The 230,686-nt window shown below is 34.7% G+C and carries 190 protein-coding genes and 4 tRNA genes (2 of these 194 running past the window's edge); 110 read left to right on the forward strand and 84 right to left on the reverse strand.

Annotation, left to right across the window (positions count from 1 at the left end):
- From ruvB to IE051_RS04730, 12 genes are all read right to left on the reverse strand, one after another.
- Positions 1 to 1,005: the 5' portion of a Holliday junction branch migration DNA helicase RuvB gene (gene ruvB, locus IE051_RS04675; RefSeq protein WP_189359617.1), read on the reverse strand. Its footprint begins 18 nt before the window's first position; the window shows 1,005 of its 1,023 coding nt (coding positions 1-1,005); it begins with the start codon at positions 1,003 to 1,005; its stop codon lies off the left edge, out of view.
- A gap of 157 nt (positions 1,006 to 1,162) precedes the next feature.
- Complete coding sequence (locus tag IE051_RS04680) at positions 1,163 to 3,046, reverse strand: OmpA family protein (protein WP_189359618.1); 1,884 nt, start codon at positions 3,044 to 3,046, stop codon at positions 1,163 to 1,165.
- A 21-nt stretch (positions 3,047 to 3,067) separates the two neighbouring features.
- Entirely contained in the window at positions 3,068 to 4,030 is a 963-nt protein-coding gene (locus IE051_RS04685) for a PorP/SprF family type IX secretion system membrane protein (RefSeq protein ID WP_189359619.1), read from the reverse strand.
- A 26-nt stretch (positions 4,031 to 4,056) separates the two neighbouring features.
- A complete protein-coding gene (locus IE051_RS04690; protein ID WP_189359620.1) occupies positions 4,057 to 8,724 on the reverse strand; it encodes a T9SS type B sorting domain-containing protein in 4,668 nt (1,555 codons plus the stop codon).
- A gap of 216 nt (positions 8,725 to 8,940) precedes the next feature.
- Entirely contained in the window at positions 8,941 to 10,734 is a 1,794-nt protein-coding gene (locus tag IE051_RS04695) for a cytochrome c oxidase subunit I (protein ID WP_189359621.1), read from the reverse strand.
- A 26-nt stretch (positions 10,735 to 10,760) separates the two neighbouring features.
- A complete protein-coding gene (locus tag IE051_RS04700) occupies positions 10,761 to 11,834 on the reverse strand; it encodes a cytochrome c oxidase subunit II (RefSeq protein ID WP_189359622.1) in 1,074 nt (357 codons plus the stop codon).
- A gap of 29 nt (positions 11,835 to 11,863) precedes the next feature.
- Positions 11,864 to 13,231, reverse strand: a complete 1,368-nt coding sequence (locus IE051_RS04705; RefSeq protein ID WP_189359623.1) for a quinol:cytochrome C oxidoreductase — start codon at positions 13,229 to 13,231, stop codon at positions 11,864 to 11,866.
- 22 nt (positions 13,232 to 13,253) lie between these two features.
- On the reverse strand, positions 13,254 to 13,805 hold the full coding sequence (locus tag IE051_RS04710) for a c-type cytochrome (protein WP_189359624.1): 552 nt from the start codon (positions 13,803 to 13,805) through the stop codon (positions 13,254 to 13,256).
- A gap of 8 nt (positions 13,806 to 13,813) precedes the next feature.
- Positions 13,814 to 14,344 carry a DUF3341 domain-containing protein gene (locus IE051_RS04715; RefSeq protein ID WP_189359625.1) on the reverse strand — a complete coding sequence of 177 codons (531 nt, stop codon included), beginning with the start codon at positions 14,342 to 14,344 and terminating at the stop codon, positions 13,814 to 13,816.
- Between the two features lie 9 nt (positions 14,345 to 14,353).
- Complete coding sequence (nrfD, locus tag IE051_RS04720) at positions 14,354 to 15,805, reverse strand: NrfD/PsrC family molybdoenzyme membrane anchor subunit (RefSeq protein WP_189359626.1); 1,452 nt, start codon at positions 15,803 to 15,805, stop codon at positions 14,354 to 14,356.
- Positions 15,806 to 15,833: 28 nt separating this feature from the next.
- Positions 15,834 to 19,091 carry a TAT-variant-translocated molybdopterin oxidoreductase gene (locus IE051_RS04725; RefSeq protein ID WP_189359627.1) on the reverse strand — a complete coding sequence of 1,086 codons (3,258 nt, stop codon included), beginning with the start codon at positions 19,089 to 19,091 and terminating at the stop codon, positions 15,834 to 15,836.
- Positions 19,092 to 19,142: 51 nt separating this feature from the next.
- Positions 19,143 to 20,432, reverse strand: a complete 1,290-nt coding sequence (locus tag IE051_RS04730; RefSeq protein WP_189359628.1) for a c-type cytochrome — start codon at positions 20,430 to 20,432, stop codon at positions 19,143 to 19,145.
- A 216-nt stretch (positions 20,433 to 20,648) separates the two neighbouring features.
- Here IE051_RS04730 and IE051_RS04735 point away from each other — a divergent pair, with 216 nt between their 5' ends.
- On the forward strand, positions 20,649 to 21,047 hold the full coding sequence (locus IE051_RS04735; protein ID WP_189359629.1) for an SPOR domain-containing protein: 399 nt from the start codon (positions 20,649 to 20,651) through the stop codon (positions 21,045 to 21,047).
- Positions 21,048 to 21,135: 88 nt separating this feature from the next.
- Here the strand turns inward: IE051_RS04735 and IE051_RS04740 are convergent, their stop codons facing one another.
- The 5 genes from IE051_RS04740 to rimP form a co-directional block, all read right to left on the reverse strand.
- Entirely contained in the window at positions 21,136 to 21,825 is a 690-nt protein-coding gene (locus IE051_RS04740; RefSeq protein WP_189359630.1) for a T9SS type A sorting domain-containing protein, read from the reverse strand.
- An 11-nt stretch (positions 21,826 to 21,836) separates the two neighbouring features.
- On the reverse strand, positions 21,837 to 22,430 hold the full coding sequence (locus tag IE051_RS04745; RefSeq protein ID WP_308427696.1) for a phage tail protein: 594 nt from the start codon (positions 22,428 to 22,430) through the stop codon (positions 21,837 to 21,839).
- A 149-nt stretch (positions 22,431 to 22,579) separates the two neighbouring features.
- Complete coding sequence (gene infB / locus IE051_RS04750; RefSeq protein ID WP_189359631.1) at positions 22,580 to 25,393, reverse strand: translation initiation factor IF-2; 2,814 nt, start codon at positions 25,391 to 25,393, stop codon at positions 22,580 to 22,582.
- An 80-nt stretch (positions 25,394 to 25,473) separates the two neighbouring features.
- Complete coding sequence (nusA, locus tag IE051_RS04755) at positions 25,474 to 26,706, reverse strand: transcription termination factor NusA (RefSeq protein ID WP_189359632.1); 1,233 nt, start codon at positions 26,704 to 26,706, stop codon at positions 25,474 to 25,476.
- Positions 26,707 to 26,718: 12 nt separating this feature from the next.
- Complete coding sequence (gene rimP, locus IE051_RS04760; protein ID WP_189359633.1) at positions 26,719 to 27,180, reverse strand: ribosome assembly cofactor RimP; 462 nt, start codon at positions 27,178 to 27,180, stop codon at positions 26,719 to 26,721.
- Between the two features lie 136 nt (positions 27,181 to 27,316).
- Here rimP and IE051_RS04765 point away from each other — a divergent pair, with 136 nt between their 5' ends.
- Positions 27,317 to 28,141, forward strand: coding sequence for a universal stress protein (locus IE051_RS04765; RefSeq protein WP_189359634.1), 825 nt, complete (start codon positions 27,317 to 27,319; stop codon positions 28,139 to 28,141).
- Positions 28,142 to 28,282: 141 nt separating this feature from the next.
- On the opposite strand, the gene IE051_RS04770 is transcribed toward IE051_RS04765, so the two are convergent.
- Complete coding sequence (locus IE051_RS04770) at positions 28,283 to 31,333, reverse strand: choice-of-anchor I domain-containing protein (RefSeq protein WP_189359635.1); 3,051 nt, start codon at positions 31,331 to 31,333, stop codon at positions 28,283 to 28,285.
- A gap of 258 nt (positions 31,334 to 31,591) precedes the next feature.
- Positions 31,592 to 31,664 (reverse strand) — tRNA-Gln (locus IE051_RS04775).
- A gap of 237 nt (positions 31,665 to 31,901) precedes the next feature.
- Here IE051_RS04775 and IE051_RS04780 point away from each other — a divergent pair.
- Both IE051_RS04780 and IE051_RS04785 read left to right on the forward strand, forming a co-directional pair.
- Positions 31,902 to 35,213, forward strand: coding sequence for a DUF2723 domain-containing protein (locus tag IE051_RS04780; RefSeq protein ID WP_189359636.1), 3,312 nt, complete (start codon positions 31,902 to 31,904; stop codon positions 35,211 to 35,213).
- 19 nt (positions 35,214 to 35,232) lie between these two features.
- Entirely contained in the window at positions 35,233 to 35,886 is a 654-nt protein-coding gene (locus IE051_RS04785) for a polysaccharide deacetylase family protein (RefSeq protein ID WP_189359637.1), read from the forward strand.
- Positions 35,887 to 35,921: 35 nt separating this feature from the next.
- On the opposite strand, the gene IE051_RS04790 is transcribed toward IE051_RS04785, so the two are convergent.
- Positions 35,922 to 36,218, reverse strand: a complete 297-nt coding sequence (locus IE051_RS04790) for a thioredoxin family protein (protein ID WP_189359638.1) — start codon at positions 36,216 to 36,218, stop codon at positions 35,922 to 35,924.
- A 145-nt stretch (positions 36,219 to 36,363) separates the two neighbouring features.
- On the reverse strand, positions 36,364 to 37,599 hold the full coding sequence (locus IE051_RS04795; protein WP_189359639.1) for a metallophosphoesterase: 1,236 nt from the start codon (positions 37,597 to 37,599) through the stop codon (positions 36,364 to 36,366).
- Positions 37,600 to 37,768: 169 nt separating this feature from the next.
- Here IE051_RS04795 and polA point away from each other — a divergent pair, with 169 nt between their 5' ends.
- The 4 genes from polA to IE051_RS04815 all read left to right on the forward strand — a co-directional run bounded on the left by polA (position 37,769) and on the right by IE051_RS04815 (position 43,553).
- Entirely contained in the window at positions 37,769 to 40,627 is a 2,859-nt protein-coding gene (gene polA, locus IE051_RS04800; protein ID WP_189359640.1) for a DNA polymerase I, read from the forward strand.
- A 77-nt stretch (positions 40,628 to 40,704) separates the two neighbouring features.
- Positions 40,705 to 41,598, forward strand: coding sequence for a glycosyltransferase family 2 protein (locus IE051_RS04805; protein ID WP_189359641.1), 894 nt, complete (start codon positions 40,705 to 40,707; stop codon positions 41,596 to 41,598).
- 2 nt (positions 41,599 to 41,600) lie between these two features.
- A complete protein-coding gene (locus IE051_RS04810; protein ID WP_189359642.1) occupies positions 41,601 to 42,569 on the forward strand; it encodes a WaaS/CpsH family glycosyltransferase in 969 nt (322 codons plus the stop codon).
- A gap of 138 nt (positions 42,570 to 42,707) precedes the next feature.
- Positions 42,708 to 43,553 carry a hypothetical protein gene (locus tag IE051_RS04815; protein ID WP_189359643.1) on the forward strand — a complete coding sequence of 282 codons (846 nt, stop codon included), beginning with the start codon at positions 42,708 to 42,710 and terminating at the stop codon, positions 43,551 to 43,553.
- A 44-nt stretch (positions 43,554 to 43,597) separates the two neighbouring features.
- Here the strand turns inward: IE051_RS04815 and IE051_RS04820 are convergent, their stop codons facing one another.
- Positions 43,598 to 45,550, reverse strand: a complete 1,953-nt coding sequence (locus tag IE051_RS04820; protein WP_189359644.1) for a YgiQ family radical SAM protein — start codon at positions 45,548 to 45,550, stop codon at positions 43,598 to 43,600.
- Between the two features lie 539 nt (positions 45,551 to 46,089).
- Here IE051_RS04820 and IE051_RS04825 point away from each other — a divergent pair.
- From IE051_RS04825 to IE051_RS04875, 11 genes are all read left to right on the forward strand, one after another.
- Positions 46,090 to 47,418, forward strand: coding sequence for a metal-dependent hydrolase family protein (locus IE051_RS04825; RefSeq protein ID WP_229796731.1), 1,329 nt, complete (start codon positions 46,090 to 46,092; stop codon positions 47,416 to 47,418).
- Between the two features lie 27 nt (positions 47,419 to 47,445).
- Positions 47,446 to 48,774, forward strand: coding sequence for a metal-dependent hydrolase family protein (locus IE051_RS04830; protein ID WP_189359645.1), 1,329 nt, complete (start codon positions 47,446 to 47,448; stop codon positions 48,772 to 48,774).
- Positions 48,775 to 48,876: 102 nt separating this feature from the next.
- On the forward strand, positions 48,877 to 49,632 hold the full coding sequence (locus IE051_RS04835) for a hypothetical protein (protein WP_189359646.1): 756 nt from the start codon (positions 48,877 to 48,879) through the stop codon (positions 49,630 to 49,632).
- 46 nt (positions 49,633 to 49,678) lie between these two features.
- Complete coding sequence (locus IE051_RS04840) at positions 49,679 to 51,283, forward strand: amidohydrolase family protein (RefSeq protein WP_189359647.1); 1,605 nt, start codon at positions 49,679 to 49,681, stop codon at positions 51,281 to 51,283.
- Between the two features lie 29 nt (positions 51,284 to 51,312).
- Complete coding sequence (locus IE051_RS04845) at positions 51,313 to 52,920, forward strand: amidohydrolase family protein (protein ID WP_229796732.1); 1,608 nt, start codon at positions 51,313 to 51,315, stop codon at positions 52,918 to 52,920.
- 79 nt (positions 52,921 to 52,999) lie between these two features.
- Positions 53,000 to 53,635, forward strand: coding sequence for a trimeric intracellular cation channel family protein (locus IE051_RS04850; RefSeq protein ID WP_189359648.1), 636 nt, complete (start codon positions 53,000 to 53,002; stop codon positions 53,633 to 53,635).
- A gap of 62 nt (positions 53,636 to 53,697) precedes the next feature.
- A complete protein-coding gene (locus IE051_RS04855; RefSeq protein ID WP_189359649.1) occupies positions 53,698 to 54,225 on the forward strand; it encodes an HdeD family acid-resistance protein in 528 nt (175 codons plus the stop codon).
- A gap of 105 nt (positions 54,226 to 54,330) precedes the next feature.
- Positions 54,331 to 55,611, forward strand: a complete 1,281-nt coding sequence (locus IE051_RS04860; RefSeq protein ID WP_189359650.1) for a DcaP family trimeric outer membrane transporter — start codon at positions 54,331 to 54,333, stop codon at positions 55,609 to 55,611.
- Between the two features lie 292 nt (positions 55,612 to 55,903).
- Complete coding sequence (locus IE051_RS04865; RefSeq protein WP_189359651.1) at positions 55,904 to 57,280, forward strand: serine hydrolase domain-containing protein; 1,377 nt, start codon at positions 55,904 to 55,906, stop codon at positions 57,278 to 57,280.
- Positions 57,281 to 57,492: 212 nt separating this feature from the next.
- A complete protein-coding gene (locus IE051_RS04870; RefSeq protein WP_189359652.1) occupies positions 57,493 to 58,743 on the forward strand; it encodes a DcaP family trimeric outer membrane transporter in 1,251 nt (416 codons plus the stop codon).
- Positions 58,744 to 58,766: 23 nt separating this feature from the next.
- The gene (locus IE051_RS04875; RefSeq protein ID WP_189359653.1) at positions 58,767 to 59,663 is read left to right on the forward strand and encodes a hypothetical protein; all 897 of its coding nucleotides are present in this window, start codon (positions 58,767 to 58,769) and stop codon (positions 59,661 to 59,663) included.
- Positions 59,664 to 59,707: 44 nt separating this feature from the next.
- On the opposite strand, the gene IE051_RS04880 is transcribed toward IE051_RS04875, so the two are convergent.
- Positions 59,708 to 61,339 (reverse strand): ABC-F family ATP-binding cassette domain-containing protein, encoded by a 1,632-nt coding sequence (locus IE051_RS04880; RefSeq protein ID WP_189359654.1) that lies wholly within the window; start codon positions 61,337 to 61,339, stop codon positions 59,708 to 59,710.
- A 179-nt stretch (positions 61,340 to 61,518) separates the two neighbouring features.
- On the opposite strand from IE051_RS04880, the gene IE051_RS04885 reads away from it, so the two are divergent.
- The 16 genes from IE051_RS04885 to IE051_RS04960 all read left to right on the forward strand — a co-directional run bounded on the left by IE051_RS04885 (position 61,519) and on the right by IE051_RS04960 (position 77,804).
- Positions 61,519 to 62,481, forward strand: a complete 963-nt coding sequence (locus tag IE051_RS04885; protein ID WP_189359655.1) for an L-threonylcarbamoyladenylate synthase — start codon at positions 61,519 to 61,521, stop codon at positions 62,479 to 62,481.
- 97 nt (positions 62,482 to 62,578) lie between these two features.
- The gene (locus IE051_RS04890; RefSeq protein ID WP_189359656.1) at positions 62,579 to 63,694 is read left to right on the forward strand and encodes an aldose epimerase family protein; all 1,116 of its coding nucleotides are present in this window, start codon (positions 62,579 to 62,581) and stop codon (positions 63,692 to 63,694) included.
- 361 nt (positions 63,695 to 64,055) lie between these two features.
- Positions 64,056 to 64,511 (forward strand): 50S ribosomal protein L13, encoded by a 456-nt coding sequence (gene rplM / locus IE051_RS04895; protein ID WP_189359657.1) that lies wholly within the window; start codon positions 64,056 to 64,058, stop codon positions 64,509 to 64,511.
- A 1-nt stretch (position 64,512) separates the two neighbouring features.
- Positions 64,513 to 64,899: a 30S ribosomal protein S9 gene (gene rpsI / locus IE051_RS04900; RefSeq protein ID WP_189359658.1), complete on the forward strand. Its 387-nt coding sequence runs from the start codon at positions 64,513 to 64,515 to the stop codon at positions 64,897 to 64,899.
- 186 nt (positions 64,900 to 65,085) lie between these two features.
- Positions 65,086 to 65,880, forward strand: a complete 795-nt coding sequence (gene rpsB / locus IE051_RS04905; protein ID WP_189359659.1) for a 30S ribosomal protein S2 — start codon at positions 65,086 to 65,088, stop codon at positions 65,878 to 65,880.
- Positions 65,881 to 65,965: 85 nt separating this feature from the next.
- On the forward strand, positions 65,966 to 66,940 hold the full coding sequence (tsf, locus tag IE051_RS04910) for a translation elongation factor Ts (RefSeq protein WP_189359660.1): 975 nt from the start codon (positions 65,966 to 65,968) through the stop codon (positions 66,938 to 66,940).
- Positions 66,941 to 67,205: 265 nt separating this feature from the next.
- On the forward strand, positions 67,206 to 67,913 hold the full coding sequence (pyrH, locus tag IE051_RS04915) for a UMP kinase (protein ID WP_189359661.1): 708 nt from the start codon (positions 67,206 to 67,208) through the stop codon (positions 67,911 to 67,913).
- 53 nt (positions 67,914 to 67,966) lie between these two features.
- Entirely contained in the window at positions 67,967 to 68,524 is a 558-nt protein-coding gene (gene frr, locus IE051_RS04920; RefSeq protein ID WP_189359662.1) for a ribosome recycling factor, read from the forward strand.
- Positions 68,525 to 68,699: 175 nt separating this feature from the next.
- Positions 68,700 to 71,114 carry an efflux RND transporter permease subunit gene (locus tag IE051_RS04925; RefSeq protein ID WP_189359663.1) on the forward strand — a complete coding sequence of 805 codons (2,415 nt, stop codon included), beginning with the start codon at positions 68,700 to 68,702 and terminating at the stop codon, positions 71,112 to 71,114.
- Between the two features lie 118 nt (positions 71,115 to 71,232).
- A complete protein-coding gene (asnS, locus tag IE051_RS04930) occupies positions 71,233 to 72,666 on the forward strand; it encodes an asparagine--tRNA ligase (protein ID WP_189359664.1) in 1,434 nt (477 codons plus the stop codon).
- A 158-nt stretch (positions 72,667 to 72,824) separates the two neighbouring features.
- Complete coding sequence (locus IE051_RS04935) at positions 72,825 to 73,304, forward strand: hypothetical protein (protein ID WP_229796733.1); 480 nt, start codon at positions 72,825 to 72,827, stop codon at positions 73,302 to 73,304.
- Positions 73,301 to 74,149 (forward strand): ABC transporter ATP-binding protein, encoded by an 849-nt coding sequence (locus IE051_RS04940; protein WP_189359665.1) that lies wholly within the window; start codon positions 73,301 to 73,303, stop codon positions 74,147 to 74,149. Before IE051_RS04935 ends, IE051_RS04940 begins: the two co-directional genes overlap by 4 nt.
- 5 nt (positions 74,150 to 74,154) lie before the next feature.
- Complete coding sequence (locus tag IE051_RS04945; protein WP_189359666.1) at positions 74,155 to 74,985, forward strand: DUF2705 family protein; 831 nt, start codon at positions 74,155 to 74,157, stop codon at positions 74,983 to 74,985.
- The gene (locus tag IE051_RS04950; protein ID WP_189359667.1) at positions 74,985 to 75,650 is read left to right on the forward strand and encodes a hypothetical protein; all 666 of its coding nucleotides are present in this window, start codon (positions 74,985 to 74,987) and stop codon (positions 75,648 to 75,650) included. The genes IE051_RS04945 and IE051_RS04950 overlap by 1 nt, the downstream gene beginning before the upstream one ends.
- A gap of 88 nt (positions 75,651 to 75,738) precedes the next feature.
- Complete coding sequence (gene rpoN / locus IE051_RS04955) at positions 75,739 to 77,199, forward strand: RNA polymerase factor sigma-54 (RefSeq protein ID WP_189359668.1); 1,461 nt, start codon at positions 75,739 to 75,741, stop codon at positions 77,197 to 77,199.
- Entirely contained in the window at positions 77,199 to 77,804 is a 606-nt protein-coding gene (locus IE051_RS04960; protein ID WP_189359669.1) for a hypothetical protein, read from the forward strand. Before rpoN ends, IE051_RS04960 begins: the two co-directional genes overlap by 1 nt.
- Positions 77,805 to 77,962: 158 nt before the next feature.
- Here the strand turns inward: IE051_RS04960 and IE051_RS04965 are convergent, their stop codons facing one another.
- The 6 genes from IE051_RS04965 to IE051_RS04990 form a co-directional block, all read right to left on the reverse strand.
- Positions 77,963 to 78,655, reverse strand: coding sequence for a porin family protein (locus IE051_RS04965; RefSeq protein ID WP_189359670.1), 693 nt, complete (start codon positions 78,653 to 78,655; stop codon positions 77,963 to 77,965).
- A 123-nt stretch (positions 78,656 to 78,778) separates the two neighbouring features.
- Positions 78,779 to 79,255 carry an ExbD/TolR family protein gene (locus IE051_RS04970; RefSeq protein ID WP_189359671.1) on the reverse strand — a complete coding sequence of 159 codons (477 nt, stop codon included), beginning with the start codon at positions 79,253 to 79,255 and terminating at the stop codon, positions 78,779 to 78,781.
- 15 nt (positions 79,256 to 79,270) lie between these two features.
- Complete coding sequence (locus tag IE051_RS04975) at positions 79,271 to 79,858, reverse strand: ExbD/TolR family protein (RefSeq protein WP_189359672.1); 588 nt, start codon at positions 79,856 to 79,858, stop codon at positions 79,271 to 79,273.
- A 3-nt stretch (positions 79,859 to 79,861) separates the two neighbouring features.
- On the reverse strand, positions 79,862 to 80,293 hold the full coding sequence (locus IE051_RS04980; protein WP_189359673.1) for a hypothetical protein: 432 nt from the start codon (positions 80,291 to 80,293) through the stop codon (positions 79,862 to 79,864).
- 20 nt (positions 80,294 to 80,313) lie between these two features.
- Positions 80,314 to 81,081 carry a MotA/TolQ/ExbB proton channel family protein gene (locus IE051_RS04985; RefSeq protein ID WP_189359674.1) on the reverse strand — a complete coding sequence of 256 codons (768 nt, stop codon included), beginning with the start codon at positions 81,079 to 81,081 and terminating at the stop codon, positions 80,314 to 80,316.
- Between the two features lie 73 nt (positions 81,082 to 81,154).
- Positions 81,155 to 81,242 (reverse strand) — tRNA-Ser (locus IE051_RS04990).
- A gap of 466 nt (positions 81,243 to 81,708) precedes the next feature.
- Here IE051_RS04990 and IE051_RS04995 point away from each other — a divergent pair.
- On the forward strand, positions 81,709 to 83,154 hold the full coding sequence (locus IE051_RS04995) for a carbohydrate porin (RefSeq protein WP_189359675.1): 1,446 nt from the start codon (positions 81,709 to 81,711) through the stop codon (positions 83,152 to 83,154).
- A gap of 12 nt (positions 83,155 to 83,166) precedes the next feature.
- On the opposite strand, the gene IE051_RS05000 is transcribed toward IE051_RS04995, so the two are convergent.
- Together IE051_RS05000 and IE051_RS05005 are read right to left on the reverse strand one after the other, a co-directional pair.
- A complete protein-coding gene (locus tag IE051_RS05000; RefSeq protein ID WP_189359676.1) occupies positions 83,167 to 84,204 on the reverse strand; it encodes an asparaginase in 1,038 nt (345 codons plus the stop codon).
- A 3-nt stretch (positions 84,205 to 84,207) separates the two neighbouring features.
- Entirely contained in the window at positions 84,208 to 84,975 is a 768-nt protein-coding gene (locus IE051_RS05005; protein WP_189359677.1) for a TatD family hydrolase, read from the reverse strand.
- Positions 84,976 to 85,058: 83 nt separating this feature from the next.
- Between IE051_RS05005 and IE051_RS05010 the strand changes: the two genes are divergently transcribed.
- Positions 85,059 to 85,499, forward strand: a complete 441-nt coding sequence (locus IE051_RS05010; protein ID WP_189359678.1) for a retropepsin-like aspartic protease — start codon at positions 85,059 to 85,061, stop codon at positions 85,497 to 85,499.
- A gap of 22 nt (positions 85,500 to 85,521) precedes the next feature.
- Positions 85,522 to 86,154 (forward strand): response regulator, encoded by a 633-nt coding sequence (locus tag IE051_RS05015; protein WP_189359679.1) that lies wholly within the window; start codon positions 85,522 to 85,524, stop codon positions 86,152 to 86,154.
- 490 nt (positions 86,155 to 86,644) lie between these two features.
- Here the strand turns inward: IE051_RS05015 and odhB are convergent, their stop codons facing one another.
- Positions 86,645 to 87,856 carry a 2-oxoglutarate dehydrogenase complex dihydrolipoyllysine-residue succinyltransferase gene (odhB, locus tag IE051_RS05020; protein ID WP_189359680.1) on the reverse strand — a complete coding sequence of 404 codons (1,212 nt, stop codon included), beginning with the start codon at positions 87,854 to 87,856 and terminating at the stop codon, positions 86,645 to 86,647.
- 33 nt (positions 87,857 to 87,889) lie between these two features.
- On the reverse strand, positions 87,890 to 90,634 hold the full coding sequence (locus tag IE051_RS05025) for a 2-oxoglutarate dehydrogenase E1 component (protein ID WP_189359681.1): 2,745 nt from the start codon (positions 90,632 to 90,634) through the stop codon (positions 87,890 to 87,892).
- 153 nt (positions 90,635 to 90,787) lie between these two features.
- On the opposite strand from IE051_RS05025, the gene IE051_RS05030 reads away from it, so the two are divergent.
- Positions 90,788 to 91,327: an alpha-ketoglutarate decarboxylase gene (locus IE051_RS05030; protein WP_189359682.1), complete on the forward strand. Its 540-nt coding sequence runs from the start codon at positions 90,788 to 90,790 to the stop codon at positions 91,325 to 91,327.
- Positions 91,328 to 91,329: 2 nt separating this feature from the next.
- Here the strand turns inward: IE051_RS05030 and IE051_RS05035 are convergent, their stop codons facing one another.
- Positions 91,330 to 91,761 (reverse strand): RrF2 family transcriptional regulator, encoded by a 432-nt coding sequence (locus IE051_RS05035; RefSeq protein WP_189359683.1) that lies wholly within the window; start codon positions 91,759 to 91,761, stop codon positions 91,330 to 91,332.
- 115 nt (positions 91,762 to 91,876) lie between these two features.
- Between IE051_RS05035 and IE051_RS05040 the strand changes: the two genes are divergently transcribed.
- On the forward strand, positions 91,877 to 92,380 hold the full coding sequence (locus IE051_RS05040; protein WP_189359684.1) for a c-type cytochrome: 504 nt from the start codon (positions 91,877 to 91,879) through the stop codon (positions 92,378 to 92,380).
- Positions 92,381 to 92,533: 153 nt separating this feature from the next.
- Positions 92,534 to 93,256: an iron-sulfur cluster repair di-iron protein gene (gene ric / locus IE051_RS05045; protein WP_189359685.1), complete on the forward strand. Its 723-nt coding sequence runs from the start codon at positions 92,534 to 92,536 to the stop codon at positions 93,254 to 93,256.
- Between the two features lie 17 nt (positions 93,257 to 93,273).
- Here ric and IE051_RS05050 read toward each other — a convergent pair whose 3' ends face one another.
- On the reverse strand, positions 93,274 to 93,612 hold the full coding sequence (locus IE051_RS05050; protein ID WP_373294332.1) for a hypothetical protein: 339 nt from the start codon (positions 93,610 to 93,612) through the stop codon (positions 93,274 to 93,276).
- A 43-nt stretch (positions 93,613 to 93,655) separates the two neighbouring features.
- Positions 93,656 to 94,630, reverse strand: coding sequence for a polyprenyl synthetase family protein (locus IE051_RS05055; RefSeq protein ID WP_189359687.1), 975 nt, complete (start codon positions 94,628 to 94,630; stop codon positions 93,656 to 93,658).
- 126 nt (positions 94,631 to 94,756) lie between these two features.
- On the opposite strand from IE051_RS05055, the gene IE051_RS05060 reads away from it, so the two are divergent.
- From IE051_RS05060 to IE051_RS05090, 7 genes are all read left to right on the forward strand, one after another.
- Positions 94,757 to 95,362, forward strand: a complete 606-nt coding sequence (locus IE051_RS05060) for a TetR/AcrR family transcriptional regulator (RefSeq protein ID WP_189359688.1) — start codon at positions 94,757 to 94,759, stop codon at positions 95,360 to 95,362.
- Between the two features lies 1 nt (position 95,363).
- A complete protein-coding gene (locus IE051_RS05065; protein WP_189359689.1) occupies positions 95,364 to 96,713 on the forward strand; it encodes a TolC family protein in 1,350 nt (449 codons plus the stop codon).
- A 24-nt stretch (positions 96,714 to 96,737) separates the two neighbouring features.
- Positions 96,738 to 97,916, forward strand: coding sequence for an efflux RND transporter periplasmic adaptor subunit (locus IE051_RS05070; protein WP_189359690.1), 1,179 nt, complete (start codon positions 96,738 to 96,740; stop codon positions 97,914 to 97,916).
- Between the two features lie 20 nt (positions 97,917 to 97,936).
- Positions 97,937 to 101,437 (forward strand): efflux RND transporter permease subunit, encoded by a 3,501-nt coding sequence (locus IE051_RS05075; protein WP_189359691.1) that lies wholly within the window; start codon positions 97,937 to 97,939, stop codon positions 101,435 to 101,437.
- A gap of 133 nt (positions 101,438 to 101,570) precedes the next feature.
- Complete coding sequence (aspS, locus tag IE051_RS05080; RefSeq protein WP_189359692.1) at positions 101,571 to 103,325, forward strand: aspartate--tRNA ligase; 1,755 nt, start codon at positions 101,571 to 101,573, stop codon at positions 103,323 to 103,325.
- 43 nt (positions 103,326 to 103,368) lie between these two features.
- Positions 103,369 to 105,156 (forward strand): chloride channel protein, encoded by a 1,788-nt coding sequence (locus IE051_RS05085; RefSeq protein WP_189359693.1) that lies wholly within the window; start codon positions 103,369 to 103,371, stop codon positions 105,154 to 105,156.
- A gap of 17 nt (positions 105,157 to 105,173) precedes the next feature.
- Positions 105,174 to 105,410: a hypothetical protein gene (locus IE051_RS05090; RefSeq protein WP_189359694.1), complete on the forward strand. Its 237-nt coding sequence runs from the start codon at positions 105,174 to 105,176 to the stop codon at positions 105,408 to 105,410.
- Positions 105,411 to 105,465: 55 nt separating this feature from the next.
- Here the strand turns inward: IE051_RS05090 and IE051_RS05095 are convergent, their stop codons facing one another.
- Entirely contained in the window at positions 105,466 to 105,915 is a 450-nt protein-coding gene (locus IE051_RS05095) for a nucleoside deaminase (RefSeq protein WP_189359695.1), read from the reverse strand.
- Positions 105,916 to 105,954: 39 nt separating this feature from the next.
- On the opposite strand from IE051_RS05095, the gene dxs reads away from it, so the two are divergent.
- Positions 105,955 to 107,727 (forward strand): 1-deoxy-D-xylulose-5-phosphate synthase, encoded by a 1,773-nt coding sequence (gene dxs, locus IE051_RS05100; RefSeq protein ID WP_189359696.1) that lies wholly within the window; start codon positions 105,955 to 105,957, stop codon positions 107,725 to 107,727.
- A gap of 139 nt (positions 107,728 to 107,866) precedes the next feature.
- Here dxs and IE051_RS05105 read toward each other — a convergent pair whose 3' ends face one another.
- From IE051_RS05105 to IE051_RS05115, 3 genes are all read right to left on the reverse strand, one after another.
- Positions 107,867 to 108,211, reverse strand: a complete 345-nt coding sequence (locus tag IE051_RS05105; RefSeq protein ID WP_189359697.1) for a hypothetical protein — start codon at positions 108,209 to 108,211, stop codon at positions 107,867 to 107,869.
- Positions 108,212 to 108,299: 88 nt separating this feature from the next.
- A complete protein-coding gene (locus IE051_RS05110; RefSeq protein ID WP_189359698.1) occupies positions 108,300 to 108,959 on the reverse strand; it encodes a response regulator in 660 nt (219 codons plus the stop codon).
- A gap of 5 nt (positions 108,960 to 108,964) precedes the next feature.
- Entirely contained in the window at positions 108,965 to 111,622 is a 2,658-nt protein-coding gene (locus IE051_RS05115; RefSeq protein WP_189359699.1) for a tetratricopeptide repeat protein, read from the reverse strand.
- Between the two features lie 676 nt (positions 111,623 to 112,298).
- On the opposite strand from IE051_RS05115, the gene IE051_RS05120 reads away from it, so the two are divergent.
- From IE051_RS05120 to IE051_RS05160, 9 genes are all read left to right on the forward strand, one after another.
- A complete protein-coding gene (locus tag IE051_RS05120) occupies positions 112,299 to 113,126 on the forward strand; it encodes a helix-turn-helix domain-containing protein (RefSeq protein ID WP_189359700.1) in 828 nt (275 codons plus the stop codon).
- A 168-nt stretch (positions 113,127 to 113,294) separates the two neighbouring features.
- Positions 113,295 to 114,479 carry a BamA/TamA family outer membrane protein gene (locus IE051_RS05125; RefSeq protein ID WP_189359701.1) on the forward strand — a complete coding sequence of 395 codons (1,185 nt, stop codon included), beginning with the start codon at positions 113,295 to 113,297 and terminating at the stop codon, positions 114,477 to 114,479.
- A gap of 3 nt (positions 114,480 to 114,482) precedes the next feature.
- Positions 114,483 to 115,499, forward strand: a complete 1,017-nt coding sequence (locus IE051_RS05130; RefSeq protein ID WP_189359702.1) for a SphA family protein — start codon at positions 114,483 to 114,485, stop codon at positions 115,497 to 115,499.
- 120 nt (positions 115,500 to 115,619) lie between these two features.
- Positions 115,620 to 117,131 (forward strand): arylsulfatase, encoded by a 1,512-nt coding sequence (locus IE051_RS05135; protein ID WP_189359703.1) that lies wholly within the window; start codon positions 115,620 to 115,622, stop codon positions 117,129 to 117,131.
- A 288-nt stretch (positions 117,132 to 117,419) separates the two neighbouring features.
- Complete coding sequence (locus tag IE051_RS05140; protein WP_189359704.1) at positions 117,420 to 117,782, forward strand: CsbD family protein; 363 nt, start codon at positions 117,420 to 117,422, stop codon at positions 117,780 to 117,782.
- 33 nt (positions 117,783 to 117,815) lie between these two features.
- The gene (locus IE051_RS05145; protein ID WP_189359705.1) at positions 117,816 to 118,523 is read left to right on the forward strand and encodes an HdeD family acid-resistance protein; all 708 of its coding nucleotides are present in this window, start codon (positions 117,816 to 117,818) and stop codon (positions 118,521 to 118,523) included.
- Positions 118,524 to 118,776: 253 nt separating this feature from the next.
- The gene (locus IE051_RS05150) at positions 118,777 to 119,337 is read left to right on the forward strand and encodes an HdeD family acid-resistance protein (RefSeq protein ID WP_189359706.1); all 561 of its coding nucleotides are present in this window, start codon (positions 118,777 to 118,779) and stop codon (positions 119,335 to 119,337) included.
- 26 nt (positions 119,338 to 119,363) lie between these two features.
- Positions 119,364 to 120,773 (forward strand): M48 family metalloprotease, encoded by a 1,410-nt coding sequence (locus IE051_RS05155; protein WP_189359707.1) that lies wholly within the window; start codon positions 119,364 to 119,366, stop codon positions 120,771 to 120,773.
- Between the two features lie 408 nt (positions 120,774 to 121,181).
- Entirely contained in the window at positions 121,182 to 121,958 is a 777-nt protein-coding gene (locus IE051_RS05160; protein WP_189359708.1) for a DUF1269 domain-containing protein, read from the forward strand.
- A gap of 241 nt (positions 121,959 to 122,199) precedes the next feature.
- Here the strand turns inward: IE051_RS05160 and pyk are convergent, their stop codons facing one another.
- The 5 genes from pyk to IE051_RS05185 form a co-directional block, all read right to left on the reverse strand.
- Complete coding sequence (pyk, locus tag IE051_RS05165; RefSeq protein WP_189359709.1) at positions 122,200 to 123,642, reverse strand: pyruvate kinase; 1,443 nt, start codon at positions 123,640 to 123,642, stop codon at positions 122,200 to 122,202.
- Positions 123,642 to 124,127, reverse strand: a complete 486-nt coding sequence (locus IE051_RS05170; RefSeq protein WP_189359710.1) for an IPExxxVDY family protein — start codon at positions 124,125 to 124,127, stop codon at positions 123,642 to 123,644. The genes pyk and IE051_RS05170 overlap by 1 nt, the downstream gene beginning before the upstream one ends.
- 121 nt (positions 124,128 to 124,248) lie before the next feature.
- Positions 124,249 to 124,989: a ribonuclease III gene (rnc, locus tag IE051_RS05175; RefSeq protein ID WP_189359711.1), complete on the reverse strand. Its 741-nt coding sequence runs from the start codon at positions 124,987 to 124,989 to the stop codon at positions 124,249 to 124,251.
- A gap of 98 nt (positions 124,990 to 125,087) precedes the next feature.
- The gene (gene fabF, locus IE051_RS05180) at positions 125,088 to 126,338 is read right to left on the reverse strand and encodes a beta-ketoacyl-ACP synthase II (protein WP_189359712.1); all 1,251 of its coding nucleotides are present in this window, start codon (positions 126,336 to 126,338) and stop codon (positions 125,088 to 125,090) included.
- Between the two features lie 24 nt (positions 126,339 to 126,362).
- Positions 126,363 to 126,596 carry an acyl carrier protein gene (locus IE051_RS05185; protein WP_008269813.1) on the reverse strand — a complete coding sequence of 78 codons (234 nt, stop codon included), beginning with the start codon at positions 126,594 to 126,596 and terminating at the stop codon, positions 126,363 to 126,365.
- A 187-nt stretch (positions 126,597 to 126,783) separates the two neighbouring features.
- On the opposite strand from IE051_RS05185, the gene purN reads away from it, so the two are divergent.
- The 4 genes from purN to IE051_RS05205 all read left to right on the forward strand — a co-directional run bounded on the left by purN (position 126,784) and on the right by IE051_RS05205 (position 131,010).
- Positions 126,784 to 127,350, forward strand: a complete 567-nt coding sequence (gene purN / locus IE051_RS05190) for a phosphoribosylglycinamide formyltransferase (protein ID WP_189359713.1) — start codon at positions 126,784 to 126,786, stop codon at positions 127,348 to 127,350.
- A complete protein-coding gene (locus tag IE051_RS05195; protein WP_189359714.1) occupies positions 127,343 to 127,984 on the forward strand; it encodes a ribonuclease H1 domain-containing protein in 642 nt (213 codons plus the stop codon). Before purN ends, IE051_RS05195 begins: the two co-directional genes overlap by 8 nt.
- Before the next feature lie 93 nt (positions 127,985 to 128,077).
- Complete coding sequence (locus IE051_RS05200) at positions 128,078 to 129,004, forward strand: PfkB family carbohydrate kinase (RefSeq protein WP_189359715.1); 927 nt, start codon at positions 128,078 to 128,080, stop codon at positions 129,002 to 129,004.
- A gap of 107 nt (positions 129,005 to 129,111) precedes the next feature.
- The gene (locus IE051_RS05205) at positions 129,112 to 131,010 is read left to right on the forward strand and encodes an amidophosphoribosyltransferase (protein ID WP_189359716.1); all 1,899 of its coding nucleotides are present in this window, start codon (positions 129,112 to 129,114) and stop codon (positions 131,008 to 131,010) included.
- A gap of 440 nt (positions 131,011 to 131,450) precedes the next feature.
- On the opposite strand, the gene IE051_RS05210 is transcribed toward IE051_RS05205, so the two are convergent.
- The gene (locus IE051_RS05210; RefSeq protein ID WP_189359717.1) at positions 131,451 to 133,616 is read right to left on the reverse strand and encodes a carbohydrate-binding protein; all 2,166 of its coding nucleotides are present in this window, start codon (positions 133,614 to 133,616) and stop codon (positions 131,451 to 131,453) included.
- A gap of 55 nt (positions 133,617 to 133,671) precedes the next feature.
- Positions 133,672 to 134,280, reverse strand: a complete 609-nt coding sequence (locus IE051_RS05215) for a superoxide dismutase (RefSeq protein WP_189359718.1) — start codon at positions 134,278 to 134,280, stop codon at positions 133,672 to 133,674.
- Positions 134,281 to 134,401: 121 nt separating this feature from the next.
- Here IE051_RS05215 and IE051_RS05220 point away from each other — a divergent pair, with 121 nt between their 5' ends.
- The 5 genes from IE051_RS05220 to IE051_RS05240 all read left to right on the forward strand — a co-directional run bounded on the left by IE051_RS05220 (position 134,402) and on the right by IE051_RS05240 (position 144,810).
- Positions 134,402 to 137,539 carry a UvrD-helicase domain-containing protein gene (locus tag IE051_RS05220; protein ID WP_189359719.1) on the forward strand — a complete coding sequence of 1,046 codons (3,138 nt, stop codon included), beginning with the start codon at positions 134,402 to 134,404 and terminating at the stop codon, positions 137,537 to 137,539.
- Positions 137,540 to 137,971: 432 nt separating this feature from the next.
- The gene (locus IE051_RS05225; protein WP_189359720.1) at positions 137,972 to 139,324 is read left to right on the forward strand and encodes an OmpA family protein; all 1,353 of its coding nucleotides are present in this window, start codon (positions 137,972 to 137,974) and stop codon (positions 139,322 to 139,324) included.
- Between the two features lie 72 nt (positions 139,325 to 139,396).
- On the forward strand, positions 139,397 to 142,153 hold the full coding sequence (locus IE051_RS05230; RefSeq protein ID WP_189359721.1) for a PD-(D/E)XK nuclease family protein: 2,757 nt from the start codon (positions 139,397 to 139,399) through the stop codon (positions 142,151 to 142,153).
- A 1-nt stretch (position 142,154) separates the two neighbouring features.
- Positions 142,155 to 142,997, forward strand: a complete 843-nt coding sequence (locus tag IE051_RS05235) for an alpha/beta hydrolase family protein (protein ID WP_189359722.1) — start codon at positions 142,155 to 142,157, stop codon at positions 142,995 to 142,997.
- A gap of 136 nt (positions 142,998 to 143,133) precedes the next feature.
- On the forward strand, positions 143,134 to 144,810 hold the full coding sequence (locus tag IE051_RS05240; protein ID WP_189359723.1) for a glycerol-3-phosphate dehydrogenase/oxidase: 1,677 nt from the start codon (positions 143,134 to 143,136) through the stop codon (positions 144,808 to 144,810).
- Positions 144,811 to 145,081: 271 nt separating this feature from the next.
- On the opposite strand, the gene IE051_RS05245 is transcribed toward IE051_RS05240, so the two are convergent.
- Complete coding sequence (locus IE051_RS05245) at positions 145,082 to 145,327, reverse strand: hypothetical protein (RefSeq protein ID WP_189359724.1); 246 nt, start codon at positions 145,325 to 145,327, stop codon at positions 145,082 to 145,084.
- A gap of 117 nt (positions 145,328 to 145,444) precedes the next feature.
- Here IE051_RS05245 and IE051_RS05250 point away from each other — a divergent pair, with 117 nt between their 5' ends.
- Positions 145,445 to 146,320, forward strand: coding sequence for a helix-turn-helix domain-containing protein (locus IE051_RS05250; RefSeq protein ID WP_189359725.1), 876 nt, complete (start codon positions 145,445 to 145,447; stop codon positions 146,318 to 146,320).
- Between the two features lies 1 nt (position 146,321).
- On the opposite strand, the gene IE051_RS05255 is transcribed toward IE051_RS05250, so the two are convergent.
- The 11 genes from IE051_RS05255 to IE051_RS05300 all read right to left on the reverse strand — a co-directional run bounded on the left by IE051_RS05255 (position 146,322) and on the right by IE051_RS05300 (position 156,493).
- A complete protein-coding gene (locus tag IE051_RS05255) occupies positions 146,322 to 146,867 on the reverse strand; it encodes a hypothetical protein (protein ID WP_189359726.1) in 546 nt (181 codons plus the stop codon).
- 9 nt (positions 146,868 to 146,876) lie between these two features.
- Positions 146,877 to 147,344, reverse strand: coding sequence for a hypothetical protein (locus tag IE051_RS05260; protein WP_189359727.1), 468 nt, complete (start codon positions 147,342 to 147,344; stop codon positions 146,877 to 146,879).
- Positions 147,345 to 147,399: 55 nt separating this feature from the next.
- On the reverse strand, positions 147,400 to 149,094 hold the full coding sequence (locus IE051_RS05265; RefSeq protein WP_189359728.1) for an ATP-binding cassette domain-containing protein: 1,695 nt from the start codon (positions 149,092 to 149,094) through the stop codon (positions 147,400 to 147,402).
- 69 nt (positions 149,095 to 149,163) lie between these two features.
- Complete coding sequence (locus IE051_RS05270) at positions 149,164 to 150,123, reverse strand: nucleotidyltransferase family protein (protein WP_189359729.1); 960 nt, start codon at positions 150,121 to 150,123, stop codon at positions 149,164 to 149,166.
- A gap of 29 nt (positions 150,124 to 150,152) precedes the next feature.
- A complete protein-coding gene (locus tag IE051_RS05275; protein WP_189359730.1) occupies positions 150,153 to 150,578 on the reverse strand; it encodes a lasso peptide biosynthesis B2 protein in 426 nt (141 codons plus the stop codon).
- Complete coding sequence (locus IE051_RS05280; protein ID WP_189359731.1) at positions 150,578 to 150,859, reverse strand: PqqD family peptide modification chaperone; 282 nt, start codon at positions 150,857 to 150,859, stop codon at positions 150,578 to 150,580. The genes IE051_RS05275 and IE051_RS05280 overlap by 1 nt, the downstream gene beginning before the upstream one ends.
- Positions 150,860 to 150,882: 23 nt before the next feature.
- Positions 150,883 to 151,929 (reverse strand): hypothetical protein, encoded by a 1,047-nt coding sequence (locus IE051_RS05285; RefSeq protein WP_189359732.1) that lies wholly within the window; start codon positions 151,927 to 151,929, stop codon positions 150,883 to 150,885.
- 250 nt (positions 151,930 to 152,179) lie between these two features.
- Entirely contained in the window at positions 152,180 to 152,302 is a 123-nt protein-coding gene (locus IE051_RS18670; protein WP_262891380.1) for a hypothetical protein, read from the reverse strand.
- A 13-nt stretch (positions 152,303 to 152,315) separates the two neighbouring features.
- The gene (locus IE051_RS05290) at positions 152,316 to 154,214 is read right to left on the reverse strand and encodes an asparagine synthase-related protein (protein ID WP_189359733.1); all 1,899 of its coding nucleotides are present in this window, start codon (positions 154,212 to 154,214) and stop codon (positions 152,316 to 152,318) included.
- 30 nt (positions 154,215 to 154,244) lie between these two features.
- Positions 154,245 to 155,075, reverse strand: coding sequence for a phosphoenolpyruvate carboxykinase (ATP) (locus IE051_RS05295; protein WP_189359734.1), 831 nt, complete (start codon positions 155,073 to 155,075; stop codon positions 154,245 to 154,247).
- 500 nt (positions 155,076 to 155,575) lie between these two features.
- Positions 155,576 to 156,493, reverse strand: coding sequence for a T9SS type A sorting domain-containing protein (locus tag IE051_RS05300; protein WP_189359735.1), 918 nt, complete (start codon positions 156,491 to 156,493; stop codon positions 155,576 to 155,578).
- A gap of 408 nt (positions 156,494 to 156,901) precedes the next feature.
- On the opposite strand from IE051_RS05300, the gene IE051_RS05305 reads away from it, so the two are divergent.
- Complete coding sequence (locus IE051_RS05305) at positions 156,902 to 157,099, forward strand: hypothetical protein (RefSeq protein WP_189359736.1); 198 nt, start codon at positions 156,902 to 156,904, stop codon at positions 157,097 to 157,099.
- 341 nt (positions 157,100 to 157,440) lie between these two features.
- Positions 157,441 to 159,210: an acyltransferase family protein gene (locus IE051_RS05310; protein WP_189359737.1), complete on the forward strand. Its 1,770-nt coding sequence runs from the start codon at positions 157,441 to 157,443 to the stop codon at positions 159,208 to 159,210.
- Positions 159,211 to 159,748: 538 nt separating this feature from the next.
- Here IE051_RS05310 and IE051_RS05315 read toward each other — a convergent pair.
- From IE051_RS05315 to IE051_RS05325, 3 genes are all read right to left on the reverse strand, one after another.
- Positions 159,749 to 159,822: transfer RNA gene (locus IE051_RS05315), tRNA-Ala, on the reverse strand.
- Between the two features lie 209 nt (positions 159,823 to 160,031).
- Positions 160,032 to 160,736 carry a FadR/GntR family transcriptional regulator gene (locus tag IE051_RS05320; protein ID WP_189359738.1) on the reverse strand — a complete coding sequence of 235 codons (705 nt, stop codon included), beginning with the start codon at positions 160,734 to 160,736 and terminating at the stop codon, positions 160,032 to 160,034.
- Between the two features lie 152 nt (positions 160,737 to 160,888).
- On the reverse strand, positions 160,889 to 161,683 hold the full coding sequence (locus IE051_RS05325) for a universal stress protein (RefSeq protein ID WP_189359739.1): 795 nt from the start codon (positions 161,681 to 161,683) through the stop codon (positions 160,889 to 160,891).
- A gap of 58 nt (positions 161,684 to 161,741) precedes the next feature.
- Between IE051_RS05325 and IE051_RS05330 the strand changes: the two genes are divergently transcribed.
- From IE051_RS05330 to IE051_RS05405, 16 genes are all read left to right on the forward strand, one after another.
- Positions 161,742 to 162,242: a GNAT family N-acetyltransferase gene (locus IE051_RS05330; RefSeq protein ID WP_189359740.1), complete on the forward strand. Its 501-nt coding sequence runs from the start codon at positions 161,742 to 161,744 to the stop codon at positions 162,240 to 162,242.
- Positions 162,239 to 163,573, forward strand: coding sequence for an MATE family efflux transporter (locus IE051_RS05335; protein ID WP_189359741.1), 1,335 nt, complete (start codon positions 162,239 to 162,241; stop codon positions 163,571 to 163,573). The genes IE051_RS05330 and IE051_RS05335 overlap by 4 nt, the downstream gene beginning before the upstream one ends.
- Before the next feature lie 27 nt (positions 163,574 to 163,600).
- The gene (locus IE051_RS05340) at positions 163,601 to 163,771 is read left to right on the forward strand and encodes a hypothetical protein (RefSeq protein WP_189359742.1); all 171 of its coding nucleotides are present in this window, start codon (positions 163,601 to 163,603) and stop codon (positions 163,769 to 163,771) included.
- Positions 163,772 to 163,878: 107 nt separating this feature from the next.
- The gene (locus IE051_RS05345) at positions 163,879 to 164,334 is read left to right on the forward strand and encodes a 6-pyruvoyl trahydropterin synthase family protein (RefSeq protein WP_189359743.1); all 456 of its coding nucleotides are present in this window, start codon (positions 163,879 to 163,881) and stop codon (positions 164,332 to 164,334) included.
- A gap of 88 nt (positions 164,335 to 164,422) precedes the next feature.
- Positions 164,423 to 165,181, forward strand: a complete 759-nt coding sequence (locus IE051_RS05350) for an EI24 domain-containing protein (RefSeq protein ID WP_189359744.1) — start codon at positions 164,423 to 164,425, stop codon at positions 165,179 to 165,181.
- The gene (locus IE051_RS05355) at positions 165,171 to 165,716 is read left to right on the forward strand and encodes a GNAT family N-acetyltransferase (protein ID WP_189359745.1); all 546 of its coding nucleotides are present in this window, start codon (positions 165,171 to 165,173) and stop codon (positions 165,714 to 165,716) included. Before IE051_RS05350 ends, IE051_RS05355 begins: the two co-directional genes overlap by 11 nt.
- Positions 165,717 to 165,720: 4 nt before the next feature.
- Positions 165,721 to 166,068, forward strand: coding sequence for a 5-carboxymethyl-2-hydroxymuconate Delta-isomerase (locus IE051_RS05360; protein WP_189359746.1), 348 nt, complete (start codon positions 165,721 to 165,723; stop codon positions 166,066 to 166,068).
- A gap of 3 nt (positions 166,069 to 166,071) precedes the next feature.
- Entirely contained in the window at positions 166,072 to 166,974 is a 903-nt protein-coding gene (gene hemF / locus IE051_RS05365; protein ID WP_189359747.1) for an oxygen-dependent coproporphyrinogen oxidase, read from the forward strand.
- Positions 166,965 to 167,948: a DUF4421 domain-containing protein gene (locus IE051_RS05370; protein WP_189359748.1), complete on the forward strand. Its 984-nt coding sequence runs from the start codon at positions 166,965 to 166,967 to the stop codon at positions 167,946 to 167,948. The genes hemF and IE051_RS05370 overlap by 10 nt, the downstream gene beginning before the upstream one ends.
- Positions 167,948 to 168,334: a YchJ family protein gene (locus tag IE051_RS05375; protein ID WP_189359749.1), complete on the forward strand. Its 387-nt coding sequence runs from the start codon at positions 167,948 to 167,950 to the stop codon at positions 168,332 to 168,334. The genes IE051_RS05370 and IE051_RS05375 overlap by 1 nt, the downstream gene beginning before the upstream one ends.
- 8 nt (positions 168,335 to 168,342) lie before the next feature.
- Positions 168,343 to 169,332, forward strand: coding sequence for a porphobilinogen synthase (gene hemB / locus IE051_RS05380; protein WP_189359750.1), 990 nt, complete (start codon positions 168,343 to 168,345; stop codon positions 169,330 to 169,332).
- 26 nt (positions 169,333 to 169,358) lie between these two features.
- Positions 169,359 to 170,444 carry a CNNM domain-containing protein gene (locus tag IE051_RS05385; RefSeq protein WP_189359751.1) on the forward strand — a complete coding sequence of 362 codons (1,086 nt, stop codon included), beginning with the start codon at positions 169,359 to 169,361 and terminating at the stop codon, positions 170,442 to 170,444.
- The gene (locus IE051_RS05390; RefSeq protein ID WP_189359752.1) at positions 170,445 to 170,918 is read left to right on the forward strand and encodes a methylated-DNA--[protein]-cysteine S-methyltransferase; all 474 of its coding nucleotides are present in this window, start codon (positions 170,445 to 170,447) and stop codon (positions 170,916 to 170,918) included.
- A gap of 129 nt (positions 170,919 to 171,047) precedes the next feature.
- Positions 171,048 to 172,199, forward strand: coding sequence for a serine hydrolase domain-containing protein (locus IE051_RS05395; protein ID WP_189359753.1), 1,152 nt, complete (start codon positions 171,048 to 171,050; stop codon positions 172,197 to 172,199).
- Positions 172,196 to 172,909: a 3'-5' exonuclease gene (locus tag IE051_RS05400; RefSeq protein WP_189359754.1), complete on the forward strand. Its 714-nt coding sequence runs from the start codon at positions 172,196 to 172,198 to the stop codon at positions 172,907 to 172,909. Before IE051_RS05395 ends, IE051_RS05400 begins: the two co-directional genes overlap by 4 nt.
- A complete protein-coding gene (locus IE051_RS05405) occupies positions 172,910 to 174,589 on the forward strand; it encodes an ABC transporter ATP-binding protein (RefSeq protein WP_189359755.1) in 1,680 nt (559 codons plus the stop codon).
- 362 nt (positions 174,590 to 174,951) lie between these two features.
- Here IE051_RS05405 and IE051_RS05410 read toward each other — a convergent pair whose 3' ends face one another.
- The 3 genes from IE051_RS05410 to gdhA form a co-directional block, all read right to left on the reverse strand.
- Entirely contained in the window at positions 174,952 to 175,605 is a 654-nt protein-coding gene (locus IE051_RS05410; RefSeq protein ID WP_189359756.1) for a 3-oxoacid CoA-transferase subunit B, read from the reverse strand.
- Between the two features lie 63 nt (positions 175,606 to 175,668).
- Complete coding sequence (locus IE051_RS05415) at positions 175,669 to 176,370, reverse strand: CoA transferase subunit A (protein ID WP_189359757.1); 702 nt, start codon at positions 176,368 to 176,370, stop codon at positions 175,669 to 175,671.
- A 120-nt stretch (positions 176,371 to 176,490) separates the two neighbouring features.
- A complete protein-coding gene (gdhA, locus tag IE051_RS05420; RefSeq protein ID WP_189359758.1) occupies positions 176,491 to 177,834 on the reverse strand; it encodes an NADP-specific glutamate dehydrogenase in 1,344 nt (447 codons plus the stop codon).
- Positions 177,835 to 178,035: 201 nt separating this feature from the next.
- Between gdhA and IE051_RS05425 the strand changes: the two genes are divergently transcribed.
- Together IE051_RS05425 and IE051_RS05430 are read left to right on the forward strand one after the other, a co-directional pair.
- Complete coding sequence (locus tag IE051_RS05425) at positions 178,036 to 178,839, forward strand: THC0290_0291 family protein (protein ID WP_189359759.1); 804 nt, start codon at positions 178,036 to 178,038, stop codon at positions 178,837 to 178,839.
- Between the two features lie 36 nt (positions 178,840 to 178,875).
- Positions 178,876 to 179,601, forward strand: coding sequence for a DUF3298 and DUF4163 domain-containing protein (locus IE051_RS05430; protein ID WP_189359760.1), 726 nt, complete (start codon positions 178,876 to 178,878; stop codon positions 179,599 to 179,601).
- Here the strand turns inward: IE051_RS05430 and IE051_RS05435 are convergent.
- Positions 179,581 to 180,045 carry a DinB family protein gene (locus tag IE051_RS05435; RefSeq protein ID WP_189359761.1) on the reverse strand — a complete coding sequence of 155 codons (465 nt, stop codon included), beginning with the start codon at positions 180,043 to 180,045 and terminating at the stop codon, positions 179,581 to 179,583. The two genes, IE051_RS05430 and IE051_RS05435, sit on opposite strands and share 21 nt — an antisense overlap.
- Positions 180,046 to 180,103: 58 nt before the next feature.
- Between IE051_RS05435 and IE051_RS05440 the strand changes: the two genes are divergently transcribed.
- From IE051_RS05440 to IE051_RS05455, 4 genes are all read left to right on the forward strand, one after another.
- Positions 180,104 to 180,466, forward strand: coding sequence for an arsenate reductase family protein (locus tag IE051_RS05440; RefSeq protein WP_189359762.1), 363 nt, complete (start codon positions 180,104 to 180,106; stop codon positions 180,464 to 180,466).
- Positions 180,467 to 180,572: 106 nt separating this feature from the next.
- Positions 180,573 to 180,941 carry a YtxH domain-containing protein gene (locus tag IE051_RS05445; RefSeq protein WP_189359763.1) on the forward strand — a complete coding sequence of 123 codons (369 nt, stop codon included), beginning with the start codon at positions 180,573 to 180,575 and terminating at the stop codon, positions 180,939 to 180,941.
- A complete protein-coding gene (locus IE051_RS05450) occupies positions 180,941 to 181,303 on the forward strand; it encodes a hypothetical protein (protein WP_189359764.1) in 363 nt (120 codons plus the stop codon). The genes IE051_RS05445 and IE051_RS05450 overlap by 1 nt, the downstream gene beginning before the upstream one ends.
- Positions 181,290 to 181,493 (forward strand): hypothetical protein, encoded by a 204-nt coding sequence (locus tag IE051_RS05455; RefSeq protein WP_189359765.1) that lies wholly within the window; start codon positions 181,290 to 181,292, stop codon positions 181,491 to 181,493. The genes IE051_RS05450 and IE051_RS05455 overlap by 14 nt, the downstream gene beginning before the upstream one ends.
- 305 nt (positions 181,494 to 181,798) lie before the next feature.
- On the opposite strand, the gene IE051_RS05460 is transcribed toward IE051_RS05455, so the two are convergent.
- Together IE051_RS05460 and IE051_RS05465 are read right to left on the reverse strand one after the other, a co-directional pair.
- Positions 181,799 to 182,386, reverse strand: coding sequence for an outer membrane beta-barrel protein (locus IE051_RS05460; protein WP_189359766.1), 588 nt, complete (start codon positions 182,384 to 182,386; stop codon positions 181,799 to 181,801).
- Positions 182,387 to 182,395: 9 nt separating this feature from the next.
- The gene (locus tag IE051_RS05465; RefSeq protein ID WP_189359767.1) at positions 182,396 to 183,007 is read right to left on the reverse strand and encodes a DUF4136 domain-containing protein; all 612 of its coding nucleotides are present in this window, start codon (positions 183,005 to 183,007) and stop codon (positions 182,396 to 182,398) included.
- A 362-nt stretch (positions 183,008 to 183,369) separates the two neighbouring features.
- Between IE051_RS05465 and IE051_RS05470 the strand changes: the two genes are divergently transcribed.
- The 4 genes from IE051_RS05470 to IE051_RS05485 all read left to right on the forward strand — a co-directional run bounded on the left by IE051_RS05470 (position 183,370) and on the right by IE051_RS05485 (position 188,107).
- Positions 183,370 to 184,197: a T9SS type A sorting domain-containing protein gene (locus tag IE051_RS05470; RefSeq protein ID WP_189359768.1), complete on the forward strand. Its 828-nt coding sequence runs from the start codon at positions 183,370 to 183,372 to the stop codon at positions 184,195 to 184,197.
- Between the two features lie 252 nt (positions 184,198 to 184,449).
- Positions 184,450 to 185,601: an endo-1,4-beta-xylanase gene (locus IE051_RS05475; RefSeq protein WP_189359769.1), complete on the forward strand. Its 1,152-nt coding sequence runs from the start codon at positions 184,450 to 184,452 to the stop codon at positions 185,599 to 185,601.
- A 27-nt stretch (positions 185,602 to 185,628) separates the two neighbouring features.
- Entirely contained in the window at positions 185,629 to 187,065 is a 1,437-nt protein-coding gene (locus IE051_RS05480; RefSeq protein WP_189359770.1) for an MFS transporter, read from the forward strand.
- Between the two features lie 7 nt (positions 187,066 to 187,072).
- Positions 187,073 to 188,107, forward strand: coding sequence for a glycoside hydrolase family 43 protein (locus IE051_RS05485; RefSeq protein WP_189359771.1), 1,035 nt, complete (start codon positions 187,073 to 187,075; stop codon positions 188,105 to 188,107).
- A 69-nt stretch (positions 188,108 to 188,176) separates the two neighbouring features.
- Here IE051_RS05485 and IE051_RS05490 read toward each other — a convergent pair whose 3' ends face one another.
- The 13 genes from IE051_RS05490 to rseP all read right to left on the reverse strand — a co-directional run bounded on the left by IE051_RS05490 (position 188,177) and on the right by rseP (position 211,526).
- Positions 188,177 to 189,145, reverse strand: a complete 969-nt coding sequence (locus IE051_RS05490) for a glycoside hydrolase family 16 protein (RefSeq protein ID WP_189359772.1) — start codon at positions 189,143 to 189,145, stop codon at positions 188,177 to 188,179.
- Between the two features lie 2 nt (positions 189,146 to 189,147).
- On the reverse strand, positions 189,148 to 189,909 hold the full coding sequence (locus IE051_RS05495) for a ThuA domain-containing protein (RefSeq protein ID WP_189359773.1): 762 nt from the start codon (positions 189,907 to 189,909) through the stop codon (positions 189,148 to 189,150).
- Between the two features lie 10 nt (positions 189,910 to 189,919).
- The gene (locus tag IE051_RS05500) at positions 189,920 to 191,200 is read right to left on the reverse strand and encodes a sugar phosphate isomerase/epimerase family protein (protein ID WP_189359774.1); all 1,281 of its coding nucleotides are present in this window, start codon (positions 191,198 to 191,200) and stop codon (positions 189,920 to 189,922) included.
- A 2-nt stretch (positions 191,201 to 191,202) separates the two neighbouring features.
- Entirely contained in the window at positions 191,203 to 191,346 is a 144-nt protein-coding gene (locus IE051_RS05505; protein WP_189359775.1) for a beta-xylosidase family glycoside hydrolase, read from the reverse strand.
- A gap of 161 nt (positions 191,347 to 191,507) precedes the next feature.
- On the reverse strand, positions 191,508 to 192,872 hold the full coding sequence (locus IE051_RS05510) for an endo-1,4-beta-xylanase (RefSeq protein WP_189359776.1): 1,365 nt from the start codon (positions 192,870 to 192,872) through the stop codon (positions 191,508 to 191,510).
- Positions 192,873 to 192,888: 16 nt separating this feature from the next.
- Complete coding sequence (locus IE051_RS05515; RefSeq protein WP_189359777.1) at positions 192,889 to 194,154, reverse strand: carbohydrate binding domain-containing protein; 1,266 nt, start codon at positions 194,152 to 194,154, stop codon at positions 192,889 to 192,891.
- A 178-nt stretch (positions 194,155 to 194,332) separates the two neighbouring features.
- Entirely contained in the window at positions 194,333 to 197,641 is a 3,309-nt protein-coding gene (locus tag IE051_RS05520) for a VCBS repeat-containing protein (protein WP_229796734.1), read from the reverse strand.
- Between the two features lie 142 nt (positions 197,642 to 197,783).
- Positions 197,784 to 199,271 (reverse strand): RagB/SusD family nutrient uptake outer membrane protein, encoded by a 1,488-nt coding sequence (locus tag IE051_RS05525; RefSeq protein ID WP_189359778.1) that lies wholly within the window; start codon positions 199,269 to 199,271, stop codon positions 197,784 to 197,786.
- 11 nt (positions 199,272 to 199,282) lie between these two features.
- Positions 199,283 to 202,282 (reverse strand): SusC/RagA family TonB-linked outer membrane protein, encoded by a 3,000-nt coding sequence (locus IE051_RS05530; protein WP_189359779.1) that lies wholly within the window; start codon positions 202,280 to 202,282, stop codon positions 199,283 to 199,285.
- 14 nt (positions 202,283 to 202,296) lie between these two features.
- Positions 202,297 to 204,960: a glycoside hydrolase family 3 C-terminal domain-containing protein gene (locus tag IE051_RS05535; protein WP_229796735.1), complete on the reverse strand. Its 2,664-nt coding sequence runs from the start codon at positions 204,958 to 204,960 to the stop codon at positions 202,297 to 202,299.
- Between the two features lie 356 nt (positions 204,961 to 205,316).
- On the reverse strand, positions 205,317 to 209,396 hold the full coding sequence (locus IE051_RS05540; protein ID WP_229796736.1) for a two-component regulator propeller domain-containing protein: 4,080 nt from the start codon (positions 209,394 to 209,396) through the stop codon (positions 205,317 to 205,319).
- A 637-nt stretch (positions 209,397 to 210,033) separates the two neighbouring features.
- Positions 210,034 to 210,107, reverse strand: a tRNA-Asn gene (locus tag IE051_RS05545).
- A gap of 72 nt (positions 210,108 to 210,179) precedes the next feature.
- Complete coding sequence (gene rseP / locus IE051_RS05550; protein WP_189359780.1) at positions 210,180 to 211,526, reverse strand: RIP metalloprotease RseP; 1,347 nt, start codon at positions 211,524 to 211,526, stop codon at positions 210,180 to 210,182.
- 173 nt (positions 211,527 to 211,699) lie between these two features.
- Here rseP and IE051_RS05555 point away from each other — a divergent pair, with 173 nt between their 5' ends.
- The 4 genes from IE051_RS05555 (at position 211,700) to IE051_RS18780 (ending at position 214,937) form a co-directional block, all read left to right on the forward strand.
- Positions 211,700 to 212,374 (forward strand): SCO family protein, encoded by a 675-nt coding sequence (locus IE051_RS05555; protein WP_189359781.1) that lies wholly within the window; start codon positions 211,700 to 211,702, stop codon positions 212,372 to 212,374.
- A 72-nt stretch (positions 212,375 to 212,446) separates the two neighbouring features.
- Positions 212,447 to 212,683, forward strand: a complete 237-nt coding sequence (locus IE051_RS05560; protein WP_189359782.1) for a FeoA family protein — start codon at positions 212,447 to 212,449, stop codon at positions 212,681 to 212,683.
- On the forward strand, positions 212,676 to 214,775 hold the full coding sequence (gene feoB / locus IE051_RS05565; RefSeq protein ID WP_189359783.1) for a ferrous iron transport protein B: 2,100 nt from the start codon (positions 212,676 to 212,678) through the stop codon (positions 214,773 to 214,775). Before IE051_RS05560 ends, feoB begins: the two co-directional genes overlap by 8 nt.
- A 27-nt stretch (positions 214,776 to 214,802) precedes the next feature.
- Positions 214,803 to 214,937 (forward strand): FeoB-associated Cys-rich membrane protein, encoded by a 135-nt coding sequence (locus IE051_RS18780; RefSeq protein ID WP_189359784.1) that lies wholly within the window; start codon positions 214,803 to 214,805, stop codon positions 214,935 to 214,937.
- 36 nt (positions 214,938 to 214,973) lie between these two features.
- On the opposite strand, the gene IE051_RS05575 is transcribed toward IE051_RS18780, so the two are convergent.
- Entirely contained in the window at positions 214,974 to 215,504 is a 531-nt protein-coding gene (locus IE051_RS05575; RefSeq protein ID WP_189359785.1) for a DUF4251 domain-containing protein, read from the reverse strand.
- Positions 215,505 to 215,593: 89 nt separating this feature from the next.
- Between IE051_RS05575 and IE051_RS05580 the strand changes: the two genes are divergently transcribed.
- The 8 genes from IE051_RS05580 (at position 215,594) to IE051_RS05615 (ending at position 223,955) form a co-directional block, all read left to right on the forward strand.
- Positions 215,594 to 216,484: a 3-keto-alpha-glucoside-1,2-lyase-like domain-containing protein gene (locus tag IE051_RS05580; RefSeq protein ID WP_189359786.1), complete on the forward strand. Its 891-nt coding sequence runs from the start codon at positions 215,594 to 215,596 to the stop codon at positions 216,482 to 216,484.
- Between the two features lie 124 nt (positions 216,485 to 216,608).
- Positions 216,609 to 217,268, forward strand: a complete 660-nt coding sequence (locus IE051_RS05585) for a metal-dependent transcriptional regulator (protein WP_189359787.1) — start codon at positions 216,609 to 216,611, stop codon at positions 217,266 to 217,268.
- Complete coding sequence (locus tag IE051_RS05590; protein ID WP_189359788.1) at positions 217,255 to 219,564, forward strand: TonB-dependent receptor; 2,310 nt, start codon at positions 217,255 to 217,257, stop codon at positions 219,562 to 219,564. Before IE051_RS05585 ends, IE051_RS05590 begins: the two co-directional genes overlap by 14 nt.
- A 9-nt stretch (positions 219,565 to 219,573) precedes the next feature.
- On the forward strand, positions 219,574 to 220,479 hold the full coding sequence (locus tag IE051_RS05595) for a metal ABC transporter solute-binding protein, Zn/Mn family (RefSeq protein ID WP_189359789.1): 906 nt from the start codon (positions 219,574 to 219,576) through the stop codon (positions 220,477 to 220,479).
- Positions 220,480 to 220,571: 92 nt separating this feature from the next.
- A complete protein-coding gene (locus tag IE051_RS05600; RefSeq protein WP_189359790.1) occupies positions 220,572 to 221,309 on the forward strand; it encodes a metal ABC transporter ATP-binding protein in 738 nt (245 codons plus the stop codon).
- A 3-nt stretch (positions 221,310 to 221,312) separates the two neighbouring features.
- Positions 221,313 to 222,440 (forward strand): metal ABC transporter permease, encoded by a 1,128-nt coding sequence (locus IE051_RS05605; RefSeq protein WP_189359791.1) that lies wholly within the window; start codon positions 221,313 to 221,315, stop codon positions 222,438 to 222,440.
- On the forward strand, positions 222,433 to 223,593 hold the full coding sequence (locus IE051_RS05610; protein WP_189359918.1) for a metal ABC transporter permease: 1,161 nt from the start codon (positions 222,433 to 222,435) through the stop codon (positions 223,591 to 223,593). Before IE051_RS05605 ends, IE051_RS05610 begins: the two co-directional genes overlap by 8 nt.
- Positions 223,594 to 223,595: 2 nt before the next feature.
- Complete coding sequence (locus tag IE051_RS05615; RefSeq protein ID WP_189359792.1) at positions 223,596 to 223,955, forward strand: YraN family protein; 360 nt, start codon at positions 223,596 to 223,598, stop codon at positions 223,953 to 223,955.
- A 9-nt stretch (positions 223,956 to 223,964) separates the two neighbouring features.
- Here the strand turns inward: IE051_RS05615 and IE051_RS05620 are convergent, their stop codons facing one another.
- Together IE051_RS05620 and mfd are read right to left on the reverse strand one after the other, a co-directional pair.
- Complete coding sequence (locus IE051_RS05620) at positions 223,965 to 225,296, reverse strand: peroxiredoxin family protein (protein WP_189359793.1); 1,332 nt, start codon at positions 225,294 to 225,296, stop codon at positions 223,965 to 223,967.
- 19 nt (positions 225,297 to 225,315) lie between these two features.
- The gene (gene mfd / locus IE051_RS05625; protein ID WP_189359794.1) at positions 225,316 to 228,723 is read right to left on the reverse strand and encodes a transcription-repair coupling factor; all 3,408 of its coding nucleotides are present in this window, start codon (positions 228,721 to 228,723) and stop codon (positions 225,316 to 225,318) included.
- Between the two features lie 239 nt (positions 228,724 to 228,962).
- Between mfd and IE051_RS05630 the strand changes: the two genes are divergently transcribed.
- Together IE051_RS05630 and IE051_RS05635 are read left to right on the forward strand one after the other, a co-directional pair.
- Positions 228,963 to 229,394, forward strand: coding sequence for a tellurite resistance TerB family protein (locus IE051_RS05630; RefSeq protein ID WP_189359795.1), 432 nt, complete (start codon positions 228,963 to 228,965; stop codon positions 229,392 to 229,394).
- Positions 229,395 to 229,711: 317 nt separating this feature from the next.
- Positions 229,712 to 230,686, forward strand: partial view of an alpha-L-fucosidase gene (locus IE051_RS05635; RefSeq protein ID WP_189359796.1) — the 5' portion only. 549 nt of this gene lie beyond the right edge of the window; 975 of the gene's 1,524 nt are visible here — the first part of the coding sequence; the start codon lies at positions 229,712 to 229,714; the stop codon falls past the right edge of the window.

Raw genomic sequence — 230,686 nt, forward strand, 5'->3', positions numbered from 1 at the left:
AACAGACCCTTTAATTCTCCCTAAATGTTTATAAGCCTGCTCTGTTACCTCACGCCCTCTTGGCGTACGCATGATAAAACCCTGTTGAATTAAAAAGGGTTCATAAACCTCTTCGATAGTTTCTGGACTTTCACTAACAGCCGTTGCAATAGTAGTAATACCAACGGGACCTCCCTTAAATTTATCTATGATGGTTGACAAAATTTTATTATCCATTTCATCCAATCCATGTGCATCTACATTTAAAGCTTCCAAAGCATATTTTGCAATTTTAATATCAATACTGCCGTTTCCCTTAATTTGAGCAAAATCTCTAACACGTCTTAGCAGTGCATTTGCAATTCTAGGTGTACCTCTGCTTCTGCCTGCGATTTCTATGGCAGCCTCCATGGATATTGGAACGTCTAAAATTGTAGCACTACGCTGAATGATTGTAGTTAGTAAATCTGTTTTATAATATTGAAGCCTACTCTGTATACCAAAGCGAGCACGCATTGGAGATGTTAATAATCCCGAACGTGTTGTTGCCCCAACCAGCGTAAATGGATTTAAATTGATTTGAACCGTCCTTGCATTAGGCCCAGTTTCAATCATGATATCAATTTTATAATCTTCCATGGCAGAATACAAATACTCTTCTACTATTGGACTCAAACGATGAATCTCATCAATAAAAAGCACATCGCGCTCATCAAGATTAGTCAGCAAGCCTGCCAAATCACCCGGTTTATCTAATACTGGTCCAGAGGTGACTTTTATTCCAACACTTAATTCATTTGCCAAAATATGGGCAAGCGTTGTTTTTCCAAGCCCTGGAGGCCCATGAAATAAGGTATGATCTAAAGCCTCAGTTCTTAGATTGGCTGCTTGAACAAATATTTGTAGATTTTCTAAAACCTGATCCTGACCTGTAAAATCATCAAAAGAAAGGGGTCTTAACTTTTTTTCAACGTCAACCTCTTCTGGAGAAAAATTATCATTTGTTGGATCTAGATTTTCATTCATATTACCATCCCGACAAAACCGGAATTATATTTATTTATTGCCTCAGTTCTCATGAAAGTGTATTCCAATAATTTCTGAAATGACACTAAGCAAATATAAACAAAAAGCCTTTCCTATATAGGAAAGGCTTTTAAATTAGAATAATTAGGTGTCTTAATTAATTTAAAATAGTGAACTCACAACGTCTATTCACATTATACTCTGATTCAGAACACATATTCTCTTTTACGCAGTTATTAAGTGGTTGCATTTCGCCATAACCAACACTACTTAGACGGCTTCTTTCTATGCCTTGACTTACCAAGTATTCCATGGTAGACGAAGCTCTCATTTTAGATAATTCTAAATTAAACTCAGCTCGACCTCGCGCATCAGTATGCGCCGACACTTCAACCTCCATATAAGGATATTTTTTCATCAAATCTACCAGTACATTTAAAGTGTTAGCAGCCCCTTCGTTTATTTTAGCACTACTAAAATTAAAATATATCTTATCCAATTTAACTTGTACTACTCCCTTTTTGTTTTCTTGAATACGCTCTTCAGCCGTTGTATAGGCCTGTAAAGCCAACTTGATATTTTGTTGCACCTTACCTTCTTTATCTGTTGAGAATTCAATATCTTCAGGAATATATGCCTTTTTTGTACCTCTAAACTTATACTTCTTATTAGGTTCAATTTTAAACATATAATAAGCATCATCACCTACAACCATTTCTGCTATAGATTCTCCGGATTCATCAAATAATTCTACTTTAGCGCCTACTAACAATTCATCGCTAATTTTATCCTGAATCACACCCTCTACAAGGTATTTAGACAAATCATTTCTTACCCTTTCAAAAGCAAATATCCTGTCAGAGCCCGTTCTATTCGAAGATACATTTCCTTTATTTTCCTTTTCCAAAACTGCGAATGAAAAATCATCTAAACCACTATTAATAGTACCTCCTAAATTTACTGGAGTGTCAAAATCACCATTAATACTATTACTTCTAAACACATCTAGACCGCCATAGCCCTGTTGTCCGTCTGATGAAAAATACAGCACATCGTACGCACTTATAAATGGGAACTGCTCCCTATTCTCAGTATTTATTAAATGGCCTAAATTCTCAGGTTCGCCAAATGTACCATCATCATTAATAGCCACTTTATATATATCAAACCCGCCTAAAGACCCTGGCATATCACTTGAAAAATATAATGTTTTCTCATCCTTGCTTAATGTTGGATGCACTGTACTATATAAATCTGATGTAAATGGGAGGGCTTCAATATTAGTCCAATCGCCCTCAATGAATTCAGCCCTATAGAGTTTAACTTGAGCAATTTTATCCTGACCTGTTTTTTTTCTTTTTTTACCTGTTCTATTAAAATACATAGTCATACCATCTTTGGTAAAAACGGCACTACTCTCGTGCATTTTTGTATTAATAGATTTTGGTAAAGGGACTATTTCTTTCAACACAGTATCATTCACAATACTAGCAGTATACAAATCTAAATACGGTAAATTATTCCAAACGTATGCTGATGCATCTGTATTCCTTGATGAAGAAAAAACTACTTTATCATTGAAATAGGACATCCCAAAATCACCAATAGGATTTTGAGTGTTTATCTCCTTTAATTTAAAATTATGCGGGGTACTCTTTTCAATAGATGCTAAAGAGTCAGATGTATTAAAGGTTTTATTGTAATGCCTGCTTAAATATTTATCAGCCTCTTCATAAGCACCTACGCCCTTTAGAGCTTGTGCAAATCGAAAATCACAGTCCTTATTTAATGAATCGCCATATTTTAAATAAAGTTCTCGATACGTTTTAGACGCCTTTTCAAAATTAGAATTATAATAATAACTGTCTCCCAAATTTTTGAGTACTTCTTGAGTATGCTCATTGGCCTCATAAACTTGAGCAGCCTCATAGTAGGCCTTCATATCAAAAAGTTTATTGGCGCGTTTGAGGGTGTTACTCTGAGCAAATATTAATCCCCCAAATAATAAAAGGCTTGCAAGTATGTATCTATTTTTTTTCATGCTTTCCTGTTTATTCAATGCTTAGAAAAATCTTGGCGAACGGTCATAACCGCCCTTTAATCCTAAAAGGTCAATATCCCATAAAATAAATATTTCATGTGATCCTGAATTAAAATCACCTAAGTTAGATGTTGTATAATCATAGGCATACCCAATTCTCATTGCAGGGGTCACCCTAAAATTCACCAAGGCACTAACAGCATCATCCAACCTATAGGCTAAACCAGCTTCAACCTTTTCATTAAATAGCACATTTGCCGTAATATCTAAAGATAGCGGTGCTCCTGTAACCGCCTTAGTCATAAAGGCAGGTTTAAATTTTAAATTTGGATTGATATCAAAGACATACCCTCCGGTAAAGAAATAATGTACATTTTCTGTTCCAGTAGCGCTTATACCATTTTCTGTTTCCAAGTGTTTTCTGGATAATATATTGGGAGCTGAAAATCCTAAATAGAAATTATCTTTGAAGAAGAAAGCACCAAAGCCTAAATTAGGAAATGTTTGACCGATATTCTCATTAAAAGCCACATCAAGTCCATTATTGACATTACCGGATTGTAATATGAAACCATCAAAATTTGCGTTATAAAAGCTGACACCAGCCTTAGCTCCAAAAGACAATTTACTATCTACCCCTACTGGAATAACATAAGCAAAATCAGCAAAAATATTGGTTTCATTAACAACATCACCAATATTATCATTGGTAAATGATAACCCTGCTTCAGTTCTATTACTTAAAGGTGTATGCGCAAAGAAACTAGCGGTTCTTGGAGCGCCTTCCATACCAACCCACTGCGTTCTATACATACCACCTATGTTGAGAATATCTAATTCTCCAGTAGCATAAGCCGGATTAATTACGCTCATATTATACATATATTGCGTAAACTGCGGATCCTGCTGTGCCAAACTAATCATAGACACAAGCATTAGGCCTATACCAGCAATAATTCTTATATATATATTTAACTGTTTCATTTCTTTTGTTTTCTCCTTAGTCCGAATTATCTACTTAAATATATACGACCTTGTTCTGGCGGATTTTCGCCGTCTTGATAGTCAAATATGTAGAAGTATACGCCAACTGGTAAATCGCCTTTAGCTACCCCACTAGATTGATTTGATGTACCATCGAACCTAGGCGTATTTGCACCTCCCTTATAAACCATATTCCCATATCGGTTATAAATTTCCATATTAAAGTTTGGATATAATACGCCTAAGAAATCAACATCTAGTGTATCATTAATGCCATCTCCATTTGGAGAAAAACCATCAGGAATCTCTAATTCTCCACAAGCTGTAAGATCTGGAGTAACCGATAATCTAATACTACTTTCACAACGGGTTGTTGTATTGATTAATGCGGCATAATAGGTCCCCTCACTCAATACAGACCAATTGTCATAGGCAGTTCCTCCCGTTTCTGAATCATACCATATAATATTGGAGGCCTCTGAAATATATTCAACAATATTTAAAGACAAATCATTTATTGTTGGCTCGTCATTTATACAATAATCAGCATTAGAATCAATAATTGTAGGTGTAGAAGTATCATAAAGCGTAACACTTATTTGAACTGCAGCGGAGGATTCACATCCTGTACTATTGGTCTGGGTAGCAAAATAATCTGCATTATCAATAAGATAATCTGTACTTAATAATAGTTTTGTTAGTAAAGCGTCTTCATACCAGTTAACCGTACCAATAGATTCAATACTACTTTCAAGATCAGAAACGGTTGGCCTATTACTTAAACAAAACTCGGGATTAGGATCTATTACAACTACCGATGGGCTATCATTAACAGTTACGGTAACTTCTGCACTATCTTCTAGAACGCATGGTGCTGAAGATTTTACCGTGTATTTATAAATGCCTTGGACATCCACGGCAGGATCAAAGACACCTGTTCCACTTGCGAGTTCCGGCAACCATTCACCACCTGTTTGGGCTGTAGACCCCAACAAATCAAATAAATCAAGGGTATCATCGCCTTGGCAAATAGCAACTGAATTACCTGTACCTGCATCCGGTGCTTGAGAAACAGTAACAATAACATCACTGGAAAAAACACCACATGAATTGGTTAAGGTATATGTATACGTACCTTCTGCATCCAGCAAAGGATCAAAAAGACCGGTACCACTCGTTAAAGCTGGAGACCAAGTCCCGCCAAAATCTGCCGGTTCAATTAGTGAAAATAAATCTGTTGTTCCATTATCACTGCAAATATTCAAAGTATTACTAGTTCCTGCATTCAAAGGAGCTTCAACATTCAATGTAATAGTAACTTGAGCATCAATACATGGCGATATCCCAGCCACAATATAGGTGAACTGATAGCTGCCAGGCACTACACCAGTAGCATCAAAACTGTTTCCTACTAAGGAACCAACACCATCATCATTTTGCCATGTTCCTCCTGTATCCTGCGTTCCATCTAAGGCATTGAACAAATCAACGCTATTGTCAGAATCACATACTGCAAGGGGCAGGGCATTACCTGGGATTGGTGATTGATTAATGTTAGCCACTACGGCTGTTCTTAATGCAGACTCACATCCTGTAACGGCATCAGTTTGTGATGCATAATACGTTTGTTTATCAATTAAAATCGTAGTATTATCCAAAAGGTTTCCTCCGGTCAATGCATCATACCATTTTACGGAAACACCTGTTACAACAAGGTCTATAATGGCTGCATTATCACAAAAGTCTTGAACGGCCTCAGCTGCTGGTGGTAATATTTCGTTAATATTAATACTGACCGTAACTGGTTCATCAATACAACTTCCAATAGGATCTAGCGTATAAGTAAAGTTAGAAGTACCGATAGGTAAGTTATCTAACATCACACTACTCCCCGATAATGTTCCGGTTGCATTATCATCACTCCAAGTACCCGTTAAATTAGCTCCTGAAAGTAAATCGAAAAGATTAAAGGTTTGACTTGGCGTTAAATCTACCTTACAAAATTCTGCCGGTGGATTAGCCGTACCTGATTCTAGGGCTTCAGCAATAGTAACCACCACTGTAGCACTACCTTCGCAGCCTTGAGCATCGCTTATAGTATAGGTATAATTATAAAAGCCAACAGCAAGATTGGTTAAATCAATTTGGCTTCCAGATAAAACACCAGAGGTACTATCATCACTCCAAACTCCACCTAAATCTGCACCGTCTAGTTGCATAAATAAATCAAAAGGTGAATTAGCTGCTAAATCATTCTCACAAAAAGTAACGTCACTGGGAATACCTGTATTTGGGAGCGGATTTATAATAATTTGAACAGTCACCAATTCATCAGTACACGTCCCTATTGGTGCAACTTCGTAAGTATAATTATACACACCTTCTGTAAAACCAATTAAATCAATGGGATTATTTGTTACTGCTCCTGAATTATCTGTTCCGCTATACCATGTTCCTGTTTGATCAGCTCCAGTTAATAAACTAAACAAATCAAAATTAGTAGGGGCTGATTCCTCGCAAAATTCAACAGCTTGAGTTGCTATCCCTGATTCTGGGGCATTTTCTACTGAAACAACCACTGTAGAGCTGCTAACACAACCATTAAGGGCAGTAATGGTGTAGGTGTAATTATAAAAACCTACCGCAAGATTGGTTAAATCCACTTGACTTCCTGTTAATGCACCAGTAGCATTATCATCTGACCACACACCGCCTGGATCTGCACCGGTAAGACGTGTAAATAAATCTAAAGGTGAATTGGATCCCAATTCATTCTCGCAATACGTTGCTCCACTTGGCGTCCCTGAGTTAGGTGGTAAGTTAATTACTATTTGTACGGTCACTAACTCATCTGTACAAGTACCAATAGCTGCAACTTCATAGGTATAATTATATGTGCCATTTGCTAATAGAGATAAATCAATTTCATTTGATGTAGTTTCCCCCAAATTATCGGTTCCCACATACCAATTACCAATAAGATCTGCCCCCGTAAGAAGGTCAAATAAATTATAATTTGTTGGCGCCAAACCTAAACAAAACACTGCTGGACTATTAGCAGCACCTGATTCTGGACCTTCTTCTACATTTATAGTTATGGTTTCTGTATCAATACAGTCGCCATCGCCTATGGTATAATTAAAAAGATATGGGCTGTTTAAAAAGGTAAAGCTAGAAATATCAAGACTATTAGATATGGTATTATTGTTGGCATCACGCCAAACACCGTTATTATTGCTTTGTGAACCATCAAGAGCCATAAATAGATCAAATGGCGAATTATTTGCTAAATCATTCTCACAAAAACTCTGATTAACTGCATTACCCGCATTGGGGTCGGTTAATATATCAACTTGTATTGTTGTTGTTTCCTCCAAACATATACTAGGCGAAATATTTTGAGTATATGAAAAATAATAAGTGCCTGGTGTATATGAAGTCAAATCAATTGGCGAACTAATCATCATACCAGAACTTGAGTTACCCGCAGTCCATTGTCCATCAGGATCTGCACCAGTTAACTGTGCATTCAAATCAAATGCCGTTGGTAAGCTTGCCTCACAAAATGTTATGGGTCCAGAATTCGTAGGTGTTCCAGAAGATAGGGGTTGTTCAATTTCTATGGTAACGGTAGAAATAAGATCGGGACAAGATCCATTGGCTAAAACCGTATAGCTAAACACATGACTCCCGGCTGTTAAACCAGAAATATTAACAGTTCCTAAATATCCGTTTGATGTTGTTTCTGGTCCTACCCAAGTTCCTGTAGCATCCTTTGGATCCCCCAATTCATCAAAAAGATTAAAACTAGTAACAGGTAAGTTGTTTTCACAATAACTCAAACTACTAGAGATTCCAGACTCCTCCGTATTAATCTCCACAACAACCGCTACTGGGTTACTCGAGCAAAACACCCCTTCAATCTGCATATAATAGGTATTGCCATCAACTAGGGCATCTGTAGGCAATAAGGCCGGAATTATTGGATCTCCATTACTATCTAAACTTTCATACCAATTATAAAACAAATTAGTATTAGTATTCAAATCAGCAACTGTGGGATTAGAACCTGAACAAAATAATTGTTGTAGTTCCGGACTGGGATCAGAGGGCGTTGAAAAAACACCAATTTGACCACTTTCGATTTGACCCGTACAACCTCCGGAATCCGTTAATACCATATAGTATGTTTTGGCTTCAACAGGTATAACATCACTAGGATTAACAGGAGTTGTTAGCTCCAAATCTCCATATATTTGAACGGTAACATCGGCTGGAATAAAAGGTTTTAAAACATCATCAATATAGCTTTGAAATGTTGCATTTTCCTTACTACAATATATACGATCTAATACCTGATCAATTCCATCAACAGTAAAATTAACAGTAACGGCAGATCTAGTACCACAATTTCCAGAAATATCTCCAACATAATAGGTACCTTCAGTAACTAATTCATTAGGGTTATAAGACGTACCACCTGTGGCTGCCGTATACCAAACAATACCATTGCCTCCATCAGTTACAAAACTGTTCAAATCTCTAAAACTATATCCAGCACCATCTAAACAAATATCAGGATTTGCGTTATTCACGGTAGGACATTGTGCGAAGACTTTATGGCTTGAACCAAAAAGCAAAAAAACAAATAGTACATTACAAAATACAAGACTTGACAAGAAGCTAGTTTTCATAATTAAGGGTTTACAATCATTTATAAATTAGGTCTAACTAGTATCCCCCATATTATTTTGGGACAATTTAATTACCTAGGCAATTTAACTGATTTTTTTGTATTTCATCGATTTTTATTGAAATATTTTCATTTAAACGAATATAAATGCATTTAAACGATAAAAGCCCACCTAAAAAGGTGAGCTTTTAATATTTTAATAAATGTTATTTATTTTCTAGTGTTGAAGTTCTTCCTCACCATCCTTTAAAGGAACTGTTTGCGGCACAAAATCTACATCATGTCCCGGCTTACTATAATCATACGCCCAACGGTGTACATGAGGAATCTCACCTGGCCAGTTACCATGAATGTGCTCTACAGGAGTTGTCCACTCCAAGGTTGTAGACCTCCATGGGTTTTGTACTGCTTTCTTTCCGTAGAAAATGCTGATAAAGAAATTATATAGGTATACGATTTGTACAACACCACCTATTAATGCAAAAATGGTTATTATGACATTAACATTAGCTAAATCGTCAAACAGAGGAAAATTAGAGTTTGTATAATATCTACGTGGTAACCCTGCCATTCCTATAAAGTGCATTGGGAAGAACACCCCGTATGCACAAACTGCAGTTAACCAAAAGTGGATATATCCTAAATTCTTGTTTAACATACGTCCAAACATTTTTGGGAACCAATGATAAATACCCGCGAACATACCATAAAGCGCAGATATACCCATTACCAAGTGGAAATGCGCTACTACAAAGTAGGTATCATGTACATTAATATCTAGAGCACTATCTCCAAGAATAATTCCTGTTAATCCACCCGTAATAAAGGTAGAAACAAATCCAATTGAAAATAACATTGCCGGATTCATTTGCAGATTTCCTTTCCATAAGGTAGTAATCCAGTTAAAGGCTTTTACCGCAGATGGTATGGCAATTAATAAGGTTGTAAATGTAAATACCGATCCAAGGAAAGGATTCATTCCAGATATAAACATATGGTGTCCCCATACGATTGTAGAAAGAAATGCAATAGCGAGTATAGAAGCAATCATGGCACGATAACCAAAAATTGGTTTACGCGAGTTTGATGCCATTATTTCTGATACCAGACCCATTGCAGGTAAAATTACAATATATACCTCTGGGTGTCCCAAGAACCAAAATAAGTGCTCAAATAAAACTGGCGACCCACCTTGATAATGCAGTACTTCACCTTGAATAAATATATCTGATAAGAAGAATGATGTACCAAAACTTCTATCCATTATCAATAACAAAGCAGCCGATAATAACACAGGGAATGAAATAATACCAATTATTGCTGTCACAAAAAATGCCCAGATTGTTAGTGGTAATCTTGTCATTGACATACCCTTTGTACGTAAATTAATTACCGTAACCACATAGTTTAAAGATCCTAATAAAGATGAAGCAATGAATATTGCCATAGAAACCAACCACAATGTCATACCCATACCAGAACCTCCTTGCGCCATAGGCAAGGCACTTAACGGTGGATAAATAGTCCATCCTGCTGCTGCAGGGCCTGCCTCCACAAATAATGATATAATCATGATTACACTTGATAAAAAGAATAACCAATATGATACCATATTTAAGAAACCAGATGCCATATCACGAGCACCAATTTGCAACGGAATTAAAAGGTTACTAAATGTACCACTCAATCCAGCTGTCAACACGAAGAATACCATAATGGTACCATGTATAGTAACCAATGCTAAATAGATATCAGCATCCATAACACCGTCTGGCGCCCATTTACCCAATAAAGCTTCAAATAATACATTAGGTTCTTCCGGCCATGCAATTTGCATACGGAACATCATAGACATTAATACACCTATAACCCCCATGATAGTACCAGTAACAAGGTACTGCTTGGCAATCATTTTATGGTCTTGACTAAATATATATTTAGTAACAAACGTTTCTTTATGATGATGTCCGTGGTCGTCGTCGTGACCGTGAGTATCTGCGTGTGCTGACATAATCTTATATCGTTTTTATCTTTTTATTAGTTAATTAGAGAATTCTTGAATTCTTTTTGCTCCTTAATCCAAGCATCATATTCTTCTTGAGTTTCAACAACAATCTTCATTTGCATATTGTAGTGAGACTTACCACAAATTTTATTACATAATAATAAGTAATCAAATTCATAACGCTCTAAAGGCTCCTCACCTTTCGCCACTAAAGGCTTACTATTTTCAACTCTAATTTTATTGATTCTCGTCACCTTCTCTTGCATTTCCGGTGTTAAACGCATATCGGCTGTAGTTACAGTTGGCGTAAATCCAAATTGTGTTATCATACCTGGTACACAGTTCATTTGTGCTCTAAAATGCGGCATATAAGCTGAGTGCAATACATCCTGTGAACGCATTTTAAATAACACTGGTTTTCCAACAGGTAAATGAAGTTCAGTCGTTATGATATCATCTTGGGCATTAGGATCTGCTTCATCTAAACCAAGAATATTAGCACGATCAATATCAATTAAACGCACATTGGCCTTTCCTAAAGTATTATCCGCACCAGCATATCTTGCTTTCCAGTTAAACTGCTGCGCGTATAATTCAACAACAAGAGGATCATCACTTTCATCAACACCCATGATATTAATCCAAGTATTAAGACCATAGATAATTAATCCAGCTAAAACTATAACAGGAATAATAGTCCAAATAGCCTCTAACTTATTGTTATCTGCAAAGAATAAGGCCTTTTTACCTTTCTCTCCTTTATATTTAAATGCGAAATAGTGTAATAAAAATTGTGTTACCGTTTGCACAAAAAAGATGATAACCATGGAAATCACCATCAAGTTATCTACTGTAGGGCCATGCTCTGATGCCGAGTTTGACATTAAAGGTAAATCTCCCCATTTCACTAAACTTACTATGGTTATGGCATAGATGAATCCTAGAAAGCCCATCATTAAATAACCATTCATGGTATTATCTTTATCCGTAGCAACACCTGACGTATCACTACCTCCTTTAGCCTGGGCTAAATCAAAAATCTTTACCATTTGCCAAATGGCAATTAAGATAAATACTAAAACTATAATTGTTAATAAAGCAGTCATTGGTATCGTTCGTCTTTATTTATATCTAATTAATAATGAAAATCTTCGCTTTCTTTTCTAAAAGGGTATCCTTTTACTAGTAAAGGAGCTTTTGTTAGTGCTGTAAACACAACAAATATGAATAATCCCGCGAAAAGTAATACTGAACTTATTTCTGGTAAACCTATAAACCATCTATCTCCAACAGTTGCAGGCATTATCATATTGAATATATCAACATAATGACCAAATAGTATCACCAATCCTGCCATAACAACAAACCAAGGTATGCGCTTATAATCAGCATTCATTAGCATTAAAATTGGAAATACAAAGTTCATTACAACCATACCTAAGAAAGGCAATTTATAATCTTGAAAACGTGTTACAAAATAGGTTACCTCCTCTGGAATATTTGAATACCAGATCAGCATGAATTGCGAGAACCATAAATAGGTCCAGAAAATACTGAATGCAAACATAAATTTGGCTACATCGTGCAAATGATTCTCATTTACAAATTCTAAAACGCCTTTTGATTTAAGGTAAATAGAAATTAAGGCTATTACCGTAATACCACTTACAAACATACTAGCAAATACGTACCATCCAAATAGTGTAGAAAACCAGTGCGGATCCACACTCATTATCCAATCCCAAGACATCATTGATTCTGTATAAATAAAGAATACTAAGAAGGCTGCAGAGATTCTAAAAGACTTTTTAAAATTACTTTTATCTTCAGCAGTATCCTGAGCTATTGAAAACTTTCTTGAAAAATGGCGGTATAAACTCCAACCTGCAATAAAGATTAAACCTCTAAAAGCAAAACCTCTAATATTTAACCATCCTGACTTCCCTTGGATTAGTTTATCATGGGCAACAACTTCAGGATCCATCCAAACAAATAAATTATAATGTCCAATTGTTCCTGATGCCACAGCTATAGCTAATACTATTAAAGCTCCTGGCAATAAATAAGCAGTAATGCCTTCCATTACCCTGAACAATACTGGAGACCATCCTGCTTGTGAAGCAATTTGAATTGCATAAAATGCCAATACACCTAATGCAATCATCATAAAGAAAAATGCGGCTACGTATAAAGCAGACCAAGGTCTGTTTGCTATTTGATGTTGTACATGCTCAATATGCTTTGCATGTTCATCTACTTCAGCGTGCGCTGATTCACCATGGCTATCACCATGAGCATCTACAGCAGCATGAGTACCGTGACTTGCCTCATCATGAGAAGCCTCTTCCGCATGTCCACCACCGTGATGTGATTCTTCTGCAAGTAGTTGTTCTACTTCCTCAAAAGATTTATGAGATGTCATAAAACCAATTCCAACACCTACAGCTCCGAGAACCATTAGTATGATTGAAAATGTCTTTAATTTATTTGAAAATGTATACATATCTATAATAATCTTATCAATCTTACTTTTCTAAATCTGCTTTTAACTTTAATACATAAGAAACCACTTGCCAACGCTCTTCTTCATTCAATTGGTTTGCATATGATCCCATGGCATTTTTACCGTAGTAAATGGTGTGATAAATACTTCCAGCGGTAATCGCTCTACCTGCATCATCATAACTAGGAATACCTAATATCTTTTCTCGTTTCACTAAGTTTCCTTGTCCATTTCCTTTATTACCATGACAAATGCCACAATAAATGTCATACAATTCTTTACCTCTATTTAAATCAACCGCCATAGAATCTAAAGGGCTCTCTAAAGTTGTTTTAGCCAAGTCATAGCCTTCTGTAGAATTCTCTATATCAAATGGCACATAACCTCTTGCTATAGACCCTTGAGCAGGTAACTGAGCCTCGATCCCATTAGGAAATTTAGCCTCGCCATACGTTTCATATCCAGCAGACTCATACATATTTGGCATGAATTGATAGTTAGGAGCTGTACTTTTATTACAAGATACGGCTACAAAAACTAATGCTATTACTACTATTTTAATTAAGCTTTTCATATTATTTATTAATGGGCTTTATCAACTAAATTAACTTCAACTGCTCCAGTTTCCTTAAGCAAACTCTCTAATTCATTTTCATTTCCATGAACCGCTATTTCCATTAAGAAATGATCATCTGTAGTTCTTGGATCTGGATTTTCAGCATTTTTAAATGGCCACATTCTACTACGTAGGTAGAATGTTATTACCATTAAGTGCGCCGCAAAAAACACGGTGAGCTCAAACATAATAGGTACAAAGGCTGGCATGTTTTCTATATAACTAAAACTTGGTTTACCACCAATATTTTGAGGCCAATCTTCAATCATAATGAAATTCATCATGACTATGGCAACCGTTAATCCAATAAGCCCATAAATAAATGCAGTGATTGCAATACGTGTAGGCTCTAGTCCCATGGCTTTGTCTAGCCCGTGAACTGGAAAAGGTGTATAAATTTCTTCAATATGATGCTTTTCTGCCTTTACCTTCTTAACGGCAGACATTAAGATATCATCATCTGTATAAATAGCGTGAATTACTTTTGAAGCTTCCATATGCTACTTTTAGTTTTTTGTTTCTTTATTATTATCTCCTGAAGTTCTAGCATCTGCACCAGTACCAACTAAGCTATCTCCTGCTTCTCTAATCCTTTTGTAACGTTCTCCTGAAGATTTTAAAATCGTTTTAACCTCTGCCTGAGCAATTACTGGGAATGTTCTTGAGTACAATAAGAATAGTACAAAGAAAAACCCTATTGTTCCAATAAAAATTCCAATATCAACAAATGTAGGCGAGAACATAGTCCATGATGATGGCAAGTAATCTCTGTGTAATGATGTTACGATAATTACAAAACGCTCGAACCACATTCCTATGTTTACAACAATTGAGATAAAGAAAGAGAACATAATTGACGTTCTAAGTTTCTTGAACCACATAAATTGTGGAGAGAACACGTTACATGTCATCATTGCCCAATAAGCCCACCAGTAAGGTCCAGTTGCTCTGTTTAAGAAGGCATATTGCTCATACTCTACTCCAGAATACCATGCTATAAACAACTCAGTTATATAAGCCACACCAACTATAGAACCAGTAATCATAATTACAATGTTCATTAGCTCAATGTGCTGTACTGTAATATAATCTTCAAGGTTACACACTTTTCTCATAATAATAAGAAGTGTATTCACCATAGCAAATCCAGAGAATACCGCTCCGGCAACGAAGTATGGTGGAAATATTGTTGTATGCCATCCTGGAATCACCGATGTTGCGAAGTCAAAGGATACAATGGTATGTACAGATAGTACTAAAGGTGTTGCTAAACCAGCAAGTACCAATGATACCTCTTCAAAACGTTGCCAATCTTTTGCTCTACCAGACCATCCAAAACTTAATAAAGCATATATTTTCTTTTGGAAAGGCTTAACGGCGCGATCTCTTAACATTGCAAAATCAGGTAATAAACCAGTCCACCAGAATACTAGTGATACCGATAAATATGTTGAAATTGCAAATACATCCCAAAGTAAAGGTGAGTTAAAGTTTACCCATAATGAACCAAATTGGTTTGGAATTGGCAATACCCAATACCCTAACCACGGACGACCCATGTGGATAATTGGAAATAAACCTGCTTGCACTACAGAGAAAATGGTCATTGCTTCTGCAGAACGGTTAATTGCCATTCTCCATTTTTGACGGAATAATAAAAGTACTGCAGAAATAAGTGTTCCTGCGTGACCAATACCTACCCACCAAACGAAGTTAGTAATATCCCAAGCCCAACCTACGGTCTTGTTTAAACCCCAAGTTCCAATACCTGTAGATATTGTGTATAAAATACATCCGATTCCCCAAAGGAAAGCCACTAGTGAGATACCAAAAACTATCCACCATTGTTTATTTGCTTTTCCTTCTACAGGTTTAGCCACGTCCACAGTAACGTCGTGGTATGATTTTTCGCCTGTAACTAAAGGTCTTCTAATAGGTGCTTCGTAATGAGACGCCATAATTATATAATTGATTCTTTAATTAGATTTATGCTTCTGTTGTATTTCTCACTTTTGTTTGGTACTGCACATTAGGCTTTGTTCCAACGTGTTCCAATAAGTGATACATACGATTATCTTCTAAAAGTTTTGCAACTTTACTTTCTTTATCATTGATATCTCCAAAACTCATTGCACCGTTGCTACAAGCTGCAGAACATGCTGTTTGGAATTCACCATCCTTAATTTGACGACCATCACGTTTTGCATCAAGAATTGTTTTTTGTGTCATTTGAATACACATAGAACATTTCTCCATAACTCCACGAGAACGCACAACCACATCAGGATTTAATACCATACGACCTAAATCATCATTCATATGATAATCAAACTCGTCATTACCATTGTAAAGGAACCAGTTGAAACGACGTACTTTATAAGGACAGTTGTTAGCACAATATCTTGTACCTACACAACGGTTATACGCCATATGGTTTTGACCTTGACGACCATGAGATGTTGCAGCAACAGGGCATACAGTTTCACAAGGTGCATGGTTACAATGTTGACACATTACAGGTTGAAACGCTACTTGAGGATTCTCAGAAGCATTTTCCATTTCACCAAATTCACTTAATGAACTTCCTAAGCCTGAAATGTTATCTTTTTTCTCATTATCACCTTCAAATGATTCTTCAGATGAGTAATATCTATCTATACGCAACCAGTGCATATCACGGCTACGACGTACTTCAGTTTTACCTACAACAGGCACATTGTTTTCAGCATGACATGCAATAACACAAGCACCACAACCAGTACACGCATTTAAATCGACAGAAAGGTTAAAATGATGTCCTATTGAACGATCAAATTCATCCCACAAATCAACATCTGGTGAAGTTACTGGAGTTTCTTCATGATTTAGAGAAACAACAGGTACTGCATTCCAATGCTTTTTATCCTTGGTATTGAAGATCTCTAAAGTCGTTTCTTTAATGATATCTCCACGCCCCATTAATGTATTATGAAGCTGCACTGAAGCAAATTCATGCTCTCCAGCTGCAGGCTCAATAGTTACATTTTGAACCGTATTAAAATTTTGGTATAATGCATAAGCATTAACACCTGTTTGCATTTCTTCTTTTAGTCCTGCAGTTCTTCCATAACCAAAAGCCAATCCAACAGAACCTTTAGCCTGTCCTGGCTGAATCATAACTGGTGCAGTTACAGTAACACCATTTACCGTCACATTTGCATAACTTCCGTTTAATGCACCGTTAGCGACATGCGTATTGGTTAAGCCCATTTCTGCAGCGTCAGCCTTTGAAACGGTCAAGTAATTATCCCAAGATGTTCTTGTAATTGGATCTGGAAACTCTTGTAACCATGGGTTGTTGGCTTGTTGACCATCTCCCATACCTACTTTAGTATATAAACTTAATTCTAAGCCTTGTGATTTAGCAGATGACGCTAGAGCTTGAGCGGCATTTCCACCTCCAATGCTTCCTCCAACTACAGCAGAATCACCGTTACCATTATTTACAGTAGAGGTTGTAGTGATATATTCATCCTTATCTTCCTCCTTTAAATTCAAATCTACAGCAACATCATGAATAACGCCTCCTGCCCACGTTCTATCTTTCTTTCCTTTTAATGTCTTGGAAGTAACTTCGTGCGTGTTATTTGAATTTCCATTTCCACTTTTAAATGCCGCAGAAACAAATGAGCCGTCATGCAAAGCTTGATTATATGAAGTTCCCTCAAGAATATCTTCATTCCAAATTAACTTGATATAATCACTGTAAGATTGATCATTATTAGTCCATGCTAATAACGCGTCCTGAAATTGCTTTGTATCAAACAAAGGACGAATAGCTGGTTGTATTAAACCATAATGTCCTGTTTTAATTTCAACATCACCCCATGACTCTAAGTAGTGCGGTGCTGCCGCAATATATTGCGCTTGAGTAGAAGTCTCATCTTCTTTCATAGAAAACGCTACTGACAATTGCGTTTTCTTTAAACCTTCAGCAAAATCAGATTCATTTGCTAAAGTATATAGCGGATTTACACCACTCATAATGATTGCCCCAACTTTACCTGCATTCATATCTGCAACTAATTGAGAAACATCACTATCAATACCTTGACGTGTTTTTAAAGCAACTTTACTATTAAAAGCTTTACTTGCTAAGTACTCATTAAGCTCTAAAACCACAGTTTGAGCATTAACATCTTGAATACCTGTAACTACAACACCTTTACTACCAGCTTTCTTCAATTGCGACGCTGCACTTTTTACAGCTGCCTCAACAGATTCTGGTAAACCACTAACAGAAACGTTAGCCCCTGTTACCAAGCTATATAATTTCGCTAAAGCTAATTTCTGTTGTGATGGTGTTAATGGTACACGTTTATCAGCATTTGCACCAGTTAAAGACATATTAGACTCAAACTGTACGTGACGAGACATTTTTCCATGATCAGGAACTCTATTCTTAGAATATCCTGAATCAAATCCTCCACCTTGCCAATCGCCTAAGAAATCAGCACCAACAGAAACAATAGTCATAGCTTCCGAAAAATCGTAAGAAGCTAAACCTTTTTGACCGTACTTATTTTGAAAAGCCTCAATAGCAGCAGACTCAGAAATAGCATCATAAACGACATGGTTTACATTACCGTATTCTTCTTTGAAATCTGCAATCAAGTTAGAAGTTGAAGGACTAGCATACGTCTGTGTTAATAAAACAATAGACTTATCAGACCCTTTTAAGCTATTTAAAACTTTCGTTGTTTCGGCATTAAAATCGCTCCATGAAATTGAAGAACCGTCTTTTTTGGGCCCTTGAACTCTCAAGCTATCATACAAACCTAAAACTGAAGCATTAACTCTAGCATTAGCGCTTCCGTTCGTACTAGCTAAGTTGTTATTTTCAATTTTAATTGGACGACCTTCACGCGTTTTTACTAAAACACTCGCAAAATCAAAACCATCCGCAATTGTTGTTGCATAGTAGTTGGCAACACCTGGAATGATCTCAGTTGGCTGCACTACGTAAGGAATTGATTTTTTAACAGGTCCTTCACAAGCTGCTAAAGAAGCTGCCGCTGTACTAAACCCTACATATTTTAAGAAATCGCGACGCGTTGTAGCAGTATTCTCTAATGTTTCTTTATCACCTAAAAACTCATCAGTTGGAATTTCTGTTACAAACTCGTTTTGTTTTAGCGTCTCAACAATAGAGCTGTTTTCGTTTAGCTCCTCAACACTTTTCCAGTATTTCTTGTTTGATGACATATTATATAATTGAATTACTTCTTAATTAATTTTTTGTTTCACTTAAGAAACCTAGTAGTGACATTTACCACATTCTAGACCACCCATTTGAGCAGCTGTTAAATTATCAACACCATACTTCTTAGATAATTCTTCGTGAATTTTCTCGTAGTAAGCATTGTCCTTAACATCAACATTTGTTTCTCTATGACAATTAATACACCAACCCATAGTTAAAGGCGCATGCTGGTACATAATTTCCATTTCTTCAACTGGACCGTGACATGTTTGACATTCAACACCTGCAACAGTAACGTGTTGTGAGTGATTGAAATAAGCAAAATCAGGCAAATTGTGAATGCGCACCCATTTCACTGGTTGAGAATCTCCTGTATATTTTTGATCAGCATCATCCCATCCTGCAGCTGCATATAACTTCTTAATCTCACCATCATAGAACTCCTTAGAATACTCAGCAGACGTTTCTCCGTTGTATTCGTAAATTGACTTATGACAGTTCATACAAATATTTAAAGACGGAATACCTGAGGTCTTACTAACCCGTGCTGAAGAGTGACAATATTTACAATCTATACCATTATCACCTGCATGTATTTTGTGTGAGAAATGAATAGGCTGAACAGGTTGATACCCTTGATCAACTCCTATTTGAGATAAATAACCATAAACAAAATACGCACTAGACAGTAAAAAGAAAATAGCAACAACAATCATTAAAAATTGATTTTGCACAAATGCTTTCCAAAGTGGTTTTCTCCCCGTCTCAAGTTCTAATTCAATATTCTGAGCCACAGCAAATCGACGCAAGGTCTTATTTACTAAATACAAGCCAGCAGCTAAAAGAATAAAAAGAATGGCTAGAGCTCCTAAAATAAGCTCATTAGAAATCCCTCCTGATGATTGAACAGCTTGCACACCCGCAGCAGCAGCCGGAGCAGCCGGTGCTTTCTTTTCTTCAGCGGTATAGGCTAAAACATTATTTAAATCCTCATCTGAAAGTTGCGGAAAAGCCGTCATAGCAGCACCCCCATACTCGTTGTACACTTTATTGGCGTAAGCGTCACCAGACTTGATTAAACCTGCACTATTACGAATCCATGCATAAATCCATTCTCTATCTAAACCTTGATCATCAGATAAACGAGTTTCTACATTTCGTAATGCAGGACCTGTCATCTTTTTATCTAACTGATGACACGCTGCACAATTGGCATTAAATAAAGATTTTCCTTTGACTGGATCACCTTCCTGTGCAGAAAGTGAACTTGTAAACGCTAATAATAGAATTAAGCCTAAACGAAGAAAGTTTTTGCTTAATTTTCGGTGAATCACCTTTCTCATATTTTTGGTTAAATTAACTTCTTAACTTTGGTATGACTTTTGTCATCTCTAAGATGAAAAAAAATACGGTTATAAAATCTCAGGCAAAAGTAATATTTAAAGTCGATTCCCGAAATACTAAAGAAACGTTAATACATAATTTAGAGGGATTCTAAATAATAAAATCACCATGAAATAAGTTTAATACTTTTACATTTGCATAAATACTATTAAAATATGACATCAACTTCATTTCAACCAGCATTATTTGTCGTTTTATGTTTTGCCTTAGCAACAACGTATGGTTTTGCTCAGCAAGGCCATATTAGCATAAATCAAGACCATAAAATAAGCACCCTACTCGAGACTAAAAAAGAAATGAATAAAAATGAATACGACCCCGATCGTTATAAAATTCAAATTTATTCTGGCGGACGTTCGGAAGCCTTAGAATCCAAAAAAGAGTTCACCGAAATCTTTGCAGATAAGGAGGCTTCAATACAATATGAAACGCCTAATTTTAAAATTTGGACTGGTAATTTCAGGACCCGATTAGAAGCGGACCGGGCTTTGAAAATTATCAAAAAAGAGTTCCCTACTGCCTTTATTTTTAAGCCAAAAAAAGAAAAATTATAGTAAGGCATGAATTAAAAAAGCAATCTAATTAGATTGCTTTTTTAATTTTTAGACGGTTCAATTGAAGATTTGCCTATTACTTTACAGATTAATTTATCACAATCTTTTTTGTCACAGCCATGCTCTCAGAATTTATTTTCAGAAAGTACAAGCCACTTGACAAGGTAGACACATCAATAGATGAAGAAACAACATCGACACCTAAAACCAAGTACCCTCTAACATCATAAATAGCAATAGCATCTAGCGCTAAATCAGTATCAATATAAAGCAGTTCACTAACAGGATTAGGATAAATCCCAAGCCCATTCATGAGTGCTTGCTTAGAAACACTCAAGGCGGTTTCTTGCACATTTCCTGTTAATAAAGTATTACTCGTCGTTAAATTTCCTCCAGCCTGCTCTAAAGTAAGGAGATCTGTATTCACCTCCCAAATACCTAAATTTAGTCCAGGTGGATTTGGCTTTGAGGCTTCTTTATTAATAAATATGACGTATGGCGAAATAAAACTTCCATTTCCATCGTCTGCCAACATTTCCCATTGTCTATCTGTATTATTCCAACTAATTTTTAGTTCACAAATACCTATACCGCTACATGGTTGATTACCATCAATAGGAGCGGTGGTATAACTATGTCGTCCAGTATCATCTATAGCTTCAAAACTAAAAACAAAACTTTGGTCATCAAACAAAGGGTGAGCCCCGTTGAATGTAATTTGACCATAACTTAGCACAACCATACCAAGTATTATTATCGCTTGTATAAAGGTTTTCATAATTGCACAGATTAGGATCTTGATGGAAAAACTCCAACTAGTGCGATAATATAATTAACCGTTCCATAGGGTTGTACTATATTCATAGGTTGACTTCCTCCTGTATTACCTGTTCCTCCTGATTTCATAGTTGTATTAGGCGTTTCTGTAGAATATTCTTTATCTAAGACCTTTGTTCCTCCAGGTACTGCATTTGTAGGATCAGAAGTATTACCATCTTCAGAAACTGCTGGAGCAGCGTAAGGATGGGAATGTACTGGCATATTAGCTACGGTTATAGTAGTTGTTTCAAATCCACCCTTTTGGCCTAAACGATAAGTTGATAAACCCGGACCGTTTCCTGAATGTACCGGCACTCTTCCTCTTAAGTCAGGCAAAGCAAATGTAGTCCGTCCATCGCCACCATATGTTGTACCAAGAATGGAGAACAAAGCTTGATTTTGGCTTATAGGTAAGAGCTGTCCATTACAAAATGCCCAACCTCTTGGCGCAAAATTACCCCCAAACATTTTAATTTCGCCTATAAACCCCTCCTGTTGTGCCATAGAACGATTTGCTAGACCTAGACATAGTAACAGTCCTAAAATGGTAATTGTTTTTTTCATGATTATTCATTTTTTGTTAAGAAATTGATTAATAGCTATTTAACCACAAGGAAGGTACATTAAAATTTTCACAAAAAAAACACCTATTTTCAAAACAGGTGTCTTTCCAAATCATATTCACAAAAGTGAATTAGTATGTTATAAGCGCTTTATTTAAGCTTTTTCTTAACTTCCACTTCATGGAATGCCTCAATAATATCGCCTTCTTTAATATCATTATAATTCTTAATCTGCATACCACAGTCATACCCCTTAGTTACCTCCTTGGCATCATCTTTAAATCGTTTTAACGATGCCAATTCTCCTGTAAAGACAACAACACCATCACGAATTAAACGAATGCCTGAATTTCTAAGAATCTTACCATTAGTTACCATACATCCAGCAATAGTTCCAACTTTAGAGACTTTAAACATTTCTCTAATTTCAGCAGTACCTGTAATCTCCTCTTTAACCTCTGGAGACAACATACCTTCCATAGCATCTTTAAGATCGTTTATGGCGTCATAGATAATTGAATATGTTCTAATATCAATTTCTTCTTTATCAGCAATCATGCGCGCATTTCCTACAGGTCTAACATTAAACCCAACGATAATTGCATCAGATGCCGAAGCTAATAACACATCACTTTCAGTAATAGCACCTACACCTTTATGTAGAATGTTCACTTGAATTTCTTCAGTAGATAACTTCTGGAATGAATCCGTTAATGCTTCAACTGAACCATCCACATCACCTTTAAGAATAATATTCAACTCTTGGAAATCCCCAAGTGCAATACGACGTCCAATTTCATCAAGCGTAATATGTCGTTGTGTTCTAACCGATTGCTCACGTTGCAATTGCGCTCGTTTGGAGGCAATCTGTTTTGCTTCACGCTCATCTTCAAACACATTAAACTTATCACCTGCTTGTGGCGCACCATCTAAACCTAATACAGATACCGGTGTTGAAGGCCCTGCCGCTTCAATATCATTACCCCGCTCATCATGCATGGCTTTAACCTTTCCACTGTTTTTACCTGCCAAAATATAGTCACCAACGCGTAAGGTACCAGCCTGAACTAATACTGTAGACACATATCCACGTCCTTTATCTAAAAAGGCTTCCACAACGGTTCCTACCGCCGGCTTATCTGGGTTTGCAGTCAGCTCTAATAACTCAGCTTCAAGCAATACTTTCTCTAATAATTCTTTTACTCCTGTTCCTATTTTTGCAGAAATATCATGCGATTGCACTTTACCTCCCCAGTCTTCAACCAATAAATTCATATTAGCTAAACCTTCTTTAATTTTCTCAGGGTTGGCAGCAGGTAAATCCACCTTATTAATGGCAAAAACTATTGGCACTCCAGCAGCCTGTGCATGAGATATAGCCTCCTTAGTTTGTGGCATAATATCATCATCTGCAGCCGCTACAATTATCGCTATATCCGTTACTTGAGCTCCACGAGCACGCATGGCCGTAAAGGCCTCGTGACCAGGTGTATCTAAAAAGGCAATTTTTTGTCCATTTTCTAATTCAACACCGTAGGCACCAATATGCTGCGTGATTCCTCCAGATTCACCAGCAATAACATTTTCTTTACGTATATAATCCAGAAGCGATGTTTTACCATGATCAACATGCCCCATTACTGTAACAATTGGCGCACGAGGTTTTAAATCTTCTGGCTTATCTTCTACTTCTTCAATAGACTCTTCAATATCAGCAGTAACAAACTCAACTTTATAACCAAACTCCTCAGCAACAATTGATAGTGTCTCGGCGTCTAAACGCTGATTCATAGTAACCATCATACCAAGTGACATACATGCCGAAATGATCTGTGTTACACTAACATCCATCATGGTTGCCATTTCACTTGCTGTAACAAACTCAGTTACTTTGATTATTTTGCTTTCAGCAGCTTCTATTTGCTGATCAATTTCAGTTTGTTCTCTGTGTTGATCTCTTTTGTCTCTTCTGTATTTGGCACCTTTTCCTTTGTTAGATTTACCCTGAAGTTTCTCAAGAGTCTCTCTAACTTGTTTCTTAACATCTTCCTCAGAAGGCTCCTCTTTTACAATATTACGTCGCCCTTGACCTGGTTTACCTTTAAACCTATCATTTCCTCCTGGTCTACTTCCAGCTCCTCCTGGTCTTCCAGATCTTCCTGGTCCACCACTATTTGGCGCTCCAGCTTTGCTAATACGACGACGTTTCTTTTTTGTAGCGTCGTTAGATTTAGCCTCAGGTTTTTTATCTTCCTTCTTTTTCTTAGGTTTATTGAATTGTGATAAATCAATCTTATCCCCAGAAATTTTAGGTCCTGTAAGTTTTTGATATTGCGTTTTAACCTTTTCATCAGGAATCACATTACCATCTTCATCTGTTTTCGTAGGCTGTTGTGCCACAGGCTCCTTTGAAGGAACAGCTTTATCGGCTTTCACCTCTTCTTTTACAATCTTTTCAGCTTGTTTTTGCGCAACAGGTTTCAACTCCAACTTAGGCGCTTTAGCCTTAATCACCTCCTCTTTAACAGGGGCTAATTCAGGCGTTTTTACAGGTTCCTCTTTCTTTTCAACAACAGGGGCTTGTTCGATTTTCTTTTCACCACCTAAATCAATTTTTCCAACTTGCTTAGGTCCTGAAAGGGTTTTTGAAGCTTTTACTACCTCTTCTTGTCTGGCTTTCTCTATGGCTTCCTGTGCTTTCTGCTTTGCTTCCAATTCTTTCTCACGTTTTATACGTAAATCCTCCTTTTCCTTAAGCTTAGCTTCACCCACTTCTTGCGATTTCACTTTTTTATTCGCATCCGTCTCAAATTCACCTGAAAGCATATTATATGTTTCCTGTGAAATTTTTGTAGTTGGACGCTTCTCAATAGACACGCCTTTTGAATCCAAGAATTCTACGGCACGATCTAGAGAGATGTTAAGCTCGCGTAATACTTTATTTAATCTAATTGTTTCAGCCATAAATCGCCTTTAATAATACTCAAATATATACATTATACCTCTTAAGGCATAACAATCATGCAAAACTGCACTTTTATTTACTATTCTTCAAATTCTTCTTTAAGAATTCTAATGACATCCTTGATGGTTTCTTCTTCCAAATCAGTCCTTTTAACCAAATCATTAACTTCTTGCTCAAGAATACTTTTGGCTGTATCTAAACCAGCTTTACTAAATTCTTCAATAATCCAGCCTTCTATTTCGTCAGTAAATTCTCTTAACTCAACATCTTCTTCAGCACCTTCTCTAAAGACGTCAATTTCATAGCCTGTTAACTGACCTGCTAATCTTATATTATGACCACCTCTACCAATGGCTTTACTTACTTCTTCCGGCTTTAAAATAACCTCAGCACGCTTTGTTTCTTCATTAAGTTTAATTGAAGTCACTCTTGCTGGGCTTAATGCTCTAGTAATAAACAATTGCAGGTTATTGGTATAGTTAATAACATCAATATTCTCATTACCTAATTCACGAACAATACCGTGAATTCTTGAACCTTTCATACCAACACAAGCACCTACTGGGTCAATTCTATCATCATAAGAATCTACAGCTACTTTTGCTTTTTCGCCTGGTATTCTCACTACATGCTTGATTGTTATTAAACCATCAAACACCTCAGGAATTTCTTGTTCAAATAACTTTTCTAAAAACACAGGAGAGCTTCTTGACATTATAATGGTAGGCTTAGCGCCTTTTAATTCTACACTATCAATAATCCCTCTAACATTATCTCCTTTTCTAAAGAAATCAGAAGGAATTTGTCTGTCTTTTGGCAAGACTATTTCATTACCTTCATCATCTAACAAAATTACCGCTCTATGGCGAATATGATGTACTTCGGCAGTATAAATTTCACCTATTAAATCCTTAAACTGCTTATAGATAATGGTATTATCATGCTCATAAATTTTAGAAATCAAATTTTGACGCAATGCCAAAATAGCTCTTCTTCCTAAATCAATAAGTTTCACCTCTTCAGATACATCTTCCCCTACTTCAAAATCTGGTTCTATCTTTCGTGCTTCAGTTAACGTAATTTCTTGATTTGGTTCTTCTACTTCACCATCAGCAACAACAATTCTATTTCGCCATATTTCTAAATCCCCTTTATCTGGATTCACAATGATATCAAAATTATCATCATCGCCAAACTTCTTCTTTAAGGCGCTTCTAAATACGTCTTCTAAAATTGCCATTAACGTAACTCTGTCAATTAGCTTATCGTCTTTGAATTCTGAAAATGATTCAATTAACGCGACATTTTCCATATCTCTTTTAAATTAAAATTTAATCATAACTTTTGCCTCTACAATATCTTGAAAAGGAATAACTGCTTCCTTTTTTACTGTCACTTTTCCTTTACCTACAGGTTTTGGTTCTCTAACCTTCCACTCTAAAGTAATATTCTCATCCGTCACTCCAGTAAGGGCACCTTCTAACTCTTCGGTACTTGTTCTTACTTGAAGTGTTCTTTTTAGATTCTTTTTGTATTGCCGCTTATGCGAAAACACAGCTCCCGCTCCAGCAGACATCACTTCCAAAGAAAAATCTTCTTCTTCTCTATCTAAATTATGTTCAATAGCTCTGCTTATAAACATACAGTCTTCAACCAAAACGCCTTGATCTCCATCAATTATAACTTTAATATGATTTTCACTGTTAATTGAAAAATCAATAAGAAACAAGTCTGAACGCTCTATTAGCGCAGTTTCAAGTAGTTCCGTTACTTTTGTTTTAAACATTTCTTAGTATAAAAAGAGGGGACTATCCGTCCCCTCATATTCATTATTTTCGCCTTTCAACGGTGCAAATATATAATATTTTATTGATTTTTAAAGGAAAAAGTCATAAATTTAGATACATCTTATCTCTAAGAATATGCGAAAACTACTTGTACCCACCGATTTTTCTGACCAAGCTGAAAATGCTCTAAAAGTTGCAGCGCAATTTGCCAGAGAACACCATTGCGAAATTTACCTATTACACATCTTAGAAATCCCTTTGCAGGAAGTAGACCCTTTAAATTCATACAACGACCTACCAGAGGCTATGTTTTTTATGAAGCTAGCACATAATAGGTTTGAAAAACTCCTAGAAAAACCCTATCTAAAAGGCCTTACCATTCATGAAACCGTTGATTTTCACGAAATATTCAAAGGAATTTTTCATGTTTGTCAAAAAAATGAAATTGACCTCATAATTATGGGTTCTAATGGATCAAGTGGCTTAACAGAAATGCTTATAGGGAGTAATACAGAAAAAGTAGTTAGAACATCTGAGATACCCGTTTTAGTTATCAAAAAAGAACACGAAGCTTTTACAGTTAAGGATTTTGTGTTTGCATCAGACTTCAAAAACGAAAGTATTCCTTCTTACAAAAAAGCTATTGAATTTGCCAAAAAATTAAATGCCAAAATACATTTACTTATGGTAAATACGCCAAACAAATTTATTACTACGGAAAGCTCTAAAAGACGCATGAAAATATTTGAAGAGGCCTCAGATTTTTCTAATTACACGACAAACATATTTAATGATGTCAATATTGAAAAAGGCATCATGAACTTTGCTCAATCTATTGACGCACAATTAATAGGTATGAGCACACATGGAAGACAAGGGATCTCCCATTTTTTTAATGGCAGTATTAGTGAAGATCTAGTAAATCATGCCAAACGCCCTGTGATTACCTTTAAAATATAAATAACAAAAGGGGTAACAATTTCTTGTACCCCCTTTAAATTTATCAATAACATCTTTAAGACACTAACTTTTTTTAATGCCCGTAAACCCCAAAAAAACCATTCCATGGAATGAGATTTTTTGAATTTGTTACAATACTTTTTATAATTTAACAAAGCGTTTTACGCCATGGCCTAAGGTTTTAATAATATATATTCCTGAAGTCAATTGAGACACATTTAGAGATTTTTTGCTTTCAAATCTTTTTATCTCTTGACCATTAATATTGTAAATGGCCCCAGAAAGTGTTTTATTAAATTTCAGATTAGTATTTATTACCGGGTTTGGATAAATTCTGAAATCATTCTTAGCAACCTTTTTACTAATACTTAATACAGAATCGCCTATTTGAATGATAGCCATTGATCCACTAACCTCATATCCTACTAACAATAAATCTTTTGAATCTGGACTATCGGCAGCAGGCACAAATTTAATAATCTCTGGCGCTATATCTCCAGACGTTCTATTTCCCATATAATAGGTAATAAACTCAACATCATTAGGATCTGTGATATCATACATTAAAATAGAACTTTGTCTTTCTAAAGCAATAAAGGCATAGGTTTTGCCATCTATTGCTCCAATAGCAATAGCCTCTGGCTCACCACCCTTATCATCAGATCGATCATCTAACCCGCTTTCATCTTCATTAAATAAAGCTGGTTCTTCTGATGCTATTTTTCGGCCAAACTGGTCGGCACTATCAAACACTAAATTTCCGTATTCATCAAAAATTGAAAATGATCTGGCGCCATAGGAGTAAATTTGCTCAATCTCACCATCATTATTATAATCACCCGTAGCAGTGGTCGTTTTTAAACGCCCTAAATTCGCATCTGTTTGAAGGGCTGAAGCATCCGGGTAATATAATGCATTTAAGGTTAAATCTTTCACGCGTTCCTCCTCAGAGTATCCATCATAATCTCTAGCATCACCTTCATTAGCCGTTACAATATAATTTACACCATTAACACTATATGAAGACACCGCATCTGGCATAAACATGCCCAAGGTAGGACGTTGTGTAATATTAATAGCATCATCTCTATTAGAGGCATCAAAACCAAAATCATTGGCAAACGAAATAATGCCGAGCACACTATTATCTGTAATTCCTGCTCCAGCTAGGCCAAAGTCGTTATCATTTATTACTGCAATTTCATTATTTGACAATAGTGCAATACCTTCCGCTTTATCTGACCCCTGATAACCAACAGATGGCAAGTTCAGCACTTTCGTTTTATGAACCGCCAAAATACCTTCTGCTGCTATTTCATCTGCGGTCAATGCTTCTAATTCTTTTCCGCCATAGTTCCCATTGCCTAGAATATTTGTTGCGTAATTAATATCAATTTCGAAAATATACTTTTTCCCTGTTGCCACAGTAGGGCCTTCAGAATCTCGCTCAATAACCAAGAATTTTCCATTTCCAGTATAAACAGCATCTCCCATTTTATCAACTCTAGATGAGGCGTAACCAGCATCTCGGTTTCTTTCTAATAAGTATACATATTCACTTACAGGAACGCCAGTATCTGCGTTAACCCCTAAAATTCTAATGACATCTGAATTAATTTTGGTTGCACTAGATGGGTTGTACAACGGCGACTGTATAAAGGCATAGATGATATGATTTACTTCATCGTAAGCAATCGCTTCAAAACCTCTATTCGCTCTGCGTTTAGAATAGACTTCTGGTAATGTTTCAGCGCCGAAGGCTCCAACAGCCTGAGGTGTTGTTCCTAATAATGAGGTTCCAGAAGGCACATAGCGCTCAATGAGTTGCCCATTAGCTTCAAACTTATATAAGGCTGGTCTGTACTCATCGCACATCCAAAATTTACCGTCCTTATCCATTAAAACACCTTCAAAATCGCCTCCGTAGGCATCATAGACCAACTCATGATATTCTTCTGAAGCGCCATCAACATAGTCGGCGTGGGTATAGGCTGTGGCCTCATCTGTATATGTCACAGGAACCTCATCAAAACCGGGGATATTACCTTTTCCAGTAATAGGTGTAGTTCCATCCTTTCTGGTCAATAAAATTTGATCATCTAAAGTAATATTGCCTGTATTCTTATTTAAAGTAAATTTTGCTATTCTACCTTGGTAATTAGGCAATTTAAATGGTCTCAAGTTTTGAGAAGAAGCGGGGATAACTTCAGCTTTAGCAACCGCAGCATCGTTTGGCCCTCTATCTGGCACGGCATAGAATACATAATTTGTAGCCGTAGAGTTTGCAGCATCATAATACAATCCAGAAAAGCCACCCAATGCCACAGCATCCTGACCTCCATCGTAAACTGGAGTTCCTAATGAAGGCCATGCGGATACCAAATCATTAACAACATAACTAGTAACTGAAGGCGTACCTAACAAATGGTTTTTATAACCAAGAGGTAGAATATCCAAAACAGAATTATTGCTTAAATCAACAACCACCAAAGCATTGTTTTCTTGACAGTTTACATAAGCTTTTGAGCCATCTTCAACTACGGTTATAAATTCTGGCTCTAAATCTTGAGATACGGTAGCCGCGCCATTATTCCCAAATATTCTAATGCCTTTATTCTGAAGACTTGCTTTTTTATCATCATAAGCATTAAAATTTATAGGCGTTACAGTCGCCGAAGCAACACCAGCACTTAAATCAATTATGGATATTGCTCCTTCAGGATCATTGATGTAATCGCCAGAAGGCTCACCCTCATTCGCGACCAAGAGTTTCATACCGTCAGGAGTAAATGTCAACATATCTGGCAATGCACCAGCAGTAACTTCATTCACATAAACACCATCCAAATTAAAAAACACAACTTTTCCAGGATTTTGTTTAGGATCGGCTTCAACTGCCACAGCAACAATACTTCCATTTACCGCGACAGAATTAGGTCCAGCGCCATAAGTTGATAAGTCTACATTTTTTACTAATACAGGAGTAGATGGGTTACTAATATCTACTATCGTAAAGCTATTATTTGCAGAATTGGTAAAGAAAGCTTGCTGATTGATTACATCATAGGCTACAGTTTCAGCTGAACCTTCAGTATTGGTCTCATAATTCGATAAAAACTGCAAAGGGTTTTGGGCCTGAACAGCAGTAAAACATAATGCTAGTACACTAGCAAAAAAAGTAATTTTTTTCATTCTTTTTTGATTCGATTAATTTATCCTCAAATGAATGAATTATAAAAAACCTCAATATTACCTTAAAATTATTTTGATGTAAAGCATGAGACTGAAGTATTAAATTAAAGCTATGCCAAACTTCAAAACATTAAGCCTATATTAAGAAAGCATGATTAACAATTGGATTTGTAATTAATTAAAGAAAAAGCACAAAGACAGTAGAAGATTCAATTTTGACCCAATAAAAAAGTCTTCCTTAAAAAAGGAAGACTTTTGTTGGCCCACTAGGGCTCGAACCTAGACTCTTTGGTACCAAAAACCAACGTGTTGCCAGTTACACCATGGGCCATTCATGTAATGAGGGTGCAAATTTAATATAATATTTTTTTTGCACAAGTATTTTTTAAAAAATAATTATCAATTTCTATAGCTTACCGAAAAGTCCTTACAAATATTCTCTGACGACAGCGTTCTCATCTATTTCAAAAACATGGAAAAACCCTTTTATGTTAAGACAAACTAAATAGTTACGTCTCATTTCATATTTATTGTTAAATTCGCCTCAGCAAACAAATTAATGAAATACATGGCACATTCTGACTATAAAAAATGGAATACAATTTTAGGTTGGTTTTCTTTTTTAATAGCACTTATAACCTACAGTTTAACCGTTGAACCCACAGTTAGCTTTTGGGATGCAGGGGAATATATTTTAACTTCAGCCAAATTGCAAGTAGGTCACCCACCAGGAGCGCCACTATTTCAAATGATGGGTGCTTTTTTCTCTATGTTTGCGTTTGAACCTTCTCAAGTTGGTTTTATGATGAATATGATGAGTGCTGTTGCCAGTGCATTCACCATTTTATTTATGTTCTGGACCATAACACTTCTACTCAATAAACTAGTGGGAACAAATGGCGATTTACCTCAAGGTAAAGCCATAGCTATTTTAGGTAGTGGATTAGTTGGAAGTTTAGCATTTACCTTCACAGATTCATTTTGGTTTAATGCCGTTGAAACTGAAGTATACGCTATGGCAACGTTAATTATGTCTGCCTTGTTTTGGCTAGGTTTACGTTGGGAGCAGGATATGGATACGCCACGAGGTAATCGTTGGCTTATTTTAATTGCTTTTATTATAGGTCTTTCTTTTGGAGTTCACTTTATGGGCTTATTGACCATTCCAGCCATTGGTTTACTCTACTATTTTAAAAACTACAAAACCATTACCGTAAAAAACTTCATTATTGCAAACGTAGTATCGGTTGGTATTCTATTATTTGTTTTTAAGCTTTTAGCACCTAATATCTTAAAGATTTTTAGTGTTTTCGAAATATTTTTCGTGAATACCATTGGGCTCCCTTTTAACTCAGGATCCATTATTGCGGGCATTACGTTAATTGCTGTTATATTTTATGCTATAAAATATACACGCCAAAAAAACTATGTGCATTTAAACACTGGAATTCTGTGTATTACCTTTATAATTATAGGATTTTCAACGTGGCTCATGCTTCCTATTCGCGCAAATGCCAATGTGGTGATTAATGAAAATAATCCATCAAGTGCACGAGAACTCTTGGCATACTACAATTTAGAGCAGTATCCTGAGACACACTTATTCTATGGCCCCCAGTTTACAGACCAGTACGCTTATTTAGATGACAACAATCCGTACATCGATGATAAACCAAAATACGAAAAGGACGAAGAAAAAGGCGAATATGTTGTTGTTAATGATTTCAAAAATGCAAGGCAGAATTACAACTCAAAACACGCTTCAATCTTACCCCGCATGTGGAGTAGCGAACATGCCGAAAACTATATGATGTTTTCAGGTTTTTTAGATTTTAAATTAAAACCTGACTATCAGATGGAGAACGAACTCCGTTCGGCCGTTTCTAATTTCAAAAATGATGTTGCCCGAGGCAATGTAGATTATGAAGATTACAATGCCTTTTTAAAGAAGTTCAAAGATTATATTGATATTGAAAAACCCTCTTTAGGCAGTAATATTTTGTACATGTTTGAATACCAATTAGGTTATATGTACTGGCGCTATTTTATGTGGAACTTCTCTGGACGACAAGATGATATCCAAGGTAGATATGATAACCATGGTAACTGGATAACTGGTATTAAACCTATTGACGAATGGCATCTTGGCCTTTCTCAAGATAATTTACCTAGTGATGTAATAAACAATAAAGCACGAAACACCTATTATTTACTTCCCCTAATACTTGGGCTTATTGGATTTTTCTTTCTATTTAATAGAGATAAAAATAGATTTTGGGTGATGTTGGTGTTTTTCTTATTTACCGGAATTGCCATTCAGGTCTATACCAACGTACGTCCTTTTGAACCAAGAGAGCGAGATTATTCCGTTGTTGGCTCCTTCTATGTGTTCGCATTATGGATAGGTTTTGGTGTGTATGCCATTTATGATACCATTAAAAAATATATGCCAGAAAAACTTGCAGCACCAATAGTTACTGCAGCATGCTTATTATTGGTTCCGGCTGTTCTGGCGGCAAACAATTGGGATGACCATGATAGATCTGATAAATATACAGCCAAAGCTATGGCAAAAATGTATTTAGATTCTTGTGCTGAAAATGCCATTCTTTTTACCATAGGTGATAATGATACTTTTGCCCTGTGGTATGCTCAAGAAATAGAAGGTTACAGAACCGATGTTCGTGTGGTAAACACCAGTTTATTTCAAACAGATTGGTACATAGATCAAATGAAGCGAAAAGCTTATGAAAGCGACCCAATACCGTCTCAGTTAACGCATGACTTATATAAATATGGCACTAATGATTATATCATAATTCAACCTGTTATTAAGGATACCCTAGAGGTAAAGCAATTTCTAGATTTTGTAGGCAGTAATAACCCTAAAACGAAATATAAGTATGTACTACAACAGCAGGGTGTTGATTTATCTAAGGTGCGAAGTCAAGATGCAAATGCAACCTATTTACCAACACCTTACCTTCGTTTGCCAGTAAACAAGGAAAATGCATTAACATCGGGTACTGTAAAACCTGAAGATGCTGATAAAATTGTATCTCATATTGACCTAAAAGTTACAGGAGGTGCGCTTTACAAAAACAGATTATTAATGTTAGACATTGTGGCGAATAATGAATGGAAACGCCCAATATATTTCACAGGTGGTAGCTTTGGTGATGATGATTATATTTGGATGAAAGACTATCTTCAATTGGATGGCATGTGTTATAAACTTGTTCCAATTAAAACCCCAGTTGATAGAGCAAACCCATTTGATATGGGACGTGTTGATAGTGATTTGATGTATGAAAAAGTTAAGAATTGGGATTGGGGTAATAGCGGGAGTCCTGACATCTATCACGATGTTGAAACACGAAAAAACTCTATTACATACAGAGGGAATTTGGCGCGTTTAGCGGAACAGTTAATCAATGAAAACAAGCTGGATAAGGCAGAAGAAATAGCCGATATTGCTATGGATAATATGCCAATTGAATACTTTGGATACTATACGCTATTAGAACCCTATATTAGTACCTATTATGAGGTTGGCAATAAAGAAAAAGCACAACGCTTATTTAAAGATGTTGCCAAGAAATATCAAGAAAATCTAGTGTATTATAGTAGGTTGAAAATTGACAAACAAGAACGTCTGTTCGAGGATATTTATACGGACATACAGCGTTACAAAGGCTTGGTTGATGTTTTAATTAAGTATGACATTGATTTTGCTGAAACTGAAGGAGACATCTTTAATAATTATTTAAAGTCATTCAGGCATTTTTATGGAGAAGATGAACCTGAACCCCAGGAGCGTATGGATAGTGATATCCCAGAGCGCGATGCATTACAATTAGAAAGTGACAGTTCAAATTAATCATTGATATGTTTAAGGCATGACCTTAGCACCTGTAAAAACCCCTGTTGTTGCAAAAAAAATGTTCCCAAATTACATTTGGGATATTCCAACGCAGGAAAAGGTGATTTACTTAACTTTTGATGACGGCCCAACGCCTGAAATCACGAATTGGACTTTAGATCTTTTAAATCAATACCATGCCAAAGCCACCTTTTTTTGCATTGGTGCCAATATTGAAAAGCATCCAGATATTTTCAGGCGAACCATACTTGAGGGGCATGCTATAGGCAACCATACTCAAAACCATATAAAAGGTTGGAAAAACAACACGAAAGATTACTTAAAAAATATTGCTGAAGCTAAAACGGTTATAGAGCACCAAAGGTTAAATCTGGGAGCTATTAAGTTTTTCAGACCACCATATGGTCAAATCACACCAAAACAAGGCAGACATCTTATCGCCTTAGATTATAAAATAATCATGTGGGATATTTTATCTTTTGATTGGGACCATTCCGTAGATAAAGAAACTTGTTTAAAAAATATTTTAGCAAAAACTACTCAGGGGAGTATTGTGGTGTTTCATGACAGTGTCAAAGCATCTAAAAACATGCAATACGCATTACCAAGAATGTTAGATTATTTTAATGACAAAGGCTTTCGTTTTGAATCTTTACAAGATGCTATTTAATTGAACTCGTAACTTAACTTGCTACCTTTATTCAATTAAATGTATTCTTGAATTATGCCAATGAGAGCGTTAGCATCTTGCTCACCACTTTGGCGCCATTTCATTTCACCGCCTTTGTAGATAATAAGTGTTGGAAGTGTTTTTACCCGAAGAGCCTCAGCCAATTCTTGATTTTTTTCAACATCAATTTTTATCACCTTTGCCTTATCGCCTAGGGCAGCAGCCACATCCCTTAAGATTAAATGCATCTGCTCTGATTGATCATTCCATTCCGTATAGAAATCTAGCAAAACTGGAATTTCAACATCTATAAGTTCCCCAAATTTTGACATACTTTATTGTTTATTAGTCAAGTACACGTATACAAACCTACGTTTTTTTTTGAAATAATAATTTACATTTAGGTTCTATCTGTATTTAAGTCATGTATTTCTCTAAAATAAGCATTTTCTTCTTAATGGCAAGTTATAATATTAATTATGCTAGGGGCTTACCTTTCTTGAGTTCAATTACGGTTATTTCTGGCCATATCCCTACACGACCTGGAAAAGCTAAATAACCAAACCCCCTATTCACATTAATATACTGCCCCATCTCTTTATATATACCAGCCCAATACTTATAACGCCATTTTACAGGACTCCATTTAAACCATCCCGGAATTTCAATACCAAATTGCATCCCATGTGTATGCCCACTTAAGGTTAAATGATAATGATAATCATCATTAATGATTTCTCTTTCCCAATGGGAAGGGTCATGACTCATTAATATTTTAAAATCATTTTCATGCACATTTCGAGCGGCTTTTTTTAAGTCGCCTGCCTTTTTAAAACCTCCAGCGCCCCAATTTTCAACACCAACTAAGGCAATGCGTTCGCCGTTCTTTTCAAGAAATTTGCTTTCATTCAACAATAAATTAAATCCAATTTCTTTTTGAAGGTTTTTTAAATCCTCTAAGTTTTGATGTTTAGCCTCATCTGATTCCCATTTCACGTAATCGCCATAATCATGATTCCCTAGAACAGAATACAAACCATCTTTAGCCTTTAATTTGTTAAACACCTCTTTGTAAGGCACCAACTCTTCAGCCTTATTATTTACAATATCTCCTGTAAATAATATAACATCACTTTTTTGTTCATTAATCAAGTCTACGGCATACTTGACCTTATCCAGATTATCAAAACTCCCCGAATGAATATCACTAATTTGGGTGAGTTTATAACCATCAAAAGCGTCCGGTAAATCCTCAAAATTAAGGGTGTATTTTAATACTTTATAATTATACTTTCCTTTATAAATACCATAAATAATAGATGCAAGAGGAATAGCAGCAATACCTAGGGCCATCTTACTAATAAAAGCACGTCGGGATGCAAAATAATTACCCTGAGCAGCATTACCCTCTGTAAAATATCTGTAAATGGCTTGCGGAACTCTAAATACATCTTCGGCAAACATAAATCCTAATACGATCATCTTGGGCACTAAAAGCGCTATAAAAAACCCAAAAGCATAGGCATGAACATGTGAAAACCCATTGCTTCTATCAAAACCGTAATAGTTAAAAATAAAATTGAAGATAACCAGTAAGGTGATTAACCAATAAACCATTTGTAGCCAATTGTTCTTTACAACAGTTTTAAATGCTTGAAAGGCATAAAAATCAATAACCAAAAAGACCACAATAAAAATAATCCAACGTAGCATATTTCTTTTTTACTCAAATATAGGCGTATTCTATTCCATAATCTGTTCACTTATTTTTATTTAACTAATTGTTAAGAATTCAAGCCATCCATTTTTAAAATCCAGCTATGTATTGACTGTTTTAAACGATTAACTTTTTGTAGCTTTGGTTTCTATCAAAACAATCAACATGTCAGATCAAAAACGCCTTTTTTTAGTAGATGCTTATGCTTTGATTTTTCGAGGCTATTATGCTTTTATTAAAAATCCTAGAATTAATTCAAAAGGGGAAGATACCTCAGCCATCATGGGCTTTATGAATTCTTTATTAGATGTTATTAAACGTGAACGTCCAGATCATTTGGCCGTATGTTTTGATAAAGGCGGTAGTGCTGATCGTGTAGAAATGTATGAAGCTTATAAGGCTAATAGAGATGAAACACCTGAGGGCATTAAAACCGCTGTACCTTATATTTATGAGATTTTAAAAGCCATGCACATTCCTATTATGGTAAAAGAAGGATATGAAGCAGATGATGTTATAGGAACCCTTTCTAAACAGGCTGAAAAAGCAGGTTATAAAACCTTTATGGTTACGCCTGATAAAGATTTTGCACAGCTAGTTTCAGAAAATATTTTCATGTACCGCCCTGTTTTTGGTGGAGGCTATGAAACTTGGGGTATTCCTGAAGTTCAGAAAAAATTTGAAGTAGAAGACCCTTTACAAGTTATTGATTATCTAGGCATGATGGGAGATGCCAGTGATAATATCCCTGGGTTACCCGGTGTTGGAGACAAAACGGCTAAGAAATTCATAGCACAATTTGGTAGTATGGAAGGGCTGCTTGCCAATACAGACCAGCTAAAAGGAAAAATGAAAGAAAAAGTAGAAGCTAATGGTGAGCTAGGTATACTTTCAAAACAATTAGCTACTATTATGCTTGATGTTCCCGTAGAATTTGACGCCAAGAATTTTGAGTTAGACCAACCCGATATCCCGAAAGTGACGGAGATATTTCAAAAATTAGAATTTAGACGTTTAATAGATAATTTTACAAAAACGTTTTCAGCGGCAGCAACTGCAACTGAAACACCATCAGCAGAAACAACTAAACCAATATCGTCCGCTGAAAAGAATGCACCCAATACTACGCCTACATCGGCAGGTGCTGGACAATTTTCATTATTTGGAGCAGACCCCACTAATGAATCTGAGGCCATTTCAAATGCTGGTAGAAAGACGGCTGCGTCTACTTCTCATTTTTATCAAAGTGTAGCCCCCGGTATGGCAACCAAACTATTTGTTAAGAATTTAATGAATCAATCTACGGTATGTTTTGACACTGAAACTACGGGATTAAATCCATTAACAGCAGAATTAGTTGGCATCGCTTTTTCTTGGGAAGTTGGAAAAGGTTTTTATATGCCATTTCCTGATGACAAAAATGAAGCCCAAGAATTAATTGAATTAATACGCCCCTTTTTTGAAAGCGAAAACATCGAAAAAGTAGGTCAGAATTTAAAATATGACATCAAAGTTTTAGCAAAATATAATATTACGGTTAAAGGTAAATTATTTGACACCATGCTTGCGCATTATTTGATTAATCCAGATATGCGGCACAATATGGACGTCTTGGCAGAAACCTATTTGAACTATACTCCTATTTCTATTACCGAACTGATAGGTAAAAAAGGGAAGAATCAATTATCCATGCGTGAAGTCCCGCTAGAAAAGCAAACTGAATATGCCGTTGAAGATGCAGATATCACATTACAATTAAAAGAACTTTTTAAAAACGAATTAGGCGAAGCTAACACCCAAAAACTATTTGATGATATTGAAATTCCATTATTAAGGGTCTTAGCTGCTATGGAATTGGAAGGTATTAATTTAGATAAGAATTTCTTAAATAAACTGTCTGAAGAATTAAATACGGACATTTTAAATCTTGAAAAAAACATTTACGAAGCTGCCGGTGAAGAGTTTAATATTGCCTCACCAAAACAGCTAGGTCTGGTTTTATTTGAAAAAATGAAATTGGTTGAAAAACCCAAAAAGACCAAAACCGGACAATACAAAACAGGTGAGGACATTTTGAGTTATTTAGCCAAAGACCATGAAATAATTCGAAACATATTAGATTTCAGAGGGTTATCAAAACTTAAAAGCACGTATGTAGATGCCCTTCCGCTCCAAGTTGAAGAAGCTACGGGACGTGTACATACAGATTATATGCAAACTGTTGCAGCCACAGGACGCTTAAGCAGTAATAACCCTAACTTACAAAATATTCCTATTAGAACAGCGCGTGGGCGTCAAGTTAGAAAGGCATTTATCCCTCGTGATGAAAACCACACCTTACTAGCTGCGGATTACTCGCAAATAGAGTTGCGTATTATTGCCGCATTAAGTCAGGAAGAGACCATGATTTCTGCTTTTAAAAATGGCGAAGACATTCATGCTTCTACGGCCTCTAAAGTGTTTAATGTAGCCCTTGAAGACGTCACGCGAGAACAACGTAGTCATGCAAAAACGGTCAATTTTGGAATTATTTACGGTGTTTCAGCATTTGGATTGAGTAATCAAACAGATTTGTCTAGAAGTGAATCTAAAGAATTAATTGACACCTATTACGCCACATATCCTAAACTTCGCGCTTATATGAGTAATCAAGTCGATTTTGCTCGAGATAATGGCTATGTCCAAACCGTTTTAGGCCGTCGCCGTTATTTAAAGGATATTAATTCTAGAAATGCTCTAGTTCGTGGCGCCGCAGAGCGTAATGCAGTCAATGCACCAATACAAGGTAGTGCTGCAGATATTATAAAGATTGCCATGATTAATATTTACAATAAACTTCAAGAAGGACAGTTTAAAACCAAAATGCTCCTACAAGTTCATGATGAATTGGTGTTTGATGTTTACAAGCCTGAGCTCGAAACCATCAAAACTTTAGTTAAAACTGAAATGGAGAATGCCTTTACATTGGATGTTCCATTAGATGTTGAATTGGACACTGGCGATAATTGGCTAGAAGCGCATTAGTTTTTAATCCACTAAAAAAACAATACCTTTGAATTCGTTTAGCACTGTTTTTAAGCGACTCATTATAGTTAGTTCCAATGCCGAAAGTTTCAATAGTTTTATGCTCCTACAATGGTGAACAATATCTTTCTGAACAAATTGAGAGTATATTAGATCAAAGCTATAAGGATTTTGAACTCATTATATGTGATGACCAATCGTCTGACAATTCTTTTAACATTATAAATCATTTTGCGAAGAAAGATGCACGCATAAAAGCACATAGTAATAGTAACAACTTAGGATATGTTAAAAACTTTGAGAAAGGCATTTCCCTTGCAAAAGGGGATTATATAGCGCTTTCTGACCAAGATGATGTTTGGGCTTTGGATAAAATTGAAAAACTACTTGAAAACATCAAAAATCATGTACTCATCTATTGTAATTCTTCTTTTGTAAACTCTGACTTAAAGCCAACAGGAAAAGCAATGTCTAGTAAAAAAGAAATGATTACAACAGATAACCCACTGAACCTTTGCTTATTAAATTGTGTTTCTGGTCATGCCTTATTATTTAAAAAGGAATTAACACCCCATTTACTCCCATTTCCAAAACTAGTACCTCATGATTGGTGGATTGCTTTTATTGCAACCATGCATGGTGGTATTGTTTATTTAGATGAACCTTTGATAAAATATAGGATGCATCAAGATAATGCTCTTGCTTTAAATAAAAACAGAAAATCAGTAGAAAACAAAATAACCAAGAGACAAGTTAGAATTCGTGAATTTTACAACAAGTGTCCTGATAATCATAAAGCTAAAAAAGTCCTATCAGAATTAAATTATAGCTATCAAAACATGGCGTTAGCTAACAAATTCAAAAAAATGAGCATCTTCTTTAAATATCAAGAAGAATTGTTTATTATTAACAAAAAAGAGGGCTTTTCACGAACGCATTATATTATCAGACAATTCAATAAATTATTGTAATTATGAAAATCACGGTGGTTAGTTTAGACAATTGGGGATTCAATAATTACATTGTTGAAGCGCTTAAAGCAAAAGGTATTGAAACAACATCTATTAACTTTGATGACTTTAAATATCAATATCCTACTGTTTTTCACAAGGTTTTAAACTTTTTCTTGAAAAATGTATCAAAACACAACCTAAAAGAAATCCATTTAAAGCACCAACTCAACAAGCGCATTAAAAAACTACCTCAACAGGATAAAATTTTAGTCATTAAGTCAGACTTTCTTAATGAAAGTATATTACGTGAATTAAAGGCCAAAACTAACGAACTCGTAACGTTCTTAAATGATAGCCTTTCCAGGTGCCCAAAAATGAAAAAGAATATTGATCTTTTTGATCAGGTATTTTCATTTGAAAATAAAGATTGTAAGAACTATGGGTTTAAAAAAATCAATAATTTTATTTACACAGAGATAGATTTTTCTACAAATAACTCCGCTAAATATGAAGTTTTTAATATTAGCTCCATAGATAAAAGAAAAAAAAGCGTCGTTCTTTTTTCGAATTATTTCAATTTAAAAAATATTTCCTATAAAATAATTCTTTATAGTACTAAACCAACAGATTATTTCAACAATACGAAAATTGATATAATATATAAGCCGTACACAATTCTTGAAATGTTGGACTATTTGAAACAATGTAAGATTGTGCTTGATTTGCAAAGACCAAAGCAGCAAGGACTTTCTTTTAGAGTTTTTGAATCTCTGGCCTATGGTAAAAAACTCATAACAATAAATAGAGATATTGTGAATTATGATTTTTATAAACCAGAAAACATTCATGTAATAAAAGACATGAATAACATAAGTATTCCTGATTCTTTTTTCAAAACAGAAGCAGTCAAAATAGACAAAAACACCCTAGAAAAATACCATATTTCTGAATGGGTAAATAGCGTTTTTAATCTTAACAATAAACAGTAGAAAAGCATACATTGCCCGTTTTACAGTTCGAGATTATTCTGGAGGTGAATTAGTACTATTAGCTTTTTAAAAATTCTTTTAATTTCTTCCGCAGATATTTATATTTGTTAGGCTAGAATAAAATTCTTTTAAGAAGGTATGAGTGTAAGAACTATTGATAATAAGCAACAATATTTTCATGGCTACGCTACGGCGAATGATAAGAAGTATTACTTCAAAGATCTTCAAAACTTAATTAAGCTAAAAAACACGAATTCGGGCTACCACAAAATCATACTGTTTATCGCCATAAGTGAGGTAAGAAAAATTAGTGCCTCTGATGCAAATTTTGTGAAAATAGTAAAAGAAATCTTTTGCAAGCATCCTGTTATTGAATTACGAGAAATATATTTCAAAAGTAATATTGGTCGAGACTTTAGTTCGTATCACTCCATATACCAAAAAGTCAAAAAAAATGCACATTCTAATGACTACATATTCTTCCAAAACAGAAGTGGATTTGGTCCCTTCCAACCGAAATGGTATTTAAAATTCACCCAACAGTTTGAAAAATTTGATGCCATAGCCATGTGCGGAAGTACTATTAATTTTTCAGGCTTACCAAATGAAGACTCAGTTCATATTCAAACCTATGCATTGTTGACTAAAGTTTTTCACATGGATATGATTGAAACTGACTTTCCAGGTAAAAATGAAACCGACAGAAAGGGTGTTATCGTTAATGGAGAAATTGGACTAAGTCAATTTTTTATAAAAAATGATTATTTCATTACCTGCATGGAGTGGCCTGATCATAAAATATCAAATCAAACTACCCCCATAGAAGAGGTAGATATTAAGCGTAAGGTTAAAAAAAAACACGCCTTTTATCATAGGTTATATTTTAAAAAAAATATGGTCTTTGGAATAAACCAAATCACCATTGGCATATCTTTATGGGGGGCCTTTTTATTTCAAAATTTGAAACGAAAACAAGCGTCCTAAATCAGTTATTTATTATTGGTCTTTTGGGTTTATTGAACACCTAATTACCGACGTTTTTTCTTGCTCCTAAACTTCGCTTTATTTTTACGTTTGTTGAAAGGTATAGCATCATCAAAAGTATGCTTTGCTTCACCACTAGGTTTGTTTTTACGCCACTTCTCCGTTTTTTCGGGAAGTAAGACTTTTAATAAATCCTGACGTCCTAATTTATTCAAGGTGTTTTTAATCCAGGCCTTATTTTCATCTTTATACCAGAAGAAAAACCGGTGTTGTTCATCTTTTTCTTTTCTGGTAATAGGGGTATTTACCTTTTTAAGCGTGTACGGATGGTACCCACTATAATAAATTACCGTGGCTACGGTCATAGGTGTTGGTGTAAACCCTTGCACCTGTTCCAACTGGAAGCCCATATCCTTTGTTTCGGCAGCAAGATTAGCCATATCTTCTACTTCACAAGCCGGATGATTGGAAATAAAATATGGAATGAGCTGGAGTTTCAACCCTTTCTTGATATTAATCTTATCAAAACGCTCTTTAAACTTATGAAAATAACTAAATGATGGTTTACGCATCAACTTTAAAACAGGATCACTCGTATGTTCTGGCGCTACCTTAAGTCGGCCTGAAACATGCTTAGTCATCACTTCTTCAGTATAATCGTCAAGTTCTTTGGGGTCTGCGTTTTTATTAAATTCAGGAACCAACATATCATGACGAATGCCACTTCCAATAAATGATTTCTTAACTTTTGGATGACTATCAACCGCTTGATACAAATCTGTTAATGGCTTATGTGAAGTATCTAGATTACTACAAATAACAGGTGAAATACAAGAAGGGGCGACACACTTATCGCAGATAGATTGCACCTTACCTTTCATCTTATACATGTTAGCACTTGGTCCACCAATATCTGATAAATACCCCTTAAAATCGGGCATATTAGCCACAGTATCTACCTCACGCAATACCGATTCCTGACTACGAGATGCAATAAACTTGCCTTGATGCGCAGAAATAGTACAGAAACTACAACCACCAAAGCATCCACGATGAATGTTTATTGAAAATTTAATCATTTCATAGGCTGGTATAGGCCCGCGCTTATTATATTTAGGATGAGGCATTCTCGTGTAAGGCAACTCAAAAGAAGCATCAATTTCATCCTCTGTCATGGTAGGATAAGGTGGGTTAATCATCAAAGTCTTTTCACCTACTTTCTGAAAAATGCGTCGTGCCGCTAACTTATTACTCTCCTGTTCTATGGTTTTAAAGTTAGACGCATAGGCCTTCTTATCCTTTAAACATCTTTCATGCGAAACAATTTCCACATCTTCCCAATTGCTGTTTTTAGGAATTTTAGCCTCCTTAGACACCATTACAGCTGTTTGCTTTACAGTAGTAATGCTTGAGAATGGCACACCTTTTTGCAATAAGCGCACTACTTCACGTAAAGGTTGTTCTCCCATACCATATACCAACATATCAGCCTTAGAAGTCTCTAATATAGTAGGCATCAATTGATCACTCCAATAATCATAATGCGTAACCCGTCTTAATGAGGCTTCAATACCACCAATTAAAACTGGTACATCAGGCCACTTCTCTTTTAAAATTTTAGAATAAACAGTTGTGGCATAATCTGGACGGAAACCAATATCCCCATTAGGCGTATAAGCATCTTTATCCCGACGCTTTTTATTGGCATTATAATTACTAATCATGGGGTCCATGCAACCACCTGTTACTCCAAAAAATAATTTGGGTGCACCAAGTTTCACAAAATCTTGAAGATTATCATTCACATTGGGTTGAGGCACAATAGCAACACGCAAGCCATAACTTTCTAAAATCCGGCCAATAACTGCAGGTCCAAACGATGGATGATCCACGTAAGCATCACCACTAAACAAGATAACGTCTAGTTCATCCCAGCCGCGTATTTTCACCTCTTTATTTGTGGTAGGCAACCAATCTGATAACTTTAACTCCTTCATAGCGTTGCAAAAATAGGCAAAAATAGCCGCTTCCTCATTATGGACCCATATTTGGTTTAGGCTTTATAAGTCTCATATGGTTTTTTGATCTAAATAAATTTTGTGAAAATTCAGTATTGCTGAACGCCTTCTTGATGACGATTATCTTTAAAAGATTCATGTTAAACAAAAACTATTTAAAAACGATATTGTCGCATAAACAAAAAAAATCTCACACATTCAATGTGTTTTACATGGTACAATTAAACGTTAAAAAAAATATAACACTTTAAATAGTCTGCATTAAGAAATTATTACTAAACTCATTTTTCGGGTAATTAACTTAAAAGAATTCGCTATTTTTATAAAAGCTATTAATTAAACCATTTAAAAAAAAACGATTCCCCCCCCTTATTTTCTCAATTTACCCGATGTATCACTTTTTACTATTTAAAAAAAGGATACGTTTTTAAAATCAAAATAATAATTTCTTTAGACCGTAAGATTTTAAAGGATCATTATTATATAAAAAAAGTTGATTCAATTAAAAAGTAGTTACTATGAAAAAATTCACAACACTTTATATGCTAGTTCTTTTTAGTATAAGCCTTTTTGCCCAAGACAAGGCACCAACTTCAATTATTATTAAAAACGCGAATATTTTTGATGGCCTTAATGAAAAACTGATTTCAGGTTCTGATGTACTTATAGAAGGAAAACTCATAAAAAAAATAGGTAAAAATCTATCGACCAAAGATGCCACAATTATTGATGCCCAAGGCAAAACACTAATCCCTGGCTTGATTGATGCGCATTGGCACAGTGTATACGCTTACGCACCACCAGAAATATATTACAATGGAGACATTAGCGAGGTAGCTATCTACGCTTTCATTGGGGCTGAAAAAACCTTGATGCGCGGATTTACAACGGTAAGAGATGTAGGCGGTAACCCTTATGCCGTTAAGAAATTTACAGATTCAGGGAAATACCCAGGACCACGTCTATACATTTCAGGCCCTCCTATTAGTCAAACTGCGGGTCACTTTGATTTTCGCGGGAAAAACGATGTGCCAAGAAATAGTAACGACCCTATGACCTACTGGGAAAGAAACTCTTTTTTAATGGTAGCAGACGGTGTAGATGAAGTAATAAAAAGAACGCGTGAGAATTTACGTGCTGGTGCCACACAAATAAAAATTGCAGGTGGTGGCGGTGTCACCTCGATTTATGATGATTTGGATGTACAAGAATACACCTATGAAGAAATGAAAGCTGCCGTAGATGTTGCTGCAACCTGGAACACCTATGTGGCCGCCCATATCTTTACTGATAAAGCTATCCAAACAGCAATTAAGGCTGGAGTGAAATCAATCGAACATGGCTTTTTAGCTAGTGAAGAGACGTTGCAAATGATGAAAGATAATGATGTTTGGCTTAGTCTACAACCGCTATTGAATGACGAAGATGCCATGCAATTTCCAAATGCCTATAGCCAGGAAAAATGGGTAAGAGTTACTTCAGGAACAGAGCGTGTCTATAAAGCAGCAAAAAAAATTGGTGTAAAAATAGCTTTCGGCACCGATGCCTTATATAATCCCGAAGATGCTGCAAAACAAGGCAAGAATTTAAATAAACTTGGCAGGTGGTTCTCCCCCTATGAAGTCTTAAAAATGGCCACGTCAGATAATGCTGAACTCATAAAATTATGTGGCCCGCGTAATCCTTATCGCGATGGCGATTTAGGAGTAATTAAAGAAGGGGCCTACGCTGACATGGTTTTAGTTGATGGGAATCCACTTGAAAACCTTGAATTAGTAGTAGACCCTGACACTAATTTTGTACTCATCATGAAAGATGGAAAAATTTATAAGAATAGCATTAATTAAACTCATTTAACACTAACAATAACAATTATGAAAAACTTAATAACTCTAGGTTTACTAATTCTTTTAAGCATAAAACTCTGTGCACAAGAAAAAGTGCAAATAACCATTATTAAAAACGCGAATATTTTTGATGGCCTTAATGAAAAACTGATTTCAGGTTCTGATGTGCTTGTAGAAGGTAAACTCATAAAAAAAATAGGTAAAAACCTTTCTGCTAAAGATGCCACAATTATTGATGCCGGAGGAAAAACGCTTATCCCTGGTTTAATTGATGCCCACTGGCATACCTATTACTCAAATGCACCGCAAAGTATTTTAGCCACAGGTGATGCCGGTGATGTCGCTATCATAGGATTTATAGGTGCAGAACGTACTTTAATGCGAGGTTTTACCTCTTGTAGGGATGTTGGAGGCAACCCATTTGCCGTTGCAAGAAAAACAGATACAGGAGAATATCCAGGACCGCGTTTGTTTATTTCCGGCCCTCCTATTAGTCAAACTTCAGGTCATTTTGATTTTAGAGGAAAAAATGACGTACCAAGAAATTTAACAGACCCTATGCCATACTGGGAACGTGTAGGTCTTATTATGGTTGCTGATGGTGTAGATGAAGTGATTAGAAGATCTAGAGAGAATCTTAGAATGGGCGCTACGCAGTTAAAAATTTCTGGCGGCGGCGGGGTATCCTCTAGTTATGATGATTTAGATGTACAACAATACACGTTTGAAGAAATGAAGGCAGTAGCTGATGTTGCTAAAACTTGGAATACCTATGTGGCTGCACATATTTTTACAGATGAAGCCGTACAAACAGCTATAAAAGCGGGCATAAAGTCTATTGAACATGGATTTTTAATGAGTGATGAGACACTCCAAATGATGAAGGATAATGATGTATGGTTAAGTCTGCAACCTTTATTAGATGATGAAGATGCTTTACATTTTGATAACCCTTACAGTCAAGAAAAGTTTTCAAAAGTAACTGCAGGTACAGATCATGTTTATAAAAGAGCCAAAGAACTAGGTGTTAAAGTGGCCTTTGGAACCGATGCCCTTTTTGACCCTAAAGCAGCGGAAGCCCAAGGCAAAATGCTAGCAAAATTAAAGCGTTGGTACACCCCTTATGAGGTTTTAAAAATGGCAACCTCAACCAATGCCGAATTATTAATGTTATGTGGACCACGAAACCCGTATCGCGAAGGAGGTATTGGCTCCATTAAGGAAGGGAATTATGCCGATATGATTTTAGTAGATGGTAACCCATTAAAGGATATCGATTTAGTAGCTAATCCAGATGAAAACTTTGTAGTGATTATGAAGGATGGGAAAGTTTATAAAAACACCATTGGTAACTAAATAGTAGATCGTGGAGCGAAGTACTAAATTAGTATTCCTTCGATTTTTTGAAATAAAAAGCCTGTTGCTTTATACTATATAAAACAGATTCTGCATAAATTGATGTCTATAAAAAAAATTTTATACATAGTTGTTTTAGGTTTTTGTCCAATCAACGCTATCAGGGCTCAACAATTTGTGGGAGATAACCAATGGGTCGCACCGCAAGGTGTTGCTACCTTAATTGCATCTGCTGGGCAGAACTATTCACAATTTTATGTCGTTGCTGCATTGATTCAGGAATGGGAATTCAATGCACAATTTGTTTATTATTACGATGATCCCAGAACCAACTCTGAATCGTATTTGAGCCCCTCGTTTTATTTAAAACGACGTTTGTACCAAAATGAATCAGAAACTGCAGGATATGCCATATTAGGTGGGACTGGACTCTTTCCACATCATTTAGACAAAGGAGAAGTTACCAGTGATTTTCAATCTTGGTGGATGATGGCTACAGCTACTTATGCCTTTGCTAATAACAATATTCTTTTGGATATTTTACCTGGAGCTACGGTTAATTTAGACCACAAACAATCAGGAAATACCGCTTGGGGCTTTACCTATAGTTCAAGGTTAGCCGTATATAGTATTATTCCTGAGTCAGCCATTGTTGGCGAAGTATTTGGCACAGCGGGTCAAGCCAATGCCCCTTTCAGTTATCGTGCAGGTGTGCGGTGGGAAAGTCCCAAATGGATTGCAGCCCTTACTTATTCAAGTGCTTTTAGTAGTTCACATGGCGCGGGCTTAGAAATAGGCCTCATGTTTTATACAGACCCTTTATTTGGAAAAAACAGAAATAAGGCGAATCCCATATAAATTATGTGTTAGCATTAATTAAATAAAACTTTAAACCAAAATAAATATGAAAAAAATCAATTTAATCGTAAGTATCGTTGCACTGAGTATGCTATTTATGCAAAGTTGTAAGGAGTCAACAAGTGATTCTCAATCTAAAGCACCAGTAGTTTCAGCAAGTACGGCATTTGATGTGGTGATATTAAATGGCCGTGTGATGGATCCTGAAACTAATTTGGATGCTATAAGAAATGTTGGTATACAAAATGGTAAAATCACACTTATTACCGAAGAAAAAATAACAGGTAAAGAAACCATTGACGCTACCGATCATGTAGTGTCACCAGGTTTTATTGATTTTCACACTCATTCATCAAACATTCCATTTGGTCAAAGACTATTTTTAAGAGATGGCGTGACCACCCCACTAGAATTGGAGATGGGTGCCTATCCATTGGATGCTTACTATGCGAGTTTAGAAGGAAAATCGTACACCAATTACGGAGCTACTGTAGGGGTTGGCGGTATTCGTGAAAAAGTAGTACATCCCGCCTACAATTCAAAATCAGGTTCCCTAGTAAAAGACCTTTTCAATAAGCATGAAGATGCCTTTGCAACCATGGAAGTGGCTACTTTCATGCCCACCAATGAACAGGAAAAACAAATCAAAAGTATGGTTGAAGAAGGCATTAATCAAGGTGCCCTTGGTATTGGGGTTCCTGTAGGTTATATGTCACTAGGCACGAAATCCACCGAACTAATGGCTTGGCAAGATCTTGCCGCAAAATCCGGATTGTCTACCTTTCTACATGGTCGGTTTTCAAGTCAACAACCCCCAACATCTGGGTTATTAGGTTTTCAAGAAATGATTTCAAGTGTAGGTATCTATGGAGGTGGTTTATTAATACATCATATTCACCAACAAACACTTGATGATACTCCAGCAGCTATAGAAATGATTGCTAGAGCACGCGAAAATGGACTAAAGGTTACTGCAGAAGTGTATCCATATTATCAAGGTGCAACAATTGTTTCAGCAGATTACTTGGTTCCTTCAAATTATGGTCCTAATATGGGGCGCGATTATAAAGATATTATTGAAGTGGCGACTATGAAGCCACTAACCAAAGACCGTTATGAAGAACTCGTTAAAACGGACCCAGCAGCTTCAGTAATCTTTGGAGGCATTTCTGAAGAAGGATTAATGAATACAATAGCCAGTCCAAAGGTTATTATAGGTAGTGATGGAATGCCTTTAGTTATTTCTGCTAGTGGGGAAATGGCAATAGATTTTGACATACCTTTTGATGCTGTTCAAGGACACCCTCGTGGCGCAGGAACACATGCTAAGGTTTTACGATTATCACGAGACGAGAACCTAATACCATTAATGCTAGCCATTTCCAAAATGACCTATATGCAGGCAGCATATCTAGTTGAAAATGGTGTTGAATCTATGGCTTCAAAAGGACGAATTCAAGTTGGAGCAGATGCAGATATTACCATTTTTGATCCTAAAACGGTAACAGATAATGCTACCATGTTAAAAGCCGGATTGCCTTCAACAGGTATTCCCTATGTACTGGTAAACGGTACCATCGTGGTAAAAGATTCTAAAGTATTGAAAGGTGTTTATGCGGGAAAACCTGTTAGAAATACAATCAAGGAATAAGTGAATTTATTATAATTAAAAACTCTTTTATGAAAAATATTCAATTAAAAATATTGCTGATTTCGGCAATGGCGCTTTGTCTAGTAGGATGTAATTCCAAAACGGGCCAAAAAGAAACTCCAAATACAGAAAAGTCGATGCCTGTATCCACAGAATTTGATGTAGTCATCCTTAACGGGCGGGTAATAGATCCTGAAACGAATTTTGATGGTATCAGAAATGTTGGGGTTAAAGATGGTAGCATTAGCATCATCACAGAAAAAGACATTCAAGGAACGAAAACCATTGATGCTACGGGTAAGATTGTTTCCCCTGGTTTTATTGATCTTCACATGCATGGTCAAAATATTGGTGCATATAGGCTACAAGCTACGCAAGGGGTTACCACGGCACTAGAATTAGAGTCGGGTGTTTTGCCAATTAATGACTTTTATGAAGCGCAAGCCAGTAAAAATATTCCGATTCATTACGGTGCTGCAGCGGCTTGGACTTTTGGCAGAATTGCCACATTTACAGGTAAAGAAGTAGAAGCTACGGCAGAATATTTTCAGGGAGCCCAAGGTGAATCCAACTGGAAAGAAGAGTTAGCGAATCCTGAACAGTTAGAGAAAATATTGAACGAGGTAGAAACAGGATTAAAGCAAGGCGCTTTGGGTATTGGTGTAAATGCGGGATATGCCCCTGGCTCTGGTCACCTGGAGTATTATAGTTTGGCTAAACTGGCTAAAAAATATAATGTGGGTACTTTTACTCATGTTCGTTTTATGAAAGGAGTGGAACGTGATAATGCTTTTGAAGCTTTTCAGGAATTGATTGCAAATGCTGCTGCAACAGGAGTTAATATGCACATATGTCATATTAATAGTAGTTCTCAAAAGGATATCCATAATACATTAGAGCTTTATGAGAGTGCCAAGGCCAATGGTATTTCTGTAACCGCTGGTGCCTATCCATGGGGTGCGGCAAGTACGGTTGTTAAAGCCGCCATGTTTACCGGACCTACCTGGAAAGCCGATATGGAAACTACAGAAGAAGCTTTTCAACTTGGAAAAAAACGACTTACCAAAGCAGAGTTTGATGATTTGCAAGCAAATCAGCCAGGTACTATTATTGTTTGGCATTTTTTAGATGCAGCAAAACCAGCAGAATTAGCGTTAATGGATGCTTCCATTCTTCATCCTGAAACAATAATTGAGTCTGATGCTATGCCTATTTATCAATCAAAAGATGGGAGTATTGGTGTGTATACCGGAGTTGAGTGGCCACTACCGGCAGATGTGATTAATCACCCACGTTCTGGTGCTACTTTTACTAAGATATTACAAGATTATGTAAGGGAAAGAAAGCTTATGCCGCTACAAACAGCCATTAAAAAAATGAGCTTAATGCCGGCACAGACCATGGAAGACGCTGTTCCTCAGATGAAAAAGAAAGGTAGACTGCAAGTAGGTATGGATGCTGATATTTTAGTGTTTGATTTAAAGGAAATCAAAGTAAATGCTACGTATGTAGATCCTTGTCGTGCTTCTGAAGGGATGTCACATGTGTTAGTAATGGGGTCACCTGTTGTGGAAAACGGTGTGTTATTGTTAGATACTCCTCCTGCTCTGCCTATTAGAAATGCGGTTACGGAATAATCTATTGTATTATTAATATTAATTAATAATGTCAAATGTATTAGTAATAGAAACGCCTATAATGGATAATTTTTAAGAAATGAGTGTAGCTGATTTGTCTTATTTACTTGGGATGTTGGGAACAATAGCTTTTGCTGTTACTGCCGTTTTAGCTGTAATACCGAAAGGCATCGATGTTTTTGGAGCCTGTGTAATGGGCATCATCACAGCCATTGGAGGTGGAACCATAAGAGACGTTATTCTTGATGAAACTATATTTTGGTCATTAGATTTAAATTATATATGGGTTGGGTTGGTATCAAGCGTCATTGCCTTTTATGGTAACAGGCTTATGTCTCGTAAATATGTATACACCCTGATGCTCTACCTTGATGGTTTAGGTGCTTCGTTATTTGTGATACAAGGTGCTGAAAAAACGCTTGAATTGGATTTCGCAATGCCATTGGGTCCTGTTCTATTAGGGGTAACAACTGCCATTGGAGGAGGTCTTACTCGAGATGTGCTTGTAGGCAATACAAACCTACTAATGAAAAAAGAACTATACGCCGTGCCTTTGGCTATAGGTGCCACGCTCTATTTGGGTTTAATAAACCAATTTCATGATCATGGTGTGATTATAGGCATACTTTGTGCCCTGATAACATTTGCTATACGTGCGGCAGCTATATACTGGAAACTAAGGGTGCCTAACTGGATGTTACTAAAAGCAAAGTGATAAAACTCAGTTTCAATAAAGTGCTAGTCAATAGGAATTAAAAAATAAAAATTATGAATACAATGAAAAAAATTCGGTGGATTGCCTTGATAAGAGGAATTGTTTTAATTGGGCTTGCTTTTTTTGTCTTTCGGCATCCGGTAAATGCGCTCATTGGTGTTGCCATTTATATTGGTATTAGTTTATTATTTATTGGTATTACACAGACTGTATTATCCATTCTTTCAAAAAGCACACTTGAAAATTGGGGCTGGGTGCTCGCGGGAGGGCTCATTGATATTCTATTTGGATTTATGCTACTGTCCAACCCAGCACTAACTGCAGCCAGTTTACCATTTGTAGTGGGCTTTTGGATCATGGTTTCTGGAGTGATGACCTTTGTTAACGCCTTTCAAAACAAAAAAGAAGGCAATGCAAACTGGTGGTTGGGAATTATTGGTGGAGCACTCTCAGTAGTTGTAGGCTATCTAATAACTAACAATATTTTAGTTGGTATGTTTGCCATTACCTCCTGGATGGGTATAGGTTTTGCCATAGCTGGAATTTTAAATATAATTATCGGATTTAAATTGAAATCAGTCATTTCATAGCATAAATAAGTACTTCAGGTTTATCCGGTTTTAGGAATATATGGAGGACATAATCATGACAGTATTAAATGTTTTATAAAACAACATAACAGAAATTATAAAAAAATGAAAAAAATTTTACTACCCTTTTTAATTGTGATCCATTTTGGAGCTACTTCTCAAACGGTATCTACAGACACTATTCCATCTGGGGTACAAGGTTCTATTAACCCGTTAACGGATAATAGACCTGTGCATACAGGTGATAATCTTTTAGACGATTCATTTCCTAGTTCTTGGCCACTTTTTGGATCAGATATTAGAATGAAGATTGGAGGTTATGTGAAAGCGGACTTCATTAGAGATTTTGACTACATAGGAGATCGATATGAATTTGAATTAGGCAGTATTGCTCTGGAAGGCTCACCTGAAAGAGAATTAGGTGGTATTTCCACCTTTCATGCCAAACAGACACGTATTAATTTTGATTTCCGCTCTAAAGCAAAATGGAGTAAAACCGGAAAGGAATTTCCTTTACAAGTCTTTTTGGAATTAGATTGGTTTTTTGACGGTGAATCAAGTCGATTAAATACGCGTTTACGACATGCTTACGGGGTCATTGGGCGATTATTAGTAGGTAGAACCTGGACCACTTCAGGTGATTTAGCCACATTACCAGGAACCATTGATTTTGCTAGTGGAGATGCACTTTATGGGGGCAGAACTACTCAAATTAGATGGCAGGATAACATAGATGAAACCTTCTCTTACGCGGTTGCGTTAGAGGATTTTGCGCCACAAATTGATAACGTTTATAATCTAGAAGGAGCTTCAAGACCATTATGGCCTAATATTGCGGGAATGGTTAAAGCAAAATCAAAGAATGGATCAAGCATTCAATTAGGTCTTGATGTTTTTCCAGTGAGTTGGGTGGGTCCTGCTTCGGCGCCGAACGTAAACAAAACAGGCTATGCGATCACTGTAGGAAGCAGATTGGTGCTTAAGGTAACCGAATATCAAGATGCCTTTGTTTGGGGCGGCGGATATGGTGAAGGACAGGCTCATAAAATTGTATCACTCTCGTGGGACGGCAAAGCATCTGGGGCACTTAGTCCAACTGATTTAACCACATCTCCTGCTTGGTTTGCCTATGCTGGTTATAACCATTACTGGACTAAAAAATTGAATTCAAATATTTCAACAGCTTGGAGCGGGACAACACTAGCAGACTTTCAAGCTGATGAAACCATTCAAAAAGCGGGCTCAGTTCACGCCAATCTAGTTTATTTCCCATACAAAATGGTTTCCACAGGAATTGAATATATGTGGGGCACCAGAGAGAATAAAAATGGTGTTGAAGGAACAGCGTCAAGAGTACAATTTATGGTCAAGTTTAAATTCAATTAATGTATTAAATAGGTTTCAGCAGGAGAATTACTGGTTTTGAAATATTAAAGTCAAATGATCTATAGGCTTCTTAACGAAAACGTTTTAACAATAAAAAGAAGCACACGATTTTGATGTTTTTTTAGCATTACTTGCAATTAAATTGCAAGAACATTACATACGCAAGATTAGACAAAAGCGGTTAATGATTAATTTACTTGAAGAAAACAAGAAAGAAGGTGTTTCTAGTTAATGTTGCTAGCTTACACGAATACAGATTCCGCAATATGAAACTTAATAAGAAAGTTAGAAAATGAAAATATTTAAAAAAATAATTTACATTTCCACCTTAGGCCTATTCATTTTGGCATGCAACAGCAAGGAGCGTAAGGAGGATAAATCAGGGAAAGCGGTTACACCTATGACAGAGACTAAAAATAAAATCAAACCAAAGCAAGAGCGCACACCTATTGAAGCGTTTAAAAAGGGATTCACTACGCAACAATTAGAAGAATTCCGGGCTAACTATACCCTTCCGTATCTTTTATCAGGAGGAGACGCATCCGTTTGGTGGTCTATGAGAACTTCCGAGGTGATGCAAACCGCTATTTTACCTGTGCGTCAGCCTACCATGCCACTGGAAGAGAACCTCAATTCTGAGGTTGGAAAGATCAAGGCAGAAACCAAGAACTTCGGCACAATATCCCTGGATGAGTTTATGGTGCACCCTGAAAGTTACGCAGCAGCATTCATTGTTATACGCAAAGGACAAGTGGTTTACGAAACTTATCCGGGTATGAATCCATGGGATTCTCATGTTTGGATGTCTTCAGCTAAGCCCATAGCGAGTCTTATGGTAGACCTGCTTATCGACGAAGGGAAGATCGATCAAGAGAAAACAATGGGAGAGCATATGCCAGAATTTATTGATACTGGTTGGGCCGATATCAAGGTGATTGATGTACTGGATATGACTCCTGGCCTCAATTCAGAAGAAAACGACGAGACACGCGCCGATCCGAACTCTATCGCATCGCGCCTTTTTCTTGCCGAGTTTGGAATAGAATATAATGGGAAGCATGAAGCTGTTGTAGATGTGCTGAAAGACGCAAAATCTGTGGGTCCTCCTGGGACTAAATTAGAATATGGTTCTCCTACAACAGAGATGCTTGTGCTGCTATGTGAAGCGGTTACCGGAGTACCCTTCGCTCAACTTGTTAGTGAAAATGTATGGTCAAAAGTTGGAGCTGATGCCCCTCTGAATCTTCACCTTTCACCTGGGGGCGTTGCGGCAACTCATGGTGTAGTATCCAGTAGACTGAGAGATTTTGCACGCTTTGGTATGCTATATACTCCAAGTTGGGACAAGATTTCTACGGAACAGATTGTAACCCCAGATATCATCGAACGCATCCGAAACGGAGCTCGCGGACGTGATTTCTTTCGCAATGGCTTTGATGGGCCAGTTTTCGTGAGTCGCCTAAATAATGACGATATCATCAGTAACAGCAGACAATGGGATGGTGTATGGGAGGATGGAGATATCTGGAAATCGGGTCTTCAGTCTCAAGCCATATATGTATCGCCAGATCGTGACCTCGTTATCTGTGCATTCTCAACTAACGCACCAGACGATTCTGTTCACCGCTTCTTGCGACCTATAGCGACATCTGGGCTCTTTGACGAATAAGCCTTAAGAACAGTTGCTAAAAAGATACTGAAAGTAGCTTTAAAGCAGGCAGAAACTAAAAGCGGTGATGGCACAAGAAAATGAGTTAGGTGCCATTAAAAAAGCAAGTATCTAGATTAGAAATAAAGACGGCAAAATTTATAAAACACAATAAAACAAATTATAACCATCTCAGGATTGAATTAAAAATATTTTAATTAAAAACATTATTTATGTCATTTAGATTATTAGCCCTTATCCTAGTCTTACAAGTGCCTTTTGGCATCTATTCTCAGGAAGGAACTTCTAAAGATTCTGTTAAGAACCAATTAGCAGTACCCCATAAAGATATTAAAGAACAAGTTTTACAAACTGCCCGCGAGCATTTGGTTAATTCAGACTTTCCAGGATCTTGGCCCATGTTTGGAACAGATTTTAGAATGAAAATTGGCGGCTATTTAAAAGCTGACTTTGTTTATGATATGGATGGCACCCTGGACAAAACTCAATTTTTAATGTCTACCATTCCTGTGGAAGGCCAACCAGAATATAACAATGAGGGTTACATATCCTTTTTTGCTAAAGAAACTCGCGTCAATATTGATTTAAGACGATTTACAGCAAATGAATTACCGCTGCAGCTATTTATTGAAGGTGATTTTTTTTCTGATGGAAATAATTTCAGATTACGTCATGCTTATATCACCGCAGGAGATTTTATTTTAGGTCAAACCTGGACAACACTTTCTTTTTTAGAATCCATGGCTTTTATGATTGATTTTGCTGCAGGTGATGCACTCTTTGGTGGGCGGTCTGCACAAATTAGATATCAAAAACAATTGACTGAAAAATTAAAATTAGCTGTTGGTCTGGAGTATTTATCTAGTTTAGGTATTGAAAATCCGGATAATTTAGACGGTCAAGCTTCCATTCAGCTCCCCTTACTAGCACTAAGGTTTGATTACAGATGGAAAACCGGCGTACTATTCCTAGGGTCAAGTATCGCGCAATTACGTTGGGATGGCGGTTCAACAGGCCCAAAAGATCAAACCCTTCAATGGGCAGGAGTCATTGCCGGAAGACAATATCTAGGAGAAAACAATTACTTTACTTTTAATTTTAGCTATGGAAATGCTTATGGAGAAAATATCATTGCCTTTGCTGGGAGCAATGCTAATGCCGTATTAACGCCAGAAGGCACTCTGGAACCCATGCTAGCCAAATCTATTATGACTGGGTTTATGCATAGGTGGACGCCAAAACTGGAATCTAATCTTAACTATGCCTATGGCTGGCTAGATGCTCCTGCTTCTAGGGCAGATTACGCCCTAAAAAGAGGAGGCATTGGTCACCTTAACCTCATATATAAATTTGGCAAGAATTTCTCAATAGGCGCTGAATATATGTGGGGTGCCCAAAGGACTAACAATGATGCCTATGGAAACGCTGGTAGATTTCAATCAATGGCAAAATTTGATTTTTAATTAGAAAAAACATCTTTTTTAATATGAAAACAAACTATTTCCTTTCACTTGTGGCTTTATTATGTATTAGTTATTCGCTTAATGCCCAAGAAGACAAACCAGGAAAAAGTGCTTCCGACTTAGCTAGAGAATTGGCCAACCCTAATGCGACTTTAGGGCAAATGCTATTTCCCATAGATTTTATAGATTATAATGGTGATATTGATGGTGCTAGCGGCCAAAATGCTACGGTCATTAATTTTCAACCTTCATTACCCATTCCAATTTCGGAAGGCATCAATTTATATGTTAGACCATTGATCCCTATATATACTTCACAACCAACTACTACCGCATCTGGATTTGTACAAGAATCAGGCTTTGGCAATATTAGTGCCGATGTGGCCATTGGAAAAACTTGGCCTTCAAAATGGATTACCTTAGCCGGAGTATTTGGAGGATTTAAGACCGCGTCGAATAAGGCTCTTAGAGCAAAGCAAACCACACTAGGGCCAGAAATAATGGTAGCTAAACTAACCAGTTTTGGAGCTGTGGGTATAATTATTACCCATGCCTGGGGCATTGGAAACATAGACGATTCAAATCCTGAGTCCAGTGCAATTTTAGCCAATGACTTTTGGCCAAGCTCAGATGGTTCATCCAGCACCAGTATTACTGCAGGGCAATATTTTTACACTATAAACCTAGACAAAGGTTGGCAGATTACAGCATCACCAACTTATGCGTATAACCATAATGCGTCTAGTGGTAATAAGTTAACGCTACCTATAGGTACAGGAATTCAGAAAGTTTTAAAATTTGGAAAACTCCCTGTTAGAATTGGTGGTCAGTATTGGTATTATGTGGCTACTCCAGATGCTTTTGGGCCACAACATCAGTTTAGACTAACCATTGCTCCTGTTGTACCTTTGCCTTGGTAATACTATTAAAACCGAAATCAATTAAACCATCAAATTAATCTATTCTACAAATCCATAGCTTTGATACTTTCCAAACGGTTCCGCTCCAAGAACGCATCAATAGTTTCAAAATGCTCAATAACCCGTTGGTCTTTAAACTCAAACACTTTTTTTGATAGACCTTGAAGAAAATCACGGTCGTGCGAGACCAAAATTAAAGTGCCATCAAAATCCAGTAGCGCTTCCTTTAAAACATCTTTTGATTTTAAATCTAAATGATTGGTAGGCTCATCTAATATTAACAAGTTCACAGGTTCAAGCAATAATTTCACCATGGCTAATCTGGTTTTTTCTCCACCAGAGAGCACACTCACTTTTTTATCAATAGCATCGCCTTTAAACATAAAACGACCTAAAATATTTTTAATCTGTTTTCTTACATCACCTTGAGCAACTTCATCTACGGTTTGAAAAATGGTTAAATTTTCATCCAATAAAGCTGCTTGGTTTTGAGCAAAATATCCAACCTGTACATTGTGCCCCAAAGCACATGTTCCCTGCACATCAATCTCGCCAAGAATAGCTTTGAGCATTGTCGATTTACCTTCACCGTTCCTTCCTACAAAGCACACTTTTTCACCTCTAGAAATTGACATATTAGCTTCTTTAAATACCACATGCTTGTCATAAGATTTAGAAACATCCTTAACTGTTACAGGATAATCACCAGAACGTTGTGACTTAGGAAATCGCAATTTTAAAGCAGAAGTATCCACATCATCAATTTCAATAATTTGCAACTTCTCTAGCATACGCTCACGCGAATTCACCTGATTAGTTTTCGAATAGGTCCCTTTAAACCGGTCAATAAAAGCTTGATTATCGGCAATGAACTTTTGCTGTTCCTCGTAAGCTTTTATTTGATGTGCCCGTCTATCTTCACGTAATTGCAGGTAATGCGAATAGTTCGCCTTATAATCATAAATACGGCCCATAGTCACTTCAATAGTTCTATTGGTGATATTATCAATAAAAGCACGGTCGTGTGAAATAACCACTACAGCATTGGCTTTATTAATTAAAAAATCCTCTAACCAGATAACCGACTCAATATCAATATGATTGGTTGGCTCATCTAACAAAATTAAATCTGGTTTTTTGAGAAGGATTTTAGCCAATTCAATACGCATGCGCCATCCCCCACTAAACGCATTGGTTTGTCTATTAAAATCGTTTTGTTTAAATCCTAAACCCTTTAAAGCCTTTTCAACTTCAGCATCATAATTGACTTCTTCGAGTGCATAAAAAGTTTCACCCAAATCAGACACACGCTCAATAAGTTTCATATAATCATCAGATTCATAATCTGTGCGTGTTTCTAATTGCTTATTCAAATGGTCCATTTCGGCACGCATTTCAAATATATGACTGAACGCTTTAGAGGCTTCATCAAAAACGGTTGTATTATCTTCAGTTAATAAATGCTGTGGCAAATAAGCTATAATAGCATCCTTTGGAAACCGAACATGACCTTTGGTTGGGTTTTGTACACCCGCAATGATCTTCATCATAGTAGATTTCCCCGCACCATTCTTACCCATTAAGGCAATTTTATCATTTGGATTAATAGTAATTGACACCTCGCTAAACAGGGTGTGCCCACTAAACTCTACGCCTAAATTATCAACTGAAATCATAATACATTTTTAAAAGCGCAAAACTACTAAAAGTGTTGGGTTTTCATTCTTTGTGAATAGAAAATATCCATATCCTATTCATGATTTCTCTTTTTAATTCATTTACGAAATCATGATAATTTTAGGAACCTCCCTAAAACATTATTTTTTTAAGTAATTTTGCCGTTTTATTTTTGAGTATGAGTATTATTTCAAAAGACATTTCGAAAGCTGTTCAATTATTGAGTTCAGATCAAGTTGTAGCGATACCTACAGAAACTGTTTATGGTCTTGCTGGTAATATTTATAGTAACAAAGCCATTAATCTCATTTTTAAAACTAAGAAACGACCATTTTTTAACCCGCTAATAGTTCATATTCAATCTGCTGAAGCTCTAAGTGATATTGTAAGTCACATTCCAGAAAAAGCAAAACAACTAGCAAATGCTTTTTGGCCGGGATCAATGACTTTAGTTTTAAAAAAACAGTCAAATATCCCGGATATTATTACAGCCGGAAAGGATACCGTGGCTGTTCGTGTACCAAATCATCCAACAACTTTAGAACTCTTAAAACAATTACCATTTCCCATCGCCGCGCCAAGCGCCAATCCATTTGGAAGTATCAGCCCTACAAAACCCGAACATGTAGAACGCTACTTCAAAGAAAACATAAGTCAAGTTTTAGATGGAGGGCCATGTAAAAAGGGTATAGAGTCGACCATTATTGGTTTTGAAAACGACGAACCCATTATTTACAGATTAGGTGCGTTAGCAGTAGAAGATATTGAAGGGGTAGTTGGAAAAGTAAGCATCAAAAACAAAAAAGAAGTAAGTCCAGATGCACCAGGGATGTTAGAGCGTCACTATGCGCCATCTACCAGAACGTTTTTAACTGATAATGTTTCCGAAGAAATCAAAAAACATGAAGGCAAACGCATTGGAATTCTGTCTTTCAAATCAAAGCTAGACGATCTCAATATTGCCTCTCAAATTATCTTATCTCCAAAAGGAGATCTAACAGAAGCAGCTGCTAGACTCTATGGCGCTATGCATGATTTAGACCGAGAAAGCTTAGATGTTATTATAGCGGAACGTTTTCCTGATTCTGGTTTAGGAAAGTCTATCAATGACAGACTCCAACGAGCAACATACAGTTCTTAGGTGTTTTATTGATTTCCCCTGACAAACGCGTTATAAAAGTTTAGTTAGGAATTAAACCTAAATAATCATATTTTTCTCATGCTAAATAGCCATACCTATGATTAACAACACGGGACGTGTCATCCTTATAATTTGCTTCACTATTTTTTTGCTAGCTTGTTCAAAACAAGAGCCTACTACAAAAAAGGACGTTTGGGGACAAATTGAAGGTACCGATGTTTACCTTTATACCCTTTCCAACTCTAATGGCATAACTATAAAAATCACAAACTATGGCGGTATTATTACCTCTTTAATAGTGCCTGACAAAAATGGAGCATTTGATGACATTGTTTTAGGATTTGACAACCTCAAACAATATCTGGAACCGCACCCTAGTTTTGGTGCCGTAATTGGTCGATTTGCGAATAGAATTGAAAATGCAACTTTTAACATTGATAGTACAACGTATAGGCTAACAAAAAATATTGGAGACGATATACTGCACGGTAACAATGAATTTGATTGTGTTATTTGGGATTCACAAATGATATCTAATGCATATGGAAATGGGATTAAATTGCATTACTTATCAAAAGATGGTGCAAACGGCTTTCCAGGTAATGTGCATGCTTATGTAAGTTACACCTTATCTGAATCAAATGACCTTCGTATCACTTTTGAGGCAAAAACGGATAAGAAAACACACATCAATATGACGCAACATAGCTATTTTAATCTCTCTCCAAATCATAAAACCATTTACAATCACCAAGTAGAGATTAACGCCAATCAATATATAAGGTATGACAAAACGGTTAAGCCTTCTAGAACTATTGCATCCTTAAAAAATAAAACTTGGGATTTATCAAAACTTACTAAACTTGGCGATAGTATTCACACAATTGCACCCAACGGCTACAATCATTGTTATGTGCTAAACAAACCTCTAAACAAACTAGAACAGGTAGCCCAAGTTATAGAACCTTATTCAGGCAGAACACTTAAAGTATCCACCACACAACCCGGCATTGTTTTTTATACCGGTAATTATCTTGACTCAACACTAAACGGCAAATATGTCAATACATATGCACAACATGCCGGTCTTTGCTTGGAATCCCAGCATTACCCAGATGCTCCCAACAACTCAAATTTTCCTACCACCCTTTTAATACCGGGAGAGACCTATAAGGAAGTTGCCATTTACACGTTTGGCCTGCTCAACGAATAAGCAAAAATAATACTCCGTTATCATAGACAAAAGTCCATGTCAGAATGAATGCAGACCAAATTGACAAAAAATTCATCAAAGACCTAAACGAAGTAGAGCAATCGACTTCTTATTATAATGGTATTAAATCGCCACATCGTGAAAAAAAATGGTCTCGCTTGATGCAGTTCGGCTTTCACTTAAATTGAAGTTCCAGTTTCAGGCCATATTTACTTACTTCGTTTTTCTTTAAAACAATGAAAACGACGCATTTAATACTCTTATAAATTATATCGCCACACTATTTGGTAATCAAATATATAATCGTAAATTTGCAAACTCTTTTTAAGAGAGGAATGTTTAATAATTAAAAATCATTAGTGTGGACACATTAAGCTACAAAACGATTTCAGCAAACAAAGCTACCGTAAACAAGGAGTGGGTTTTGGTTGATGCTGAAGGTCAAGCGCTTGGTCGTTTAGCTTCTAAAGTTGCAAAACTTTTAAGAGGTAAACACAAGCCAAACTTCACACCTCATGTTGATTGCGGAGATAATGTTATTATTATCAATGCTGAAAAAATCACGTTATCTGGTAACAAATGGACTGACAAGTCATACATTCGTCACACCGGATATCCAGGAGGTCAAAAAAGTTTAACTGCTACAGAATTGTACGGAAAAGATCCTGCAAGAGTAGTAGAAAAATCAGTTAAAGGAATGTTACCTAAAAACAAATTAGGAGCAAATTTATTCCGTAACCTAACAGTTGTTGTTGGAACAGAGCATGCACATGCCGCTCAAAAGCCAAAAGCAATTAATCTAGAAGAATTTAAATAACATGGAAGTAATTCACAAAATTGGCCGTAGAAAAACGGCTGTTGCGCGCGCTTATGTTGCCCCAGGAAAAGGTAACATTACAATTAATAAAAAAGACTTAGCTAATTATTTTACTACAGCTACTTTACAGTACAAAGTAAAACAACCATTAGTTTTGACTAACAATGACGCCAACTTTGATATTACAGTAAATGTATATGGAGGTGGTATTACTGGACAAGCTGAAGCTGTTCGTTTAGCAATTTCTCGTGCAATGTGCGAAGTTGATACTGAAAACAGATTAACGCTAAAACCAGAAGGTTTATTAACAAGAGATCCAAGAATGGTTGAACGTAAGAAATTCGGTCAGAAGAAAGCTCGTAAGAAATTTCAATTCTCTAAACGTTAATATCCTGGACTTGGTTCAGGGTCTGATTATCAGATGTCTTTATCATTTTCAAAAAAAATATAAATTAAAACAGTTATTGTTGTCCTAGTTCTTAAAAGACAGGATTTAGTTTAGCATCTAAATGAAGCCATAAGCCTTAGGCCAAATGGAACATTGCTAATTCAACAGAACGTAAACTATTACAAAATGGCAGTAGAAGTAAAAGAATTACTTGAAGCAGGTGTACACTTTGGACACCTTACACGTAAGTGGGATCCAAATATGGCACCTTACGTATATATGGAGCGTAATGGCATCCATATTATAAACCTTTACAAAACAGCGGCTAAAATTGACGAAGCCGGAGCAGCACTTGCTAAAATTGCAGCTTCAGGACGTAAGATTTTATTCGTTGCAACAAAAAAACAAGCAAAAGATATTGTTGCTGAGAAAGCTGGAGAAATTAACATGCCTTATATCACAGAAAGATGGCCAGGTGGTATGTTAACTAACTTTGTTACTATTAGAAAAGCCGTTAAAAAAATGGCTACTATTGATAGAATGAAGAAGGATGGTACTTTCATGACATTATCTAAAAAAGAACGTTTACAAGTTGATCGTTTAAGAGCTAAGTTAGAAAAGAACTTAGGATCTATAAGTGATATGACGCGTTTACCAGGTGCTTTATTTGTTGTAGATATTAAGCGTGAGCACATCGCGATTAAAGAAGCTCAAAAATTAAACATTCCAATTTTTGCAATGGTTGACACCAACTCTGATCCACGTCAAGTTGATTTTGTTATCCCTGCAAATGATGATGCTTCTAAATCGATAGATAAAATCTTAACGCATGTAACAACTGCAGTATCTGAAGGTTTAGCGGCTCGTAAAGCAGAAAAAGAAGCAACAGAATCAGCTAAAGAAGCACCTAAAAAAGAGGCAACTCCGAAAACTGCTCCAAAAGCACAAGCTGCACCAGCTACTGCTGAAGAAGAAGAATAACAACATTTAATACAACACAAATAAGTCGTTTAGTTCTTTTCCTTACCGAAAATATATTGAACGACTTTTTTAAATTATAATCATTATGAGTACTACAGTAAAAGTAACAGCTGCTGAAGTTAACAAACTAAGAAAAGCAACTGGCGCAGGGATGATGGACTGCAAAAAAGCCTTAGTTGAAGCTGAAGGCAACTTTGATAAAGCAATCGAAGTATTACGTAAAAAAGGACAAAAAGTAGCAGAAAAAAGAGCCGATAGAGATTCTTCTGAAGGTGCTGCTGTTTCTAAAATTAATGCAGACCAAACAGAAGGTGTTGCTATTGTTTTAGGATGTGAAACTGACTTTGTAGGTAAAAATGAAAACTTTTTAGCATTAGCTAATAAATTAGCTGATATTGCATTAACTACAGATTCAAAAGAAGCATTTTTAGCTGCTGATTTTGATGGTATGACTGTTGCTGATAAATTAGTTGAGCAAACTGGTGTTATTGGTGAAAAATTAGATATTACTTCTTTCGAAAAATTACAAGCTGCTTACGTTGGTACTTATGTACACATTAACAAAATAGCTGCTTTAGTAGGATTAACTGCTAAAGTTGATAACGCTGATGTATTAGTTAAAGATGTAGCGATGCAAGTTGCTTCAATGGGAGCAACATCATTATCTTATAAAGATTTTGATCCTGCATATGTAGCATCAGAAACTGAAGCTAGAATTGCGGTTATTGAAAAAGATAATATTGAGTTAGGTCGTTTAGGAAAAACTCTTAAAAACGTACCAAGCTATATCTCTATGGCACAATTAACTCCTGAAGTTTTAGCACAAGCTGAAGAAGCTGCTAAAGCAGAATTAGCTGCTGAAGGTAAACCAGAGAAAATCTGGGATAGAATTTTACCAGGTAAAATGGAGCGTTTCATTTCTGATAACACGACTTTAGATCAAGAACAATGTCTACTAGATCAAAAGTTTATCAAAGATGAAAAGAAAACTGTTGCAGAATACGTTTCTACTTTCGGTGAAGTTGAAATTGCAGGTTTCAAACGTGCTTCAGTAGGATAGATTATTTCTGTTGTAACAGAACACAATTATAATTAAAAAGCCATCGTTCAATACTTGAATGATGGCTTTTTTATGCCCTTAAATCAAATTCAGTGACACACATTAAATAATAAAGCCCCCCGTCTATCTCAATTTATTTTCATATTTCAGCATTATTCTTTCCAGCTTCACTAAAAATCATAATAACTTTTTTTACTTACTATTTGAAAGATGCTTTTACGAATTAAGAATATCATTATATTTGCACAACTTCAGTAAATATAAAATGAAATATAAAAGAATACTCCTCAAACTATCAGGCGAAGCCTTAATGGGGTCACGTCAATACGGTATAGACCCAGAACGCCTAGCAGAATATGCTCAAGACGTAAAAACCATTACAGATCAAGGTATAGAAGTCGCCATTGTTATAGGTGGTGGTAATATTTTTAGAGGTGTTGCTGGTGCAAGTAAAGGCATGGACCGTGTTCAAGGTGACCATATGGGTATGTTGGCTACGGTAATTAATGGCTTAGCCTTACAAGGCGCATTAGAGGATGCGCAAATTCCAACACGGCTGCAAACAGCTATTAAAATTAATGAAGTAGCAGAGCCTTTTATTAGAAGAAGGGCCATGCGTCATTTAGAAAAAGGACGCGTAGTCATATTTGGAGGTGGTACTGGAAATCCGTATTTTACAACCGATTCTGCAGCCGTTTTACGTGCTATTGAAATTGAAGCAGACGTCATTTTAAAAGGCACACGGGTAGATGGCATATATAATGCAGATCCTGAAAAAGATGCGAATGCTGTAAAATTTGATACCATTTCTTTTGACGATGTTTTAAGAAAAGGATTAAAAATAATGGATACAACGGCGTTCACATTAAGTCAAGAAAACAAGTTACCTATTATAGTTTTTGATATGAACAAAAAAGGTAATCTGCTTAAAGTAGTTTCTGGTGAAAACATTGGAACCACTGTGAACGTATAAGATTTGACATAGTTTTTGATTAGTCATTTAGCATTTGAAATACATATAAAACCATGAACGAAGAGATACAATTTATATTAGATAGCACTAAAGAAGCCATGGATAATGCTGTCGCACACCTAAAAAAACAGTTTTTAAATATTAGAGCAGGAAAAGCGAGTCCTGCCATGTTAGGAAGTGTTATGGTAGATTACTACGGTACCCAGACTCCATTGAGTCAAGTGGCGAATGTGAATACCCCAGACGGTAGAACCATAACCGTTCAGCCATGGGAGAAAAGCATGCTTCAAGAAATTGAGCGCGGCATAGCCTACGCTAATCTTGGTTTTAATCCCATGAATAATGGTGAGACTATCATTATAAATGTCCCACCTTTAACTGAAGAACGTCGTAGAGACTTAGCAAAACAAGCTAAATCTGAAACCGAAGACTCTAAGGTTAGTATTAGAACCGCACGTAAAGATGCTATGAATGATATTAAGAAAAATGATGACGTTTCTGAAGACTTAAAAAAGAATGCTGAAATTGACATCCAACAGCTCACTGATACTTTTGTTAAGAAAGTAGATGAGCTCTTAAGCCATAAGGAAAAAGAAATCATGACTGTATAATTAAAAAAGCGACTATCTAGTCGCTTTTTTTTATTTTATACTTTTGGTATTAGGGTAAAAATCTAAAAAGTTTTATTGAAATTCATGTCTTACCTGGAATCATACTCATATTTAATGCCTCAGCCTAAGGTATTACGGTCCTTTTTTCTACCTTTGCGCATCTTTAATTTGAGGCATGACTAAACTTTTTACCAAAGATTTTTGGGATATAACAGCAAGAATAATTTTAAGAAATAAAATTATAATACTTGTTGGAATCGTCCTTGTCACATTTCTTTTTAGTCAGAAATGGGATAATATGCGACTCTCAAGTAGTGAAGCCAATTTACTGCCTGATGACCACGAAGTAAATATTGTATACAACCACTTTTTAGAAACTTTTGGAGAAGAGGGTAATCTTATCATACTGGGAATAAAGGATAGTACTCTTTTTAATGTTAAAAATTTAAACGCTTGGAATAAGTTATCTTTAAAATTTAAGGCGTTTGATGCCGTTGAAACTGTAGTTTCAATTAAAGATCTTCAGAAACTTATTAAAGACTCTGAAAACGAAAGATTTAGATTAGAGCCTTTCATTAAAGACTCCATTCATTCTTTAGAACAAATAAGCAATCTACAAAATGAACTCTTTGAAAAATATCCGTTTTATGATAATTTCTTATTTAATAAGGAAACTAAAACCATAAGAACAGCTATATATTTAAAAAAGGATATTGTTAATACACCTATTAGAAAATTTTTTGTAAACGACTCCTTAATCCCTTTAATTGATCGTTTTGAAAAAGAAACGCATTTAGATGTTAGAGTTTCTGGGATGCCCTATATCAGAACCCTTAATGCTCAAAACATTGTTGATGAAATTGGACTTTTTGTTTTTGCCGCTTTACTTGTAACATCACTTATATTCTTTTTCTTTTTCAGATCTTTTAGAGCGACCTTCATATCATTAATTGTTGTTTGTATTGGGGTCATGTGGTCCTTGGGGATTATAGGTGCGTTTGATTATGAAATCAGCGTACTTACAGCTCTTATACCGCCGTTAATCATCGTTATTGGTATACCCAATTGCATATTTTTAATCAACAAATATCAGCATGAAGTTAAACTGCATGGTAATAAAGTAAAATCCTTACAACGTGTTATTGCTAAAGTTGGAAATGCCACTTTAATGACCAATGTTACCACAGCATCTGGTTTTGCAACCTTTATTTTAACTGAAAGTAAACTTTTAAAGGAATTTGGAGTTGTAGCATCCTTAAGTATATTATCTATTTTTGTATTGTGCCTCCTTATCATTCCTATCATCTATTCATTTTTACCATTTCCAAAAGATCGCCATTTAGAGCATCTTAATAAACGTTGGATTGGGGGCTTTGTAAATTGGATGGAACGTATGGTAAGACATAGGCGTATCACTATTTACATTACGGCGGTTATCCTTCTTGTGGTTAGTATTATAGGTATTTACCAAATAAAAATTTCAGGTAGTTTAATTGAAGATATGCCTCAGGAATCTGAGTTTGTTAATGATATTCGGTTTTTTGAAGATGAGTTTAATGGCATTATGCCCTTAGAGATCATGATTGATACCAAGAGAAAAAAAGGGGTTATGAAGCTATCTACTTTAAAACGTATGGATGAGCTTGAAAATTTAATTATTGAAACTCCTGAATTATCAAAACCAGTTTCCGTAGTTGGCCTAGTTAAATACTCTAAACAGGCTTATTACAATGGTAAAACCAAGTATTACCAATTGCCAACATCACAAGAAAATAGTTTTATTTTATCTTATGCAAAAAACTCGTCTTCTAATGTAGATTTGTTGAAAAGCTTTGTTGATAGCACAGGTCAATACGCCCGTATCACAACGTTCATGAAGGATATTGGCACAGATAAAATGGAGCGTATTGAAGAAAACTTACAAAATAAAATTGATAAGGTTTTTCCAAAGGAAAAATACAATGTAAACATGACTGGAAAAGCCCTAATTTTCCAGAAAGGCACAAAATATTTAGTTAAAAATTTAGCTATTTCGCTATCATTAGCCATTTTTCTTATAGCCTTATTTATGGCCTATCTCTTTAGGTCTTCTAGAATGATTATCATATCACTTATCCCTAACTTATTACCATTATTAATAACGGCAGGTTTAATGGGATATTTAGGCGTACCTATTAAACCTTCTACCATCTTAGTATTTAGTATCGCTTTTGGTATTTCGGTTGATGACACCATTCACTTTCTAGCAAAGTACAGGCAAGAACTTCAGGCCAACAAGTGGGCTATCAAGGTATCGGTTTATGGCGCCCTACGTGAAACAGGAGTGAGTATGTTTTATACATCTATTGTTTTATTTTTCGGTTTTTCTGTGTTCACTATTTCTAGTTTTGGAGGTACAGTGGCATTAGGCGCATTGGTTTCTGCAACACTTTTATTTGCTATGCTATCAAACCTATTACTCCTCCCCTCGCTATTACTGTCGCTAGAACGCAATATTGCGAATAAAGAAGTACTTAGAGAGCCATCTATAAATATAATTCCAGAGGAAGAGGACGATCAGAATATTGAAAAACTTTCTGACAATATGTAATTATAACAGATTTAAACCTAATACTGTTAATCCTGTAAAAATTCCATTTATTTTTTGATTTCTTATTATTAATTATAATAATTTATTCTATTATATTTACATTTCAAAAATAGTGTTTATGCTTTCAAGAACTGTTTCAGAATTATTATCTCAAGATATTGTTGTTCCAGAGTTAGAAATTAAGGGTTGGGTAAGAACTTTTCGAGCAAATAGGTTTATCGCCTTAAATGACGGATCAACTATCAATAACATTCAATGTGTTGTAGATTTTAACAATTTTGATGAATCTCTTTTAAAACGTATTACCACTGGCGCGGCAATTCAGGTTAAGGGCGTTTTGGTTGAAAGTCAGGGAAAAGGTCAAAAAGTTGAAATTCAAGTTAGTGAATTAGAGATTTTGGGTGATTCGGATGCAGAGCATTATCCTATTCAACCTAAAAAACATTCTTTTGAATTCCTAAGAGAAAATGCGCATTTGCGAACTAGAACAAATACGTTTAGTGCAGTCATGCGTTTGCGTTCTTCTTTATCTTTTGCTATTCATAAATATTTTAATGAACATGGTTTTCATTATATGCACTCCCCTATAATTACGGGTAGTGATGCTGAAGGCGCAGGAGAAATGTTTAAAGTTACTAGCCTGGATAGCGAAAACCCACCGCGTAATGAGGACGGGACCATTGATTATTCGCAAGATTTCTTTGGCAAAGAAACAAACCTAACCGTTTCCGGACAATTAGAAGCAGAAACTTATGCTATGTCGTTGGGTAAGGTCTACACCTTTGGGCCAACCTTTAGAGCTGAAAACTCAAATACCTCTAGGCATTTGGCAGAATTTTGGATGATTGAACCTGAAGTTGCTTTTATGAATTTAGCGGGGAATATGGATTTAGCAGAAGACTTTTTAAAGTCGGTTATAAAATATATTCTTAGCACTAACCGTGAAGATTTAGAGTTTTTAGACCAACGCTTACAGGATGAAGACAAAAGAAAACCTCAAGCCGAGCGCAGTACCATGACACTCATTGAAAAACTTAATTTTGTTACGGACAATAATTTCAAGCGTGTAAGTTATAGCGAAGCCATTGATATTCTCCGTAATTGTAAACCTAACAAAAAAAAGAAGTTTAAATATCTCATAAATGAATGGGGCACCGATTTGCAATCAGAGCATGAACGTTTTCTAGTAGAGAAACATTTTAAATGCCCTGTAATTTTGTTTGATTACCCGGCAAACATTAAAGCCTTTTATATGCGCCTAAATGATGATGGTAAAACCGTACGAGCTATGGATATTCTTTTTCCTGGAATTGGTGAAATTGTAGGCGGTGCACAACGTGAAGAGCGCTTAGATGTGTTAAAAGAACGTATGGCTGCAGCCAATATTCCGGAGGAGGAGCTATGGTGGTATTTAGATTTACGTAAGTATGGCACTGCGGTGCACTCTGGTTTTGGTTTAGGTTTTGAGAGGTTGGTTATGTTTGCTACCGGCATGAGCAATATTAGGGATGTTATTCCTTTTCCAAGAACCCCCCAAAACGCTGAGTTTTAAAATACTCAAATTTTAATCAGTTCTGTTTGTATCCGCATAATTTTTGTGCTATTTTAACCCAAAATTAAAAGGCACCTACTATTCATTCAGACTATCTTAAAATAAAAGAACTTCCGGAGCAGCCGCATCATTTTATATCCTATTTAAGAGTTGGTCGCTTGCTGTATTATTCACTGGTTTTGTTTATTCTAGAATCATGGTTTTATTGGGTCAAACTTAAGGTAGCCTATTTTGAATCTTCAACATGGATTATTGCCTTCTGGCTGGCTTGTTTTCTATTTTCTTTTGTCCATATTTTTTTGGTCATGATGGATGGATGGTCGCGCTACCAAAATTATAAAAGAGCAAAAGACCAATTTTACATGTATGGGTTTACAAAAAGAATCTCTAATTTATATATTGGTTCTAAATGCCAACGTAATGCTGCCTTAGTTGCAGCAAAGGAATTGGGTATTGAAGATCAGGTTGAGGCGTATTACACCTCTATGGGAATTAAATGGTACCATTACGTACCCTATTTTATGGTAAAAGATCCGCTCTTTCTCTTTAAAAGATATTTTTGGAAACGTACTTTCCATGAAAAACCGTACAGACCTAAGTTTGATTTCAGAAAACTTCAACTTCAACTCAGTATATGATTATATCCGGGGTTAACCTATCTAAATCTTATAAGACCGTAAAAGCGCTACAAGGTGTCAGCATTGATTGCTCAGCTGGCGAAATTCTTGGTATTGTGGGTGCAAATGGCTCAGGAAAATCGACCTTGTTTAAAATACTCTTGGGGGTCATGAAACCAGATACTGGGACAGTAACTATTAACTCAAACAGCGTTAAGCCCGTTGGTGGTATTATAGAAAAACCCGCCTTATATGAATACTTAAATGCCTATGAAAACCTAAGGGTTTTTGCCAGTATTCAAGGATTAAGTGCCGACAAGGCGTTTTTAACGAAGAGCCTTATCAATGTAGGCTTACCAATAAATCGTAAAGACCCCGTTAAAAACTTTTCAATGGGAATGAAGCAACGCTTGGGTATTGCCATTGCCCTGCTTAACAATCCAGACTGCTTAATTTTAGACGAACCCTTTTCAGGTTTGGACCCTATGGGAATAGCTTCCTTAAAAACACTCATTACAACGCTTGCTGAAAAAGAAAGACTTGCTGTTTTAATGTCTTCACATATTTTAGATGAGCTAAATAAAATTTGTCACAGACTAGCCGTAATAAAAAATGGAAAAGTCATAAAGACTGGAACTACTGCCGAAATTATTTATCAAAGCACTAAAAATTACGCCATTGCAGGGACTAACTTAGATGAATCTACTATTTTAAAATCATATAATGCATCCTTTAGAGATAACCTGGCCATAGTTAAAATTTCATCGGAAAATATTTCTGAATTAATTCAAAAATTGGGTGAAGAAAACATCAAAATCACTTCTTTTGCTCCTGAAATTAGTATGAATGAATTATTTGAAAATTAAATACTATGAGAAATTTAATTTTTTCGGAAGCTTATAAACTACTAAAACAAAGCAAAACCTACTATGCACTAGCTGCCATATTTGTTATTGAAATAATTATTTTATTTAGCGCTTACTCCCAAGGACAAAGTGTATTAGATCTTTTGTTAGACAATTTAAAAAATTCATTCCATTTCGAAGGGAATTTACTGAACGGAAACCTACTTAGTTATCTAATATTAAACACATTGTGGTTTCACCTTCCGCTTATACTAATTGTTATCATTTCAGGAACATTAACCTCAGAATATAAAGATAGAACCTTGTTAAGTGTCATGCTGCAACCTGTTTCTAAGTGGAAATTTATTTTAAGCAAGTATATTGTTGCCATTGTATTTACCTTATTGATCGTGTTTTTTTTGGCTTTAACCACTTTTATATTGTCATACAGTATTTTTGGGAAAGGCGACCTTATTGTATATCTGGACACACTCAACTTTTTTGAGTCCTCAGATGCCTTCTATCGTATTATGTGGGCCTTTACTGTTGGAGCAATTTCCATGGTATTCTTTTCGGTAGTTAGTTTAACCTTAGCCATAATTTTCGAAGAAGCCACAAAAACATGGATTCTTGGGGCCTTTTTCCTAATTGTTTCCAATTTACTTTTAAAGGTTAATTTTGATAATTACGTGTTGGATAATTGGCTCTATGTAAAACTCAATGATACCTGGCAGTACCTCTTTTACTATGCTATTCCATGGGATAAAATTTATTTAAACACGGTTATACTAATTATATATACTATTATTACCATGGTTTTTGGTATTATAATTTTCACTAAAAAAGATGTAAATTAATGATGCGTCAAATACTCTTTATTTACTTAACTAGTGTTTGCTTTTTGAACGGGCAAAACATTGATGAAAATGTATTACGTATTCAACAACGTATGGAGACCATACAAACATTTACAGCTAATGTTACCCTTGATGTGGACATCAGTTTTGTGAATATTCCTGAAAAAGAAGCGCGAATTGAATACATCAAAGACCAAGAAACGAAAGTATTCTCTGAAGATTTTATATTAATCCCTAAAAAGGGATTGGATGTTTCTATGCATCAGTTATTCAAAAATCCTTTTATCACCGTTGATCGCGGTGAGGAATTAAGAAATGGTTACACTTACAAAATGGTTAACATTATTCCTACCGATAAAAAAGCGGATTTTTCCATAGCAACAGCCTTAGTTGATACGATAAGACATAGGATTGTTGAATATGAGATAAACACAAAAAAAGACGGCACCTATATTGTAAAAATGAGCTATGATAAAGACACCGCTATACTGCCCGATAACCTAGAGGTGGAGTTTGAAATTGAACGTATCAGAATACCCTTAAAATATATGGGTAAAGATGCTCAAGTTGATAAAAGCACCTATAAATCAAATGCCCCTAAAACCGGTATAATTTATTTGAACTTTAATTATTCTAACATTACCTATCAAAAAAAAACAAATTAGGTATATTGAACAATGTATCTAATCATTAAAACTAACCTTCTTTATTAATGTAATTTATTTATTTTTGATATCAGGTAATTAATACAACATGCTTAAACAACATTTACACTTTAAATTATCGCAAAAACTGTCGCCGCAACAGATTCAGTTGATGAAATTAATACAGTTGCCAACACAAGCTTTTGAACAACGTTTGAAGCAAGAACTGGAGGAAAACCCAGCTTTAGAGGGCGGTAAAGAGGATACACAAAATGATTTAGACGCCGATCTTGACAACACCGCAGAAGACCTTAATGATAATGAAACTATAAATACAGAAGATATAAATGTTGATGAGTATTTAAGCGATGATGAAATTCCTGACTATAGAACTCAGGTAAACAATTATAGTCCAGATGACGAAGAAAAAAGCATGCCATATGCAGCAGGGACCTCATTTACTCAACATTTAATCAATCAATTAAATACCTATAGATTATCAGAAGAAGAGCATGATATAGCCGTATTTTTAGTGGGAAGTGTTGATGAAAGTGGCTATATACGAAGAGAACTTGTTGATATCACAGATGATTTAGCCTTCACACAAAACGTTTATACAACGGAAGAACAAGTTACAAAAGTTTTAAAAATTGTTCAGCAATTAGACCCCGCTGGTGTAGGTGCAAGAAACCTACAAGAATGTTTAAGCATTCAATTACATAGAAAACAAAAAACTCAGAATACGGAATTGGCAATTAACATCATTGATAACGCCTTTGATCAATTCACTAAAAAGCACTACAAAAAATTGCTTCAGAAATTCGACATTACCGAATCGCAATTAAAAAATGCTATAGGAGAAATAGAACATTTAAATCCAAAACCAGGGGGTTCTTACGCAGGAAATAACCGCATAGTAGAACATGTTGTTCCTGATTTTGCTATTAAAATAATTGATGGAGCATTAGAACTTACATTGAATGGAAGAAATGCACCTGCACTGCACGTATCTCGCGAATACAATAATATGCTTAAGGGCTATAAGGATTCAAAGGATAAGTCTAAATCACAAAAGGATGCCGTCATGTTTATTAAGCAAAAACTGGATGCTGCAAAGTGGTTTATAGAGGCCATTAAACAGCGACAGCAGACATTATTTGTAACCATGAGTGCGATAATGCATTATCAAAAAGAATATTTTTTGACGGGTGATGAACGCAACTTGAAACCCATGATTTTAAAAGATATTGCCGATGAAATCTCCATGGATGTATCAACCGTATCAAGAGTAGCAAACAGTAAATATGTGGACACGCCTTATGGTACAAAATTGATAAAAGATTTCTTTTCAGAATCCATGAAAAATGATCAAGGCGAAGATGTCTCCACAAAGGAAATTAAAAAAATTCTTGAAACTGTAATTGAAGAAGAAGATAAGAAAAAGCCTTTAACAGATGAAACACTAGCTTCAATTTTAAAAGAAAAAGGCTATCCTATTGCCAGAAGAACCGTTGCTAAATATAGAGAACAATTGGATGTCCCAGTGGCGCGTTTACGAAAAAAAATATAATGGATAGGATATTAAAGAGTATCTCATATATTTTTCATCCATTAATAATGCCACTATTAGGTGTCATTTTTTATTATTCAAAATCCCCACGATTTATTGCTCCTGAGGTTATTCAAGCGAAATTAGTATCCTTAATAATACTAACCATTCTGCTTCCTATTTTACTTTATTTTCTTTTAAAAACCTTAGGAAAGGTACGTTCCATGCACCTAAGTTCAACTAAAGAACGCATATACCCCCTTATTCTAAATTGTATTGTTATAATTATAGCCATTCAACGTATTGTTTCACCAGCTCAGGCCTTTGAATTATACTTTTTCTTTTTAGGCATTCTAGTTTCAAACATGTCGTGTTTAATGCTCGCTTTGTTAAAATTTAAAGCTAGTATTCATATGATTGGTGTAGCAGGTCTTTTCATGTTTTTTATAGCACTAAGTATACATTTTAGCATTAATATAAATGGAACGCTTGCCCTAATGGCCATTATTCTTGGTGCAGTAGCAACTTCAAGATTACATTTAAGAGCGCATTCGTTTAAAGAACTTATAGTTGGAATTTTTATTGGCATAATACCACAAATTATACTTACACCTTATTGGCTATAGGTACCCCCATTAAACTTCTATTGCAATATATAAATAGATACGACCCCGTCTTATTCTGCCTGTTTAACATCTTTATTAAACCCTTAAAAAGCGCAGCTAGTCCGCTGCAAAAAAGAACGCGTAAAATGCTTAAATTATAAGCTTTAACCGAATTATGACTATAATATAAAAAACACTAGGCCTACTTTAATATCATTCATTTTAATTGGGCTTCCATTTAACTGAGCCTTGTCAGACAAGAGTGGAGTTAATCCATAATACACATTAAAATTCCAAGTACCATAGCCTGCCCTTAAAGTTAACCCGTATTGAAAGTCATTAAAGTCACCATTATTATGTTGTTTTATATCACCTAGATCTCCTTTGTATCTAGATACATTAGACACTAAATAACCCACTTTAAAACCCGCATAAATACGCCAAAAGTCATAATCAACAGGTGTAGATGTACGCCATCTAAACTCAATAGGAACTTCTATGACGTGCGTATTAAACTTATTTCTAGAATACGTCTGGGAATCATCCAATAAAGTGTAGTTAAAGTTATTGTCCTCCCCTCTTGTCATCAATATATTTTGATTATAACCACTAGTAGAATAGCCTAATCCAATACCAAAAGCCAAATTTCTAGCTTTATTAATGGGCATATCTCTAATAAACCCAAAATCAAACCCAAAAGAGAATCCACTTTGGGTAACGCCAATAGGCTTATTAATAAGTATATTATAGGATATACCAGCGTAGAATTGATCTTCTCGATAAAGAGAATCTACTTCCTTAATTGTTTCCTCTTGCGCTGTACATAATGTGACACCAATTAAATAACAGAAAACAATAATCACATATTTCATCAAAAAGAATAGCTAAATTAAACAGGCATAAATAAGTCATATAAGCCTATCGAAATTTACAAAAAATAAAAAAGCGTTTTGAATAAACAAAACGCTTTTTTCATACTTTTTACTTAAGTAAAATTAATCTCTTCCAAATACACTACCTTTCTTCGTTGTATAATTGATTTTAAGGGCATTAACTTTACGTAGTTCTTGTTTTATATCTCCAATTAATCCCATATTAGCGTCACTATCTACTTTTAAAGCAGTAGTTAAAAAAGGAATTAATTCTTCTCTTTTAGAAGCTCGTTCTGCAGCAATAAAAGCAGCTACATCTCTAACTCCAGCAAAATCATCGTTAAGTTGAATTCTTGCTTCGTTACCAAACTGCTTGTAATTTGCACTTGGCTTCCCAGCATAAATGTACATTACCAAATCTTTCTTGTCTAATTTTTCAACTTGATCAGCAAATGGTAAATTATTATCTATCTTTAAGGTATTTTGCCTCATTACTGTTGCAACCATAAAAAAGAATAATAACATAAAAACAATATCCGGTAAGGATGCCGTATTTACAGCTGGCATTTCGCCTCCTTTTTTCTTTTTAAATTTAGACATATTATTAAATGTTAATTATTGTACTTCCGAAAGCTTTTGAGGGTAATCAAGTTTTATTTGATCAATCTTCTCTTTTAACTTTTCCTTATTTCCTGGCCAATTGACATCTTTATAATTCGCCTCCATCTCCGTAAAAGAACCTTCTCCGATTGCTGCTGCTCTTTTGTCCCTTAATACATTGTATGCCGCAACTAATTCATTTTGAACGGCGATATAGGTCTTGTAAGACGTTTCACGCTCATTCTTCAATGAAATAATAGCTTTATCAGGATTATCAGAAGACTTAGGATCTCTACTACCTTGACAGTAGTTACATGAACCATCTCCACCGTTATCTAAAAATTCGATAGCGGCTGCTCTAAGGTCTTTTAACTCCATTATTTCATCTTCAACAAGCAACTGATCTTTACCGTTTAATAAAACGGTAAAAATATTTTTTTGCTTGATAATAACATCCTCATCTGATTCTTCAATAGGAGGTAACTTACGGTTAATTCCCGAATCCGTTTCAATAGTAGTTGTTACTAAGAAGAATATTAATAATAAGAAAGCAATGTCGGCCATGGAGCCTGCATTTACTTCTGGTGCTGCTCTTTTTGCCATAATTTATTTATTAAATATATTTCTTACCCCACCTAACAACATAGAGCCAATGGCCACTATAGCTAAAGTATAAAATGCATAAAGTCCGGCTCCTACAATTTTAGAAGTTCCTTCGTCTATATCCATACCTTTACTTGTAAAAGGTGTTAAGTCTAAATCTGTACCAGATGATATACCATAAGATACAAATAAAACTGCCGCAAATGCTCCTACTGTTAAAAGGGTCTTTTTAAGATCTCCAGCAAACAAACCCTTTATAACAAATATTACAACCAATGCTAATACTATACCTAGCACTGCATAAGTAACATAAAGCATATTACCGCTCATACTAAGTGCAGTATCGTCATCACCGGCCATAATGGTCAGTGCAAAAATCGCACCAAGAATAGCAAGCGCAAACGCTACTATTTTTAAAATTTTATGTAAACCCATAATTTTATAGTTTTAGATTATTACTTCTTATTTCTAATTAATAGATCCATTAACGTGATAGAAGCATCTTCCATGTTGTTAACAATACTATCAATTTTAGCAATAATATAATTGTAAAAAATCTGAAGAATAATCGCCACTACTAAACCAAATACAGTTGTTAAAAGTGCTACTTTAATACCACCGGCAACAAGTGAAGGTTGCATATCTCCTGCAGCTTCAATTTTATCAAAGGCTTGAATCATACCAATTACCGTACCCATGAACCCAAGCATTGGCGCAAGTGCGATAAATAATGAGATCCATGAAACATTTTTCTCTAATTGTCCCATTTGTACACCACCATAAGCAACTACCGCTTTTTCTGCAGCGTCCAGTCCCTCGTCAGTTCTGTCTAAACCTTGATAGTAAATAGATGCAATAGGTCCTTTTGTATTTCTACAAACCTCTTTTGCAGCTTCAACACCTCCTGAAGACAAGGCATCTTCTACGGCTTGCGTTAATTTCTTAGTATTTGTTGTAGATAAGTTTAAAAAGATAATTCTCTCTATAGCAATTGCTAAACCTAGAATTAAACATAAAAGCACAATCCCCATGAATCCGGCGCCTCCTTCAATAAACCTCTTTTTTAATTCTTGATGAAATCCAAGTTCTTCAGCTGGTGCTTCATCTTGGGTCATAGTTGCTACAGTAGTTACAGCTGTAGTCGTGTTTGCAATTGTAGTTGCATTAGCAGTTCCAAATACCATCATTCCTGTAATGGCAAGGATAGAAAATAATCTTTTCATGTTCTAGATCTTAATTATATTAGTTAAAGTGTTAAAGATAAAAAAAAAAAGCAATTAAACGACAAAAAAATAGCAGAGAGAAAGGGATTCGAACCCTCGATACCCTTTTGAGGTATACACACTTTCCAGGCGTGCGCCTTCGACCACTCGGCCACCTCTCTGTTTATCTAAAAGACATTTATTACAGGGGTTCAAATAACAAAAAAAACTTTGAACACTAAAATTTTGACAGTTAATTTTAGCACATTTCTTGTCATAAAAGCATTTCATGTATGGTTTTGAATACTTTACAACCAAATTAAATTTTAATCAAAACCTGGTTACCGTTTCAGTAAGTATATAATTTCATTTTCCTGCCGCTATTCTTAACATAAATGAGAATAATACTAATACCATATTTATAACAGAAATTTTTCGTTTTTTTATTTAAGAAACGCGTCTCTAACTCGTGGCTGAACTAAATTAAATTACTAATAACCCGATTCGGATTAATAATTATGAGCTATCGCATTGATTTTTTTTTAACTTTAGTAAAAATATTACAAAGCACCATTGAATTCATCTATCCCCAACACGTAACTTTTCAAATTAAAAGTAGAAAGAGAGCATCATAAAACCAAGAATACAATGACAAATAGACGTTTTGAAAGCCTTATATTAAATCGCTACTTTAGTATTTTGATGATTCTTTTAAGTATTTCTCTACATGCACAAATTGCATACGACCATGTCTCAAACAAAAGCGTTTCAATAGGATCTTATGGTCGTGTTGGAGCCGATTGGTCCTTTGAAAACGGCAGAACAATTGGAAGAAGGTTAAACCTAAATAATATGGGAAGTATAGGTGGACGTATGGAAGAGCAAGATTATTTGGAAGTAGCGCCTTCCTTTCGCTTCAGACCCAAAGAAGGAGATTCCACCGAAATTAATGCTCAAGTGCGCCTTTCCCTATATTCAAACAGCTTAACGGGTTTTGCCAATACCTCCACGACCAATCTCGGAGGACTTACTCTGGCCATTCCAGAAATGTTCGTTCAAGCAAGAAATATTGGCGGTAAAGATTTAAATATTTGGGTAGGCGCAAGATTATATCGTGGTCCCGATTTACATATAGCAGATCATTTTTACTTTAATGATCATTCTGGGCAAGGATTTGGCGTAGAATATAAAAAAACCCGATTTGCGCAAATTTTTGTGACCTCTACGGACACCACAGCCACCGTACCGCCTTACTTCTATCTCAATATAAAAACGGGAACCCCCAGTACTGCATTAAGGCAACGTATGGTTTATGTATTAGAGCACGATATTGATGTAAACAAAGAGAATAGAATCACTTTGTTAGCCGAATATCACAATATGCCCGATGGTGATTTTGATGTTGAAATTGATAGTATTGAGCAGACCGTAAACTTCCCTTCAGATCGGGGTTATGTTTTAGGAGCGCGCATAAATACAAAGTTTAAAAAAATGAGAAAGGGCTCTTTTAACGATTTCTCAATTCGCTATGGTACTGGCATTGCCAATGGCGGCGACGGAGGACTTTCTAAAACCTGGCTAACCTATGGTGCGCCAGACCTAGAAACACTCAGCTTTAAAAAAGCATACTCCTTAGCAATAGTAAATCACGCCGTTTTTAATCTGTCTGAAAATAACACCCTAAACCCCTATATTGTTTTTACCCAAAGTCGGGGCGCCGCCGACTCAAAACACATGGCCGAAACGTATTTTGGTAAGGAGGTTTTTAATCGAAAACAGGATTTTACAATAGGAGCACGGGATGAAATATATTTTTCAGACTTTTTTCATTTAGCCACTGAATTGCATTATTCTCAGCGCAAGGATGGGACAAATCCAATAGCGAGCATGCTCAAATTTAGTGTCATCCCCATATACGTTCCAACCGGAAAAAAAGATATATGGGCGCGACCACATATAAGATTTGTAGCTAGTGTTGCCAAGTATAATGATTTTGCGAAAGAGACACTTTACTCACCTTACCTTGAATTTACAGGACCAAAATCATGGGGTACTTATTTTGGAGTTAAAGCAGAATGGTGGATTTGGAATTAGACCTTGTCCACTTTAATGGTCTGAAAGTTCACCTCGCAAATCCATTTCATAGGCAGATTTAAACATGGTTGGAGAAACACCTGCTCCCAATAAAAACATTAATTTGGCAATAGCCGCTTCCATGGTCATATCATGTCCCGAAATTACACCCAGATTTTTAAGAGCACTACTCGTTTCATAACGCCCCATCATAACACGTCCTGCCAAACATTGCGTGATATTTATTACGTGAATTCTGCGAGCAATATGTTCTTGAAGAATATTCAAAAACCATTTTTCAGTTGTACAATTCCCAGAACCATAAGTTTCAATAATTACAGCTTTTAATTTAGGAGCGGCGAAAATGCTTTTTAAAAGCGTTTCAGAAATACCTGGAAATAACCTTATAACAGCTATATTTTCATTAAGAGACTTATGAACTTTAAGCTTATGCTTTAGGTTAGGTTTGTATAAATAATCGTTATTAATTTTTAAATGCACACCAGATTCGGCCAATTCCGGATAATTGTAAGAGGCGAACGCTTGAAAATGTTCAGCATTAAGCTTCGTTGTTCTATTGGCCCTGTATAGTTTATATTCAAAATACAAACAAACCTCTTTTACTACTGCCATACCATTCTCTTGCAACGACGCCATTTGTATTGAAGTTATTAAGTTTTCTTTGGCATCTGTTCTTAAATCGCCAATAGGCAATTGTGACCCTGTAAAGACTACCGGTTTTTCTAAGTTTTCTAACATAAAACTTAACGCGGAAGCTGTATAACTCATGGTATCACTTCCGTGTAACACAACAAAACCGTCAAACGCTTCATAATGATCTTCAATTAGTTCAGCTATCTGCACCCAATACAAAGGATTCATATTACTAGAATCTATAGGTTTTTCAAAAGACACAGTATCAATATTACAATCTAAAAGATGTAATTCCGGTATTTTTTCCAAAAGTGTCTTAAAATCAAAAGCTTTTAAAACGCCCGTTCTAAAATCTTTAATCATACCAATTGTTCCACCAGTATAAATCAACAAAATATTTGCTTTGGCTGTACTCATAGCTTACACGTTAAAAACTTCTTTTGAGTTTTGAGTTGTTATTTTGGCTATAGTCTCAATAGATTCTCCATATACCGTAGCTAGCTTATCCAACACTTGCAGAATATAAAAGCTCTCATTTCTTTTACCTCTGTATGGGACTGGCGATAAATAAGGTGCATCTGTCTCTAAAACAATATGCTTTAGTTCTATTTGACTTAAAAATTGATCAATTTTTCCATTTTTGAATGTTACAACCCCTCCAATACCAAGCTTCATATTATATGAAATTGCTTTATGCGCTTGCGCTATGTTGCCAGTAAAACAATGAAAAATACCAAATAAATCATTATCTCTTTCTAATTCTAAGACTTCAAATATCTCATCAAATGCTTCTCTACAATGAATAACAATTGGCAATTTGTGTTGTTTTGCCAGTTTAATTTGATGGCGAAAGGCCTTTTTTTGATTTTCAAGAGTTGATTTATCCCAATATAAGTCAATTCCAATTTCACCTACAGCATAAAACTTATGACTATTAAGCATGTCTTCAACATGACTTAATTCTTCTAAATAGTTTTCTTTTACATGTGTTGGATGTAAACCCATCATCAAGAACATATTATTTGGATAAGCTTCTTCCAATTTTAACATGGACTTCGTATAGGTAGAATCAATGGCCGGAATAAAGAATCTTGAGACCCCTTCATCCATCGCTCTTTTTATCATTTCATCTCTATCTTCATCAAAAGCCTCACTGTATAAATGTGTATGTGTGTCTGTAACTATCAATTCAATGCTGTTTAAATGTAACCCTATTCTATTTGGTAAAAATAATTGTTTTTACATGATTATATTTGCTCAAAATCAATTAGATGGAAAACCTTCAAGAATTTCTGCTCCAAAAGGGATATACAAAGGTCAAACTGCACCTTACAAAAACGAATCATTTCGAAATAAAAGCAACAATCAATGGAGAAAAAGGGTTGTTTATTTTAGATACAGGAGCATCAAGTTCTTGCGTTGGCTTTGAGGGTATTGACACTTTTAATTTAAAAGCTGAGGCGTCACTCATTAAAGCTGCTGGTGCGGGCGCTACAGATATGGACACTAAAATGGCAAAAAAAAATAAGGTAAAAATTGGAAAATGGTCCAACAATAAAGTCGCTTTGGTCTTATTTGATTTAACTCATGTAAATACGGCCTTAATTAACCATAATTCCAAACCAGTTGATGGCATTATAGGTGCAGATATATTAAAAAAGTCAAAAGCTATCATTGATTACGAAAAGAAATATCTATATTTAAAGATATAAAAAAGAAAAGTTGTGATATTAAATGAATACATCTATTGTAATTGCAGATGACCATCCGATTATCTTACACGGGTTATCTGATTTTCTATCCTCCAAAGGATACAACATCGTAGGAACGGCTGGTGACGGCAATTCAGCCTATAACTTAATTGTAAAACTTAAACCGGAAATAGCTATTCTAGATATAAGAATGCCTCATCAAACAGGTCTAGAAATTGCAGAAGCTTGTAAAAAAAATGATTTGCCTACTAAAATCATCCTAATAACTTTTGATAAAGAAGAAGAATTATATGACGAAGCTCTAGCGTATAACGTTTATGGCTATATTTTAAAAGAATTTGCGGTCGAAGAAATTGAGACATGTATTGAACACGTTATGAACGGCAAGCCCTATTTTAGTAAAGAAATTGCTTCTCATCTCAACTCTAGTACTATAAAACATAAACCAGAAGTTCTCAATACCCTTACTAAATCTGAACTGAGAATCATAAAACTTATCTGTAATAAAAAAACAAGTCAAGAAATTGCTGATGAGCTATCTATATCTATTAGGACAGTAGACAAACACCGCAGTAATATAGTAAAGAAACTAGAATTAGATAATAAACCGGCCTCACTATCTATTTGGGCCAACACAAATAAAGCCTATTTTTAAAAATATACGTAGTAGTGCGTATTGTTTATATTAATGTAACGCCTTACCTTTACAGTGCTATTAATTAGTTCTTAGGGAGAATTATAGAAGGCTCTAAATCACTTAGATTTGGAGCTTTCTGCATTTTTACAGTTACCCTAAAGAAATACGTACTAGTGCGTATTTTTTAAACCATAAATGAATTTTACCTTTACAGTGCTATTAATTCTTTTGAGAGAGAATTACTTTTTTACTCTGCACTGTAATGGTGCAGAGTATTTTAAGCTTTAACAATATAAAACATAGTATGTTAGAAAACCTAGAAATGAACAAACGTAATAGCTTTTTTGATAAGTGTTGTTTTGTGGGTCTTAGTATTATAGTAGTTGCTGTAATATTCGTAAATATTTTATTGCTATTTATATAATTAATTGTTTAGTCACTCTTAATCACAAAAAAGGTGTTGTATCAAGAAATACAACACCTTTTTCGTTAATATATTAGCTTTTAACTATAGCTCTAAAGCCTTTTTCACATCACCATTCATTAAGATCTCCACAGGGTTTTCCAAAGCTTCTTTTACAGCTACTAGAAACCCTACGCTTTCTTTTCCATCAATAATTCTATGATCATAAGAAAGTGCTACATACATAATGGGTCTTATTTCAACATTTCCATTTATGGCAACAGGACGTTCAACAATATTATGCATTCCTAAAATACCACTTTGTGGTGGGTTGATTATAGGCGTTGACAACATACTTCCAAAAACACCTCCATTGGTTATGGTAAATGTCCCTCCAGTCATTTCATCAACAGTGATCTGTCCATCTCTCGCCCGAAGTGCCAATCGTTTCACTTCAGATTCAACACCTCTGAAACTTAAATTTTCAGCATTTCTTATTACCGGTACCATAAGCCCTTTTGGACCTGAAACAGCAATACTTATATCACAAAAATCATAAGAAAGCATTTCTTTACCATCTATCATAGAATTCACAGCAGGGTACATTTCTAAAGCTCTAACTACTGCCAAAGTAAAGAAACTCATAAACCCTAAACCAACACCATGCTTTGCTTTAAAGGTTTCTTTGTACTCAGAACGCAATGCAAAAATAGGAGACATATCAACCTCATTAAATGTGGTTAACATAGCCGTTGTATTTTTAGCTTCTACCAAACGTTCAGCCACTTTTCTACGTAGCATAGACATTTTACTTCTAGAAGCACCTCTACTACCACCTGTTGGAGTACCCATAGAAGGCACAGCATTAACTGCATCTTCTTTAGTTACACGTCCATCTTTTCCTGTTCCAGAAATTGAGCTAGCCTCAATGCCTTTTTCGGCTAAAATCTTTTTTGCCGCTGGACTAGCACTACCCGTTGCGTACGTTTTAACGTCTTGCTTAGTTGGTTTTGCCTCTTCTGCTTTTGGAGCTTCCACTTTTTGCGTTTCGGCTGAAGCATCTGCACCTTCTGGTTTTGCAGCACTAGTATCTATATGACACACTACGGCTCCTACAGCAACAGCATCTCCTTCTTCTGCTTTAAGCGTAATTGTTCCACTCGCTTCCGCTGGTAGTTCAAGAGTAGCCTTATCACTATCAACCTCAGCAATAGCTTGGTCTTTTTCAACATAATCTCCATCTTCAACTAACCATGTTGCTATTTCTACTTCGGTAATAGATTCTCCCGGAGAAGGGACTTTCATTTCTAAAATCATTCTTTATAATTTTAATGGTATCTAATTTCTGTTTTATTGTTCTGTATCAAAAACGGCATTTATTACGCGTCGTTGTCTTCTTTTATCTCTTGTACTTGAACCAGGTGCAGGTACTGAATTATAAGGTCTAGCACACACTTCCAATTTGACCAAATTCATGCGCTGTAGCATGTAACTCCATGCACCCATATTTTGGGGTTCTTCCTGAGCCCAAACATACTTTTCAACATTAGGATATTTCTTAATGACTTCTTCCAACTTAGCTTCATGTAGCGGAAATAGTTGCTCAATTCTAACTAAAGCAACATCATCTCTTTCTAATGCTTCTCGTTCTGCCAATAATTCATAGTAAAACTTACCAGTACAAAATACCAACTTCTTAACCTTGCTAGGAGTAATTGTATCATCTATAACTTCTTGAAAAGTACCTGAAGCTAATTCATTTAAGGAAGATACTGCCTTTGGATGGCGTAATAAACTTTTTGGTGTTAGTACTATTAGCGGCTTTCTAAAATTACGCTTCATTTGACGGCGTAATAAGTGATAAAAGTTTGCTGGCGTTGTACAATCAGCAACTATCATATTGTCATTACCACACAATTGTAAATAACGCTCCATTCTTGCCGATGAATGCTCAGAGCCTTGTCCTTCATAACCGTGAGGCAATAGCACTACTATTCCATTTTGAGACTTCCATTTATCTTCTGCAGCCGATAAATACTGGTCGAAAATAATTTGAGCGCCATTACTAAAATCTCCAAATTGCGCTTCCCAGATGGTTAAAGTATTTGGATTTGCCATAGCGTAACCATAGTCAAATCCTAACACACCATATTCTGATAAAAAGGAATTATAAATATCCATTTTACCCTTATTCTCTGGATTGGTATTTAATAAATTAATACGCTCTTCTGAAATTTCATCACGCAAGATAGCATGCCTATGACTAAAGGTACCGCGCTCCACATCTTGTCCAGAAATACGAACATTGTATCCCTCTTCCATTAAACTACCATAAGCCAGAGTTTCAGCCATTCCCCAATCTAAAGTATCCGTTTCAAAAACCATTTTAGCTCTTCCTTGAAGTATTCTTTCTGCCTTACGCAAAAACTTAACACCTTCAGGTACGGTTGATACTAATTTTGAAATATTTTCAAGCTTTTCTTTAGCATAAGCGGTATCTTCTTTTTCAAGCATGGCATCAAGCCCTTTACGCTCAAACCCTTGCCATCGTTCTAACATGAACTCTCTTACCTTAGAAGATTCTGCTTCTTTAGAGATAGCATACTCTCTCTCAAGTGTGTTTTTAAACTCGGCAACTCTTTGCTCTGCAAATCCCGCATCAATAGTGTTCTCAGCAATTAACTTGTCAGCATATATCTTAAACGGATTTTTATGCTTAGCAATGTTCTTATACAATTTTGGTTGTGTAAACCTTGGCTCATCACCTTCATTATGACCATATTTTCTATAGCCACATAAATCAATATACACATCCTTTTTATATCGCATTCTATACTCTAAGGCCAATTCAACTGAATGTACCACGGCCTCTGCATCATCAGCATTAACATGCAATACTGGAGACAAAGTTACTTTAGCCACATCAGTACAATACGTACTTGACCTGGCATCTAAATAGTTTGTGGTAAAGCCTATTTGGTTATTGACCACTATATGTATACTTCCACCAGTTTTATAACCATTTAAAAGACTCATTTGTGCCACTTCATAAACCACCCCTTGACCGGCAACAGCCGCATCACCATGCACTATAATAGGAATGATTTTAGAATCATCTCCATCATAATCATTATCAATCTTAGCGCGCGTAATCCCTTCAGCAACTGGAGCAACAGTTTCTAAGTGCGAAGGATTAGGCACTAAATTCATTTTTATATTCTTACCGTTTTGATACGTTTTATCAAGCGTTAAACCTAGGTGGTATTTAACATCACCATCAATACTTTCATCTTCAAAGTCTTTACCATCAAACTCACTAAAAAGTTCGTTCATTGGTTTTCTGAAAATATTTACTAAGGTACTAAGACGACCACGATGCGCCATACCTAAGACACACTCCTTTACACCATATTTTTCTACGGCATAAAAAAGCACATTACTAATTGCAGGTATTAAAGATTCACCACCTTCAAGAGAAAAACGTTTTTGACCCACATATTTAGTCTGCAAAAAGTTCTCAAACGTTACCGCTTGATTCAGTTTTGAAAGTATATACTTTTTAGTTTCAGGAGAAAAATTGGGCTGATTATCGTTTTCATTCAATTTTGATTGCCACCAAGAAATCACCTCAGGATTTCTTAAGTACATATACTCCACACCTATAGAACTACAATAAATACGCTCAAGATGATTTATTATTTCTCGTAAAGATTTAGCACCTATTCCAAGAACTTCACCCGCGTTAAAAACAGTATCTAAATCGTTTTCGGAAAGTCCGAAATTGCTTATTTCTAAAGTTGGAGAATAGGTACGACGTTCTCTAACTGGGTTTGTTTTAGTAAATAAATGCCCACGCATTCTATAGCCATCAATAAGCCTAACAACATTAAACTCCTTTTGGACATGTTCTGGCATTTGAGCCGATACCCCTTCAACAATTTCACCATCCATTCCATAATTCTCACTGCCAAAATCATAACCTTGAAAGAAGGCTCTCCAACTTGGCTCTACTGTATCTGGATTCTGTAAATATTGGTCGTATAAATCGGCAAAATATGCTGTGTGTGCTGTATTTAAAAATGAAAATTTATCCATTGCTCGTATTAATCCCTTGTAGGTTTTTCAAAATATTTGCCAAAAATACAACTTTTACTAAAATTAGATGTTTCTTTGACTATATTTATAGAGTGTAATCCACTTTTAACACATATGTTCAAAAAGTTGTTAATTTTTTAATGATATCTCATTATGTATAATTTATTTTACCCTATTAATAAAAAAATTGGATTAATTCTCATTATCCTTACGTTTTCGACACAATATAGTTCAGGGCAAGAAACGAAAGTCAAAAGTGATTTTTGGAACCATGTCAGGTTTGGTGGAAATATAGGACTTAGCTTTGGTAACGAATTTTTTAGTGGAACACTTGCACCCAGTGCTATTTATCAATTCGATAGCCAATTTGCTCTTGGTGTTGGTCTAAACGCCACGCTTAATAGCCAGAAAAACGTATACAAATCCACTATTTTTGGCGCTAGCTTAATTGGGCTGTACAATGTCATTCCTCAATTGCAAATTTCGGCAGAATTTGAACAGCTTAACGTTGACCGAAATTATGATGATCGATTGAATTTAAGAAATGAGAATTATTGGTTACCTGCACTATATTTAGGTGCTGGATATAGAAGTGGCAATGTTACTTTTGGTATTAGATATGATGTTTTATTTGACGAAAACAGAAGTATTTATACAAACTCATGGGCGCCTTTCTTTAGGGTTTATTTCTAATATTACAATGGTAAAAAAGCCTCTCCTTTTTTTACAGCTAAGGCCAAATCAGAAATACTCTTTTCTCTTAGTAAGTTCAAAATATTTTGTCTTGAAGGCCCCAAAAGATTATGTAATGGACAGGGTTTATCAGCATGACATTCCTCTAAACTAAGCAAACAATTTGTTAATTTCTTCTCACCATCAATAACATCGAGAATCCGAATTACTTTTTGGTTGTTATTCTGTTTACTCATGTAAAATCCACCACCAGGACCTCTTGTTGAAGACACAATATCTTCCTTTACTAATTCCTGAAGTAATTTAGCCAAATAGGCCTTAGGTACGTTTATAGGCTTTGTTATGTCTTTTACCATGACCTTATTCGAGTCACTGGAATGTAAACTTAAAAACAAAACGGCCTTGATAGCGTACTTAGAAGAGTTTGAAAACAAAAGAATGAATTAAATTAATTGTAAATATAACAAATTATCAACCTTTCTTTTAATGACTTATATCATATAAAATGGGGGCTTAATTAAATAGCTTAGCCTAGTCAATTTTGCATTCATGAAAACAATATCAAAGTATTTATTTCTACTGATAAGTCTATCTCTAATAAGTTGTGGTGGCAATGAAGAAAAAGCGAAGAAGCAATTTTCTTATGAAAACGAAAAAATGGAGCATACAGGTTCTAATAGCAACTCAAAACAAGATAAAAGTAAAAAAAACTTAGACTTAAACAACAAAGGTATTGGTCCTGTAAAGGCCTTATCTATTCCTGTTGACATAAACAAAACTTTGGCGAAAGCAGGCAAAACCATTTTTAAATTGAAATGTGCCTCATGCCATAGAACACATAAAAAATTCACTGGTCCCCCAATGCATGGTATTCTGGACCGTAGATCTCCTGAATGGGTTATGAACATGATTATAAACCCTTTAGAAATGATTAAAAAAGACCCCTTAGCAAAAGCTGCATTTTTAGAATATAACTCCGTCATAATGCAAGATCAGCAAATTTCTGAAGACGATGCTAGAGCGCTTTTAGAATATTTCAGAACTTTAAAATAATCACTTTTACTATTAAATACACTGCATTGGCAAATTTAACCCTGGGCTGAAAACGCGCCTAACAAATGTCATGTTTTACCAAAACGTAATTCGATATTTTTGAATTGAAATAAAAAAGATGTTTTTGTCTTTTTTAAATTTTAATCAAATTATATGTTAACTATAGAAAACAAAACTGTAGCCGAGGTCGTTGCTGAAAACATAAAAACAGCTCACATATTTAAGAAACATGGTATAGATCTTTGCTGCGGAGGGGGCGTCTCAATAGAAAAAGCCTGCAATAAAAAAGACCTTGACTTCCAACAAATAAAATCAGAACTACTAGAAGTTGATAAGGTTCCAAAAGCTTATGACTATAATTCTTGGCATTTAGATTTTTTAATAGACCATATAGTCAATATTCATCATAGCTACGTTAAAGAATCTATTCCATTACTTCTTCAATATTCCAATAGGGTAGCTCATGTGCATGGTCATCATTATGCCGAAGTTGTGCAAATAAATACCCTTTTTACAGAAGTTGCCAATGAATTGGGTGCGCATTTAGAAAAAGAAGAACTCATTTTGTTTCCTTATATCAAAAAATTGCTTCAATTTGAGAAAGAAGGCGCCAAGCCAACAATACCGCCTTTTTCAACGGTTAATAACCCCATTAAAATGATGGAAACTGAACATGAATCAGCAGGCGATATTTTCAAAGTCATTGCACAACTTAGCAACAATTATACCCCACCAGATGGCGCTTGTAATACGTTTAAAGCCCTGTATGCCAAACTAGATGAATTTGAACAAGACTTACATCGACACATACATTTAGAAAATAATATTTTACACCCAAAAGCAATTCAACTAGAAAAATCTTTTGAATCACTTTAAGTCTAAAAAAGTTTGGTTTAGGAATACATATTCCTAAACCAAACTTTTTGCCATTCACGTTTCAAAATTAAAAATGAAACCTCTTCAGATAGTTTTAAAACGTCTTCACCGTCTAAGGCCCTAACCTGACTTTCAGAAACGTCTATGATATACAGTAAGTTAAGATACTCTGTAAACTTCTCTTGAATTAATTTAAAAATCGTTTCGTGAAGCAAGAGTTTTAAACTAGAAGGCAAAACATCTTCATGCAAATCTAAATCAATATTTGCCAATTTAAAATCCTTATTTAACTGGAAAACAAGCTTTTTGTACAAATCCAATTGATTTGCTTCAGTTATTAATTGGTCAAATGACATGGGCATCTGCATAATCGAGATATTATTTTGGCCAAATAGGCTATTAAACTGTCCTATTCATCAAGCCATTACCAAAGGTTCTTAGCAATTCCTTTTTATCTTCAGAAATATTAAGTGATTCTAACACCGAAAATGCCTCATTGGTATACAATTGAATAGCTTCTTTTGTTGCGTTGGCTGATCCTGAATTCACGAAATATTCTTTGGCCTGCTCAATTTTGGCATTTACGTCATTTATATCTGAAGAAAACAACTTTATTAATGACTCTTGGTCACTTTGATTTAAAAATTCTAAAGCCTTTAAATACAAGTATGTTTTTTTATTCTCAATAATATCACCACCAACCTGCTTACCAAAGGTTTTTGGATCGCCAAAAGCATCCAAATAATCATCCTGCAATTGAAAAGCAATTCCTAAATGTCGCCCAAATTCATATATGTTTTCTTGATCTGCTTTAGAAGCTTCTGCTACAATAGCTCCCATTTTCATGGCCGCCCCTACCAAAACTGCCGTTTTGTATTCAATCATTTTTAAATACTCAGGTATAGTGACATCATTTCTAGTTTCAAAATCAACATCATACTGCTGACCCTCACAGACTTCCAATGCTGTTTTACTGAATAACTTGGCCAAATCCTGAAATATATGAGCTTCATAATTTTCAAAAAGTTGGTATGCCATTATAAGCATAGCATCACCAGAAAGAATACCTGTATTTACATCCCATTTTTCATGCACAGTGGTCTGTCCGCGTCTTAAAGGTGCGTCATCCATAATATCATCATGAACAAGTGAAAAATTATGAAACACCTCAATACTTAAAGCTGCATTGAGACTTTTTTTATACCCGCCATTAAAAATATCAGCTGTCATTAAAGTCAATACTGGCCTAAGTCGTTTTCCTCCTAGATCCAAAATATAAGAAATTGGCTCATAAAGGTTTTTAGGTTCTTTAACTGCTGAATAATGTTCTAAAAACTGAATAAACTCTTGTTGGTATTTTTCTATTGAAAGCATCGGGCAAAAATAAAGCAATTCCCCATATCTTTTAAATAGAAAGTAAAATTTAGTGTTAAGAAATCATTAAAACTTAGGAAACTTTTTAGGTTTTTAAAGTTTCCCGTTGTAGATTTGCCCCTGTTTATGAGAAATAAAATTTTAATTGGCGCTTCAGAATTGTTTTTAACCCTTGGTTTTAAGAGTGTTACAATGGATGATATTGCAAATAATTTAGGCATATCTAAAAAGACCATTTATTTACATTTTGACAATAAAACCAAATTAGTTGAAGCTACCACCATGCATTTATTCGGATGTATTTCTGAGGGCATCAATCAAATATGTGCTTTAGAAAAAAATCCTATTGAAGAAATTTACAGTATCAAGCAATTTATTATGGAGCACTTAAAGGACGAAAAGTCCTCTCCGCAATATCAATTGCAAAAGTACTATCCTAAAATATGCAATACCCTAAAAGGCAAGCAATTTGAAGTGATGCAAACTTGTGTTATTGACAATCTTAATAGAGGCATAGAACAAGAACTCTATAGAAAAACCATTGATGTCCATTTTGTGTCAAGAATATATTTCAGCATTATGTTGGCCATAAAGGATAAAGATTTATTTCCCGAGAAACAGTTCTCAATGCATATGCTCATGAGTAATTATTTGGAATATCATCTTAGAGGTATTTGCACACCAAAAGGACTAGAGACATTAAACAAATTTATAACATCAAATCAATCATAAAATGAAAATCAAGCTAATTCTAGGTTTTAGTTTACTCTTTGTATTAAAAGGTTTCACTCAGGAAACCGAAGAGACTAAGTCTAGATTCACCCTGCAAGAGGCTATTGAATATGCTATTGTGCATAACAGAAACGCTAAAAACGCTTCAAGAGATGTTGAAGCCGCATACAAGCAAAAATGGGAAACCATTGCCATTGGATTACCTCAATTAAATGGTCAAGTGGATTACCAAAACAATATTAAACAGCAGGTTAATGTGATTCCTAGTGATTTTGAAGATCCAGATTCACCATTAGTTCCCGTAGTTTTTGGAGCAAAACAAAACCTTTCGGCATCAGCGTCATTAAGTCAACTTATTTTTGATGGCTCTTATATCGTTGGTCTACAGTCAGCAAAAGTATTTTTAGAAATATCAAAAAACGCCAAAGAAAAAACAGATCTTGAAGTTAGAAAAGGGACCATTGATGCTTACGGCAATGTGCTATTAAGCGAAGAAACCGTCTCTATATTAAAGGAAAACAGAGCTACTCTTCAAAAAAACCTAGACGAAATTACCAAGATATTCGAAAATGGTTTAGAGGAAGAAGAAAGTGTAGAGCAATTAAAAATCACATTAGCTGATATTGAAAGTGCTTTAAACAGAAGCGAGCGCGTTAAATCTGTTTCATTACAGATGTTAAATATGACTATGGGACTTGATATTAATCATCCTACTATACTGCTTGATAACCTTGAAACTCTTACGGCGCGCAATGTGGACTTAGGTTTAATATCCGATCCATATTCCGTTGAAGAAAATATAGACTATAAAATTGCCGAAAACGATAAAACCTCAAAAGAGCTCTTAATAAAATTAGCTAAAAGTGATGCCATGCCCTCTATAAGTGCCTTTGTAAATGGTGGTTATAATTCCTTTGGAGATAGCTTTACCTTTTTCGACAAAGGACAAGACTATTTTGGTTTTGCCGTTTTTGGTGTAGGCATGAGTATTCCCATTTTTAGTTCTGGTCAACGAAGTGCCGCAACACAGCGTGCAAAAATTGATTTCGCAAAAGCAGAAGACGATTTAATTGAAACGGAACAACGTATAAAATTAGATATTGCAACAGCGCAAAGTGATTATCAATATTCTATTGAAGACTACTCCAACAAAAAAGAAAATTTAAATTTATCTGAACGCATTGAAGCTAAAAATCAAACTAAATTTTTTGAAGGTATAGCCTCTAGTTTTGATTTAAGACAAGCACAAATTCAATTATATACGGCTCAGCAAGAATTCCTTCAGGCCATGCTTGACGTTATCACGAAAAAAGCAACATTAGAAACCTTATTAAATCGCATCAATCCATAGACTATTTAGTCAAAAACAAATACCATGAAAACTATATATACATTAGTACTTACAACTCTTCTTTTAACTTCATGTGGTTCTGAAAGTAAAAAATCCATTGAAGATATAATTGCAACTAATGATTTAGAACTAATCAGAAAAAGAAAAAGTGAATTAGATGCTAAAAACAATGAAATCGTTGCACAGATAAAACAACTGGAAAAAACGATACGAACGTTAAATCCTCAAGCCAAAATACCTTTAATAACAACTATTAAAGCTAAAAATTCTGAATTTAAACACTTTGCTGAATTACAAGGAAGTGTTAGCACAAAACAAAACTTAGTCATTCACCCTGAATTTGCAGGTATCTTAAATGAAGTTTATGTTAAGGAAGGACAGAAAGTAAAAAGAGGAGAACTTCTAGCTAAAATTGATGATGGTGGTTTGAGTCAACAATTGTCGCAATTAAAAATTCAAACAGAGTTAGCAAAAACAACATTTGAGCGTCAAGACCGTCTTTGGAAACAGAAAATAGGCAGTGAAATACAGTATTTACAGGCTAAAGCAGCTTATGAAGCACAATTACAAGCTAGTAATCAATTAGAACAACAAGTTGCTAAAACTGAAGTAAGAGCCCCTTTTTCAGGAACTATTGATGATGTGATTACAGACCAAGGAAGTGTTGTATCTCCTGGACAATCAGAATTGTTTAGAATAGTTAACCTTGACAACATGTACATAGAGACTGAAGTTCCTGAACGCTATGTTTCAGACATTACTAAAGGGAAAAAAGTGAAAGTATATTTCCCCGTTTTAGGAAAAGAAATAGATACTGAAGTAAGACAAGCTGGAAATTTCATTAATCCTGCCAATAGAACGTTTAAGGTTGAAATAGCGATACCTAATAAGGACAAATCAATAAAACCAAATTTAACGGCTAGACTTAAAATTAACGATTATTCAAATGATCAAGCGATACTTATTCCGCAAAGTATTATTTCTGAAAACGCCCTAGGACAGCAATATGTGTATACCATAACAGATAAAGTGGATAACAAGGCCAAGGTAAAGCGTGTCATTATTGAAACTGGTAAAACGCAGGGTGATAACATTGAAGTAGTCTCAGGAATACATGATAACGATGAAATCATTAATGAAGGTGCTCGAAGTGTAAAAGAAGGTCAAGAGGTGAAAATTCTTGAAATTGAAAACGCCAAATAATCCTAAAGACTATCCAAGCAATGACTAAAAATAAAAAAAAGAAAAACGTTAATAAGGAGTTTGGGCTTTCCTCGTGGGCTATCAACAACAAAACAACCATGTATGTTTTGATTGCCCTAATACTATTTCTTGGTGCTGGCGCTTATTTCAGTATGCCAAGGGAAAACTTCCCTGAAATCAAGGAGACAAAAATTTATATCAGTTCCGTTTACCCAGGAAATACGGCAGAGGATATTGAAAAACTAATAACCGACCCTATTGAGGACAAATTAAAAACGGTTAGTAATGTAGTTGAAATCACCTCAACCTCTCAAGAAGATTACTCTATTGTGATTGTTGAATTTGACGAGAACATAGGCGTTGAAGCAGCCAAACAAAAAGTAAAAGACGAAATTGATTCTGAAACGGCAAGTGAAGATTGGCCTACATTTAATGGTGCAAAAGTAGAGCCTAATGTGTTCGACTTAAGTATGTCAGAAGAAATCCCTATCCTTAATATTAATATATCTGGTGACTACCCTGTTGATAGACTGAAAGAATATGGCGAATATCTTGAAGATGAGATAGAAAGTTTACAAGAAATAAAGCAAGTTGATATTAGAGGCGCTCAAGAAAAAGAAGTTGAAGTAGCCGTAGACATCTACAAAATGATGGCTGCTCAGGTGAGCTTTGATGATATTATCAACACCATTAGTAGGGAGAATATGACCATGTCTGCCGGTAATCTAATTACAAGCGGACAGCGAAGAACCATAAGGATTTTAGGTGAGATTGAAGACCCAAAAGAGCTTGAAAATTTCGTTGTTAAGTCTGAACGAAACAACCCTATTTATTTAAGAGATATAGCAAAAGTATCCTTTAAAGATGAAGACAAAACCACCTATGCACGAGAGTTTGGACACCCGGTGGTGATGCTTGATGTTAAAAAACGTGCGGGTAAAAATATGGTGGCCGCTGCTGAACAAATTCAAGTTATTGTTGCCAATGCCATAGAAAATGTTTTTCCACCGGATTTAGAAGTTACTGTTGCTAATGATCAATCTTCAAAAACCATTGGTCAGGTAGACGACTTAGTCAACAACATCATCTTTGGTATTATACTGGTTGTAACGGTACTCATGTTCTTCTTAGGATTTAAAAACGCCTTATTTGTTGGGTTTGCAATCCCAATGTCCATGTTTATGTCGTTAATGATTTTAGACTATTTGGGCTATACCATGAATACCATGATTTTATTTGGACTCATTATGGGTCTGGGTATGCTAGTAGATAATGGTATTGTTGTGGTTGAAAACGTATATCGCTTAATGTCTGAGGGCATGACGCGTGTTGAGGCCGCTAAGAAAGGAATTGGTGAGATTGCTTTTCCAATAATTATATCTACCGCAACAACGGTAGCAGCATTTATACCATTAGGCTTATGGCCAGGAGTTATGGGACAATTCATGATTTATTTTCCTATAACCTTATCTGTAGTTTTAGGTTCTTCATTATTTGTTGCCATTTTCTTCAATTCAGTAATGGTTTCTCAATATATGACTACTGAGGATAAAGACATGCCACTAAAGCAAATCTTTAAAATCTCGGCAATAGTTGGTGGTATTGGTATATTCGTTTTATTTGCCGGAGGTGCCTACAAAGGATTAGGAACTTTAATGATTGTAACGGTTGGTTTATTATGGATCTACAGACTATTTTTAAGAAAATGGGCTAACGGATTTCAAAATAACATCTTACCCCTTTGGGAACGTATTTATGAAAAATCATTACGATTTGCTTTAAGCGGTAAAATGCCTCAAATAATTACCATAGGAACAGTGGTTCTTCTTTTTGTCGCATTTATGGGGTTTGGCATGTCCGTAGGGAGTCAACGAACCAAAGTAGAATTCTTTCCAGATAATACACCAAATCAGATTATTGTTTACATAGAATATCCTGAAGGAACAGATATTCAGAAAACCAATGCCATTACTAAAGATATTGAGCAGCGCGTTTATGCCATTATTAATGATCCAGAATATTTGAATGATAGTGGTTTTAACTTTTTAACAGAAAGCGCGGTATCGCAAGTTGGTGAAGGAGCTGGAAACCCTCAAACTGATGGTGGTTCCGCAGCCGAAATGCCACATCGTGGAAAAATTACCGCTACCATGCGGGAATATAAGTATAGAGAAGGGGCAGACAGTCAAGAATTGCTTAAAAAAGTTCAAGAAGATTTAAAAAACATTTATCCTGGTGTTGCCATTTCAGTTGAAAAAGATGCCGTAGGACCGCCAGCTGGGTATCCTATTAATGTTGAATTAGAAGGTGAAGATTACTCTGAACTTATTGCGACTGCAGAATTAATTCGTGATTTTATCAACTCAAAAAATATTCAGGGTATTGACGAATTGAAAATAGATGTGAACAAATCTAAACCCTCAATGCAAGTACTCGTGGATAGAAAAAAAGCAGGAGAGCTTGGTGTTACCTCTGGGCAAGTTGGTCAGCAATTGCGTAATGCTATTTTTGGAGCTAAAGCGGGGATCTATAAAGAAGATGGTGAGGATTATGATATTTATGTACGTTTCAATGAAGAAACCAGATATAATACAAGTGCCATTTTTAATCAGAAAATCACCTTTAGAGACATGTCTAGCGGTCGTATCAAAGAAGTACCGGTATCTGCTGTGGCCAGACAGAGCAACTCCACGGGATTTAGCGCTATTAAACATAAAGATGTAAAACGTGTGGTTACTTTGTATTCTGCCCTGTCTCCTGGTTACACCGATGCAGGTGCCATAGTTTCTGAAATACAGAATGAAATGCAAGGTTTTACTCAGAAACCGGATTCAGTCAATATTGATTACACAGGACAAATAGAAGAACAAAATAAACAAATGGCCTTTTTAATGGGTGCCTTTTTCACAGGTTTAGGCTTGATTTTCTTCATATTGATTTTCCAATTTAATTCAATCTCTAAACCAGGAATTATCATGCTAGCCATCTTTTTAAGTTTAATAGGCGTTTTTGGCGGTATTGTTGCTACAGGAAGTGCTTTTGTTATTATGATGACTATGATGGGTATTATTTCACTTGCTGGTATTGTAGTAAACAATGGGGTGGTACTTCTAGATTACACCCAACTTTTAATTGATAGAAAGAAAGTTGAGCATGATTTAGAAGAAGATCAATATATTGAGAATAGTGAATTGCTTGAAGCTATTGTAAAAGGTGGAAAAGCACGTTTACGTCCGGTACTGTTAACAGCTATTACAACCATATTAGGATTAATACCATTAGCAACTGGACTGAACATCAACTTTTTTACGTTGTTTACTGAATTTGACCCACATATTTATATGGGAGGTGACAATGTGATTTTCTGGGGACCATTAGCATGGACCGTAATTTACGGACTTTTTATTGCAACCTTTTTAACGCTAATTGTTGTACCAATTTTATTTTATTTAGTCACCAAATTTAAAATGTGGTTATATAAAGATCGCGTAGCGGTTTATGATGAAAAAATAGCGTCATAAAAACCCAAACATATTTTGATTAATTGTTTTTGACTAACTCGATTAATAAGAAAAAGCTTCGATTTAATTATTGAAGCTTTTTCATTTATATAATCATTTAACTTATGTAAATTTGCACCTCAATTTTACAACTATGTACAGGAGTCATAATTGCGGCGAATTAAGAGCGACGCATATAAATACAGAGGTTACTTTATCAGGATGGGTTCAAAAGTCAAGAGACAAAGGTTTTATTGTCTGGGTTGATTTAAGAGACCGATATGGTATAACCCAGTTGGTGTTTGATGAAGAACGCACTTCAAAAGCACTTATAGCACAAGCACAGAATCTAGGACGTGAATTTGTAATTCAAGTTAAAGGAACGGTTATTGAACGTGCATCAAAAAACCCAAATATTCCTACGGGGGACATTGAAATTTTAGTTTCAGAACTAACTGTTTTAAATGAATCTGAATTGCCTCCTTTTACCATAGAAGATAATACCGACGGTGGTGAAGATATCAGAATGAAGTATCGCTATTTAGATATTCGTAGAAACCCCGTAAAAAACAGTTTAATCTTCAGACATAAAGTCACTCAAGAAGTTAGAAACTATTTATCTAATGAAGGGTTTATAGAGGTTGAAACACCTTATTTAATTAAATCAACACCTGAAGGCGCTCGTGATTTTGTAGTACCTTCAAGAATGAATGAAGGGGAGTTTTATGCCCTTCCGCAATCACCACAAACGTTTAAGCAATTGCTTATGGTGGGTGGCATGGATAAATATTTTCAGATTGTAAAATGTTTTAGAGACGAAGATTTACGTGCCGATAGACAGCCTGAGTTTACACAGATAGATTGTGAAATGGCCTTTATTGAGCAAGAGGATATATTAAACGCTTTTGAAGGTTTAACACGTCATTTGTTAAAAGAAGTGAATGGTGTACAAGTGGAGAAATTCCCAAGGATACAATATGATGATGCCATGCGTTTGTACGGAAACGACAAGCCGGACATTAGATTTGGAATGGAATTTGGAGAACTTAATGAAGTGGCTCAACACAAGGATTTTGGTGTTTTTAACAACGCCGAATTAGTAGTTGGAATTGCAGTTCCAGGTGGTAATAGTTATACCAGAAAAGAAATTGACAAATTGATTTCATGGATAAAACGTCCACAAGTTGGTGCATTAGGGATGGTTTACTCCCGTTGTAATGATGATGGCAGCTACAAGTCTTCAGTAGATAAATTCTATGATCAAGAAGATTTAGCCAAATGGGCAGAAGTCACAGGGGCGAAACCTGGAGATTTAGTATGTGTACTTTCAGGAGACAAAAACAAAGTTCGCGCACAATTAAGTGCTTTACGCATGGAATTAGCAGAACGCTTAGGCTTGCGCAAGCCTGATGAATTTGCGCCACTTTGGGTTATGGATTTTCCATTATTAGAATGGGATGAGGACACCGCACGTTACCACGCCATGCACCATCCATTTACATCACCTAAACCTGGGCAGTTAGAATTATTAAAAACAGATCCAGGAGCGGTAAAAGCCAATGCCTACGATTTAGTCTTAAATGGTAATGAAATTGGTGGAGGATCTATAAGAATTCATGATGCAGCAACACAATCTTTAATGTTCGACTATTTAGGATTTACCCCTGAAGAGGCAAAAGCGCAATTCGGCTTTTTAATGGATGCTTTTCAATATGGTGCTCCTCCTCATGGTGGTCTTGCATTTGGACTAGACCGATTAGTTGCCATATTAGGTGGACAAGAAACAATTAGAGACTTCATTGCGTTCCCAAAGAATAATTCAGGCCGGGATGTGATGATAGATGCTCCTGCTCCAATTGATGACCAGCAGCTAACTGAACTTAGTTTAAAACTTAATTTAAAATCATAAAATTAAATCCTGCTTCGCGCAGGATTTTTTAGTAATTTTAAACATGCCTTTTACCACAAAAAGCCTATTACGTAAATTTTTAATCTGGAAGTACAAACATATTTCTGAACGCCAGTTTATTTATCTGCTTAGTATTCTAGTTGGTTTTTTGGCGGGTATGGGAACCGTGGTACTTAAAAACCTTACCTATTACATCCGGCATTTTTTTAGTTTATATATTTTTCAGGATTACCAAAGCACCTTATACTTTATACTTCCAATTATAGGTTTGTTACTTGTTTATATTATTAAACAAACCTGGCTAAAGAAGCACATTGGACATGGTATTTCGTCGACACTCTATGCCATTTCAAAACTTAACGGTATTATTCCTAGATATAATATTTATGCCGCTCTAATCACAGCACCACTTACTGCAGGATTTGGTGGTTCGGTAGGTTTGCAAGGCCCCGCAGTAAGTGTAGGTTCTGCATTAGGATCAAATGCTGCACGCCTGTTTCATATGAACGTAAAAACAAGGATGCTATTAATAGGGTGTGCAGCAGCAGGAGCCATGGCTTCCATGTTTAAAGCACCTATTGCTGCCATTATTTTTGCTGTTGAAATTTTTAGTTTAGATATAGCATTTACCTCACTTGTACCGTTATTACTCGCTTCAGTTTCTGCGGTAGTAACCTCTTACCTATTTTCAGGTACTGATGTATTATTAAGGTTTGAATTGACTGATAAGTTTGTAGTAAATGATATTCCATTTTATGTATTACTTGGTTTAGTCACTGCTTTTGCATCCGTATATTTCTCAAAAGTATTTTTCGCTATTACTAATTTTTTCAAGCAATTTGAAAGCAGGGCAAAACGACTGCTTATTGGAGGTCTTGCCATAGGGTCCATGCTTTATGTTATCCCGCCACTTTATGGTGAGGGTTATGGTATAATGAATAATCTTTTAAAAGGCGATCACTTGGCGGCCATTGGGAACACGCCTTTTAATTTTGAGCTATCAAATATTTGGATGGTTATTGGACTATTACTAGGAATTGCTGTTTTTAAAGCCATTGCCATGACTACTACTTTTGGAGCTGGTGGTGTTGGCGGTGTATTTATCCCTACCTTGGTTATGGGTAGCGCTATAGGCAATGCCTTTGCTAAAATCATCAACAATTTGGGCTTAGATTTTCACGTTTCAGAATCTAATTTCACATTGATAGGAATGACTGGTTTAATGGCAGGGGTACTCCATGCGCCACTTACAGCCATTTTCTTGATTGCAGAAATCACGGGAGGCTATGAATTATTTGTACCACTAATGATAGTTTCGGCCATTTCATTTGCCGTTACCAAATACTATGTTTCTCATTCCATATACACCTTAAAGTTAGCTCAGCGTGGTGAGTTAATGACGCATGATAAGGATCAAAATGTCCTCATGGTTTTAGATATGGATAAAGTTATAGAGACCAATTTTATCATTTTAAAACCGGAAATGAAACTGGGAGAGATTCTTACTAAGGCTGTTGCAAAATCATCAAGAAATCATTTTCCGGTGGTTAATGATGACCATGAGTTTCTTGGCGTTATTCGTTTAGACGATATGCGACACATGATGTTTGATACCGACCTTTATGACAAGGTAAAAGCCTCTAGCCTTATGCATGCCGACCATGGCATTATAAATTATGATGATGATTCTATGAATGATGTGATGAATAAATTCAAAACCAGTGGCGCTTGGAATCTACCTGTTGTAAAACGCGGTAAGTATTATGGTTACATTTCAAAATCAAAACTACTCACGGCGTACAGACAACAACTCATAAATTTTACGAAATAACGTATCAGGAAGTTCTAATGAAATATATAATTACCTTATTAACTATTGCTGCATTCACAAGTATCATTCTAGGTTTTAGTTTAGATGTGATGTACTCAGAAAAACTGATTGGTTTTGGGGTTGCTGGGCTATTTCTAATTGTTTTTCCTTTATTTTCATACTACCGTTGGAAAGGAAAAGACCCTAAAGACTACATGCTCACCAAAGAGAATTTAGACAAAATGCGTGATAGTCAAAAAAAGAAAAACCATTGAAAATTAAATAAATTAAAGCAGGTAATGACGCCAAAAGCATTTAAAAGGAATAAGTCTAATTAAGATTGCGTTTCCCTGCAAAAAAACGCTTTAATAAAGAGGCGCCTTCAACTTCTAAAACACCACCAATAATTTCTGTTTTCGGATGTAGCTTAGTTTTCAAATTAATGCAACCACGTTCTAAATCTCTAGCACCATAAACAATTCTTGAAATCTGACTCCAATACAATGCCCCTGCGCACATTTGACAAGGTTCTAGGGTAACGTATAGTGTACAACCTTTTAAATATTTCCCACCAAGAAAATTAGCTGCTGCGGTAATAGCTTGCATTTCTGCGTGGGCCGTAACATCAGTTAAGGTTTCTGTTAAATTATGCCCTCTAGCTATAATTCTTCCATCAATAACCACAACTGCACCCACAGGAATTTCACCTTTTTCATATGCGGCTTCAGCCTCGTGAAGCGCTTTTTTCATAAAATAGGTATCATCAAAAGGTTCTATCATGATAGCAAAAATACAATTTCATTCTTGTACTTTTGTGACGTGCAAAAAAGTATACTAAAAAATATTAATTCCCCACAAGAGCTTCGTCTTATAAATCAAAAAGACTTACCCCATCTTGCACACGAATTACGAAAATTCATAATCAACATTGTGGCTACTAAGGAAGGACACCTTGGAGCTAGTCTTGGCGTAGTAGAACTCACAATTGCCATTCATTATGTGTTTAATACACCTATAGACCAATTAATATGGGATGTAGGTCATCAAGCCTATGGTCATAAAATATTAACAGGCAGAAAAGATGTTTTTCACACCAATAGGCAGCTAGGTGGCATAAGTGGTTTCCCAAAACGTAGCGAAAGTGAATTTGATACTTTTGGTGTTGGGCACTCCTCTACTTCCATTTCAGCAGCTTTAGGCATGGCAATTGCCTCAAAGTTAAAAGGAGAAGACAAACATCATATTGCTGTTATTGGTGATGCCTCCATTGCCAGTGGAATGGCATTTGAAGGATTAAATCACGCCGGAGTTACTGATGCCAATGTATTGGTGATTTTAAATGATAATGCTATTGGTATAGACCCAAGTGTTGGGGCATTAAAGCAATATTTAACCAATGTTAAAAAAAGCACACAAAAACGCAATAATATTATTGAAGCCTTAAATTTTGACTATTCTGGGCCAATTGATGGTCATAATTTAAATAAAATTATTTCAGAATTAGAGCGTTTAAAAACAATTAAAGGTCCAAAATTACTTCATATTATTACTACAAAAGGTAAAGGTCTAAAGCAAGCTGAGGCTGATCAAGTAAAATATCATGCACCGGGGAAATTTAATGCAAAAACCGGTGATTTAGAAATCACATCTTCCAAAGTCCTACCACCAAAATATCAAGATGTTTTTGGATACACTTTGGTTGAACTCGCAAAACAAAATAAAAAGATTGTTGGGATTACGCCTGCTATGCCAACAGGCAGCTCATTAAAATACATGATGGACGAGATTCCTGAACGGGCTTTTGATGTGGGTATTGCAGAACAACACGCCGTAACCTTAGCGGCAGGTATGGCAACCCAAGGATTAGTCCCTTTTTGTAATATCTATTCCACGTTTTTACAGCGGGCTTACGACCAAATCATTCATGATGTGGCCATTCAAAACCTACCTGTTATTTTTTGTTTAGACCGTTCTGGTTTGGTGGGAGAAGATGGGGCCACCCATCATGGTGTTTTCGATTTAAGTTATTTAAGATGCATTCCCAATCTCATTATTTTCGTACCTAGAAATGAAGTAGAATTACGCAACATAATGTATACAGCCCAACTAGGTCTAGATCACCCCATTGCAATAAGGTATCCCAGAGGGCGTGGTGAAATGATAGATTGGAAACAATCCTTTTCTAGAATAGAAATTGGTAAAGCTGTCCAACTCAAAAAAGGCAATGACCTAGCTGTTTTAAGTATTGGCACTATGGCGAAACAGGTAAGCGAGGCTAGTTTTGACTTGGATATTTCTCATTATGATATGCGTTTTGTAAAACCTTTAGATGAAAACATACTCCATACTATATTTAAAACGCATAGCAAGGTAATTACCGTTGAAGACAACAGTGTTAAAGGCGCTTTCGGCTCAGCCATTTTAGAATTTGCAGCAATCCATAATTACAAGAATACTATTCAAGTTATAGGCATTCCAGATCGCTTTATTGAACATGGCAGTGTAAAAGAATTGCATGAGTTGACTGGATTAGACGGCATAAGTCTATCGAAACAGATTAAAGCCCTTTTAAGAAAATCCCCTTTGGATTAAATTTGTTGCATCTGGAATACCATCATGGGATGACAAGGTCATCGGAAAAATTTTAGAGGAGCCATATGGCCTTCTATAGTAAAGTTAACTACGCTTAATAATAATTTGATTATTTAAAAATAACACAAAAGGACTTGGGCTAAATAACTTCCTGTTCGCGTAACATATTAGAGAGTTCATTTGATATATCAAAAATAGAAACATAACTGTCATACCCCTTCCTTATGATGCTATCAATCATTTCTGGCGCTTGAAAACAATGAACCGCTATTAATTTTATTTGGGGGTATTTCTTTTTCAAATTAGATATGATTTCATTCTCTATTGGCCCAACATCCATTAAATTAACTATTAGAACTCGCGGTATTAACCGATCCTCAAAACCTTCTAATACCGCTTCATAATTCTTAAATACAATTGGAATGATCTCAGAAATCTTATCTACCAATTTTTGATTTATGCTATTTTCTCTACCTATTAACATTAATTAGACCTCTTAAACTACAAATGTATAGATAGAAAAGAATTTGGAGATTGGTGTAACACCTACATTTACCATATAGGCAATTTACCTATACATCATCAAACAGCTGTCTTTCAATAGCATACAATACCAATCCAGCTACATTCTTGCTACCAGTTTTATCTAGCAAATTTCTTTTGTGTGCATCAACGGTTCGCACACTTACAAATAACTGTTCTGCAATTTCTTTGTTAGATTGTTCTTTTAAAATTAAATGTAATACTTCTTTTTCTCTTTCCGTTAAAGGCATTTCAGTTACAACTTTCGATGTTGAAATTGGTTTTATTTTACGAATGTTGTTCAAAATAATATTAGTGACCTCTGGAGAATAATAGGTATTTCCTTCATAAACACTTTTAATGGCTTGAATCAGTTCTTCCTCACTACAGTTTTTCAGTAAATACCCCAGTGCGCCTTCTGCCAACATCTGCTTAATATGTTGACTTTCCCCCATCATTGTCAAGGCAATTATTTTAATATTTGGATGGTCAATCTTTAATGTCTTAATCAATTCTAAGCCATCCATAATTGGCATATTCAAATCTGTAAGTACAATATCTACAGCTATGTCTCTTAATTGATTCAAGCAATCTTCACCATTCTCTGCTTCCGCGACTATTTCAAAATCTGGATGATCTCCCAAAAAGTTTTTTAATCCTTCTCGAATCATTTTATGATCATCTACTAAAAAAAGTTTAATCTTACCCATGGCTGTTACACACTTTTATTTATTTCCACTAAAATAGTAGTTCCACTGCCAATTCTACTGTCTATTTCTAAAAATCCGTTTATGGCGTCTACCCTATTTCTCATACTCTGAAACCCTAAACCCCTATTCTTCTCTGTTATTTTATTAATGTCAAATCCAACACCATCATCCTCTATAGTTAGCATATATAGTTCATCATAATCCTTCAATTGAATAGATACATTTTTCGCTTTTGAGTATTTAATAATATTATTAATAGACTCCTGTAAAATACGATATAAAGTAATTTCTATTTGTTGATTTTCTAATCGTTCTTGTTCAAAGTTATGTATGAAATTAAAAGCAATCGATTCAGAACTCTTATCCAATTCATCAATCAAACTTTCAAATGCTGAAATGACACCAAAATCTATTATTGCTTTTGGCATTAGTGAATGTGCTACAACTCGACTTTCAATAATAGAATCTTGTAAATAATTCCAACCTATTTCAAATTTTTCTTTTGCATTATCACCTAACTTATTGAGTTCTTTTTTTGCTGTTTGAAAGTTTAAAGACGAAATTGTAAGTGTTTGCTGAAGCCCATCATGTATATCTCTTGAAATCCTACTACGTTCAATATTTTCGGTTCTTAAAACGGCTTCAAGCATTTCTTGAGTTCGTATTTTGTCGGCAGTAATATCTGTATGTGTTCCAACCACTCTAGTTGGTTTACCTTCTGAATCTCGTTCTACAATTTTACCTTTTACCTGTACCCAAATAGTGTCTCCTTTTTTCTTTTTTATTTTATACTCATCCAACAATTGCTCGTTACTCCTTTCAGTCATTATTTTTTGATGATTTTCTCTAAGAATCTCTCGTTGATTATGATCTGAAATTCTTTTATATATTTCTTCTCTAGATTCTTCAAATTCATAAGGGGCATAGCCTAGCATTGTATAAATTGCTGAGCTAAATTTTATTGTATCAGATTTCACATTCCAATCCCATATACCATCATTTGATGCATCTAAGGCATATTTATAACGTTCATCACTTACTTTCAAGTTATTGTTAACTTCAACAATTTTTTGAGTACGCTCCTCAACTTTTTGTTCTAAATTTTCATTCAAATTATTAAGTTCTTGATTCTGGTCTTCAATCGTGTTTTTTTGCTTTTTAATCAATCTAATTCTACTGTAAAGTAAAACCGAAAACCCTAATACAATCAAAAGAATAATAAATAAAGTTTGACGCTCTCTTTGGGTTTTTGCCAACGTTGCTTTTTGAATTTCTCTTTGACTTTCAAAATAAATACTGTCTCTAAGTGCTTTTTTCTCGTACTCATACTTAAACTCTTGACCTATAATTGCTCGCTTATTATCTATAGCTTGTATGCTATCATTTGTGGATACATATAACTTGTATGACTCCAATGCTAGTTTGTCATTTCCTAAAGAATCATATAATTGAAATAAATCAAAAGAGGCATCTCTAACCTCTGCAATAAACCTATTTCTTGAAGTCTCTAAGCTTTTGTTGAAATAAGCTAAAGCCTGTTTTGTATTACCTATAGCTTTATAGTATAAGCCCATTCCTCTTTGTGCCATAGCAACTCCTAGAGTATAATTTATCTCTTCAGAAATAGTTAATGATCGTGATAAGTTTTTATAAGCTTCCGGATAGTTTTTGAGGTGTATTTGAAGTTTACCTATTTCTCTTAGCGCTCGACCTATAAACGCTTTATTACCAATTTCCTCAGAAATTAAAAGGCTTCTGTTTAAATATTCAAGTGCTTTATCTTGGTCTTTGTATTTTACAGAGGCTTCACCCAAATTTGCTAAAACCTTAGCAAGACCTTCTTTATTGTTTAATTTTTCATTTAGTTCTAATGCCTTATACGTATGCTCTAAAAATTGTTCTTTATTTTCCAGGTCGTAATGTAAACTTGCTATATTGATATGATCTGTGGCAGCATTTGCTTCATTTCCATTTCTCTCATGAAAGGCTAATTGTTTCTGGAATAATTCAATAGCCATAGATAAATCGCCTTTCCTTTTCTTTAAAAGCGCTAAATTAGTTGAAGAAGCGGTAGTATCCATTCCTAGTTCTTCGTATAAGCTAATACACTGTTCAAAACAGGCTTCTGCAGAAGGATAGTCGTTCTTATAAATATAAACAATACCAATGTTGTTTAAGTTATTTGCCACTTGTTCTTTATCGTTTAACGCTTTTGATACTTTTATTGCTTTACGATAATAAACAATGGTACTATCATACTCAAACTTTTTATTCGTAACCAACCCAAACCTGGTATATGCTAGTGCAATACTTGAACTATCTCCATTTTGTATGGCAGTATCAAAAGCTTCAGTATTTATTCTATTGGCAGTATCAAAATCTCCTTTTTTATAATATACAGACCATATTACTCGTTTAGATTTAACTTTATATTCCTCAATTCTTTTTATGTTTGCAAACTCGTAGGCTTTTTGAGCATAAAACAGAGAACTATCGGCGTTCGTTTTATTATACTTTTTAGCATATTCAGTCAACGCTTTTGCGCGATTGAAATCTGACTGCTCTGCATCAATCCAAACATTCCGTAAGGAATCTAATTGCTGCCCGAAACAAGGTGTTATCAATAAAATAAAAATGGTGACTAATCTGATATTATGTCTCATTACTTAAAAAAAATTTTCTTAAAATTATTTTACTAATTCCAAATAGTAAACTCACTCCACCTCAATCCGCCTATCGCCTTCAAAAACCATGAACAATATTTAATCAGTTTTTAATACTTTTAAATGAACACTCTTTGTTTTCTTTAATCAAAATAGAACTATAACCACCATCATCTCTAGCAATTAACAGGTGTACATCATCATACTCTTTTAATTGAATAGCTATATTAGAGACTTTGGTCTTGAAGTAATATAATTAATTGTCTAATGCAAGATACGATAGAAAGTAATTTCTATATGTTGAATTATACATTTTTCAAATTATAACAAAACCTATTATGTGCTTACTCCGGAGAATTTTAAAAAAAAAGCGATAAGATTTTAAAATGCTGAATTCTTATCAACTTGAGGCATATATCTAAAGTGTTATCAGTTTACCTATATTTGTTTAAATGGAATGGCATAAAATGATCAAAATCTCAAAAGACGCGTTAAACTTTACCTCTAACAAAATATTATTATAAAAAATAGCAGATATCATATCTATCATCAATCCTTTCTCAATCCGTTATTGAGGCAGTTGCAATATGCAGATGTTCCTTTAAACAAAATTCTTTCTCGCAGTGATTTTAGAAAATTTGACTTTCTCAATCCTGATTCATATTTACCAATGTCAATGTTGTATTCTTTTTTACAAACGGTAAGAACTGATCAAGGGGTTAATCATATTGGAAATATGTTTTATAACGATTTTAAGTTGAACGAGCTTGGAGATTTCGGAGAATTCATAACAGAAAGACCTGATTTACTAACTGTTATATCAGATGGTATAAAATATGAATCACATATTCAAACAAACACCAGAATGAATATTGAGATTTCTGGGCCAATTACTAAGTTTTCACAAGTTCATCTGGACCCATTTTCCAAAGGAAGGCAGAATGCAGAAGACATTGCTTTTGCAATGGCCTACAAAGCGTTTAAAATGGTTTTGGGAAAAAATTGGCGCCCTATCTCACTCCATGTGCCGGGATTTTCAATCGATCCCATTACACATATTGTATCTACTAAAGACACAAATATAGTTTTTGGAGCCTCCTATTATCACTGGTTTTTTGAAACAGCACAATTATCTCATAAAAATTTATCCATGACAGAGGCCAAAGAACTGTCATATCATGGTTTATCTAATCTATCTGGCCACATACAACTCTTGTTGAATAGTCTAACTGAAGGCTATATACCAACAAGAAGAGATTTCTCAGGTTTTCTAAATTTGTCCGAAAGCACCATTGTTAGAACATTAAATACTGAAGGAACAACCTATTTAAGATTGCTTCAAAAACATTTGTTTCTTAAAACTCTAGACTTGATGCATGATGAAAAACTACAAATATCTGAGATTAGCCTAAAGCTTGGATATGCTAACACGCCCAACTTTATTCGCGCCTTTAAAAAATGGACAAATACGACTCCAGAAAGGTATAGAAACCAAATTTTATAGGGCAGAACCAACAGGACTGCGTATTCTCCCATTGACCCAAAATGACAATTGACAGGTCAAAATATTATTGTTTCTTTACTTTACCTCATACCAAACATAATGGATTAACCATAATCTACTTGTCAATAATTGGTGTTAATCATTTCGTCAGCAAAGAAGCTATCACCCATGACTCATAAAATTTTTCAATTATTTTCGGTGCTTTTTTTCCTTAGTAATATGATGTATGCTCAGACAGAAAAGACAATATCAAAACAACAACGGAAAGAAGAAAAAAAAGCAAAAAAAGATTCTATTAAGGCTCAAAAAGTAGCTGAAGGCAGGTCATTGCTTTCACCATTAGTAGCCCCTGGATACACACCAGAATTAGGAGCGTTTTTGGCAGTAGGTGGCTTATGGAGTTTCAAAACTAACAGGAATGATGACAAAATTCAACGCTCATCTATGCCATTCACTTTTTCCTATACCTCTACTGGCGCTATAGTTTTTAATGCAAAACCCACAACATTTTGGCTTGCCGACAAATTGAGAATTGATGCTGATATCTGGTATAAGAATATGCCAGATAATTATTGGGGCGTAGGTGCTGAAAATGCAATTAACACACCACAAAGTGATAGTACTACGGCATACCAGAGAGAATGGTGGTGGATGAATCCTAGAATATTGTATCAAGTTAAGAAAAACTTCTTTGTTGGATTAAATATAGATTACAATTATACTAAAGGCTCAGATCCAAGTGCGGGCGTAGCAGCCGATCCAAACTATATAGAGTTCAATGACAGACCTCTCAATTCTGGGTTAGGTCTAATATTAAGGTACGACAGCAGAGATATTCCTGTAAATGCTTGGGAAGGTGTTTTTCTAGATTTATCGGCAACATTTTATACCACTGCTTTTGGAGGTGACAATGATTATCAAACTTTTTTAATAGACTACAGGCAATATGAGCAAGTGGGGAAAACTGGGCAAGTCCTATCATGGCAGATTAAATCAAGAATAGCAACTGGAGATGTGCCCTATGGAGAGATGGGACAGTTAGGAAATCCGTTTGATTTACGTGGCTATAGTTGGGGGAGATTTAGAGACAAAAGTTTGTTTTTTGTACTACCTGAATACAGACATACATTTTACAAACAAAATGGTGACATGAGCAAACACGGGGCGGTGGTATGGGTAGCTACAGGAACTGTTTGGGATTTTGAAACAGTTGATTCGCAAAATATGCATTGGCTTCCCAATTTTGGAGTTGGATATCGATTAGAACTGCAGCCCCGTATGAATTTGAGATTAGATTTTGGAATTGGACAAGAATCTTCTGGCATTTATTTTAATTTCAATCAAGCCTTTTAAATTATGAATATTCTTATTCTGTTTGATTTTTTTAAATTATCGGCTTTAAAGTATTTGCACTTAATTCTTTTTGTAATAGCGAATTGCTTCAATTTACTTGGTCAGGTTTCTCCTTATCAAAGTGGTGCTTATTTACCTGGAATTAGCGGCGTTAGAGACTTGACCTACCCAGAGTTTGAGGGTCTAACCCTTATTGACTATAATTTAGGTTTATGGGCAAATAAACTCACTGATCATAATGGAGACCCTCTAAAAATCAACCAAGTCATCCCTAGTTTTGAAGATTCTGAAATAAGCGTTAAAGGCGCTGGTTACATTAATAGTTTAATGATTAGCTACACATCAAAACCTATAAAATTTCTTGGAAACGCAAGATATATGGCATGGATTAACCCGAGTTTCTTAACTGTAAATGTAAGAGTTAAAAATTTCTCAGAGGAAGATTCAAAGGTAATTGTTAAAGCTGGTGACTCAGGTTTTGGAGATCTAAATATAGCACCACTCTATTTATCCTGGCAAGGAAAAAGATTAGACTTCACTGCAGGATACCTGTTTTCTGCACCAACAGGTCGGTATGATAGTAATATGGATGACAACATTGGTATAGGGTATTGGTCACATATATTTCAGGCCGCCGCTTATTATTATCTCGCTGAAAAATCAACCGCATTTATGATTTCACCGGTTTATGAGATACATAGTAAAATTAGTGATACCAATGTTAAACCAGGTGCTCGATTTGCCTTGGAATATGGTATTAGTCAATATTTTACGGAACGGCTGGAAGTCACACTTCAGGGTGGGCATGTTTGGCAAATTAGTGAAGATAAAGGTGAAGATGTGTATTGGAATCGTTCTTACAAAGATCAATTAAGTACTATAGGCATAGGAATTGGTTTTTGGGCTGTTCCAAATCGGTTTTATGGTAACCTTAAGTGGTCAAAGACTTATGCCACTAAACAAAACTTTATCGCTAATGCATTTGAGTTGCAATTAATATTTACAGCACCATTTATATAAATATTCAAATAGGCGAAACATCTGTTTTTTGTATTTAGGTAAAGAACTAATAACAAGAACTGCTAATAAATTCAATTTTGTATTAACAATAACTATTAATTTTTTAAACCAATAACAATTATGAGAAAAACAAGTACAATATTCTTATTGCTATTATTATCTGTGGCAACAGGGATTTCACAAAACACAAAAAAGCCAAATATCTTGGTAATTATGGGAGACGACGTAGGCATCCCAAATTTAAGCACATATGGTCAAGGGATGATGGGTTACCAAACACCAAATATTGATCGAATAGCTCATGAGGGCTTAAAATTTACAGATTATTATGGAGAGCAAAGTTGTACAGCAGGAAGGTCTGCTTTTATAACAGGGCAACATATTATCAGAACAGGTTTGTCTAAAGTAGGCTTACCTGGAGCTCCTGTAGGAATAAAAGATGAGACAGCTACATTGGCAGAAATGCTAAAAACCTTAGGTTATGCAACCGGTCAGTTTGGAAAAAACCATTTTGGAGATCAAGATCAATTTTTGCCTACAAAACATGGATTTGACGAATTTTTTGGAAATCTATATCACTTAAATGCTGAAGAGGAGCCAGAACATGCCGATTGGCCGGCAAATGATGGAAACGGAAGAGTTCCTCGCCCTAGAGGTGTTATAAAATCAAGTGCTGATGGTCCAATTGCTGATACAGGACCTTTAACTAAAAAAAGAATGGAAACAGTTGATTATGAGTTTCAAGCCGCAGCTTTTGACTTTATGGAAAGAAAAACCAAAGAAGGAACACCTTGGTTTACTTGGATGAACACAACTGGCATGCACTTCTGGACTCATATTGATGAAAAATACAAAGGAAAATCTGGATTAAACGATTACGCAGATGGTATGATAAGATTAGACGATATTGTAGGTGAGTTCCATGATAAATTAGAAGAATTAGGTGTGGATGACAATACCATTATTATTTTCACAACCGATAATGGTGTGCATCAAGCAACGTGGCCCGATGCCGGAGTTACATGGTTCCATGGCGAAAAAACCACTAACTGGGAAGGTGGATTTAGAGTTCCTGCCATGGCCAGTTTTCCTGAAAGATATGGAATTAAGCCAGGTACATTAGTAAATGATGTTACCTCTCATTTAGACTGGGTACCTACATTATTAGCTGCTGCTGGAGGCTCAGATATTCCAAACAAACTAAAAGCCGGTACATTTACATCAAATAACAAAACATTTAAAAACCATTTAGATGGACATAATATGTTACCGCTATGGAGTGGGAAAACAGAAAAAAACCCAAGAGAATATTTCATTTACGGGACAGATGCTGCAGAAATTTCAGCAATTCGTTTTGGAGATCGATGGAAGGCCATGTATATGGAACAAAAGGCTATTGGGCAAGAAGTTTGGATTTATAAATTAGAAAGCTTAAAAGCTCCATTATTGTTTGATTTAAGAATGGATCCTTTTGAGAAAGCTCGAGAAACAAATACTTATCAAGATTGGTATGCAAGACACATCTTTATGTTTGGATGGGCCGCAAGTTATGTCCTGGAGTTTAAAAACAGCTTTAAAGAATTCCCTCCTGCACAAAAACCTGCAACTTGGAATGTTACGGAAATGGATTAATTCATAAATATCGTTATCAATATGTAAAAACAAAAACCTTCTAATGCTTTATTTAGAAGGTTTTGCATTACAATACTCTTGGTCTCTTAATGCCCAACTCATTTCATTTATTAAGAATGAAATTCTTTTAAACTATTAAGAAAACCTCTCTAATATTTATACGATAGGTAATTCACCTAATTTATAGTATTAGGTGATTGGCTGATAGTTACGTCTGTACTTTCATTGACCTTTGTATTGTTAAAAGAAACAAACAATAAAAAATATTTAATTTTTAAATCAAACATTATGAACACAAATCAATTAAAAGGAAAAGTAGAACAGTTACAAGGAGATGCAAAAATCTGGTTAGGTCAAAAAACAAATAATCCAAAAATGGAAATTGAAGGCAAACTTGATATAGCAAACGGAAAATTAATAGAACAGAAAGGTAACGCCATGGAACAGTATGAAAAAGCAAAAAAAATTATGGAAAGTAGAACCGAAGAAGTTCAAAATAAAGCGCTGTTAAAATGGGATAAATTGAAAAATGAAGATGTAAAGGAATTCGATAAGAGCTTCGAAAAATTTGCTAATAAATTAAAAGAAAAATACAATCATACTCAAGAAGAAGCAAATTCTCAAATAAGAGAATTTATGAATCAATTTTAAACTAAAAAACCAATTAATATAAAACCAATTATCATGTCAAACATCATCTCACAATCAATACATACAATTAAACACTGGTGGTTATTTTTATTATCAGGAATATTATTAATCTTAGGTAGCGTCTATGTATTCTCAGCTCCTCAAGAAAGTTATTTATCATTAGCCTGGGTATTTAGTATTCTAGTATTCGCAAACGGTATTTCTAACGTCATTTTTTCAATTGCTAACCGCAAAGAACTTAAAGGTTGGGGTTGGTATTTAACCGGAGGGATATTTGAAATTTTAATAGGTATAATTTTATTATCGTATCCTGCCATATCAATTATATTACTTCCCGTATTTATAGGATTCTGGTTGTTGTTTAGAGGTATAAATATTATTGGGAATGCTTTTGAACTTAAAAATATAGGGGTTTTAGATTGGGGCTGGTTCTTGCTTTTTGGAGTAACTTTAGCCGTTGTGGCATCTTCAATGATTTTACTTCCAATTATTGGTCACATTACTGTAATCATATTAACAGCTTTTGGATTATTCATCTTAGGAATAGCTAATATTATATTATCATTTAAGTTAAAAAAAGTGAAGTCTTTAACCATTGATAAGGTGGATCAATTTAAGAATAAAATAAAATCTGAGTTCAACAATCTTAAAAAGGAGGTTATTAATAACTATGAACAATTAAGTGAAGAAGAAAAACTAAAAATAGATCAGGCCTTTGAAAAGTACGAAGCAAATTCATAGGATAATCACAAAAGATTCAAAGATAAAAAGGCACCTTACTGGGTGTCTTTTCATTACACAGTAACACGTCTTTAATCCACCAGAAAAGGCATAGATGCAATAACCTACTTCCTTTCTACAAAGTCTAGATGTCTTGGATAGGCAATTTACCTATTTTTTTCACTTAGGTGAATGGCTGATAGACAGTATAGGTTAAAATGGAATCTTTGTAGTGTTAATAAAAACAAATAATCAACTTTAAAAAAATAGTATTATGAACACAAGTAAAACATTATCAGCAGTCGTAGAGAAATCATTTAAAAAAATAATGATTTTAGGAATTTTAATTGCAATCCTTGGAGTTATTGCACTTATATATCCAGAAGGATTTGGAAAAGTATCTGTAAAAACAATAGGCATATTTATGGTCATTGGAGGGCTACTGAGATTAACATTTGCCATCACTTCATTTTCAATGGGGGCATTATTCTCTCGCTATGTTTATGGAATATTAATGATCATTGGAGGGCTTTGGGTAGTAGGAAACCCAGATATGGGACTAGAAGCACTAACCATTGTAATGGCTGTCTATTTTATAATAGATGGTTTAACACAATTAATGTACTCTTTTTCTTTGATGCCAATTGGCGGTGGACTATTCTTATTATTAAGCGGTATTGTTGGCATAGGATTAGGTGTTCTAATTTTCATGAATTTTCCTGAATCAAGTTCCTATGTATTTGGAGTCTATTTAGGAATTAAACTTTTAATAGACGGTATTACCTTAGGATTAACAGGAAGAGCAGTATATAAAACAGCACAACTTAATTCATAAATAACTCCATTATATATATAACTAAAATGAAAAAGCAAGCCATCCATATTTTAACCATTCTATTTTCAATTTCGTTAGTGGCTCAGAATGTCGAGTTAGATAAATTCCTTGGAGAACAAAATGCCAAAATAGTTGTATCGGAAATGGGAATTTACAATGACCTAGATAAAACTGAATATATTCGTAAAATTGGGAATAGACTAGTAGCGGAACTAGAAAACCCCTTATTTGAGTATCAATTTCATTTAGTAGAAAACCCATCACCTAATGCCTTTGCATTACCAGGGGGTTATTTATATGTAACAACAGGCCTTTTGCCAATATTACAAAGTGAAGATGAATTGGCATGTATTTTAGGTCATGAAATAATACATTCTAACAATCGTCATTCCATTAAACAACTAAAGAAAAGTATTTTTCCAAAATTATTAGAGGTACCAGGAAAATTAATTGGAGTTATAGATTCTGAAGTTGGCGAACTCTTTAATGCTCCAATTGAAATGTCAAATGAATTACTCCTTGCTTCGTATGGAAGAAAATCAGAGACAGAAGCTGATAAAGAAGGCATTGAATTAGCAGCAAAAGCAGGCTATAATCCTAACGCGATGATTACCGCATTATCCAGACTTTCTAAAACGATTTCTGTCGCTACAGGAGAAGAAGAAAGTAAAAGTTATTTTAATGACCACCCATATACTCCCGATCGATTAGAAGCAATACAAAATCAAATATCAGGTATGACATGGAAAAAAACATCACAAATTTCGTCAAACTATTTACAAAATTTTGATGGAACACTCTTCGGAGACAACCCTGAGAAGGGCATTATAAAAGACAATACATTTATACATCCAGAGTTAAATTTTCATGTTGAGTTTCCTGAAAAATGGACTATAGACAATCAAAACTCTCATATCACGGCATATGATGAATCTCAACAATCTGGAATTTATATAGTCTTGGACAACCCAAACTTAAGCCCTAAAAAATCAGCAAGTGTATTTGTTGAAAGTTTAAAAAAGGAATACAAGGAGAAAATAATTAAACACGAACATTATCAAATTGGAAACAGAAAAGGCTACTTGGTAACTTTCCAAGATAAAGTAGAAACCCAAACTGTGTTTGCCTACGCTCTATGGATCCCGATGGAGGACAAATTATTTAGAATTATGGGTATTGCGTCAAAACAAGATCAAAATATCTTAAAGGAAATAGTTTTATCGTTAAGAAAATTATCTATAGAAGAACAAAGCCATATTACTATCAATAGAATGAGTATTGTTACTGCTAAAAAAGGAGAAACAATTCAATCATTAAGTAAGCGAGAGCATAATTTATTAAATGAAAATTTGACCTGTGTCATTAACGACAAAAATACTAGTGACAAATTGAAAAAGGGAGAACAAATCAAAATCATTAAAACATTCAAATATTAACACGACGAGCTTACAAGAAATGTAAAAACAGACAATTTATATATAAGTTTAAAGCATAGAAACTTATAAATATAATTGTTATGAATTTAGTTTCTTCGATAATAGTCTTAGGGTAGCCATGTTATGGTCATTTAAAGCGCCTTTAGTAGTTAAAAGGTATTCCATTATTGGTATTAAGGGGTTGTTATTGCCTCTGAATTAATTTACTGATTAATAAGCGTGAAAATAAATGATTAAATATATTATTATTGGATTGATAAAAAAGCACTCAATATGGGTGCTTTTTTTATAGGTGATTTACCTAATCTATACATTTAGGTATTACCCTAATACACAGACTCTTAATCGACTATATATTTGTAGTATACAAACAGAGAAATAAAACAATAACAATTAAAAACTATTATTATGAACAAAATGATTATTACAGTATTTAACACTGAAGAACAAGCTTTCGAAGGATTAACGGCATTCAAAACATTACACAAAAATGGAGACATTAAGGTCTCTGCAACGGCAGTAATTAACAAAAACGACGCTGGTGAAGTTGAAATGAAACAAGTATCAGATAATGGACCAGTTGGAACTGCCATTGGAACGCTATCTGGAGCCCTTATAGGACTAATTGCTGGACCGGCAGGCATGGCTTTTGGGGCTATGGCTGGAATGTATGGTGGTATGTTCTACGACCTTGACAATGCAGATGTAGATTCAACATTTCTAAATGAAGTTGCAAAAGCCTTAGAAGATGGTAAAACAGCTTTGATAGCAGATGTTGATGAGGCCTGGACTGCTCCGGTAGATAATAAAATGAACGCTCTAGATGCTATGGTTTACAGAAGAAATAAATCAGAAGTTGCAGAAGATCAATTTAATCGTGAATTGGACGCTCTTGATTCAGAAATTGATGAATTAGAACAGGATCTTAAAGAGGCCCACGATGAAATGAAAGTGAATATTCAAAAACAAATTGACAAATCTAAAGCTAGAAGTTTAGCAATTAAAAATGTTGTTGATCAAGGGATGAGCAATTTAAAAGCAGAGACTTCGGCTAAAACCGAGAAGTTAAATAAGCAAATAAAGGTGGCCAATAAAAAAAGCAAAGAACAGCTAGAAAAGAACTACGCAGCGACAAAAAAATCCCTCGTTGGGGCGTCAGAATATGCTTCAAAATACATAACATAATTTGGTTTAACAGGATAATTTAAGGAATATAAAAAGTATTCCTATGGATTCGAAAAGAGAACAACAAATGACTTTTGAGTTCAGCTGAAATAAAGTAGATATTAATTCACAGTCATAAACCACTAGTAATACTTTAGACTTTATTATAAATAGAAAAACTGCCTTAAGGCAGTTTTTCTATTTATATAATTAATTCTTTAAAAAAGCACAATCTCTATGAGCCTTCCTAGAAATATATAGTTTATATGTTACAGTTTTCTATTTCAGTAACACGTAATGTATTCACCATACCTTTTGTTTTCATAGGCATCGCTGCTAAACTAATAAGCATATCACCCGTATCAAGATATCCTTTTTTACAAGCAATAGCATTTACATCTTCTATCGTTTCATCTGTACTTACAAATTTATCATAGTAAAACGCTGTAACCCCCCAAAGTAAACTTAACCTAGTTAAGATACGCTCATTAGAGGTAAACACTAGAATATGACATGATGGTCTCCATGCTGAAATTTGAAATGCCGTATACCCACTATTCGTTAGCGTTGAAATAGCTTTTGCATTAATTTCATTTGCCATATTTGCGGCGTGATAACAAATTGATTTTGTAATATAACGATTAGTACGAATATGTGGCGGCAGTTGTGGCACCTGAATTAAAGCGGAATTCTCAACACTTAATAATATATCAGACATTTGTTTGATAACTTGCACTGGATACTGACCAACAGAAGTTTCTCCAGAAAGCATTACTGCATCAGCACCATCCATAACCGAATTAGCCACATCATTTACTTCTGCTCTTGTTGGAGTTAAACTATTAATCATAGTTTCCATCATTTGAGTAGCAATAATTACTGGTATTCTAGCTTTTTTAGCACGTAATACAAGTTGTTTCTGAATAAGTGGAACTTCTTGAGCAGGTACTTCCACACCAAGATCTCCACGGGCAACCATTAGGCCATCACAATGCGCCACAATTTTGTCGATATTTTCAACGGCTTCAGGCTTTTCTATCTTAGCGATAATTGGAATTTTATAATCAGAATGTTCTGCTATTAAATCACGCAACTGCATTAAATCTTCAGCGTGACGTACAAAAGATAGTGCAATCCAGTCCACATCAAGGCTAATAGCAAAAATAGCATCTTCAATATCTTTCTCTGTTAAAGCGGGCTGTGAAATATCTGTATTAGGTAAGTTAACCCCTTTTTTAGATTTTAACGGACCACCTTGAATAACCTTAGCTTTAACCTCAGATTTTTTATCCGTAGAAACCACTTCAAAAAGTAATTTCCCGTCGTCCAATAGAATACGTTCTCCTGGTTTGGCATCTTGTGGAAAGCGCTCATAGGTCATGTAAACACGCTCCTTAGTTCCCTCAAAACGCTCACCTGTGGCAAAAATAATTTCATCGCCAGGATTAACTACAACATCCTCTTTCATAACCCCTACTCTAAGCTTTGGCCCTTGTAAATCGGCTAGGATTGATGCTGTAAAACCATATTCCTTATTCAGGTCACGAATCATTTTAACTCGCTCTGCTACATCCTTATAATCCGCATGAGAAAAGTTAATTCTAAATACATTCGCCCCTTCTTCAAGCATCGTTTTTAAAACTTCCTTCGTACTTGTAGCTGGTCCGAGAGTTGCTACTATTTTGGTTTTTTTTCTTGTTAACATTACTTAAATATTAAATTGTCTTTAGATTTCAATTGACCTGAATCAATGCTGTAAGCGGTAACAACTTGTGGAATTTTCAATATACTATCTAAAATATATTTTTCCTTTTTAAAGCTAAACTCACTTTCTATTTTTAGAAAATAATTTACAGTCTTATGTTCTGGTAACAAATGAAATGTTTTTGTTATCTTTTCTTGTGTGTCGAATAACGACGAATAATTTCTGATTTTAAGTTCTTGAGTCTTACAAATGTTTGACACCAAGTTCCAAGTTATTAATTGATTATGATCTTCCCATTCATAAATTGAGTATGACACCTGACCCTTATTAAAATCTAAATCAGAAGACTTTCTAGTCAGGGTAATACCCAGATACTGATTTATTAAATAGGCCAAACGATAATCTTCTAGGCTACAATGTATTCCAATTAAGGTATATAATGTTTCATCAAAAGTATCATCTAAAATAAACTTATGAACTGCCATAACCTACATTCAAACTTGACAAATATAATATTAAAATACTAGTGTAGTATTACGATTAAGTCAATGTTAACATGAAAACTAACTAAAACGTTATAGTAAATTAGGATATTATTACGTGTTACTATTTCATTTGGGAAATCCTGCTTTGGAAAGCAAAGAAAGCACGCTTTGAGGCTTTTTCTTCGGCCTTTTTCTTGGAAGTTGCTCTACCCTTAGCAATAACCTTGTCATCAATAGACAACTTTACAGAAAAATGCTTTACATCATCATTTCCAGTATCCTCATAAACATTATAGTTAAAAGTCTTTTTTTCCTTTTGACACCATTCAATCAGTAAACTCTTATAACTAATAACTTTCCCTTCTAAAGTTTCAATATCAACATAGGGTATAATCACCCTGCTATTAATAAATTTTTCACAGTACTTATAACCGCGATCTAAAAAAATAGCTCCTATTAGGGCTTCGAATAAATTACCATGAATATTTTCACCAAATTGTCCTGACGGAATTTTGCTATCCACCCAATCGATAAGCTTTAAACCCTTTCCCAGCTCATTTAAATGTTCTCTACTAACAATTTTTGAACGCATTTTTGTAAGGTAACCTTCGTCACCACTGGGAACTTCAAGATATAAATGGGATGCAATTACCGAACTCAACATAGCATCACCTAAAAACTCTAAACGCTCATAGTTAAATGGATTTCCCTTACCATCTCTCACATTCATTGAACGATGTGTAAAGGCTTTTTTATAGAATTTTATTTCCTTAGGTTTAAAACCAAGGATTTCAGTTAATTGCATAAAAAAATTCCCGTTACGTTTAAAACGGGAATTTAATATGTTACGAATGTTTTTCATCTGATAATTAATATCTTATTTCAATTTCAGATGTAATAAACCATGTTTCATTTTACTGTAAAAATTAATTTATCATTATGGTTTATCTCATTCGGGATTTAATCTATTTTTTTGAATAATACACAAGCATTATGTCCACCAAAACCGAATGTATTGCTCATTGCGACTTTTACATCGCGCTTTTGAGCTTTGTTTAAAGTCAAATTTAATTCTGGATCAATATTTTCATCTACCGTGGTATGGTTAATAGTAGGTGGCACAATGCCATGTTCCATAGCTAGTATAACCGATATGGCCTCAATAGCGCCAGCAGCACCTAAAAGGTGGCCAGTCATTGATTTTGTAGAATTAATATTTATATTCTTTGCGTGGCTTCCAAATACTTCAGCAATTGCTTTTAATTCTGCAACGTCTCCTAAAGGTGTAGATGTGCCATGTGTATTGATATGGTCAACATCTTCCGGTTTTAAACCTGCATTTTCTAAACAATTTTTCATTACTGCTATAACCCCAATACCATCAGGATGTGGTGCTGTCATATGATGTGCATCAGAAGATAATCCTCCTCCAACACATTCTGCATAAATCTTAGCACCTCTTGCTTTAGCATGCTCATACTCCTCTAGAATAAGTGCACCTGCACCTTCTCCTAAAACAAAACCATCTCTAGTACCATCAAATGGACGAGATGCTGTTTCCGGACTTTCATTTCTAGTAGATAAGGCATGCATTGCATTAAATCCTCCCATTCCAGCAATAGTTACCGCCGCTTCGCTTCCTCCTGTAACCACAACATCAGTATGACCTAAACGTATAGAGTTTAGTGCGTCAAACATAGCATTGGCAGAAGAAGCACATGCAGAAACTGTTGTATAGTTTGGCCCCATAAAACCATGTTTTATGGAGATGTTTCCTGGTGCAATATCAGCTATCATTTTCGGAATAAAGAACGGGTTAAATCTTGGTGTTCCATCACCATCAGCAAAGTTCAAAACTTCATTCTGAAAGGTTTCTAAACCACCGATTCCTGCACCCCATATGACACCTACGCGTAACTTATTTACTTCATCTAGATTCAATTTAGAGTCGGCAATAGCTTCGTCTGCTGCCACCATGGCATATTGTGCAAACTTATCCATTTTCCGAGCCTCTTTCCTGTCTAGAAAATCAGTAACATTAAAGTTTTTTAGCTCGCAAGCGAACTTCGTTTTAAACTTTTCGGTATCATAATATGTTATAGGCGCAGCCCCACTTTTGCCACCAACTAAGCCTTCCCAAAACTCATCTTTGGTATTACCTATTGGTGTTAAAGCTCCTAATCCTGTGACTACAACTCGCTTTAATTCCATAAAGTATTTACTTGTTTTTTTTGCTTATTTAGCTTCTTCTATGTAAGAAATAGCTTGACCAACTGTTGCAATGTTCTCAGCTTGATCATCTGGTATTTGAATATCGAATTCTTTTTCGAATTCCATTATTAATTCTACAGTGTCTAAAGAGTCTGCTCCTAAATCGTTTGTGAAGCTAGCTTCCGTAACAACTTCGTTTTCATCAACTCCTAATTTATCAACGATAATAGCTTTTACTCTTGATGCAATGTCTGACATAATTTTTAATTTTAAATTTTTAATTAGTTGGCAAAAATAAAAAACTTTATTTTTAAAACACATCTTTCCCATAAAAATGTGACGGTAATTTACTAAAATTACTTTTAAGTATTTATATTTTTACCGTCTAATTGTTAATAATTATTCTTTTTTTTGTCTGAATAATATTAATGCCATAGTTATACAAATGAAACGTATTGTAATTTTTGCTTCTGGCAGCGGAAGCAATGCCGAAAATTTGATTGCCTTTTTTCGCAAGAACAATAATGCATCTGTTATTCAAGTCTTATGTAACAACCCTAAAGCCAAAGTGCTTGACAGAGCTAAAAACCTTAAAGTCAGCAGCCTTACTTTCAATAGAATAGCCTTCTACAAAACCAATGATGTTTTAAACATATTAAAAGCTTCAAAGCCAGACCTCATTGTATTAGCTGGTTTTTTATGGAAATTTCCCGAAAACATTTTAAATGCATTCCCTAACCAAGTAATTAATGTACACCCTGCCCTTCTTCCTAAGTTTGGAGGTAAAGGCATGTATGGCATGCATGTTCATAAAGCCGTTGTAGACAACAAAGAAACTAAAACTGGAATTACCATACATTATGTCAATGAACATTATGATGAAGGTGGTACCATTTTTCAGGCAACATGCGAGGTTAGTTCAACAGATAATGCAGAAGATGTTGCCGCTAAGATTCATGAACTCGAGATGGAACACTTCCCAAAGGTAGTGGAAAGCCTACTCCATGAGTAAAAAGAAGAAAAAATATTACACGGTCTGGAAAGGACATCAAACTGGTGTTTTTGATTCTTGGAATGCCTGTAAATTACAAATAAAAGACTACCCAGGCGCCCAATACAAATCTTTTGCAACCATAGATGCTGCGAAAAAAGCCTTGGCAGGCAACTACAAAGACTACATAGGGAAGGATAAAAAATTTACAAGTGAACTTTCAACTAGTCAATTAAAAAAAATAGGTTTACCAAATTACAATTCAATCTCTGTTGATGCGGCGTCAAGCGGAAACCCGGGTATCATGGAGTACAGAGGTGTAGACACTAAAACTAAAAAACAATTATTCATCCAAGGCCCATTTCAGGAGGGCACCAATAACATTGGCGAATTTTTGGCACTGGTACATGGATTAGCGATTCTTAAAAAGAATAATAGCGACCGTATACTTTATACAGACTCTAAAATAGCCATGAGCTGGGTGCGAAAAAAAGTTTGCAATACCAAACTAGAACGGAACTCTAAAAACAAAGCTGTTTTTGATTTAGTGGACCGGGCCATTGACTGGTTAAAAAATAATACTTATACCACCGTAATCGTCAAGTGGGAGACCAAAGCGTGGGGGGAAATTCCAGCGGATTTTGGGAGAAAATAACCCTAGACTTAGGAAGGTATAAAAGGCCAAAAAATATAATCGTCGTAATCTTCAAAAAGACGTATATTTGCACAAAATTATGAGGTCCATTTTATGAGTAAATTAGTTATTGTTGGAACTGTAGCGTTTGATGCTATTGAAACACCTTTTGGTAAAACCGATAAAATCCTTGGTGGCGCAGCTACATTTATTGGTCTTGCAGCTTCACATTTTGATATTAATGCCGCGGCAGTCTCTATTGTTGGTGATGATTTTCCTCAAGAATATTTAGATTTATTATCTGAAAGACATATTGATACCACAGGTATTGAAATTATTGAAAATGGAAAAACTTTCTTTTGGAGTGGGCGCTATCATAACGACATGAATACGCGTGACACTTTAGTTACAGAATTAAACACCCTTGCAGATTTCAAACCAGTAGTCCCTGAAGACTACAAAGATGCTGAAGTGGTTATGTTAGGAAACCTACATCCTATCGTCCAATCAAGTGTTTTGGATCAAATGTCTAAGAAACCGAAATTAGCGATTTTAGACACAATGAATTACTGGATGGATTGCGCTTTAGATGATTTAATTAATGTAATAAAACGTATTGATGTAATAACCATTAATGATGAAGAGGCTAGGCAATTAACCGGAGAATATTCTTTACTAGTTGCAGCCAAAAAAATTCAGGAGATGGGACCTCAATATGTTGTAATCAAAAAAGGTGAGCATGGTGCTTTATTATTTCATGAAGACCAAGTATTTTACGCCCCTGCATTGCCTTTGAAAGAGGTTTTTGACCCAACAGGTGCAGGTGATACTTTTGCTGGTGGTTTTGCGGGCTATTTAGCAAAAACGAACGATTACTCTTTTGAGAATATGAAAAATGCCGTAATATATGGATCGACATTAGCATCATTTTGCGTAGAGAAATTTGGTACAGAACGTATGCAAAATTTAACTAGCGAAGAAGTCCATAAACGATTGCTGCAATTTAAGCAGTTAACGCAATTTGATATAGAATTAGGATAATCTAACGCGCTCTAAAATAGAGTGCGTTTTTAATTAGAAAATATGGTCATTCTCATGCGGATGGGAATCTAATAATAATTTTTAAGTAAAGCGAAAATATTTTTAATATGAGTGATGCCTTAAAACACGAATGTGGAATAGCTGTTATCAGACTTTTAAAACCATTAGAGTATTATAAGAAAAAATATGGCACAGCATTTTATGGTGTAAACAAAATGTACTTAATGATGGAAAAACAGCACAATCGTGGACAAGATGGTGCTGGACTTGCAAGTATTAAGTTAGATACCAAACCAGGAGAGCGCTACATAAGTAGAGTGCGTTCGGTGGCCCAACAACCTATCCAAGATATTTTCGCCCAAATTAACGAACGTGTTAATAAGGAATTTGAAGAGCATCCAGAATATAAAGATGACGTTGCTGCTCAAAAAAGAAATATCCCATACATTGGAGAGGTATTACTAGGCCATGTGCGCTATGGTACATTTGGTAAAAATAGCGTTGAAAGTGTGCATCCGTTTTTAAGACAAAACAACTGGATGCATAGAAATTTAATTATGGCAGGAAACTTTAACATGACGAATGTTAAAGAGCTTTTTGGCAACTTAGTTGACCTAGGACAACACCCTAAAGAATATACGGACACCATAACTATAATGGAAAAAATAGGCCATTTCTTAGATGATGCCGTAAGTAGAATATATAAAGATTTAAAAAAGGAAGGCTATAATAAAAAAGAGGCTTCACCATTAATTGCGAAGCGTTTAAAAGTAGGTAAAATTCTGAAACGCGCTGCCAAAAACTGGGATGGCGGATATGCCATGGCTGGACTAATTGGTCACGGTGACGCTTTTGTTTTAAGAGATCCTGCAGGCATTAGACCGGCCTTCTATTATCAAGATGATGAAGTGGTTGTTGTCGCTTCAGAACGCCCAGTAATTCAGACTGTTTTTAATGTAAAATTTGAAGATGTAAAGGAATTAGAACCAGGGCAAGCCATTATTACTAAAAAATCTGGGGAAGTAAGACTAAAACAAATTTTAGAACCCTTAGAAAAAAAATCTTGTTCATTTGAGCGCATTTATTTTTCAAGAGGTAGTGATGCTGAAATATACCAAGAACGCAAAACCTTAGGTAAATTATTAATGCCACAAGTTCTTGAAGCCATTAATAATGACACTAAAAATACGGTGTTCTCATATATTCCAAATACAGCTGAAACCTCCTTCTTTGGCATGATTGAAACTGCCGAAGCTTATATCAATAAAAGAAAGACCAAAGCAATTTTAAATGGGCAACGTTCGCTGTCTGCGGCCAAAGTCACTGAAATTTTATCAGAACATGCACGCGTTGAAAAAATCGCAATAAAAGATGTCAAGCTTAGGACATTTATAACTGAAGACAGCAGTAGAGATGATCTTGTAGCTCATGTTTATGACGTTACTTATGGGGTTATTAAACCAACCGATAATCTTGTAATTATAGATGATAGTATTGTAAGAGGTACTACATTAAAAATGAGTATCCTAAAGATGCTTGATCGCTTGAATCCTAAAAAAATTATTGTGGTTTCTTCTGCTCCACAAATACGATATCCGGATTGTTATGGTATCGACATGGCCAATCTTGAAAGTTTAGTTGCTTTTAGAGCAGCTCTAGAATTGTTAAAGGATGCAAATTCATATCACATTGTCAAAGAGGTTTATGATAAATGTATCATGCAGACGGATTTAGATGATAGACACGTGCAAAACTTTGTAAAAGAAATTTATGACCCGTTTACAGATGAACAGATTTCGGATAAAATTTCGGAATTACTAAGTGATGACAGCATTACCGCTGAAGTAAAAATTATTTTCCAACCCGTTGAAAACCTTCACAAGGCATGCCCTGACCATTTAGGCGACTGGTATTTCACTGGAAATTACCCAACAGTTGGCGGAAATAGAGTAGTAAACCGTGCGTTTATAAACTTTTATGAAGGCAATAAAGAACGAGCCTATTAAATACGGAATCCGTATTTAATCAAAGATAAAATATCAAAAATGTATTTCATCTTATAAATAAGCTATTCATCTAAAAAATAGTCATTTTATCTAAAATACGCATAAATTGGTCTCACCATAACATAAGTAGGTTAAGTTCATGGTAGATTTGGGGCAAAAAAAGGTGAACTCTCGTTCGCCTTTTTTTATATCATATCATTTCCTTTCATTCCTCTCTATTCCAAGTAAAGAGTGCAGTAGTTAATAAAACAAGCGTTTAAACCTATAATTGAACCGTTTAACTGAAAAATTTTCACAAGCACGAACAGCATTCTATATTTGATGCACCATAACATAAGTAGGTTAAGTTCATGGTAGATTTGGGGCAAAAAGGTGAACTCTCGTTCACCTTTTTCATTTTATATATTTTCTTGTTTTTTCTTATTCCAGCTTATCCCTTTTTACTTTTTCACAAATAGAGCAGATTGATTGCCTTCCTGACTTTTAGCAACCAATACATAAAGTCCATTTTTTAATTTTTTTACATTTAATGGCATGTGTGGTCCTGTTTTGCCCTCTTTTATAACTTTTCCAAGTAAATCAAAAATTTGGTAATGCACTTGGCTTTCAAGATTAGCTATATTTAAAAAGGTATCAGTGGGATTAGGGTGTAAATTAAGTTTCTTATTGTTTTTTAATAAAAAGTCTGGCGTTGAAAGACCTAGCGCTTCCTTTTTATCCAAGTAAAACTTATCCATATTCCATTGCCAATCATTACTCCCATTAGCCAATATACGAATGATATGAGATCCTGACTTAATATTTATTAATGCATTATGCCTTAAAAACCTATAATCATCCCAGGCGCCATTATTGGGCACTAAAGTGCTAGCCAATACAGTATTATCAATGAGCATTTGTACATTGGCATTATTCATAGGCGTACTAATTAAATAAGTAAGTTCATACATTCCTGATTCTGGAATATTTACTGTAAATTCCATCCAATCCTGGCGGTTTACAAAATTAACACCAATATTAGTGGCATTAACGCCATCATATCCGCTTGGCGTGTAACCATCTTCATTTTTTGTGGCCTCAAAATCCTCAGCTTCAATTATTATAGCATTAGGAGAAGGAGCCTCAATTTCTTTAACCAAATCAAATCTTTTTAAATGCATCCAACCCCCTTGAACTTGTCCATCCCATTTAAGCTCATGAGCTAACCCCCAAGAAACGCCAGATGTTGGATTTTCACCTTCTAAACTTGGTCTAAAAATTCCTAAGGCATCAGGAACGTGGCTAGCTTTTCCTTTCATTTCAAAATTCAAACCATCGGAAGCAAACTGGACAGATCCTCTTTCGGGCCCATCAAGTTTCTGAATTATAGCAATCCCATTATCATAATTCCAAACACTTACCTCATGACCAGAAGTTGTAAGGGGGTTATATTCAGATTTAATATATGGCCCTGTAGGATTATCTGCGATAGCAACACCCCATCTAATTTCCCGTTCACCGCAGTATCTTTCCTCTCCCATTCGTTCTCCTTTGTAATACAAATAGAATTTATTATTATAAAACCTTAAACAAGGATCATGTACTTTATGACTGTCAAAATCACCTTTTTCAATAACATCTAATCTACTGGTTGAATTATCAGCCCAAGCACCATTATCCGTTGGTCTTAAAATTGGCTCACTAAGTTTAGTCCATGGCCCACTAGGAGAATCAGCAACAGCCATAGCTACAGTGTTCTTTACACGTTCAATATACGGATGTTTAACAGCTTGGTATATTAAATAGAATTTACTATCGTGAACAAATATTTCAGGTGTAAATACTGAGCGGTCATCAAAACTTCCAGAAGTCCCTCTTGATACGGCTACACCTTGTTCTTTCCATTGATACCCGTCTACTGACGTTGCATAATAAACATCACAATAATCCCATGGAAAGACATTATCATTAATATTATTTGTCCGGAAATAGGTTGAAGTTTCAGATAATTTATAAGTGTACCAAACATAATACAATCCATTATGTTGAATTACCGCACTGGGATCACGACGCGTATACGTGGCATCAGGAGCAAAATCTCCATCTAAATTCGATTCGGAAAATTGGACATTCCATAAAGGGTCATTTGGAATATTAGGATTGTTATAAACTTCACAACCGGTTAAATAATTCTCCCATCGGGCAGTAGCAACACTTTTAATTTTAGGTCTTAATTGAACAACCAAATTCGTGGTAGGTGTAAGATTTCTTAAATCTTCAAAAACATAACTTCCTTTGTTTATTTGTAAAGTACGCTCTGCGTTATTGTCAACCGAAAATAAAAATTCCCCATTTGCCAAAGTTGTTACCTGTTGATTAGTTTCAACCAATGTAACCGTAGCTCCAGTAATTGGCAATCCCGTGTTTTTATCTGTAACGGTACCAGAATATGTTTGTGCTGTTATTTGTAAACAGAAACTAAAAACAAAAAAGTAATTGAAATATTTCACATGTATATATTTAGAAAAGTAAATATATCCCGAAACGTCATCTACTATTCTAAAACAGACTTGACTTAAACTAAACAATAAAACACTTGTACTAAATGATAGCCCAATTGTTAGCATAAAAAAACGCCTTAGTTAAACTAAGGCGTTCCTAAAAATTTATAAAGCGTGAATTTTATTTTGCTTCAGCGTAACGTCTTTCAACTTCATTCCAGTTAATAACGCTAAAAAATGCATTAATATAATCCGGACGTCTGTTTTGGTAATTTAAATAATACGCATGTTCCCATACATCTAAACCTAAAATTGGAGTACCTCCACAACTCACACCGGGCATTAATGGATTATCTTGGTTTGGTGTAGAGCAAATTTCAATTTTCCCTCCTTTTTGAACACATAACCAAGCCCATCCTGAACCAAAACGCGTTGCTGCAGCTTTACTAAAAGCGGCGATAAACTCATCTTTAGATCCAAAAGTTGCCTCAATAGCATCTTTCAATTCTCCTGATAAATACCCTCTATCTTCAGGATTCATAACTGTCCAAAACAATGAGTGGTTATAAAATCCTCCTCCGTTATTCCTAACAGCGCCATTATCCATATCTAGACCTGTAAGAATATCTTCAATAGACTTTCCTTCTAAATCTGTACCTGCAATGGCATTATTTAAATTATTGGTATATCCTTGGTGATGTTTAGTATGGTGTATCTCCATGGTTCTTGCATCCATGTGAGGTTCTAAAGCATCGTATGCGTATCCTAATTTCGGTAATTCGAAAGCCATAATTATTGTTTTATATTAATATTTAAAATCTTTCAAATTTACATATAATACAAGTCAATTAAAAATAATATATTGTTATCAAACCATTGATAGTTTTTATCTTGTTTGCAAATTACCCTATATGACTGAAACCAATCCTTTTTCCATATACAATGCCTCAGCCGGCAGCGGTAAGACTTATACTCTTGTAAAAGAGTATTTAAAACACCTATTTCAATCAGATAATTTATTCCATTTTAAACGTATTCTAGCCATAACCTTCACAAATAAGGCGGTTGCTGAAATGAAAGAACGCATTGTTAATGCACTAGTTATGTTCTCAAGTGAACACATTCTACAAGAAGGAGATAGTATGTTTGATGCTATTGGAAAAGAACTTCAAATTCCACCTGAACATCTTCAAAAAAAGTCCAAATTATTATTAAACACCATAATACATAATTATGCAGCCTTTGATATTTCAACAATTGATGGCTTCACGCATAAAATAATTAGAACTTTTGCCCATGATTTAAAACTTCCTTTAAATTTTGAAGTTGAACTTGACCAAGATGCGCTTTTAAACGAAGCTGTTGACAGCTTGATTTCCAAAACTGGCACAAACAAAGCCCTCACTAAGGTATTAGTTGATTTTGCCATTGAAAAAGCTGATGACGATAAGAGTTGGGATCTTTCTTTTGATTTTAATAAAATCGCAAAACTACTAATCAATGAAAATGATAAGCCTTTTATTGACGGTTTGAAAGGCAAAACATTAAAAGATTTTGACTCCCTCAAGAAAAAATTAACCAAAGAGATTTTAGAATTAGAAAAGAAGATTGTTAGTGACGCCCAACATGTTTTAGATTTAATTAACAAGGCCGGTTTAGATCATTCCAACTTTAGTAGAAGCACACTGCCTAACCACTTCAAAAAAGTTTTGAATTTAGAATTAAATAGCCTTTACAGTAATAAACTGGAAGAAAATATTTCAGAAAGAAAAGGTATTTATACTAAAACACTAGATGCACATTTGGCTCAGTCCATAGATGCACTGCTTCCACAAATAGAAGAATTCTACAAAACAATTAAAAGTCAGGTATATCATCTTAAATTTCTCAAAAACTTTTATAAAAATATCACTCCTCTATCTGTTTTAAACGCCATAAATAATGAGTTAACCCAACTAAAGGCAGAACAAAATAAGATGCTCATTTCAGAATTTAATTCAATAATTAGTAAAGAAATTATAGCGCAGCCTACTCCTTTTATTTATGAACGCTTAGGGGAAAAATTCAAACATTATTTTATTGATGAATTTCAAGACACCTCAGTTATGCAATGGGAAAATTTATCTCCATTAATAGATAATGCCTTAGCTTCTGAGCAAGGAAGTACCATGCTAGTGGGTGACGCGAAACAAGCAATTTATAGATGGAGAGGTGGAAAAGCCGAACAGTTTATAGAATTATTTAATAAAACGAATACACCATTTAATACAGAGCAAAGCATAAGAAACCTTGAAGAAAACTACAGAAGCTATAAAGAAATCATTTGCTTTAACAATGGTTTTTTTAACTTTTTAGCAAATCAGGTATTTAAAAATGAAGTATACCAAAACTTATATAGCAATGCCAATCAAAATATCATTAACGATAAAGAAGGTTTTGTTGAGCTATCTTTTCTAGAACTGGACAAAACTGATGACAAAGATGTTATTTTTCCTGAGGTGGTATTAAAAAAAATCAAACAGTGCCAGGGAAATGGTTATATGCTTGAAGATATTTGCATTTTAGTAAGAAAAAAGAAAGAAGGCGTTGCTATTGCCAACTTCCTAAGTTTACAAAATATAAGCATAATTTCTTCTGAAACCTTATTACTAGCAAATTCAGCCGAAGTTACTTTTATTAATGATTTATTGGCACTTCTCATTCAACCAAATAACAAGGAAATTAAGATTAAGGTGCTTAATTATCTTACCACGAAATTAAATATAGAAGATAAACATAATTTTTTCATAAACCATTTAAACCTCAATACTTTTGATTTACTTGAAAGCTTTGCCCATTATAGTATTCATGTCTCCCTAGACAAATTGCTAAGCCTTCCATTTTATGATTTAGTAGAAACCATTATTAGAAGTTTTAGTTTAGTCTTAAAATCAAATGCCTACATTCAGTTTTATTTAGATGTTGTTTTAGACTATTCAGATAAAAAGGGCTCTGACATTGCGGGCTTTTTAGACTATTTCGATAAGAAAAAAAACAATTTGAGTATCATTTCTCCCAAAGGCCAAAACGCTGTTCAAATAATGACCATCCATAAATCTAAAGGTTTAGAATTTCCTGTTGTTATTTTTCCTTATGCCAATATGAATATCTATGAAGACATAGAGCCAAAAGAATGGTATCCATTAGACCCTAATACTTACGAAGGTTTTTCTTATACATCTTTGAGCTACAACAAAGATTTTGCTTTTTATGGGCACGAAGGTGAAATAATATATAATCGCCATCAATCTGAACTTGAATTAGACAGTATTAATTTATTATATGTTGCACTTACTAGACCTGTTGAGCAGCTTTTCATACTCTCGACAAAAGATATAACTTCAAAAGGTATAATAAGTGATAATAAGTATTCAGGATTATTTATTTCTTACCTACAATCTCTTGGTAAATGGAATGATTCAGAAACGCTTTACACCTTTGGAAACCCTCAAAAAACATCAAAAAATAAAACCAATCAAATACATAATATATCAGAAGCAAATTTTCTATCAACAGCCAAAGAAGATCATAATATCAAAATTATTTCAAAATCGGCCTACTTATGGGATACCAACCAACAAGAGGCTATAGAAAAAGGAAATTTGATACATAATATCATGTCTCAAATTTTAACTTCTCAAGACATAGACCCCGTATTTCAGAACTTCATAGCATTGGGCATCATTTCCTATGAACAAGCAGTCCCTCTTAAAGAGACGGTTTTGCGTATTGTTGAACATCCAGAACTGAAGGACTACTTCAAATCAAATCTTACCATCTTTAATGAACGTGATATCATTTCAAAAACCGGTCTTATTTTGAGACCAGATAGGATTATTTTGAATGCAAAAAGCGAAGCGATTATCATAGACTATAAAACAGGCTTAGAAGACGTAAAACACGAACAACAAATAATGTCTTATAATGATGTTTTAATGGAAATGAACATTACCGTTAAAAAAAGAATTCTGATTTATATCGATAATGAAATTAGAGTGAAAATCATTTAAAGCATTAAAAATAGCGGTGCCACCAGAACTCAATTTGGATTTAACAGCAACTGTTATTCCTAATTCTCACCTTAAAAACCAACTAAAACATCCTTTTGTTCAAATACTTATAAAATCAAAAGTTGACCTTAAACTCACAGCCGCCATAACTTTACGAATGCCCCTACCCTTGCATACCACCTCACGGCAGCGAGAATAGGGCATACGCCCAAATCTAGTCCCCCATTATTAGTAAGTCCAGTAAAAATGCCATTAACCTCGATTATTTGTAGGACAATTATCTTTGAGAATTAACAAAATACTATCTAAAATGATTCTGAACTACCCGCAAATAAAGAGAATCTACAATATTTTTTTATATTTGTCTTTGTTAATAAAGTTTAACAACTTACTTTTGTTTACGATTAACACTTAAAAATTAAACTTTTGAATATGAAAAATCTTAGCAGATTATTAGCCGCTATGTTGATTGTACTTGTGTGCAGCAACGTAAACGCACAAGACAAAAACAATCCGTGGCAAATTACCATTGGTGTAAATGCAGTAGACTTTTATCCTGTAGGAGAAGATGCTCCTCAAGGTGATTATTTTGATGAGTTCTTTAACCTGACAGATCACTACAACATTTTACCTTCATTATCTACAATTTCTGTTTCTAAATACATTAGCAACGGATTTTCTTTTGGAGTTGCTGGGTCATTAAACAAAATAGACAAATTTGGTGATTTAGATGTTGCTGATTTATCTTATTACGGACTTGATGGTACAATCAAATACACTTTTACTGAAGATACTACGTTAACGCCTTATTTAGGTGTTGGTGGGGGTTACACTTGGGTAGATGAAATTGGTGCTGGAACATTAAACGTAACTTTAGGTACTGATGTTTGGTTAAGTGAAAATGTTGCTTTAACATACCAATTTGCTTACAAGCATGCATTTGAAGATTACTTATCTAAACATTTCCAACACACTTTAGGTCTGTCTATCAAATTTGGTGGAACTGACACTGATGGTGATGGTATATACGACAAAGATGATGCTTGTCCAGAAGTTGCTGGTTTAGAAGCGTTTAATGGTTGTCCAGATTCTGATGGTGATGGTATTGAAGATAGCAAAGATGATTGTCCTAATGAAGCTGGTTTAGCTGAATTTAATGGATGTCCTGATGCTGACGGTGATGGTGTTGCTGATAAAGATGATAAATGTCCTACTGTTGCTGGTTTAGCTTCATTAAACGGATGTCCGGATGCTGATGGTGACGGTGTTGCTGATGGTGACGATAAATGTCCTAACGAAGCTGGTCCTGCTGCTAACCAAGGATGTCCTTGGCCAGATACTGACGGTGACGGTGTAATTGACAAAGATGATCTTTGTCCAGAAACAGTTGGTACTGTTGCAAACAACGGTTGTCCTGAAGTAACAGAAGCTGTTAAAAAAGCACTTAATGCTTATGCTAAGACCATTTTATTTGATACAGGAAAATCTTCTATCAAAGAACAGTCAAGTGAAGTTCTTCAAAATATCATTGATATCTTAAAAGAATATCCTAATGCCAAATTTAACATTGAAGGTCATACTGATAGTGTAGGTAGCGAAACATTAAACCAACAATTATCTGAATCTAGAGCTAATTCTGTTAAAGATTACTTAGTGAAAGGTGGTATTGAAGCTGGAAGACTTTCTGCTGCTGGTTATGGTGAATCTAAACCTCTTGATACTAACAAAACAAGAGCTGGAAGAAGAAACAACAGACGTGTTGAAATTAACTTAAACAAAGACTAAGTTTACTTTAAGTTAGTAAAATAAATATTTAAAAACGCTTCGGAAATCCGAAGCGTTTTTTATTTTTATACAATGACTACTTTCATTCTTGACGTCCTAACCGATTTAAAAAAACAGGATGTCAACTTTTCTGAATTAACATTTATCCTCCCTAGTAAGCGTGCCGGTATTTTTTTAAAACATGAACTTCATAAGGTTGTTGACCAAACCTTGTTTGCACCAGATATTATAAGCATAGAAGAGTTTACAGAAGATTTATCACAACTTAAGAGCATATCCAATACCGAACTGCTTTTTGAATTTTACACCTCTTATTTACAACATACTAAGGCTAATGAACGTGATTCATTTGAAACATATTCTAAGTGGGCCCAAATATTGCTTCAGGACTTCAATGAAATAGATAGGTACCTCATACCCCAAAAACAGATTTTTCATTATTTAAGTGCCATTGAAGATTTAAAACATTGGTCTTTAGAAGAACCCAAAACCGCTTTTGTAAAAAGATATTTATCCTTTTGGAATAATCTTTTTTCATACTATTCGGTATTCTCAAATCACTTAAAACAAAAAAAAATTGGATATCAAGGGTTGATCTATCGCGAAGCCGTTAACCATATTGAAGATTATATTAAAGCAAACCCCAAAAAACAACATGTTTTTTTAGGGTTCAATGCTCTAAATACTGCTGAAGAATTTATTATTCAGGCATTACTTCGGGATAATTTAGCCAAAGTCTACTGGGATATTGACCATTTTTTCTTCAACAATGAAAAGCATGACGCCAGCTTTTTTACAAGACAACATAAAAAAAACTGGCGCCATTATGATAAAAACCCATTTAACTGCGTTCCCCAAAACTATATAAAACAAAAGAACATATCAGTATTTGCAATCCCCAAAAATGTTGGTCAAGCTAAACAAATCGGCTCTTTATTAGATAAAATACAATCAATTAATAAAACCTTGCAAAATACAGCCGTCGTCCTAGGGGATGAAAACCTGTTAATCCCTGTATTAAATTCAATTCCAGAAGATATTAATAGCATCAATATAACGATGGGGTATCCTTTAAAATCTATCCCATTAGCTTCATTGTTTGAAGGGCTTCTTAACTTACATAAAAATAATTCCAACAGCTTTTATTATAAGGACATTATTAATATCATATCTCATCAATTCATAAGACCCTTATTACAAATTGATGGCCAAGATTTCGCTTCAATACTTATAGATGCTATTGAACACAACAACCTCATCTTTATAAAACATTCGAGATTAAAGGAATTATCGCAAAGCGCAAATCATATTATTGATTTGCTCTTTCTTGACTGGAATATTTCCATTGAAAAAACGATTAAAAACTGTTCGACATTAATTTTAAGCATTAAATCCCATCTTAATGAAGACAAGGCTGCCAATCTGCTTTCACTTGAATATTTATTCCGTTTTAATGCGCTTTTTAATGAGCTTTCAAGACTTAACGCTACATACCATCATATAAATGATTTAAATACTTTGCATAGTCTTTACAAAGATCTGCTAAGCTCAGAGACCTTAGATTTTCAAGGAGAACCCTTACAGGGGCTTCAAATAATGGGCATGCTAGAGTCCAGGGTGTTAGATTTTGAAACAGTCATTATTTCGTCTGTAAATGAGGGTATATTACCGTCGGGAAAAAGCAATAACTCCTTCATACCTTTTGACGTTAAGTTAGAAAATAATTTGCCTACATATAAAGAAAAAGATGCCGTATACACCTATCATTTTTACAGACTGATACAACGTGCCAAAAATGTGTTTATATTATACAACACGGAAGCTGACATACTAACTGGGGGGGAAAAAAGCAGACTAATTACTCAACTGGAGTTAGAAGGTATACACTATATACATCAAGAAACGGTTACGCCACAGGTACCAACCCTTGTGAATTCATTAAATGTGATTCCTAAAACTCCTGAGTTACAACAAAGTATTATACAATTGGCTGGTTTAGGTTTTTCTCCTTCCTCATTAACCAATTATATGCGTAATCCTATTGATTTCTATTATCAAAAGATTCTAAAAATTAATACGCATATTACTGTTGAAGAAACAGTTGCGGCAAACACCTTAGGGACTGTCGTTCACAATACTTTAGAAGATTTTTATAAGCCTTTGCAAGGAAAGGTCCTCTCAATAGACCTCCTTAAAACCATGAAATCAAAAATTTCAGATCGCGTTGCTTATCATTTTCAACAGGAATATAAAGAGGGGGATATTAATAAAGGTAAGAATCTCATCATTTTTGAAATTGCTAAACGCTATGTATCTAATTTTTTAGATTACGAGATAAAGGCTATTAGCGATGGAAATACCATAAAAATAATGTCCATTGAGGCAGATAATCAAGTGAAAATAAACATTCCAGAATTCGACTTCCCAGTAATTTTAAAAGGTAAGGTAGATCGTGTAGATGAATATAACGGTATTACCAGAATTATTGATTACAAAACAGGTAGCGTCATGACCAATCAAGTTGAAATTGTCAATTGGGAGGACCTAACAACAGATTACAAAAAATACAGTAAAAGTTTTCAAGTACTGGCTTATGCCTATATGATGCATGAATCAAACACCATAAACTTACCTGCTGAAGCTGGTATCATCTCATTTAAAAACTTAAGTTCTGGTTTTATAAAGTTCTCTAAAAAAGAAAGCACGAAGACAAGAGCTAAGAATTCACTTATAACAGCAGAAACCTTAGAAGCCTTTAAATTTGAACTAACCAAGCTAATATTAGAAATCTGTAATCCAGAAATTGATTTTATAGAAAAAGAAATTTAATATGACAATAACAAAAAATATCATTGTACCCGGAAAGCATCTCAAGCCTATTCTTACCGATGTTTTTTATCCAAATAACAACAGCTCTAAACCAATTGTAATATTTTGTCATGGTTATAAAGGTTTCAAAGATTGGGGCGCTTGGGATCATATGGCAAAAGCATTCGTTAAGGCGGGTTTCTTTTTTGTGAAATTTAATTTCTCACATAATGGCGGAACCATAGAACAACCCTTTGACTTTCCAGATTTGGAAGCTTTTGGAAATAATAACTACACCAAAGAATTAGATGATTTAGAAACAATTATAGATTGGGTTTGTTCAAACCCTGATTTCAAAAATCATATTAATTTAAGCCATATCACCTTAATTGGACATAGTAGAGCTGGAGGTATTGTTACGATAAAAGCCGAAGAAGACCAACGTATTACAAAAGTGGTGAGCTTGGCTGGCGTAAGTGATTTTGAAAAGCGCACTTCAACAACAGGTGAACTGGAAAAATGGAAAAATGATGGCGTTAAGTATATTATAAATGGACGCACAAAGCAACAGATGCCCCATTATTATCAGTTCTACCTAGACTTTATTAATAATAAAGAGCGACTTACCATAAAACGTGCCGTATCCAAATTAAATATTCCCTATTTAATAATTCATGGTGATGGTGACACCAGTGTTCTTATAGAAGAAGCCCATGGGCTGCATAAATGGAACGCAGAGAGCACTCTAAAAATAATTCGTGATGCCAATCATGTTTTTGGAGCAAAACACCCTTACAATGAACCAATACTGCCCACGCATTTAGATGACGCTATAACTGAAATGATTCATTTTATAACAAACTAAGTTTAATGTATCCCTTAACATAAAATAGTTGTTCACTGTATGGCTTATGTCGTAACAAAAAACGTAATCATACCCAAACGTTTATTAAATTAGTAATGCTATAAGTATTAGAAAACAGACAACTTAGACGTCCGTAATGAAAAAACCATTAGAATTTTCATTTTTAAACAGACCAGTACTCATTGAACAATTACAAACTGAAACGTTTGATGTAGCCATTATTGGTGGTGGTATAACCGGCGCTGGAATTGCCCTAGATGCAGCTACTCGAGGACTAAAGGTCTGTCTTATAGAAAAACTTGATTTTGCATCAGGCACCAGTAATAAATCCACAAAATTAATACATGGTGGCCTAAGGTACCTTAAACAGTTTGAAATTGGCTTAGTAAGAGAATCAGGCACGGAACGCGCCATTGTTCATAAACTTGCACCACACTTGGTTGTTCCTGTAAAAATGCTACTCCCTTTGGTGGAAGGTGGTACATATGGCAAAATAATGACGTCTCTTGGCCTTAAACTCTATGATTTTTTAGCAAATGTAAATGGTGATGATAAGCGGCTAATGCTGGATAAAAATGAAACCTTAGTAAAAGAAGCATTGCTTGATAAAAACACAATCCTGGGAGGTGGGCTTTATGCAGAATATAGAACCGATGATGCAAGACTTACTACTGAAATACTTAAAAAAGCAGCTTCATTTGGCGCCACAATTGTAAACTATTGTGTCCTAGAATCGTTTAATTACAATGCCAATTCTAAGATTAACTATCTGAATTGTACGGATAAAATTACCGGTACTAATCTAAAAATAAAAGCAGTCAATTATGTATCTGCTGCAGGCCCATGGGTAGATCAAATACGTGCCAAAGATCAATCTATGAGTCCCAAGCATTTGCACTTGAGCAAAGGCGTTCATATTGTATTTCCCTTTGAAAAGCTACCCATTAAACAATCACTTTATTTTGACGTATCCGATGGCAGAATGATATTCGCCATTCCTAGAGGTCGAATTACGTACGTAGGGACTACAGATACTAACTATTACAGTAATATAGATCGGGTGGTAGCTACTAAAGATGATGCAAAGTATTTGTTACAAGGCATAAATAAAGCATTCCCAGCGGTGAATCTATCTATCAACGACATAGAATCTAATTGGGCAGGACTGCGGCCATTAATTTATGAAGAAGACAAAGACCCCTCGGAACTATCAAGAAAAGATGAACTATTTATTTCTAAAAGTGGATTAATCTCTATCGCAGGGGGGAAACTAACAGGTTATAGAAGAATGGCTCATAGGGCTATTGAAGCTGTGTTAAAAACAAATAAAACTATGGTTCAGGAGAATTTAGAACCCTCAAAAACTGAAAACATACCATTGGTGACCCCATCCTTAAAAAATACACTTGATGTAGAAAAATATCAAAAGCAATTAGAAACTACACTAATTGAATTAGGGGTATCCAATAATTATTATGCTTGGTATTTATGCAGTACTTATGGCAAGAACGCTGATATTATAATAAGGGAATCAAGTAATTTTTCAAATCAAGACGTTTTAGAGCGCCTAATAAGGGCTGAACTTTTATATTGTTTGCATCATGAAATGACAGGGAGCTTATCAGATTTTTTTGTAAGACGTACAGGAAGACTTTACTTTGATATTAAGAGCATAAACACGTATATGCCTCTAATTTTAAATGATTTCATAAATTATTTAAATTGGGATACTGCGCGTGTAAATTCTGAAAAAGACAACATGGCATTGCTAATTAAAGATGCTACAACATTTTATGCTGAAGAATTCAAATAAAGACATTATTCAATAAATAAAAACCTTAAAAAACAATTTATAAAAATCCTGGCTCTACTAAAACCGAACATGCCTATAAAAAGAAAGCAGCGTATAAAACGCTGCTATCAATCAAAAATCAAACTTAATCATTGCTATTAATCCTAGTTCCATTTTTATAAACAAACTAAACCATCAAACTTTAAATCCTAATCATTAACTTAATAACTCTTAGTTAATTACACTACAAATTTACATTTGTAATTCTTGTATTTATGCGACATTTCGTGTCTTATTCGGTATTTCCTTCTATTAACTGCCGCAGCAGCCGTTCTTCTTGAGGCGAAATCCGTTTACCATTAATATCATTTAACAGAATAAGCGCCTTTTTAAAAGAGTACTCAGGTATATCTTCATCTTCAAGGTTAACCTGAAGAATCAGCTTTTCAAGCTTTACCATAGTTTTGAGCTGTTCCATGCCCTCAGGCGCATCTTTTTCTAAAGCGCCTTCCATTAGTTTTAGTTTAAACAAAAGCATGGACACAATTCCCTTTTTATAATGGTCAAATCTAATTACTACAATTCAATTTTAATATGACATACCGTGTCTGAGATAAGTCATTTTATTATATTTACTTATCAAACATCATTTTTAATGAACAGTTATAATTCTATAGGGGCCTTATTTATTGACTATCGAAACTTCTATAATCTTTCGCAGTCTGATTTTGCGGATGCCATAAACGTAGATCTAAGAACTGTACAGCGCTGGGAGAAAAATTTAACTTTAATAAAATCTGAAAAAGAAGAAAACATTGTATTGGCTACCCTGATGCCCTATCAACTCATTCATAATCTAAATGCAGTCGTACCTATCCCTACATTTTACAATTTTAAAACCCGAAAATATTCACTTTCTAAGCAAACTAACGATCTCCCTAAATTAAGCTGGTTTATAGATCAAATAGAAATCACCTCCTCAAATTTAAGAACCATTGAATTTGATTATGACTTTAAATACATCGAACAGTTCATAGACTCACAAAAAAGAGACAATAATTATGTGAATGCCGAACTGATTAAGGAAGCCATAAGGATACTCCCTGAATTAAATTTTGTGCATACAGGAAAATCAGGCTATTACACGGGGCACTGTATTGTTTTACCTATAAACGAAAAGACTTATAACAGATTAAAAACAAAAGAAATAACAAATAAAGATATTAGAGCCAAAGACTTAGTTGATTTTAAAACTTTGGAACGCCCTATTTTTTATAGATATGATATAACAGGAGACTGCAACGACACCATATTTTATGTCATGGCTCATTTCTTTAGATTTTTCAGGGACCTAGAAAACAAAAATTATCTCATGTGTGGATATACAGAGCGTGATGATAACTACCAAGTAAATTTACAAATTGGATTGAAGTTTATCTGGGAGGACAAGGCCTTACAAAAGGAACTTAATTTAGAAGCACCACCAAGGTTTTTTGAAGGTAATTTTAATAATTTTTTAGCCCAACTATAACTCAATACGCCAAAGTTTCACTTTCAGGATACACTTTTTTTACCCAAAATAATTCATTAAAAATATTTAAAAAATCAATTAGATTTTCAAAATCTTTTCTGTCAACAAATACTTCATAACCCAATAAAGACCTGCCCATGACCAACAAGTGATAAGGTTTTAAGCTATAATCATAATGATAAAGTAACAATTCAAAACAATCAATTGTACCCACTTTTTCATTTTTCCTCACCCATTGTTTAACAAGGCCTTTATCATAGCTTATTTTTTTATAAGCCTCTAATTCTAATTCCGCATAAGATTCCTTTTGGTGGTATTTAGTAAACTCCCTTAAAGCACTAAACAAGGATAAAAACAGATAGGCATCATCTTTTTTTTTGCAAGAGCATTGATTTGTCCATCGATAATTGCAGCCAGATACCGGGCAATTCCAATTTGATTTTACTTCATAATAATCACCCACATATGCTCGCAACCAATCCTTTATTTTCTCCATGGAATACACCCCGTTATCCTTTAGATCTTCAAATACTCTTAGTGCTTCCATGGTAACTATCTATTTAATGTAGGGATTAGAAGTTTGTTGACCTAGGGCTAAATAATACTGAATATGTTTAAAGGAAGGCTTTATACCAATCTCATACATCATACCATGAAGTGAAATTGCAAACCATCGTTTTTGATCAATAGACAAACTGTTAATTTTAGTATAGCTATATGCCAAATCATTCGTCTTGTATTCTTGCATGTATTTTGATTTTATACCAAAGCCTATACTCTCAAACTGGTCATAGATATAATTATACATTTTTAGGTTAAGGGATGCATCATCGGCTTTAAGTACCATTAAAAAAGTATGAGCCATTGCTCCTTTTTGTTCTACAGATAAGCTGCGGCTAAAATTTATAAGCCTTGGGTGCATTTCAAAGCCGTATTTCCTTTTCTTTTTTGTAAACCAATTGAACACCCTATTCCATTTTAGTCTCACAAAATTACAATGTACATGCATTGCCAGGTATGACACATTATGTCGTATACTCTTTATTATCAATTGTTTAAATTCCTACAAATATAATTGGTTATTCTATTTGAATTATTTTGTCGCACCAGGGTAGCACAGAGGTACGATGGGTGACAAATAGGATGGTAACTTTTGTTTTTAATTCAGCCAACAGATCCATGATTTGCTTTTCGTTGTCTTCATCTAATGAAGAGGTCGCTTCATCGAGCAACAGGATTTTTGGCTGCCGCAACAGGACACGTGCCAGAGCAAGACGTTGTCTTTCGCCGCCTGAAAAGTGAAATTGATAATTGACAATGTCTTCATCAAGACCTTTTTTAAAACGCCTTACCAGCTGCAGAGCATTTACCTGTTCCAATACGTTTCTAATTTCTGTTTCAGATATCTCCCTGTGACTGTCCCATACCAAGTTTTCACGAAGGGAGCCATCAATAAAAAAAGAATCCTGCGGCAGATAACCGATTCCTTTGCGCCATTTGGGTAAAATTTCCTGGTCAAGAACTTGTCCATCTACACAAATTTCTCCTGAAAATGGCTGTTGCAACCCGGCAATTAAATCGATAAGAGTCGTTTTACCACGGCCCGATTGACCTATTATTCCTGTGAGACTAAAGGCAGGTATTTTTGCATTAAAATTTTCAAAAAGTGCTGCATCACCAGAAAAAGAAAAGTTCAATTTTTTTATATTAATTTCATTTGTCAATGGAATTGGTATGCTGCTTTGGTGAGCATGGATATCAGGTTCAGGAAAATCTTTATCTAATTGCATGACCCGTTTTACGGATGCAAAATGGGTAATAATAATATTTATATCAGTGTTGATAGAGGTAAACTGCGGATAGATTCGAGAAAAAAGAATAATCAATATAAAAAATGCAGTGAGCGGGATTAAACCAAATTTATAGCCTATGTAAACGACCAGCACCAGTACCAGTATTCCAGAGATTTTGTAAATAAATTTAGGCAGGGCATGGTTCTTCTCCATCTGGTATTCCAATCCAAGAAGTGAAGCTGAGGCCATGTCGAATTTCTTATAATAGAAATTTTCAGAGCTGTGTACTTTGGCTATTTTTACTGTAAGCCAGAAATCATCAATGTATCTCAGTAAGTGATTGTATGAATCCACAAACCCCTCACCGAGATGAAATGCTCTAAACAAATATTTACGAAGTAGCAAAAAAAGAACAAGCCCAATGAAAGTAATAAATAACGTAAATTTTAACGATATTAGCATGGCCCAAGCCATATAGGACGCTGTCATAATAAACCCAGCAAGTACGCGCATAATAAAGAAAAAATAATCAGCCATATTAGGAACCTCTTTGCTCAAAACCTGCAAATGATTGGTTTTACTCTTGTTATTCAGTAATTCCCAGTCGGCCATGATAATTTTACGGAACAGACGACTACGGATTTGATAAATAAAATTTTGCTGATAACTAGCATCCAGCAGACTTTTCCATAATTGTAATAAGGCCACTACTGAAAGCACTATGACATAGATTATTAATATGGTTTCTAAATTTAACTGAATCCCCGCTTTTTCCGCCAGATCATTGAAAGTGTCCGTTATCTGGTTAGTCTGTCCTTCAGTACTGGGCGCGAGCACTTTTAAAAGAGGAATAAGTAATACGATGGAAAACCCTGAAAACACACCTAAAAATAGGGTTAACACAAATAAAAGGAGCAGTTTTCCTGGCCGGAAGTTTAAAAGCATTCGAAAACTTTCAACAAAGAACAGGTCTATTTTCATTGTTTAAAATTATTGAAGGGGATCTAAAATGGTCGTTGTATTTTTTGTATCACCGTTTAAACAAACCTACTAAGAAGTTCGATGAAATTCAAATGAATTTAAGTATCTGGAATAAAAAACACTAAGTTTAAATCTAAAACCAGAAAAACACTGCATTGTAAACCAATAAATTTTTATTTTTTCAAGAAAGGATCTATTATAAAAATCCTCTTTTTCAATTTGTGATATCGCAAATTCTAATTGTTTTTTTGTGTTACGAACAGGTTTACATGGCAGTACCGGGCATTCTGGAAAATAGTTAGCTAGCATGGCTTTGCAAAGCGAAACCATTCGAGACGCATGACATTGTAAAACCAGTTGGGTGAATTTTTCAGTATCAATTGGTATCTTTTCCATAAAATCCTTCACATCAATAAGCCATTTCAATCTAAACCAAGCATGCAAGCCACCATGGATAATAAGGTATAACAATTCCAACTCGTTGTTAAATCCTTGGAACTTTCTTTCATGAAATCGTAATTGAATACTATTTGATTTTAGTACCTCATCTAAGATTTTGGAGCTCGTGATTTCGAGCTTAAATAACTTCCAATGGATTTCAATGGCTATCTGTTTCTTAGGATGAACAAATGATACTTGATTCGTTAATTTGATTAATCTTCGTTCCTTGTTTAAATTATCAGGCCACGAAAAACCATCCGGTTGATAGCCATTTTTTTTTAATATGAAAATTGCTTTTTTGACAGCATTTAATGGTATTAGAAAATCTAAATCATTGGAATAACGATAACAAGTATCCTTATGAAGTCGATATGAAAGCATGGGCCCTTTTAACGGAATAAATGGAATAGTTGCTTCGCGAAATGCATCAGACAATTTAATAAATTCACTGACTTGAAACATTTGATCATGTTTTTCAGACAGATGTTCTTTGGCGCATTTTTCGTTTAGAAGATCATCAATCTGCTGATGAGAAAGTCGATGTCGCTGGTTAAGAGCTTTGCGGGTTAATAAAAGAAAATTTTGCATGGTCGCTTGTCATTTTTTATTTGGAAAGATTATCGAAAACTTGAAATTTCATGAAATCTGTCCAGATTTCCACCACCTAAAATAATTTCAGTTCCAACCGAAAGCCAGGCATGGGCCTCAAAAGACTTATTCTCCTTAGGTGCCACACCAATATGTATTTTATGAACTATTTGCCGCTTCTGAAGCATGCTATGCACTGCGAGTGCTTTGACTAGGCAGGTGTTTCTCCATGGCGTACGGGTTTCCAAGCCGTTGATAACCTTTACGACCAAAAGTGCTGTTCCCATTTTTTTATCACTTGTTGTTTCAGCACGTTCTGATGTCGCCTTAGGCATCCATTTTCGGGATGGCTGGTAGCTGACTTTTAAACGAAAAATACAGAGCATTACTAATGCTTCTGGAATAAGCACAATTTCTGAAAATGATAATTTCTTTTTAGAAAAAAAATGGCTCATTATGCTGAAACAGGAACCTGCTGAATTAATTTCTTAGCCAACATATCATCAATAAACCGCTGTACATCCTCTCTGCAGGTTGCCTCATTTACTTCGTACTCCTCCATCAAATGAACGACCAGTTCATCTGCCGTTACAGGTGTTTTTGAAAGCAGTTCCCAAATTCTACTTCCTACAGGGTCTAAACCAAAATAGGATTCTGCTTCAAAACTCATTAAGATAGCCTCTTCATCTATTTTACTCGAAAGGACTTCAGGGTTTATCTGCCATTTTAAGTTCATAATAGTAAATTTTTTAATTTAAATTATACGTTGATTAACATGCCCTTCTTGCGAAGTTCATCTACCACTTCTTCCATATTGTATAGCACATCAAATCCCAATTGATAAACCTCCAACGTGGTTCTTTTACCATTAAAACTCCGAATTAAGGGCAGTATTAGCAATGGAATTTTGGCCGTTTCTTCACCCAAAGACATTAGAGTATAGCCTTCTTCAGCCTTTTCAGAATTAACATTAGGGTGTAAAACTAATTTTTCAGGAAGCATATTTTTTATAAAATTCTTTTGGGTATCGCTTATGGCTACCTCCAGTATTTCATGTTTTAGTCCTGTAATCTGCTTAAATGTATGGGCATCTACCTTACTAACAATTTCATAGCATTTAATATAAAATTCTTCTTCACGTCCAGCCCATCCACCCCAAAGCTTACCATAATTTTCTTTATTGATATTCCCCTTTTTATCTTCCACATTAAAATCCATTGTTCCAACCGTATAAGTTTTAATTTGGGCTGGGGGCCATCCCAATTGCTGCATGGCATATTGTGAAAGGGTCGTTTCTGCCAGTTCTAAATAGGTTTTTACTTTATTCCAAAATGATTTTCCGGCAACCCCGCCAATTGAAGAACAATAAAAAGTGACGCAAGTACTATTTCTGTATTTATAGACGGTGCACCTACCCTGGTCATAATAGGGGCAGAGTAGTGATTCTCTCAATTCATGCGACCCAGATGACACAAAATGATTTGACTCTTTTATTCGACGCTGGTAATAAGGAACCGGAGGAACAGTACCATAAGGTGTTACTCCGGCCTGGGCTTTAATCTGATCTCGTATGCGATGCCTACCTAATTCATAGCTTTCATCTTCATCTGTCAGGATATAACCTATAAGAAAGTTAGGAAGGTTCGGATGATAATCGCAACATTTAGTGTTTATCCTTGGGCTTTGTGGAGAACGGCAATGGTTACAAGCGTCACAGGTTGCTATGGTCTCAGCAGGAATTTCAATATCGAGTACTTCGGGGGAAATAGCATGGTAAATAGAAGGTATTTTAGCTTTTAAATTCATCCGTTTGTTGAAATATAAAGTATATAGTCTTCTTTATATATTATTGGAGCGATGGTACCCATGTTCAAAATTAATATTTATCGAACACCATCTTAGCTTTTAATTAACCCGATGGAAAGCGCATAGCCCTATGTTTATGAACAGCTAAATTCACACTCAAAAATAATAAAGGCAAGCAATCAATGAAAATAAATTACTTTCATGACTAACACCTTATTATTCAATTACAAGCTTTACAATCTTCTTAAACTCAACTTTTAGTTTTGTTAGCGGCATCCTTTCCATTTTTTATTGGCCCTCCTAATGTTTGCTTAAGAGGAAGTTCAGAGATTATAGAAGGGCGTTGCCATTCTTTTTTTAGTTTATTTTGCATAAAATTTATTTATTTATTTATTTACGGACCAAATAGTATAACATAACCACAAACTTATATGGGTTGCTAAAAAATATTCATCGTCAAATTTACAACTTTTTTTTGAGTTTGAAATTGACATTAATAAATTACTAAGCTTTTTAAGATCAATAATACTACCTAATTTTTTTCTAACTTCAGGATTCTCTAATTGAGACTTAAATTCATCAATATCTTTTAAGAAAATATGGTAATAGTCAGGCGAGTAATCTCCTTTATTTTGTCTGTCCCTTATTTTTTCAGGATAAATATCACACAGTGCTTTTCTTATCAGCCCTCGCTTAACACCACTAGGGTAAAAATGTTCAATGGGTAAGACCATCATAAATTCCACGACTCTTCTGTCTACAAGCGGATAGGTCATTTCAATGCTATGGTTTGAAGCACCACAATCCCAATCTTCTTGGAAGGGATCATCATACTTTGGCCACCTTGAAAGAAAAATATTTCTCCTAAACTTATAATAGTCTTTGATACTTTTTTTTGATTTTAGTTGTAGTGTCTTCTTTTCTTGAGCAGTTAATATAAGTGGCAGCCCTTTGATATCCCATAATGAAACGCGTCCATGAAGCCGTTCTCGTAAATTTCTAACAAAAAAGGGTTGCGTGGGATTAAGTATATGCTTTTTAAAAAGTGCCAAATAGCTCAAATTCTCTGTGTGTTTTAATTTGGCAGTCATTTTAAAAAATGTCCTAAATCTACCAGCCATCAATAAATGGGGTAAAGGATATATGACACTTGAAACAATATGATCTCCAGCATAACCAGAAAGAACACGGCGGATGGATTTGGATTGAAATTGTTCATAAATAGCTGTATCTACATAATGAAAAATATTTACCATATCATAATGGCTCTCAAATTTTTCGTCCAGACCTTTCAAAAAGCTCAATTTTGAACTGTAGACAAACATTGGATCAATATTTTTTTCTTCTTGTAAAACCGCATTTATATAGGCTTGCTCATCTTCTACATCCTGTGCACCAATATCAGGGCCAAGTACCGAAGAAGCCGTCGTTATTTTTTTCCCTAAAGCTCTGTGTTTTCTAGCGGCTAGGCAAGCAATAGCACTTGAATCTAACCCGCCACTTAAGGGGATTCCAATGTCGCCTATAACACGCATCCGGTCTGAAATGGCTAATTCCAGTAATTCTCGTAATTTATCAGCAGCGACTTCTTCGCTCTTATATTTTACACTAGGCTTGTATTTTAGATCCCAATATTGATTTGTTACCGCTTTTGATTGCTGGACCAACAATACGTTTGCAGCCTTCAAACGAATAATATTTTCCCATGGTGTTCTTCCTACGTCAGGTACAAAATTTATCGCGTAATCCCTATTATAAAGGTGGTCCATGACTGTTTTTACAAACGGCAGTTTTACTATGGCTTTTAGCTCCGTCGAAAAAACAAATCGGTTCTCCTCAAAATAGTAAAGAAAGGGCTTGACACCCATTTGGTCGCGAGCACAAAACAATTCTTTTTTTTCTTTATCCCAAATAACAAAGGCAAAATCACCATAAATATCTTTTACAAAACCGTTTCCAAATTTGAGAAAAGAACGCAGTAGTAGGAGCGGGTCAGTAATAATTTCCCTTTCCACGTGTGGGATATCTAAGCGATCCATGATGGCCGCCCGTTCATCTAATCGTGCATCGGCTGTAATAACAAAACCAGCTTCTTCATAGGGCGATGTATCATAAACCGATTCCGGGGTAACCTGCAACAACATATGACCTAAAAACACTGATGTTTCCTGGTAGAGACCCTGTCTATCCGGGCCACGGTGCGCAAGATCCTTTTGCATAGATTTTATCCATTCGGCTTCAATAGGCCGCCCTTCAAAATCTATGATTCCAAAAATAGCACTCATTCTTGTTTAATGTGTTTTGTTATTATCAAATTATTTTTGCAAGTATTTTTTTAATTGATGCTGAGTTTGTTTGATGGGAATGGTCTTTGGCCGTAAAAGCTTGGTGATTTTAATGCTTTTACTTATTTCAACTAGTTTCTCGAAGTAAAACAGTTCGTTTTCAGGCATCCCTTGCAAATATTCCAAACGATAAATTTCATTTCGTAATGCAGTCACCTTTTCTGCGCCTTTAATTTCCTGAAAAACAATGGTTGTCTTTTCATGAATCTCAATTAAAAAAATATGATGTAACATAAAGGTATTATCCTTGTAGGACTTTAAAGGATAATAGAATTTTTCCGTTTCAGGGTCAATTTTTTGCAGACCTGATTTGTTTTGATTTAATTGCTTTAAGCTGTCTTCCCAAAGTTTTATCCGATCGCTCATAGCCCAGATAAATGCCTTATTATTTGAAATCAAAATAGGCGTGACATCATCTGTCAAAAACGCATGGTCTTCAAGTATAAATGCTGTTGTAAGTGAGGATTTTCCTGCCCCTGAATCCCCGCAAAGCATAATGCCTTTAGCGTTATAAACAAAACAACTGCCATGCATGGGCATAATTTTCCGTTGATGTAAAATAGCGCCATAAGTGGAGCCGTTTAAATACAATTCAATAGTGGCTTGGGTAGCTTTAGTATTAAGAACCAGTGCTATGTAGTTTCCGCCAGAAGCATAAAACGACCCTACGCCTTCTACATGCATTGAAAATTCGTTTTGGTTTAATCGAAAAAAACCATCATCATAGAGGGGCGTATCAACCTCTTTTTTGATATCGGTTATTTCGATTTTCACATCTTTTAGGGGAAACTTGAATTGCATGCGTGATATTAGAATAACTATTTGTAATTTCCAATGTAGGGTATTTATACCTTTTGACATTAAAATTAAATAGCATCAAATATAATATAAACTGTTGTCATACGCCATCAATTCATCCAAATACCTACATTATTCAGATGACTCGATTATCTAATTGTTTCAAGCAGGCCGGACAATGTACTTTAAGTAAACACCCATTCTAAAAGCACCTGTTTTAGCTTTATAATTGCTTATAAATATAAGCTAATACAGGTTTTTTTGAATACAGAATTAGTATTAAAAGTTTTTAACGGTGGCTGAGTTAACGAACTACCCCAAGGTAGAGCCTGCAAAAATTCTTTAGATTAAAGATCATTACCTCATTTTTAAACACACCAAAGTTCATGGTAATACTATTATAAATAAAAAAAGAGGGTGTTCAAACCCTCTTTTTACTAGTACTGAATAAAAATTATAGTGTTTCGCAACGATTACCGCTGTTAGCACACGTTATTGTTAATTTATTCCTTTATAAATTTTAATGCACTTCCACTCTCAAGTTTCAATAAGTATATGCCACTAGTTAAGTTTTGAACATCAATTTTATCATTAATAGCTAACGTTCCTTTAAGGACTTTTGAACCTATTGCATTATATACTTCATAATTAGTTTTAGTTTTCAACCCAGATATAGAAACAAAATCAGAAGATGGATTAGGAAATAGGCTTATCTGTAAATTGGTGTTTTGATTTTCAATTGATAAACTATTACAACTATCATAAGGAATCCAAGCAGTAACAGGATCCATATTTACTAATGTTCCATTAAAATTATTACCTGTCAAATCATTTACAACAGTTCCAGTACCTTCATCAAAATTATAAAAGGCATATAAATTAGTTTCGGTGCCTGTTAAACATGTATTCATGTCTGATAAAATTTCAGAACGCGAACGAGCAATGTCCCATATTCTTACATCATCGATATAACCGTTAAAAACATCATCAGATCCATTATTACCAATACCAGCTCCAACTCCACTAATATCAATGACTACACCAATTGCTGCAGCCTCTAATTCGCCATTAACATATAATGCAACTGAAGAATCTACTGTTGAATAAGTAACAGCAACATGAATCCATTGATTTGTAGGAAATCGAGTAGACATTTTAACACCACCGAAAAGTGTTAAAAAACCTGATTCAAACCCAAAAAATGGTGTATCATCTCCAAATTCTATAAGTGTTGGATAAAATTCGCCTGAACGTTGACCCTTGTAATTTATCCATAATTCGAAAGTAAATTCGGATGGGCAGGTTATGTCTGATATTTGAACTTGTTGCAGACCCCGATCTGGATCGAAATCCAATGCCGTTTGTGCTATCGCTAAATTGAAAGACATCATTATTAATGTAAGAAATGTAATTTTTTTCATAATTATTTAATTTTAATGTTTGCGAACCTGTTTGAATATGGAAAGTAGCGCTATTTTAGCGTTCCTTAAAACAACTCCTTCCATATTTTCTATTCCTGTATTATTTTCTATAATTGTCTTAGACTTTCTAAAGCTTCTAACTATCTTCTAACTATCTTCTTTTTAGAAATCCATTATCAAAGCTTTTTATATGATTTATCTTGTTCCGCATATAGGTTAATACGCAACAAAAATAATAAAAATAAATTCATATGATGTCATTGTGGGATATTAAGTTAATTAAAAAAAAACTCTTCAAGGTTTGTGAGTAGCCAATATTGATTACCCATAGTATAAACAAGTCATAGGCAATTTAACGTAACTAATTGTATTTCAAAAAACATAGTCTTAAAATTATAAATAATCGAAATGAGAAAATTAAACTACCTTTTATTTATTTTATTGTTTGTAATATTAACATTAGATACTAGTGCACAAACAACCTTTGTTCCAGATGATAATTTCGAACAAGCATTACAGGATTTGATTTATGACTTAATAGATAATCTTATTTTTGGAAAGGATTTTGAGAGTTTCGATAATATTGCTGAAACAATTCAACGATAAAGATCAGACCACACAAGTAACTACCCAATATATGAGAACAAAATCATAGAATGATAAAGTGGTGAATAGTAAAAGTTTGGGATTTAAAGATTTTGAGTTAGCAAAAGGACAATTACCGGAGAAGATATATTAAAACTTTATAGAAAAAACAACTGTTGAATCCAATGGGTTCATTTTATAAATCACGTATCTCTTTAGCTGCTTAATCCTTCATTACGTTTACCTCTGTTATTTTTGTCTTTAATTAGAAGCGACACAATCCTATCAATAAAAAAACCTCTAGACATTTAAGAATAAATAACATATGTTTTATATTTTCTTTATACGTTTGTTACCGAAAAATGAAATTAATTGAAAATAATAATTATCGAAAAGATATAGCTGGCTTAAGAGCATATGCCGTATTAGCTGTAGTTATATTCCACTTCGGTTATCTTCCTAATGGTTTTTTAGGTGTTGATGTTTTTTTTGTTATTAGCGGATACTTAATTACAGGAATTATATATCGTAAAATATCAAAAAACCAATTCTCCATAAAGGATTTTTATATCCGAAGAATTAAAAGAATAATTCCATTAGTTTCATTTATTTGCCTCATTTCATTGATTCTTGGAGTTAAATATATGCTTCCTGATGATCTTGAAAATTTAGCACAAAGTATTGTTGCTACTAATTTTTTCAATAATAATACGTTGCAGGTTATCACCACAAAAAATTACTGGGATGTTGTCAACGAGCTTAAACCATTAATGCATACTTGGAGCCTTGCAATTGAAGAACAGTATTACTTGTTTTATCCATTTCTTTTTGTCCTTATCGCAAAGATTCGGTTAAAACTTATATTACCAATATTAATAGTCTTAACCTTATTATCAATAGGATTATTTTTCTCTCCATTTCAAGACTATTATAAATTTTATCTGCTACCATTCAGGTTTTTTGAATTATCAATTGGTGGGATTGCAACTATCATTTTAAACGGGAAGATCGTAAAACATAGATTTTCGACTGTTCTTATTATTGCACTTATTGTAATTCTTTGCTTTGACCTGCAATTCATAAATAATGACCTTTTATTATTTATAACGGTCATGATTACATGTGGAATTCTTATATCAGTTAGCACAGTGAATAAACTTTCTTCCTATTTGCTTGAGAATAAACTTGTTGTTTTTATTGGTAAGATTAGTTTTAGCATCTATATGTGGCATCAGATAATATTAGCCTTTGGACGTTACTTTCTATTTAACGAAATTGGATTTATTGGTTATAGCTTTATAATGTTAATCACGATTCTACTTTCAATTGGCACTTTTTATCTGATTGAACAACCGTTTAGACATAAATTTAAGACGAAAAATATATTTGTTATTCTAATCTTAACGTTTTTAACAACAACTGGTTCATCTCTATACATTTACAATAATGCTGGGGTTTTAAAAGACATTCCTGAATTAGGAATAAACAAAGCATCAACTCAAAAAGGGATTCACTCAAAATATAATGACGATATTTATAAACTAGATAAGTTATTTACTAAAACAGAAAAGTTAAAAATACTTGTCATAGGGAATAGTTTTGCGCGAGATTGGTGTAATGTCTTATTAGAATCTAAATTCAAAGAAAGTATTGAAATTTCATATATATATGGCTCCTATTCCCATCCAGCCTTCTTGCATCCTGATTTAAAGAAAAGAGCTCGGGAGGCTGATTACATATTTTTATCTCCTTTGAGCAAAGAAGAATTTAGAAAACTTGACATTGATGAATCCAAAACTTGGTGCACAGGAACTAAAAACTTTGGTATAAATAATGGAATATATTACAACTATACAGGAGAAAATTATTGCCTTCAAAGAACAAGCCTCGAAGATGGTTCTTTAAAAACAAATGATATACTAAAAAAAGAATGGGGAGAGAAATATATTGACTTGATTGATTTAGTGATTGATAAAGAACATACAGTTCCTGTTTTTACTCCTAATTGTAAGTTTATCAGTCAAGATACTAGACATTTTACTAAATATGGAGCGGAATATTTCGCCTATTTAATTGAGAACACTCCTGGTTTTGTTCTAAATAAAATAGATAATAAAAATAAATTTCGCTAACAGTGGTAATCATTGTACTAGGCCTTAAAAAGCATAGAATTTAACCAAAAATCTACTCTTTATAGGGATTTTGTTATTTGAGAAACCTATTTGCTATTAAAAATTGAAGCCTGTCAGCGGGGTTATTTGCAGTATAAATATCTCTTTTAGTTGTAATACAAAATTCCCCACTCCCTAGGCATCACTTTTTAATGTTTTCGTAAGGAATTTTAATTGCTTTATCCCTTTATTAGAGTCACACATTAAATGAGCAACAAGAAATGTGATTAATTTATACAACGAAATAAGTTTACGTTTATCTTTAGACTATAAAGCAGATGAAGATTTTTACGATAATTATCAATAAGTTATCGTGAGATTATAAATAGTTTTTAAACAGAACTTTAAAAAAGTGGAGTATCTACTTTTATTGCAACGATTTTTTTAAAATATCAAAATTGCTGTTTTTAATTTTTAGACTTAAAATATTCAAGTATAATATTATGCAAATTGAAACCAAAAGAGGCTTTCAATTTCTTGAAAGCCTCTTAATTTGAAGTGGAGAAGACGGGATTCGAACCCGTGACCTCTTGACTGCCAGTCAAGCACTCTAGCCAACTGAGCTACATCCCCATTCCTTTTTTTAATCGGTTACAAATGTATACATTTCGCATGAGTTTTGTGATTCTTTTTTTGAAAGAAATAATAGCCATTTTACTTAAATTAAAGTAAGGAACTGATAGTATTTAATATAAGTGAATACTTTAAAAACTCCAATTAGCATGAATAAAACTTCGGTTAAAGTCTAAAAAAAGAAAACATTAATCCTACAAAAAGCATTTTTACTTCACCCCATAGCAATATTGATACAACACACTAAAGTGGTCTTTCATTTTTTGTTTAGCTAGTTTGGTATCCTGTTTTTTAATAGCCTCATAGATTTCTGTGTGCTCTTGTATACTTTGAACAGCCTGACTTTTATCACAAACATGATGCTTTTCAAAATCAATGATTATTTGTGGGGTAATAGTAAGCATAAAGGTATTTATCGTTCTATTTCTTGTTGCCTTAGCAATGGCCAAATGGAAAAGCAAATCTTCCTGCACAGCATCTTGACCTGACAAGGCCTTTTCACTATAGGCGTCTAGCGCCTCTTTCATCAATTCTAAATCTTCCTCCGTACGTCTTAAAGCAGCTAATCGAACTGTTTTCAATTCCAACAATATTCTTGTTTCAACCAATGATTTGAAATCAGGACTTTCCAATCTCAATATATCATCAATCATTCCATTCATAGCAATCACACCAATGTTTGCAACAAAAGTACCACTTTGAGGTATGGATTTTAAGATGCCATAAAACTCTAGTTTCTGGATGGCTATTCGAATACTATTCCTAGTTACCCCAAATTTCTCTGATAATAAACGTTCTGAAGGCAACTTATCACCAGGTTCCAAGTTTTTAAAGTTAATTAAATCTTTTAACTGCTTAATTATAGAATTTTGAATCTCCTGATTTTCATTACCTACTAAGGTCTCCACTTTCATAAGCCCAACTATTTACTTTATTCATTAATTATTTTTGTAAAATCACGTATTAGAATAGAATTGATTTAACCGAAAAAACAAGCTCAATAAAGAAAAGAGCAAGATATATGCTAAATCATTCCATATGTTCTCATGACTCCATACATTTATATTTATTTTAAACCACTTAATACTAAAACGGGTATCTTCACATAAAAGTCTTTCTTTAAAATGGTATTATTCTCCCACTTCTTAGCAAAGAAACCTCTTTTTCGTCGAACAACACATAGCATATCTGGTTTATGCGATTGGAAATGTTCTAAAACGCCTTGAAAAGTGGTTGCATTTTCAGTTTTAGTGATATTATTTACAACCTCTAATAATTCAGGCTTTAAAATAAAATCATCTGCTTTATGAAAGGCAGTTTTAACTAGCAAAAGATCCAAGTCCACATTAAATTTCTGCTTTATTGCCTTCAACGGTTTTAGCACATTATCCTTTTTTATCACCGCAGATTTCAAGGCCATTAATATACTTAAAGGAGGCGTAAAGGCATACCCTTCAGGCACTATAAGCGCCGGAACATCCATTTGCTTTACAATCTTTCCTGAGGTTTTACCTAAATAAACTTCATCCTTTATGGAGTTGGTTCTCGGTTCCAACAATACCAAATCAATATCTGCTGCTTTACATGCAAGATCTAAAGTGTCTATTAAGTTACCTTTTAGCACTTTAACCGTAATATTAACATTTTTAGGATCAATTTTTGACACCAGATCATTCAAAAACTGAAGGCTCTCACGCTTTATAATTTCATCAACCTTAACTAAAGTACCTGCCTTAGTAAACACATTATAAACCTGAACTACAAATAGGTTTGCATTAAATTCCTCTGCAAAATCAACAGCATATTGTAAATGACTTAATGCATTTTTTGATGAGCCTACGGGCACTAAAATATTCTTCATAAGAGTAAAGTTTAAACCTAAATTTACAATAAATTTGATGCAAAAGTAAAATATTTAAATGATACGTAAAGCAACCCAGAAGGATATTGATTCAATTATTGAAATAACGAAGGCTTGTGCTGCCTATATGGTAAGTAAAGACATCTATCAATGGAACGAATACTACCCTAATAAAGCAGCCTTTATTAGAGATGTTAAACGCCATGAATTATACGTTATGGAAATTAAGAATATCATAGTCGGTTGTATCACTATCTCTGATTTTATGGATAAAGAATACGAACCCATATTTTGGTTAACACCAAATGAAAAGAATATTTACATTCATAGGCTAGCTGTGCATCCAGAATATCAAGGTCAAGGTTATGCACAGCAACTCATGACCTTTTCTGAAAATTTTAGTCGAGAGAATAACTTTAATTCCGTGCGTTTAGATACCTTTTCGCAAAATCATAGAAATCAAAAATTTTACGAACTTCGCGGATATAAAAAGCTTGGAAATATTTATTTTCCAAAACAAAGTGAACATCCTTTCCACTGTTATGAACTAGTTTTGTGAGTACTACTATCAGTCTAAAAAATATAAACAAATTGGCTATTCCAGCTCTGATTTCTGGAGTCTCTGAACCAATCCTATCACTAACAGATGCAGCTATAGTTGGTAACATTTCAATAAACGCTACCGAAGCTTTAGCCGCTGTTGGTATTGTTACTACTTTTATGTCAATGCTTATATGGGTACTTGGACAAACTAGAAGTGCGGTTTCATCAATTGTTTCTCAGTACGTCGGCGCCAACAAATTAGAAAAGATTAAAAACCTGCCGTCTCAAGCTATCTTTATTATTACATCACTAAGTATTCTTATTATTATTAGTACTTACCCTATAACTAAACACATTTTTAAACTCTATAATGCCACAGATTTAATATTAGATTATAGTGTTATTTATTACAAAATTCGAGTATTAGGTTTTCCGTTTACTCTTTTTACAATTGCCGTTTTTGGCGCTTTTAGGGGATTACAAAATACCTACTACCCTATGATTATTGCCATTATTGGTGCGGCATCAAATATTGTTCTAGATATCATTTTAGTTTATGGTATAGAGGGTTATATTGACCCTATGCATATTGAAGGCGCAGCTTATGCCAGTGTATTAGCCCAAATATTAATGGCAGGTTGTTCAGCATTTTTTTTACTTAAAAAAACAACAATCCCTTTAAAACCAAGTTTTCCATTCAACCCTGAGATTAAACGTTTTTTGTTAATGATTCTTAATCTATTTATAAGAACCATTGCATTAAATGTTACCCTATATTTTGCAAGTGCATACGCAACAAGCTATGGTCCGGAATATATAGCTGCTTATACTATTGCTATTAATCTATGGTTTTTAGGAGCCTTTATTGTTGATGGCTATGCCAGTGCAGGCAATATATTATCTGGGAAACTCTTTGGAGCAAAAGATTATTCAAACTTATTACAATTAAGCAATAAACTCATAAAGTACGGTGTCATTATTGGCATTATTCTTGGGTTATTAGGTGCCATATTCTATTACCCCATTGGTCGTATTTTCACCAAAGAACCTGAAGTATTAAATGCCTTTTACGCCATTTTCTGGATAGTTCTTATCATGCAACCCCTTTGTACTTTAGCCTTTATTTTTGATGGTATTTTTAAAGGTCTTGGTAAAATGAAATATTTAAGAAATGTTCTCTTATTTTCAACCTTCTTTGTTTTTATCCCTATTTTATTTTGGTTAGATCATCTTGATTTAAAATTAAAGGGTATATTCATTGCCATAACGTTTTGGATTATTGCTAGGGGTATTCCACTCATTATAAAATTTAGGCAACAATTTTTGCCGCTAGCACAAAACAATTAACTTTGCCTAACAGCATAAAAATTAAAAATGAATCTATTCATTGCCCGTCTTCAAGAAATAAATATTGAAGAAAAAATCAAAAATGCACCTGATCAAGGTTATGAAATTGGTGTGTTTATTGGGTCTATGATTCCTTTTGTGGTCCTTGTAGCTCTGGCCTATTTAATGTTTAGATATAATAAAAAAAGAAACCAATAAACAAGCCTTATGGATATCATGTCCTTTTTAAGCGGAAATGGATTGTTTCTAGTCCTAGCCCTAGTTTTAATCATAGTATACATTGTAAATAAAAGAAAAAGAAGATAATGGGAAACAACATTCGTATCACCAAGCAATTCTCCTTTGAAACTGGTCATGCCTTGTACGGTTATGACGGCAAGTGTAAAAACGTGCACGGTCATAGCTACAAACTTTCGGTAACTGTTATTGGTAAACCCATTACTGACAATACCAACGTTAAGTTTGGTATGGTTATAGATTTTGGTGATCTCAAAAAAATAGTAAAAGAAGAAATCGTTAATGTTTTTGACCACGCCACCGTTTTCAATAAAAACACACCTCATGTTGAACTGGCAAAAGAATTACAAGATCGTGGACACAATGTACTTCTTGTAGACTATCAACCTACCAGTGAAATGATGGTGCTGGACTTTGCAAAAAAAATAAGCAAAAGATTGCCTGATCACATCAAATTGCACTCCTTAAAATTACAGGAAACAGACAGTTCATTTGCAGAATGGTTTGACTATGACAATATTTAAGGATTTGCTCCAAAGGTCATGTACGCCTTGCTTGCTGCAAAATAACTTTCTTAATACACGATTCAGTTCCTAAAGAATAACCAACAAAATGGTAAAAAATATCATTTCAGGAATTAAAGCTTATTTTGGTGCATTTAGTTTAATATCAAAATTAAAACTCTGGAAGTATTTTGCCATTCCTATGATAATTAGTGTACTTACAGCAATCCTTGTCTTTAGTACCGCCTACGGATTATCAGATAACATTGGTAGCTTTATTTCCAAAATTTGGATTTGGGATTGGGGGCAAAACGCTTTTTCTGCAATTAGTAATTTTATTGGCGGTTTAATAATTATTGTTATTGGACTTATCCTTTTTAAACATATCATCATGGCACTTTCTGCGCCATTCATGAGTCCCGTATCCGAAAAAATTGAAATACATTTTACAGGCAAAGTAAAACATAATCATAGAAATACTACGTTCATTCAACAACTCATGCGAGGTATAAGAATTAATGGAAGAAACCTGATTATGGAATTGCTTTTAACCATACCTATTCTTTTATTAAAATTAATCCCTGTGGTAAATATTTTTTCTTCCATATTATTAATTATGGTCCAAGCATATTATGCAGGTTTTGGTAATATGGATTACACTTTGGAGCGTCATTTTAAATACAAAGAGAGCATTAAATTTGTGCGCCAAAACCGTGGATTAGCTATAGGCAACGGTATTATTTTTCTCCTATTTTTATTAATTCCTGTAATTGGTGTAATTTTAGTTTTACCTTTATCAGTAACGGCAGCTTCATCTAGAACGGTGCAAGTTCTTGAGCTTAAAAAAAACACAATACATGCAGCTTAATTTAGGAGCATATTATATTTCACCAATACATCCAAAAGATGGATGGAACCTCTGCAATTTTGCATGTGCTAATGAAGATCGATTAAGGCGCTACTTCCCTAAAACATTAGAACAAAATTTAAATCCCGAGCTATCCAATATTTTTGTAGAAAAGAAAGTTCAAGTATTTCAAAAAAAAGAGGAGTTTTTATTTACCATAAAAGGAAACGACGATTATAAAGTGATAGGCTTAATTTACATCAAAGAATTAGATTGGACTAAAAAACAAGGAGAATTCGCCTATGCTATTGATTATAATTTAGAAGGCCAAGGCTTGATGACAAAATCAATAGCGCTTTTATCAGACTACGCTTTTGAAACGCTACATTTAGAAACGCTTCAAATCATAGTCAATAAAAACAATAAAGGAAGTTTAAAAGTTGCGCAAAACAATAATTTTATTTGGATTAAAACACTTCCTAAAGCATTTACGCCTCCGGGAGAAGGTCCATTAAATATGGAATTATACGAATTATATCATAAAATAGAATCTTAAGACTATGCCACATTTTGTAATTGATTGCTCAGAAAGCATTTTAAAAATGCAACGGCCAGAACATATCATACTTGAGGTACACCAAACAGCTACGGCTTCCAATTTATTTGATGAAGACGATATTAAAGTACGTTTAAACCCTTTTTCAGAACATTATTTAGTTGGTGGTATTCAAGGAGACTTTATTCATGTGTTCGCAAATATTATGCAAGGTAGAACAACCCTCCAAAAAGCTAAACTTTCTAAAAGCATTGTTAGTAAATTGAAAGGCCTGTTTCCCTCTGTAGATTTTATAGCAATGAATATTAATGATTTCGAAAAAGCTACTTATTGTAACAAATCAATGGTATAAATTATGAAAAACGCATTCTATCAATACATACAAGAATTACAAGATCGTATTACATCTAAACTAGAGCACCTTGACGGAAAGGCTAAGTTTCAAGAAGATATTTGGAAACGACCAGAAGGCGGCGGAGGACGCACCCGTGTCATAGAAAACGGAAACGTTTTTGAAAAAGGTGGTGTTAATATTTCTGGTGTGCATGGCAAATTACCAAAATCTATGCAAGCCTATTTTAAAGTAGGAGATGTTGATTTTTTTGCCTGTGGCTTGAGCCTAGTATTACATCCTAAAAACCCTATGGTTCCTACCGTTCATGCCAACTGGCGTTATTTTGAAATGTATGACGAAGATGGTAGTATCATTGATAGCTGGTTTGGAGGCGGACAAGATTTAACGCCTTATTATTTATTTGAAGAAGACGCAACACATTTTCATCAAACTTGTAAAACAGCTTGCGACAAACATAATCCGGACTTTTATCCAACATATAAAAAACGCTGTGATGAATATTTTTATAATGCCCACAGAAATGAAGGCAGAGGCATTGGCGGCTTATTTTTCGATTATTGCAAGACATCAAGCAACATGACTATGAAAAACTGGTATAACTTTGTCACAGAAGTGGGTGATAGTTTTTTAGAGGCTTATGTGCCTATTGTCGAAAAAAGAAAAGATTTACCTTACTCTGATGCCCACCGTAACTGGCAAGAAATAAGAAGAGGTCGTTATGTAGAATTTAATTTAGTTCATGATAAGGGCACGCTTTTCGGACTAAAAACCAATGGCCGCATAGAAAGTATTCTAATGAGTTTACCACCTCATGTGCAGTGGGTATATGACCATCAACCTGAATCAGGAAGTGAAGAAGAGAAACTCCTTAAAGTATTGGCATCCCCAAAATCATGGGTTTAACAAAAAAAATATTATTAATTCTATTTACATTTCTGGGGAATCTGTCCTGGTCACAAGACAGCATACCGGCTTTGGTATCATCAGATTCCATAAAATACAAAGTTCAGTTTTCAGATAAAATTACGGGGCGATTATTTTTTGTTAACACTTCTAACTCTGTAAATGTACAAAGTAGAAACCAAGATGTTGATTACAATTTAATACCTAACAAACAGGATCGTTTAGGCGCCTCCATTGCATTTCGTGCAATTGCATTGTCCTTTTCCTTTGCGCCTAGCTTTTTGTCTGAGAATAAAGACAATGAAGATTCTAGATTATTTAACCTTCGCTTAAAAGGGTTTTTCGGACAGTGGTTGCAAACTTTTAATCTATATGAGCAAAAAGGTTTTTTTATTGAAATACCAGAATTAGGTATAGACAGTTACCTACCAAAAGTAAAATCTTTAAAGATAGGTGGCAGCACTTCATATATCTTTAATGAAAATTTCTCTTATCGCGCCATAGTATCACAAGACGAAAAGCAATTAGTTAGCGCCGGAACCTTCATGCCCACCATAGTGTATTATTATACAAAATATGACCTTATTGACGATACTATAGATGAAGACTTCCATTCATACGATTTGGCCTTTGCCCCCTCATACACCTACAATTGGGTGCCAAGTAAGAACTTCTTAATTTCGGCAGGAGGCTCAGTGGGTATTGGTGTCAATTATAGTAAAACAGAAACTGAATCGCTTACCTCAATTTTAACAGAGTTGAATTTTAGAGGCTCTATTGTTTACGACAAGAATAATCTATATTTGGGTGGGCATTATAGCTATTTAGTATTAAACCATAATGCAGATCGCACAACATATATTAAAGACAATATTCCTTATTTCGAACTATTTATCGGGTACCGCTTTAAAGCTCCTAAAAAATTAGTAGCAAAGGCTAATACTATTGACGAAAAACTACACTTAAAAAAGTAATGAATTGTTATTGTGGTAACTTAAAAGACTATGTGAATTGTTGCGAAAAAATTCATAAAGATTTGGCTAATGCCAAAACTGCAGAACAACTTATGCGTTCTAGATACTCTGCTTTTGTTTTAGCAAATGGTGATTTCTTGATGAAAAGCCATCACAGTAAAACGCGACCAACATCAGAAAAAAAAGCTATTGTAGCTTGGGCAAAATCCGTAAATTGGATTAAACTAGAAATAATAGATACTACCATGGGTCTTGAAAACGACACCAATGGAACTGTGACATTTAATGCCTATTTTTACCAACATGGAAAAGTGGATGTAATCCATGAAAAATCGGCATTTAAAAAAGAAAATAACCTCTGGAAATATTTAGGATTAAGTAAATAAAAAATAATATGTTCCCTTTAAAAAGAAATAGAAGACTAAGAGCCAATGAAGCCATACGATCATTAGTTCGAGAAACCATAATTACCCCAAACGATTTTCTAGTACCGCTCTTTGTAGTTGAAGGTAAAGGAATTAAAGATGAAATTCCATCCATGCCCAATTACTTTCGATACAGTTTAGATCTGCTTGAAGGCGAGGTGAAAGAACTTTGGAATCTGGGTTTAAAATCGGTTTTACTTTTTGTGAAAGTACCCGACAATTTAAAAGATAACAAAGGTGCTGAAGCCTTAAATCCAGACGGCTTAATGCAACGCGCTATTAAAACGGTTAAAAATGTGTGTCCGGATATGTTGGTCATGACCGATGTGGCTTTAGACCCATATTCTGCTTATGGCCATGATGGTATTATTGAAAATGGACAAATAGTAAACGACCCTACCGCAGAATTTTTAGCAGAAATGAGTATTTCCCATGCTGAGGCAGGGGCCAATTTTGTAGCACCAAGTGATATGATGGATGGGCGTATTTTAACCATTCGTGAAGCTTTAGAAGATGAAGGATTCATAAATACAGGCATCATGAGCTATTCAGCTAAATATGCTTCGGCGTTTTACGGCCCTTTTCGTGATGCTCTAGATTCTGCTCCAGTAGATTTGGCAGATATTCCTAAGGATAAAAAAACCTATCAAATGGATTTTAGTAATCGCTTTGAAGCCATTAGAGAAACCGAAATGGATATTGATGAAGGAGCAGACATTGTTATGGTTAAACCAGGTATTTCATATCTTGATATTCTAAGAGAAATAAAAAACGAAGTAGATGTTCCTGTGGCTGTATATCAAGTATCAGGAGAATATGCTATGATTAAAGCGGCTGCTGAAAAAGGCTGGTTAGATCATGATCAAATTATGATGGAAACAACCATAGCATTTAAAAGAGCTGGCGCAGATATTATTGCTTCTTATTTTGCTAAAGATGTTGTGAAATTGATTTCGTAAATTAGCTTTTAACAAAAATCCAATTAATGAGCACATTAATCTTTTGGGCAACCATTTCAATTTTCTTTTCTTTTTTATGTTCTATTCTTGAGGCGGTTTTACTTAGTGTTACGCCAACATTTATAAATGTTAAAAAACAAGAAGGAAAAGAATATGCAACAACTTTAGAAAAATTAAAAAAAGATGTTGATAAACCTTTAATTGCCATTCTAACTCTAAATACCATCGCGCATACTTTAGGCGCCATGATGGTAGGTATTGAAGCCGAAAAATTACCTTTTAAAATTGAATTTTGGGGTATAAATACAGTGGGCGTAGTTTCAGCAATCATGACATTTTTAATTCTTGTAGCTTCAGAAATTATCCCAAAAACCATAGGCGCAACCTACTGGAAACAGTTGGCAAATTTTGCTTCAAAAGCATTGACTATTTTAATATTTCCCTTAAAATGGACAGGGATTTTATGGCTCTTACAACTTACCACAAAACTGATAGGCGGTAAAGGACATGGTAGTGTTTTAAGTAGAGAAGGGTTTATGGCCATGACCGAAATTGCCCATGAAGAAGGTGTTTTCCAAGAAAGTGAAAGTAAAATTATCAAGAACCTAATCACGTTCAAAGAAGTTTTCGCCAAAGATGTCATGACACCCAGAACAGTAATGAAAACGGAAGACGAAACAACCACTGTTGAGGATTTTTTCAAACAAAATTTAAACCTTCGCTTTTCCAGAATTCCTGTTTACACTAATGACCCGGATAATATAACGGGCCTAGTTCTTAAAGATGAAATCTTTAAAGAAATGGCACTGGATAATAATAGCAAAAAACTATCAGAACTTAAAAGAAGTATTATTGTTGTTGATAGAGAATTACCGATACCCACTTTATTTGAAAAACTTATTGAAAGTAAAAACCATATGGCGCTTGTTGTTGATGAATATGGATCGGTAAGTGGCCTTCTTACCATGGAAGATGTTATAGAAACATTACTTGGTTTAGAAATTATGGATGAAAGCGATAAGGTCTCAGACCTTCAACTTCAGGCTAGAAAAAATTGGGAATCAAGAGCCAAAAAACTAGGAATTTTAAAAGAAGAAGAAAAGAAAGATTAAATGGAAAGCTGCATCATCACATCGCCCTTAGGGTTTACCAAAATAGTTGGTGATGAAGATGGTATTTCCTCAATTACCGTTTTAAATTCTAAAGAAAAGGTGTCAGATATTATTCCTGAAGTTTTAGAGGATTGTGCCATTCAACTTAATGGATATTTTGAAGGGTCTCGGCAAACATTTGATTTAAAGCTAAATCCCCAAGGCACCGATTTCCAAAAAAGAGTCTGGAAGGCTCTAGAAACAATTCCTTTTGGTAAAACAGTATCCTATCTTAAATTATCACAACAATTAGGTGATGTAAAAGCGATTCGTGCTGTGGCTAGTGCTAACGGCAAAAACCCACTTTGGATTATTATTCCATGCCATCGCGTTATTGGGAGTAATGGAAACTTAACCGGATATGCCGGAGGTTTGCACCGTAAAAAATGGCTTCTTGAACATGAAAGTCCCCATAAACAATTGTCGCTATTTTAATGATCCATTTTCTATTTTGACTCCATTATCATATTGAAACTAAATTTAGCACCTGTTTTCAAATTAAAGCGGGACACATATTGCAATTGACTTTAAATTGTTATATTTAGTTCTATTAAATATCATATAATGAAACCCCTAAAAAAAGTACTTAAATGGCTTGTCATTGTAATAGGTCTAGTTGTGTTATCCCTCTTTATTACCAACACTGATTATTTATTAAAAGCTGTACGTACTATTTATCTCAATGGACATACTACTGCCTTTTTAGAAGATTATAAATATTTTGATAATCAAATTATTGAAAATGGCACCTCAAAACCATGGCCTCTTCACCAAGATTACAACTCCGTAACAGAGACGGTAGCTTTAGATTCCATAAATGGGACAAATGGCACCATTGCATACGTCATTATAAAAAATGACAGTATCTGGTTTGAAAACTATTATGATGGTTTTAATGAAAATTCTAAAACCAACTCCTTCTCTATGGCTAAAAGTTATGTGTCTGGCCTATTGGGTATAGCCATTCAACAAGGGTACATAAAAAGTCTAGATCAGCCTGTCAGTGATTTTCTACCAACCTATAGCGACGGTTTAGCCTCGAAAATGACTGTAGGTCATCTTTCTAATATGGCATCAGGAACCTCTTGGGATGAACAATACTACTCCCCTTTTTCCATTGTAACGCGGGCCTATTTTGATGATGACTTAGAAAAAGTAATGCTGGAATTGAATATGGTAACTGAACCTGGTAAAAGCTTTAAATATTCTAGCGGCGACACACAAATGCTAGCTATGGTAATTGAAAAGGCTACTGGCAAAAAGCTCTACGATTATTTAACTGAGAGTTTTTGGAAACCCTTAGGATGCGAAAACCAAACCCTTTGGCAAGTAGACAGTAAAAAACATGATCTTGTAAAAGCGTATTGCTGTATAGCCAGCAACGCCAAAGACTTTGCTCGTTTTGGGAAATTATATAAAGATCATGGCAAATGGAATGGGAAACAAATTTTAGATTCCACCTTTGTCGCAAAATCAATAAAACCTGTATATCCCAATGGTGACATGTATGGCTACGGCATGTGGTTGAAAAAGATTGAGGACAAAACATTTTTTATGATGCGTGGCCACCTTGGACAGTACGTTATTGTTGAACCAAATGACAATGTAATCATTGTTAGACTTGGCCATTCCAAGGGGGATAACACAAAAATTGGTCAGTTTACTGCAGATATTTTCACATACATCACAGAGGCTTATAAAATGCTAGCGAAATGATTTCGAAAATAAATCTTGAAAACATTTTATTTCTAGATATAGAAACCGTGCCTGAAACTCAGTATTTTTCTGATTTATCTGAAACGAAACAGGCCCTTTGGGAATCTAAATCAAAATATCAACGCAAAGAAGATTATACGGCTGAAGAGTTTTATGACCGTGCAGGTATTTGGGCTGAATTCGGAAAGATTGTCTGCATTTCTGTTGGCTATTTTAATATTCTAAACGATTTAAGAACCTTTAGAACAACATCTTTTTTTGGCGACGAAATAAAAATTCTAAAAGATTTTAAGAATCTATTAGAAACACATTTTAATCAAACAAAACATTTACTTTGTGCTCATAATGGTAAAGAATTTGACTTCCCTTACATTGCACGCCGTATGATCATTCATAATATTGAATTGCCGAACAAGCTTAACCTTTTTGGTAAAAAGCCATGGGAAGTACCACATATAGACACTTTAGAATTATGGAAATTTGGGGATTACAAAACTTATACATCCTTAAAACTAATGACTAATGTTTTAGGAATTCCATCACCTAAGGACGATATAGATGGTAGTGAAGTTTGTCGCGTCTTTTATGAAGACAATGACATTGACCGGATTGTTATTTATTGTGAAAAAGACACCATTGCAGTCGCCCAAATATTTTTACGATTACGTGGCGATACTATTTTATCCGATGACGAAATTATACATATTTAAATGCCTGAAACACCAATATTAAAAGTTGAAAACCTAACTATATCATTTGGCAAAAATGAAGTCATTCATGGCATTTCATATAGCTTAAACTCAAACGAAATTTTAGGCATTGTGGGGGAATCTGGTTCAGGAAAATCCGTGTCGTCACTAGCTATTTTAGGGCTTCTTCCAAAAAAAATAGCAAACATAAATTCGGGTAGTATAACTTATAATAATACAGATTTAACCACCTTAAAGCCAAAATTATTTCAGAAGATAAGAGGCAATAAAATTGCAATGATTTTTCAAGAACCTATGAGTTCTCTTAACCCTTCTATGACCTGCGGAAAACAGGTTCAAGAAATCCTTTTACAACACACAGAACAATCTAAAACGGATGCTAAAGAAGCTGTCATATTACTTTTTGAAAAAGTAAAACTTCCGAATCCTGAACGCGTTTATGATGCTTATCCACATGAAATTTCTGGTGGTCAAAAACAACGGGTTATGATTGCTATGGCTATTGCCTGCAAGCCTGATATTTTAATTGCTGATGAGCCTACTACCGCTTTAGATGTCACAGTTCAAAAAGACATTATTAGTTTACTAAAAGAATTGCAGGCTGAAACTAAAATGAGTATCATTTTTATTACCCATGATCTTGCACTCATCTCAGAAATAGCCAATCGAGTTTTAGTCATGTATAAAGGCCATATTGTTGAAGAAAGTTTGGTGGCTGATATATTTAATAACCCACAAAACAATTATACAAAAGCTTTAATAAACGCTAGACCGTCTTTAGATACGCGATTAAAAAAACTACCAACCATTCAAGATTTTTTGGATAATGATATTTCAGATGACATTATTTCGCATGATCAGCGTCAGAAGAATCATGAAAAACTTTATGGTAAACCACCATTATTAGAAGTTATTAATGTAGAGAAAGCATATATTTCAAAATCTGGTTTATTTAGTCAATCACAATCTTTTAAAGCAGTCAATGACGTTAGTTTTAAACTGTATGAAGGTGAGACACTGGGTTTAGTTGGGGAATCTGGTTGTGGCAAATCTACCCTTGGAAATGCTATTCTCCAATTGGACAAAGCTACTTCGGGTCAAATCATTTATAAAGGTATTGATATCACAAAACTATCAAAAGCTGAAACGAGAACGCTTAGAAAAGATATTCAAATAATTTTCCAAGACCCTTATTCTTCGTTAAATCCAAGAATACCTGTAGGGCAGGCTATTTTAGAACCTATGAAGGTTCATAAGCTGTATAATTCTGATGCAGAGCGAAAAGCACGTGTGATTGATATTCTAAACAAAGTTGGTCTTTCAGAAGATTATTACAATAGATACCCACATGAATTTTCAGGAGGTCAACGTCAACGTATAGGCATTGCAAGAACTATTGCATTACAACCCAAACTAATTGTTTGTGACGAATCTGTTTCTGCTTTAGATATTTCAGTTCAGGCGCAAGTATTAAACTTGCTCAATACATTGAAAGAAGATTTTGGATTCACCTATATATTCATTTCACATGATTTGGCAGTTGTAAAGTATATGTCCGATCAATTATTAGTAATGAACCAAGGTCAAATTGAAGAATTAGATGATGCTGATATTATTTATGCTAATCCAAAACAGGAATACACAAAAAAACTAATAGAAGCCATACCAAAAGGAATATAATAAAAACGTCATTTTGAATTACTTCAAAATGACGTTATAAACTAACTCAAGCTATCAACTTGACAACTTATAGCATAAAGACCTTTTTCGTTAAATAAAGTAAGCTTTTTATAAACTGTACGTTATCTTTTAGCGTTTGGGTGAACTTGCTTTCATCATTAGTAGGTAATTCAGGTAGATTTGCTGCAATATTCATAAGGCTTTTAGTTTATGGTAGATTTGGGTAAATCTAAAATTAAAATTGGTTTCTTAGTTCTCTGCTAATATCGAATATATTTTGAATAAATCGGCTTAAAAACACAATTAATCGACGAAATACATATTTTTTTAACATTTAACACCATTCGGCTAATATTCTGTTTCTAAATTTTCATTTCTAAAACCTCACCTTCAATTAATAAATCACCTTCTGTAGCGTTTATTATTTCCTCTACAGAAACGCCCGGAGCGCGTTCTAATAATTTAAACCCTTTATTGGAAACTTCAAGCACTGCCAAATTAGTAACAATTTTTTTTACACAACCCACACCCGTCAAAGGCAAACTACATTGTTTTAGCAATTTTGAATCCCCTCGCTTGTTAGTATGCATCATAGCGACAATAATATTTTCTGCACTGGCTACCAAATCCATGGCACCACCCATACCTTTCACCATCCTACCTGGAATTTTCCAATTGGCAATATCCCCATTTTGGGCTACTTCCATGGCTCCTAAAATCGTCAAATCTACATGCTGACCTCTAATCATTGAAAAACTAAGCGCGGAATCAAAGAAACTCGCTCCAGGCAACGTAGTTATTGTTTGCTTACCAGCGTTTATAACATCGGCATCCTCTTCACCTTCAAATGGAAATGGTCCCATTCCTAATACGCCATTCTCACTTTGAAATTCCACCTCTATATCATTTCTTACATAATTTGCAACAAGCGTAGGGATTCCAATACCCAGGTTCACATAAAAACCATCTTGTACTTCTTGGGCTATACGTTTAGCAATTCCGTTTTTATCTAACATATCCTAGAATTAAATTTTAAAGCTTTAATTACTTTATTAATTAAACAGCACTTAAACTTTGCATTACAACTTTGGTCTCACAGTTCTTTGTTCAATGCGCTTCTCATAAACGTCCCCCTGAAAAATACGTTGTACAAATATTCCTGGAATATGAATATTATTGGGATCTAATGTTCCTAGAGGAACCAATTCTTCCACCTCAGCAACTGTTATTTTTGCGGCACCACACATATTGGGATTAAAATTTCGGGCTGTCCCTTTAAAAATTAGGTTCCCGGCAGCATCTCCTTTCCATGCTTTTACGAAAGCAAAATCGGCTTTAAATGCATACTCCAAAACATACATTTTACCATCAAACTCTCTAGTTTCTTTGCCTTCTGAAACCTCGGTTCCATAACCTGCTGGCGTATAAATAGCAGGAAAACCAGCTTGAGCGGCTCTACAACGCTCTGCTAAAGTTCCTTGAGGTATAAGCTCAACATCTAATTCACCTGAAAGCATTTGCCTTTCAAAGGCATCATTCTCACCAACATAAGATGACACCATTTTTTTTATTTGTTTTTTTTGAAGTAGTAACCCTAGTCCAAAATCATCTATTCCAGCATTGTTTGAGATACAGGTTAAACCATTAACATCTAACTTGACTAACTGAGCAATAGCATTTTCAGGAATACCACTTAATCCAAATCCACCAAACATACAGGTCATATCATTTGTAACACCTTGAAGAGCTTCTTGAACATTTTTGACTTTCTTATTAATCATTATTATAGCGTATTTTGCCTTCTAAATTTACGAATAATTGAAACAAAAGTTTAAATCTTGACATATAAAAAACCATTCTTAGTATTAAGAATGGTTTTTTATTAGATACTTTAAAAATTCTTAAACAATGCCCTGGGCAAGCATGGCATCGGCTACTTTAACAAAAGCAGCAATATTTGCTCCCCTAACATAATCTATATAACCGTCTTCATCTTCTCCATACTCTAAACAAGACTTGTGTATATCAGACATAATATCCTTCAGTTTATTGTCAACTTCTTCTCTTGACCATTTAAATCTTAAGGAATTTTGAGTCATTTCAAGACCTGAGGTAGCTACACCACCTGCATTTGATGCTTTCCCCGGAGCAAATAAGATTTTTGCTTTATGAAAGGCTTCAATAGCTGCTTTTGTAGATGGCATATTAGCGCCTTCACTAACACAGATACAACCATTTTCTAATAGTAGCTTAGCATCTTCCTCATGCAATTCATTTTGGGTAGCACATGGCATTGCAACATCACATTTAATACCCCAAGGCGTTTTACCTTTTACAAATTTAGCATTCGGATAGGCATCAACATACTCCCCAATCCTACCACGTCGTATATTTTTAAGGTCCATAACAAAGGCTAATTTTTCAGCATCAATACCTTCTTCATCATAAATATATCCGGAAGAATCCGAAAGCGAAAGCACTTTACCTCCAAGTTGAATGACCTTTTCAGCTGCATATTGGGCAACATTACCAGAGCCCGATACAACAACATTCTTGCCTTCAATAGTATCCCCTTTCGTTTCTAGCATTTTTTGGGCAAAATAAACATTACCATAACCAGTTGCTTCCGGTCTAATTAAAGAACCACCCCAAGACATTCCTTTACCCGTTAAAACGCCTGTAAAATTGTTACTAATCTTTTTATACATGCCGAATAGAAAACCAATTTCTCTAGCCCCTACACCAATATCTCCAGCGGGCACATCTCTATTATGTCCTATATGCCTAAATAATTCTCCCATAAAAGCATGACAAAACCTCATAATCTCATTATCACTTTTTCCTTTAGGGTCAAAATCACTTCCACCTTTACCACCGCCCATAGGCAATGTGGTTAAACTATTTTTAAACACCTGTTCAAAGGCTAAAAATTTCAAAATACTTAAATTCACAGAAGGATGAAATCTTAAACCTCCCTTGTAAGGACCTATTGCCGAGTTCATCTGAACTCTGTACCCCCTATTTACCCGAATCTCACCTTCATCATCAACCCAGCATACTCTAAAAGATATCACACGCTCTGGTTCAACCATTCTAAGTAAAATATTTTTCCCGTAATAAATATCATTTTTAACAATATAAGGAATAACAGTTTCGGCCACTTCCTCAACAGCTTGTAAGAATTCAGTCTCGTGACTATTTCTTTGCTTTACTAGGTCTAAAAATTCTTCAATAATTTTTTTCATACATATAATTATTACATCACTATTTAATGAATACTTAGTTTATGGATGCAAATATACATTATCTTCAAAATAATATGTCTTTTTTTATTTATTTCACAATTAAATATTAATGTAAAATGCCTCAATTGTATTAATATTTGTTTATAAAATCTGTTTTTATATATTTGCCCGTAATAATGCCTCGAAAAAACAAACCTTTTTATGTTGAAACTTAAAAACTTAGTCCTTAGTTTTTGCTTGCTCTTACTTACGCAAATTTCGCAGGCCCAGCTAGGTTTGTATCATGAATTAGGCGTTATTGCTGGTCCCGTCCAATTTAGATCAGATTTTGGAGCCAGAGATGATTCCAGTACTAATTTTGGCAATACAGGCTTTGGAGTTGGCGTCGTTCATTATTTAAACTTTACCTATACAGACGAACACAAGCACACTTTCACAAACACTTATTTTAATGATCATTTTAAAGTTCGAAGTGAACTATCTTATAATACCACTAAATTAGAACACCATGGCCAATGGGCTGACCCTAGTAGAACCAACGAGAACGCTAAAAAACTAAGAGGCCATAAAGGTTCAGCTAATAATTTTGATATTGGTGCGCAACTTGAATATTCTCCATTAAGTCTTGGTGAATTTCAAAGCTATGGTCACAAATTTTCGCCCTATCTTACTTTAGGTGCACATTATACCTTCTCTAGTGCTAAAGTAAGTACAGACTACCAAAACCCTGATCCTTCTGCTATTGGGGATGTTACGGACCCAAGTAATTTTTACTCATTTTGGGAACCAGGCTCTGTAGACGTGTCTAATTCCAATTCTTGGTCTGTGGTTTCAAGTGTTGGTGTATCCTATAAATTAACTAGAATGTCAGATTTAATCTTAGATTTAAGATGGCAATATTATTTTAGTGATTGGGTTGATGGATTAAATCATCAACTGCCTGGTAATGAATCTAACGATTGGTTGATGTGGCTGAGTGTTGGATACGTTCATTATTTAGATTAACCACATCGTTTAAAATGCATTAAATCCAAAATTATAATGCACCTAAAAACCATTGTACTTTTAGTAGTTTTTACTTTTTTTACTTTATCATGCAAGAAGGAAAGACCTGCAATTACATTTACCGAAAACAACTATTTATTTTCTAATGAAAATATAGTTTCAATAAACATACCTGAAGCCCATGGTAATGCAGAAATTACCAAAAAAATAAACACCTCTTTAGAAGCAAAGATTCAGGCCTTTTTAAATACTTCTCAATCTAATGAAAACATCGGAAAAAGCATCAGTAATAGCATTGATGCCTTCAATAATGAATTTAAGGATTTCAAATCTAGTTTCCCTGAAAGTCAGCAAATTTGGGAAGCTCAGTTTGATGGCGAAGTACTATATCAATCTAAGGACATAATAAGTATTGCGCTTACATCATATGTAAATACTGGAGGAGCACATGGTATGCTAACCGTTAGTTTCTTGAACTTCAACCCAAACACTGGAGACACCCTTGGCAATACTGAATTAATTAATGACATCCAAGGTTTTAAGAAAGTAGCATTACCCTTTCTACTGAAATCCGTTGAAAATAAAGACACGGATATAAAACAAAACACAGAATTCCCGATGCCTGAAAACATGGCATATAGTACATCAGGCTTCATATTACTCTATAATCCCTATGAAATTGCACCGTATTCTAGTGGCCTTATAGAATGCACTATTCCTTATGAATATGTTGCGCAGTATTTAGTTTTTAACAGCCTTTAACAAAGCTAAAATGTATCCATAATGAATTCCTTCATGAACCAAAATGAATTGAAGGGCTTCATCAATATTATTTAAAGTATTACCCGTTGTAGAAACGGTATAGGCATTATAATTTTTAAAAACACCATAGTTAAAGTCATTTTCTGTACCTGCCAAACTCTTAAGGAGTAAGCCCTGGATCTCAGCTATTTCTTCTTCAGAAACATCACCATCCGGTTTTGAATCTTTTCTATACTTAGACACTAAAGTTTCTGAAATTTTAATTTCTAAACCAGACAGTTTATAGGCTAACAGCTGTTCAGTAACAACTAAATGCCCTATATTCCATATAATATTATTATTGAAACCAGCAGGTACTTTATTTAACTCTTCTACACTTGTATTTTCAATTATTTTACTAAGAATACCACGCGTGTTTTTTAATACTTCAAATGTAAATTCCATAATAACTATTTATTTTGATAAATATAGTTTTATTTTGTTTTTAGAAACGAAACTTGTTATGAAAAAAATATATTATTTGAAAACATGCAGCACATGTCAAAGAATTCTTAAGACACTAAATATCCCTAAGGAGTTTATCCTGCAAGATATAAAGCACGAAGAAATAACGGTAAAACAGTTAGAAGAAATGCATAGTTTAGCAGGCAGCTACGAGGCTCTTTTTAGTAAACGCGCCAAACTTTACAAAGAAATGGACTTAAAGAACCAAACGTTAAATGAAAGTGACTACAAACATTATTTACTCGAGCATTATACATTTTTAAGCAGACCAGTTATTATTATTGATGATACCATATTTATTGGTAATTCAAAAAAGACCACCGAAGCCACCAAAGCAAAACTTATGGAGATTGCAAATTAAGCTATTCATTAGCTGAAATAAGTTATTTTAAACGACTTCAATTCTTAGGTTTAAATTATTTTAAGTAATTTTAAACAAAAACGGATACTAATTTAAATTTAAAGTTATGAGCAATAGTGGAAGTACATTCTTAGGAATATTAGCGGGTGGAGCCATTGGGGTTACCTTAGGCCTATTATTTGCCCCAGACAAAGGTGTTAAGACCAGACAAAAAGTAATTGACGAGGCTTTATCGGCTAAGCAGAAATTATCTGACACCGCAAATGATTTAAAAGATAAAATTGAATCTGAAGCCGTGCATAAAAAAGAATCTTTAGAAGATCAATTAGACGCTATTATGGCGAATGCCAGTTATAAAGCTGACGATCTTATAGTAGGTTTAGAAAAAAAATTGGCCTTATTAAAGGAACGCAATAAAATGTTTCAAGAGGAAACCATAAAGAGTAAATCAAATAATAAAGCACCACTAAGTTAATGGGAGTAATTGATTCAATACATGAAACAAATAAAAAGGCTGGAGACCTAGGCGATAAATTCCTATCCAAATCCTATGAATATTATAGACTAAAAATTTTTCAGCAAGTTACTATTTCTGTAAGCATGATTTTCAAAATCATGATTGTGGGTGGTTTAATTCTTGTTGCTCTTGTTTTTATGTCTGTTGCTGCCGCTTTTAAAATTGGCGACCTCGTAAATAGTTATTCTTTGGGATTTGTCTTGGTAGGTGTCCTTTATCTAGTCATTTCCTTTATTGTTTTTCTTTTTAGAAAACATATAAATAATGCCATTATTAAATCACTCTCAAAACCATTTTTTAGTCAAGATGAAAACATATAAGGATTTTGAAAGTATAGAACGTGATCTAAAAATATTAAATTTAGAACGCAAAATTGCTTTAGAGGAAATTAAGCATTTAAAATATGAATATCAAGAGGCGGTAAAGCCTCCTCATTGGCTCCAAACTGGAATCGACATCATGGGAAAACTTAGCACCTTACTAATGCTTAAAAAGGCATTTAAGAAATAACACAATACTCTATGGTGTATTCTTGATCAGGAAATTTACAATTGTTTTTGCTGAATACAAGTTCATTGGTATCCTATTTCCAACAACTGCCAAGCCATAACTATAATAAACCAATCCAGTATTATAATATAGTTTCTCAAAAAAGCGAGAAAGGCAATAGAACAACTCCTTTTAGTTTAAAGGACTTTCTTATACTTTTTAAATGGCTTTCGCCAAAGATAAATAGCGCCTAATAGAATCCTCTAACCACTCTAGCTAGCGGCATTCAGAAATTAGTAACTACAAGCTACAGCTAGAAAAAAAAATTAATTATCCCAGTACACCCCTAAAGCCAAGCCAATATGAGATAAACCATCTAGCCCACCTGACTTTGCAGCGTAATTATAACGTAAAGCACCGCGAAGGCCAAAACCATATCTCAATTCGTATTCTACTCCTAGCTCAGGTCTTACACTAAATTGCCAAGCGTCACTAGAAAGCACATACAAACCTAAATCTTGCTCCTGTCTATTATACATAGCACCTACACCTAACGATATGAAAGGTGTCAAATCTTTTGATGATTTAAAATAATAACTTCCTGTAACATGAATTGGCAAGCTATTGATATAATTATAGCGTTTAGCCGAAACCGTTTCAGTGCCATTTTCAGTAGTTTGATATCCTATATCTTCGTAAAAGGTTTGCCAGCTAATACTTCCACCTATAGCCCAATTTCTATCAAGCTCATGCACATAATCAAAGCCTATACCTCTCCAGCTCGTAGAGCTTATAAACTCAGAGGCTTCACCAGTTGGGAATCCAATAATATAATTTAGACTATACTTATCTTGTGCAGCTGTTGTAAATGAAGCAGCTAATAAACCGACGAATAAAATAAATTTAAATTTCATAAGTTATATTTAATTATTGAATGGTGCTTGCTTGAAAGCTTGATTCAGGTTTCTATCTATTCTATCTATAACATAAGCGGTACTTCCCTGCAATAAGCCATTTACGCCACAAATCCAATTCACTGGAATTTCATTATTAGTTGCATCTTTAGGTACAGTCATTTGAATCAAAATTGAACCCGTTTTATATCCGGAAACATAACCAGGGATATATCCGGGATACCACCAACCCCAACCTGGATAGCCTGGTGGCGGAAAATAATAATAAAAGCTTTGATCAAATGCTGAGGCTACTATGACAATATCAGGACTATCAGAAGCGTCAACCTCTGTCCAATTCATAGCATCCAAATTGGTCTTCAAATTACTTAAAATGGCATCACTGTATACCTTATCTATAAATTCTGGATCATCATCATCTTCTCCATCAATTTTAATGACGCCTTCCGGTAACGAATAGGTATAGGTTTTATTAAAATCATATTCTGGTGAATAGTTGGTGTATACCAAATCATAATCACTCACATATTCTCCACCCTCAGGATTGCAGTTAAAAATGAATAAAAAAGCGGAAAACAAAAAGAGTAATTTAAATCGTTTATTATTTAGATTATACCTCATAGTGCATGTCATTGAATTAATAAATCCCCCTAATATTAGGCTGGTAAAATTAATATATTTTAAACTTGTTTCATAAATAAACGAGTCTAAAAATCAATAAGAATAAAATATTATTCCATTAAGTTAAAGGGCATTTACACATAATTTTAAAAGGCAGTCCATTTTACGATAAATAAGATAGAGATTGATTTATCCATTATATAATCATAAAAAATATCCCACTAGACAACAGTTAAAAACAAATTACCCCATAATCTTCCGTCATTTTTGTCAATACAGTTCAAATCACAATTGGTTGACCAATTTATTTTTTTGTATATTCGTTCCAAACAACTGGTTAACCAATTAAAAACTTATTACGTATGAGAACAAAATTACATTCAAAAAACTTCAAACAAAAAAACACTTATTTGGCATTTGCGCTATGTTTAGTATCGCTCTTTACTTTTGCCCAAGACCCTGTTGACACAAGTAATACAGAAATTACCGGGGTATCCGTTAACTTTTACTTTGATCAACAAGTGGATATCCCTGCTGGAAAGGAAAATTATGCAGCTAATGCTGTAGACAATGACCCAGATACAGATTGGGCGGCTGAAAGTTCTGACCCGCGTGGAGAAGCTCTTATTTTAGATTTAGGAGGCGGCTATGATCTAGCAGAAATTCAATATTTAACGGTTACAAAATCACCTTCATATCAATTCCAGTTATGGGTTTCAACAACTGGTGTTGAGGAAGCCGATTTTACAAATATTTATCCTAGCGCCGGGAATTTACTTACTAATCAAGACAACACCTACTTACAGTTTAAAGATTTCACTCCTATTGCTGGGGCTAAATATGTTAAGGTTAAGTGCTACGGAAGGTCTGATAGTCCTTGGAATACTCTTAGTGAAATTAAATTTTACTCCACTGCTACGGCTTCTGTAAAAGACAATGAATTAAGTGGATTTACATTATCACCAAACCCTGCTAATAGTTTCTTTACCTTAAGTAATTTAAACAATAAAGTAAATAATGTTCAAATTTTAAGTTTAGAAGGAAAACTTATTTCATCTCAATCTTTTGATGGATTTTCTAAAAAATTAACCATTGACACGGCAAATTTAGCTAATGGTGTTTATGTGGTAAAATTATCTGATGCAGCGAAAAGCTTAAATGCCTCAAAGCTGATGGTAATACAACATTAATAGTAGACAAAAATATTTTGTAAGATTAAAAATCTCAGGTTATATATAGCCTGAGATTTTTTGTTTTAAATGATTTGAATAGGCTATTTATCTAAGTATTAATAGAGACACGCGTTATAGTTTAAATATTAATCAATTTTCGCAACAATTGTTCTACTATCAGTCCATTTTGTTTCAGAAGTACCCAGTGTTAAAAAGTACTTTTATCTCCAGAAAATTATCAATTATATATTTCTTTAGTATAACGTTATTATGAAACAAACCGTCGTCTTAGCAACCTGTGTAATTCTTCTGCTACCATTCAGTAGTTGTAAAACAAAGGAAAAACAAGTTGAAAACTCTACTCATACAGAAAAATTAAACACTTTAAAAGACACTTTTTTACAAGACTTTTTAATTGGCGCTGCATTAAGTAATACTCAAATTACTGGCGCTGATAAAAACGCTATTAACCTTCTAGAAAAAGAATTTAATTCCATTACTCCTGAAAACGACATGAAATGGGAGCAAATTCACCCCGAAAAGGATTCCTTTTATTTTGAAATAGCTGATAAATATGTGGCACTAGGACAACAGGAAAATATGCATATTGTTGGACACACGCTCGTATGGCATAGTCAATTGGCGCCTTGGGTACAAAACATTAAAGATAGTTCAGAATTGGCAAATACCATTGAAACCCATATCAATAAAATTGTGGGAAGGTATAAAGGTAAAATTACCACTTGGGATGTTGTAAATGAAGCATTAAATGAAGATGGTACGCCTAGAGAATCTCAATTTTATAAGGTCATGGGTGGTGAAAACTATATAGAACATGCTTTTAAACTCGCCGCAAAAGCAGATCCTAATGCAAAATTAGTCTATAATGATTATAATTTATGGAAACCAGAAAAACGCGCTGGCGTAATAAGACTGGTAAAACAACTTCAAGAAAGCGGCGTGAAATTAGATGGCGTGGGCATGCAAGCCCATTGGAGTTTAGAAGGCCCCTCTATAGAAGACATTGAAAATAGCATCATAGCTTATTCTAACCTAGGGGTTAAAGTCAGCTTTACAGAATTAGATGTCACTGTATTACCAAATCCTTGGGATTTAAATGGCGCTGCTGTTGAGCAAAGTTATGAGCAATATGAAGGGGACCCAAAAATGAATCCTTATCCTGAAAAATTAACAGATTCTGCGCAAGTAAAATTAGCTAAACGTTATGAAGACATCTTTAAACTCTTCTTAAAGCATAAAGATAAAATTGAAAGAGTCACTTTTTGGGGTGTTAATGATGGTCAATCTTGGCTAAATGGTTGGCCCATAAAAGGAAGAACTAATCATCCATTACTTTTTGACCGAGAAAACAAAGCTAAACAAGCCTATCAAAATGTATTAGCATTAAAAACTAAAAAGTAACCGAAAACTTAACCTCTAAGAATATTTATGAATTCTAATACTCAAAAATTATCGGTTAAAGAAAAAGTGGGTTATGCTTTAGGAGACCTTGCTGCCAATCTCGTATTTCAAACATTAGTTACGTATTTAGCTTTTTTCTATACTGATATTTATGGTCTTGAAGCAAACCATGCATCAGCAATTATGCTAACCGTTGGACTAATAGCGGCATTTGGGTTTAATCCTATAATTGGAGCTATTGCAGATAGAACAAATTCTAAATACGGAAAGTTTAGACCATGGATTTTATGGACCGCAGTACCACTTGGTATCGTTGCACTTTTAGCTTTTAGCACACCCGATTTTGAATATAAGGGAAAAGTTATTTATGCCGTTCTCACCTACACCCTATTGCTTTTGCTTTACGCAGCAAACAACTTGCCATATTCGGCTTTAAGCGGCGTCATTACAGGTGATATGGGCGAACGGAATAGTATTTCTGCTTATCGCTTTGTTGCAGTCATGTTTGCACAATTCTTTGTCCAAGTATTTATGCTACCCATTATTGAATCTGCTGGCGGAGGAGACAAAGCGGTGGGAATAGAAATAGTAATGACATGGCTTGCCATTATTGGCACCATCATGTTGCTCATTACTTTTTTTACAACACGTGAACGTATTGTTCCGAAACCAGAACAAAAATCAAGCATCAAAGAAGATTTATCAGATTTATTTAAAAATAAACCTTGGGTTATTACTTTATCAGTTACACTCTTAATTTTTGTTACACTAGCTATGAAAGGCGGTTCTTATGTGTATTATTTCAAAAACTATGTAGATGCAGATAGACTAACACGTTTTATAAGTCCAATTTTAGACTTTTTATCAAGTATTGGCATCAACTTCTTTGGAGAAGATCCTGTATCTGCAGGGTTTGGATTGTTCAATGCTGGTGGTATTATTTTTATGATTGTTGGCATTGGCTTATCAAAAAAATTAGCAGATAAATATGGCAAAAGAGATGTCTTTATGACATTTTTGTTTATTTCAACATTGTTTATCATCTTCTTTTATTTCTTCGAGGCAACAGCCGTAGAATTCATTTTTCTATCACAAATATTACACGGCTTTTCCTATGGCATCACTATCCCTTTACTTTGGGCTATGATTGCCGATGTTGCAGATTATTCGGAATGGAAAACAAACCGTAGAGCAACAGCCATTATTTTCTCCGCTATGATGGTAGGTTTAAAAGGAGGCTTAAGTATTGGCTCAGCACTTGTAGCTTCTATTTTAGGTAGTTACGGCTATGACGCTAGTCTTCCAGAGCAAACCGCAAATGCTGTCACCGGAACTAAAATGCTTGTTAGTATATTTCCTGCAATACCATTTTTAATTGCAGTAGGCTTACTTTTCCTCTATGAAATTAATAAGAAAATGGAAGTTCAAATTGAATCAGATTTAAAACAAAGACGAATTAAATAAGAATATCATGCCAGAAGCAAGCATTGAAAATATAGATTTTGAAGATTTAAACAAACGTGCCATATCCCAACCTCTAGTTACCAACATATACACTGCAGATCCCTCAGCACATGTATTTAATGGGACAATATACATTTACCCTTCGCATGATGTTGATGCAGGTGAAGCTTTTGATGACTTAGGTAGTCATTTCGCTATGGAAGATTATCATGTTATTTCCATGGACAGTATAGATAGTGAAGCCATAGATCATGGTGTGGCCTTACATGTTAATGATGTACCTTGGGCTAAAGAACAGATGTGGGCTCCTGACGCTAACGAAAAAGATGGCACTTACTATTTATTTTTTCCAGCAAAGGCCTATGATGGTATATTCCGTATTGGCGTAGCTACAAGCAAATCTCCAACGGGTCCTTTTACTGCTCAACCCGAAGCCATAAAAGGTAGTTTTTCTATCGATCCGGCAGTTTTTAAAGATGATGATGGGAGCTACTATATGTATTTCGGTGGTCTTTGGGGCGGACAATTACAACGTTGGAAATCAGGAGAATTTAACGGCGAATATCCCGAAAGTCCTACAGCATTTTTACCTGAAGGTAATGAAAAAGCATTATTACCCTTAGTTGCTAAAATGACCGATGATTTATTAGAGTTTTCTGAAAAACCAAGAGGCATTGAAATTGTAGATAAAAATGGCGATCTTTTACTAGCTAAAGATAATGAGCGTCGTTTTTTTGAAGCGGCGTGGTTACATAAATATAATGAGAAGTATTATTTCTCTTATTCAACGGGGGACACACATTTTATTTGTTATGCTGTTGGCGATAACCCATACGGGCCATTTACCTATGATGGACGCATTTTAAACCCTGTAGTAGGCTGGACATCTCATCATTCCGTTTGTGAAGTAGATGGTAAGTGGTATCTATTTTATCATGATTCTAGTTTATCCAAAGGAGTAACGCATTTAAGATCTGTTAAAGTAGCCGAAATTACTCATAGGGAAGATGGAAGCATAGAAACTTTAAACCCTTATAAATAAATAGGATAACGAACCCAGTTTAATTACAGAGCCACTAAACACAACCAAATTTAGTCGATTTTATATGTTTTATTTTTTCTGAAACACCCTAATATAATCAACAATTAAAAATGTCGGATATTCAATAGGTATTGGATCTGTAGGCAAATTCCCTCCAACTGATAGATTCATTAATAAATAAAACTCGTCATTAAACGGATAAGGTTGCCCACCAGAATCGCCGGGTGTAAACGTTTTATATGGCATATCATTAACTAACCAAGTCAACTTATCGGCTTCCCAAATTAGTGAAAACACATAAAACACCTTATCAAAATTATCTTCTGAAGTCTTATAGTAAGTAGAATTATACTTATGGTTAGCTAAATCTTTACCATAGTGAGGTGTACCCAAAATTTCGGTTTTGTCTTCACCTAAATATTCCATAATATCAATTTCGCCGCCACTGGGCCATTCTTTTGCAGGGTTTTGCACTTCATAATCTTTATTCAACAGCCAAAAAGCCACCCAAGTACCGATAGCTGAAGGCATACTTGCTCTTATATCTATTCTACCGTATTTAAATTCAAACTTATTATCAGAATGTATTCTTGTTGATGAATAATCAAATCCTGATATTTTTTCCTTTTTAGCTGTAATAATTAAATTTCCATCTTTATAATAGTGATTTTTATCTGTGTAATATTGCTCTTCATTATTTCCCCAACCACACAAATTAGGACAACCACTAGCCAAATGGAAACTCCATTTGCTTTCATCTAATGTATCCGTATTAAATTCATCGTTCCAAACTAAGTTGTAGCCAGTATACGTTGTAGGCGACTCAAAACCAGATACTGGAATAGTTGCGGTTACCACTGGACATGCTACACAAGCTGTACCTCCACAATCAACACCTTCTTCATCACCATTTTGAAAACCATCATTACATGTTACTGATGGCAAGACTATTGCCGGTTCAGGTTCTGTCTCATTAGTTGATGATGAACAACTACCAAAAACAAAAAATAAAGAAAATAGTACTAAAAAAAATTTCATAACTAATTATTTTGTTTATTCACCACCCAGTATATCCCACCAAAAATATGGTTCAAGAAATTTTTGTCTTTATACGATTCTGGCTTATGGCCTAAAGCGGTATAAAACGATCTTCCTCCTTCATAATCCTGGTACCATGAAATAGGATGTACCGCTCCCATGCCTTTTAAAGGCATGTCATCATAACCCTCCGTAAAATCATAAGAAGTTTCATCTACAGTCAATAGAATATTTAGTGTATCTAAATTCATATTTTTAAAGTTATACCATTCATCGCTACGAAGCCATTTATTTGAGAGATGCCATGTTGCTGGAAAATCAGTATTCTCAACTTTTACAATTGCGGCTTGCAATTTTGGATGGCTAACAAATTTTGCACCTATTAAACCATCAAACCAAGGGTTTTCTTTTTTACTATCTGAAGCAGCATGTATACCTACAAAACCTCCGCTTCCTTTCATAAATGCTTTTAAAGCAATCATATGTTTTGTCTTCAAAGAATCGGCATTAGCGTTCATAAATATGACTACATCATGTTCTGGTAATTTCTCTATAAGATCATTTGGCCATTGTGTCCAATTAAACTTAAACTGATGTTCTTCTGCCATTTCTTCAAAAGCCTGAATAGCCACAAGGATGGTATTAGAATGCCATTCATCATGTTGGGTAAACAATAAAACGCTAAACTGATCTTGAGCATTTGTTTTAATCATTGTAAGCACACCTATAATTAATAAAAGATACTGCATTGTAAAAGGTCTCATAATCAAACGTTTATTTTAATAACTCATAATAAATATATTCCCATGCTAAACCAACACTAAACAAAGGCGGAAAGCTATAATCTTCAACTTCAGACAGGATATATTGTACTCCAGATACGTCTTGATACTTAAATATGTCATGGAAATCAATGTTTCCACTGTCACCTAATTCCTTATAGTCTTTAACGTGCCAACTAATAAATCGGTTGGGATAGGTTTTAAAATAATCGACAGGGTTGACACCGGCGACATGCATCCAATAGATATCAGATTGAAAATAGACATATTCAGGATTCGTGTTTTGAAGAAAGTAATCATAAACTCTTACGCCTTCTACCATTAAAAACTCATCGGCATGATTATGAAAAATAAATTTCAACCCATTGGTTTTACATAACTTCCCTATTTTGTTATAGTAATTACAATAGTCTTGAAGTTCCTTAATAGTCTTGAGGCTTTTTAGTTTACCATTTGAAGTAGAAAGATATTCAACACCAGCAAGTTTATGATCTTGTATAGTCTTGTTCCACCAAGTACGTATTGCAGCAGCATTATTTTTGTCATCAGGATCAAAAAACGTCATGGACCCCAAAAATCTCATACCGGCTTTTTCAACCATAACCTTGAACTGCTCTGGACTTTGACCATAAAAACTACCATTTTTATATACAAAGGTTTCAACATAACTGTATCCCATTCTTCCTAGTTGAATCAATGTGTTTTGCGGGTCTTTCAGCATATCGTTATGAACAGAAACTAGCTGAATACCAATGTTTTTGTTTTTAGGATTGCTTTTAATGTATCTGGTTTTCCATAAACTATTATTATCATTATCAAACCCTTCTAATATAACATCCGTAGAATTCTGAAAGTTAAAATCAACCTTCATTGTTTTATTACCATCGAGATCTTTGTCTTGCATGGACCAGTTTTTTTCAGATGTAAAACTTCCTTTTCCAGTAAAAAATGCGCCTTGTGAATTATGACCAGCTGCAAAAATAGTATCGGTATCACGGTCATAACCAATAATTTCATGAAGTATAGGAAGATACTGGTTACTATTGTTTTTTTGTAAAACTTTAACTGTAAGGGAATGATTATTGAAATTATTGGTACAACTCATTTTTATAGCAGGACCTTTTGCGATGCTATCTGTGGTAGGATTAATGGCACTTACCCATTGCCCAGAATATTGCCTTAATCTATCTTTTTGCGATGAAATACTATAGTTTTCTTGAGCAAAACTCAAAATAGAAAGGAGTATCATAATGACATTAAACGTTATCTTCATTGCTACTTAATTTCAATTTTAAACCAATTAAAACTAGCCCTATTTTTACTTGATTCTCCTAATGAAGTTGTGTACATGCCATAAATCGTTCCTACAAATCCATCAACAGACATAGTACTTAAAAAACCGGTATTTACATTATCCATTAAGGTTTTCTAGTATTTATTATTAAATGAAGAAAGAAACCTATAATAGGATCCTTCAGATTCTATTTTTAATGAAATTGTTTTAAAAATAAGTCCCAAATTATAGTATAATTTGGGACTTATAAAAAACAACTACTAACCTATTAACTATTTCAATAAAACTAATTGAGTCCTTCTAAGAAACCTTGATACGCCGCTTTTTTATTATAATTTTCATCAAACATAAGTGGCCAATCAATATTTCCCCAGAAATCAATTAACCAGGACTCATTATCTCTTACTCCCCAAGTGGTCAAAGCAAATTTATTATCTAAAGGAATTGCATTATAAATTTCCACAACTTCTCTAAATTTAGCTTTTTGCTCATCAGATCTAGCACTGGTTAGAATGGTTTGATCATTATTTGGATTGGCTCTAATATCTAATTCTGCAAAATGCAATTTTAGTCCTCTAGACACCGTTCCATCTGCGACAGCCTGAATGCTTGATGCTGAAGGACCATTATAAGAAATATGCATTTGAGCACCTACACCGTCTATCAAATCCCCCAAACTATCCACCAAATTAAACATAGCTGCCCTTTTAGTGGAGCTAGAGGCCATATTATAATCGTTATAAAAAAGAAGCACATCAGGATCTGCATTTCTAGCAAATTGGAAACATTTCTTTATGTAATCATCTCCCATTTTTTGTCTAAAAACCGAATTTCTTAATGGATGACCAGAACTATCATCAAGGGCCTCATTAACTACATCCCATGAACGTACTTTTCCTTTATACCTTGTAAGCGTTGTAGTAATATAGTCTTCCACCATGGCCTCAAACTCTGCATCACTACCAGCAAAATTAGTAACCCAATCCGGCGTAGCATTATGCCATATTAAGGCATGACCGTGAATATTCATAGCATTAGCTTGAGCGAACGCAACAATAGCATCTCCTGCACTAAAATCATAATTGCCTTCTGATGGGTACATTATATTCATTTTCATCTCATATTCAGAAGTCAAATTATTAAATTCTTGTTTCAGAATTTCAGTATGTTTACCTCCTCCATTTACCCAAGATGCCCTTGTAATATTACCTACAGAAAATGTTGTAGCCGCCTCCTTTAAACTTGCGCCATTAACAGGACCACAAACACCACTTGGACAAATACCATCCTCATCAACTATAATATCTTTACTTGCAGTATTACTTACGCCATCACTTGAAACCGTGAGCTTAATAGTATATTTTCCAGCATTATCATACCTTACTTCCTCAATCCCTTCGCCGTCGGGAACAGACCCTTCTCCTTTACCATAATCCCACACACTTGTAAAAGGTAAATCATAGGTTGTAGTATTATTAAGAAGTAATACTTTAGGGTCGGTTGTTGAAATTGCGAAATCAAACGAAGCCATAATAGGATCCGGAATTACTATTGGTCCCCCAGGATCTGGATCTCCATTACCATCACTAGAACAGCCTAAAACAAAAAATAGTGCTCCAAAGTATACTAATAACTTACTTATCTTTCTCATATTTTTTTCTTTACTTCTAATTTTTCACAACTTTTATGGCGTCAACAAGAAACACGCCCTTTGTTTTACCCATATCTAAAGCTATTGATGACGTGTCTGAATTCGCAGTAAATGTCCATGCATATTTTGTCCACTCAGCAGTTGCCGTATAACCACCTGCGTATTGTTCTGTACCTCCAGCCCCAGGATTAGTTGAATATCTTATAGAAACTGGATCGCCTTTAATCCACAGTGAAACGGTATAATCTGAACCATTGTCCGTAGCAAAACCATCACTAGCAAACTGTGTATCCCATTCATTTCCATCAGCAGGGTTATTAATTTTAATAGCTCTAGAGCCGCTTAACACATCAACGGTTTCCTCAGTAACTCTGTCGCCTCCATTAAATTTGCCCCAATTAGCAAAGTCATCACCACTGCCATTTTCCAAATCACCATTTAGTAACTCACTGTCATTAGACGGTAAAGGCAAGGCCATTTCCCCTGCAACCACTTCAACGGCATCAATAATAAATTCACCTTTAGTTTTACCCATATCCAATGCTAATAAAGTAGTAGCTGAATTAGCCGTAAATGTCCAAGAATACTGTGTCCAATCAGATGTTGCAGTATAACCTCCGGCATATTGATCACCACCTACACCAGGATTGGTAGAAAAACGAACAGATACTGCAGAACCTTTAATCCAAAGGGATGCTGTGTATTTTTCTCCATCTACTGTAGGAAATGCATCTGTAACAAACTGGGTTTCCCATTCATTACCATCAACAGGATTTATAACCCTAACAGCCCTAGATCCCACTAATGGATCTCCTCTTTCTTCAGTTATTCTATCTGCACCATTAAATTGGCCCCAATTAGTAAATTCATCACCTTCACCTTCTCCAAAATAGCCATTTGCTACCAAACTCTCAGGGTTTATTAAGTATCTTACATCTGGCGGCGGTGGCAATGTCACTGTTAAACTCTGTGAAGTTTGCATATTTGTAACAGAACTTACCATAGTTAATGTTACTATTTTAGGACCATTGGAATCATACTCATAGGTTAGAGAGCCATCTTGGTCAGCAAATTTTTGCCCCCCTTCTTCAAATTGCCAAAAATTGTAGAAAACAGATTTATTTGGTGTTGTATTTTCAAAAATATATAAACCTGATTCTCCTTCAGGAGGTGTTATTGTAAATGTAGGTTGCGTTAAATTAATCGTGGCCTCATCATCAGAGCATGACCAAAACATTAACAGTGTTAAGCTTAATAAACCTAATAATTTAGTTTTTTTCATAATTCTCAAATTAGTTTTAAAGTTGTAGTTTCAATTAGTTTTTATTGGAATTAGGAACATGACATTTATCCAAACCCAATTTTATTCTTTCAAAATTATGAGACGCATGACATATTGGATATAAAAAATGTGTTCATAAATAATATATTTGGGGCTTATTTAGCGCAAAACGCCTGTTTTAGTTTCTTTTAACAACATCTATTATATCATTATTTTTAACCACTATGATATAGGTGTTGTCTTTAACCTTTATATAGGCCATATCCTTAGAATCTCCCACAACAAAAAAACCTGATTTTGAGGCAGGCAGAGCCCCAAAACTACCATCTCCATTACCTTTTAGCAGTAACCCATGGCTAGCATCATTTCTTGGCGTTTCAACTTCTGAAGCATATAAATTTCCAACAATAAGCGCGTCTAGGTTGTCATCGTCATCAAAATCATCCACTATAATTTGATTAATACTTGATACCTGGGCTTCAATTGGTAATTGATGGATTACAAATTGTTTGCCCTTATTTTCTAAATAAATACTTGCAAAGGACTTAACTTGATAATGCAATGCCGTTTTTAATGATTCCTCAGAATACACATCAGCTAAAGTAGCTTCAGCAAAACTTTCATAATTCTCAAATTTTTGTTTGATTCCGGGTATTTGTTGTGATGAACATCCACGTCCCCGAACTGGATATTGTTTTCCTTCCTCGTAATAACTCAATACGATATCTTTTTTATTATTTTTATCAAAATCTTTCATGAAAATATCGAATGTAGCATCTGGCGTTGCTTTGTATTTATAATTTAATCCATTATTGCCAAGCACATAATCCATATCACCATCATTATCAAAATCTCCCTCTTGAATACTCCACCACCAACCTGTGGTATCTTTGCCAAGTCCCATATCTTCTGAAACTTCCTTAAATTCTGTTTTCATATTTTGAAAAACCCGAATAGGCATCCACTCGCCAACTATAATAATATCTAACCAAGAATCATTATTAAAATCAGTAATTATGGCGCTGGTGGCCATACCTAAATCTTCAAATGCTTTGGGTTGCATTTTTGAAAAAACATCAAATTGAGCCTTACCATTCTTGCTATTATTTTTTAACAAGAACGTCGAAACTGGGGCTGGATAATGTTTAGGAAGTTGACGGCCTAAAACCAGTAAATCTTGGCTTCCGTCCTTATCAAAATCAGCATGATACACTTTTGACCCACTAATGGGCATATTAGGCAAGGCATCTGAAGCTTTTAAAAACGCTCCTTTACCATTATTAATATAGAGTCGGTCTTGAAGTTCTTTTACATTTGGATCAAATTCATAACCACCGCTGACAACATATAAATCGTTGTCGCCATCAGCATCTGCATCAAAAATAAGCGCACCCAAATCTTCACTTAGCTTATCATCTTCCAAAACCGTTATCGCTTTTTCTTCAAAACCATTTTCTGTTTGCAAAAATATTCTTCCAACGTATGTTGAAGCTCCACCAATAAAATAATCATCTAAGCCATCATTGTTTAAATCACCTATCGCAAGCGCAGGCCCAAATGATGACATTTTATGCGGAAGTAATACTTGATCCTTAAAATCATCATATATATTCTCTTGATGCTTGAACTGTGGAAACGTATCATGATTTGACAAAAACAATGGTCTATTTTCCAAAATATCATAAGCCTCCTCAATAGCATTTTCTTCTTTTAAAACAAGTGTTTGATTTGCGGAAACATCTTCTAATCGCTGTATTTTACCAGTTGTCCAAACCACTTTTATTTCATCAATTTTTTCAGTTTCATTTAAACCAAAATGTAATTCTGGTGCTACTGAAGATTGAAAACCACGAGTTAAAGTCATTTCCTGCATTTGAGTTAAATCTCCAGTTTTAACGTACACACGGTTACCAATACCTTGTTTGTTCTTAGATTGGCCTTCAAACTTGATTGTTATATAGTTTTTTGTACTAGAACTCGTGTTTTCAAAAACTGAGGCATAATCATCAATATTATTAGTTACAACCTCTAAATCACCATCATTATCCAAGTCGGCATAGGTTACACCATTTGAGAATCCTTCGTATTGAATACCCCATTGTTTATTTACATGCTCAAATTGAAGATTTCCTTTATTTTGAAACATGAAATTATCAATCTTTTCAGAAGGTATTTCTACACTTTTTTTCAGTAAATCTGTTCGCTCAAATTTACCTTCTTCTAAACTATTAAAATAATCGTTATTATTAATTTCGCGTCGTGTACCGTTTGAAATATACAAGTCCTTTAAACCATCATTGTCAAAATCGGCAAATAAAGGTCCCCAACTCCAATCCGTTGATGATGTTCCTGTTATGCGTGACACATTAGAAAAATGTGGCATGTCATCAATAAAAACACCTGCATTCAATTGCATGCAATTATGCATGTATTGGTAATGAAAACCAGCATTTACGGTGTTCCAAAACAACTCAGGATTCATACTTGCCATATTCGCTTTTTGTCTTCTGTGATTTTCGGCATCCATATCCACTTGAAAAATATCTAAATTCCCATCGTTATTAAAATCTGAAATGTCTACACCCATACCATAAAAAGAAGTATGATTTGTAGTTTGCTTTACCACTTCTTTAAATGTTCCGTCTTGATTATTTAAGTACATAAAGTCTGGGGAACTAAAATCATTAGACACATAAATATCTGGCCAAGAATCATTGTTCAAATCTCCTATTGTTGCACTTAAAGACAACCCATACGATCGCACACCAGCATCATTAGTTACATCGGTAAAGTGCTCCCCATCATTTCTGTATAAATGATCGGCTTCTTTGTCCTTAACTCGTTTCATGTTTTGGACATATACGAAAACTGGTGAGTTAAATTTTGTAGGTGGGTAATTGGCGACATACAAATCCAAATCGCCATCTTTATCATAATCAAAGAAAGTAGCCTGAACACTATGACCGATATCAGCCAACCCATATTCCTGAGCACGCTCAGTAAACGTTCCATCTTGATTATTTATAAAAAGTTGATTCTGTCTTGGTTCAAATTTTCCACTAACAGAACAATAAATATCTAAAAATCCATCTCCATTAACATCTGCCATGGTTACACCAGTGTACCAGCTACTGTTACCGCTTACGCCAGATTTTTCTGTAATGTCTTCAAATTTTAGGTTGCCTTTATTTAAATATAATTTATTTGAAACCTGATTGCCGGTAAAGTATAAATCAATAAGTCCATCATTGTTAATATCGCCTGCTGAAACCCCACCACCCATATACAGATAAGAATACGTAAAATAATTTAGTGCATTAGTTTCTGTTAAGTTGTTTTGAAAGTCAATCCCTGACAGCTCTGAATTAACAATATTGAATATGCTTTGACTTGCTTTAAAAGTCTCATTTTTGCTTTTATTACAACTAAAAACACATACCAAAGACATTATCAACACATATCCGTTTTTTAATAATCTTAATCTCATGATTTATCTATTATTTTTTAAAATAGTTAAGGCCTATATGAATCTCTAGAATTATTATAATGCATAAAAAGCAGTACAAAATTTGTACTGCTTTTTACAACTAACTAAATCAAACTAAACTATTTCTTTACAAATTGACAACTTAATAGCCTGGGTTTTGGTCTTCTGCAGTAACGTTTGGATTTGTGGCAATTTCTCTATCTGGAATTGGCCATAACTCATGTTTGCCAGACTGGAAATTAGTTCCAGCAAGTTCAGTTGAAACAATTCCCCAGCGAATCATATCATCAAACCGAACTTGTTCTCCATTTAACTCTACCTTTCGCTCTTGAACTATAGCCTCGAAAACGGCAGACTTTGACAAGGCTGTTGAAAGACCAGCTAAACCTGCTCTTTCACGTACGCGGTTAATTAAAATAACCGCTGCCGCTTGAGTACCAACTTCATTCTCACATTCAGCCATCATTAATAAAACATCGGCATATCGAATAACTTTTGCATTAATTCCTGATTCCTGTACTTCACTTACTTGTTTATAATAGTTTTGATACTTTTTCCAAGCAGCTGGGCGCACATTACCTCCATTCTCAGCGAAATCACCTTCAACCAGAGTATTGGCACCACCGTTATAAGTATCACCCACAAAATAAAAACTTCCATTTAATCGCTTGTCACCTGATTCAAAAGAAGCTACTAAATCGTCTGATGGATATGTATTAAACCAATCCAAAACACCATAATCTTGCCCTCTAAAAGTGGCATGGTTTTTACCTTGACCAACTACAGGACCACCCCATTTATCTCCTGTCCCAAGAGATAAATCATATTGAATTTCCCAAACAGATTCAATACCGTGTTCTGTTTCTTCTTTAAAATTATCGAAGTAATCATTTTCTAGAGCATATCCAGTCATTTTTTTAAACTCATCTAAAGCAGGACCATATTGCTTTTGATATAATAACACCTTACCTAAAAAAGCTTGGGCAGCACCTTTATTAGCCCTTCCGAGCTCTTCCTGATTTTTTGATAATAAATTTGTAGTTGCAAATTTTAAATCTTCAATAATAAGATTAATTATATCTGCCTTTGGACTCACAGGCTTCCCTTCAGGCTGCGTGAAATCACCATTTCTTAAAGGTATATTAGCAAATCTATTTACCAATAACCAGTAATATTGTGCTCTTAAAAACTTTGCTTCTGCTAAAAACTTTGCCTTGTTCGTTGATGACAATTCATTTTCTGGAATCTCATTAATGATTGCTTCGTTACCAATAACAAAATTTGCCTTATTTATCCCTCTATAGCAAGTATCCCAATACTCAGCAATTTGCCCATTACTTGAATCGAATGAAAAATCTGCGAAAGTTACTTTATCTGCCTCTTGTTGTCCGTTGCCAGACTGCTCATGAGACATATTATCCATCATATACCAAATAAGACGACCGTACAGCGCCACTGTCTGCAAATTTGCATATGCCGCATTTACGGCTGATTGCACTTGTGCCTCTGTAGAAAAGAACGTCTCTGGCGCCAATTGATTCGGGTTACTTAATTCTAAGTCTTTGTCTGAGCAGGAATGTATAATGAAAAGGCCAAATACAGCTACTAATATTAATTTATATGTTTTCATAATATTTTTTTTTAAAATGATACTTGAAGTCCAACTATAAACGACTTTGGTTGTGGATATCGACCTCTATCAATTCCAAATTCTTGGTTTCCCTGCCCTAATTCAGGATCTAAACCTGAATAATTAGTAATAGTTACTAAGTTCTGTGCGCTAATATAGAGACGCAACTTAGAGAAGTAATCTTCAAAAATGACATCGTTTAAACTATACCCGATACTTAAATTTTTTAATCTTGCAAATGAGCCATCTTCAATATATCTATCTGATACATTATGATTTTGAGGTGCTCCGGGAACACGTGGTTGTGTTGTTGACGGATTGGATGGCGTCCAACTATTTAATAAAACAGTGCTACCATTGAATAATCTATTCGCACCTGCTTCTAAATCATATTTATTAGTATTGTAGATGTCTACACCCTGAATTCCTGTTATATACAGATTAAAATCAAAGTTTTTATAATCAGCACTCAAGTTTAAACCATAAGTTAAATCGGGATATGGATTTGCTAGAATAGCTCTATCTAATGAAGTAATATCGCCATCTCCATTTAAATCTTTATATCTCACATCACCAGGCTGAACTGTAGTTTGCGCGGGATTTGCTGTAAAAACAGCATCCACTTCTGCTTGGTTTTGATAAATACCATCACTTACTAAACCATAAAAATGAAAAAGAGATTCTCCTTCCACGGTACGAGAGATATTTCCTTTACCGTCTTTCATAGCTGCTCCTTCAAAGGACTCCAAGTTACCAAGACTTAATACATTGTTGGTACTTGTTCCTAAATTAAGGTTCGCAGACCATTTAAAATCGCCTTCATAATCATTGAATCCTAAAGCCATTTCAAAACCTGACGTTTCAACTGACCCAACATTAGCCGTTATATTTCCAGCATTAATTCCATTTGATAATGGTGCTGGTAAGCTTAATAATAAATCATCACTTCTATTTTGATAATATTCTAAACTGGCCGTAAACATATCATTACTAATTCCAAAATCAAGACCAATATTTAACATGGTGGTTTCTTCCCATTTTAAATCCGGGTTAGAACCTCCATCAGCAGTTACACCTGCTCCGTTGGTAACGCCAATAGGATATTCAAAATTACCAGTTAAAGTAGCACTATATAAATAATCTCCAATATTATCATTACCTACAAGACCATAACTACCTCTTAACTTCAGGTTACTAATACTTGTGTTTTCTAAAAAACTTTCTTTTGATATATTCCATCCAAGTGATGCCGATGGGAATGTTCCCCATCTATTGTTTTCACCAAATCTTGATGAAGCATCTCTTCTAATAGAAGCTGAGAAAATATATTTATTATCATAATTATAGTTCAATCGTCCCAAATAACCCAATCTATTGGTTTCACTTGAACCACTTCCAATAGATTGATTTGTTGCTCCAAATTGCTCTATTTCATTGGTGATCAGATTTCTTGCGTTACCACCAAAATTGGTGCTTTTTCTTTTGTTGTCTTCTACAAGAGCTAATATTTCAATATTATGATTATCTGCAATTGTGGTATTATAGGTTAGACTATTAGTTAATATTATAGTTTGTCCCTGAGTGTGACTTCTACCATAATCAGCAAAATCTTGTGCATGCGTGGTACTTCCTTCAACACTATCATCATTAAAAGAAGGCGTAAATGTATATCCATCAAAAGTAAAATAATCAAGCCCTACTTGTGATTTAAAATTTAACCCTTCAATTAGCTCTAATTCAGCATAAATATTTCCAATAATTCCCAAAGTTTTATTAGATCCAGTTGGATGAGTTTGTATTCTTACAGGGTTTTCTGCATCTTGTCCATCTGCCGATGATGAAGGCCCTTGAAATCCACCATCATTGTTTGGGTTGTAAACAGGAAGGTATGGCGCTGCTTTTATTGCATGTGTAATCAATGTTCTCCCTCCTCCTTCTCGTTCGGGGTTTTGCTTTCCAAATGCAACAGACATAGATTCCCCTATTTTCAATTTACCGACTTGCATTGAGCTATTGGCTCTAAACGAATAGCGCTCAAATCCTGTGTTTATAATGACGCCTTCTTGCTTTATGTATTCACCAGAAAAAAATTGGGAACTTTTGTCTGTACCGGCAGAATAATTGACATTATAATTCTGCATAAGCCCTGTTCTAAATATTTCGTCTTGATAGTTCGTGTTAATTTTGTAAGTGGATAAAGGTCTATTGGGAAACACCCCTAAATTTGCAGCATGTTGCAAATATTCAATAGTATTCATAGTGTCATAACGCTCTGAATTTGTTTGAAAACCAGCGTAGGTATTAAAAGACAACTGGCCTTTTCCATTTTTACCTTTTTTAGTAGTCACTAAAATAACGCCATTTGACCCTCGAGCACCATAAATTGCCGTAGTAGACGCGTCTTTCAAAACAGATACATTTTCAATATCACTTGGACTGATTCCAGATAAGTTACCTACAATAACACCATCAATAACATACAAAGGAGAATTATTCCCAAAGGTCCCTAGGCCCCTAATTAATACTAAAGGATTAGACCCTGGAACACCATTATTTACTACAGTAATACCAGGAGCACGCCCTTGAAGGGCCGATTCTGCATTAGTTACTGGGATTGCTGTTATTTCTTCCGAATCTACGGTAGAAACTGCTCCGGTAACCGTTGCTCTACTTTGAGCGCCATAACCCACGACTACAATTTCATCTAACGATTCTAAAGACTCTTCCATGGTTACATTTAGCGTATTTTGATTTCCTACAGTTATTACCTGAGTTATCATACTTATGTAACTAAAAGAAACCTGATCACTGCTATTTACATTATTTAAGGTAAAGTTCCCATCAAAATCTGTTGATGCACCATTTGTTGTACCTACAATAATTACGGAAACACCAGGTAACGGAATCCCGCCTGAGTCTGTAACCGTACCGCTGATACTTCTAGTTTGTGAAAAGGCATTTTGCATGCAAAACATTGCAAGCACGACACCAAAAAGTTTGAGTTTCATCATTTTAAATTAGTTATTTAGTTTATTAATATTACTTGTGTTGATAAGACATTAGTTACTGAGCCATTTTTATAAGACGTGCTAGGTTGCTTACCTCCAACACTTATTTCTACCTCCCCTGGTTCTAGCACTTCTTCTCCATTTTGATTAATAAAAGCGTATTGCTTTGGTCCAATTCTATAATCAAAGGATCTTGTTTCTTTTGGTTTTAAATGAACTCTTTGAAAACCTACTAATGACCGAATGGGCTGGTACAATCTATTTTTATGCGTTAGATAAATTTGAACAACTTCATCTCCAGCAACCTTTCCTGTATTTTTTATTTTAACAGAGATACTAATACTATCATTTAACTTTACTTCTTGCTTGATAATTAAATCTGTATATTCAAAATCTGTATAACTCAATCCATGGCCAAAAGCAAATAATGGTTCTTCTTTGAAATATTTATATGTTCTATTTTCCATGTTATAATTTTTAAAATCAGGAAGATCATTTACTGATTTATAAAACGTCACAGGTAGTCTACCAGAGGGGTTATAATCGCCAAATAAAACATCTGCAATTGCTTTTCCTCCAAACTCTCCGGGATACCATGCTTCTAGAATAGCTGGTATATTATCAGCAGCCCAATTAATGGCTAAAGCACTTCCATTCATTAACACTAAAACAGTTGGTTTACCTAAAGCTTTAATTTTTTTCATTAATTCTATTTGTACAGCCGGTAATGTTAATTGCGTTCTGTCGCCTTTATCGAAACCATCTAATTTTACTGGCATTTCTTCTCCTTCAATTTCAGGAGAAAGGCCTAAACACAATACAACGACATCTGACTGCTTTGCCGCTTCAATGGCAGGTGGTAATAAATCCTCATTTAGCTTAGCCCATAGCAGGTGTGCCTGCGGATCTGACAATGTGTTTTCGTATTCAATTTTAATTTTATATGAAGTACCTTTTTCTAAAGAAGTGTCAAAATATTTAGTTAAAGGTTCGTAATCAGCATGGTATTCAAAATAAAGGGAATCATTAACATATAGTTTCCCGTAGCTACTTGATTTTAATCCAATTCTATATATTCCATCTTCTTCTGGCACCAATTCTCCCGTCCACCTAACTGAAAAATTATCTGATTTCAAGTCCTTAATAGGTCGCTTTGGTGTCCAAATAAAACTAATAATACTATCCACTTGAGTAAAAACGGGATTACCTTTAAAATTGGTTTCACTAAAATATTCCCCCTTCAATCCAGCACTTTTAGCCGTTCTCAATACTTTACTGGGTATTGGCTTCAGAGTTGGCCAACCAGACGCAATATCGCTTCCTAACGCATAATTTATTTTAGCATTCGGAAGTTTTTCTTTAATCCCTTTTAAAGGGGTTATAAAATTCCTTGGTGTTCCATGATAGTTCCCTAATAAGGACTGCACTAAATCTGCATTTGGACCAATAACAGCAATTGATTTTAAATCTTTACTAAGAGGTAATATATTATCATCATTTTTCAACAAAACCATAGACTCTTTGGACACTCTCTCTGATAAAGCATAATGCTTATCGCTCGCTACTACGTCATAAGGTATTTTTGCCCATTTCACATGCTCAGGAGCATCAAACATTCCTAATTTAAATCGTGCGGTAAAAAGTCTAATTAGGGCTAAATCTATTTTCGCTTCATCAATCAATTCTTTTAAAACAGCATCTTCCAAACTTGGATCAAATACATTTCCACAATTTAGATCGGTACCATTATTTACGGCCATGGCACCAGCTTCTTCGGGAGTTTCAACAACACCATGATTATCGGGCTGCCAAAAATCATTAATAGCCCAACAATCTGAAACCACATAACCTCCAAAACCCCAATCTTCTCTTAAAATTTTACTCAATAATAAATTACTACCACAGCAGGGCACATCGCTATACCTGTTATATGCGCACATAATAGAATACACATTTGCTTCCGTAACAGCAGCTTCAAATGCAGGTAAATAGGTTTCATATAAATCTTTATCTGTGGTGTGATAATTATCCTGATGTCTTGATTTTTCCGGACCACTATGAACCGCAAAATGCTTTGCCGTAGCTACAACTTTAAGATATTTATCATCATCACCCTGTAAGCCATTTATATAATTAACACCTATTCTACTGGTAAGAAATGGATCTTCTCCATAGGTTTCTTGTCCTCTACCCCAACGTGGATCTCTGAAAATATTAATATTTGGCGTCCAAAAAGTTAAACCTTGCCCAATACCTCTTTTACCTTCGTCTACAAACTTGTGATGTTTGGCTCTGGCTTCATCTGACACGGCATTTCCCATTTCAAGAATTAGAGAAGGGTTCCACGTAGCTCCCATTCCTATGGCCTGAGGAAACACTGTAGCCTCTCCGGCCCGGGCAACCCCATGTAAACATTCATTCCACCAATTATACTCGGGCACACCCAATCGTGTAATAGCAGGTGCATCAAAACGCATTTGAGAAATTTTCTCTCTGAGTGTCATTTGACTAATTAAGCTTTCGGCCCTTTTATTAAATGACAAGTTTTCATCCCGAAATTCAAATTGTTTAGTAGATTGACTAAAACCGCAAGAGACTATGACTAAAAGTAGACTTAAGATTAAGAAAGTATACCCTTTAGTTTTCAAAAATTTAGATATGGTCGTTTTACTTTTCATCATTGTTTTTTAGTCTATAAACAGCTAAATATTAAAATGGCAAGGAATAACATGGCGCTTACTAAAAGCACTTCTAAAAGAAGACTGGTCTTAATGCCTTTATTTTTTTTAGAATTGTTTTGCTTCATATTTGCTCAAGATTCACATCCAAATATAAAACTGACCTCAGCCAAACTATGGTAAATATGAACAAGCTATGTTATATATGTTGCCAATAAGCTTATTATTTGAAATACACGCAACATTTGACCCACCTAGAGCAACATTTGTAATAAAATTAAAGGCCATAAAAAAAACAGACCATGAATTATGATCCTTAATGGATTGGTGTGAATGTCTATAAGACTTGTAGTATCGTATTAAGATTCTTTAACTTCAATTTCGGTTGGAAGAATACCAAAATGAGCTTTAAAACATTTCGTAAAATAAGAAGGCGAAGAAAACCCAACTTTATAACACACTTCACTAATATTTGCATTTCCTTTTTCAAGAATTTGATGGGCTCTTTGAAGCCTAACTTTTCTAATAAACTCAGTAACAGTTTGCCCAGTAAGTCCTTTAATTTTCCTATACAACCTGCTCCTACTTAAACTAACTTGTGAAGCTAAAAGCTCGACACTTAAATCAGTATCACTGATATTGTCATTAATATATTTAAGAACTTGTTGTATAAATTCTTTATCAATTTCAATAGATGAAGCACCTTCTCTTTCTTCTTGTCCACTCACATCACCAAAATATTTATCAAATATGGATTGCCTACTTTTAATTAACTGAATTAAACGAACCTTGAGTAAACGCATATCGAAAGGTTTCGCCATATATGCATCAGCACCAAAACCAACACCTTCTATACGGTCCTCTATTCTTGTTTTTGCCGTTAACATTAAAAGGGGAATGTGACTCGTTTTAATATCACTTTTTATTTTATTACAAAATTCAAAACCATTCATTTCGGGCATTATGACATCAGTAATTATAATATCAGGACTTGCTTTAATTGCAAGTTCTAAACCTTCAACACCATTATTTGCCACTAAAACTTTAAAAGTATTTTTTAATTCACGTTTTAAATAATTTCTCAGTTCAGTGCTATCCTCAACAATAAGAATCGTTTTAGATTTTGATAATACTTCTTGTTCTTTTTCAGACACTTTATATTCTTCCCCTTCATTAATTATAAAGCTTTTCTTTCTAGATGGTTTTTCAACAGAAACACTTAATAAATCTTTAGTATCAAGATGCTTTTTACCTTCCGGTAAAAGTATCTTAAAAGTTGTTCCTTTTCCTAAGCTACTTTCAACTTCAATTTTACCTTTATGTAATGTTACAAAACTCTGAACCACTTCAAGGCCTATTCCAGTTCCTCCGTAATACGTTTTATTCACACGCTCAACTTGATAAAACCTTTCAAAAATTTTATCCAATTGATCCTTTTCTAACCCAGGACCAGTGTCAGAAACTCGTATTTCTATGGCCCTATTGGGACTGTCTTCATTTACCAAAGGTAGTAGCACAGGTTCTTCATTTGATAAAATATCTATACTAATAGCTCCACCATCTGGTGTTACTTTAAAAGCATTGGATAGTAAATTAAAAATAATTTTTTCTAGCATACTTTGATCAGCCCACAACGACAACTCCAACACATCGGCATCAATGGTAAGGCATATATTTCTATTATATGCTTCTTCTTTAAAATAACTTAATATGTCTTTAGAGAATTCAACAAGGTTAAACTTTTCTGCTTTAATATGGACTTTATTTAATTCTAACTTCCTAAAGTCCATCAATTCATTAATCAACCTATATAATCTATCAGTATTTCGGTAAACAACTTTTAGCTTTTCTTTTACTGTATAAGGGAGACTTAAGCTACCATCTTTTAAAATGTCTTGTAAAGGATTTATTATAAGAGTAAGTGGCGTTCTAAATTCATGAGAAATATTTGTAAAAAACTGTATTTTTTTCTCATTAAGAGTATCCTCTTGAGCACGTTGTATGCGCTCATTTTTAATGGCCTCCTTTTCTTTTATTTTAATTTGTGTGATTCTCTTTAATAAAAACAAGCCAAGAAAAAACAAGGATATGTAACACGCGACAGCGATATTAGTCTTCCACCAAGGTGGTAATATTTTAATATTTAAGGTTAATGCTGCCTCATTCCAAACACCATCATTATTTGCCGCTTTCAACTTAAAAATATAATTTCCATAATCTAAATTGGTATAGGTGGCGCTTTTTTGACTACCTACATAATTCCAATCTTTTTCTAAGCCTTCTAAATAATACGCGTACTGATTTTTTTCTGGTCTAGTGTAATTAATACCGGTATACTCAATTGTAAAAACAGATTGCGTATGATCCAGTACTAAACTTTTTGTTTCTGTTATGACTTTTTTTAATGGTGAACTTTCCTGATTTACTTCAACATCTTCGTTGAACAATTTAAATCCTGTTAAATACAATTTTGGCATACTTGAGTTAAATACCAAATGTTTCGGGTTGAAATAATCAATGCCTCTATAATTCCCAAAATAAAGCGTTCCATGGTCATCTCTTAAGGACGCATTAAAATTAAAATCGTCTGAAAGCAATCCGTCATTGGCAGTATAATTAGTAGCTTGATTGGTTTTAATATTTAATTTTGTTAAACCAGAATTACCACTAATCCATAAATTACCATCAGCCGCTTCAATAATACTCGCTATATTTTCTTCTTTAAAACCATTTAATCCTGAAAACCATTTAAACTCATCATTTACTCTATCATATCTACAGAGTCCTGCTCCTCGTGTTCCTATCCATAAAAAATTATTAGAACATTCAAATAAGGAGAGAATATGACTGGTACTTTTATGATTATTGTGCGATTTAAACATTTTATCTACCAATGAGGTGATATGCAATTCATTATTATCTCCTTTATTAAGTATAAAAAGTCCTTCAGTAGTTCCAAGCCATATACTGCCTTTTGAATCAACCAATATTTTTCGCACGTCACTATCCGGAATTCTATAATTTGTGAATTGATTAGAATTATAATGTGTTATTTCATTATTTTTTGGGTCATAAGAATAAACACCACTGTAAAATGTACCAATCCAAATAATTCCATCATGGTCTTCAGCAAAACTTAAAATAGCATTTGAAGTTAACTTTCCATTTGAATTCTCGATGTTAATATTCTCAAATGTTTTCGAGTCCTTTCTTAAAAGATAAATACCATTATCCCAACTACCAGCCCAAATATTGTCTTTGCTATCAATTAAAAGAGTCTGAATATAATTACTCGTTAATCCTGAGAAATGATTATCATTTTTTAAATTAACATGTTTAATTTTTGATTCTACTGGATTATAAATATCAATCCCTCCACCGTCCATTGAAACCCATAGACTTCCATTTTCTTGCTGGACAATTCCTGTTACAGACCCACTTTGTAAAGAATTATCGTTGCTTGTTAAACTTTCAATATTCTTAAATTTATCATATAAGTCATCTCTAACGGCAACTCCATTATTGTAATAACCCATCCAAATACGATGGTTGCTATCAATAAATAAGGACCATATTGAATTAGAGCGGATTCCTTTTTCGTCGGTTTTTTCGTATTTATAATTTTTTAGAATTGATCCTGTATTAGAAACATGAAAAAGGCCATCATTTTCAGTACCTATAAGCAACGTTTGATTAGAAAGATGCGAGATTGCCAAGATTCTTTTATTACTAATATTGAATTTAGCAAAATCAACGATACTATTTTTTTTAAATTCATATTTGTAAAGCCCTGAATCATAAGACCCTGCCCATAAACAATTGTGTTCAAGGTATAAACTTTGTATTGGAGAGGATAAATTATTAGCACTTATTCCTTTTTCAATTTTTGGCAGTACAATTTGATTATTCTCTGAATCTACCAACCTAAGACCAACACTAGTCCCTAGAAAAATGGTCCCATCTTTATGCGATTCAATACTGTTTATAGCTGGAACTACGCCACTTCTATCAGGAATGTTAATAATTTCTGATGTCTCTAAATTCATTTTAAGCAAACCTAATTGCCTTGTCCCAATAAATAAATAGCCATTATTGTCTTCGTGTAAACTTAAAACAGAAATACTGGTAGCCCCCAGATTCCCCACTTTAATCCTTTCAAACGTATCTAAATTTCTATTATACAGATTCAAACCATCTTCAGTTCCTATCCATAATCTATTTGAATTATCTATATATGAAGAAAATACCAAGTTACTGCTAAGGGAAGAAAGATTATCCGCACTAAATTTATATGATGTATAATTAGCACCATCAAATTTATACAGACCCGCACCGTTAGTGCAGATCCAAATAAAACCATAGTGATCTTGAATAATTGAATAAATCCCTACTTTAGAAATACCTTCTTTAATGTTTACAAAATTAAAGTCTTGGTTCATCCTTTGAGCCCATATATTGGGGCAAAAAAGAATGAATAACAATAACGCTATATGACACCTAATTTTAAAGCTCATGAATAGAATTTATAATATGAACGCAATGTTTTGTTTAAAACAAGATAAAACCAATTTACGAGAATAGCATAATATTTTACACGATCTATGATTCTAACCCATTTATAAATTAATAATTATAAATATACTGTCTTGAGAAGGTATGAATTAGCAAAATTTAAACAAACATTGGAACAAATGATGCCTTTTAATAAACATTAAAATAAAACATGCTTTTCTAAGTAACATATGAAATCCATCTTATGTAGGTTCAGAGCTACCTAGAGTTCTATCCATGCTAGAATACCCATGTAGGTATTAACGACCGCCATAGGAATATCATTTTAAAACAATACAGCGCCTGCAAATGTCTTATAGCTGTCTTATTTAACTTCATAATTTTTAATGTTTAAATAAGTTTGTAATAGGTACACCGAATAGCACACCTTTTTCTACCTAATGACTTGGTTAGTTGAGATTATAGATAAACTGAAAGAAATGATGTAACCCTAGCAGTGGTATAGCCTAAGTCTAATCCATAAAAAAAGACCTTACATTTCTGTAAAGTCTTTCTATTACTAAGCTCCTTCTCTTGGGCTCGAACCAAGGACCCTCTGATTAACAGTCAGATGCTCTAACCAACTGAGCTAAGAAGGAGTGTATGTTTTGCCTTAGCGAGTGCAAATATAGATTGTTTTTTAATTACTGCAAATATTTTTTTAAAATTTTTTAACCAAATATCGCTTTATAGATATCATTCCCATTTGCAAATAAAACAAGTGCTATCAAAATAAAGAAACCAACCATTTGTGCATACTCCATAAACTTATCTCCAGGCTTTCTTCCAGATACGATCTCATATAATAAAAAGGCAACATGCCCACCGTCTAATGCAGGTATTGGTAATAAGTTTAAAACACCCAACATAATCGATAAAAATGCGGTTATACTCCAAAACACTTGCCAGCTCCAATTGCTAGGAAAAATATCATAAATAGCTTTAAAGCCACCTACACCTTTATAAGCACCTGTACTTGGGCTAAAAATAGCACCTAGCTGATCCCAATAAGAAACCAATTTGTCTTTTGCTTTGTTCAATCCTACAGGTACAGATTCAATAAAACCATAATCCTTAACATCAAAAGTATAATAGCCTAAAGCCTCTAAAGTCTTTGGTGTTGAAGATGCGGCATAAACTAAACCTAATTTACCATCTTCTGTTACTGAAAGCGGTAAAGTAACCTCTTGATCATCTCTTTTAACCGTGGCTTTTATATCCTGTCCTTTAAACTGTGCTAGTGCTACTTTAACTTCATCAGCATACTTCGTAGGTATATCATTCATAGCTACAATAATATCTCCTTCTTTAAACCCACTATCTTTATTGTAGGATGTATCAGGAACTTGTACCACTATAAATGGTTCTCTTATACTAATAAACCCTTTTTCTTTAGCATCCATGAGTTGAGAAAGAAAATCTTCTGGCATATGCACAGTAGACTGACGCCCTTCTCGTTCTATTAAAATGTCTTTTCCGAATAAAACTTTTTCAGATATTTCTGAAAAGGTCTCAATTTTATCACCATCTACAGCTAGAATCTTATCCCCTGTTAGAAGCCCTGCTTTATTTGCTACCGTACTCTCAATCAACAGTCCGTCTTCTATACTATCATTAGGCAAGAAGGTATCACCATAAAAATAACTCATGCCTATATAAATAAGTATGGCAAGCAAAAAGTTAACAGTAACACCACCAAGCATAATAATCAATCGCTGCCAAGCTGGTTTAGAACGAAACTCCCATGGTTGCGGTTCTTGTGCCATTTGTTCGGTATCCATACTCTCATCAATCATACCTGATATTTTCACGTAGCCTCCTAACGGCAACCAACCAATACCATAAACTGTTTCACCAATTTTCTTTTTGAATAAAGAAAACTTAACATCAAAAAACAGATAAAACTTTTCCACCCGAGTTTTAAACAATTTAGCGGGAATAAAATGTCCCAATTCATGTAAAACAATTAGTAGTGAAAGGCTCAGTAAAAACTGAGATATTTTTATAACAAACTCCATATATGAAAGAATCTTTTTTTTGTAATCGCACAAAAGTAAGGTTTTAAACCAACTTGGGGAAAACAAATAACCAATGCATTAAGATTTAACATCTTTTTAAGCTTCAATATCAATATTCAAGTCCAATATTCATTGTATTTTTGTACTAAATTCTTTTTTAAGAAAACCACGATATGCTTTCATTTTTCAAGGATTATAAAATTTTCGGAATTGTCTTTGGCGTAATTTCATTAATCATAATTTTTATTATTTATTATACGTTAAACGTATACCAACCTTTACCTATTTACCAACCCGCTATGGTGAGTACAGCATTGGTAGACAGCACCATTCAACACCAAAGAAAATACCATAAAATAGCCGATTTCTCATTAGTAAATCAAAATGGCCAGACCATAACGCAAAAGGACTACCTAGACAAAATCTATATCGCCGATTTCTTTTTTACAACCTGCCAAACCATTTGCCCTATTATGACGAATCACATGGCCATAATTCAAAAAGAGATAATACAAGATGATGATATTATGCTGCTTTCACATTCTGTGACCCCTGAAATAGATACGGTAGCACAACTAAAGAGATACGCATTAAAAAAAGGCGTGAATGATAAAAAATGGAACTTGGTTACTGGAGACAAAAAAGAAATATATAAGCTAGCTAGAAAAAGCTATTTAGCCGTAAAAGACAATGGAGACGGTGGTCCTTTTGATATGGTGCATACTGAAAACTTTATGCTTATTGATAAAAAAAAGCAAATAAGAGGTTTTTATGATGGCACAGATCCTGAAGATATATCTCGATTATTAGATGATATTCAAATACTCAAACAAGAATACACACAATAGTTTTTAATGAACTATTTTTTTGCCGCTATATTTTACACTATTTTTGCTTCTTTAAAATCAATCTAAATAAGCTTGCAAGACAATTTATCAGAATTAAAACGAGGAGAACAGGCTATAATCACTGATGTTTCTTCCATTCACATACCCTTAAAACTTTTAGAAATGGGATGCCTTCCAGGCAATCCCGTCAAGCTTGTTCAATTAGCCCCTTTTCAGGATCCTATGTATTTAAATATTAATGGATCACATTTGGCTATTAGAAAAGAAACTGCTGCTCATATATTAATAGAAAAAGTGACTCATGAGTAAACAGATCAATGTAGCGCTTATTGGGAATCCCAATACAGGAAAAACATCTGTATTTAATGCACTTACAGGGTTAAACCAAAAAGTAGGTAACTACCCCGGGATAACTGTTGAAAAAAAAGAAGGCGTTTGTAAATTACCTAGGGGCGTTAAAGCTCATATTATTGATTTACCAGGAACCTACAGTTTAAATGCCTCTTCGCTAGATGAAAATGTTGTCATCGAATTATTATTAAATCAAAATGACAAAGACTTCCCAGATATTGCTGTGGTTGTCACTGACGTAGAAAACTTAAAACGAAACTTACTTCTTTTTACACAGATAAAAGATTTACAAATCCCAACTCTGTTAGTCATTAACATGGCTGACCGCATGAGCTACAAAGGCATTTCACTAGATATTGAACACTTAGAGGAACAGCTCCATACCAAAATAGCTTTGATAAGCACACGAAAGAACGAGGGTATTGACAAGTTAAAACAGCTAATTACAAACTATAAGGATATTTCTGTAAAAGCGTGTTTGGACATAAAATCCATTGACACTAACTATTTTGAAAACCTGCATAAAGCCTTTCCTAACCAACTACTATATAAACTTTGGCTTGTAATTACCCAAGATGTAAATTTTGGAAAAACCAGCAGGAATGACTTTGATGCGGTATCCGATTTTAAAACTAAAAGTTCCGCAGATTTAAAGCGTTTACAGCAAAAAGAAACCATAAAACGCTATCAGTATATTAATAATGTTCTCAAAGCTGGACAAACTATTGACGCATCAAAAGCCAAAGATTTAAGATCAAAACTAGATCGGGTTTTAACGCATAAGTTCTGGGGATATGTTATATTCTTTTTTATTTTACTCACCATATTTCAAGCGATTTATGATTGGGCTAGCGTACCAATGGATTTGATTGATAGTGCATTTGCCTCGCTAAGTGAATGGACTAAAAATATGTTACCGCCAGGAGCGTTTACAAATTTGATTTCTGAAGGTATTATCCCCGGGCTTGGTGGGATTGTTATTTTTATACCACAGATAGCCTTTCTATTTTTGTTTATAGCAGTGCTAGAAGAAAGTGGTTATATGAGTCGCGTCGTATTCTTAATGGATAGAATCATGCGCCGATTTGGCTTAAGCGGAAAAAGTGTTGTACCCCTTATATCTGGAACCGCATGCGCTATACCAGCTATTATGGCCACACGAAATATTGAAAGCTGGAAAGAACGTTTAATTACTATTTTAGTCACGCCTTTTACCACATGTTCCGCAAGGTTACCTGTTTATTTAATTATTATTTCATTAGTAATTCCTGAGGGCCGTTTTTTTGGATTAGGGTATCAGGCATTAACCCTAATGCTCTTGTATTTGCTAGGGTTTGGAACAGCCGTTTTATCGGCTTATATCCTAAACAAAGTCCTTAAAATTAAAAGCAAGTCCTTCTTTGTTATTGAAATGCCTAATTACAAACTTCCCTTATTCAAAAATGTAGCGTTAACGGTCATTGAAAAGACTAAGGCCTTTGTTTTTGGTGCTGGTAAAATTATTTTAGCAATTTCAATAATTCTTTGGTTTTTGGCTTCTTATGGCCCAGGGGAAGCGTTTAATAATGCAGAAGAAATAATTAGGACTGAATACGCTTCAGAACACTTAGATGAGGCTGAAATACAAAAGAAAATTGCATCTCACAAATTAGAACATTCTTATATTGGCATTACAGGACGGGCTATCGAACCTTCTATTAGACCTTTAGGTTATGATTGGAAAATAGGCATTGCGATTGTAAGTTCATTTGCAGCACGCGAGGTATTTGTAGGTACTTTAGCAACCATATACAGTGTTGGAAATGATGATGAAGAGACAATAAAGAATAGAATGGCCGCAGAAACAAACCCTACCTTAGGAGGACCGCTATTCACATTTGCTTCGGGCATCTCGCTTTTGCTATTTTATGCATTCGCCATGCAATGTATGAGTACTCTAGCTATTGTTAAAAGAGAGACAAATAGCTGGAAATGGCCTGTCTTACAATTAATTATAATGACAGTTTTTGCTTATATTGTAGCACTGATAGCGTTTCAGTTTTTAAAATAAGTATTATTAATATCAGACTAAGTGACTATGAATACTATAATTCAAAACATACTTGTCTTCGCAGCTATAGCTGCTGCTATCGCTTTTCTTATGAAAAAATTTATATGGAAAAAAAGCACTGCTAAAAAAGCTTGCGGTAACGATGACTGTGGATGTCATTAATGGGCAATGATAGGCCTTAAAATAAACAGCAAAACTTTATAAACCCTTGGATATATCACCATTATAGGTCATTAAACTCTTTCTGTTACTCATTATGGTTAAGGTTGAATTACCTGCTGTTCCGGTTATATTAATTTCATAAGTATCATTACTATCTTTAACTACAACCTGTATTTTATATTTACCTTTTGTTTTATCAATAGTGTATTTTTCGGGCTTGCCTTTGAATGTTAATCCAACATCAGCACTCCCATAGTGTCCTGCTCCAGTAGATTCACCAAAAAAGGGCATACTACTATCCACGAGTTCAGGACTAAACTTTAAATAATTTTGATTCGTAGTAAGATCTATTGACCTGCCTCTGCTCGATATAGCTCTACGTCCAACAAACACAAAGGTTTTACTTTCTATTAAAGCTGAAAACTCCTTTTCCTGTTCAGCTTTCTTTTGCTGTTTCAATTCTTTTTTTGTCAACTCTTGAGCAAACCCATTATAAGATAGTAGTCCTACCATAATCAACAATACGACTGTCTTTAAACAAAGGATTTCACTTTTAAATATCTTCATTTCCATAATTGTTTTTATTAAGAGATAAACTTACTTAAACTTACAATTTTTTCAGTTAAATTTGGAAGTATTCATAAAAAAATGAACTAATGATACTATATCCTAAACCCTTAATTATACTTTTTTCACTGGTTATGACCTCTGTTGTTGCTCAAAAAAAAACAACTACTATTAATTTATTAGATGCTAATCTCAGTCATTTTGAAAAATTTATAGGCGTTCCGCATGCAACGGTTATAGGGCTTCCCAAAGACACACCAAAATCAGAAGATGTAACTAAGGGAGTTCCTCTAGGAATCAATAATGACTTAAAAAACGTTTTCACAACCACCAATATTAACGGAGAAACTATTCTCAATATTAGTGGAGAAATATATGGATGCATTACCACTAAGGACAACTATAGTAATTATCATTTTAGCACGATGTTTAAATGGGGTAACAAAAAATGGGAACCGAGACTTAAACGAAAAAAAGACACCGGCATTTTATATCATAGTTATGGCGATCATGGCAGGTTTTGGAATACATGGAAAACCTGCTTAGAGTTTCAGGTTCAGGAAACAGATCTAGGAGATTTTATTTCATTACCTGCGAATTCAATTAAACCAAACCCGGGGGGCCCAATAGTTCAAATTAGAGGGAACACCAATGCTAAAAAAAAGCAGTACAACCCAAATTTTGATACTTATTTTGAGGGTAAAGGCTATATACACGCCTATCTGGAACCTCAAGCACCTCATGGAAACTGGAATCATTTAGAGCTTTATGTTGTTGGCAATAATGCTGTACATGTCGTTAACGGCAAAGTAGTCATGGTTGTTGAAAATGCGATTAACCCGGAAACGAAAAAACCGCTAACCGAAGGACAAATACAAATTCAATCGGAAGCTGCCGAGTGCTATTATAAAAATATGACACTAACACCTATAACCGAATTCCCCAAGTTTATACGCGAAAACGTTAAGTTTAAACCTTAATTCATTTTAAAATAAATCTTTTTAAAGGTTCTGTTTTTTTATAAAAAAAAAGCAGAACCTTTCTTTTTTTAGTTACATTTGTAAAATATTTAAGCGAGCTTAAATATTAATTAAAGCGAAACGAATGTCAACTGCTATTGAAAACTTTGTTAAGGCCATTTACAAAAATGGCAAAAGAGATAATAATGATACCAAACCCGGTAATATAGCCAAGGAACTCGGTATTTCAAATGCCGCTGCCACAGATATGGCAAAAAAACTTTCTGCCAAAGACTTATTACATTACAAGAAATACCAAGAACTTAAATTAACAGATAAGGGCACTAAAATGGCCCTTAATGTTGTACGAAAGCATCGTTTATGGGAAGCCTTACTTTTCAAATTATTTGATTTATCATTACATGATATCCATAAGGAGGCCGAACTTCTTGAACACCAAACATCAGATTTATTAGCCAATAAAATCAGTGCCTATTTAGGTCATCCTAAATTCGACCCGCATGGTGACCCTATTCCTAATGAACATGGTGAAATCACAACGATTGACACATCCATAGCATTATCACAAGCTGAAGAAGGCAAGACTTACATTATTTCGCGCTTAATGAGTGACGATAAAGAGTTTTTCGAGTTCTGCGCACTAAATGAACTTAAGTATAGTAATACTGTTTTTGTATCCAAACAATTCAGTAATAATAAAATGACCCAGATTTTAGTAAAAAACAATACCATTTTACTAAATCAAGATTTCAGTTCTATAATCTATGTTAATGAAACTAATTAAAAACACCCTTTGTTTTTTAATGGTGTCATGTGGTGTGCATGGCCAGACAATTAAAGGTAGAACAACATCTGATGGTATGCCGCTACCTTATGTCAATATATTTCTTAAGAACACAACCAAAGGCAGTTCTAGTAATGACAACGGGAACTTCAGCATAACAAATGTGCCTAATGGTTCTTATACTATAGTTGCCTCTTTCACTGGTTTCAAAAATGTTGAAAAACAAATTTCAATAGCAGCTGGAAAAACCATTACGGTAAATTTTGAACTTCAAGAATCAGAAAGTCTAAATGAAGTAATAGTGACAGGGACATTAAAAGCCGTATCTCGCCTTGAAAGCCCTGTACCTGTAGAGGTATATACCCCTGCCTTTTTCAAAAAGAATCCCACCCCAAATATTTTTGAAGCCTTACAAAATGTAAATGGCGTTAGACCTCAACTTAATTGCAATGTCTGTAATACGGGCGACATTCATATCAATGGCCTTGAGGGGCCGTACACGCTTGTTTTAATTGACGGTATGCCTATTGTTAGTGGGTTATCTACCGTATACGGTTTATCTGGAATTCCGAATTCTCTTATAGATCAAGTGGAAATTGTAAAAGGTCCAGCATCCTCGCTTTATGGTAGTGAAGCGGTTGGAGGATTAATTAATATTATCACTAAACTACCTGAACACGCACCCATGTTCTTTGGAGACACGTTTATTAGCGGTTGGGGTGAGTTAAATGTGGACTTAGGCTTTAAAGCCAATGTTGGGGAAAAGGCTAATTTACTCATGGGAGTGAATTATTTCAATTATTCTAATCCCATTGACAACAACCAGGACAACTTCACTGATGTCACCTTGCAAGATCGTATTTCAATTTTTCAGAAATGGAGTTTTAAACGTAAAAGCAACAAACTATTCTCTCTGGCAGGTCGCTATTTTTATGAAGACAGATGGGGCGGAGAAATGCAATGGAATAAAAGTTTTAGAGGTGGTGACGCCGTTTATGGCGAAAGCATTTACACCTCCCGCTATGAGCTCATTGGTAATTACCAACTACCCGTTGAAGAAAATATGACCTTCCAATTTTCATATTCAGATCACGATCAGAATTCTGTATATGGTGACACACCTTATTTAGCAAAACAACGTATTGGTTTCGGTCAACTCATTTGGGATAAACCGCTAAAACACCACGATTTGCTTTTTGGTATGGCTGGAAGATATAATTATTACGATGATAATACTCCCGCTACCGTAAATGCTGATGAAGTTGTTATCCCTTCTCTTTTTGCTCAAGATGAAATCACCCTGAGCCCAAAACAGCGCCTACTTTTGGGCGCGCGCTATGATTATGATAGCAGACATGGTTCCATTTTCACACCACGTATAGCCTATAGATTTAAACCAACTGAAGATGATATTATCAGACTTAATGCCGGTACAGGATTTAGAGTGGTAAATCTATTTACTGAAGAACACGCCGCATTAACGGGCGCCAGAGATGTTATTATTGAAGGCGAATTAGAACCTGAGCAATCTTATAATGTTACCCTCAATTACCTCAAGAAGCTTTATACTAAAAACGGCATGTTGTTTACCTTTGATGCCTCTGCATTCTATACCTATTTCACGAATGCCATAATCCCAGATTATGACACCGACCCAAATAAAATATTTTATAGAAACCTAGATGGTTTTTCAACTACAAAAGGTATTAGCGTTAATATTGACGCTGTTTTTGGCAGTGGTATAAGAGGTTCTATAGGCGGGACAATACAAGACGTTTCTAAGGAAGAAGATGGTATAAAAACCAAACAAATACTTACCGAAAGTTATTCAGCTGTTTGGTCCTTATCATACAGACACTACCCTACTAACATAACGGTAGACTATACGGGAAATCTTTATGGGCCCATGCGTTTACCACTATTAGGCGTATTAGATCCACGTCAAGAATACTCACCCACTTGGAGTATTCAAAATATTCAATTTACCTACAATGGCTTTAATAATTTTGAAATATATGCTGGGATAAAAAACCTACTTAATTGGACGCCAAATGAAGGGAATCCTTTTATTATTGCGCGATCAGAAGACCCTTTTGATAAAGAAGTAGATTTTAATGAAACAGACCAACCTGTCTCAGCCACTAGCCCGGCTACCGGACAAACAATAATTGTACAACCAGGTGGTGTATTACCAACTGATAACAACCCATATGCTTTAACCTTTGACCCCTCATATGTTTATGCTCCAAACCAGGGCAGACGCCTATTTTTCGGATTAAGATTTACATTAAATTAACTATAACACATGAAACATATTCTCTTCTTATTAATTCTTCCGCTAGCCTTTTTCAATTGCAAAAACGAAAAAAATGCCAATGGAAAACTTAATGTTGTTACGACTACCTCAATGATTACTGATTTAGTAAAAAACATTGCAGGAGACCACATTAACCTTCAAGGTTTAATGGGCAGTGGTGTAGATCCGCATTTATATAAAGCGAGTGAAGGCGATGTCTCAAAATTAGCGAATGCAGATATCATTTTTTACAATGGCCTCCACCTAGAAGGGAAATTAGTAGAGGTGTTCGAGAAAATGAAACAGATAAAAACCATTGCCATTTCTGATGCCCTAGATAAAAGTACATTGATTGGTTCAGAATACTTTGCCTCCAATTATGATCCGCACATATGGTTTAATACAGACTATTGGATTCAAGCAACACAATTTGTTGTTCAGAAACTAGCCGACGCTATTCCCGAGCAAGAACAGGTTTTCAAAGCAAATGGTGCCAAATACATAAAACAATTGGAAGCTTTAAAGTTAGAGATACAAACTGCCGTTAGCACACTTCCTAAAGAAAAACGTATTTTAGTAACAGCACATGACGCCTTTAACTATTTTGGAAAAGCATATGGATTTGAAGTTGTTGGTCTGCAAGGATTATCAACAGCAACAGAAGCCGGAGTTCAAGACGTTCAAAAACTATCAAATTTTATAATTGAGAACCATGTAAAAGCCATATTTATTGAAAGTTCGGTGCCAAAGCGTACTATTGAAGCTTTGCAAGCTGCCGTAAATTCAAAAGGACATAACGTTACAATTGGAGGGTCTTTATATTCTGATGCTTTAGGTAATTCAGGCACCATTGAAGGCACTTATATTGGCATGTTTAGTTATAACGTAAATACAATAGTCAATGCTTTAAAGTAAAAATATTTGAAGCTTTTTCCTGCTATCCGCTGTATCTTTTTCGCGTACCTCAAAAAAGGATGCCGCTTCTATCAGGGCTAAAACAAAATTTTATGAGTAATAATATAGCGGTAAAAGTTGATGATTTAACAGTAGCTTACAACTACAAACCAGTATTATGGGATATTGATTTAGAAATACCGGAAGGCGTGCTTATGGCTATTGTTGGCCCAAATGGTGCCGGTAAATCTACACTTATAAAATCTATTTTAGGCATTTTAAAACCCATAGCCGGAAGTGTTGAGATTTTTGGAATGAGCTATGCTAAACAACGCCATTTGGTAGCTTATGTACCACAGAAAGGAAGTGTTGACTGGGATTTTCCAACCACTGCCCTTGATGTCGTGATGATGGGAACCTACGGGAGTTTAGGTTGGATAAAACGTCCAGGGCAAAAAGAAAAAAAAGAAGCTTTAGAAGCTTTAGAAAAAGTAGGCATGTTGGCTTTTAAAAACCGGCAAATTAGTCAGCTTTCAGGTGGACAACAACAGCGTATATTCCTAGCCCGCGCTTTAGTACAAAACGCGTCAATCTATTTCATGGATGAACCCTTTCAAGGGGTTGATGCTACAACAGAAATTGCAATCATCAACATTTTAAAAGAACTCCGCAAAGCAGGAAAAACCGTTATTGTCGTTCATCATGACTTACAAACGGTTCCCGAATATTTTGATTGGGTCACTTTTTTAAATGTAAAGAAAATAGCAACGGGACCTGTAAAAGACATCTTCAATGATGATAACCTCACAAAAACCTATGGAATAAATTATAAAGTAAGTATTCAGGAATAATTCATGGACATAGCAGAATACATAAGACTTGTCTTTTCAGACTATACCTTAAGAACCATCACCCTTGGAACCGCCATTTTAGGAGCAGTGACAGGGATGCTAGGTAGTTTTGCAGTGTTGCGAAAACAAAGTCTTTTGGGGGATGCTATTTCACATGCAGCCCTTCCCGGCATTGCCATTGCCTTTTTAATTACAGGTGCTAAGGACAGTAATATTTTATTATTAGGCGCTTTAGTCAGTGGCCTTATTGGAACCTTTTGGATTCGGGGCATAATTAGTAAAACACATTTAAAATCAGACACAGCGCTAGGCCTCATTCTTTCCTTATTTTTTGGGTTTGGAATGCTCTTACTTACCTTCATACAAAAACAGCCTAACGCCAATCAAGCTGGGCTTGATAAATATTTATTTGGCCAAGCAGCCACTTTAGTAGAAAGTGATGTTTGGATGATGACCATAGTAACTGGTGCCTGCCTACTAGTCCTTTTATTATTTTGGAAAGAATTCAAAATACTCCTCTTCGATGCCGATTATACCAAAACCTTAGGATTCAACACAAAATTTATAGACATACTAATTACAACCTTTATCGTACTAGCCATTGTATTAGGCCTACAAACCGTAGGTGTTGTTTTAATGAGTGCCATGTTATTAGCTCCTGCGGCAGCAGCGAGACAATGGACCAATAGTCTTGGTATGATGGTCTTTTTAGCCGCTATTTTCGGAGCCCTTTCAGGGGTTTTTGGAACAGCAATTAGCGCCACTCAAAACAACCTTTCAACAGGACCCGTAATTGTCATTATAGCAGGAATATTTGTGTTGTTTTCATTTATTTTTTCACCCAGTAGAGGACTCCTATTTAAACAAATACGCTTTATTAAAAACCGACGTGATTTACAGCTTCATAAAACCTTAGCCTTTATGTTTCGCATTGCAGAAACCCATGAAAACATATCACACCCACATGCCATTATCATTCTTAATAACTTTCAAGGGTTTACAAAAGGCACACTACAACAATTGGTTAGAAAAAACTATGTAAAACTTGATGGTAATATGTGGAGTTTAACCGAAGAAGGTTTTAAAACAGCAACAAATTTATATAACCAACAAAATTCGAATGATGAGTAATGCGCAGTTTGAAATACAGCTTATCGCTAGTTTAGTTGCAATTGCTTGTGCTATCCCAGGCACGTTTTTAGTGCTAAGAAAAATGGCTATGATTAGTGACGCCATTAGTCATTCTATATTACCCGGTATTGTTATTGGTTTTTTTATAACTCAAGATCTAAATTCGCCATTATTAATATTACTTGCAGCGCTTACCGGAATTCTAACGGTGGTTTTGGTAGAATACATTCAGAAAACAGGGCTCGTTAAAGAAGATACCGCCATTGGTTTAGTTTTCCCTATTTTGTTTAGTATTGGAGTCATTTTAATTGCCAAAAACGCCAACGATGTGCATTTAGATGTCGATGCCGTATTATTAGGAGAATTAGCCTTCGCCCCTTTTGACAGACTTATTATTTCTGGAGTGGATGTTGGACCCAAATCGTTATGGGTTATCGGCAGTATATTAATAGTTACCATAGGCCTTCTTATTGCCTTTTTTAAAGAATTAAAAATAAGCACCTTTGATGCTGGCTTAGCAGCTTCATTAGGGTTTTCGCCAGCTATTATCCATTATGGATTAATGACTATATCATCCATTACAACCGTTGGCGCTTTTGATGCCGTTGGCGCTATTCTAGTGGTAGCCCTAATGATTGCACCTGCAGCCACTGCCTATCTACTTACCAACGATTTAAAGCGCATGTTACTTTACGCCATAGGCTTTGGTGTTTTTAGTGCTATTTCAGGCTATTGGTTGGCACATGGATTAGATGCTTCTATTGCTGGATCCATTACAACTATGCTAGGTTTAGTTTTTTTATTGGTTTATTTATTTGCACCAAACAAGGGTGTTATTGCTGTGCTATATAGAGAAAAACAACAGCGTACTGAAGTTTCACTGCTAACCTTTTTACTGCACTTAAAAAATCATTCCGAAGAAAGTGAACGCCATGTTAATCATCTTAACGAACATATTAATTGGCAGAAGGTAAGATCCAAAACGGTTTTAGATTTGGCACTTAAAAACAACATGATTCAATTTGATAAAAATATTGTTTCATTAACCGAAAAAGGACAACTATTTACCACTCAGGCCATTGACTACATCATCACAAATGAAGATGGTAAAATAGAACATATGAAAGATGATTTCTTTTTGTTTAGAGGGTAATTATGGCACAACACAACGAACTAGGTAAAAAAGGCGAACAATTAGCAGTAGATTTTCTATTAAAAAAGGGCTATGACATTGTTGAACGCAATTACCGATTTGACAAAGCTGAAGTAGATATTATGGCATTAAAACATGATACTTTAGCCATTATTGAAGTTAAAACACGTTCGACATCCGCTTTTGGCAACCCGCAAGATTTTGTAAAACCCAAACAGATTGAACGCCTAGTCAAGGCCGTTGATGCCTATATAAATACAAATGAATTAGATGTTGAAGTACGCTTTGATATTATTGCTATCGTTAAAGAAAACAACCAATTTAAGATGGAGCATATAAAAAACGCCTTTTTTCATTTCTAAAAACCAAGTTTAATTGTCTTGCTGAAAAAACGCTTTTAAAGCTTCTATATCTTCCGGCTTACCAATGATTTCTTTGTCTTTATTCAAAATAAAATACGTTGGTGTAGCCTTTACTCCATAGGATTCTACAATATCATTATCCCATTTCCCTTCACCATAAACATGAAGAAACTCAGGATACGTTTTTTGTAATTCATTCCATTTAGTAGGCTCATCTTCTAAAGCTATAGCAATAACCTTTACCTCCAGAGCCTCAATACCATTGATGAATTTTTGCAATTGAGGCACCTCATCTAAACAATGCGAACAACCCGTGCTCCAAAAGACAATAATATTATGATCTGGTAAATCTAATTCACTTAATTTTTTAGTTACCGTTGTACCGTTCTCAATCACATCCAATGAAAAATCTGGCGCCTTAGTCCCATTTGAAAGATCTCTGTGCAATATTAAAGTACGTAAAAGGTCTTGATCATTTAAGGTTACAGCAACATCCATTAAATACGTTTCTGAAATGTAGTTCGCAACAGACTCCATTTTCAAATCAACCATTTGCTGCCATAAATCAAATAACAAAACACGCTGAACTTCCTTAGGAGCTCCTTTCATTTTATTGCAAACAACATCTATATTCGTTTTAAAAGTAGCTACCTTATCTTTTGATCTTGAAGACATTCCAAAGACATAATTCAACATTTTTTCTGTTAAAAAACTGGAACTCTGTAATACAGGATTATTAAAATCTATATAATCAAAATAGTGCGTTTTTAAAGCCTTGACATATGATCTTATATCCAAATAACCACTTGGTGTATAAGGTTTGTTTGCTTTAATAAACTCTAATGCTATTGTGCCTTTAGCGGCGTTTTCATAGTTTTCTTGCGTTGTTCTTTGAGTTTCAAATATGGTATTTAGAGCCGTGGTATCCGTACTTCTTTCCCTAAAATAATTACCAATACTTTGCGTAACCATAGACATACTGTTAGTATAGGATGACAATAGCTTGTTTTCGAATGAATTTTGATACGTAACCCCAGTTTCCGCATTAAAACTTAGTTCAATATCTTCCTTTCCATTAACAATAACATCAAAATTATAATCTTCTTGTGGAACTGCGTAGACCATTCTGTACACCCCTTTTTCCAGGGTTGAATCTAACTGGATTTCAAAATGTCCATGTTCATCTATTTTTGCATTAGCCACATATTCCGAAATCGTTGGAGTGACCTTATAAAGCAATATTACATTATAACTCTTTGCAGGCGTAAATATGCCCTTAACTGAATGCTGTGCTAATAACAAACCGGGAATTAAGAAAAGAGTAAAAATAAAACGTTTCATATTTTTTTTAAAACAAGGATTAGGCCACAATAGGTTGTAAGGCATTTAAGGCTTTTTTTACAGATTTTATATTTTCAAAAGTTAATAACAGTCTTAAACCGTTTCTAGTTTGCTTCTCTTTCATTTTACACACAGCAGCATTGGTTTGCACATACTTTAACACCTTTGTGAAACTAGGGCTTTGATAAAAACTACTTTGTTGGTCGTTTATAAAATAACCTATCAACTTCCCTTGCTTCATTATTATTTTTTCAAATCCAATTTTACTTGCTAACCACTTTATTTGGACACTATTTAACAAGTCGGTCACTTGTGGTGGTAATTCTCCAAAACGGTCTATCAATTCCTTTTCAAAGATATGTAATTCATCTTCAGATTTTAAATTATTAAGCTGGGTATAAAGATTCAATCGTTCAGCAATATTATTTACATAACCATCTGGAAATAATAATTCAAAATCGGTATCAATGGTCACGTCTTTCACATAAACCTTATCCTCTTCAGGCTCGTCATATAAATCTTTAAATTCGTTCTCCTTAAGTTCTTCAATAGCTTCATTTAAAATCTTTTGGTAGGTATCAAAACCAATTTCATTGATAAATCCACTTTGTTCACCACCCAACAAATCTCCGGCACCGCGTATTTCAAGGTCCTTCATCGCAATGTTAAAACCACTTCCTAATTCCGTAAACTGTTCAAGTGCGGTGATACGTTTTCTGGCGTCATCGGTCATGGCAGAATACTCTGGTGTAATGAAATAACAAAAGGCTTTTTTATTACTACGCCCAACACGACCGCGCATTTGATGCAAATCACTCAGCCCAAAGTTATTCGCATTATTAATAAATATCGTATTTGCATTTGGCACGTCTAGCCCACTTTCAACAATTGTAGTACTTACTAAAACATCAAAAGCGCCATCCATAAACGCCAACATCAATTGTTCGAGCTTCTTCCCATCCATTTGCCCATGACCAACACCTATTTTAGCATCAGGCACTAATCTTTGAATCATTCCAGCGACTTCCTTAATGTTTTCAATGCGGTTATGAATAAAAAATATTTGCCCACCACGTTCAATCTCATAACTTACAGCATCACGAATAGAGACTTCATTAAAGCGAATCACATGACTTTCAATAGGATAACGATTTGGTGGAGGCGTAGTTATTACAGATAGATCTCGTGCTGCCATCAAACTAAACTGTAGCGTTCTAGGAATTGGGGTTGCCGTTAATGTCAAGACATCAACATTATCCTTAATGGTTTTCAGTTTTTCTTTTACAGCAACACCAAACTTTTGTTCCTCATCAACAATTAAAAGTCCTAAGTTTTTAAACTTAACGTTTTTATTTACCAATTGATGCGTTCCAATAATAATATCAACTTTTCCCTGTTCTAAACCTTCAAGTGTTTCACGCTTTTCTTTGGCCGTTCTAAACCTATTTACATAATCTACGGTAACTGGAAAATCCTTTAAACGCGCCCTAAATGTCCTAGAATGCTGATAAGCTAGTATGGTAGTTGGCACCAATACGGCTACTTGCTTTCCATTATCCACCGCCTTAAATGCCGCCCTTATGGCCACCTCCGTTTTACCAAACCCAACATCACCACAAACTAAACGATCCATAGGGCGTTCGCTTTCCATGTCCGCTTTAATATCTGCAGTAGCTGAGCTCTGATCTGGAGTATCTTCATAAATAAATGACGCCTCCAACTCATGCTGCATGTAACTGTCTGGATTATACTGATACCCTTTTTGCGTTTTCCGTTTAGCGTAAAGTTTTATTAAATTAAAAGCCACATGTTTTACGCGCGCTTTCGTTTTTTGTTTTAGCGTTTTCCAAGCATTGCTTCCTAACTTATATATTTTAGGGGGCTTGCCATCTTTGCCATTAAATTTGGTGATTTTATGAAGCGCATGAATGCTTAAATACAATACATCCCGTTCCCCATAAACCAATTTTATAGCTTCCTGCTTCTTCCCTTCAACATCAATTTTTTGTAAACCGCCAAAACGTCCAATTCCATGATCGATATGGGTTACATAATCACCTATATCTAAATTGGTTAACTCCTTGAGCGTAATGGCCTGTTTTTTGGCATATCCGTTTTTAAGTTGAAACTTATGGTAACGCTCAAAAATTTGATGATCGGTATAGCATAAAATTTTAGCATCATGATCTACAAACCCTTGATGTAAAGATTGCACAATAGTTTGGTAAGACACTTCTTCTTCTACATCATCAAAAATATCATGAAAACGCTTGGCTTGCTGCTCGCTCACGCAGGCTATATAATTCGTATAGCCTTTATTATGGTTGGTGTTTAAATCTTCTATTAAAAGATTGAATTGCTTATTAAAGGATGGTTGCGGTGTGGTTTTAAAAATGATTTCGCCATTACGAGGCGCTTGCAACGTGGTTATCCCATCTAATGAATCAGATTGCGGCGTTTCGCTCTTAATACCGTCATTATTAAAAACTGCGGTACTTCCAAACTCAATTATTGAAAAATCAAGTAATTGCTTTTTCAATAATTCTGCATTACAAAACAGCTCATCGGGTTCAGCATGTTTAATATCAGAGGAAAGGGCTTTGAAGGCTTCCTCGGCTTTACCATAGAAATCCTCGATTCTCGAAAAAAGTAAATCGGCATTTTTTAAACAAATGACTGTTTTTTGCGCAATATATTTCAGAAAACTTTGTCGGCTTTCTTGAACCATTTTATTGGCTACGTTGGGGATGATATTGATTTTTTTGATTTGCTCAACAGACAACTGTGTCTCCACATCAAAAGTTCTAATACTATCTACCTCATCACCAAAAAATTCAATACGGTAAGGCTCATCATTAGAAAATGAAAACACATCTACAATTCCTCCCCGAACGGAAAACTCTCCTGGTTCGGTAACAAAGTCTACCCGTTTAAATTGATATTCAAATAACACCTCATTTACAAAGTCTATAGATAAGTTATCACCAACCCCAACTTTAAGCGTATTACGCTCTAACTCTTTTCGTGTGACAACCTTTTCAAATAGGGCATCAGGATAGGTTACTATTATGGCGGGTTTTTTCTGAGAATTTATTCGGTTTAAAACCTCTGCACGTAATAATACGTTGGCGTTATCTGTCTCTTCAATATCATATGGGCGTCTATAACTCCCTGGGTAGAATAAAACATTTTTATCATTAAGTAACTGCTCTAAATCATTTAGATAATGTGCAGCCTCCTCTTTATCATTAAAAACGAGAAGAAACGGTTTATTAGCTTCCTTAAATACACTAGAAATGACAAATGAAAATGAAGACCCTACAAGCCCTTTAAGATGCGTTTTACTTTGAGTTTGTGCAATAGCTTTCCGCAGATTTTGCGTTTGCAAAGCCTGTACATAGGTTTGAGAGAGGGCAGATGTACTCACCTAATTTTGTTTTGAGCTGCAAATATAAGGTTTGCCTTGATTATTTTATATTTAATTTATTGGAACTTGGAATTTATCCCTTATTTCTCCTTAAGAAATCGTTGTGCTGCATAGCCTTATGGAAAGGTCATAATTCAAGCGCTATGAAATCCTAGGAAACCCTAAAAATTATAGGCACACTTACTTTGAAAAATGAAAAAAATATGTACCTTTTGTTTTCATTTAAAAAGATAAAATATATGTCGTTTTCAAATTTATTTGATAGTGGTTTTAAAAAGCGTAATGAAAACCATTTTGCTTCTATTGTGCGTGTAGCCATGTATGATGGTGTTATAACTGATGAAGAAAAATCCTTTTTAGACCGATTGGCTCAAAATTTAGGTATTGGACAAGAGAAGTATAAGCAAATTCTAAAAAATTATATTACACACCCAATAAATCCTCCAATTTCATATAATCATCGTTTAGAACGCTTGTATGATTTAGCGCGTATGGTACATGTGGATTCTTTAACTAAGGATATAGAAAATATTATGCTACACAAAATTGGGATTGGTCTTGGATTCCATCCTGAAAATGTAAAATATATAGTTGCTAAAGCCATGGACTTAATTAACTCAGGTACAGATTTAGAAACTTTTATAGATGAAATAAAAAACATGAACAGATAATACCTGACCGATTATTTCAAGAAAAATTTAAATGCAGACCCTATAGGTTTGCATTTTTTTATGCCGTTAATCAAGGGTCTATATTTAGAGCCCAAATTAAGCACTTAGTCCAAATAAAACAATTACCAAGTCATAACGCTTCGGAGAAAACAATTTAAAAAACGATACTTGAACAAAAAAACAGCAAAACATCCAGCTTTTGTAAAAAAACCCAATAGTTGTTGCTTTTAGAACAATAGTTATATTCACCTCATAATATATGATTTACTTTTAACTTCATAAAATTTTGAGTTAAATACACTGACATACAATTGGTTATGAGTAAAATAGTAAAATGTTTCGTTTTAATATTAGTATTATATTCTTGTGGAGACAAAAAGGTAAAATCAAATGTTAAAACTACTGAAACCTATGAAGCAAACTGGACATCATTAGCAAAACATACTGCTGATCCAGAATGGTTTCAAGATTCAAAACTTGGTATTTATTTTCATTGGGGCGTATATAGCGTTCCCGCGTATGGTTCAGAATGGTATCCTTATAGATTATATCGTGAAGATGTCTATCCAGATTATAAAGAATTTCATGAAAATAACTATGGCACTCTAGAAGAATTTGGTTATCATGATTTTATTCCCATGTTTAAAGCTGAGCATTTTGATGCTGAAAACTGGGCAGATTTATTTAAAACTGCAGGCGCAAAATTTGCAGGACCTGTGGCACAACACCATGATGGTTTTGCCATGTGGGATAGTGAAATCAACCCATGGAATTCAACTGATATGGGTCCCAAAAAAGATATTACAGGTGAAATTTTAACGGCACTTAAAAAGCGTGGATTAAAAACCATGACCTCTTTTCATCATGCACGTTTGAGACAAAGGCATGAAGGCGATTCTACAAAGTGGGATACTTATAATAGTCATTTTGCATACCATCCTAATTATCCAACATCAAGTGAAGATCCTGATCTTAAAAAGTTCTATGGGAATTTACCTCAAACAGAATTTGATCAATATTGGTTGGATCAAGTTAACGAAGTTGTTGATAAATACTCGCCAGACCTGTTGTGGTATGATGTATGGTTAAATCATGTTTCAGAAGAAAAAATTAAAGAGATGTCTGCTCACTTCTTCAATCATGGTATAAAAACTGGGCAAGAACCTGTTTTAGTTGCAAAACATGACGATTTACCAAAAAGCATGAGTGTATTAGACATTGAGCAAGGTGGTAAAAAGGATCTTTCTGAAACCACCTGGATGACCGATATTACAGTTAGTGATAAAGGTAGT

The sequence above is a fragment of the Algibacter mikhailovii genome (assembly GCF_014651495.1).
GTDB classification, from domain to species: domain Bacteria; phylum Bacteroidota; class Bacteroidia; order Flavobacteriales; family Flavobacteriaceae; genus Algibacter_E; species Algibacter_E mikhailovii.

Excerpts from the sequence above, each read along its gene's own strand:
- IE051_RS05510 (WP_189359776.1), bottom strand. The coding sequence starts at position 192,872 with ATGAGAAAGATAAGTAAGTTATTAGTATACTTTGGAGCACTATTTTTT.
- IE051_RS05185 (WP_008269813.1), bottom strand. The coding sequence starts at position 126,596 with ATGTCAGACATTGCATCAAGAGTAAAAGCTATTATCGTTGATAAATTA.
- IE051_RS05360 (WP_189359746.1), top strand. The coding sequence starts at position 165,721 with ATGCCACATTTTGTAATTGATTGCTCAGAAAGCATTTTAAAAATGCAA.
- IE051_RS04950 (WP_189359667.1), top strand. The coding sequence starts at position 74,985 with ATGATGCGTCAAATACTCTTTATTTACTTAACTAGTGTTTGCTTTTTG.
- IE051_RS05555 (WP_189359781.1), top strand. The coding sequence starts at position 211,700 with ATGCTTTCATTTTTCAAGGATTATAAAATTTTCGGAATTGTCTTTGGC.
- IE051_RS05025 (WP_189359681.1), bottom strand. The coding sequence starts at position 90,634 with ATGGATAAATTTTCATTTTTAAATACAGCACACACAGCATATTTTGCC.
- odhB (WP_189359680.1), bottom strand. The coding sequence starts at position 87,856 with ATGATTTTAGAAATGAAAGTCCCTTCTCCGGGAGAATCTATTACCGAA.
- IE051_RS04940 (WP_189359665.1), top strand. The coding sequence starts at position 73,301 with ATGATTATATCCGGGGTTAACCTATCTAAATCTTATAAGACCGTAAAA.
- IE051_RS04780 (WP_189359636.1), top strand. The coding sequence starts at position 31,902 with ATGGCACATTCTGACTATAAAAAATGGAATACAATTTTAGGTTGGTTT.
- IE051_RS05330 (WP_189359740.1), top strand. The coding sequence starts at position 161,742 with ATGATACGTAAAGCAACCCAGAAGGATATTGATTCAATTATTGAAATA.
- IE051_RS05120 (WP_189359700.1), top strand. The coding sequence starts at position 112,299 with ATGTTGTATTCTTTTTTACAAACGGTAAGAACTGATCAAGGGGTTAAT.
- IE051_RS04845 (WP_229796732.1), top strand. The coding sequence starts at position 51,313 with ATGAAAAATATTCAATTAAAAATATTGCTGATTTCGGCAATGGCGCTT.
- IE051_RS05540 (WP_229796736.1), bottom strand. The coding sequence starts at position 209,396 with ATGAACCAAGACTTTAATTTTGTAAACATTAAAGAAGGTATTTCTAAA.
- IE051_RS05630 (WP_189359795.1), top strand. The coding sequence starts at position 228,963 with ATGTCGTTTTCAAATTTATTTGATAGTGGTTTTAAAAAGCGTAATGAA.
- IE051_RS05280 (WP_189359731.1), bottom strand. The coding sequence starts at position 150,859 with ATGAACTTAAAATGGCAGATAAACCCTGAAGTCCTTTCGAGTAAAATA.
- IE051_RS05495 (WP_189359773.1), bottom strand. The coding sequence starts at position 189,909 with ATGAGACCTTTTACAATGCAGTATCTTTTATTAATTATAGGTGTGCTT.
- asnS (WP_189359664.1), top strand. The coding sequence starts at position 71,233 with ATGCTTTCAAGAACTGTTTCAGAATTATTATCTCAAGATATTGTTGTT.
- IE051_RS04855 (WP_189359649.1), top strand. The coding sequence starts at position 53,698 with ATGAAAAAAATTCGGTGGATTGCCTTGATAAGAGGAATTGTTTTAATT.
- IE051_RS04850 (WP_189359648.1), top strand. The coding sequence starts at position 53,000 with ATGAGTGTAGCTGATTTGTCTTATTTACTTGGGATGTTGGGAACAATA.
- IE051_RS05270 (WP_189359729.1), bottom strand. The coding sequence starts at position 150,123 with ATGCAAAATTTTCTTTTATTAACCCGCAAAGCTCTTAACCAGCGACAT.
- IE051_RS05095 (WP_189359695.1), bottom strand. The coding sequence starts at position 105,915 with ATGATAGAACCTTTTGATGATACCTATTTTATGAAAAAAGCGCTTCAC.
- IE051_RS05505 (WP_189359775.1), bottom strand. The coding sequence starts at position 191,346 with ATGGATAATGTAAATACCGGTTTTTTAAGTACTATGTCTGTTGATGGA.
- IE051_RS04970 (WP_189359671.1), bottom strand. The coding sequence starts at position 79,255 with ATGTCTAAATTTAAAAAGAAAAAAGGAGGCGAAATGCCAGCTGTAAAT.
- IE051_RS05200 (WP_189359715.1), top strand. The coding sequence starts at position 128,078 with ATGAGTAAATTAGTTATTGTTGGAACTGTAGCGTTTGATGCTATTGAA.
- tsf (WP_189359660.1), top strand. The coding sequence starts at position 65,966 with ATGAGTACTACAGTAAAAGTAACAGCTGCTGAAGTTAACAAACTAAGA.
- IE051_RS04840 (WP_189359647.1), top strand. The coding sequence starts at position 49,679 with ATGAAAAAAATCAATTTAATCGTAAGTATCGTTGCACTGAGTATGCTA.
- IE051_RS05250 (WP_189359725.1), top strand. The coding sequence starts at position 145,445 with ATGAACAGTTATAATTCTATAGGGGCCTTATTTATTGACTATCGAAAC.
- IE051_RS05070 (WP_189359690.1), top strand. The coding sequence starts at position 96,738 with ATGAAAACTATATATACATTAGTACTTACAACTCTTCTTTTAACTTCA.
- IE051_RS05450 (WP_189359764.1), top strand. The coding sequence starts at position 180,941 with ATGGGAGTAATTGATTCAATACATGAAACAAATAAAAAGGCTGGAGAC.
- IE051_RS05085 (WP_189359693.1), top strand. The coding sequence starts at position 103,369 with ATGCCTTTTACCACAAAAAGCCTATTACGTAAATTTTTAATCTGGAAG.
- IE051_RS05290 (WP_189359733.1), bottom strand. The coding sequence starts at position 154,214 with ATGAGTGCTATTTTTGGAATCATAGATTTTGAAGGGCGGCCTATTGAA.
- IE051_RS05500 (WP_189359774.1), bottom strand. The coding sequence starts at position 191,200 with ATGAAGATAACGTTTAATGTCATTATGATACTCCTTTCTATTTTGAGT.
- IE051_RS05155 (WP_189359707.1), top strand. The coding sequence starts at position 119,364 with ATGAAAAAGCAAGCCATCCATATTTTAACCATTCTATTTTCAATTTCG.
- IE051_RS05050 (WP_373294332.1), bottom strand. The coding sequence starts at position 93,612 with ATGTCATTTGACCAATTAATAACTGAAGCAAATCAATTGGATTTGTAC.
- polA (WP_189359640.1), top strand. The coding sequence starts at position 37,769 with ATGTCAGATCAAAAACGCCTTTTTTTAGTAGATGCTTATGCTTTGATT.
- IE051_RS05375 (WP_189359749.1), top strand. The coding sequence starts at position 167,948 with ATGAATTGTTATTGTGGTAACTTAAAAGACTATGTGAATTGTTGCGAA.
- IE051_RS05600 (WP_189359790.1), top strand. The coding sequence starts at position 220,572 with ATGAGTAATAATATAGCGGTAAAAGTTGATGATTTAACAGTAGCTTAC.
- IE051_RS05255 (WP_189359726.1), bottom strand. The coding sequence starts at position 146,867 with ATGGAAGCACTAAGAGTATTTGAAGATCTAAAGGATAACGGGGTGTAT.
- pyk (WP_189359709.1), bottom strand. The coding sequence starts at position 123,642 with ATGTTAACAAGAAAAAAAACCAAAATAGTAGCAACTCTCGGACCAGCT.
- IE051_RS05340 (WP_189359742.1), top strand. The coding sequence starts at position 163,601 with ATGAATCTATTCATTGCCCGTCTTCAAGAAATAAATATTGAAGAAAAA.
- IE051_RS05525 (WP_189359778.1), bottom strand. The coding sequence starts at position 199,271 with ATGAAAACATATAAATTAATATTAGTAGCTGTATTTGGCCTTTTCATT.
- IE051_RS05040 (WP_189359684.1), top strand. The coding sequence starts at position 91,877 with ATGAAAACAATATCAAAGTATTTATTTCTACTGATAAGTCTATCTCTA.
- pyrH (WP_189359661.1), top strand. The coding sequence starts at position 67,206 with ATGAAATATAAAAGAATACTCCTCAAACTATCAGGCGAAGCCTTAATG.
- IE051_RS05575 (WP_189359785.1), bottom strand. The coding sequence starts at position 215,504 with ATGAAGATATTTAAAAGTGAAATCCTTTGTTTAAAGACAGTCGTATTG.
- IE051_RS05130 (WP_189359702.1), top strand. The coding sequence starts at position 114,483 with ATGAATATTCTTATTCTGTTTGATTTTTTTAAATTATCGGCTTTAAAG.
- IE051_RS05140 (WP_189359704.1), top strand. The coding sequence starts at position 117,420 with ATGAACACAAATCAATTAAAAGGAAAAGTAGAACAGTTACAAGGAGAT.
- IE051_RS05205 (WP_189359716.1), top strand. The coding sequence starts at position 129,112 with ATGAGTGATGCCTTAAAACACGAATGTGGAATAGCTGTTATCAGACTT.
- rimP (WP_189359633.1), bottom strand. The coding sequence starts at position 27,180 with ATGTTTAAAACAAAAGTAACGGAACTACTTGAAACTGCGCTAATAGAG.
- IE051_RS05520 (WP_229796734.1), bottom strand. The coding sequence starts at position 197,641 with ATGAGATTAAGATTATTAAAAAACGGATATGTGTTGATAATGTCTTTG.
- IE051_RS05090 (WP_189359694.1), top strand. The coding sequence starts at position 105,174 with ATGAAATATATAATTACCTTATTAACTATTGCTGCATTCACAAGTATC.
- hemF (WP_189359747.1), top strand. The coding sequence starts at position 166,072 with ATGAAAAACGCATTCTATCAATACATACAAGAATTACAAGATCGTATT.
- IE051_RS04695 (WP_189359621.1), bottom strand. The coding sequence starts at position 10,734 with ATGTCAGCACACGCAGATACTCACGGTCACGACGACGACCACGGACAT.
- IE051_RS05170 (WP_189359710.1), bottom strand. The coding sequence starts at position 124,127 with ATGGCAGTTCATAAGTTTATTTTAGATGATACTTTTGATGAAACATTA.
- IE051_RS05470 (WP_189359768.1), top strand. The coding sequence starts at position 183,370 with ATGAGAACAAAATTACATTCAAAAAACTTCAAACAAAAAAACACTTAT.
- IE051_RS05390 (WP_189359752.1), top strand. The coding sequence starts at position 170,445 with ATGGAAAGCTGCATCATCACATCGCCCTTAGGGTTTACCAAAATAGTT.
- IE051_RS05475 (WP_189359769.1), top strand. The coding sequence starts at position 184,450 with ATGAAACAAACCGTCGTCTTAGCAACCTGTGTAATTCTTCTGCTACCA.
- IE051_RS05490 (WP_189359772.1), bottom strand. The coding sequence starts at position 189,145 with ATGAAATTTTTTTTAGTACTATTTTCTTTATTTTTTGTTTTTGGTAGT.
- IE051_RS05440 (WP_189359762.1), top strand. The coding sequence starts at position 180,104 with ATGAAAAAAATATATTATTTGAAAACATGCAGCACATGTCAAAGAATT.
- IE051_RS04875 (WP_189359653.1), top strand. The coding sequence starts at position 58,767 with ATGAAAACAAACTATTTCCTTTCACTTGTGGCTTTATTATGTATTAGT.
- IE051_RS04680 (WP_189359618.1), bottom strand. The coding sequence starts at position 3,046 with ATGAAAAAAAATAGATACATACTTGCAAGCCTTTTATTATTTGGGGGA.
- IE051_RS04860 (WP_189359650.1), top strand. The coding sequence starts at position 54,331 with ATGAAAAAAATTTTACTACCCTTTTTAATTGTGATCCATTTTGGAGCT.
- IE051_RS05310 (WP_189359737.1), top strand. The coding sequence starts at position 157,441 with ATGAAATTAATTGAAAATAATAATTATCGAAAAGATATAGCTGGCTTA.
- IE051_RS05150 (WP_189359706.1), top strand. The coding sequence starts at position 118,777 with ATGAACACAAGTAAAACATTATCAGCAGTCGTAGAGAAATCATTTAAA.
- IE051_RS05480 (WP_189359770.1), top strand. The coding sequence starts at position 185,629 with ATGAATTCTAATACTCAAAAATTATCGGTTAAAGAAAAAGTGGGTTAT.
- IE051_RS05145 (WP_189359705.1), top strand. The coding sequence starts at position 117,816 with ATGTCAAACATCATCTCACAATCAATACATACAATTAAACACTGGTGG.
- IE051_RS05240 (WP_189359723.1), top strand. The coding sequence starts at position 143,134 with ATGAAAAAACCATTAGAATTTTCATTTTTAAACAGACCAGTACTCATT.
- IE051_RS05435 (WP_189359761.1), bottom strand. The coding sequence starts at position 180,045 with ATGGAATTTACATTTGAAGTATTAAAAAACACGCGTGGTATTCTTAGT.
- IE051_RS05610 (WP_189359918.1), top strand. The coding sequence starts at position 222,433 with ATGAGTAATGCGCAGTTTGAAATACAGCTTATCGCTAGTTTAGTTGCA.
- IE051_RS05345 (WP_189359743.1), top strand. The coding sequence starts at position 163,879 with ATGGGAAACAACATTCGTATCACCAAGCAATTCTCCTTTGAAACTGGT.
- IE051_RS04765 (WP_189359634.1), top strand. The coding sequence starts at position 27,317 with ATGCGAAAACTACTTGTACCCACCGATTTTTCTGACCAAGCTGAAAAT.
- IE051_RS04975 (WP_189359672.1), bottom strand. The coding sequence starts at position 79,858 with ATGGCAAAAAGAGCAGCACCAGAAGTAAATGCAGGCTCCATGGCCGAC.
- IE051_RS05195 (WP_189359714.1), top strand. The coding sequence starts at position 127,343 with ATGAGTAAAAAGAAGAAAAAATATTACACGGTCTGGAAAGGACATCAA.
- IE051_RS05235 (WP_189359722.1), top strand. The coding sequence starts at position 142,155 with ATGACAATAACAAAAAATATCATTGTACCCGGAAAGCATCTCAAGCCT.
- IE051_RS05160 (WP_189359708.1), top strand. The coding sequence starts at position 121,182 with ATGAACAAAATGATTATTACAGTATTTAACACTGAAGAACAAGCTTTC.
- aspS (WP_189359692.1), top strand. The coding sequence starts at position 101,571 with ATGTACAGGAGTCATAATTGCGGCGAATTAAGAGCGACGCATATAAAT.
- IE051_RS05245 (WP_189359724.1), bottom strand. The coding sequence starts at position 145,327 with ATGCTTTTGTTTAAACTAAAACTAATGGAAGGCGCTTTAGAAAAAGAT.
- IE051_RS05210 (WP_189359717.1), bottom strand. The coding sequence starts at position 133,616 with ATGCTAACAATTGGGCTATCATTTAGTACAAGTGTTTTATTGTTTAGT.
- IE051_RS04795 (WP_189359639.1), bottom strand. The coding sequence starts at position 37,599 with ATGCTACGTTGGATTATTTTTATTGTGGTCTTTTTGGTTATTGATTTT.
- IE051_RS04830 (WP_189359645.1), top strand. The coding sequence starts at position 47,446 with ATGAAAAACTTAATAACTCTAGGTTTACTAATTCTTTTAAGCATAAAA.
- IE051_RS04690 (WP_189359620.1), bottom strand. The coding sequence starts at position 8,724 with ATGAAAACTAGCTTCTTGTCAAGTCTTGTATTTTGTAATGTACTATTT.
- IE051_RS04885 (WP_189359655.1), top strand. The coding sequence starts at position 61,519 with ATGAGTATTATTTCAAAAGACATTTCGAAAGCTGTTCAATTATTGAGT.
- purN (WP_189359713.1), top strand. The coding sequence starts at position 126,784 with ATGAAACGTATTGTAATTTTTGCTTCTGGCAGCGGAAGCAATGCCGAA.
- IE051_RS04880 (WP_189359654.1), bottom strand. The coding sequence starts at position 61,339 with ATGATTTCAGTTGATAATTTAGGCGTAGAGTTTAGTGGGCACACCCTG.
- nusA (WP_189359632.1), bottom strand. The coding sequence starts at position 26,706 with ATGGAAAATGTCGCGTTAATTGAATCATTTTCAGAATTCAAAGACGAT.
- rseP (WP_189359780.1), bottom strand. The coding sequence starts at position 211,526 with ATGGAGTTTGTTATAAAAATATCTCAGTTTTTACTGAGCCTTTCACTA.
- IE051_RS05030 (WP_189359682.1), top strand. The coding sequence starts at position 90,788 with ATGTATAATTTATTTTACCCTATTAATAAAAAAATTGGATTAATTCTC.
- IE051_RS04980 (WP_189359673.1), bottom strand. The coding sequence starts at position 80,293 with ATGGGTTTACATAAAATTTTAAAAATAGTAGCGTTTGCGCTTGCTATT.
- IE051_RS05615 (WP_189359792.1), top strand. The coding sequence starts at position 223,596 with ATGGCACAACACAACGAACTAGGTAAAAAAGGCGAACAATTAGCAGTA.
- IE051_RS05595 (WP_189359789.1), top strand. The coding sequence starts at position 219,574 with ATGAAACATATTCTCTTCTTATTAATTCTTCCGCTAGCCTTTTTCAAT.
- IE051_RS05135 (WP_189359703.1), top strand. The coding sequence starts at position 115,620 with ATGAGAAAAACAAGTACAATATTCTTATTGCTATTATTATCTGTGGCA.
- IE051_RS05300 (WP_189359735.1), bottom strand. The coding sequence starts at position 156,493 with ATGAAAAAAATTACATTTCTTACATTAATAATGATGTCTTTCAATTTA.
- nrfD (WP_189359626.1), bottom strand. The coding sequence starts at position 15,805 with ATGGCGTCTCATTACGAAGCACCTATTAGAAGACCTTTAGTTACAGGC.
- infB (WP_189359631.1), bottom strand. The coding sequence starts at position 25,393 with ATGGCTGAAACAATTAGATTAAATAAAGTATTACGCGAGCTTAACATC.
- IE051_RS05460 (WP_189359766.1), bottom strand. The coding sequence starts at position 182,386 with ATGAAATTTAAATTTATTTTATTCGTCGGTTTATTAGCTGCTTCATTT.
- IE051_RS04825 (WP_229796731.1), top strand. The coding sequence starts at position 46,090 with ATGAAAAAATTCACAACACTTTATATGCTAGTTCTTTTTAGTATAAGC.
- fabF (WP_189359712.1), bottom strand. The coding sequence starts at position 126,338 with ATGGAATTAAAGCGAGTTGTAGTCACAGGATTAGGAGCTTTAACACCA.
- IE051_RS05215 (WP_189359718.1), bottom strand. The coding sequence starts at position 134,280 with ATGGCTTTCGAATTACCGAAATTAGGATACGCATACGATGCTTTAGAA.
- IE051_RS05425 (WP_189359759.1), top strand. The coding sequence starts at position 178,036 with ATGTTGAAACTTAAAAACTTAGTCCTTAGTTTTTGCTTGCTCTTACTT.
- ric (WP_189359685.1), top strand. The coding sequence starts at position 92,534 with ATGTTAACTATAGAAAACAAAACTGTAGCCGAGGTCGTTGCTGAAAAC.
- IE051_RS04995 (WP_189359675.1), top strand. The coding sequence starts at position 81,709 with ATGACAAATAGACGTTTTGAAAGCCTTATATTAAATCGCTACTTTAGT.
- IE051_RS18670 (WP_262891380.1), bottom strand. The coding sequence starts at position 152,302 with ATGCAAAATAAACTAAAAAAAGAATGGCAACGCCCTTCTATAATCTCT.
- IE051_RS04745 (WP_308427696.1), bottom strand. The coding sequence starts at position 22,430 with ATGAAAAAAACAATTACCATTTTAGGACTGTTACTATGTCTAGGTCTA.
- IE051_RS04725 (WP_189359627.1), bottom strand. The coding sequence starts at position 19,091 with ATGTCATCAAACAAGAAATACTGGAAAAGTGTTGAGGAGCTAAACGAA.
- IE051_RS04740 (WP_189359630.1), bottom strand. The coding sequence starts at position 21,825 with ATGAAAACCTTTATACAAGCGATAATAATACTTGGTATGGTTGTGCTA.
- IE051_RS05355 (WP_189359745.1), top strand. The coding sequence starts at position 165,171 with ATGCAGCTTAATTTAGGAGCATATTATATTTCACCAATACATCCAAAA.
- IE051_RS05265 (WP_189359728.1), bottom strand. The coding sequence starts at position 149,094 with ATGAAAATAGACCTGTTCTTTGTTGAAAGTTTTCGAATGCTTTTAAAC.
- IE051_RS04685 (WP_189359619.1), bottom strand. The coding sequence starts at position 4,030 with ATGAAACAGTTAAATATATATATAAGAATTATTGCTGGTATAGGCCTA.
- IE051_RS05320 (WP_189359738.1), bottom strand. The coding sequence starts at position 160,736 with ATGAAAGTGGAGACCTTAGTAGGTAATGAAAATCAGGAGATTCAAAAT.
- IE051_RS05275 (WP_189359730.1), bottom strand. The coding sequence starts at position 150,578 with ATGAGCCATTTTTTTTCTAAAAAGAAATTATCATTTTCAGAAATTGTG.
- rpsB (WP_189359659.1), top strand. The coding sequence starts at position 65,086 with ATGGCAGTAGAAGTAAAAGAATTACTTGAAGCAGGTGTACACTTTGGA.
- IE051_RS05075 (WP_189359691.1), top strand. The coding sequence starts at position 97,937 with ATGACTAAAAATAAAAAAAAGAAAAACGTTAATAAGGAGTTTGGGCTT.
- IE051_RS05385 (WP_189359751.1), top strand. The coding sequence starts at position 169,359 with ATGAGCACATTAATCTTTTGGGCAACCATTTCAATTTTCTTTTCTTTT.
- IE051_RS05105 (WP_189359697.1), bottom strand. The coding sequence starts at position 108,211 with ATGTTAATAGGTAGAGAAAATAGCATAAATCAAAAATTGGTAGATAAG.
- IE051_RS04715 (WP_189359625.1), bottom strand. The coding sequence starts at position 14,344 with ATGGAAGCTTCAAAAGTAATTCACGCTATTTATACAGATGATGATATC.
- IE051_RS05530 (WP_189359779.1), bottom strand. The coding sequence starts at position 202,282 with ATGATGAAACTCAAACTTTTTGGTGTCGTGCTTGCAATGTTTTGCATG.
- IE051_RS05350 (WP_189359744.1), top strand. The coding sequence starts at position 164,423 with ATGGTAAAAAATATCATTTCAGGAATTAAAGCTTATTTTGGTGCATTT.
- IE051_RS05395 (WP_189359753.1), top strand. The coding sequence starts at position 171,048 with ATGAAACCCCTAAAAAAAGTACTTAAATGGCTTGTCATTGTAATAGGT.
- IE051_RS04730 (WP_189359628.1), bottom strand. The coding sequence starts at position 20,432 with ATGAGAAAGGTGATTCACCGAAAATTAAGCAAAAACTTTCTTCGTTTA.
- IE051_RS05535 (WP_229796735.1), bottom strand. The coding sequence starts at position 204,960 with ATGATGAAAAGTAAAACGACCATATCTAAATTTTTGAAAACTAAAGGG.
- IE051_RS05445 (WP_189359763.1), top strand. The coding sequence starts at position 180,573 with ATGAGCAATAGTGGAAGTACATTCTTAGGAATATTAGCGGGTGGAGCC.
- hemB (WP_189359750.1), top strand. The coding sequence starts at position 168,343 with ATGTTCCCTTTAAAAAGAAATAGAAGACTAAGAGCCAATGAAGCCATA.
- IE051_RS05225 (WP_189359720.1), top strand. The coding sequence starts at position 137,972 with ATGAAAAATCTTAGCAGATTATTAGCCGCTATGTTGATTGTACTTGTG.
- IE051_RS05325 (WP_189359739.1), bottom strand. The coding sequence starts at position 161,683 with ATGAAGAATATTTTAGTGCCCGTAGGCTCATCAAAAAATGCATTAAGT.
- rpsI (WP_189359658.1), top strand. The coding sequence starts at position 64,513 with ATGGAAGTAATTCACAAAATTGGCCGTAGAAAAACGGCTGTTGCGCGC.
- IE051_RS05285 (WP_189359732.1), bottom strand. The coding sequence starts at position 151,929 with ATGAATTTAAAAGCTAAAATACCTTCTATTTACCATGCTATTTCCCCC.
- IE051_RS05370 (WP_189359748.1), top strand. The coding sequence starts at position 166,965 with ATGGGTTTAACAAAAAAAATATTATTAATTCTATTTACATTTCTGGGG.
- IE051_RS05405 (WP_189359755.1), top strand. The coding sequence starts at position 172,910 with ATGCCTGAAACACCAATATTAAAAGTTGAAAACCTAACTATATCATTT.
- IE051_RS05295 (WP_189359734.1), bottom strand. The coding sequence starts at position 155,075 with ATGCAATTCAAGTTTCCCCTAAAAGATGTGAAAATCGAAATAACCGAT.
- IE051_RS05620 (WP_189359793.1), bottom strand. The coding sequence starts at position 225,296 with ATGAAACGTTTTATTTTTACTCTTTTCTTAATTCCCGGTTTGTTATTA.
- IE051_RS04700 (WP_189359622.1), bottom strand. The coding sequence starts at position 11,834 with ATGACTGCTTTATTAACAATTATAGTTTTAGTATTTATCTTAATTGCC.
- rpoN (WP_189359668.1), top strand. The coding sequence starts at position 75,739 with ATGCTTAAACAACATTTACACTTTAAATTATCGCAAAAACTGTCGCCG.
- IE051_RS04960 (WP_189359669.1), top strand. The coding sequence starts at position 77,199 with ATGGATAGGATATTAAAGAGTATCTCATATATTTTTCATCCATTAATA.
- IE051_RS05515 (WP_189359777.1), bottom strand. The coding sequence starts at position 194,154 with ATGAAAAAAACTAAATTATTAGGTTTATTAAGCTTAACACTGTTAATG.
- IE051_RS05015 (WP_189359679.1), top strand. The coding sequence starts at position 85,522 with ATGAATACATCTATTGTAATTGCAGATGACCATCCGATTATCTTACAC.
- IE051_RS04835 (WP_189359646.1), top strand. The coding sequence starts at position 48,877 with ATGTCTATAAAAAAAATTTTATACATAGTTGTTTTAGGTTTTTGTCCA.
- IE051_RS05590 (WP_189359788.1), top strand. The coding sequence starts at position 217,255 with ATGAAACTAATTAAAAACACCCTTTGTTTTTTAATGGTGTCATGTGGT.
- IE051_RS05605 (WP_189359791.1), top strand. The coding sequence starts at position 221,313 with ATGGACATAGCAGAATACATAAGACTTGTCTTTTCAGACTATACCTTA.
- IE051_RS05415 (WP_189359757.1), bottom strand. The coding sequence starts at position 176,370 with ATGATTAATAAGAAAGTCAAAAATGTTCAAGAAGCTCTTCAAGGTGTT.
- IE051_RS04710 (WP_189359624.1), bottom strand. The coding sequence starts at position 13,805 with ATGAAAAGCTTAATTAAAATAGTAGTAATAGCATTAGTTTTTGTAGCC.
- IE051_RS04865 (WP_189359651.1), top strand. The coding sequence starts at position 55,904 with ATGAAAATATTTAAAAAAATAATTTACATTTCCACCTTAGGCCTATTC.
- IE051_RS05305 (WP_189359736.1), top strand. The coding sequence starts at position 156,902 with ATGAGAAAATTAAACTACCTTTTATTTATTTTATTGTTTGTAATATTA.
- rnc (WP_189359711.1), bottom strand. The coding sequence starts at position 124,989 with ATGAAAAACATTCGTAACATATTAAATTCCCGTTTTAAACGTAACGGG.
- IE051_RS04735 (WP_189359629.1), top strand. The coding sequence starts at position 20,649 with ATGACATCAACTTCATTTCAACCAGCATTATTTGTCGTTTTATGTTTT.
- IE051_RS04870 (WP_189359652.1), top strand. The coding sequence starts at position 57,493 with ATGTCATTTAGATTATTAGCCCTTATCCTAGTCTTACAAGTGCCTTTT.
- IE051_RS04805 (WP_189359641.1), top strand. The coding sequence starts at position 40,705 with ATGCCGAAAGTTTCAATAGTTTTATGCTCCTACAATGGTGAACAATAT.
- IE051_RS04785 (WP_189359637.1), top strand. The coding sequence starts at position 35,233 with ATGACCTTAGCACCTGTAAAAACCCCTGTTGTTGCAAAAAAAATGTTC.
- IE051_RS05465 (WP_189359767.1), bottom strand. The coding sequence starts at position 183,007 with ATGAGGTATAATCTAAATAATAAACGATTTAAATTACTCTTTTTGTTT.
- IE051_RS05585 (WP_189359787.1), top strand. The coding sequence starts at position 216,609 with ATGTCAACTGCTATTGAAAACTTTGTTAAGGCCATTTACAAAAATGGC.
- IE051_RS05055 (WP_189359687.1), bottom strand. The coding sequence starts at position 94,630 with ATGCTTTCAATAGAAAAATACCAACAAGAGTTTATTCAGTTTTTAGAA.
- feoB (WP_189359783.1), top strand. The coding sequence starts at position 212,676 with ATGAGTAAACAGATCAATGTAGCGCTTATTGGGAATCCCAATACAGGA.
- IE051_RS04815 (WP_189359643.1), top strand. The coding sequence starts at position 42,708 with ATGAGTGTAAGAACTATTGATAATAAGCAACAATATTTTCATGGCTAC.
- IE051_RS04925 (WP_189359663.1), top strand. The coding sequence starts at position 68,700 with ATGACTAAACTTTTTACCAAAGATTTTTGGGATATAACAGCAAGAATA.
- gdhA (WP_189359758.1), bottom strand. The coding sequence starts at position 177,834 with ATGAAAAAAATTATTGAAGAATTTTTAGACCTAGTAAAGCAAAGAAAT.
- IE051_RS05485 (WP_189359771.1), top strand. The coding sequence starts at position 187,073 with ATGCCAGAAGCAAGCATTGAAAATATAGATTTTGAAGATTTAAACAAA.
- IE051_RS05580 (WP_189359786.1), top strand. The coding sequence starts at position 215,594 with ATGATACTATATCCTAAACCCTTAATTATACTTTTTTCACTGGTTATG.
- IE051_RS05115 (WP_189359699.1), bottom strand. The coding sequence starts at position 111,622 with ATGAGACATAATATCAGATTAGTCACCATTTTTATTTTATTGATAACA.
- IE051_RS05000 (WP_189359676.1), bottom strand. The coding sequence starts at position 84,204 with ATGAGTACAGCCAAAGCAAATATTTTGTTGATTTATACTGGTGGAACA.
- IE051_RS05455 (WP_189359765.1), top strand. The coding sequence starts at position 181,290 with ATGAAAACATATAAGGATTTTGAAAGTATAGAACGTGATCTAAAAATA.
- IE051_RS04890 (WP_189359656.1), top strand. The coding sequence starts at position 62,579 with ATGATTAACAACACGGGACGTGTCATCCTTATAATTTGCTTCACTATT.
- frr (WP_189359662.1), top strand. The coding sequence starts at position 67,967 with ATGAACGAAGAGATACAATTTATATTAGATAGCACTAAAGAAGCCATG.
- IE051_RS05430 (WP_189359760.1), top strand. The coding sequence starts at position 178,876 with ATGCACCTAAAAACCATTGTACTTTTAGTAGTTTTTACTTTTTTTACT.
- IE051_RS04770 (WP_189359635.1), bottom strand. The coding sequence starts at position 31,333 with ATGAAAAAAATTACTTTTTTTGCTAGTGTACTAGCATTATGTTTTACT.
- IE051_RS05065 (WP_189359689.1), top strand. The coding sequence starts at position 95,364 with ATGAAAATCAAGCTAATTCTAGGTTTTAGTTTACTCTTTGTATTAAAA.
- IE051_RS04810 (WP_189359642.1), top strand. The coding sequence starts at position 41,601 with ATGAAAATCACGGTGGTTAGTTTAGACAATTGGGGATTCAATAATTAC.
- IE051_RS05060 (WP_189359688.1), top strand. The coding sequence starts at position 94,757 with ATGAGAAATAAAATTTTAATTGGCGCTTCAGAATTGTTTTTAACCCTT.
- IE051_RS04945 (WP_189359666.1), top strand. The coding sequence starts at position 74,155 with ATGAGAAATTTAATTTTTTCGGAAGCTTATAAACTACTAAAACAAAGC.
- IE051_RS04820 (WP_189359644.1), bottom strand. The coding sequence starts at position 45,550 with ATGAAGGAGTTAAAGTTATCAGATTGGTTGCCTACCACAAATAAAGAG.
- IE051_RS05220 (WP_189359719.1), top strand. The coding sequence starts at position 134,402 with ATGACTGAAACCAATCCTTTTTCCATATACAATGCCTCAGCCGGCAGC.
- IE051_RS04705 (WP_189359623.1), bottom strand. The coding sequence starts at position 13,231 with ATGTATACATTTTCAAATAAATTAAAGACATTTTCAATCATACTAATG.
- IE051_RS05230 (WP_189359721.1), top strand. The coding sequence starts at position 139,397 with ATGACTACTTTCATTCTTGACGTCCTAACCGATTTAAAAAAACAGGAT.
- IE051_RS05010 (WP_189359678.1), top strand. The coding sequence starts at position 85,059 with ATGGAAAACCTTCAAGAATTTCTGCTCCAAAAGGGATATACAAAGGTC.
- IE051_RS05400 (WP_189359754.1), top strand. The coding sequence starts at position 172,196 with ATGATTTCGAAAATAAATCTTGAAAACATTTTATTTCTAGATATAGAA.
- IE051_RS18780 (WP_189359784.1), top strand. The coding sequence starts at position 214,803 with ATGAATACTATAATTCAAAACATACTTGTCTTCGCAGCTATAGCTGCT.
- IE051_RS04790 (WP_189359638.1), bottom strand. The coding sequence starts at position 36,218 with ATGTCAAAATTTGGGGAACTTATAGATGTTGAAATTCCAGTTTTGCTA.
- IE051_RS05410 (WP_189359756.1), bottom strand. The coding sequence starts at position 175,605 with ATGTTAGATAAAAACGGAATTGCTAAACGTATAGCCCAAGAAGTACAA.
- IE051_RS04985 (WP_189359674.1), bottom strand. The coding sequence starts at position 81,081 with ATGAAAAGATTATTTTCTATCCTTGCCATTACAGGAATGATGGTATTT.
- IE051_RS05110 (WP_189359698.1), bottom strand. The coding sequence starts at position 108,959 with ATGGGTAAGATTAAACTTTTTTTAGTAGATGATCATAAAATGATTCGA.
- IE051_RS04965 (WP_189359670.1), bottom strand. The coding sequence starts at position 78,655 with ATGAAATATGTGATTATTGTTTTCTGTTATTTAATTGGTGTCACATTA.
- IE051_RS05125 (WP_189359701.1), top strand. The coding sequence starts at position 113,295 with ATGACTCATAAAATTTTTCAATTATTTTCGGTGCTTTTTTTCCTTAGT.